The organism is Variovorax sp. OK212, assembly GCF_900112425.1.
Classification (GTDB): Bacteria; Pseudomonadota; Gammaproteobacteria; order Burkholderiales; family Burkholderiaceae_C; genus Variovorax.
Map to the genome: position 1 here is coordinate 169,120 of NZ_FOLP01000005.1, position 222,112 is coordinate 391,231.

215 protein-coding genes and 3 pseudogenes (2 of these 218 running past the window's edge) are annotated in these 222,112 nt (G+C 68.4%); 115 read left to right on the forward strand and 103 right to left on the reverse strand.

What is annotated here, in order from left to right; translation table 11 throughout:
• The 11 genes from BM004_RS17315 to BM004_RS17365 form a co-directional block, all read left to right on the forward strand.
• Window positions 1–457, forward strand: partial view of a hypothetical protein gene (locus tag BM004_RS17315; protein WP_093128886.1) — the 3' portion only. It extends 161 nt beyond the left edge of the window; the window shows 457 of its 618 coding nt (coding positions 162–618); its start codon lies beyond the left edge, outside the window; it ends in the stop codon at window positions 455–457.
• A gap of 2 nt (window positions 458–459) precedes the next feature.
• Window positions 460–873, forward strand: coding sequence for a DUF6950 family protein (locus BM004_RS17320; RefSeq protein WP_093215238.1), 414 nt, complete (start codon window positions 460–462; stop codon window positions 871–873).
• Between the two features lie 155 nt (window positions 874–1,028).
• The gene (locus BM004_RS17325; protein WP_143120468.1) at window positions 1,029–5,051 is read left to right on the forward strand and encodes a phage tail tip fiber protein; all 4,023 of its coding nucleotides are present in this window, start codon (window positions 1,029–1,031) and stop codon (window positions 5,049–5,051) included.
• A gap of 3 nt (window positions 5,052–5,054) precedes the next feature.
• Complete coding sequence (locus BM004_RS17330; protein ID WP_093215243.1) at window positions 5,055–5,666, forward strand: DUF4376 domain-containing protein; 612 nt, start codon at window positions 5,055–5,057, stop codon at window positions 5,664–5,666.
• A gap of 44 nt (window positions 5,667–5,710) precedes the next feature.
• Entirely contained in the window at window positions 5,711–6,148 is a 438-nt protein-coding gene (locus BM004_RS17335) for a phage tail fiber protein (RefSeq protein WP_143072444.1), read from the forward strand.
• A 13-nt stretch (window positions 6,149–6,161) separates the two neighbouring features.
• Window positions 6,162–7,175, forward strand: a complete 1,014-nt coding sequence (locus BM004_RS17340; protein ID WP_093215249.1) for a phage tail protein — start codon at window positions 6,162–6,164, stop codon at window positions 7,173–7,175.
• A gap of 2 nt (window positions 7,176–7,177) precedes the next feature.
• Window positions 7,178–7,825, forward strand: coding sequence for a hypothetical protein (locus tag BM004_RS17345; RefSeq protein ID WP_093215252.1), 648 nt, complete (start codon window positions 7,178–7,180; stop codon window positions 7,823–7,825).
• Between the two features lie 6 nt (window positions 7,826–7,831).
• A complete protein-coding gene (locus BM004_RS17350) occupies window positions 7,832–8,314 on the forward strand; it encodes a hypothetical protein (protein ID WP_093215254.1) in 483 nt (160 codons plus the stop codon).
• Window positions 8,315–8,503: 189 nt separating this feature from the next.
• Entirely contained in the window at window positions 8,504–8,812 is a 309-nt protein-coding gene (locus BM004_RS17355) for a DUF3649 domain-containing protein (RefSeq protein ID WP_093215257.1), read from the forward strand.
• Window positions 8,809–10,485 (forward strand): PepSY-associated TM helix domain-containing protein, encoded by a 1,677-nt coding sequence (locus tag BM004_RS17360; RefSeq protein WP_093215260.1) that lies wholly within the window; start codon window positions 8,809–8,811, stop codon window positions 10,483–10,485. The genes BM004_RS17355 and BM004_RS17360 overlap by 4 nt, the downstream gene beginning before the upstream one ends.
• Window positions 10,485–10,838 (forward strand): DUF3325 domain-containing protein, encoded by a 354-nt coding sequence (locus tag BM004_RS17365; protein ID WP_093128896.1) that lies wholly within the window; start codon window positions 10,485–10,487, stop codon window positions 10,836–10,838. Before BM004_RS17360 ends, BM004_RS17365 begins: the two co-directional genes overlap by 1 nt.
• 16 nt (window positions 10,839–10,854) lie before the next feature.
• Here BM004_RS17365 and BM004_RS17370 read toward each other — a convergent pair whose 3' ends face one another.
• Window positions 10,855–11,922, reverse strand: a complete 1,068-nt coding sequence (locus BM004_RS17370; RefSeq protein ID WP_093215262.1) for an aldo/keto reductase — start codon at window positions 11,920–11,922, stop codon at window positions 10,855–10,857.
• 129 nt (window positions 11,923–12,051) lie between these two features.
• On the opposite strand from BM004_RS17370, the gene BM004_RS17375 reads away from it, so the two are divergent.
• Window positions 12,052–13,026, forward strand: coding sequence for a LysR family transcriptional regulator (locus BM004_RS17375; protein ID WP_093215706.1), 975 nt, complete (start codon window positions 12,052–12,054; stop codon window positions 13,024–13,026).
• Here BM004_RS17375 and BM004_RS17380 read toward each other — a convergent pair.
• The 4 genes from BM004_RS17380 to speD are packed head-to-tail and all read right to left on the reverse strand — an operon-like array spanning window position 12,968 to window position 16,478.
• Window positions 12,968–14,359, reverse strand: coding sequence for an aminopeptidase P N-terminal domain-containing protein (locus tag BM004_RS17380; protein WP_093215265.1), 1,392 nt, complete (start codon window positions 14,357–14,359; stop codon window positions 12,968–12,970). The two genes, BM004_RS17375 and BM004_RS17380, sit on opposite strands and share 59 nt — an antisense overlap.
• A gap of 6 nt (window positions 14,360–14,365) precedes the next feature.
• Window positions 14,366–15,322, reverse strand: a complete 957-nt coding sequence (locus BM004_RS17385; RefSeq protein ID WP_093215267.1) for a hypothetical protein — start codon at window positions 15,320–15,322, stop codon at window positions 14,366–14,368.
• Window positions 15,319–16,047: a nucleotidyltransferase family protein gene (locus tag BM004_RS17390; RefSeq protein ID WP_093215269.1), complete on the reverse strand. Its 729-nt coding sequence runs from the start codon at window positions 16,045–16,047 to the stop codon at window positions 15,319–15,321. The genes BM004_RS17385 and BM004_RS17390 overlap by 4 nt, the downstream gene beginning before the upstream one ends.
• Window positions 16,048–16,097: 50 nt before the next feature.
• Window positions 16,098–16,478 carry an adenosylmethionine decarboxylase gene (gene speD, locus BM004_RS17395; RefSeq protein ID WP_093128901.1) on the reverse strand — a complete coding sequence of 127 codons (381 nt, stop codon included), beginning with the start codon at window positions 16,476–16,478 and terminating at the stop codon, window positions 16,098–16,100.
• Window positions 16,479–16,638: 160 nt separating this feature from the next.
• On the opposite strand from speD, the gene BM004_RS17400 reads away from it, so the two are divergent.
• Window positions 16,639–18,738 (forward strand): transketolase family protein, encoded by a 2,100-nt coding sequence (locus BM004_RS17400; protein WP_093215708.1) that lies wholly within the window; start codon window positions 16,639–16,641, stop codon window positions 18,736–18,738.
• 63 nt (window positions 18,739–18,801) lie between these two features.
• Window positions 18,802–19,803, forward strand: a complete 1,002-nt coding sequence (gap, locus tag BM004_RS17405) for a type I glyceraldehyde-3-phosphate dehydrogenase (protein ID WP_093128902.1) — start codon at window positions 18,802–18,804, stop codon at window positions 19,801–19,803.
• A 70-nt stretch (window positions 19,804–19,873) separates the two neighbouring features.
• On the opposite strand, the gene BM004_RS17410 is transcribed toward gap, so the two are convergent.
• The 4 genes from BM004_RS17410 to BM004_RS17425 form a co-directional block, all read right to left on the reverse strand.
• Window positions 19,874–20,464, reverse strand: coding sequence for a hypothetical protein (locus BM004_RS17410; RefSeq protein ID WP_093215271.1), 591 nt, complete (start codon window positions 20,462–20,464; stop codon window positions 19,874–19,876).
• Between the two features lie 32 nt (window positions 20,465–20,496).
• Window positions 20,497–21,099 (reverse strand): hypothetical protein, encoded by a 603-nt coding sequence (locus tag BM004_RS17415; protein ID WP_256219935.1) that lies wholly within the window; start codon window positions 21,097–21,099, stop codon window positions 20,497–20,499.
• A 24-nt stretch (window positions 21,100–21,123) separates the two neighbouring features.
• Window positions 21,124–21,669, reverse strand: coding sequence for a YajG family lipoprotein (locus BM004_RS17420; RefSeq protein WP_256219936.1), 546 nt, complete (start codon window positions 21,667–21,669; stop codon window positions 21,124–21,126).
• Between the two features lie 260 nt (window positions 21,670–21,929).
• Entirely contained in the window at window positions 21,930–22,238 is a 309-nt protein-coding gene (locus BM004_RS17425) for a putative quinol monooxygenase (RefSeq protein ID WP_093215274.1), read from the reverse strand.
• 113 nt (window positions 22,239–22,351) lie between these two features.
• On the opposite strand from BM004_RS17425, the gene BM004_RS17430 reads away from it, so the two are divergent.
• Window positions 22,352–23,677 (forward strand): Nramp family divalent metal transporter, encoded by a 1,326-nt coding sequence (locus BM004_RS17430; RefSeq protein ID WP_093215277.1) that lies wholly within the window; start codon window positions 22,352–22,354, stop codon window positions 23,675–23,677.
• Here BM004_RS17430 and BM004_RS17435 read toward each other — a convergent pair.
• Window positions 23,664–24,626: a LysR family transcriptional regulator gene (locus tag BM004_RS17435; protein WP_093215280.1), complete on the reverse strand. Its 963-nt coding sequence runs from the start codon at window positions 24,624–24,626 to the stop codon at window positions 23,664–23,666. The two genes, BM004_RS17430 and BM004_RS17435, sit on opposite strands and share 14 nt — an antisense overlap.
• A gap of 112 nt (window positions 24,627–24,738) precedes the next feature.
• Here BM004_RS17435 and BM004_RS17440 point away from each other — a divergent pair, with 112 nt between their 5' ends.
• From BM004_RS17440 to BM004_RS17450, 3 genes are all read left to right on the forward strand, one after another.
• On the forward strand, window positions 24,739–25,830 hold the full coding sequence (locus BM004_RS17440) for a tartrate dehydrogenase (RefSeq protein ID WP_093215282.1): 1,092 nt from the start codon (window positions 24,739–24,741) through the stop codon (window positions 25,828–25,830).
• Between the two features lie 100 nt (window positions 25,831–25,930).
• On the forward strand, window positions 25,931–26,938 hold the full coding sequence (locus BM004_RS17445; RefSeq protein WP_093215286.1) for a tripartite tricarboxylate transporter substrate binding protein: 1,008 nt from the start codon (window positions 25,931–25,933) through the stop codon (window positions 26,936–26,938).
• A 120-nt stretch (window positions 26,939–27,058) separates the two neighbouring features.
• Entirely contained in the window at window positions 27,059–27,349 is a 291-nt protein-coding gene (locus BM004_RS17450) for a YciI family protein (protein WP_093128911.1), read from the forward strand.
• On the opposite strand, the gene BM004_RS17455 is transcribed toward BM004_RS17450, so the two are convergent.
• From BM004_RS17455 to BM004_RS17465, 3 genes are all read right to left on the reverse strand, one after another.
• On the reverse strand, window positions 27,336–28,466 hold the full coding sequence (locus BM004_RS17455; protein ID WP_093215288.1) for a pirin family protein: 1,131 nt from the start codon (window positions 28,464–28,466) through the stop codon (window positions 27,336–27,338). The two genes, BM004_RS17450 and BM004_RS17455, sit on opposite strands and share 14 nt — an antisense overlap.
• 196 nt (window positions 28,467–28,662) lie before the next feature.
• Window positions 28,663–29,079, reverse strand: coding sequence for a VOC family protein (locus BM004_RS17460; RefSeq protein WP_093215290.1), 417 nt, complete (start codon window positions 29,077–29,079; stop codon window positions 28,663–28,665).
• A 104-nt stretch (window positions 29,080–29,183) separates the two neighbouring features.
• Window positions 29,184–30,593 carry an amidase family protein gene (locus BM004_RS17465; protein ID WP_093215293.1) on the reverse strand — a complete coding sequence of 470 codons (1,410 nt, stop codon included), beginning with the start codon at window positions 30,591–30,593 and terminating at the stop codon, window positions 29,184–29,186.
• Between the two features lie 84 nt (window positions 30,594–30,677).
• On the opposite strand from BM004_RS17465, the gene BM004_RS17470 reads away from it, so the two are divergent.
• Window positions 30,678–32,258 carry a CYTH and CHAD domain-containing protein gene (locus BM004_RS17470; protein ID WP_093215295.1) on the forward strand — a complete coding sequence of 527 codons (1,581 nt, stop codon included), beginning with the start codon at window positions 30,678–30,680 and terminating at the stop codon, window positions 32,256–32,258.
• A 54-nt stretch (window positions 32,259–32,312) separates the two neighbouring features.
• Here the strand turns inward: BM004_RS17470 and BM004_RS17475 are convergent, their stop codons facing one another.
• From BM004_RS17475 to BM004_RS17485, 3 genes are all read right to left on the reverse strand, one after another.
• Window positions 32,313–32,789 (reverse strand): FKBP-type peptidyl-prolyl cis-trans isomerase, encoded by a 477-nt coding sequence (locus BM004_RS17475; RefSeq protein ID WP_093128916.1) that lies wholly within the window; start codon window positions 32,787–32,789, stop codon window positions 32,313–32,315.
• 76 nt (window positions 32,790–32,865) lie between these two features.
• Entirely contained in the window at window positions 32,866–33,921 is a 1,056-nt protein-coding gene (locus BM004_RS17480) for a virulence RhuM family protein (RefSeq protein ID WP_093215297.1), read from the reverse strand.
• Window positions 33,922–34,017: 96 nt separating this feature from the next.
• A complete protein-coding gene (locus BM004_RS17485; protein WP_093215300.1) occupies window positions 34,018–34,932 on the reverse strand; it encodes a LysR family transcriptional regulator in 915 nt (304 codons plus the stop codon).
• A gap of 87 nt (window positions 34,933–35,019) precedes the next feature.
• Between BM004_RS17485 and BM004_RS17490 the strand changes: the two genes are divergently transcribed.
• The 15 genes from BM004_RS17490 to BM004_RS17560 all read left to right on the forward strand — a co-directional run bounded on the left by BM004_RS17490 (window position 35,020) and on the right by BM004_RS17560 (window position 48,709).
• Window positions 35,020–35,406: a DoxX family protein gene (locus tag BM004_RS17490; protein WP_093215303.1), complete on the forward strand. Its 387-nt coding sequence runs from the start codon at window positions 35,020–35,022 to the stop codon at window positions 35,404–35,406.
• A gap of 55 nt (window positions 35,407–35,461) precedes the next feature.
• Entirely contained in the window at window positions 35,462–36,049 is a 588-nt protein-coding gene (locus BM004_RS17495; protein WP_093128920.1) for an NADPH-dependent FMN reductase, read from the forward strand.
• Window positions 36,046–36,900 (forward strand): pirin family protein, encoded by an 855-nt coding sequence (locus tag BM004_RS17500; protein WP_093215713.1) that lies wholly within the window; start codon window positions 36,046–36,048, stop codon window positions 36,898–36,900. The genes BM004_RS17495 and BM004_RS17500 overlap by 4 nt, the downstream gene beginning before the upstream one ends.
• A gap of 179 nt (window positions 36,901–37,079) precedes the next feature.
• Window positions 37,080–38,285, forward strand: a complete 1,206-nt coding sequence (locus BM004_RS17505) for a M20 aminoacylase family protein (protein ID WP_093215306.1) — start codon at window positions 37,080–37,082, stop codon at window positions 38,283–38,285.
• A gap of 34 nt (window positions 38,286–38,319) precedes the next feature.
• Window positions 38,320–39,315 carry a tripartite tricarboxylate transporter substrate-binding protein gene (locus BM004_RS17510; protein ID WP_371269903.1) on the forward strand — a complete coding sequence of 332 codons (996 nt, stop codon included), beginning with the start codon at window positions 38,320–38,322 and terminating at the stop codon, window positions 39,313–39,315.
• Window positions 39,316–39,468: 153 nt separating this feature from the next.
• Complete coding sequence (locus BM004_RS17515; RefSeq protein ID WP_093128924.1) at window positions 39,469–39,975, forward strand: helix-turn-helix domain-containing protein; 507 nt, start codon at window positions 39,469–39,471, stop codon at window positions 39,973–39,975.
• 20 nt (window positions 39,976–39,995) lie between these two features.
• Window positions 39,996–41,303 (forward strand): type II toxin-antitoxin system HipA family toxin, encoded by a 1,308-nt coding sequence (locus BM004_RS17520; RefSeq protein ID WP_093215311.1) that lies wholly within the window; start codon window positions 39,996–39,998, stop codon window positions 41,301–41,303.
• 122 nt (window positions 41,304–41,425) lie between these two features.
• Window positions 41,426–42,175, forward strand: a complete 750-nt coding sequence (locus tag BM004_RS17525; RefSeq protein WP_093215314.1) for an outer membrane lipoprotein — start codon at window positions 41,426–41,428, stop codon at window positions 42,173–42,175.
• A 144-nt stretch (window positions 42,176–42,319) separates the two neighbouring features.
• The gene (locus tag BM004_RS17530) at window positions 42,320–43,234 is read left to right on the forward strand and encodes a dihydrodipicolinate synthase family protein (protein ID WP_093128927.1); all 915 of its coding nucleotides are present in this window, start codon (window positions 42,320–42,322) and stop codon (window positions 43,232–43,234) included.
• A gap of 51 nt (window positions 43,235–43,285) precedes the next feature.
• The gene (locus BM004_RS17535) at window positions 43,286–44,437 is read left to right on the forward strand and encodes a branched-chain amino acid ABC transporter substrate-binding protein (protein ID WP_093128928.1); all 1,152 of its coding nucleotides are present in this window, start codon (window positions 43,286–43,288) and stop codon (window positions 44,435–44,437) included.
• Window positions 44,438–44,450: 13 nt separating this feature from the next.
• Entirely contained in the window at window positions 44,451–45,386 is a 936-nt protein-coding gene (locus tag BM004_RS17540; RefSeq protein WP_093215316.1) for a 4-hydroxyproline epimerase, read from the forward strand.
• 11 nt (window positions 45,387–45,397) lie between these two features.
• On the forward strand, window positions 45,398–46,501 hold the full coding sequence (locus tag BM004_RS17545) for an NAD(P)/FAD-dependent oxidoreductase (protein WP_093215319.1): 1,104 nt from the start codon (window positions 45,398–45,400) through the stop codon (window positions 46,499–46,501).
• Entirely contained in the window at window positions 46,498–46,746 is a 249-nt protein-coding gene (locus BM004_RS17550) for a (2Fe-2S)-binding protein (RefSeq protein ID WP_093215322.1), read from the forward strand. Before BM004_RS17545 ends, BM004_RS17550 begins: the two co-directional genes overlap by 4 nt.
• A complete protein-coding gene (locus BM004_RS17555) occupies window positions 46,743–48,017 on the forward strand; it encodes an NAD(P)/FAD-dependent oxidoreductase (RefSeq protein ID WP_093215325.1) in 1,275 nt (424 codons plus the stop codon). Before BM004_RS17550 ends, BM004_RS17555 begins: the two co-directional genes overlap by 4 nt.
• A 23-nt stretch (window positions 48,018–48,040) precedes the next feature.
• On the forward strand, window positions 48,041–48,709 hold the full coding sequence (locus BM004_RS17560; RefSeq protein ID WP_093215716.1) for a GntR family transcriptional regulator: 669 nt from the start codon (window positions 48,041–48,043) through the stop codon (window positions 48,707–48,709).
• Between the two features lie 9 nt (window positions 48,710–48,718).
• Here BM004_RS17560 and BM004_RS17565 read toward each other — a convergent pair whose 3' ends face one another.
• A complete protein-coding gene (locus BM004_RS17565; RefSeq protein ID WP_093215327.1) occupies window positions 48,719–48,976 on the reverse strand; it encodes a tautomerase family protein in 258 nt (85 codons plus the stop codon).
• Between the two features lie 108 nt (window positions 48,977–49,084).
• On the opposite strand from BM004_RS17565, the gene BM004_RS17570 reads away from it, so the two are divergent.
• Window positions 49,085–50,023, forward strand: a complete 939-nt coding sequence (locus BM004_RS17570; protein ID WP_093215329.1) for a fatty acid desaturase family protein — start codon at window positions 49,085–49,087, stop codon at window positions 50,021–50,023.
• Here the strand turns inward: BM004_RS17570 and BM004_RS17575 are convergent.
• A complete protein-coding gene (locus BM004_RS17575; RefSeq protein ID WP_093215331.1) occupies window positions 50,011–50,961 on the reverse strand; it encodes an EamA family transporter in 951 nt (316 codons plus the stop codon). The two genes, BM004_RS17570 and BM004_RS17575, sit on opposite strands and share 13 nt — an antisense overlap.
• 81 nt (window positions 50,962–51,042) lie before the next feature.
• On the opposite strand from BM004_RS17575, the gene BM004_RS17580 reads away from it, so the two are divergent.
• Window positions 51,043–51,930 (forward strand): LysR family transcriptional regulator, encoded by an 888-nt coding sequence (locus BM004_RS17580; protein WP_093128936.1) that lies wholly within the window; start codon window positions 51,043–51,045, stop codon window positions 51,928–51,930.
• A gap of 272 nt (window positions 51,931–52,202) precedes the next feature.
• Here BM004_RS17580 and BM004_RS17585 read toward each other — a convergent pair.
• The 3 genes and pseudogenes from BM004_RS17585 to BM004_RS41450 form a co-directional block, all read right to left on the reverse strand.
• A pseudogene (locus BM004_RS17585) lies at window positions 52,203–52,301 on the reverse strand (MerR family DNA-binding transcriptional regulator); the annotation flags it as partial.
• Between the two features lie 19 nt (window positions 52,302–52,320).
• Complete coding sequence (locus BM004_RS17590) at window positions 52,321–52,653, reverse strand: hypothetical protein (RefSeq protein ID WP_093215334.1); 333 nt, start codon at window positions 52,651–52,653, stop codon at window positions 52,321–52,323.
• A 92-nt stretch (window positions 52,654–52,745) separates the two neighbouring features.
• Window positions 52,746–52,916, reverse strand: coding sequence for a hypothetical protein (locus tag BM004_RS41450; RefSeq protein WP_177206526.1), 171 nt, complete (start codon window positions 52,914–52,916; stop codon window positions 52,746–52,748).
• A 62-nt stretch (window positions 52,917–52,978) separates the two neighbouring features.
• Between BM004_RS41450 and BM004_RS17595 the strand changes: the two genes are divergently transcribed.
• Window positions 52,979–54,466 carry an MATE family efflux transporter gene (locus tag BM004_RS17595; protein ID WP_093128939.1) on the forward strand — a complete coding sequence of 496 codons (1,488 nt, stop codon included), beginning with the start codon at window positions 52,979–52,981 and terminating at the stop codon, window positions 54,464–54,466.
• Here BM004_RS17595 and dbpA read toward each other — a convergent pair.
• The 4 genes from dbpA to BM004_RS17615 form a co-directional block, all read right to left on the reverse strand.
• The gene (gene dbpA, locus BM004_RS17600) at window positions 54,432–55,871 is read right to left on the reverse strand and encodes an ATP-dependent RNA helicase DbpA (RefSeq protein WP_093215337.1); all 1,440 of its coding nucleotides are present in this window, start codon (window positions 55,869–55,871) and stop codon (window positions 54,432–54,434) included. The genes BM004_RS17595 and dbpA overlap by 35 nt on opposite strands.
• A gap of 85 nt (window positions 55,872–55,956) precedes the next feature.
• A complete protein-coding gene (gene infA / locus BM004_RS17605; protein WP_093128941.1) occupies window positions 55,957–56,223 on the reverse strand; it encodes a translation initiation factor IF-1 in 267 nt (88 codons plus the stop codon).
• 58 nt (window positions 56,224–56,281) lie between these two features.
• Complete coding sequence (locus BM004_RS17610) at window positions 56,282–56,551, reverse strand: hypothetical protein (RefSeq protein WP_093129146.1); 270 nt, start codon at window positions 56,549–56,551, stop codon at window positions 56,282–56,284.
• A gap of 363 nt (window positions 56,552–56,914) precedes the next feature.
• Entirely contained in the window at window positions 56,915–58,156 is a 1,242-nt protein-coding gene (locus tag BM004_RS17615; RefSeq protein WP_093215340.1) for an MFS transporter, read from the reverse strand.
• Window positions 58,157–58,238: 82 nt separating this feature from the next.
• Here BM004_RS17615 and BM004_RS17620 point away from each other — a divergent pair, with 82 nt between their 5' ends.
• Together BM004_RS17620 and BM004_RS17625 are read left to right on the forward strand one after the other, a co-directional pair.
• Entirely contained in the window at window positions 58,239–59,726 is a 1,488-nt protein-coding gene (locus BM004_RS17620) for a MocR-like pyridoxine biosynthesis transcription factor PdxR (protein WP_093215343.1), read from the forward strand.
• Window positions 59,727–59,806: 80 nt separating this feature from the next.
• Window positions 59,807–60,889: a catalase family protein gene (locus tag BM004_RS17625; protein ID WP_093215346.1), complete on the forward strand. Its 1,083-nt coding sequence runs from the start codon at window positions 59,807–59,809 to the stop codon at window positions 60,887–60,889.
• A 22-nt stretch (window positions 60,890–60,911) separates the two neighbouring features.
• On the opposite strand, the gene BM004_RS17630 is transcribed toward BM004_RS17625, so the two are convergent.
• Complete coding sequence (locus tag BM004_RS17630) at window positions 60,912–61,967, reverse strand: sugar phosphate isomerase/epimerase family protein (protein ID WP_093215349.1); 1,056 nt, start codon at window positions 61,965–61,967, stop codon at window positions 60,912–60,914.
• A 161-nt stretch (window positions 61,968–62,128) separates the two neighbouring features.
• Here BM004_RS17630 and BM004_RS17635 point away from each other — a divergent pair, with 161 nt between their 5' ends.
• A complete protein-coding gene (locus tag BM004_RS17635; RefSeq protein ID WP_093129148.1) occupies window positions 62,129–63,025 on the forward strand; it encodes a gamma-glutamyl-gamma-aminobutyrate hydrolase family protein in 897 nt (298 codons plus the stop codon).
• Window positions 63,026–63,067: 42 nt separating this feature from the next.
• Here BM004_RS17635 and BM004_RS17640 read toward each other — a convergent pair whose 3' ends face one another.
• Both BM004_RS17640 and BM004_RS17645 read right to left on the reverse strand, forming a co-directional pair.
• Window positions 63,068–64,708: an acyl-CoA dehydrogenase family protein gene (locus BM004_RS17640; protein WP_093215352.1), complete on the reverse strand. Its 1,641-nt coding sequence runs from the start codon at window positions 64,706–64,708 to the stop codon at window positions 63,068–63,070.
• 39 nt (window positions 64,709–64,747) lie between these two features.
• Complete coding sequence (locus BM004_RS17645) at window positions 64,748–65,581, reverse strand: thioesterase family protein (protein WP_177206527.1); 834 nt, start codon at window positions 65,579–65,581, stop codon at window positions 64,748–64,750.
• A gap of 71 nt (window positions 65,582–65,652) precedes the next feature.
• Between BM004_RS17645 and BM004_RS17650 the strand changes: the two genes are divergently transcribed.
• Complete coding sequence (locus BM004_RS17650) at window positions 65,653–66,300, forward strand: TetR/AcrR family transcriptional regulator (protein WP_093215358.1); 648 nt, start codon at window positions 65,653–65,655, stop codon at window positions 66,298–66,300.
• 21 nt (window positions 66,301–66,321) lie between these two features.
• On the opposite strand, the gene BM004_RS17655 is transcribed toward BM004_RS17650, so the two are convergent.
• Together BM004_RS17655 and BM004_RS17660 are read right to left on the reverse strand one after the other, a co-directional pair.
• Window positions 66,322–66,504: a hypothetical protein gene (locus BM004_RS17655; protein WP_093128949.1), complete on the reverse strand. Its 183-nt coding sequence runs from the start codon at window positions 66,502–66,504 to the stop codon at window positions 66,322–66,324.
• A gap of 37 nt (window positions 66,505–66,541) precedes the next feature.
• Entirely contained in the window at window positions 66,542–67,483 is a 942-nt protein-coding gene (locus tag BM004_RS17660; protein WP_093215361.1) for a LysR family transcriptional regulator, read from the reverse strand.
• Window positions 67,484–67,612: 129 nt separating this feature from the next.
• On the opposite strand from BM004_RS17660, the gene BM004_RS17665 reads away from it, so the two are divergent.
• The gene (locus BM004_RS17665) at window positions 67,613–68,473 is read left to right on the forward strand and encodes an oxidoreductase (protein ID WP_093215364.1); all 861 of its coding nucleotides are present in this window, start codon (window positions 67,613–67,615) and stop codon (window positions 68,471–68,473) included.
• 32 nt (window positions 68,474–68,505) lie between these two features.
• Here BM004_RS17665 and BM004_RS17670 read toward each other — a convergent pair whose 3' ends face one another.
• Both BM004_RS17670 and BM004_RS17675 read right to left on the reverse strand, forming a co-directional pair.
• Entirely contained in the window at window positions 68,506–69,378 is an 873-nt protein-coding gene (locus BM004_RS17670; RefSeq protein WP_093215367.1) for an N-formylglutamate amidohydrolase, read from the reverse strand.
• A 13-nt stretch (window positions 69,379–69,391) separates the two neighbouring features.
• Window positions 69,392–70,354: a tripartite tricarboxylate transporter substrate binding protein BugE gene (locus BM004_RS17675; protein WP_093128953.1), complete on the reverse strand. Its 963-nt coding sequence runs from the start codon at window positions 70,352–70,354 to the stop codon at window positions 69,392–69,394.
• A gap of 111 nt (window positions 70,355–70,465) precedes the next feature.
• On the opposite strand from BM004_RS17675, the gene BM004_RS17680 reads away from it, so the two are divergent.
• A complete protein-coding gene (locus BM004_RS17680) occupies window positions 70,466–71,389 on the forward strand; it encodes a LysR substrate-binding domain-containing protein (protein WP_093128954.1) in 924 nt (307 codons plus the stop codon).
• A 9-nt stretch (window positions 71,390–71,398) separates the two neighbouring features.
• On the opposite strand, the gene BM004_RS17685 is transcribed toward BM004_RS17680, so the two are convergent.
• On the reverse strand, window positions 71,399–72,376 hold the full coding sequence (locus BM004_RS17685; protein WP_093215370.1) for a tripartite tricarboxylate transporter substrate binding protein: 978 nt from the start codon (window positions 72,374–72,376) through the stop codon (window positions 71,399–71,401).
• A gap of 2 nt (window positions 72,377–72,378) precedes the next feature.
• On the reverse strand, window positions 72,379–75,333 hold the full coding sequence (locus BM004_RS17690) for a DNA topoisomerase III (protein WP_093215372.1): 2,955 nt from the start codon (window positions 75,331–75,333) through the stop codon (window positions 72,379–72,381).
• Between the two features lie 182 nt (window positions 75,334–75,515).
• Between BM004_RS17690 and BM004_RS17695 the strand changes: the two genes are divergently transcribed.
• The 3 genes from BM004_RS17695 to BM004_RS17705 are packed head-to-tail and all read left to right on the forward strand — an operon-like array spanning window position 75,516 to window position 77,228.
• Window positions 75,516–76,190 carry an SET domain-containing protein gene (locus BM004_RS17695; RefSeq protein ID WP_093215375.1) on the forward strand — a complete coding sequence of 225 codons (675 nt, stop codon included), beginning with the start codon at window positions 75,516–75,518 and terminating at the stop codon, window positions 76,188–76,190.
• Between the two features lie 2 nt (window positions 76,191–76,192).
• The gene (locus BM004_RS17700) at window positions 76,193–77,005 is read left to right on the forward strand and encodes a biotin--[acetyl-CoA-carboxylase] ligase (RefSeq protein WP_093215378.1); all 813 of its coding nucleotides are present in this window, start codon (window positions 76,193–76,195) and stop codon (window positions 77,003–77,005) included.
• 7 nt (window positions 77,006–77,012) lie between these two features.
• Window positions 77,013–77,228 (forward strand): sporulation protein, encoded by a 216-nt coding sequence (locus BM004_RS17705; protein WP_093215381.1) that lies wholly within the window; start codon window positions 77,013–77,015, stop codon window positions 77,226–77,228.
• Window positions 77,229–77,254: 26 nt separating this feature from the next.
• Here the strand turns inward: BM004_RS17705 and BM004_RS17710 are convergent, their stop codons facing one another.
• Entirely contained in the window at window positions 77,255–78,697 is a 1,443-nt protein-coding gene (locus tag BM004_RS17710; RefSeq protein WP_093128960.1) for a sensor histidine kinase, read from the reverse strand.
• Window positions 78,698–78,843: 146 nt separating this feature from the next.
• On the opposite strand from BM004_RS17710, the gene BM004_RS17715 reads away from it, so the two are divergent.
• Window positions 78,844–79,788 carry a hypothetical protein gene (locus BM004_RS17715; RefSeq protein ID WP_143072445.1) on the forward strand — a complete coding sequence of 315 codons (945 nt, stop codon included), beginning with the start codon at window positions 78,844–78,846 and terminating at the stop codon, window positions 79,786–79,788.
• Window positions 79,789–79,836: 48 nt separating this feature from the next.
• Here BM004_RS17715 and BM004_RS17720 read toward each other — a convergent pair whose 3' ends face one another.
• Window positions 79,837–80,511 (reverse strand): response regulator transcription factor, encoded by a 675-nt coding sequence (locus BM004_RS17720; protein WP_093128962.1) that lies wholly within the window; start codon window positions 80,509–80,511, stop codon window positions 79,837–79,839.
• Window positions 80,512–80,584: 73 nt separating this feature from the next.
• Window positions 80,585–81,070 (reverse strand): MarR family winged helix-turn-helix transcriptional regulator, encoded by a 486-nt coding sequence (locus BM004_RS17725; RefSeq protein ID WP_093215386.1) that lies wholly within the window; start codon window positions 81,068–81,070, stop codon window positions 80,585–80,587.
• 147 nt (window positions 81,071–81,217) lie between these two features.
• Between BM004_RS17725 and recA the strand changes: the two genes are divergently transcribed.
• Genes recA through BM004_RS17740 form a run of 3 tightly spaced genes read left to right on the forward strand, consistent with a single transcriptional unit; the run spans window position 81,218 to window position 83,264 of the window.
• A complete protein-coding gene (gene recA, locus BM004_RS17730; RefSeq protein ID WP_093215389.1) occupies window positions 81,218–82,351 on the forward strand; it encodes a recombinase RecA in 1,134 nt (377 codons plus the stop codon).
• A 42-nt stretch (window positions 82,352–82,393) separates the two neighbouring features.
• Entirely contained in the window at window positions 82,394–82,852 is a 459-nt protein-coding gene (gene recX, locus BM004_RS17735; protein ID WP_093215392.1) for a recombination regulator RecX, read from the forward strand.
• Window positions 82,836–83,264 (forward strand): polyketide cyclase, encoded by a 429-nt coding sequence (locus tag BM004_RS17740; RefSeq protein ID WP_093215395.1) that lies wholly within the window; start codon window positions 82,836–82,838, stop codon window positions 83,262–83,264. The genes recX and BM004_RS17740 overlap by 17 nt, the downstream gene beginning before the upstream one ends.
• Window positions 83,265–83,290: 26 nt before the next feature.
• Here BM004_RS17740 and BM004_RS17745 read toward each other — a convergent pair whose 3' ends face one another.
• The 8 genes from BM004_RS17745 to BM004_RS17780 all read right to left on the reverse strand — a co-directional run bounded on the left by BM004_RS17745 (window position 83,291) and on the right by BM004_RS17780 (window position 89,811).
• Complete coding sequence (locus tag BM004_RS17745; RefSeq protein WP_093128967.1) at window positions 83,291–84,403, reverse strand: mandelate racemase/muconate lactonizing enzyme family protein; 1,113 nt, start codon at window positions 84,401–84,403, stop codon at window positions 83,291–83,293.
• Window positions 84,404–84,540: 137 nt separating this feature from the next.
• A complete protein-coding gene (locus BM004_RS17750) occupies window positions 84,541–85,362 on the reverse strand; it encodes a transporter substrate-binding domain-containing protein (RefSeq protein ID WP_093215398.1) in 822 nt (273 codons plus the stop codon).
• A gap of 52 nt (window positions 85,363–85,414) precedes the next feature.
• A complete protein-coding gene (locus BM004_RS17755; RefSeq protein ID WP_093215400.1) occupies window positions 85,415–86,143 on the reverse strand; it encodes an amino acid ABC transporter ATP-binding protein in 729 nt (242 codons plus the stop codon).
• Window positions 86,127–86,774, reverse strand: a complete 648-nt coding sequence (locus BM004_RS17760; protein WP_218152705.1) for an amino acid ABC transporter permease — start codon at window positions 86,772–86,774, stop codon at window positions 86,127–86,129. The genes BM004_RS17755 and BM004_RS17760 overlap by 17 nt, the downstream gene beginning before the upstream one ends.
• 22 nt (window positions 86,775–86,796) lie before the next feature.
• Window positions 86,797–87,480, reverse strand: coding sequence for an amino acid ABC transporter permease (locus BM004_RS17765; protein WP_093215406.1), 684 nt, complete (start codon window positions 87,478–87,480; stop codon window positions 86,797–86,799).
• 85 nt (window positions 87,481–87,565) lie between these two features.
• Window positions 87,566–88,807: a UxaA family hydrolase gene (locus BM004_RS17770; protein ID WP_093215409.1), complete on the reverse strand. Its 1,242-nt coding sequence runs from the start codon at window positions 88,805–88,807 to the stop codon at window positions 87,566–87,568.
• A 13-nt stretch (window positions 88,808–88,820) separates the two neighbouring features.
• Window positions 88,821–89,147, reverse strand: a complete 327-nt coding sequence (locus tag BM004_RS17775) for a UxaA family hydrolase (protein WP_093215412.1) — start codon at window positions 89,145–89,147, stop codon at window positions 88,821–88,823.
• A 7-nt stretch (window positions 89,148–89,154) separates the two neighbouring features.
• Window positions 89,155–89,811 (reverse strand): RraA family protein, encoded by a 657-nt coding sequence (locus tag BM004_RS17780; RefSeq protein WP_093215414.1) that lies wholly within the window; start codon window positions 89,809–89,811, stop codon window positions 89,155–89,157.
• 241 nt (window positions 89,812–90,052) lie between these two features.
• Between BM004_RS17780 and BM004_RS17785 the strand changes: the two genes are divergently transcribed.
• Window positions 90,053–90,823 (forward strand): SDR family oxidoreductase, encoded by a 771-nt coding sequence (locus BM004_RS17785; RefSeq protein WP_093215417.1) that lies wholly within the window; start codon window positions 90,053–90,055, stop codon window positions 90,821–90,823.
• 10 nt (window positions 90,824–90,833) lie between these two features.
• Window positions 90,834–91,697, forward strand: coding sequence for an IclR family transcriptional regulator (locus BM004_RS17790; protein WP_093215420.1), 864 nt, complete (start codon window positions 90,834–90,836; stop codon window positions 91,695–91,697).
• Window positions 91,698–91,730: 33 nt separating this feature from the next.
• Here BM004_RS17790 and yiaA read toward each other — a convergent pair whose 3' ends face one another.
• Window positions 91,731–92,168, reverse strand: a complete 438-nt coding sequence (yiaA, locus tag BM004_RS17795; protein ID WP_093215422.1) for an inner membrane protein YiaA — start codon at window positions 92,166–92,168, stop codon at window positions 91,731–91,733.
• Window positions 92,169–92,360: 192 nt separating this feature from the next.
• Here yiaA and BM004_RS17800 point away from each other — a divergent pair, with 192 nt between their 5' ends.
• Window positions 92,361–93,095 (forward strand): hypothetical protein, encoded by a 735-nt coding sequence (locus BM004_RS17800; RefSeq protein WP_093128978.1) that lies wholly within the window; start codon window positions 92,361–92,363, stop codon window positions 93,093–93,095.
• 28 nt (window positions 93,096–93,123) lie between these two features.
• On the opposite strand, the gene argC is transcribed toward BM004_RS17800, so the two are convergent.
• Entirely contained in the window at window positions 93,124–94,047 is a 924-nt protein-coding gene (argC, locus tag BM004_RS17805) for an N-acetyl-gamma-glutamyl-phosphate reductase (protein WP_093215425.1), read from the reverse strand.
• A 217-nt stretch (window positions 94,048–94,264) separates the two neighbouring features.
• Here argC and sucC point away from each other — a divergent pair, with 217 nt between their 5' ends.
• The 8 genes from sucC (at window position 94,265) to BM004_RS17845 (ending at window position 102,613) form a co-directional block, all read left to right on the forward strand.
• A complete protein-coding gene (sucC, locus tag BM004_RS17810) occupies window positions 94,265–95,431 on the forward strand; it encodes an ADP-forming succinate--CoA ligase subunit beta (protein WP_093128980.1) in 1,167 nt (388 codons plus the stop codon).
• 10 nt (window positions 95,432–95,441) lie between these two features.
• Window positions 95,442–96,335 (forward strand): succinate--CoA ligase subunit alpha, encoded by an 894-nt coding sequence (sucD, locus tag BM004_RS17815; protein WP_093128981.1) that lies wholly within the window; start codon window positions 95,442–95,444, stop codon window positions 96,333–96,335.
• 120 nt (window positions 96,336–96,455) lie between these two features.
• Window positions 96,456–97,139 (forward strand): TerC family protein, encoded by a 684-nt coding sequence (locus BM004_RS17820; protein ID WP_093128982.1) that lies wholly within the window; start codon window positions 96,456–96,458, stop codon window positions 97,137–97,139.
• A 28-nt stretch (window positions 97,140–97,167) separates the two neighbouring features.
• The gene (locus BM004_RS17825) at window positions 97,168–97,977 is read left to right on the forward strand and encodes a Stp1/IreP family PP2C-type Ser/Thr phosphatase (RefSeq protein WP_093128983.1); all 810 of its coding nucleotides are present in this window, start codon (window positions 97,168–97,170) and stop codon (window positions 97,975–97,977) included.
• 66 nt (window positions 97,978–98,043) lie between these two features.
• On the forward strand, window positions 98,044–98,709 hold the full coding sequence (locus BM004_RS17830) for an FHA domain-containing protein (protein ID WP_093128984.1): 666 nt from the start codon (window positions 98,044–98,046) through the stop codon (window positions 98,707–98,709).
• Between the two features lie 48 nt (window positions 98,710–98,757).
• Window positions 98,758–101,010, forward strand: a complete 2,253-nt coding sequence (locus BM004_RS17835) for a CHASE2 domain-containing protein (RefSeq protein ID WP_093215428.1) — start codon at window positions 98,758–98,760, stop codon at window positions 101,008–101,010.
• Between the two features lie 29 nt (window positions 101,011–101,039).
• The gene (locus tag BM004_RS17840; RefSeq protein ID WP_093215431.1) at window positions 101,040–101,843 is read left to right on the forward strand and encodes a 3',5'-cyclic-nucleotide phosphodiesterase; all 804 of its coding nucleotides are present in this window, start codon (window positions 101,040–101,042) and stop codon (window positions 101,841–101,843) included.
• 206 nt (window positions 101,844–102,049) lie between these two features.
• Entirely contained in the window at window positions 102,050–102,613 is a 564-nt protein-coding gene (locus BM004_RS17845) for a pilin (RefSeq protein WP_093215434.1), read from the forward strand.
• A gap of 417 nt (window positions 102,614–103,030) precedes the next feature.
• Here BM004_RS17845 and BM004_RS17850 read toward each other — a convergent pair.
• The 8 genes and pseudogenes from BM004_RS17850 to BM004_RS17880 all read right to left on the reverse strand — a co-directional run.
• A pseudogene (locus tag BM004_RS17850) lies at window positions 103,031–103,274 on the reverse strand (transposase); the annotation flags it as partial.
• 26 nt (window positions 103,275–103,300) lie between these two features.
• Window positions 103,301–103,980 (reverse strand): annotated as a pseudogene (locus BM004_RS17855) (IS5 family transposase); the annotation flags it as partial.
• Window positions 103,981–104,051: 71 nt separating this feature from the next.
• Window positions 104,052–107,573, reverse strand: coding sequence for a pilus assembly protein (locus BM004_RS17860; protein ID WP_093215718.1), 3,522 nt, complete (start codon window positions 107,571–107,573; stop codon window positions 104,052–104,054).
• 30 nt (window positions 107,574–107,603) lie between these two features.
• A complete protein-coding gene (locus BM004_RS40680; protein WP_143072446.1) occupies window positions 107,604–108,275 on the reverse strand; it encodes a pilus assembly PilX family protein in 672 nt (223 codons plus the stop codon).
• Window positions 108,272–109,408: a PilW family protein gene (locus BM004_RS17865; RefSeq protein ID WP_093215437.1), complete on the reverse strand. Its 1,137-nt coding sequence runs from the start codon at window positions 109,406–109,408 to the stop codon at window positions 108,272–108,274. Before BM004_RS17865 ends, BM004_RS40680 begins: the two co-directional genes overlap by 4 nt.
• 4 nt (window positions 109,409–109,412) lie before the next feature.
• On the reverse strand, window positions 109,413–109,838 hold the full coding sequence (locus BM004_RS17870) for a PilV family protein (RefSeq protein ID WP_093215440.1): 426 nt from the start codon (window positions 109,836–109,838) through the stop codon (window positions 109,413–109,415).
• Window positions 109,839–109,897: 59 nt separating this feature from the next.
• The gene (locus BM004_RS17875; RefSeq protein WP_177206528.1) at window positions 109,898–110,470 is read right to left on the reverse strand and encodes a GspH/FimT family pseudopilin; all 573 of its coding nucleotides are present in this window, start codon (window positions 110,468–110,470) and stop codon (window positions 109,898–109,900) included.
• Between the two features lie 8 nt (window positions 110,471–110,478).
• The gene (locus BM004_RS17880) at window positions 110,479–110,934 is read right to left on the reverse strand and encodes a type IV pilin protein (RefSeq protein WP_371269807.1); all 456 of its coding nucleotides are present in this window, start codon (window positions 110,932–110,934) and stop codon (window positions 110,479–110,481) included.
• Between the two features lie 156 nt (window positions 110,935–111,090).
• Between BM004_RS17880 and BM004_RS17885 the strand changes: the two genes are divergently transcribed.
• Entirely contained in the window at window positions 111,091–112,794 is a 1,704-nt protein-coding gene (locus BM004_RS17885; protein ID WP_256219937.1) for a PglL family O-oligosaccharyltransferase, read from the forward strand.
• Between the two features lie 36 nt (window positions 112,795–112,830).
• Here BM004_RS17885 and moaC read toward each other — a convergent pair whose 3' ends face one another.
• Window positions 112,831–113,322, reverse strand: coding sequence for a cyclic pyranopterin monophosphate synthase MoaC (gene moaC / locus BM004_RS17890; protein ID WP_093215445.1), 492 nt, complete (start codon window positions 113,320–113,322; stop codon window positions 112,831–112,833).
• A gap of 55 nt (window positions 113,323–113,377) precedes the next feature.
• On the opposite strand from moaC, the gene BM004_RS17895 reads away from it, so the two are divergent.
• Complete coding sequence (locus tag BM004_RS17895) at window positions 113,378–114,940, forward strand: M48 family metalloprotease (protein WP_093215447.1); 1,563 nt, start codon at window positions 113,378–113,380, stop codon at window positions 114,938–114,940.
• A gap of 15 nt (window positions 114,941–114,955) precedes the next feature.
• Here BM004_RS17895 and BM004_RS17900 read toward each other — a convergent pair whose 3' ends face one another.
• The 3 genes from BM004_RS17900 to BM004_RS17910 all read right to left on the reverse strand — a co-directional run bounded on the left by BM004_RS17900 (window position 114,956) and on the right by BM004_RS17910 (window position 116,713).
• On the reverse strand, window positions 114,956–115,309 hold the full coding sequence (locus tag BM004_RS17900) for a phage holin family protein (RefSeq protein ID WP_093129005.1): 354 nt from the start codon (window positions 115,307–115,309) through the stop codon (window positions 114,956–114,958).
• 120 nt (window positions 115,310–115,429) lie between these two features.
• Window positions 115,430–115,894, reverse strand: a complete 465-nt coding sequence (locus BM004_RS17905) for a hypothetical protein (RefSeq protein WP_093129006.1) — start codon at window positions 115,892–115,894, stop codon at window positions 115,430–115,432.
• A gap of 72 nt (window positions 115,895–115,966) precedes the next feature.
• A complete protein-coding gene (locus tag BM004_RS17910; protein WP_093129007.1) occupies window positions 115,967–116,713 on the reverse strand; it encodes a TerC family protein in 747 nt (248 codons plus the stop codon).
• 489 nt (window positions 116,714–117,202) lie between these two features.
• Here BM004_RS17910 and BM004_RS17915 point away from each other — a divergent pair, with 489 nt between their 5' ends.
• Window positions 117,203–117,688 carry a DUF3717 domain-containing protein gene (locus BM004_RS17915; protein ID WP_093215450.1) on the forward strand — a complete coding sequence of 162 codons (486 nt, stop codon included), beginning with the start codon at window positions 117,203–117,205 and terminating at the stop codon, window positions 117,686–117,688.
• Window positions 117,689–117,690: 2 nt separating this feature from the next.
• On the forward strand, window positions 117,691–117,996 hold the full coding sequence (locus BM004_RS17920; protein WP_093129009.1) for a putative signal transducing protein: 306 nt from the start codon (window positions 117,691–117,693) through the stop codon (window positions 117,994–117,996).
• A gap of 10 nt (window positions 117,997–118,006) precedes the next feature.
• On the opposite strand, the gene BM004_RS17925 is transcribed toward BM004_RS17920, so the two are convergent.
• From BM004_RS17925 to purB, 4 genes are all read right to left on the reverse strand, one after another.
• The gene (locus BM004_RS17925; protein WP_093215453.1) at window positions 118,007–118,567 is read right to left on the reverse strand and encodes a YaeQ family protein; all 561 of its coding nucleotides are present in this window, start codon (window positions 118,565–118,567) and stop codon (window positions 118,007–118,009) included.
• A gap of 56 nt (window positions 118,568–118,623) precedes the next feature.
• A complete protein-coding gene (locus tag BM004_RS17930) occupies window positions 118,624–120,762 on the reverse strand; it encodes a TonB-dependent receptor family protein (protein ID WP_371269812.1) in 2,139 nt (712 codons plus the stop codon).
• A 60-nt stretch (window positions 120,763–120,822) separates the two neighbouring features.
• Complete coding sequence (locus BM004_RS17935) at window positions 120,823–121,971, reverse strand: PepSY-associated TM helix domain-containing protein (protein WP_093215729.1); 1,149 nt, start codon at window positions 121,969–121,971, stop codon at window positions 120,823–120,825.
• 130 nt (window positions 121,972–122,101) lie between these two features.
• Window positions 122,102–123,481: an adenylosuccinate lyase gene (purB, locus tag BM004_RS17940; protein WP_093215456.1), complete on the reverse strand. Its 1,380-nt coding sequence runs from the start codon at window positions 123,479–123,481 to the stop codon at window positions 122,102–122,104.
• A 132-nt stretch (window positions 123,482–123,613) separates the two neighbouring features.
• Between purB and BM004_RS17945 the strand changes: the two genes are divergently transcribed.
• Window positions 123,614–124,225: a glutathione S-transferase N-terminal domain-containing protein gene (locus BM004_RS17945; protein WP_093129013.1), complete on the forward strand. Its 612-nt coding sequence runs from the start codon at window positions 123,614–123,616 to the stop codon at window positions 124,223–124,225.
• Window positions 124,226–124,282: 57 nt separating this feature from the next.
• Here BM004_RS17945 and BM004_RS17950 read toward each other — a convergent pair whose 3' ends face one another.
• The 6 genes from BM004_RS17950 to BM004_RS17975 all read right to left on the reverse strand — a co-directional run bounded on the left by BM004_RS17950 (window position 124,283) and on the right by BM004_RS17975 (window position 130,717).
• Complete coding sequence (locus BM004_RS17950) at window positions 124,283–125,077, reverse strand: SDR family NAD(P)-dependent oxidoreductase (protein ID WP_093215459.1); 795 nt, start codon at window positions 125,075–125,077, stop codon at window positions 124,283–124,285.
• Window positions 125,074–126,420, reverse strand: a complete 1,347-nt coding sequence (locus BM004_RS17955) for an MFS transporter (protein WP_093215462.1) — start codon at window positions 126,418–126,420, stop codon at window positions 125,074–125,076. Before BM004_RS17955 ends, BM004_RS17950 begins: the two co-directional genes overlap by 4 nt.
• Window positions 126,421–126,445: 25 nt before the next feature.
• Window positions 126,446–127,660 carry an SAM-dependent methyltransferase gene (locus BM004_RS17960; protein ID WP_093129016.1) on the reverse strand — a complete coding sequence of 405 codons (1,215 nt, stop codon included), beginning with the start codon at window positions 127,658–127,660 and terminating at the stop codon, window positions 126,446–126,448.
• On the reverse strand, window positions 127,657–128,442 hold the full coding sequence (locus BM004_RS17965) for a DUF1365 domain-containing protein (RefSeq protein WP_256219938.1): 786 nt from the start codon (window positions 128,440–128,442) through the stop codon (window positions 127,657–127,659). The genes BM004_RS17960 and BM004_RS17965 overlap by 4 nt, the downstream gene beginning before the upstream one ends.
• Before the next feature lie 11 nt (window positions 128,443–128,453).
• A complete protein-coding gene (locus BM004_RS17970) occupies window positions 128,454–129,809 on the reverse strand; it encodes an NAD(P)/FAD-dependent oxidoreductase (protein WP_093215467.1) in 1,356 nt (451 codons plus the stop codon).
• Window positions 129,810–130,102: 293 nt separating this feature from the next.
• A complete protein-coding gene (locus tag BM004_RS17975) occupies window positions 130,103–130,717 on the reverse strand; it encodes a glutathione peroxidase (protein WP_093129019.1) in 615 nt (204 codons plus the stop codon).
• A 129-nt stretch (window positions 130,718–130,846) separates the two neighbouring features.
• Between BM004_RS17975 and BM004_RS17980 the strand changes: the two genes are divergently transcribed.
• From BM004_RS17980 to BM004_RS17990, 3 genes are all read left to right on the forward strand, one after another.
• Entirely contained in the window at window positions 130,847–131,704 is an 858-nt protein-coding gene (locus BM004_RS17980; protein ID WP_093129020.1) for a ferritin family protein, read from the forward strand.
• 102 nt (window positions 131,705–131,806) lie between these two features.
• Entirely contained in the window at window positions 131,807–132,697 is an 891-nt protein-coding gene (locus BM004_RS17985; protein WP_093129021.1) for an RNA polymerase sigma-70 factor, read from the forward strand.
• Between the two features lie 81 nt (window positions 132,698–132,778).
• Entirely contained in the window at window positions 132,779–133,240 is a 462-nt protein-coding gene (locus BM004_RS17990; RefSeq protein ID WP_093129022.1) for a carboxymuconolactone decarboxylase family protein, read from the forward strand.
• Window positions 133,241–133,265: 25 nt separating this feature from the next.
• Here the strand turns inward: BM004_RS17990 and BM004_RS17995 are convergent, their stop codons facing one another.
• Window positions 133,266–134,471, reverse strand: coding sequence for a septal ring lytic transglycosylase RlpA family protein (locus BM004_RS17995; protein ID WP_093215470.1), 1,206 nt, complete (start codon window positions 134,469–134,471; stop codon window positions 133,266–133,268).
• Window positions 134,464–137,268, reverse strand: coding sequence for a bifunctional [glutamate--ammonia ligase]-adenylyl-L-tyrosine phosphorylase/[glutamate--ammonia-ligase] adenylyltransferase (gene glnE, locus BM004_RS18000; protein ID WP_093215472.1), 2,805 nt, complete (start codon window positions 137,266–137,268; stop codon window positions 134,464–134,466). The genes BM004_RS17995 and glnE overlap by 8 nt, the downstream gene beginning before the upstream one ends.
• 25 nt (window positions 137,269–137,293) lie before the next feature.
• Here glnE and BM004_RS18005 point away from each other — a divergent pair, with 25 nt between their 5' ends.
• The 4 genes from BM004_RS18005 to BM004_RS18020 are packed head-to-tail and all read left to right on the forward strand — an operon-like array spanning window position 137,294 to window position 145,159.
• Complete coding sequence (locus BM004_RS18005) at window positions 137,294–141,619, forward strand: YhdP family protein (RefSeq protein ID WP_093215474.1); 4,326 nt, start codon at window positions 137,294–137,296, stop codon at window positions 141,617–141,619.
• Window positions 141,616–142,431, forward strand: coding sequence for a carbon-nitrogen hydrolase family protein (locus BM004_RS18010; RefSeq protein ID WP_093215477.1), 816 nt, complete (start codon window positions 141,616–141,618; stop codon window positions 142,429–142,431). The genes BM004_RS18005 and BM004_RS18010 overlap by 4 nt, the downstream gene beginning before the upstream one ends.
• Before the next feature lie 2 nt (window positions 142,432–142,433).
• Window positions 142,434–144,491 (forward strand): two-component system sensor histidine kinase NtrB, encoded by a 2,058-nt coding sequence (locus tag BM004_RS18015; protein WP_093129027.1) that lies wholly within the window; start codon window positions 142,434–142,436, stop codon window positions 144,489–144,491.
• A gap of 41 nt (window positions 144,492–144,532) precedes the next feature.
• Complete coding sequence (locus BM004_RS18020) at window positions 144,533–145,159, forward strand: response regulator transcription factor (protein WP_093129028.1); 627 nt, start codon at window positions 144,533–144,535, stop codon at window positions 145,157–145,159.
• 39 nt (window positions 145,160–145,198) lie between these two features.
• Here BM004_RS18020 and BM004_RS18025 read toward each other — a convergent pair whose 3' ends face one another.
• The 3 genes from BM004_RS18025 to BM004_RS41455 form a co-directional block, all read right to left on the reverse strand.
• A complete protein-coding gene (locus BM004_RS18025; RefSeq protein ID WP_093129029.1) occupies window positions 145,199–145,762 on the reverse strand; it encodes an OmpA family protein in 564 nt (187 codons plus the stop codon).
• A 106-nt stretch (window positions 145,763–145,868) separates the two neighbouring features.
• Window positions 145,869–146,528, reverse strand: coding sequence for a YiaD family glycine zipper/OmpA-like lipoprotein (locus tag BM004_RS18030; RefSeq protein WP_093129030.1), 660 nt, complete (start codon window positions 146,526–146,528; stop codon window positions 145,869–145,871).
• A gap of 197 nt (window positions 146,529–146,725) precedes the next feature.
• On the reverse strand, window positions 146,726–146,887 hold the full coding sequence (locus BM004_RS41455; RefSeq protein ID WP_177206529.1) for a hypothetical protein: 162 nt from the start codon (window positions 146,885–146,887) through the stop codon (window positions 146,726–146,728).
• Between BM004_RS41455 and BM004_RS18035 the strand changes: the two genes are divergently transcribed.
• Complete coding sequence (locus tag BM004_RS18035) at window positions 146,886–148,037, forward strand: murein transglycosylase A (protein ID WP_093215480.1); 1,152 nt, start codon at window positions 146,886–146,888, stop codon at window positions 148,035–148,037. The two genes, BM004_RS41455 and BM004_RS18035, sit on opposite strands and share 2 nt — an antisense overlap.
• Before the next feature lie 160 nt (window positions 148,038–148,197).
• Window positions 148,198–150,447, forward strand: coding sequence for a PhoX family protein (locus BM004_RS18040; RefSeq protein ID WP_093129032.1), 2,250 nt, complete (start codon window positions 148,198–148,200; stop codon window positions 150,445–150,447).
• A gap of 27 nt (window positions 150,448–150,474) precedes the next feature.
• Here the strand turns inward: BM004_RS18040 and BM004_RS18045 are convergent, their stop codons facing one another.
• Window positions 150,475–150,948 (reverse strand): Lrp/AsnC family transcriptional regulator, encoded by a 474-nt coding sequence (locus tag BM004_RS18045; RefSeq protein WP_093129033.1) that lies wholly within the window; start codon window positions 150,946–150,948, stop codon window positions 150,475–150,477.
• A 105-nt stretch (window positions 150,949–151,053) separates the two neighbouring features.
• Between BM004_RS18045 and mdeB the strand changes: the two genes are divergently transcribed.
• The 10 genes from mdeB (at window position 151,054) to BM004_RS18095 (ending at window position 162,035) form a co-directional block, all read left to right on the forward strand.
• Window positions 151,054–153,729, forward strand: coding sequence for an alpha-ketoglutarate dehydrogenase (mdeB, locus tag BM004_RS18050; protein ID WP_093215482.1), 2,676 nt, complete (start codon window positions 151,054–151,056; stop codon window positions 153,727–153,729).
• A 108-nt stretch (window positions 153,730–153,837) separates the two neighbouring features.
• The gene (locus BM004_RS18055) at window positions 153,838–154,239 is read left to right on the forward strand and encodes a hypothetical protein (protein ID WP_093215485.1); all 402 of its coding nucleotides are present in this window, start codon (window positions 153,838–153,840) and stop codon (window positions 154,237–154,239) included.
• Window positions 154,240–154,372: 133 nt separating this feature from the next.
• Window positions 154,373–155,149, forward strand: coding sequence for a FadR/GntR family transcriptional regulator (locus tag BM004_RS18060; RefSeq protein WP_093129152.1), 777 nt, complete (start codon window positions 154,373–154,375; stop codon window positions 155,147–155,149).
• Between the two features lie 131 nt (window positions 155,150–155,280).
• A complete protein-coding gene (gene ltnD / locus BM004_RS18065) occupies window positions 155,281–156,201 on the forward strand; it encodes an L-threonate dehydrogenase (RefSeq protein WP_093215488.1) in 921 nt (306 codons plus the stop codon).
• Window positions 156,202–156,232: 31 nt separating this feature from the next.
• Complete coding sequence (denD, locus tag BM004_RS18070; protein WP_093215490.1) at window positions 156,233–157,246, forward strand: D-erythronate dehydrogenase; 1,014 nt, start codon at window positions 156,233–156,235, stop codon at window positions 157,244–157,246.
• A 3-nt stretch (window positions 157,247–157,249) separates the two neighbouring features.
• A complete protein-coding gene (otnK, locus tag BM004_RS18075) occupies window positions 157,250–158,521 on the forward strand; it encodes a 3-oxo-tetronate kinase (RefSeq protein ID WP_093215493.1) in 1,272 nt (423 codons plus the stop codon).
• Window positions 158,522–158,844: 323 nt separating this feature from the next.
• Window positions 158,845–159,510: a class II aldolase/adducin family protein gene (locus BM004_RS18080; protein ID WP_093215495.1), complete on the forward strand. Its 666-nt coding sequence runs from the start codon at window positions 158,845–158,847 to the stop codon at window positions 159,508–159,510.
• 12 nt (window positions 159,511–159,522) lie between these two features.
• Window positions 159,523–160,353: a 2-oxo-tetronate isomerase gene (otnI, locus tag BM004_RS18085; protein ID WP_093215498.1), complete on the forward strand. Its 831-nt coding sequence runs from the start codon at window positions 159,523–159,525 to the stop codon at window positions 160,351–160,353.
• Window positions 160,350–161,546, forward strand: coding sequence for an amidohydrolase family protein (locus BM004_RS18090; protein WP_093215500.1), 1,197 nt, complete (start codon window positions 160,350–160,352; stop codon window positions 161,544–161,546). The genes otnI and BM004_RS18090 overlap by 4 nt, the downstream gene beginning before the upstream one ends.
• Before the next feature lie 15 nt (window positions 161,547–161,561).
• Window positions 161,562–162,035 carry a RidA family protein gene (locus tag BM004_RS18095; protein ID WP_093215503.1) on the forward strand — a complete coding sequence of 158 codons (474 nt, stop codon included), beginning with the start codon at window positions 161,562–161,564 and terminating at the stop codon, window positions 162,033–162,035.
• Here BM004_RS18095 and BM004_RS18100 read toward each other — a convergent pair.
• The 12 genes from BM004_RS18100 to BM004_RS18155 all read right to left on the reverse strand — a co-directional run bounded on the left by BM004_RS18100 (window position 162,028) and on the right by BM004_RS18155 (window position 175,853).
• Window positions 162,028–162,693 (reverse strand): TetR family transcriptional regulator C-terminal domain-containing protein, encoded by a 666-nt coding sequence (locus BM004_RS18100; protein ID WP_256219940.1) that lies wholly within the window; start codon window positions 162,691–162,693, stop codon window positions 162,028–162,030. The genes BM004_RS18095 and BM004_RS18100 overlap by 8 nt on opposite strands.
• Complete coding sequence (locus BM004_RS18105) at window positions 162,690–163,664, reverse strand: PDR/VanB family oxidoreductase (RefSeq protein ID WP_093215508.1); 975 nt, start codon at window positions 163,662–163,664, stop codon at window positions 162,690–162,692. The genes BM004_RS18100 and BM004_RS18105 overlap by 4 nt, the downstream gene beginning before the upstream one ends.
• 71 nt (window positions 163,665–163,735) lie before the next feature.
• Window positions 163,736–164,326, reverse strand: coding sequence for an NAD(P)H-dependent oxidoreductase (locus BM004_RS18110; protein WP_093129045.1), 591 nt, complete (start codon window positions 164,324–164,326; stop codon window positions 163,736–163,738).
• A gap of 146 nt (window positions 164,327–164,472) precedes the next feature.
• Window positions 164,473–165,510, reverse strand: coding sequence for an ABC transporter substrate-binding protein (locus tag BM004_RS18115; protein WP_093129046.1), 1,038 nt, complete (start codon window positions 165,508–165,510; stop codon window positions 164,473–164,475).
• A gap of 56 nt (window positions 165,511–165,566) precedes the next feature.
• Window positions 165,567–166,931, reverse strand: coding sequence for an FAD-binding oxidoreductase (locus BM004_RS18120; protein ID WP_093215511.1), 1,365 nt, complete (start codon window positions 166,929–166,931; stop codon window positions 165,567–165,569).
• A gap of 4 nt (window positions 166,932–166,935) precedes the next feature.
• Complete coding sequence (locus BM004_RS18125) at window positions 166,936–167,808, reverse strand: ABC transporter permease (protein WP_177206530.1); 873 nt, start codon at window positions 167,806–167,808, stop codon at window positions 166,936–166,938.
• Window positions 167,809–167,815: 7 nt separating this feature from the next.
• Window positions 167,816–168,628 (reverse strand): ABC transporter ATP-binding protein, encoded by an 813-nt coding sequence (locus tag BM004_RS18130; protein WP_093129048.1) that lies wholly within the window; start codon window positions 168,626–168,628, stop codon window positions 167,816–167,818.
• 58 nt (window positions 168,629–168,686) lie between these two features.
• On the reverse strand, window positions 168,687–169,508 hold the full coding sequence (locus BM004_RS18135; protein WP_093129049.1) for a creatininase family protein: 822 nt from the start codon (window positions 169,506–169,508) through the stop codon (window positions 168,687–168,689).
• Between the two features lie 165 nt (window positions 169,509–169,673).
• The gene (locus BM004_RS18140) at window positions 169,674–172,367 is read right to left on the reverse strand and encodes an autotransporter family protein (RefSeq protein ID WP_093215514.1); all 2,694 of its coding nucleotides are present in this window, start codon (window positions 172,365–172,367) and stop codon (window positions 169,674–169,676) included.
• A 197-nt stretch (window positions 172,368–172,564) separates the two neighbouring features.
• Complete coding sequence (locus BM004_RS18145) at window positions 172,565–174,190, reverse strand: MFS transporter (RefSeq protein WP_093215517.1); 1,626 nt, start codon at window positions 174,188–174,190, stop codon at window positions 172,565–172,567.
• Window positions 174,191–174,231: 41 nt separating this feature from the next.
• The gene (locus tag BM004_RS18150) at window positions 174,232–175,002 is read right to left on the reverse strand and encodes an amino acid ABC transporter permease (protein WP_093215519.1); all 771 of its coding nucleotides are present in this window, start codon (window positions 175,000–175,002) and stop codon (window positions 174,232–174,234) included.
• 83 nt (window positions 175,003–175,085) lie between these two features.
• Window positions 175,086–175,853 (reverse strand): basic amino acid ABC transporter substrate-binding protein, encoded by a 768-nt coding sequence (locus tag BM004_RS18155; RefSeq protein ID WP_093215521.1) that lies wholly within the window; start codon window positions 175,851–175,853, stop codon window positions 175,086–175,088.
• Window positions 175,854–176,143: 290 nt separating this feature from the next.
• On the opposite strand from BM004_RS18155, the gene BM004_RS18160 reads away from it, so the two are divergent.
• The 4 genes from BM004_RS18160 (at window position 176,144) to BM004_RS18175 (ending at window position 178,208) form a co-directional block, all read left to right on the forward strand.
• Window positions 176,144–176,791, forward strand: coding sequence for a hypothetical protein (locus BM004_RS18160; RefSeq protein WP_143072447.1), 648 nt, complete (start codon window positions 176,144–176,146; stop codon window positions 176,789–176,791).
• A 27-nt stretch (window positions 176,792–176,818) separates the two neighbouring features.
• Window positions 176,819–177,361, forward strand: a complete 543-nt coding sequence (locus BM004_RS18165; protein ID WP_093129055.1) for a GTP-binding protein — start codon at window positions 176,819–176,821, stop codon at window positions 177,359–177,361.
• Window positions 177,358–177,774, forward strand: a complete 417-nt coding sequence (locus tag BM004_RS18170; RefSeq protein WP_143072448.1) for a roadblock/LC7 domain-containing protein — start codon at window positions 177,358–177,360, stop codon at window positions 177,772–177,774. The genes BM004_RS18165 and BM004_RS18170 overlap by 4 nt, the downstream gene beginning before the upstream one ends.
• Before the next feature lie 74 nt (window positions 177,775–177,848).
• The gene (locus BM004_RS18175) at window positions 177,849–178,208 is read left to right on the forward strand and encodes a hypothetical protein (protein ID WP_093129056.1); all 360 of its coding nucleotides are present in this window, start codon (window positions 177,849–177,851) and stop codon (window positions 178,206–178,208) included.
• A gap of 97 nt (window positions 178,209–178,305) precedes the next feature.
• Here the strand turns inward: BM004_RS18175 and BM004_RS18180 are convergent, their stop codons facing one another.
• Complete coding sequence (locus tag BM004_RS18180) at window positions 178,306–178,782, reverse strand: Lrp/AsnC family transcriptional regulator (protein WP_093129057.1); 477 nt, start codon at window positions 178,780–178,782, stop codon at window positions 178,306–178,308.
• A gap of 179 nt (window positions 178,783–178,961) precedes the next feature.
• Here BM004_RS18180 and BM004_RS18185 point away from each other — a divergent pair, with 179 nt between their 5' ends.
• The 5 genes from BM004_RS18185 (at window position 178,962) to BM004_RS18205 (ending at window position 188,718) form a co-directional block, all read left to right on the forward strand.
• Window positions 178,962–182,573, forward strand: a complete 3,612-nt coding sequence (locus BM004_RS18185; RefSeq protein WP_093215524.1) for an indolepyruvate ferredoxin oxidoreductase family protein — start codon at window positions 178,962–178,964, stop codon at window positions 182,571–182,573.
• Between the two features lie 283 nt (window positions 182,574–182,856).
• Entirely contained in the window at window positions 182,857–183,192 is a 336-nt protein-coding gene (gene yajC / locus BM004_RS18190; protein WP_093129059.1) for a preprotein translocase subunit YajC, read from the forward strand.
• 78 nt (window positions 183,193–183,270) lie between these two features.
• Window positions 183,271–185,151, forward strand: a complete 1,881-nt coding sequence (gene secD, locus BM004_RS18195) for a protein translocase subunit SecD (protein ID WP_093129060.1) — start codon at window positions 183,271–183,273, stop codon at window positions 185,149–185,151.
• Window positions 185,152–185,169: 18 nt separating this feature from the next.
• Window positions 185,170–186,129: a protein translocase subunit SecF gene (gene secF / locus BM004_RS18200; RefSeq protein ID WP_093215526.1), complete on the forward strand. Its 960-nt coding sequence runs from the start codon at window positions 185,170–185,172 to the stop codon at window positions 186,127–186,129.
• Between the two features lie 165 nt (window positions 186,130–186,294).
• Entirely contained in the window at window positions 186,295–188,718 is a 2,424-nt protein-coding gene (locus tag BM004_RS18205) for a DUF1631 family protein (protein ID WP_093215528.1), read from the forward strand.
• Between the two features lie 43 nt (window positions 188,719–188,761).
• On the opposite strand, the gene BM004_RS18210 is transcribed toward BM004_RS18205, so the two are convergent.
• The 3 genes from BM004_RS18210 to BM004_RS18220 are packed head-to-tail and all read right to left on the reverse strand — an operon-like array spanning window position 188,762 to window position 191,745.
• Complete coding sequence (locus BM004_RS18210) at window positions 188,762–189,280, reverse strand: Smg family protein (RefSeq protein WP_093129063.1); 519 nt, start codon at window positions 189,278–189,280, stop codon at window positions 188,762–188,764.
• A 34-nt stretch (window positions 189,281–189,314) separates the two neighbouring features.
• Window positions 189,315–190,493, reverse strand: coding sequence for a DNA-processing protein DprA (gene dprA / locus BM004_RS18215; RefSeq protein ID WP_093215530.1), 1,179 nt, complete (start codon window positions 190,491–190,493; stop codon window positions 189,315–189,317).
• A gap of 34 nt (window positions 190,494–190,527) precedes the next feature.
• Window positions 190,528–191,745, reverse strand: coding sequence for a LysM peptidoglycan-binding domain-containing protein (locus BM004_RS18220; protein ID WP_093215532.1), 1,218 nt, complete (start codon window positions 191,743–191,745; stop codon window positions 190,528–190,530).
• Window positions 191,746–191,903: 158 nt separating this feature from the next.
• Here BM004_RS18220 and def point away from each other — a divergent pair, with 158 nt between their 5' ends.
• The 5 genes from def to BM004_RS18245 are packed head-to-tail and all read left to right on the forward strand — an operon-like array spanning window position 191,904 to window position 194,986.
• On the forward strand, window positions 191,904–192,422 hold the full coding sequence (def, locus tag BM004_RS18225) for a peptide deformylase (protein WP_093129066.1): 519 nt from the start codon (window positions 191,904–191,906) through the stop codon (window positions 192,420–192,422).
• Window positions 192,423–192,427: 5 nt separating this feature from the next.
• Window positions 192,428–192,937 (forward strand): hypothetical protein, encoded by a 510-nt coding sequence (locus BM004_RS18230; RefSeq protein WP_093215535.1) that lies wholly within the window; start codon window positions 192,428–192,430, stop codon window positions 192,935–192,937.
• Entirely contained in the window at window positions 192,934–193,902 is a 969-nt protein-coding gene (fmt, locus tag BM004_RS18235) for a methionyl-tRNA formyltransferase (RefSeq protein ID WP_093215538.1), read from the forward strand. The genes BM004_RS18230 and fmt overlap by 4 nt, the downstream gene beginning before the upstream one ends.
• Window positions 193,902–194,642 (forward strand): AzlC family ABC transporter permease, encoded by a 741-nt coding sequence (locus BM004_RS18240; protein WP_093129069.1) that lies wholly within the window; start codon window positions 193,902–193,904, stop codon window positions 194,640–194,642. The genes fmt and BM004_RS18240 overlap by 1 nt, the downstream gene beginning before the upstream one ends.
• Entirely contained in the window at window positions 194,639–194,986 is a 348-nt protein-coding gene (locus BM004_RS18245; RefSeq protein WP_093129070.1) for an AzlD domain-containing protein, read from the forward strand. The genes BM004_RS18240 and BM004_RS18245 overlap by 4 nt, the downstream gene beginning before the upstream one ends.
• A 54-nt stretch (window positions 194,987–195,040) precedes the next feature.
• Here BM004_RS18245 and BM004_RS18250 read toward each other — a convergent pair whose 3' ends face one another.
• Genes BM004_RS18250 through BM004_RS18275 form a run of 6 tightly spaced genes read right to left on the reverse strand, consistent with a single transcriptional unit; the run spans window position 195,041 to window position 200,595 of the window.
• Window positions 195,041–196,012 carry a Bug family tripartite tricarboxylate transporter substrate binding protein gene (locus BM004_RS18250; RefSeq protein ID WP_093215541.1) on the reverse strand — a complete coding sequence of 324 codons (972 nt, stop codon included), beginning with the start codon at window positions 196,010–196,012 and terminating at the stop codon, window positions 195,041–195,043.
• 40 nt (window positions 196,013–196,052) lie between these two features.
• Window positions 196,053–197,030: an MBL fold metallo-hydrolase gene (locus BM004_RS18255; RefSeq protein WP_093215543.1), complete on the reverse strand. Its 978-nt coding sequence runs from the start codon at window positions 197,028–197,030 to the stop codon at window positions 196,053–196,055.
• Window positions 197,027–197,233, reverse strand: coding sequence for a DUF2783 domain-containing protein (locus tag BM004_RS18260; protein WP_093215546.1), 207 nt, complete (start codon window positions 197,231–197,233; stop codon window positions 197,027–197,029). Before BM004_RS18260 ends, BM004_RS18255 begins: the two co-directional genes overlap by 4 nt.
• Window positions 197,230–198,903 (reverse strand): FAD-dependent oxidoreductase, encoded by a 1,674-nt coding sequence (locus BM004_RS18265; RefSeq protein ID WP_093215548.1) that lies wholly within the window; start codon window positions 198,901–198,903, stop codon window positions 197,230–197,232. The genes BM004_RS18260 and BM004_RS18265 overlap by 4 nt, the downstream gene beginning before the upstream one ends.
• Window positions 198,904–198,929: 26 nt before the next feature.
• Window positions 198,930–200,051, reverse strand: a complete 1,122-nt coding sequence (locus BM004_RS18270) for an alpha/beta hydrolase family protein (RefSeq protein WP_093215550.1) — start codon at window positions 200,049–200,051, stop codon at window positions 198,930–198,932.
• Window positions 200,044–200,595: a VOC family protein gene (locus tag BM004_RS18275; RefSeq protein ID WP_093215553.1), complete on the reverse strand. Its 552-nt coding sequence runs from the start codon at window positions 200,593–200,595 to the stop codon at window positions 200,044–200,046. The genes BM004_RS18270 and BM004_RS18275 overlap by 8 nt, the downstream gene beginning before the upstream one ends.
• Window positions 200,596–200,686: 91 nt before the next feature.
• On the opposite strand from BM004_RS18275, the gene BM004_RS18280 reads away from it, so the two are divergent.
• The 3 genes from BM004_RS18280 (at window position 200,687) to pyk (ending at window position 204,495) form a co-directional block, all read left to right on the forward strand.
• Window positions 200,687–201,592, forward strand: a complete 906-nt coding sequence (locus tag BM004_RS18280) for a LysR family transcriptional regulator (protein WP_093129077.1) — start codon at window positions 200,687–200,689, stop codon at window positions 201,590–201,592.
• Between the two features lie 159 nt (window positions 201,593–201,751).
• Entirely contained in the window at window positions 201,752–202,945 is a 1,194-nt protein-coding gene (locus tag BM004_RS18285; protein WP_093215555.1) for a phosphoglycerate kinase, read from the forward strand.
• A 101-nt stretch (window positions 202,946–203,046) separates the two neighbouring features.
• Window positions 203,047–204,495 carry a pyruvate kinase gene (gene pyk, locus BM004_RS18290; protein WP_093129079.1) on the forward strand — a complete coding sequence of 483 codons (1,449 nt, stop codon included), beginning with the start codon at window positions 203,047–203,049 and terminating at the stop codon, window positions 204,493–204,495.
• Window positions 204,496–204,517: 22 nt separating this feature from the next.
• On the opposite strand, the gene BM004_RS18295 is transcribed toward pyk, so the two are convergent.
• On the reverse strand, window positions 204,518–205,534 hold the full coding sequence (locus BM004_RS18295; protein ID WP_093129080.1) for a 1-aminocyclopropane-1-carboxylate deaminase: 1,017 nt from the start codon (window positions 205,532–205,534) through the stop codon (window positions 204,518–204,520).
• Window positions 205,535–205,669: 135 nt separating this feature from the next.
• Here BM004_RS18295 and BM004_RS18300 point away from each other — a divergent pair, with 135 nt between their 5' ends.
• The 4 genes from BM004_RS18300 to BM004_RS18315 all read left to right on the forward strand — a co-directional run bounded on the left by BM004_RS18300 (window position 205,670) and on the right by BM004_RS18315 (window position 209,254).
• Window positions 205,670–206,155: an Lrp/AsnC family transcriptional regulator gene (locus BM004_RS18300; RefSeq protein ID WP_093215558.1), complete on the forward strand. Its 486-nt coding sequence runs from the start codon at window positions 205,670–205,672 to the stop codon at window positions 206,153–206,155.
• A gap of 35 nt (window positions 206,156–206,190) precedes the next feature.
• On the forward strand, window positions 206,191–207,099 hold the full coding sequence (locus BM004_RS18305; RefSeq protein WP_093129082.1) for an alpha/beta hydrolase: 909 nt from the start codon (window positions 206,191–206,193) through the stop codon (window positions 207,097–207,099).
• An 80-nt stretch (window positions 207,100–207,179) separates the two neighbouring features.
• Entirely contained in the window at window positions 207,180–208,244 is a 1,065-nt protein-coding gene (fba, locus tag BM004_RS18310) for a class II fructose-bisphosphate aldolase (RefSeq protein WP_093129083.1), read from the forward strand.
• A 104-nt stretch (window positions 208,245–208,348) separates the two neighbouring features.
• Window positions 208,349–209,254, forward strand: a complete 906-nt coding sequence (locus BM004_RS18315; RefSeq protein WP_093129084.1) for a phosphoribosylaminoimidazolesuccinocarboxamide synthase — start codon at window positions 208,349–208,351, stop codon at window positions 209,252–209,254.
• Between the two features lie 69 nt (window positions 209,255–209,323).
• Here the strand turns inward: BM004_RS18315 and BM004_RS18320 are convergent, their stop codons facing one another.
• Both BM004_RS18320 and BM004_RS18325 read right to left on the reverse strand, forming a co-directional pair.
• Window positions 209,324–209,797 carry an META domain-containing protein gene (locus BM004_RS18320; protein WP_093129085.1) on the reverse strand — a complete coding sequence of 158 codons (474 nt, stop codon included), beginning with the start codon at window positions 209,795–209,797 and terminating at the stop codon, window positions 209,324–209,326.
• A 159-nt stretch (window positions 209,798–209,956) separates the two neighbouring features.
• Window positions 209,957–210,877 (reverse strand): tetratricopeptide repeat protein, encoded by a 921-nt coding sequence (locus BM004_RS18325; protein ID WP_093215560.1) that lies wholly within the window; start codon window positions 210,875–210,877, stop codon window positions 209,957–209,959.
• Window positions 210,878–210,913: 36 nt separating this feature from the next.
• Here BM004_RS18325 and purE point away from each other — a divergent pair, with 36 nt between their 5' ends.
• The 3 genes from purE to BM004_RS18340 are packed head-to-tail and all read left to right on the forward strand — an operon-like array spanning window position 210,914 to window position 213,707.
• A complete protein-coding gene (purE, locus tag BM004_RS18330) occupies window positions 210,914–211,486 on the forward strand; it encodes a 5-(carboxyamino)imidazole ribonucleotide mutase (protein WP_093215563.1) in 573 nt (190 codons plus the stop codon).
• Complete coding sequence (locus BM004_RS18335; RefSeq protein WP_093215565.1) at window positions 211,483–212,709, forward strand: 5-(carboxyamino)imidazole ribonucleotide synthase; 1,227 nt, start codon at window positions 211,483–211,485, stop codon at window positions 212,707–212,709. Before purE ends, BM004_RS18335 begins: the two co-directional genes overlap by 4 nt.
• Window positions 212,706–213,707, forward strand: coding sequence for an L-threonylcarbamoyladenylate synthase (locus tag BM004_RS18340; protein ID WP_093215568.1), 1,002 nt, complete (start codon window positions 212,706–212,708; stop codon window positions 213,705–213,707). The genes BM004_RS18335 and BM004_RS18340 overlap by 4 nt, the downstream gene beginning before the upstream one ends.
• Window positions 213,708–213,731: 24 nt before the next feature.
• On the opposite strand, the gene BM004_RS18345 is transcribed toward BM004_RS18340, so the two are convergent.
• From BM004_RS18345 to BM004_RS18355, 3 genes are all read right to left on the reverse strand, one after another.
• Window positions 213,732–215,303 (reverse strand): alpha/beta hydrolase family protein, encoded by a 1,572-nt coding sequence (locus tag BM004_RS18345; RefSeq protein WP_093215734.1) that lies wholly within the window; start codon window positions 215,301–215,303, stop codon window positions 213,732–213,734.
• A gap of 184 nt (window positions 215,304–215,487) precedes the next feature.
• On the reverse strand, window positions 215,488–216,909 hold the full coding sequence (gene dacB, locus BM004_RS18350; protein ID WP_093129090.1) for a D-alanyl-D-alanine carboxypeptidase/D-alanyl-D-alanine endopeptidase: 1,422 nt from the start codon (window positions 216,907–216,909) through the stop codon (window positions 215,488–215,490).
• A gap of 47 nt (window positions 216,910–216,956) precedes the next feature.
• Window positions 216,957–217,541 (reverse strand): NUDIX hydrolase, encoded by a 585-nt coding sequence (locus BM004_RS18355; RefSeq protein WP_093215736.1) that lies wholly within the window; start codon window positions 217,539–217,541, stop codon window positions 216,957–216,959.
• A 79-nt stretch (window positions 217,542–217,620) separates the two neighbouring features.
• On the opposite strand from BM004_RS18355, the gene BM004_RS18360 reads away from it, so the two are divergent.
• The 6 genes from BM004_RS18360 to pyrF all read left to right on the forward strand — a co-directional run.
• A complete protein-coding gene (locus BM004_RS18360; RefSeq protein WP_093215570.1) occupies window positions 217,621–218,409 on the forward strand; it encodes a DeoR/GlpR family DNA-binding transcription regulator in 789 nt (262 codons plus the stop codon).
• 104 nt (window positions 218,410–218,513) lie between these two features.
• Window positions 218,514–219,524, forward strand: coding sequence for a DMT family transporter (locus BM004_RS18365; protein WP_256219942.1), 1,011 nt, complete (start codon window positions 218,514–218,516; stop codon window positions 219,522–219,524).
• A complete protein-coding gene (gene tsaB, locus BM004_RS18370; protein ID WP_093215573.1) occupies window positions 219,517–220,218 on the forward strand; it encodes a tRNA (adenosine(37)-N6)-threonylcarbamoyltransferase complex dimerization subunit type 1 TsaB in 702 nt (233 codons plus the stop codon). The genes BM004_RS18365 and tsaB overlap by 8 nt, the downstream gene beginning before the upstream one ends.
• A gap of 10 nt (window positions 220,219–220,228) precedes the next feature.
• Window positions 220,229–220,771 (forward strand): ribosomal protein S18-alanine N-acetyltransferase, encoded by a 543-nt coding sequence (rimI, locus tag BM004_RS18375; RefSeq protein WP_093129094.1) that lies wholly within the window; start codon window positions 220,229–220,231, stop codon window positions 220,769–220,771.
• Window positions 220,768–221,592, forward strand: coding sequence for a uracil-DNA glycosylase family protein (locus BM004_RS18380; protein ID WP_093215575.1), 825 nt, complete (start codon window positions 220,768–220,770; stop codon window positions 221,590–221,592). The genes rimI and BM004_RS18380 overlap by 4 nt, the downstream gene beginning before the upstream one ends.
• 57 nt (window positions 221,593–221,649) lie before the next feature.
• Window positions 221,650–222,112 carry the 5' portion of an orotidine-5'-phosphate decarboxylase gene (gene pyrF / locus BM004_RS18385; protein WP_093215578.1) on the forward strand. The gene runs 362 nt beyond the window's last position, so only the first 463 of its 825 coding nucleotides appear in the window; its start codon is at window positions 221,650–221,652; the stop codon falls past the right edge of the window.

Sequence of the window (222,112 nt, forward strand, 5' to 3'; positions counted from 1 at the left end):
TCTCGGCTCCATCGGCGAGCTTCACGAAAGCGAAGACGGCGCCGCGGAGAAGCTGACGCTCACGCTGTCGCCCGTCGACATCGGCACGCGCGCGCTTGCACTGGGCGACCCGAGCGACTACCAGGACCGCGGCGTGCGCGTGTGGATCGCGCTGCTCGACGCCGCCACGCTGCAGGTCAGCGGCGAACCGGTGTTGCGCTTCGCGGGCGTGATGGACCAGATGAAGGTCGAGCGCGACGGCCCCACCGCGAAGATTTCGATGGAGTGCCGCACCGCCTCCTACGACGTGCGCTCCAACCCCGCGTCTCTTCGAACCAACGATGCCCAGCACCAGGTCAAGCACCCTGGCGAGCGCGGCTTCGAATACCTGAATTCCATGATCGGGTCGCCCACCGTGTGGGTCAACAAGTACCTGCAGATGGCACTGAACTACTGGGCCCGGGCACGAGGCAAATGACCATGCAGAACCTAGACGATTTCATCGCGGTGCGAAGAAATGCACCCTTCGAGTACTTCCGGCACGACTGCGCGCACATCGCGGCCGACTGGGTCATCGAGCGCACCGGCAAGGACCCGCTGGCGGACCTGCGTGCGGCCGATGCGCCCATCGGCAGAAGAAGCCTGCTGGCTGCCTTGCGCGCGGTGCGCGCCGCCGGCGGATTCATGCCGGCCGCCACCGCGCGGCTCGGCCCACCCTTGCCCGGTGCGATGGCGCAGCGCGGCGACGTGGTGCTGGCGCGCAGCGGCGGCAAGGTCGGGCGCGTGTCGGGCTACAGCTTCGGGATCTGCACGGGGTCGCACATCGCGGCACCAGCGGCCGACCGGCTTGTGTTCTTGCCACTTACTTCGGGGGTTGCCACATGGCGCGTTTGATTCGCTTCACTCTTGCTCTCGGGGCTCTCCTGGGAATGTGCACCGCGGCGATGGCGGACCCCGTTTCGATTCTGGGCGCGATCGGGACCGCAGTGGGGGCTACGACGTCGGTTGTTGCCGTGGGCGGCTTGGTCGTCTCGACGGCGATCTCCATCGTGGCGAGCGCTTACGGCAACATGCAAGCCAAGAAGCAGGCCAAGGCCGCCGCGGCCCGCAAGCTCGCCGAGGACGTCGCGAACATCAAGGAACGCACCACCACGATCATCGCGTCCGATGCACCGCACGCCGTCATCTACGGCGAGCCCGCACCGGTCGGTGGTGCCGTCGTGGCGGTGCTCACCGGTGGCGAGTACAACCACCTGAAGCACGTCGTCATGGTCCTGGCCGCGCACCCGTGCGAAGCCGTGACCGACATCCAGATCGAAGGTGTCTCGCTCGGCGCGCTCGATGCGAACGGGTATGCCTCGAATCCCGAATTCATCGTCACGGATTCGGAGTCGATCAACGGCGGCGTGCCCGGCGTCAACGTGCAGGTCCACCTGTCGCCCGGCGGAGTCGACACCGCCGATGCGTACATGCGCGACAACCTCGATCCGTGGCCGTCCAGCAAGGGCCTGTGGACCGAAGCCCACAAGCTGAGCGGCTACACGTACATCGTCGTCACGCTCAACCTGTTCGTCGAACGCTTCCAGGGCGGCCTGCCATCGATCACGGCGAGCGTCAAGGGCAAGAAGGTCTACGACCCGCGCAGCGCAGCGACGGTGTACAGCCGCAACCCCGCGCTGTGCCTGGCCGACTTCCTGCGTTCGGAAGAAGGCTACCTGGCCTCCAACGACCAGATCGACCAGAACGCGCTGATCGTTGCAGCCAACGCCTGCGAGACGCCTGTCTACGACCCCGGCACGGCCATGGCCGACCGGGTTAACTACGGCAGCAGCGCCGCACGCTACACCTGCGACGGCATGTTCCGTTCGGACCAGGACCGCGACAGCACGCGCCAGCAGCTCGAGGACACGATGGCGGGCTACAGCCTCGAATCGGGCGGTGTCTGGCGCATCCTGGCCGGCGCGTGGACCACGCCGGTGCTCGCGTTGACCGACGACGACCTGCTGGCGCCCATCACCGTGGTGCAGACCTGCAACCCCGGCACCGCGCGCTACAACGGCGCGAGGGGCACCTACGTCAACCTGACGCGCACCGGCGTCTCGGAAGACTTCAAGCAGTACCAGAACGCGGTCTTCCGCGGCAACGACCAGAAGGACAAGTTCCTCGATCTCGTGCTCCCGTTCACCACGGCGCATGCACGCACCCACCAGATCGCGCGTGTGCTCGTCGAGCAGAGCCGGGGCGGCTTCGTGCTGCAGATCCATCCGAAGATGCTGGCGTGGCACCTGCAGCCGGGCGACCGCATCGTGCTCACGAGCGTGCTGTACGGCTTTGCCAACAAGCCGTTCCGCGTGCAGGACTGGAGCTATTCGATGAGCTCGCCGCTGTCGTTCCAGGTCATCGAGGACGAGGAAGCCTTCTACGACACGGCCGACGAGGTGCTGCGCGACCCTTCTCCGAACACCAACCTGCCGAACCCGTTCCTGCTGCCACAGCCGCCGCTCGATCTGCAGGTACGCAGCGGCCAGGAGCAGATGGTGCAGCAGGGCGGCACGCTGGTGATCCGCGCGCGGGTGAGCTGGTCGGCGTCGGTGGACGACGCAGTGCTGCGCGGCGGGAACGTGCAGGTGCAGTGGCGCACGACCACGCCGGTCGGCGACTGGCAGTCCGTCACCTTGCCGGGCACGGCCACCGAGACCTTCCTGCTCGGCCTCGAGGTGCATGGCGAGTACCAGGTGCGCGTGCGGTTCATGACGGCCTATGCGTCGAGCTACTGGACGATGGTGACGCACACGCTGCAGGGCGCGAGCGTGAAGCCGGGCGACGTCGAGGGATTGAGCCTCGTCGTCGAATCGGCCGGCGTGGTGGCGCGCTGGTCGGCGCCCACCGGCATCGACCTGCTCGAATGGGGCGCGACGCGCATCTTCATCGGCGCCACGTTCGAGACGGCGGTGGAGCGATGGACCGGCAAGGCCCTGGCCGCCAACATCGGCTGGCTGCCGGCCGGGACGGTGAAGGTCTGGGCCCAGCATGGCAATACGCAAGGGGTCTGGGGTGTTCCGATCTCGGCCACCATCGACATTGCACAGCCTGCCCAGCCCATCGTGCGCGGCGAAGTCTGGGGCGCGCAGATCGAGCTGGCCTGGCAGGCCTGCGGCACCACGCAGCCGGTCTCGGCGTACATCGTCAAGGTGGGAGCGACGCTGGCGGAGGCGGTCGAGATCGGCCACACGGGCTCGCTGAATTTCGTGCGCACCGAGCCGGTGGCCGCCACGCGCATCTACTGGGTGACGGCGTTCGACATGGCCGGCAATGCCAGCGATGCGGGGTATGTACAGCTTGCTTCGCTGCCGTCGATCGACGATGCCATCAAGGAGCTGCAGGAAGGGCTCGACGAGCAGATCGCCGACCTGCTGAACGTCAACGCCGGTATCAGCGAGCGGCTGATCGACGAGTCCATCGAGCGTGGTACCGCCATCACGCATGTCGAGAAGGTGGTGAGCGACACGGCCGAGCAGCTGGCGCAGCGCATCGACACCGTCTCGGCACGCGCCGTCGGCTATGTGCGCGCCAACCTGGTCTTCAACGGCGGGTTTGAATTCGACCTCGACAGGTGGGACCTGCAGGGCAACGCCTGGGAAGTGGTGGAAGACGATTGGGGTACGTCCGTTCGGCTCCATGCGGCGGCGCCTGCGAATGGCCGGCTCGTCAGCGCCAGCTTTCCGGTCAAGCCCGGCACCTGGTATGCGGGTTCCGGCGACTCGATGTTCCAGAGCGAGGTAGGCCAGAGTGGGTTTGCGCTCGAGTTCTTCGATGCGACGGGCATATCGCTGGGCATCACCGACACCCGCGAGGAAGGTCGGCACGGGTTCATGAACGAGCAATTGCGTCGCAACGAGTTCGCGGTGGAGGCAACTGCGCCGGCTGCCGCGGTCACGGGCAAGGCCGTGTTCTTTTGGAGCGGCTATGCCGCAGGCGGCGGAATGGGCGTGCGCTTCGTGAAGGTCGAGCAGGGCCGCTTCCCGGTCACGCCTTACACGTCGGAAGCCAGCGACCGAGGTGCGGTGGCGGCCATCCGTGAAGAGGTGGTGGCGCGCGCAGCCGCTGACGTGGCGGAAGCGGCGGCCCGCACGACGCTGGTCGCGCGCGTCAACGGCGCGGAAGCCGCCATCGACCAGGAAGCGCAGGTGCGCGCCGACGAAACCGGGCGGCTGTCGGCCAAATGGGGATTGAAGGTTGTCGCCGGCAGCAAGGTCGCTGGCGTGCTGCTGAACAACGACGGGCAGGAGAGCAACTTCACGGTGCTTGTCGACCGGTTCGCCGTGGCACAGCAGGCCGCGGGCGGTGCCACGAAGTATCCCTTCGTGGTGGGCTCTGTGGGTGGGTCACCCACCGTCGGCATCGACGGCACGCTGGTCGTGGACGGCTCGATCCTCGCGCGCTCGATCAGCGTCGACCGGCTGTCGGCGATCACTTCACGGCTGGGCTACGTGAACGCGGGCCAGATCGACATCTCCGGCGACGGCGTGGGCGGCTGGGGTTACCTGCGCAGCGCCAACAAATGGTTCGGGGACGGCGGCTGGGGGTGGATCCTGGCGCGGCACACGGGTGGCGACACCTTCGTCGACATGACCTGCAATGGCATGGGCCTGCAGATGCAGAACGCCACAGGGCGCTTCCGGCTCTGGGGACCAGGCTTCGACCTGCGCAACGAGGGGCTGGTGATCAATCAGCTCGACGTGATCGATACGCTGAACCTTCGGGGTCAGGCTGTCACGGTGCCGTCGTTTGCATCGTCCGGCTCGAACACCGTCCAGGTCGTGCACTTCGTGCCGGGCGGCGTGCCGCTGGACACCTTCATCCTGGGTTCCGTGTTCGTGTTGCAGACGAGCTTCGTGACTCTCGCAGTCGACGGCATGCCGGTCTGGAGCGGTGCGGGGATTGCCGGCAGCACGGTGACGGGGGGCGTCCAGGTGCCAATGAACCCTGGCGCACACACGATTTCCTTCGCTTCTTTTTCCCCTGCCGGTACTGCCGGATCTTCCATCTACGCGCTGTCCACGCGCCGCTGAACCATGCCCAACTTCACTGTCTACAACGCCCGCACGGGCGAGATCCGCTGCACCGGCACACAGGCGACGATCGAGTGGTGCCATGCACAGGCCGGCCCGGGCGAGTCTGTCTACCTGGGCTCTGCACAGCCGGGTTCGTACATTCGCAACGGCGTTCCCGAACCGCTGCCGCCCAAGCCGGACGAGCACCATGTCTTCGATTGGGCGGCTCACGCCTGGCGCGACCCGCGCACGCCGGACGACCTGCGAACGCAACTCAAGGCCGACCTCGCAGAGCAACGCTGGAACGCCGAGACGAGCGGCCTCGCGCTGGCGAACGGCCTGCGCATCAAGACCGCCAGGGAAGATCGCGCTGCGCTCACCGAGCAACTCGCCAGCATGGCATCGAGTGGTCTCGAGCGTATCGACTTCAAGGCTGCAGATGGCTTCGTGACTCTCACGAGCGAACAAGTCCAAGCCGTATCGCGCGCTGTCGCGGACCACGTGCAGCGCTGTTTCTCCGCCGAGCGCGCGGCCTGCGCGTTCGTCGACGGACTCGGCGACGCAGAGATTCCGGCCCGTTGCAGCCTGGCCGACTTCATGGGCTTGCCGCCCACCGATCCATCGTTCGCATGACCGAACAACTCGACCAACCCATCAACCAACCCCAGGAGTCCTGAATGGCATATTCACCCGCATCCGCCAACGCTTTCATCAAATTGATTCTGCTCGGCACGCCGATCGCCGGCCTTGCCGACAACGCATCGCTGAACCCGTCGACGGATCTCTACATCAGTCTTCTCACGGCGGTCCCCGGCGCCGGCGCCAACCAGAGCACCAACGAGCTCGTGTACCCGGGCTACGTGCGCATGCCCGTGCCGCGCAGCCCTGCGGGCTGGTCGGTGATCGGGAGCGAGGCATTCCTGGTGAATGCGCTCGAGTTCCTGGAAGTGGCCGGCACGGCCGCGGGCACCGCCACGCACCTGGGCATCGGCACCGCGGCGGCGGGCAATGGCGTGCTGCTGCTGCACGGCGCACTGACGCCCGTCATCCCGATCCAGGCCGGCGTCGTGCCGCGTCTCAAGACGTCGACCAAGGTCGCGTTCCTCACGGTCTGAACGGCACAACGCGATGGCACACAAGACCACCGACCGCATCCTGGAGGCCAGCACCACCGTGGGGCTGGGCGCCTTCGCACTGGAGGGCGCCGTCGATGCATATCGACCGTTCTCCGCCGCTGGTATGGCAGATGAAGACACCTGCCACTACATGATCAACGCGGTCGACTCCGTCGGCCGCCCTACCGGCCTGTTCGAGCTTGGCCGGGCCACCATGACCGCCGGTGCGCTTGCACGCACGCTGGTGATCGCATCGAGCAACGACGGCGCGAAGGTCGACTTTCCGGTCGGGCCGAAGCAGATCGGGCTGACCATCCTGTCGGCGTCCACCGAACAGCTCAAGGCCGATTGGCAGGAAGCGCTCGGCCTCGACCAGACGGGCATGGTCTGCTACTTTGCGCAGTCGGCACCGCCCGCGGGTTACCTCAAGCGCAACGGCGCGGCGGTGTCGCGCACGACCTATGCGCGGCTCTTCGCGAAGATCGGCACCACCTACGGCGCAGGCGACGGTTCGGCCACCTTCAACCTGCCCGATGGGCGCGGCGTGTTCGACCGCGGCCTTGACGATGGGCGCGGGCTGGACCCGGGACGTGCGCTGGGCTCCTACCAGGACAGCGCGAACCTGGCGCACGCCCATGGCATCACCGATCCGGGGCACGTCCATGCGATCACCGACCCGGGTCATGCCCACGGGGTCGCTGACGGGGGGCACGCGCACGGCGCCTGGACGGACGCGCAGGGCTGGCACGGTCACAACTACTCCCGCGGACATTTGTCCGGCGTCGGCGCGGGCATTCCAGGCTCGCTCGGCAACATCACGGACGGCCATGAAACGCTGGGCACGGAAGGCGCGGGCAGCCACAGCCACAACGTGGGAGTGAGCGCGTCTGGAACGGGCATCGGCATCTACGCCGCGGCAACCGGCATCGTCATCAAGAACGTGGTCACGGGCATCACGCTGAGCAACAACGGCGGCACCGAGGCCCGACCGCGCAACAACGCCTACCTCGCATGCATCAAGTACTGACCATGAAGACCAAGACCGTTTATTCATTCGGCCCCGACCGGATCTACGTCGGCCCCATCGAGCTCGACGAGAGCGACCTTTCGCCGGCCGACGAGGCCGACGTCTGGCTCGTCCCCGGCAACTGCCTGGCGGCGGAGCCGCCGCACCCCATCGAAGGCAAGCGCTATTTCGCGGCGGCCAACGGCATGTGGATTGCCGAGGACATTCCTGTGCCTGAACCGCTTCCCGAGCCACCGGTGACGCCGGAACCGGAAGCGCCCGGCAGCGAGCCGCCTGCGGCGCCCGAGCCTCATGTGCCGACCCTCGAGGAACGTGCCGCGGCTTTGCGCAACGAAGTGCAGAAGCATCTCGACCGAACGGCGGTTGCCTACGGTTTCGACGACATCAGGACCGCGGTCACCTACGCCGATGAGCCTGCCGTCCCACGATTCCAGGCGCAGGGGCGTGCCTTTCGCGCATGGCGCTCGCTGGTGTGGGACTTCTGCTATTCGTTGCAGGAAAAGGTCGCGGCCGGTGAGAGCGACGAGCCGACACTGGAACAACTCCTGCAGATGTTGCCGGTGTGCGATTTCCTCGCGTTCGAGCCGGGTCCCGTGCCAGCACCCGAACAAGGTCAAGCGGTGCCGGCTCCTGAAGCCCCGGCGGAGTAGCACCCGATGTTCGGCGCATTGACCTTCGGGGCCTCGACTTTCGGCGCCAAGCCGTTTTCGGGTGCGCTCGTCATCGAGGTGGCAGGGCTGCTGGCGGCAGGAGCCGGTGTGGAGGGCTTGGGTGCCGGTAGGGCCTCGTCCGGTGGATTGATCGAGATGAGCGCGGACGCCCGGGCGGGCCTGGTCGCACTGCGAAGTGCCGCCGCAACGGCGACGCAAGGCGCGGTGCTCGAAGCGCAGAGCTCGATCGTGTCGAACGTCTCCGGCCTTGTGTCGCAGTCCGCGCCGCTGATGGGCATGGGGTCCGCGGTTGTGTCCTCGGAAGGCCGTGTCGAGGCATCGGCCGACTTCCTGGGATACCGCTTGCGGGCTTACGACCAGCTGTTCCCCGCCAACGTGGCAAACGGTGACGTGGTGCAGATCGGCGCGCGGCTGTACGAATGGCGTGCGAACGCCGGCCGCTGGCGTCCGGCAGGCCCGGCGCCCTGAGGTACCGGCAGGGCAAAACCGGGGCGGCGCCCACGCATCGCCCCGGTTTCTTGCGGAAATGGCGCGGGATGTGCCCGAACCTCGGCACGGGGAGGCTTTTCAAGATGCGTATCATTCTCATCTTCTGAAGTCTCTCCTCCCCTTCGCCATGAATTTCCGAACGACCCCGCGCGCCGTCCGGCGCGCGTCGTGACCGCCGGCGTTCGCTATCGCCTCGGCGTGGCGTCGCGCGCGGTGGCCGCCATTGCCGGCGGCTACGGGGTGGCGGCGCTGTCCGCCGCCTTGCTCGCGCTGTGCCTGCCCGCTCTCTTCGGCATGGCGCGCAGTGAAGCCGCGATGACCGGCACGCTGGCCTCCTTCCTCGTCTTCGCCATTGCCGTGATGTGGGTCTTCGCCGCGCGCACGGCGCTGCGCGCGTGGTCGGGCCTCGTCATTGCCGCGGTGCCGATGGGCCTGCTGCTCGCGTTGCTCATGCGATCCGCCGGAGGCGCCGCATGAAGGAAGGATTCCGTCAGTCGATGGCGTGGCTGCACACCTGGTCGGGCCTGCTGGTCGGCTGGGTGCTGTTCATGGTGTTCATGGCGGGCACGGCCTCGTACTTCAGGGACGAGATCACCGTCTGGATGAAGCCGGAGCTGCACGGCCTGTCGCGCACCGCGGTGCCGACAGCGCAGTCGGCCGAGGCGACCTACGCCTACCTGCAGCAGCACGCGGCCGATTCGCCGCGCTGGTTCATCACGCTGCCGACCGGGCGCGAGCCGTCGGCCAGCCTCTTCTGGAACAAGCCGCCGCCGCCCAAGGGCGCGCCGCCGGTCGACCGCCGCGACCGTTTCGGCCGCGCGATGCTCGACCCGGCCACCGGCCAGGCCTCCGCCGCGGCGCGCGAGACACGCGGCGGCGAGTTCTTCTACCGCCTGCACTTCGACCTGCACTACATGCCCGCGCTGTGGGCGCGCTGGATCGTGGGCTTCTGCGCGATGTTCATGCTGGTGGCCATCTTCAGCGGCATCGTCACGCACAAGCGCATCTTCAAGGACTTCTTCACCTTCCGCCCGAAGAAGGGCCAGCGCTCGTGGCTCGACGCGCACAACGTGACGGCGGTGCTGGCGCTGCCCTATCACGCGATGATCACGTACACCGGCCTGGTCACGCTGATGTTCATGTACATGCCGTGGGGCCCGCAGGCCGCGTACAAGGACAGCGGCGGCACGCAGGCCTTCTTCGCCGAGGCGTTTGCCGGCAGCGTGCGCGAACAGTTCAAGGCCGCGGGCCAGCCCGCGCCGATGGCCCCGATCGCGCCGATGCTCGCGCAGGCCTCCGCGCACTGGGACGGCGCGGCCGTCGGGCGCATCACGGTCAATTCGCCGAACGACGCCAATGCCGTGGTGATCCTGCGGCGCGCCGATGGCCCGCAGCTGTCGTACGAGCAGCCGACGATGCAGTTCAACGGCGTGACCGGCGCGATGATCGGCGCGTTCGGCGACACCGCCAGGCCCGCCGCCGAAACGCGCAGCGTGCTCTATGGCCTGCACATCGGCCGCTTCGGCGCTCCGCTGGTGCGCGCGCTGCTGTTCCTCTCGGGGCTCGCGGGCTGCCTGATGGTGGCGACCGGGCTGCTGCTGTGGGCCGTGAAGGAGCGCCAGAAGTTCGCCAAGACGCTCAAGCAGGGCGGGCGCGTGGGCTTCGGGCTGCGGCTGGTCGACGGGCTGAACCTCGGCGCGATCGCCGGGCTGCCGGTGGCCATGGCGTCGTTCTTCTGGGCCAATCGCCTGCTGCCGCTGGACGTGGCCAATCGCGGCGAGGCGGAGATCACCTGGTTCTTCACCGCCTGGGGCGCCACCGCCGTGCTGGGCCTGCTGCGGCCCACGCTGCGCATGTGGCAGGCGCAGCTGGCGCTGGGCGCGCTGCTGTTCGCGTTGCTGCCGGTGCTCAATGCCTTCACCGGCCCCGCGCCGCTGAGCGTGAGCCTGCGTTCGGGCCCGAGCGCGGTGGCGGGCTTCGACCTCGTCGCGCTGGCGCTCGGCCTGGGGCTCGCGGCCGCGGTGTGGATCGTGGAGCGCAAGCGCCGCACGTCGGCGGCCAGGCGGGCGGCGCAGGCTGCGCAAACCCTTCAGCCTTCGCAGGTGCCGCAGGTGCCGCAGGCGCTGGTCACTTCGGAACAGGGCTCGTGATGGATTCGCTGCTCCTCGCCCTCGTGTTCGCCGCCTCGCTCGCGGGCTTCTGCGCGCTGAGCCTGGCCATGGACCGCCACAGCGAAGACGTCTACGGCCGCGGCAGCACGCCGGGGCCGTGGCGGCGCTGGCTGCAGCTGGGCGGCACGGTGCTGCTGTGCCTCTCGCTCGGCGCGAGCCTGCAGGCCGCGGGCAGTTCGATCGGCTGGGTGCTGTGGCTCGGCGCGCTCACGGCCGCGGCATTGGCGACCGTCGCGTTGCTGGGCTGTGCGCCGCGGCGGTTCACGTGGATCGGCTCGGCCGCGGCGGCCATCGCCGTGGGCGGCGGGCTGGTCTGCCTGCTGATGGCCTGACCGCCCGCTTCGTCTTTCAAGCCGGGCGTCGCGCTGTGGTGCCGCCGAACACCACGCCCTGCGTCATCGGCAGTGCCATGAAGTCGTGCGGAAAGCCCTTCGCGATGGCGCTGACCGCGTCGAGCCGCTGCAGTGTCTCGGCGTCGAGCTGCACGTCGAGCGCGCCCAGGTTGTCCTCGAACTGCGCGAGCGTGCGCGCGCCGATGATCGGCATCACCACCGGCGCGGTGCGGTGCAGCAGCCACGCCAGCGCAATCTGCGCGGACGAGCGGCCCTGCTCCTTCGCCACCTGCGCCACCGTCTCGGCGATGGCCAGCGAACGCTCGCTCAGCGCGCCACTGCCCACGGCCACGTCCTTGCGCGTACCTGTCACGCCCGAGGCCGCGCCCTTGGTGTGGCCCAGGTCGGCACGCGTGTACTTGCCCGACAGCACGCCGCTGCCCAGCGGCGACCACGCCATCACGCCCAGGCCGAGCTCGTGCGCCATCGGCAGCAGCTCGCGCTCCACGGTGCGCTCGATCAGGCTGTGCTCGATCTGCAGCGCCACCAGCGGCGTCCAGCCGCGCAGGTCGGCCAGCGTCTGCATGCGCGCAACCTGCCAGGCCGGCGTGTCGGAGATGCCCGCGTAGAGCACCTTGCCCGCGCGCACGAGGTCGTCGAAGCCGCGCATCACTTCGTCGATGGGCGTGAGGTTGTCCCAGATGTGCAGGTACAGCAGGTCGATGTAGTCGGTGCCCAGGCGCTTCAGGCTGGCCTCGACCGAGCGGACCATGTTGCGGCGGTGGTTGCCGCCCGCGTTGGGGTTGCCGGGCTGCATGTTCAGCGTGTACTTGGTGGCCAGCACCACCGATTCGCGCCGGTCCGCCATGAACTGGCCGAGCAGCTTCTCCGAGCTGCCGTTGGTATAGAAGTTGGCGGTGTCGATGAAGTTGCCGCCGCGTTCCAGGTACAGGTCGAACATGCGGCGCGATTCGCCGGCGTCGGCGCCCCAGCCCCAGTCGCTGCCGAAGGTCATGGTGCCCAGCGACATCGGGCTGACGCGCAGGCCCGAGCGGCCGAGGGTGAGGTAGTTGTCGAGCTTCATGGTGAATGTCCTTTCAGGGGTGCGGCGGCGCGGTTGCGTCGCCATGGCCTTGAAGGTAGTGGCCGCATTGCTTTGGAAAAAGCCCGTTCGGGTTGATGCTTTGTGAAGCTGGTCTTCATAATGAAAGCCATGTCGCCCGAACTGCTCCCCGCCATTGCCGCCTTCGCCCGCGTGGCGCACCACGCCAGCTTCACCCGCGCGGCGGAAGAACTGGGCGTGTCGCCCTCGGCCCTTTCGCAGACGGTGCGCGCGCTGGAACGCAAGCTCGGCGTGCGGCTGCTCGACCGCACCACGCGCCGCGTGGGCGTGACCGAGCTGGGCCAGCAGTTCCTCGACGGGGCGCGGCCCGGCCTCGATGCACTGGCGCAGGCGGTCGCGGGCATCGACGAGGCGCGCGACAAGCCCGCCGGGCTGCTGCGCCTGAACGTCTCGCGCGTGGCGGCCGAGCTGCTGCTGTTTCCGTACCTGGGCGATTTCGCGGACGCCTGGCCCGACATCACGCTCGAGGTGGTGTGCGACAACCGCATGGTCGAGCTGGTCGCAGGCGGCTTCGACGCCGGCATCCGGCTCGGCGAGAGCCTGGCGCAGGACGTGGTGGGCGTGCCGGTGGGCGGGCCGTTGCGCATGGTCACCTTCGCGGCGCCGCGCTATCTGAAGGGCCGCACGCCGCCGCGCGTGCCGGAAGACCTGCGCGAGCACCGCTGCCTGAACTACCGCCTGACCACGGGCGGTCTCTATCGCTGGGAATACGCGCAGGACGGGCGCGTGCTCGACATCGCGCTGTCAGGCCCGCTGGTGAGCAACGACAGCGAGGTGCTGCTGGCCGCCGCGCGCGCGGGCGCGGGCATTACCTCGGCCTTCGAGGGCGCGGTGCGCGACGACTTCAGGAGCGGACGGCTGGTGCCGCTGCTGGAGCCCTGGTGGCCGACCTTTCCGGGCTTCTACCTGTACCACCCGAGCCGCGCGCAGATGCCGCGCAAGCTGCGGGTGTTCATCGACTTCCTGCAGGCGCGGCATGCGCCACCGCCGGTGTCGCAGCGCGCGGTCAAGCCCGCATCAGCGCCTCGATCTCGTCCGCGTCCACCGGCACGCCGCGCGAAATGAGTTCGCAGCCCGTGGCGGTGACGATCGCGTCGTCCTCGATGCGGATGCCGATGTGGTGGAACTGCTCGGGCACGCCGTCGCCGGGGCGCACGTAGATGCCGGGCTCCAGCGTGAGCACCATGCCCGGGTGCAGGATGCGGCTCGGGCGGTTCTTGATGAGCTCGTTGGACAGCGGGTCCTTGCGCTCGCTCACCTCGCCGACCTGCGTGGGCTCGACGTAGCTGCCGCAGTCGTGCACGTCCATGCCCAGCCAGTGGCCGGTGCGGTGCATGTAGAACTGGAAGTAGGCACGCGAGTCGATCACGTCGTCCAGGCCGCCGACCTTGTTGGCGTCGAGCAGGCCCAGGTCGAGCATGCCCTGCGCCAGCACCTTCACGGCCGCGTCGTGCGGGTCGTTGAAGCGGTTGCCGGCCTTGGTGGCCGCGGCCGAGGCGTACTGGCTCTGCAGCACCAGGTCGTACAGCGCGCGCTGCGGGCCGCTGAACTTGCCGTCGGCCGGAAAGGTGCGCGTGATGTCGCTGGCGTAGCCGTCGAGCTCGCAGCCCGCGTCGATCAGCACCAGCTCGCCGGGGCGCACCGGCGCGGCGTCGGCGCGATAGTGCAGCACGCAGGCATTGGCGCCGGCCGCGACGATGGAGCCGTAGGCCGGGTACTGCGAGCCGCCCAGGCGGAATTCGTGCAGCAGCTCGGCGTCCAGGTGGTATTCGCGCACGTCCTGGCCTTCGCGCAGCATGCGTGCCGACAGCTGCATCGCGCGGATGTGGGCGCGCGCGCTGATCTGCGCGGCGCGCCGCATGATGTCCTGCTCGTGCGCGTCCTTCACGAGGCGCATTTCGTCGAGCGGGCCGCACAGGTCGCGCTGCTCCTCGGGGCACAGCGCGCCATAGCGCACGCGCGCGCGCACCGACTGCAGCCAGCCGTCGATGCGCGTCTCCAGGCCCTTGTGAATGGCAAAGGGGAACCACACGGTCGAGCGGTTCTCCAGCAGCTTCGGCAGCTTGGCGTCGAGGTCGCTGACGGAGAAGGCCTCGTCCAGGCCCAGCTCGGCGGGGGCCGCGTCGGGGCCCAGGCGGTAGCCGTCCCAGATCTCGCGTTCGAGGTCTTTCGGTGCGCAGAACAGCGTGGCGCGGCCGTCGCCCGCCAGCACCAGCCAGGCGTTGGGCTCGGTGAAGCCGGTCAGGTAGTAGAAGTAGCTGTCGTGGCGAAACAGGAAGTCGCTGTCGCGGTTGCGCTGGCGCTCGGGCGCGGTCGGCACGATGGCAATGCCGTCCTTGCCGAGTTGCGAGGCGAGGCGCGCGCGGCGCTCGGCGTAGATCTGGGTGTCATTGAGCATGGGATTTCACTTTCGATACGGTGCAAGTCCGGGGTCCGCGGGTACCAGGTGCCGCCATGGGAACACATCCTGTGCAAAGTGGCTGACATACCCGCCGATCGTTGACTGGATGACCATGAATTGGAGCGACGGCCGCAGGCCCTGCAGCCGCTGCAGCTGCGCCAGGTCCAGGCAGGTGTTGCGCAACCTGAGCACGCGCAGCCGCGCGCCCAGCGGACCGTTCAACAACGCCTCGTAGTCCTCGAAGGCCGTGATGCCGCCCGGCGCCCGGTCGGCCGGCCACACCATCTGCTGCTCGGTGGATTCGGCAAAGTCCAGCAGCGTCAGGGCGGGCAGGTTCTCCGACAGGTTCTGTGCCGCGGCAAGGTTTCGAATGAACTGCTGCGTGTCGAAATGGGCGCCGACGCACAGGCAGCGCAGCTGCGGCAGCGGCACGGCGAAGAAGTCGGCGTTGGGCGGGTTCGGCACCGTCAGCTCGCTCAGGCGCGGGGTCTTGCGCACCCAGCGCGCGATGTCGCCGGCCTCTTCGAGGATCTGGCCGCTCGCGCACACCAGCGACTGGTTGTGGTCCTCCGGCTGCGTCGGCTTGATGAACAGCGAGCGCAGGCGGGGAAAACTCACCGCGCTGTCGAGCAGCGGCGCGAAAGTCCATTCGCGCGTGCCGTTGGCCCCGCTGTCGGGGCCGCTGAACGACAGCGAAGTGATGCAGTCGGCCACGTCCTGGCGGCTCAGGCAGGCGAGGGTTTCATCGAAGGCCTCGCCCCAGATGTCGCCGAAGTATTCGACATGCCAGCCCTGGCGCATGGGCGCGAGGCTCACGCGCGTGAAGTCGCTCTCGCAGAGCGGCACTGTCAGCGGGTCTTCGGGCTCGCCGTCGTTGCGCTCGGCGGCCGCTTGCAGGGCCAGGTCGTGCAGGCGCTGCGGCAGCAGGCGCAAGGCGTCGGGCAGCGGCGCGAGTGTCATGCAGGCGGTGCCGAAGGAGCGCCGGTGTTGAGTTGCTGCAGGCGCTGCGGCGTGCCCACGTCGGTCCAGGGGCCGGTGTAGAGCTCGGCGCTCACCTGCCGGTCGTTCATGGCGGCGCGCAGGATCGGCGCCAGTGCGGCCTTCACGCCCGCGGGGTTGCCGGCCGGGATGTCGCAGTACGGCGGCGCGAAGAGCGCGGCGCGGTAGAGGCCGATGGTGGAGAAGGTGAACTTCTCGGCGGCGGTGTTGAGCGCCAGGCCGTCGGCGGAAAGCCCGAAATCGCCGTTCGGGTTGTGCGCCGGGTTCGGCACCAGCCACAGGTGCGCGAGCTTGCCGCTGGCCACGAAGCGCTTGGCCGCGGCCTGCGTGAATTCGAAGCCGGGCGCGAACACGTCGCCCGCCGCCACCCAGAACACCTCGCCCAGCAAGGGCAGCGCGCGCACGATGCCACCGGCCGTCTCCAGCGCGCCACCGAAGTCGCGGCCCTCGTCGGAGTATGAAATTGATAGCGCCACACGCCCAGCCATCATCGGCGTCTGCCCGAAACAGCCGGAAATCTGCTCGCCCAGCCAGTCGGTGTTGACCACCAGTTCAGTGAAGCCGCCGGCCGCCAGTGCCTCCATCGGCCATTGCATCAGGGGCTTGCCGCGCACCTCGAGCAGGGGCTTGGGGCAGGTGTCCGTCAAGGGCCGCATACGCTCGCCGCGGCCGGCGGCGAGCACCATCGCGCGGACCGGGGGCACTGCGCTGGCTGCGCTCACTTCGATCGTTGCGCTCAAGCTGCGACCCGGCCGCGCTGCAGCGCGTTGCGTTCGCTGTGCAGCGGCTTGAACAGCGACACCAGGCATTCCATCAGCGCATGCGCCTTGGCCGAGTGGTCGCCGCCGAAGTTGCACACGTACACGTCCAGCGTCACGCCACGCTGCTCGGGCCAGGTGTGGATGCACAGGTGCGATTCGGCCAGCAGCACCGTGGCGGTGACGCCGCCCGGCCCCGCGGGCGTGGCGGGAAATCCGTGCACCAGCGTGCCCACCGCCTGCAGGCCGGCGGCGGCCACCGCCTTCAGGCAGACCGCGCCCAGCGCCTCGCGGTCGGTGAGCCATTGAAGGCCGCATTGGCAGTCGTGGAGGTCGGCGGTGAGGTGCAGCCCGTGCATGGGGCGCAACTCTAGCAGTCCGGGCGTCGAGCTCGGGCGCTGCACAAGAGAACATCGGCGGGGTGTTCGGCCCGTATCGGCAGTGGTTTGGGCTCGCCCGGTAAAATCGCGGGTTCCCCCCAATCCCACCCACCCCTTTTCCCCCGAAAGCCCCATGCCCATGGCAAACCAAGCCCTGATGGCCAACGCGATTCGCGCGCTGGCCATGGATGCCGTCCAACAAGCGAATTCCGGACATCCGGGTGCACCGATGGGCATGGCCGACATGGCCGTCGCGCTCTGGGGCGAACACCTGCGCTACAACCCCGCGAACCCGCACTGGTTCGACCGCGACCGCTTCGTGCTGTCCAACGGCCACGCCTCGATGATGCTGTACGCGGTGCTGCACCTCACCGGCTACGACCTGCCCATCGGCGAGCTGAAGAACTTCCGCCAGCTGCACAGCAAGACCGCTGGCCACCCCGAGATCGACGTCACCCCCGGCGTCGAGACCACCACCGGCCCGCTGGGCCAGGGCATCACCAATGCCGTTGGCTTCGCGCTGGCCGAGAAGCTGCTGGCCGCCGAGTTCAACCGCAAGGACCACGCCGTGGTCGACCATCACACCTACGCCTTCCTGGGCGACGGTTGCATGATGGAAGGCATCAGCCACGAAGCCTGCGCGCTGGCCGGCGCCTGGCACCTGAACAAGCTCATCGCCCTGTACGACGACAACGGCATCAGCATCGACGGCCAGGTCAAGCCCTGGTACATCGACAACGTGGCCGAACGCTTCCACGCCTATGGCTGGCACGTGATCGGCCCGATCGACGGCAACGACGCCGCCGCGGTGTCCGCGGCCATCGCCAAGGCAAAGCAGTCGACCGACAAGCCCACGCTGATCAACTGCAAGACCGTCATCGGCAAGGGCAGCCCGAACCGCGCCGGCACCGCCAAGGCCCACGGCGAAGCCCTGGGCGCCGAGGAAATCAAGCTCACGCGCGACGCCATCGACTGGCACTTCCCGCCCTTCGAGATCCCGGCCGAGGTGTATGCCGACTGGAACCACAAGGACGCCGGCGCCAAGACCGAAGCCGAGTGGAACGAGAAGTTCGCCGCCTACGCCGTCGCCTACCCCGAGCTGGCCGCCGACTTCACGCGCCGCATGAAGGGCGAGCTGCCCAAGAACTTCCACCAGGTCGCGTTCGACACCGTGGTCGCCGCCCACACCAAGGCCGAGACCGTGGCCAGCCGCAAGGCCAGCCAGCTCGCGCTGGAAGCCTTCACCGCCGCACTGCCCGAAATGCTCGGCGGCAGCGCCGACCTGACCGGTTCGAACCTCACCAACACCAAGAGCACCCCGGCGTTGCGTTTCGACGCCAAGGGTCACGTGGTCATGACCATGCCCGCGGTGGAAGCCAAGCAAGGCGCCGAAGACGAGGCAGCGCCCGCCGCACCCCTCGAGGCACCGCACGGCACCATCGGGCGCCACATCAACTACGGCGTGCGCGAGTTCGGCATGGCGGCCATCATGAACGGCGTGGCGCTGCATGGCGGCTACATCCCCTACGGCGGCACCTTCCTCACCTTCAGCGACTACAGCCGCAACGCCATCCGCATGGCCGCGCTGATGAAGCGCCGCGTGATCCACGTGTTCACGCACGACTCCATCGGCCTGGGCGAAGACGGCCCGACGCACCAGTCGATCGAGCACGCCGCCTCGCTGCGCCTGATTCCCAACCTGGACGTCTGGCGTCCGGGCGACACGGCCGAAACCGCCGTGGCCTGGGCCGTGGCGCTGCAGAACCAGTCGCGCCCGACCGCGCTGCTGCTGAGCCGCCAGAACATCGCCTACGCACCCAAGAGCGAACTCGGCGACATCAGCCGCGGCGCCTACGTGCTGTCCGAGCCGGAGGCCGTGGGCCTGAAGAGCAAGAAGACGGCCGCCGTCATCATCGCCACCGGTTCCGAAGTGCAGCTCGCACTGGCCGCGCAGAAGCTGCTGGCCGAGAAGAAGATCGCCGTGCGCGTGGTGTCGATGCCCTCGACCACCACCTTCGACCGCCAGGACCTGGCCTACAAGAAGGCCGTGCTGCCGAAGAAGCTGCCGCGCATCGCCGTGGAAATGGGCTGCACGGGCGGCTGGTGGAAGTACGGCTGCGCCGCCGTCGTGGGCATCGACACGTACGGCGAGTCGGCCCCCGCGCCGGAGCTGTTCAAGTACTTCGGGTTCACGGCGGAGAACGTGGCCGCCACGGTGGAAGCCGCACTGCGCGACTGATCGCGTCGCAGCGTTTCTTCTCGCCGGTTCACTACAAGTTTTTCAACCTTAGGAGCAAGTCAGATGGCTATCAAACTCGGTATCAACGGCTTCGGCCGCATCGGTCGCAACGTGCTGCGCGCAGCGGTGCAGAACTTCAAGAACGACATCGAAATCGTTGCCATCAACGACTTGCTCGAGCCCGACTACCTGGCCTACATGCTCCAGTACGACTCGGTGCACGGCCGTTTCAAGGGTGAAGTCACGGTCGAAGGCAACACGCTGGTCGTGAACGGCAAGAAGATCCGCCTGACGCAGGAGCGCGACCCGTCGCAGCTGAAGTGGGACGAAGTGGGCGCCGACGTGGTGCTCGAATCGACCGGCCTGTTCCTCACGAAGGAAACGGCGCAGAAGCACATCGACGCGGGCGCCAAGAAGGTCATCCTGTCGGCACCGTCGAAGGACGACACCCCCATGTTCGTCTACGGCGTGAACGACAAGAAGTACGCCGGCGAAGCCATCATCAGCAACGCCAGCTGCACCACCAACTGCCTGGCCCCGCTGGCCAAGGTGCTGAACGACAAGTGGGGCATCAAGCGCGGCCTGATGACCACCGTGCACGCCGCCACCGCCACGCAGAAGACCGTGGACGGCCCGAGCAACAAGGACTGGCGCGGCGGCCGCGGCATCCTGGAAAACATCATTCCCTCGAGCACCGGCGCCGCCAAGGCCGTGGGCGTGGTGATCCCCGAGCTCAACAAGAAGCTCACGGGCATGAGCTTCCGCGTGCCGACCTCCGACGTGTCGGTGGTCGACCTGACGGTCGAGCTGGTGAAGGAAGCCACGTACAAGGAAATCTGCGCCGAAATGAAGGCACAGAGCGAAGGCGCGCTGAAGGGCGTGCTGGGCTACACGGAAGACAAGGTGGTGGCCACCGACTTCCGCGGCGACCCGCGCACCTCGATCTTCGACGCCGAAGCCGGCATTGCACTGGACAGCACCTTCGTGAAGCTCGTGAGCTGGTACGACAACGAATGGGGCTACTCGAACAAGTGCCTGGAGATGGTGAAGGTCGTGTCGAAGTAAGACTTCGCGGCTTCAATGAACAACGCGCCCGAGGGCGCGTTTTTTCATGGTGCCGATGGAAGCTGCGGCACTAGCCTGGCGTTCGTTGCGTTTCGTACCATCCGAAAAAGCCGCGCAGGCCCTCTGCGTCGCAGGCGCCGGGGCCTGCCCATTTCAGGCGCTCCTTCAACTTCTCATCGTGACTGGCATTGGGCACGACCATGCAGGCCCCTTCCTGCAACCGGAACCCATTGCCGAGCAGCCATGCCACGGACAGCTTCAGCGATTCCAGGTGCGGCCCCCAGTACAGCTGGGCAAGGAGCCATGCTTCCGTGTTGTCGGCCATGCCGTACTCCAGCGCGGCATCGTCGAGGGCGCGTTTGAACTCTGCCCAATCCATCGGGGATGGCCCTTCGTGAAAGACCCCCGCACCCGGCGCATCAATGGGATGCGCGACCGATGCGTGCAGCGAGGCGACGAATGACGGCTCGAGAGAAACTGTGCCTTCCCTTGCCGATGCCACAACGCTGCGCCATCCGCACCGAATGGCGGCCTCGAGCGCATCCACCGATGTGGTGACTGGCCCCCAGTTGCAGAACGCCAGCTCCATGCGGGCCAGTTCCCGCGCAAGCTCCGGTGCGCGGCGTTCGGCGTCCTCCCAGAGCATCGTGGTCTTTTGCATCGACCCGGATTGTCCGCCGAGTACCTGAACGCTCAGCGCAACTTCTCATCCCTGCGGATCTCGCCGCTCAACTGCGACGTCAACCGCGTCGCGGCCCTTCGCGCTGCGAGCCCGAAGTCGCCCTTGAACTCGCCGAACTCCGCCGTGCCGTTGCCCGCCGCGCGCACGCGCGTGACCTCGGCGCCCGCGGCATCGGTCACCACGCACGACACCTCGGCTGTGAACGAAGTCGGCGGCCAGCTGATCCATGACGAGGAGCTCGACTCGGTCCTGATGCGCGGCGCGAACACCAGCGACACGCCCGCCGTCTCGTTCGCCTTCGCGTCGCCCGCGGTGCGCAGCACGACCACGTCGCGGTACACCGCGCGCAGCGCATCGCGGATCGACTTTTCGAGGTCGCGGTACGGGTAGTAGCTCACGCGGTCGCCGCTGCCGCCAGGCGTGACGACCTCCAGGTCGCGGTCGGCGTCGGTCATCACGTAGGCGACCTTCTTCGGCACGAGGTGCGCCTGCGAACGCGGCGGCGCGGTCTCGGTGATCATGGTGATCGGGTGCACGCAGCCTGCAAGCAGCAGCGTTGCAGCGGCGACGGCCGCACCACGCCGGACCGCGGTCATCGGAAGATTGAACTGCATCGAAGCGCCTCCTGGCCTGTCGGGTCAACGGCCGATGGCGGCCATGAACTGCGGATCGGCATACACCTTGCGCAGCAGCGCACGCACGAGGCGCGGGTATGCGGCCTGGCCGGCCGGCACGGCGACGATGTTGGCGTAGCTCGAATCGAAGGCGGTCTCGGCGCGGTAGGTCTTGCGCAGGCGCTGCGCGTTGTCGCGCGTGACGGTGACCTCGACGTCCATGCGGCCCGTGCCGTTGATCACGCCCAGGTCGATGTCGTTCACGAGGATGCGCGCCGCGATGCGCGTGGGCGCCTTGGGGTCGTAGACGGAAATTTCGCTGAGGTCGCGCATCAGCGCGTCCTGCAGGTACTGCGCGAAGCTGCCGCTGGGCGACAGCAACTTCGCACGGCGCAGCTGCACGGTGTTGACCGGTTCTTCGGGGTCGGTGGGCTGTGCCTTGGCGAGGGCCACCATGCCGGGGCGCGCGGCCTCGAGCCGGTCGAGCGCTTCGTAGTCGGCCGCGTAGGGCGGTGCCAGCAGCGGCGCGCAGCCAGCGGCCAGAACGGCGGCAGCCAGTGCGCCGGACACGGGCAGAGCGCGACAAAGCCAGCCCGAATGCAAGCGCAAGAGCGGGTGCAACCGCAAGCGCAAACGCAAATCTTGCGAACGAAAGATCGCCATGTCTTCAGTCCCCTCTCTCCACGAGGCCCCGGATTGCATGCATGGTGCATCGGTGGCGCGTGCTCCCGGCGCGAAGGTAGCACGCATCGCGCCGCGCGCGAAGCCGGGCTTGCGCGCGTGTTCGCTCGGCGCTGTATCTCAGCGCTTCAGCGCTTCAGCGCGCCGGCTCAGACCGGTTCGAGCACGTGGATCAGCTTGCTCTCGACGAATTCCTTGGTCTTCGCGCCGTGCGCCGCCATGTGCGGTGCCACGGCGTGTGCCTGCAGGTGCGCCAGCGTTTCCCACTTCTCGATCACGACGAAGGTCTCGGGGCCGAAGCTGGCCTTCGACGGGGGGATGCCTTGCGCATCGACCGTGGCGCCGTACTCGATGCAGCCGGCTTCGGCCAGCACGGCCGCGCGGTTCTCGGCGAAAGCCTCGAGCAGTCTGGCGCGTTGGCCGGGCTTGGCGGTGATGACGGCGACGACGTGAATCATTTGAAAGAGTCTCCAGTGGTTGATGGGTGCGACGCCAGAGCCTAAGAGATTCGGGCCCGCCGCGCCGGTCCGGTCGGCGACAACACCACGGACTTGTCCCTATCATCGCGCGCATGTTCTTCCCGCTGCCCCGCACGGCCACCGCGCCCTTCTGCCCGTCCGAGGTGAAGGGCAGCGTCGCCATCGCGCAAGACCTGCCCTTCTTCAAGAAGCTGATGCGCTACGCCGGCCCCGGCCTGCTGGTGTCGGTGGGCTACATGGACCCGGGCAACTGGGCGACCGACATCGAGGCCGGCTCGCGCTTCGGCTACGGGCTGCTGTTCGTGGTGCTGCTCGCCAGCCTCGCGGCGATGCTGCTGCAGACGCTGTGCGTGCGCCTGGGCCTGGTCACGCAGAAGGACCTGGCGCGCGCCTGCCGCCAGCACTACTCGCCGCTGGTGAACCGCCTGCTGTGGCTGGGCGCCGAGCTGGCCATCGTGGCCTGCGACCTGGCCGAGGTGCTGGGCAGCGCGCTGGCGTTGCACCTGCTGTTCGGCGTGTCGATTCCGGTGGGCATCGGCATCACGGCCTTCGACACCCTGCTGGTGCTGGGCCTGCAGGGCGCGGGCTTCCGCCGCGTCGAGGCGATCGTGCTCGGGCTGGTGCTCACCATCGCGGGCTGCTTCGTGGTCGAGCTCGCGATGGCGCCGCCCAACTGGTTCGGCGTGGCGATGGGCTTCGCGCCGAGCCTGGAGCGGCTGCACCAGCCGGGCGCGCTGTACCTGGCCATCGGCATCGTCGGCGCCACGGTGATGCCGCACAACCTGTACCTGCATTCGTCCATCGTGCAGACGCGCCTGGTGGCCGACACCGACGCGGCGCGCCGCGAGGCGGTGCGCTTCTGCACGCTCGACGCGTTGGTGTCGCTGTCGCTCGCGCTGCTGGTCAACGCGGCCATCATGGTGCTGGCGGCCAGCGCCTTCCACGCCACCGGCCACCGCGAAGTGGCCGAGATCGACGACGCCTACCGGCTGCTCGAACCCATCGTGGGCAGTGCCCTGGCGGCCACGCTGTTCGGCATCGCGCTGCTGGCCTCGGGGCAGAGTTCGACCTTCACCGGCACCATCGCGGGCCAGATCATCATGGAAGGCTTTCTCGACCTGAAGATCCCGTGCTGGCAGCGCCGCCTGATCACGCGCCTGCTGGCGCTGGGCCCGGCCTGGTTCGGCGTGTGGTGGTTCGGCGACGGCGGCGTGGGAAAGATGCTGGTGCTCAGCCAGGTGGTGCTGAGCTTTCAGCTGCCGTTTGCGATGTGGCCGTTGATCCGCTTCACGAGCCGGCGCGACATGATGGGAGCGTTCGCCAACGGGCCTGTCATCAAGTCGCTGGCGTGGCTGCTGTTCGGCGTGATCAGCGCGGCCAACGTGTGGCTGGTGGCGTCGGTGCTCAGCGGCGGCTGAGCGCCGATACGGGCTTGGGCTTGGGCTCGGCCTCGGCCTCGTCCTTGCCGAGCGCCTGCGCGATGAAGTCGACGAAGGCCCGCACGCGCGCCGACAGCTGGTGGCGCTGCGGGTACACCGCGTAGATGTCGGCGTCTGGCGTGCGGCAGTGGGCCAGCACCTGCACCAGCCGGCCGCTGCGCAGGTAGCGCGCAATGTCCCACTCGGCGCGCATCAGGATGCCGTGGCCGTCCAAGGCCCAGTTGACCGCGATCTCTCCGTCGTTGGTGCTCAGCGCGCCGCGCGTCTTCACGGCCTCGGTGCGCTGCGCCGCGCCGCGGCCCGTGCCCAGGCGCCACACGCCGTAGGCCTCGTCGCCCTGGCGGATGCCGATGCAGCGGTGGTGCGTGAGGTCGTTCGGCACCTTGGGCTGGCCGGCGCGCGCCAGATAGGCCGGCGAGGCGCACAGCAGGCGCCGGTTCGACGCGATGCGCCGCGCGATCACGCGCGCCTCGGGCGGCGCGCCGAAGCGGATGCAGACGTCGAAGGCGTCGTCGGTCAGCGGCGGCGGGTTCACCGACAGCTGCAGCTGCACTTCCACCTGCGGGTGCTTGCGCACGAATTTCGAGATCACCGGCGCCACGTGGCTGCGCCCGAAGCCCAGCGTGGCGTTCACGCGCAGCAGGCCCTGCGCCTCTGCCTTGGCGCCGCCCAGCAGCTGCGCCATGTCGTCGATCTCGCCGAGGATGCGCCGCGCGCTGGCCACGTAGAGCTCGCCCTCGGGCGTGAGGCTCATGCGCCGCGTGGTGCGGTTCACCAGCGTGACGCCCAGGCGAGTCTCCATCTGCGCGAGCCGCTTGCTCACGGCCGGCGTGCTGATGCCGAGTTCGCGCGCGGCGGCGCTCAGGCTGCCGCAGGCCGCGAGCGTGGAGAAGAAGCCGAGGTCGGCGGGCTGGACGGGGGAAACCATGGCCACCTCACTGTTGAATTGAAGTTAAGGATGGATTCACTTCCGGCATGAATCGTTCGTCGCATCGAATCCTACAGTGGCCCTTTCGCACAGCACATTCAAGAGGACATCGATGAGCAGCTACAGCATTGCCACCATTCCCGGCGACGGCATCGGCAAGGAAGTGATCCCGGCGGGGCGCCAGGTGATGGAAGCGCTGGCCGCGGCCTCCGGCGGTGCCCTGCAGTTTTCGTTCGAAGATTTCGGCTGGGGCGGCGACTGGTACCGCGCGCACGGCGAGATGATGCCGGCCGACGGCCTGGACGCCCTGCGCAAGAAGGACGCCATTCTTTTCGGCTCCGCGGGCGACCCGCACATTCCCGACCACATCACGCTGTGGGGCCTGCGCCTGAAGATCTGCCAGGGCTTCGACCAGTACGCCAACGTGCGGCCCACGCGCATCCTGCCGGGCATCGACGGCCCGCTCAAGCGCTGCGCGCCGGGCCAGCTCGACTGGGTGATCGTGCGCGAGAACTCCGAGGGCGAATACGCCGGCGTGGGCGGCCGCGTGCACCAGGGCCACCCGATCGAGGCCGCCACCGACGTGAGCATGATGACCCGCGCGGGCGTCGAACGCATCATGCGTTTCGCCTTCGCGCTGGCCCGTTCGCGGCCGCGCAAGCTGCTCACCGTGGTGACCAAGAGCAACGCGCAGCGCCACGCCATGGTGATGTGGGACGAGATCGCGCTGCAGATCTCCAAGGAGTTCCCCGACGTCACCTGGGACAAGGAACTGGTCGACGCCTGCACCGCGCGCATGGTCAACCGCCCGGCCACGCTCGACACTATCGTGGCCACCAACCTGCACGCCGACATCCTCAGCGACCTTGCCGCCGCGCTGGCGGGCAGCCTGGGCATTGCACCCACCGGCAACATCGACCCCGAGCGCCGCTACCCGTCGATGTTCGAGCCCATCCACGGCTCGGCCTTCGACATCATGGGCAAGGGGCTGGCCAACCCGGTCGGCACCTTCTGGTCGGTGGTGATGCTGCTGGAGCACCTGGGCGAGGCCGAGGCCGCGCGCCGCGTGATGCAGGCGGTGGAGCACGTCACGGCCAACCCGTCGCTGCACACGCGCGACCTGGGCGGCCACGCCACGACCGAGCAGGTCACGCGCGCGGTGTGCGCGCACATTGCCGGCGAGCCCTTGCGGCTCGCGGCCTGAGCGATTCGAGCGATACGAGCGATACGAGCGATACGAGCGATTTCCACGGTATCCGCGCGCCTCGATGCGCGCACCCAAACAACGAGCCGGAGACAAAACCATGAACGCTTCTTCCTTGAACGCGCGCCGCCGGCGCACCGTGCTGCGGGCCGCGGCCCTCGCACTGGGGCTCGGCGCGACAGCGTTGGCCTTCGCGCAGCAGCCCACCGGCTGGCCCGCGCGGCCCATCAACCTGGTCGTGCCCTTCCCCGCCGGCGGCACCACCGACGTGCTGGCGCGCGCGCTGGCCGACAAGCTCTCGCAGTCGCTCGGCCAGCCCGTGGTGGTCGAGAGCCGGCCCGGTGCCGGCGCCACGCTCGGTGCCGACTACGTGGCCAAGGCCAAGCCCGACGGCTACACGCTGCTGATGGGCGCGGTGCACCACACCATCGCCACCAGCGTCTACAAGAAGCTGCCGTACGACTTCCAGAAAGACCTGGCGCCCGTCACCGTGGTGGCCATGGTGCCCAACGTGCTGGTGATCAACGCGGCCAACACGCCCGCGAAGACCGTGGCCGAGCTGGTGGCGCTGGCCAAGATATCGCCCGAGAAGCTGGCCTACGGCTCCAACGGCAACGGCACGGCGCAGCACCTGATCGGCACGCAGTTCCAGGCCAGCACCGGCACCAGGCTGCTGCACGTGCCCTACAAGGGCAGCGGCCCGCTCACCACCGACCTGCTCGGCGGGCAGGTGGCGATGTCCTTCGACACCATCACGCCGGTGCTGCAGCACATCAAGAGCGGCAAGCTGCGCGCGCTGGCCGTGACCACGGCGCGCCGCTCGTCGGTGCTGCCCGACGTGCCCACGCTGGAAGAGGCGGGGCTCAAGGGCTTCGACATCGGCACCTGGTTCGGCGTGCTGGCGCCGGCGGCCACGCCGAAGGACATCGTCACGCGGCTGAACGCGGAGATGGTGAAGATCATCCACTCGCCCGATTTCGCGCAGCGCATGCAGGCCATCGGCGCCGAGCCGCTGGGCGGCACGCAGGAAGAGATGGCGCGGCAGATCCGCGAGGAGACCGCCAAGTTCGCGAAGCTGGTGAAGGAAGGCGGCGTGGCGATCGACTAGGGCCTGTTCACCCCTTGCCCGGACAGGCTCTCACCACCGGTTACCGGTGTGCACACCTTGGCGCTGCGCGCGCGGCGCCAAGCCCATAGGATGGTGGTTCCACGACTCTGCGTCACCACCATGTTCATCGTCACACTGACCTACATCCGGCCGCTCGACGAACTCGACGTGCTGATGGACGCGCACATCGCCTGGCTCAAGAAGCACTACGAAAGTGGTCTGTTCCTGGCCTCGGGCCGACAGGTGCCGCGCAAGGGCGGCGTGATCCTGGCGCGTTCGGGCGACCGCGACGGGTTGCAGGCGGTGCTGGCGCGCGACCCGTTCGTGCTGAACGGCGCCGCGCGCGCCGACATCCTGGAGTTCGTGCCCAGCATGACCGCGCCGGGCGCGGAGGCCCTCAAGAGCCTTTGACCGTACCCGCTGCAGCCACCGCAGCTGCAGTAGCCACAACAGCCGCCGGCTGCGCCGGCAGCTCTTCGCGCCCGCCCGGGTGCTTCGCGAAGCGCGCCGTCTGCATGCCGTGCACCGGCGCCGAGTCGGCGAAGGGCCAGCCGCCGAACTGCGTGCGGCGGTAGTCGGCCATGGTCTGGCTGATCTCGGCCTGCGTGTTCATCACGAAGGGGCCGTACTGCACCACCGGCTCGGCAATCGGGCGGCCCTGCAGCACCAGGAACTCGCTGGTGTCGTCGGGGCCGTTGGCCAGCTCCACGGGCATGTCCGCGCGCAGCTCGATGGCCACCGGGCCTTCCACGCGCTGGCCCGCCACATGCGCTGCCGCCCCCTTGAAGAAATACAGCATGCGCCGCGTGCCCTCGCCCGCCGCGGCGGGCAGCGTCCACTGCGCGCCGGGCGTCATCTTCAGCGTCCAGATGGCCACGTCGGCGTCGGCCTGCGCGGCCCACGAGTCGGGCGGCGGCGCCAGCGGCTGGATCGGTTCCTGGCCGCCCGCGGCGTCGCCGCCGATGCGCCCCGCGATCACCGCGACCTCGGTGCGTCCGCCCTTCGCGTCGTCGGAGCCGAAGCGCGGAATCGCGTCCGACCAGAACATGGTGAAGTGCGGCTCGGCCATCTTGCTTTTCGCGGGCAGGTTCAGCCAGATCTGGAACAGCTCCAGCGGGTTCGGCGCGCCGGCGTCCAGCAGCGGGAACATCTCCGAATGCACGATGCCCTTGCCGGCCGTGAGCCACTGCACGTCGCCGCCGCCGAAGCGCGCGGTGGCGCCCAGCGAGTCGGAGTGGTCCACCAGGCCCTTGCGCACGATGGTCACCGTCTCGAAGCCGCGGTGCGGGTGCGAGGGAAAGCCCGGCACCGTGTCGCCGTGGTACATGCTCCAGCCGTCCTTGCGGCTGAAGTCCTGGCCGATCTGGCGGCCGGCCAGCGACGCCTCGGGGCCCATGCGGCCGTTGCCCTGCGGGTAGGCGTCGTCGTGGTAGACGCAGAACAGGAACGGGTCGATCGTCTGCCACGGGAAACCGAGGGGCGCGATCTGCACGATGGGGCTGAGGCTCTTGTTGTTGTCTTCGGACATGTCGATATTCCTTTGCACGTGGGGCATGGCCGATGTTGCCTTGCCGGTGACTGGAATATCGGGGTGCCGCCGCCGTCCGGTAGATGCCTTGCCTGCAACAGTGAAGAGCGCGTATGGAACGATCGGCATCGTTCTTTCCTTCGTCTTTCGTCCTTGGTGCCTGCCGCGGGGTCGTCTCGGTTGCCCGGTGACGCGGTTACTGCTTGGGCATCTCGACGTTCGGGTCCATGAACACCAGCTCCCACAGGTGGCCGTCGATGTCCTGGAAGCCGTGGCCGTACATGAAGCCGTAGTCCTGCGGCTCGCGCGGAATGGTGCCGCCAGCGGCCTTGGCCCTGGCCACCAGCTCGTCGACCTCGGCGCGGCTCTCGCACGACAGGCACAGCAGCACCTCGGTGCTGGTGGCGGTGTCCGCCAGGCTCTTGGTGGTGAAGGTCTTGAAGAACGCCTCGACCAGCAGCATGACGTGGATGCTGTCCTTCTGCACCACCATGCAGGCAGCGTTGGCGTCGGTGAACTGCGGGTTGAAGGTGTAGCCCAGCGCGGCGAAGAACGCCTTGGTCTTGTCGAGGTTCTTGACGGGAAGGTTCACGAAGATCTGCTTGGTGGCCATGGTGTCGTCCTGTGTCGGTGAGGGGAATGATGGGTTTTTGCCGGCGTCTTGTGTACGCCGTCCACAAAAGATACCAAACAAACTGGACGCCGTCCACATGATTTTCAGCCGGGCTGATCGGGCAGTGGATCGGCCAGTGGACTGGTCAGCGGATCGGCCAGGAGCGCGGCCAGCGCGAGCGTGCTGCGGTCTTCGAAGTACGGCCCGACGATCTGCACGCCCAGCGGCAGCCCGCCGGCCGTGCGGCCCGCGGGTGCCACGGTGGCGGGCACCCCGCCGAGGCTGGCGAGGCTCGACCAGGCCGCCCCCTGCGCGCCGTAGGGTGTGGCGCGGCCGTCGATGGCGAGCGTGCGGCGCGACCAGTCCGGCTCGCTCACGTGCTCGAAAGCGGCGCAGCCGAAGACGGGGCACAGCACGGCGTCGAACTGCGTGAACAGCGTGCGCAATTGGGCGCGGATGCGGGTGCGCGCGGCCAGCAGGTCGAACCACGCGCGCAGCGACAGCGGCGACTGGCCGCCCGGTTCGGCGTGGGCGAGCACCGTCTGCACGATGCCACCGTAGGTGTCGCCGACCTCGGCCAGGTCGGGCAGCAGCGCAGACCGATGAGCCAGCACCGCACCCGCGTCGGCAAGCCGCCGCGCGGCCGATTCGACGGCCGCGCGCACGTCGGCACCCACGGCAGCCTGCGGATGCGACGTGACCACGAGCACGCGCCAGCCGCTGGCCGCCGCATGGCGCGGCGCGGGCAGCCGACCGTGGCCGTCGGCCGTGAACATCGCGTCGGGGCCTGCCAGCACGTCGAGCGCCAGCGCCAGGTCTTGCGCGCAGTGGCCGATCGGCCCGATCACCGACGGCAACCCCGCCGGCGGCTCCTCGGTGCCCGGGAACGCGAAGCCGCGCGTCGGCAGCAGGCCGTGGCTCGGCTTGTGCGCGTGCACGCCGCAGAAGGCCGCCGGAATGCGCAGCGAGCCCATCAGGTCCGAGCCCAGTTCGAGCGCGACCATGCCCGTTGCCACGGCAACCGCCGCGCCGCCCGACGAGCCGCCCGGCGTGCGGTGCGCGTCGAGCGGGTGCACCGTGCGCCCGTACACCGGGTTGTCGCATTGCCAGTCGGCCAGCGCGGCGGCCACGTTGGTCTTGCCGAGGATCACCGCGCCGGCCGCCTTCAGCCGCTGCACGGCCACCGCGTCCTGCGCCGGCACGGAGCCGCGAAACGGCGGCAGTCCCCAGCTGGTCGGCAGGCCGGCGACGTTGAAGGCCTCCTTCACCGTCATCGGCACGCCGAGCAGCGCGCGCCGCTCGCCGCGCGCCAGCGCCGCGTCGGCCTGCGCGGCCTGCCGGCGGGCGCGTTCGAAGTCGCGCACCACCGCCGCGTTGAGCCCGCCGTCGAGCGACTCGATGCGCGCGATGGCGGCCTCGCACAGCGCGGCCGCGCTGACCTGCGCTGAGGCCAGTGCCTCGGCGCAGCGCGCCGCGCCGGCGGACAGCAGTTCGGTCGGGTTCGTCGTTGCCATGGTCCGTGCCCTTTCTCGTCTCGCTCGATGGACCCGGTGCGCCCGGTGCTTCCGTGTTGCGGGGGCCGGAGAAGACGGGGCATCATGGCCGCCATGGAAATCGAGTTCAAGTTCTGCATTCCCGCCGGCCGCCTGAAGGCCGTCGAAACCGCCCTCAAACGCGGCGCCGTCGAACGCACCCGCCTGCAGGCCCGCTACTTCGACACCGCCGACCTGCGCCTGGCCGCCGACGGCATGGTGCTGCGGCTGCGCAAGGAAGGCCCGCGCTGGGTGCAGACCGTGAAGGCCACCGGCGACAACGCGCTGCACCGGCTCGAGCACAACGTCGACCTGGGCACGGCGGGCGCCGCACCGCAGATCGATCCGCTGCGCCACCAGGGCACGCCCGTGGGCGAGCGGCTGGCCAGGCTGCTGGGGCATGGCGACGAGGGCGGCGAGGGCGACGCAGCGCCTGCACCGCTGGTCGAGCGGCAATCCACCGACATCGTGCGGCTCACGCGCGACGTGCGCGTCACCGGGCCCGGCGGCGCGGTGGTCGAGATGGCGCTGGACGTCGGCAAGGTCGTCGCGTTCGCAGGCACGCCCGAGCAGCGCGAATCGCCGGTGTGCGAGCTGGAACTGGAGCTGAAAAGCGGCGATGTGCGTGGCCTGGTGTCGCTCGCGCGGCGCTGGTCGCAGCAGCACGGGCTGTGGTTCAGCACCGTGTCGAAGGCCGAGCGCGGCGCACGGCTGCTGGCGGCGAAGGAGACCGTGGATGCGGTGAAGGCCGAAGCGCCGCGCTTCGCCACGCCGCACCCCGACGGGCGTGCCGTCCAACAGGCCGTGGTCGCGTCGTGCCTCGCGCAGATGCTGCCGAACGCGAGCGAGATCGCGGCGGGAAGCAGCGACGAAGAGCAGGTCCATCAGCTGCGCATCGGCATCCGCCGCCTGCGCACGGCGCTGCGCGAATTGGCGGCGCTCGATGCGTCGTCGGTACACTTCCAGCCGGCCGAATGGGAGCCGCCGCTGGTCGAGGCTTTCCGCGCACTGGGCGCGCTGCGCGACCGCGAGCAGGTCGTGAAGCTTGCGCAGCCGCGGCTGAATGAAGCGGGCGCGCCGGCGTTCGACCCGCTGGCGGGCGACGACACGGCGGCCAACGCACCGTCACCCGGCGACGCGGTGCGCGCACCGGCGTTCCAGGGCGTGCTGGTGTCGCTGATCGCATTCACTGCGGTGGAACATGCTGAATCTGAGGAGGCCGCGGAGGCTGGCCCGGCAAGCGCCGACGACGCCCGCCGCCTGCTGCGCAAGCGCCTGCAGCATCTGCACAAGCAGGTGCTGCGCGACGGCCAGCGCTTCGAGTCGCTTGACACCGAGCACCAGCACCGCGTGCGCAAGCGGCTGAAGCGCCTGCGCTACCTCGCCGAGTTCGTGGCGCCGCTGTTCGATGCGCAGGACAAGGACGCGGCCGAGCGCTACCTGAAGGCGCTGCGCCCCGCGCAGGACGCGCTGGGCGATTTCAACGACGAGGCGGTGGCGATGGCGCTGTACCGCGAAGCCACCGGGCGCGATGCGCGCGCGTGGTTTGCGGTGGGGTGGTTCACCGCGCGGCATCCGGCGGGCGCGAAGGCGTGCCGGAAGGCACTGGAGAAGATCGAGGACGCGCCGAGGTTCTGGAAGAAGTAGTCAGACGGAGCAGGCGGCCGCCGAGCGCGTCGGCCTCAGCCTGCTGGCGCCTTGTCAGTGATGGTGCCCGTGCGCCCCATGCACATGCCGGTGCTCGATTTCCACCGGCAGCGCCGTGCGCACGTCCGTCACCTGCAGGCTGAAACGCAGCGCCTTGCCGGCCCATGGGTGGTTGCCGTCGAGCAGCACGACCGGGCCCTTGATCTTCATCACCGTGAAGACATGCTCGGTACCGTCGTCGAGCCGGCCTTGCAGCTGGCCGCCGATCTTCACGCCCGGCGGGAAGTCGGTCTTGGGGATGCTGCGAACCAGTGCCTCGTCGCGCTGGCCGAAGGCGTCTTCGGGCGAGAGGTCCACCACGGTCTGGTAGCCCTTCTCCTTGCCATCGAGCGCCTGCTCGATCTTGGGCAGCGTGTTCTCGTACCCGCCATGCAGGTAGGCCATCGGCTCGGGGCTCGCCTCGATGAGCTTGCCCTGGGCGTCGGAGACTTTGTACTTGATGGTGACGACGGTGTCTTTTTCGATTTTCATGAAGTGATGAGCTGACGGATGCGATTCGACGGATTTTCACGCATTCTGATGCGTGGCATCTCCGCGAGACCCGGTATCAGGAAGCGTCGCGCTCGCCCTTGTTTTGCGACAGCTGGCGTTCTGCCCGCTCCAGTTCCCTGAGGTCTTCGGCGTCGGCGTCCTGCGATTGCATCTCGCGTCGCCGGATGTCGAACTTCTCATACCTTCCGTGCACGATCTCGACCATCTCGTCGTGGCTCATGCGCCCGGTGCCCTTGAGCAACGGGCTTTCATTGAATTCGATGAAGGTGTCGACATAGGCCCGCCAGTCCGTCATGCGCAGGTCCTTGCGCCTCTCGGCGCGAAGCTCCGCAAAGTCCAGGAACAGCGTGACGATGCGGTTGAGATGGTCGATCTCGTCGGCGTTGAGGTAGTTCTTGGCAACGATCACATCGGCCTTGCGCACGCGCCCTGCTTTCCATGCGGTCAGCGCCATGTTGGGTGCGCCGGAGTCGGCGCGCTGCACGACGATCTCGGCGGCGGTGTGCTGCGTGACCGCATAGAACATCTTGTTTTGTACTTCGGCGAAGAACAGACCCACGGCCTCCGGGTCGTCCTTGTAGTCCACCGACAACGCAAAGACGTCGCGCACCTTTTGGTAGAAGCGTTTCTCCGATGCCCGTATGTCGCGGATGCGTTGCAGCATCTCGTCGAAATAGTCCCAGCTTCCCGGGTCCTTGAGCCGGGCGTCGTCCATGACGAAGCCCTTGACGAGGTACTCCTTCAGATGTGCCGTCGCCCATTGGCGGAACTGGGTGCCGCGAGGGGATTTCACGCGGTAGCCGACGGCCAGGATCATGTCCAGGCTATAGAGCTTCAGAGGCCGCCGCACCTCGCGTTTGCCTTCGATTCGAACCATTAAGTCTTCCTTAATAGTTGCCTCGGGCAACAGTTCGTCCTCGTCGAGCACGTTCCTGATGTGGATGTTGATGTTCGGAACCGAGGTCTGGAACAACGCCGCCAGTTCCATCTGCGTCAGCCATATGGTGCCGTCTTCCGTCCGCAGAAAAAACCGCGCGCTGCCGTCTTCCGTGGTGTACAGCACCAGCTCTCCCTGGCCCGAAGGTTCTGCTTCATCTGCCGCGTCACGCATGGGCAAGCTCTTTCAAGTAGATGGCCATCAGCTTTCCTGCTTTGTTGCTTTCCGGATGCGCCAGGTCGAGTGGGGGCGGCGCGCGAGGAAATGAGCTTACGGTGCAACGTCGGACAGGATTCCCATGCTGCCCAGCTTTTGCGTCACAAGCTGAATAAATGCCGTCACCGCCAGCGGCAGGTGCTCGCGGCTCGGGTAGACCACGCTCAGCCCCCGCCCGGTATCGCGGTACTGCGGCAGCACCCGCACCAGCAGCCCGTCCTGCTCGTCGCGCGTCGCCATCGACGGCGGCAGCTGCGTGATGCCCAGCCCGGCCAGTGCCGCCTTGCGCAGCGCCTGCGCGGTGTTGCCGGTGAAGCGCCCGGTGACCTGCACCTCTTCTTGCGCCCCGTCCGGCCCGGTCAGCCGCCATGTGGTGTGGCCGGTCGGATGCGGCGGGGTCACGCAGTCGTGGTTGGCCAGCTCCTGCAGGGTCGCGGGCTCGCCGTGCCGCGCGAGGTACGCGGGGCTCGCCAGCAGGCCGCCGCTGCGGGTGGCCAGCCGGCGGCCGATGTAGCCCGAATCGCGCAGCACGCCGCCGCGAAACGCCACGTCGATCTGCTCGGCGATCAGGTCGGCGGCCGCGTCGCTGAGCACGAAGTCGAGCTTCACCAGCGGGTGCGCCGCCAGGAAGTCCGACACCCACTCCATCGGGAAGAAATCGAAGAAGTCCGCCGGCGCGGCCACCCGCACCAACCCGCTGGGCTCCTGCCCTCCCGCTACCAGCGCCTGACCGGCCGCCACCAGCCCGTCGACCGCGCCCGCGCAGCGGTCATGAAAGTCCTGCCCTGCACCGGTCAGCGTGAGCTTGCGCGTGGAGCGCTGCATGAGCCGCGTGCCCAGTTGCGCCTCGAGCTGCTGGATGCGCCGGCTCACGGTGTTCGGCGGCAGCCCAAGCCGCCTGCCGGCCTCGGCGAAGCTGCCGTAGCGCACCACCTGCACAAACATGGCGATGTCGTTGAGGTCGATCATGGCGGGCTGATTCCTTTGAATTCTGGATGAGTGCAATCCGACTCTACCGTCTAGTCGATCAATGGGTGCGTGCCTAACCTTCAGGCCATGACTTCCTCACTCCCTTCTTCCCCCGCCCAGCGCCGCATCGTCTGGGGCGTGCGCATCGTGCTCGCCCTGGCTTTCGGCGCCGCCGGCGCGGCCAAGCTGGCCGGCCTGCCGCAGATGGTCCAGGTGTTCGACGCCATCGGCGCCGGCCAGTGGTTCCGCCATGTGACCGGCCTGGTCGAGGTCGGCGGCGCGGTGCTGCTGCTGGTGCCCGCCACCGGTTTCCTCGGCGGCCTGTTGCTGGCCGTGACCATGGCGTGCGCCGTGGCCACGCACCTGGTGCTGATCGGCGGCAACCCAGCGCCGGCGGTGGTGCTGGCACTGCTGTCGGCCTTTGTGGCCTGGCGCCTGTGGCCGGTGCCACGGGCGGCGGGCACGACCGCCTGATTTCCTTCATTCCCATTTTTCTGCTCTCTTCTTCCCTCACTCAGGAGCTTTCCCCATGACCCAGCAAGCACAACCCCGCATCGGCATCGTCATCGCCTCCACCCGCGAAGGCCGCTTCGGCGAAAAGCCCGCGCAGTGGATCCACGAGATCGCCAATCAGCGCACCGACCTCGCCTTCGAGCTGGTCGACCTGCGCGACCACCCGCTGCCTTTCTTCAACGAAGCCGGCGCGCCGGCCTGGGGTCCGGTGAAGAACGAAGCCGCCCAGCGCTGGCAGGCCAAGCTGGCCACCTTCGACGGCCTGGTCATCGTCACGCCCGAGTACAACCACGGCCCGAGCGCGGTGCTGAAGAACGCGATCGACTGGGCCTACAAGGAGTTCATCCGCAAGCCGATCGGCTTCGTGGGCTACGGCGGCGTGGGCGCGGCGCGCGCGGTGGAGCAGCTGCGGCTGGTGGCGGTCGAGATGCAGATGGCGCCGGTGCGCCACGCGGTGCACATCGGCATGGTGGAGTTCATGGGCATCTGGCAGCAGGGCAAGAGCTTCGGCGACTTCCCGCACCTCGCGCAGGCCGCCACCGCCATGCTCGACGACATGGCCTGGTGGACCCGGGCGCTGAAGACCGCGCGGGAGGCCGCATGACCACGGCTGTCGATACGCGGACCCGCCCCGTCGTCTACCGCACGCGCGGCTCGCGCCACGGCGGCATCACGCGGCTCATGAGCCCGGGCGACCTGGGCGAATTCCTGAAGCCCTTCGTGTTCCTGGACCTGTTCGGCTTCGACACCTCGGGCGGCCACAAGGGCTTCGGGCTGCATCCGCACTCGGGCATCGCCACGCTCACCTACCTGATGGAGGGCGACACGCTCTATGACGACACGACCGGCGAGCGCGGCACGCTGCACGGTGGCGGCGTCGAGTGGATGCGCGCGGGCAACGGCGTGTGGCACACGGGCGGGCCCGCGCCGGGCGTGACGCGCGTGAGCGGCTTCCAGCTGTGGGTGGCGCTGCCGGCCGCCGAAGAGAACGCGCCGGCGCACAGCATGTACCTCGCGCCCTCGCAGGTGCCGCAAGAGGGGCCGGTGCGCGTGCTGCTCGGGCGCCATGGCGCGGCGCAAAGCGCCATCGCGGCACCGTCGCCGATGAACTACCTGGCCGTCGAGCTGAAGGACGGCGAGCGCTGGCGCTACGTGCCGCCGGCCGGCCACACGGTGGGGTGGCTGGCGGTCAGCGCGGGCGCGGTCGGCGTGGGTGACGACAAGGGCGGCCCGATCGGCACCGGCGAACTCGCGGTGTTCGAGGAGACGGAAGACGCGATCGACTTCGTCGCCCATGGCGACACGCGCTTCGTGCTGGGCTCGGCCGCCAAGCACCCGCACGAGCTGGTGATGGGGCACTACTCGGTGCACACCAGCCCGGCCACGCTCGACCAGGGCGAAGCCGAGATCCGGCGCATCGGGACGAAGCTGCGGCAGGAAGGCCGGCTCGGGTAGGTCTCGCCAGCTCCAGGCGTATTCGGACAAGCCTCGCCAGCTCCGGGCGTACTCGGACAAGCCTCGCCAGCTCGAGGTGTGCTCGGGCAAGCCTCGCAATCCCGATGTGCACGCGGCGGGTGGCTGCGCCAGAATCGTTCGCTCCTCATTCGAACGACTTTTTCGCAGCCCGCCCCGCCATGAACATCGCCGATTCCTTCCTTGCCAATGCCGCGCGCTTCGTCGAGATCCGACGCGACATCCACGCCCACCCCGAGCTCGGTTTCGAGGAGCACCGCACCTCCGAGAAGGTGGCGAACCTGCTGACGGGCTGGGGCATCGAGGTGCACCGCGGCATTGCGGGCACCGGCCTGGTCGGCGTGCTTCGCAAGGGCACGGGCGCCCGCACCATCGGCCTGCGCGCCGACATGGACGCGCTGCCGCTGAACGAGGCCAACGAGTTCGCTCACAGGTCGACCAACCCCGGGCGCATGCACGCCTGCGGCCACGACGGCCACACCACCATGCTGCTGGCCGCCGCCTGGCACCTGTCGCAGCAAGGCGGCGACGACTTCGACGGCACGGTGCATTTCATCTTCCAGCCCGCCGAGGAGATGGGCAAGGCCGGCGCCAGGAAGATGATCGACGAAGGCCTGTTCGAGCGCTTCCCGTGCGACGCGGTCTTCGGCCTGCACAACTTCCCGGTGGGCGACGTGGGCCGCTTCGCGCTCAACGAAGGCGCGCTCATGGCCTCGAGCAACACCTACAGGATCACCGTGCGCGGGCGCGGCACGCATGCATCGATGCCGCACACGGGCATCGACCCGGTGGCCGCGGTGGTCACGCTGGCGCAGCAGCTGCAGACCATCGTGGCGCGCACCATTCCAAGCACCGAGCGCGCGCTGCTGGCGGTCACGCAGCTGCAGGGCTCCGACGCGCCCAACGTCATTCCCGACGTGGCCACGGTGGGCGGCACCATCCGCACCTTCTCGATCGACGCCATCGACAAGATCGAGGCCCGCCTGCGCGAGGTGGCCGCGGGCGTGGCGGCGGCGCACGGCTGCACGGCCGAGGTGTTCTTCAACCGTTCGTCGCCGCCGACCGTGAACCACCCGGCCGAGGCGCGCTTTGCCGCCGGCGTGATGCGCGAGGTGGTGGGCGACGACATGGTCACCGACGACTTCCCCGCCGTGATGGGCGCCGAAGACTTCGCGCACATGCTGATCGCGCGGCCCGGCTGCTACGCCTTCCTGGGCAATGGCGACGGCGACCACCGGCTCGACGGGCACGGGCCCGGCCCTTGCATCATCCACAACACCTCGTTCGATTTCAACGACGAGATCATCCCGATCGGTGCCAGCTACTTCGTGAAGCTGGTGCAACGCTGGCTGCCGTCGGGCACCTGAGATTCCCTCCCTGTCTCCCCTGTCGATGACGATGATGAAAGCGGCCACCCAGATGCCTACGACCCTGTTCACCCGACGTTCCCTGGCCGCCCTGGCCGCCGCCGCAGCGGCGCTGTGCGCCATCGCCCCGGTGCATGCGCAGCAGCGCGTGATCCACATCGTCGTGCCCTTCGGCACCGGCGCGGTGCAGGACACGGTGGCGCGCGCCTTCAACAACGAACTGGGCGCGGCGCTCAACGCCAGCGCCATCGTCGAGAACCGCGCGGGCGCGGGCGGCACCGTGGGCGCGGCGATGGTGGCGCGCGCGCCGGCCGACGGCAGCACGCTGGTGCTGGCGGCCGCGAGCCACAACATCGCGGGCTTCCTGTACAACAAGCTGAGCTACGACCCGCTGAAGGACTTCGTGGGCGTGGCCAACGTCGGCAACGCGGGCTACGTGCTGGCGGTGGCGGGCGGCATGGGCGTGTCGACCACGGCCGACTTCATCAAGGAGGTCAAGGCCAACCCCGGCAAGTACAACTACGCCTCGGCCGGCAACGGCAGCGCCACGCACCTGGCCATGGCCTCGTTCCTGGCCAAGGCCGGCCTGCAGATGACGCACATCCCCACCAAGTCGACCGGCGAGGCCGTCAACGAGGTGCTGGCGGGCCGCGTGCAGGCGGTGATCTCGTCGAGCATCGGCGTGATCGGCTTCCAGGACGACGCGCGCATGAAGCTGCTGGCCTCCACCGGGCAGTCGCGCAGTCCCTTCCTGCCCAAGCTGCCGACCGTGGCCGAGAGCGGCCTGCCGGGCTACGCCTTCGACTCGTGGATCGGCCTGCTCGCGCCGGCCGGCACGTCCAAGGCCGAGGTGGAACGCATCAACGTCGCGGCCAACAAGGTGCTGGCGGACCCGGTGATCCAGGAGCGCTTCAAGCGCCTGGGCGTGGAGCCGCGCAGCCAGAGCGCGGAGGAATTCCAGAAGCTGCTGCGCTCGGACTGGGATGCGATGGGGGTGGTGGTGAAGGCTTCGGGGGCGAAGATCGATTGAGGCCGGCTGCATCACTTGGCTGCATCATCCGGCTGCGTTTCAAAAGCCCTGGGCTTGTATTGCGCAAATACAAGCCCAGGCTTGTATATTGAAGATACAGGCTAGGGCCAATATATTGACAAAACAAGCCAGGGCCGATATCTTGATCTCAAGATGGACTATCCACTGCGCTTCGTCGATCAGTTGCGGCCGCACCTCAAGGCGCTGCGAAAAAAGCGCGGCCTGACGCAGGCCCAGGCCGGCGCGCTCGTCGGTGTCAGCCAGGCCCGGATTGCCGAGATCGAAGCCAATCCGGGCGCAGTGAACTTCGAACAACTGATGAGGCTGTTGTCGGCGCTGGGCGGCTCGTTTGCCGTGCGCGAAGACGCGCCTTCGACCCCCGTGCTCCACGTTGTCGACGAGCCCGCGCGGGCGTACGGCACGCTGCCGGACACCGACGTGAAACTCCCGCAAGGCCCAGGGCGCTGGGCCGTCCGGAGAATGAACGATCAATCCGTGTTGGTCAGCCTGGTGGTCCAGGATGCCGCTGGCGCTGTCCCTGCGCGAAGCGCGGGCCCGGGCGAGTTGCTGCGCGCGCTCCAGGCGCTGAACCCGGACAAGGACGTCAAGCCGACATCGCGGCGGAACTTCGTGGTCCGGACGAGGGAAGACGCCTGGTGACACAAGCACTGGATGCATGGATGAACGGCGAGTTCGTCGGCACCTGGTCGGTCGACCGCGATGCTCATTCGTTCCGGTACGACCCGCAATGGCTGGCGCTGCCGCGGCACCGCTCGCTGTCGTTGTCGATCCCGATCAATGCCGCGCGCGAGGTGCGGGGCGACGTGGTCAGGAACTACTTCGACAACCTGCTGCCCGACAACGACAGGATTCGCGCCCGGCTGGGCCGCCGCTTCAACGTCAAGGGCACCAAGGCGTTCGACCTGCTCCAGGCCATCGGCCGCGACTGCGTCGGCGCCGTGCAATTGCTGCCGCAGGGGATGGCCCCGCAGGGCTGGGACCGCGTGGACTGCGAGGCGCTGGACGAAGCGCAGATTGCCGAACTGCTGCGCGCCGTGCCCTCCGATGCACACACGCGCAGCATGCGCGGCGAGGACTTGTTTCGCATCTCCATCGCCGGCGCCCAGGAGAAGACGGCGCTGACCCAGTGGCAAGGCCGGTGGTGCCGCCCACGAGGCGCGACGCCCACCACGCACATCTTCAAGCTTCCGCTGGGCCTGATCGGCGGGTCGAGGCGCGTGGACGCCTCTGACTCCGTGCAGAACGAGTGGCTTTGCGCGCAGATCGTCGAAGCGCTCGGATTGCCCGTTGCGAGAACGACGACGGAGACCTTCGGCGACCAGCGGGTGTTGGTGGTCGAGCGGTTCGACCGGATGCGGATGGCCGGCGGCGAATGGATTGCACGCTTGCCGCAGGAAGATTTTTGCCAGGCGATGGGCTTGCCCGCAGACAGGAAGTACGAGCAGGACGGCGGCCCCGGCATGCTCAGGTGCCTGCAACTGCTGCAGGGCAGCCGGGAACGCAGCGACGGCACAACGTTTCTGCGCGCGCAACTCGCCTTCTTTCTGCTCGCGGCAACGGACGGTCACGCCAAGAATTTCTCGATCCGCCTGCAACCGGGCGACGCCTACGAGATGACGCCGCTCTACGACATCCTTTCGATGTGGCCCTACTTCGGCAACGGCGCCCAGCAGTTGCACAAGCGCGAGGCAAGACTGGCCATGGCGGTTCGCTCGAAAAATGCGCACTACGTGCTGCACACCATCCAAGCCCGTCATTGGCACGAGCTTGCGATCAAGAACGGCGGCATCGCCGCGTGGGACGCGATGCTGGAGATGGCGGAATCGGTGGACGAAGCGTTGGGCGAAGTCGAGGCGCTGCTGCCCGCGGATTTCCCGCCGCGAACCTGGGAGGCCGTCTCGCAGGGCATGCGAAGCGAGACGAAGCGATTTCTCTCGGGCGTCGCGGCGATCGGCAGGGCACCCTAGCGCCCGGCGGCCCATGCCCGGCGACCCATGTAGGACGCCGGTCAATTGACAACGCGCCGGCCGCGCTCATGCTTCCTGCTGGATTCCGGGGCATTCCGTCCCGGACAGCAAAGAGGTTTCCCATGGATCCGACGCCGCCGTTCAACCAACCCGCGGGCTCGCCCGTGAGCAAGTCGCCGAAGGCGTTGTGGGCCGCGATCGGCGTGCTTGCCGTGGCCGTGGTGGCGCTGGGTGGGGTGCTGCTGGGTGGGGTGCTGCTGCACCGGCAGGGGCCGGACACCGCCGCCAGTGCGCCGCCGCCGGTCGTTGCCGCCGCGTCACCCATGGCACCGGACGATTTCAAGCCTGAAGCGATGCCGGCTGCACCGGCCGTGCCGCCGACGGCCGCGGGCCCGGCGCCGCAAGCGATGGCGGCGGCACCCATGCCTGCACCTGCGCCCGTGCCGATGCAGGCCCAGGGCGCTCAACCCGCACCTTCGCCCGCCCCGATGGCCGCCCCGATGGCCGCCGCGCCACCCGCGCCGCCGCCCTGCGCGGTCTGCGGCCACGTCGAATCGGTTCGCCCCGTGCAGAAGCGCCTCCAGAGCACCTCGGGTGTGGGCGCCGTGGCCGGTGGGGTGGTGGGCGGCCTGGTCGGCAACCAGTTCGGCCATGGCAACGGCCGCGCCGCGACCACGGTGCTGGGCGCGGTCGGCGGCGGTTTCGCGGGCAACGAGATCGAAAAGCACGTGCGCACCGTCACGGTCTACGAGGTCGCGGTGCGCATGGACAACGGCTCGGTCCGCACGGTCGAGACCAAGTCCGCGCCGCCGGTCGGCAAGCAGGTCACCGTCAGGCGCGGCGTGCTGCGCCCGGCCGACGGCCGCAAGTAGCGGCCTTCTTCCGCTCCCGTATCCCGCGTATCACACAAGGCCCGAGCGCGGAAGCGCGCTTGCACTACGAATATCTTGACGATATATCCTTAATATATTTAAAGTGCGGCGCTTCCACACCGCACATCCACAAGGAGCGATCAAGTGAGCAATCCCCGCTGGCAAGGCATCTTCCCCGCCGTCACCACCAAGTTCCACGCCGACGAAAGCATCGATGCCGAGGGCACGGCGCGCCACATCGACTTCCAGATCCGCAACGGCATCCACGGCCTCGTCACCTGCGGCTCGCTCGGCGAAGCCAGCACGCTGTCGCTGGAAGAAAAGCTGCAGGTCGCGAAGATCGCGCTGGACGCCGCCGACGGCCGCATCCCGGTGCTGGCCAACGTGTCGGAAACCAGCACGCGGGAGGCGCTGCGCTACGTGGACGGCGCCAACAAGCTCGGCGTGGCCGGCTTCATGGTGATGCCCTCGGTGATCTACGTGGCCGACGCGCGCGAGGCCATGCTCAACGTGCGCACCATCGCCAACGCCGCGCAGAAACCCATCATGGTCTACAACAACCCGGTGGCCTACCGCGTCGACCTGAAGCCGCAGCACATGGTGGAGTTGGCCGACTGCGAATGGATCGCGGCCATCAAGGAAAGCACCGACGACATCCGCCGCATCACCGACCTGCGCAACACCGTGGGCGACCGCTACCAGCTGTTCCTGGGCGTGGACGACCTGGCCTACGAAGGCCTGGCGCTGGGCTGCGACGGGCTGCTGGCGGGCGTGGGCTGCGCGTTCCCGCGCGAAACGGTGGCGCTGTACGACCTGATGAAGGCCGGCCAGTTCGCCGAGGCGCTCAAGCTCTACCAGTGGATGACGCCGATGCTGCACCTGGACGTATCGACCAAGCTGGTGCAGAACCTCAAGCTGATCGACGTGCTGGTGGGCGTGGGCAGCGAGCACATGCGGCGTCCGCGCCTGCCGCTCGTCGGCGAGGAGCGCGCGTTCATCGAAGGCGTCGTGAAAAAGGCGCTGGCGACGCGGCCCGCGAAGTACCAGTCGGTCATGTAGTCGCAGCGCGCGCATTCGCCGCTTTTCATCGTCCCCAACCTAGGAAGAAGCATGAAGACAAGAGCAAGCATGGTTTCGGTTTCCAGCCTCGCCGGCATCGCTGGTCTCGTGGCCCTGGCCGTCGGTGGCCAGGCGTACGCGCAGGAGCAGGTGGTCAAGATCGGTCACAGCGGTCCGCTGTCGGGCCCCAATGCCTTCGCGGGCAAGGACAATGAAAACGGCGTGCGCCTGGCCGTGGAAGAACTCAACGCGAAGAAGCTCAGCGTGGGCGGCAAGACGCTCAAGTTCGAGCTGGTCTCCGAAGACGACCAGTGCGACGCCAAGACCGGCGTGAGCGTGGCGCAGAAGTTCGTGGACGACGGCGTCAAGTTCGTCATGGGCCCGTACTGCTCGGGCGTGGCCATTCCGGCTTCGCGCATCTACAGCGACGGCGGCACCATGGTCTCCACCGTGGGCACCAACCCGAAGGTGACGCAGGGCGGCTACAAGAACCTGTACCGCATCATCGCCAGCGACAACCAGATCGGCTCCAGCATGGCGGTGTACGCGGCCAAGGTGCTGAAGGTGAAGAAGGTCGGCGTCATCGACGACCGCACCGCCTTCGGCCAGGGGCTCGCCGAGGAGTTCACCAAGGAAGCCAAGAAGCAGGGCCTCACCGTGGTCGGCCAGGAGTTCACCACCGACAAGGCCGTGGACTTCACCGCCATCCTGACCAACATGAAGTCCAAGGCGCCCGAGGCCATCTTCTTCGGCGGCTACGCGCCGCAGGCCGCGCCCATGGCGCGCCAGATGAAGCAGCTGGCCGTGCCCGGCAAGCTGCTGGGCGGCGACACCGTGTGCAGCCCGGCCACCGGCAAGCTCGGCGGCGACGCGGTCAACGACCTGGTGTTCTGCGCGCAGGGCGGCTCCATGCTCGAGAAGGCGCAGACCGGCCCGGCCTTCAAGGAGAAGTTCAAGAAGCGCTTCAACGCCGACCCCGATGCCTACGCCGCCTCGTACTACGACCAGGTGCTGTTCATCGGCGAGTCGATGAAGAAGGCCAACTCCATCGATCCCGACAAGGTGGGCGCGGAGCTCTACAAGACCACCTACAAGGGCGTGGCCGCCACCTATGCGTACGACGACAAGGGCAACATGAAGCAGGCGCCCATCACCGTCTTCACGTTCAAGAACGAGGCCCCCGTGCCCATCGCCAGCTACTGACCGGACCCCGCCCATGCAACGCATCCAGGTCATCGACTCGCACACCGGCGGCGAACCCACGCGCCTCGTGATTGGCGGCTTCCCCGACCTGGGGAAGGGCTCCATGGCCGAGCGCCGCGCGCTGCTGGCCGAGCGGCACGACAAGTGGCGCGCGGCCGCCGTGCTGGAGCCACGCGGCAGCGACGTGGTGGTGGGCGCGCTGCTGTGCGAGCCGGTCTCGCCCGATGCCGCGGCGGGCGTCGTCTTCTTCAACAACGCCGGCTACCTCGGCATGTGCGGGCACGGCACCATCGGGCTGGTCGCGAGCCTGGCGCACATGGGGCGCATCGGCGTGGGCGAGCACCGCATCGAGACGCCCGTGGGCACCGTGACGACCACGCTGCACGCAGACGGCTCGGTGAGCGTGCGCAACGTGCCCGCCTACCGGCACCTGCACCAGGTGGCGGTCGACCTGTCCGGCCACGGTGTGGTGCGCGGCGACGTCGCCTGGGGCGGCAACTGGTTCTTCCTGGTGAGCGAGCATGGCCAGCGCGTGGCCAGCGACAACCTCGCGGCGCTGACCGGCTACACCGCCGCGTTGCGCAAGGCGCTGGCGGCGCAGGGCATCACGGGCGCGGAAGGCGCGGAGATCGACCACATCGAGCTCTTCGCCGACGACAGCGAGGGCGCGGACAGCCGCAACTTCGTGCTGTGCCCCGGCAACGCCTACGACCGCTCGCCCTGCGGCACCGGCACCAGCGCCAAGATCGCCTGCCTCGCGGCCGACGGCAAGCTCGCGCCCGGCGCCGTGTGGACGCAGGCCAGCGTGATCGGCAGCCGCTTCGAGGCCAGCTACGCGATGGACGGCGACCAGGTCATTCCCACGCTGCGTGGCCGCGCGCACATCAGCGCCGAGGCCACGCTGCTGATCGAAGAAGACGACCCCTTCGGCTGGGGCATCCGGCTCTGACGCCGCGCGGCATGGACGCGGATGTGATCGTCATCGGCGCCGGCATCGTCGGCGCGGCCTGCGCGCAGGCGCTCGCGCAAGCGGGTGCCCGCGTGCGGGTGCTCGACGCGCGCATCGGCGGCGCCACCGGCGCGGGCATGGGCCACCTCGTGGTGATGGACGACAACCCGGCCGAGCTCGAACTGAGCCGCCGTTCGGTCGCGCAATGGCGCGCGCTGGCGCCGCGCATGAGCGCCGACTGCGCGTACAGCGCGTGCGGCACGTTGTGGATTGCCGCGAACGACGAAGAAATGGCCGAGGCCGAGCGCAAGCAGCAGCGGCTGCGCGCGCATGGCATCGACAGCCGCCTGCTGAACGCCGGCGAACTCGCCGGCGCCGAGCCCGCGCTGCGCAAGGGCCTCGCGGGTGCGCTCGAAGTGCCGGGCGACGGCATCCTCTACGCGCCGAACGCGGCACGCTGGTTGCTCGCGCAGAACGGCGAATCGATCCGCGTCGAGCAGGCGATGGTCGAGGCCATCGAAGACGACGGCACGCTGCGCCTGGCCGACGGCAGCCGGCGCAGCGCGCCGCAGGTGGTGCTGGCCAACGGCATCCAGGCGACCGCACTGTGCCCCGAACTGCCGATCCGCCCGAAGAAGGGCCACCTGCTCATCACCGACCGCTACCCGGGCACGGTGCATCACCAGCTCGTCGAGCTGGGCTACGTGACCAGCGCGCACCAGAGCGACGGCGACTCGGTCGCCTTCAACGTGCAGCCGCGCCCCACCGGGCAACTGCTGGTGGGCTCGTCGCGCCAGTTCGACACGACCGACCCCGCGGTCGAGGCGCCAATGCTGGCGCGCATGCTCCAGCGCACGCTCGACTACCTGCCGGGGCTCGCGAACCTCAACGCGGTGCGTTCGTGGACCGGCCTGCGCGCCGCATCGCCCGACGGACTGCCGCTGCTGGGCAAGCACCCGTGGCGCGAGAAGCTGTGGCTGGCCGTCGGGCACGAAGGCCTGGGCGTGACCACCGCGCCGGGCAGCGCGCATCTGCTGGCGGCGCTGATGACCGGCGCGACACCCGATTTCGACGCGGCGCCCTATGCGCCGCGCAGCCTGAAAGAAATGGCATGAGCGCCCATACCCTGCTGCACATCGACGGCCACCTGGTGCGCGTGAAAGCGGGCAGCTCGGTCGCCGCAGCACTGTGCATGGCCGGCGGCATGGGTGTGGCGCGCACCTCGGTCACGGGCCAGCCGCGCGCGCCGTTCTGCGGCATGGGCGTGTGCCAGGAATGCCGCGTGCTGGTCGACGGCCGGCGCCGGCTCGCCTGCCAGACGGTGTGCGCCGAAGGCATGCGCGTGGAGACGACGGAATGAACGGCATGGCGATGAACCATTGCGACATATTGATCGTGGGCGCGGGCCCGGCCGGCATGGCCGCCGCGGTGGCGGCTGCGGCGAGTGGCGCATCGGTCGTCGTCATCGACGACAACCCCGCGCCCGGCGGTCAGATCTGGCGCGACGGCCCCGGCGCGGCGCTGCCAGCGGCGGCGCGCCAGTGGCTGGAGGCGCTCGGACGCCACGCCAACATCCGCGTGCGCAACGGCACGCGCACCGTGGCCGCGCCCTCCGCGAACGAACTGCTGCTCGAAGACGCCGAGGGCGCCACGCGCATGCGGTGGAACAAGCTCATCCTCTGCACCGGCGCGCGCGAGCTGCTGCTGCCCTTTTCCGGTTGGACGCTGCCCGGCGTGACGGGCGCGGGCGGGCTGCAGGCGCTCGTCAAGGCCGGCTTGCCGGTGGAGGGCGAGCGCATCGTCGTCGCGGGCAGCGGGCCTTTGCTGCTGGCCGCCGCGGCCACGGCGCGCGCCGCGGGCGCGAAGGTGCTGCGCGTCGCCGAGCAGGCCTCTTTCGCCGCGGTGGCGCGCTTCGGCGCCAGCCTCGTGCGCTGGCCCGGCAAGGCCGCGCAGGCGGTCACGCTGGCCGATGCGCAGTACCGCACCTCGGCACGCATCGTTGCCGCGCAGGGCGCCACGCAGGTCGAGTCGGTTCGGCTGCTGCAAGGCGGCCGCGAGGTCGAGATCGCCTGCGAGCGCATCGCCTGCGGCTTCGGCCTCACGCCCAACACGCAGCTTGGCCAGTTGCTCGGCTGCGCGCTCACGGCGCAAGCGCTGTCGGTCGATGCCCTGCAAGCCACGAGCGTCGCGGGCGTCTATGCGGCCGGCGAGTGCACGGGCTTCGGCGGCAGCGAACGCGCGCTGGCGCAGGGGACCATCGCGGGCCATGCGGCCGCCGGCAATGCGCGCGAAGCCAAGGCGCACGAAGGCGAGCGCGCCCGCTGGGACGCCTTCGCCGCGCAGCTGCACCGCAGCTTCGCGCTGGCGCCGGACATCAAGTCGATGCCGCAGCCCGACACGCTCGTGTGCCGCTGCGAAGACGTACCCCTGTCCGCGCTCGCGGCATGCACGGGCTGGACCGACGCCAAGCTGCACCGGCGCTGCGGCATGGGCGCCTGCCAGGGCCGCGTGTGCGGCGATGCGGCGCAGTTTCTCTTCGGCTGGGCGCCGCCGGTGCCGCGGCCGCCGCTGTCGCCGGTCCGCATCGGGACACTGGCGGCGCTCGCGGTCCCGGACGACGCCCGACAATGACGCCGCATCCGCAGAAGAACACCATGGCCGCCCCGACCTCCGACCCCCGACCCCTGCCCAAGCGCCGTGCCGCCGACGTGGCCTACGACGCCATCGAGGCGCTGCTGTCCACCCTGCAGATCCTGCCCGGCAGCCAGATCGTCGAGGCCGAACTGGCCGAGCGCACGGGCCTGGGCCGCACGCCGGTGCGCGAGGCGCTGATGCGCATGGTGTCCATCGGCCTCATCGTGCAGCAGCCGCGCCGCGGGCTGCTGGTGTCGGCCATCGACCTGGCGGACCATCTCGACGTGATCCAGACCCGGCGCGTGCTCGAGCGGCTGATTGCCGCCTGCTCGGCGCGCCGCGCCACCGCGCTGCAGCGCACCGGCATCGTCCGCTGCGCCGAGTTGATGGTCGAGGCCGCGGACCGCGGCGACCTCACCGACTACATGCGCGCCGACCATGCGCTCGACCTCGTCAACCACCAGGCGAGCCACAACGACTCGGCGGTGAAGGCCGTGATTCCGCCGATCGTGCAGTGCCGGCGCTTCTGGTACGCCTACCAGCACGAAGGCGAGATCGTCGAGGGGGCGAACGCGCACCTCGAGCTGGCGCAGGGCATCGCCACCGGCGACGAGGCCGCCGCCATCGCTGGCGCCGAGCGGCTGATGGACTACCTCGAAGTCTTCGCGCGCAAGATCATCGACAAGTAAGGGGGGGCATTAGCCGGGCGGTTCACCGCCCGTCCCGGCGCCTCCGTCGACGCTTTCCTCGCGCCGGCGCTGCCGCAGCACCGTCGCACTTTCCCCACCCTGGCCCCAGTTGTCGGGGTCGATCTCGTCGATCAACACGGTCACGTCTTCCGGTCGCTTGCCCAACACGTCTTGCATGAGCTTCGTGGCGCCGGCGATGAGCGCGGCTTTCTGTTCCTTCGAGGCGGGGGGCTCGCGGCGCGCGAGGCGGATGGTCACGAGGGGCATGGCGGGCGTCCTTCTCGGAGCGATCGGCCGAGGCTGCGCGATTCTGCCAAGCCCGTACCCGGGGAATTCCGCGTGTCCTGCGCGGCATGCCGGCGCATACTGAAACGCATGGCCGTCGCCCCCCGCGCCCAACCCGAAGACTTCTTCAGCACCGAAGAGTGGCGCTCGCTCACCACGCGCTCGTCGTGGAGGGGGCTGGGGCTGGTGCTGCATTGCTGGGGCACGATCGGCGCGGCGATGCTCGTGGGCATCGTGTGGCCGTGGACCGTGCCGCTCATGGTGCCGATCGTCGGCACGCGGCAGCTGGGCCTGTTCATCCTCATGCACGACGCGGCGCATGCCGGGCTGCACCGCAACCGCCAGGTGAACGACTGGGTCGGCTACTGGCTGTGCTCGTCGACGCTGCGCGACTACCGGCCGTACCACCTGCAGCACCACCGCTTCGTGCAGCAGACCGAAGACCCCGACCTGGTGCTGTCGGCGCCCTTCCCCATCACGCGCGCGTCGATGTGGCGCAAGGTCGTGCGCGACCTGAGCGGGCAGACCTTCTACAAGCAGCGCTTCGGCCACATCGCCGAGGGCATGCGCAACCGTGCGCCGGGCGAGTCGGCGCTGAAAGTGTTCGGCCGCGAGCTGGCGAAGGACAAGCGCTTCCTGGTCGCCAACGGCCTCGGCTTGCTGGCTTTCGCCGTTACGGGCCATGGGTGGGCCTGGCTGCTGATGTGGCTGCTGCCCATGGCCACCTGGCTGCCGCTGGTGAGCCGCGTGCGCAACATCGCCGAGCATGCGCTGGTCGCGCAGAACGAGGTCGACCCGATGCGGCAGGCGCGCACCACGCACGCCGGCTGGCTCGAACGCCTGCTGGTGGCGCCCTACTGGGTCAACTACCACTGCGAGCACCACATGTTCACCAACCTGCCCTGCTGGGCCCTGCCAAAGGCGCACCGCCTGCTGCGGCGCCAGGGCGCAACGGCGCGCATGGAAGTGCAGCCCGGCTACCTGAGCCTGCTCAGGCAAGCCACCTCGCCCTTGCCTCAGCCGGCCTGACGCGCCGCCGGCACGGCGCGCACCACCGGCTGCGCCCCGCGCTGCGCGCGCTGGCTGAGCCAGATGCTCGCAATGACGATGCCGATCCCCGCCACCTGCCACGCCGACAGCGCCTGCCCCAGCAGCGCCCAGCCCAGGATCACCGCCGTCACCGGGCTCAGGAAGGCCAGCGGCGCGATCGCCGAGGGCTCCAGCCGCGCCACGCCGCGGAACCACACGATGTAGGTCAGCGCGGCGCCCACCAGGCCGAGCCAGCCGAAGCCGATCCAGTTGTGCAGCGTGAGCGCGGGCAGCGGCGGCTCCAGCAGCAGCGCGAACGGCAACAGCAGCAGGCCGCCCGCGGTGAGCTGCCAGGCGGTGAAGGCCAGTGCCGACACCGGCGGCTGCCAGCGGCGGCTCAACACCGTGCCGAAGGCCATCGACACGGCGGCGGCCACGGCCGCGGCGATGCCGATGGCGTCGAGCGCCGCGTTCGGCGTGAGCACCAGCAGCGCCACCCCGCCGATGCCGACCACCGCCGCCACCACCGACAGCGCGCGCACCGGCGCGCCCAGGAAGGCGCTGGCCAGGAACACCACCATCAGCGGCTGCACCGAGGTGATGGTGGCCGCCACGCCGCCCGGCAGGCGGTAGGCCGCGAGGAACAGCATGGCCCACAGCACCGAGAAGTTCAACGCGCCCAGCACGAAGATGCGGCCCCACCACGCGCGCTCGGGCAGCTTGCGCACGATCAGCAGCAACAGCAGGCCGGCAGGCAATGCGCGCAGCAGCGCGACCGTCAGCGGGTGGTTGGCCGGCAGCAGCTCGGTGGTGACGATGTAGGTGCTGCCCCAGATGGCGGGTGCGGTCGCGGTGAGGAGAACGTCTGTGGTGCGGCTCGTGCGGCTGGCGGAGTTGGTGGGGTTGGTGGGGCTGGCAGGGCTTGTGCGGCGTGTCATGGGTCGAATCTAAGGAGTTGACCCATGGTTGTGAATGCTCGAATAATGAATTGATTCTTTACCGGCAGTCGTCAATCGCGCATGGACCATCTCACGGCCCTCAAGGTCTTCCGCACCACCGCCGCCGCGGGCAGCTTCGCCGGCGCCGCGCGGCAGATGGGGCTTTCGGCGGCGGCCGTCAGCAAGAACATCGCCGAGCTGGAGGCGCACCTGAAGGTGCGGCTCATCAACCGCACCACGCGCCAGATGAGCCTCACGGAGGCGGGCGCGGCCTATGTCGAGCGGCTGTCGCGCATCCTCGACGACCTGAGCGAGGCCGACGCCGCGCTCGCGCCCATGGGCAGCAGCCCCGGCGGCGTGCTGCGCGTGAGCGCGCCGATGACCTTCACGCTCACCGCGCTGTCGCCCGCCATTGCCGAGTTCATGCGCCGCTACCCGAACCTGCGGCTCGAGCTGAACCTGCAGGACAGCCGCAGCGACCTCATCGGCGAGGGCTACGACCTGGTCATCCGCGGCAGCGACCGGCTGGAAGATTCCAGCCTGGTCGCGCGCCGGCTCACGACCATGGCGCACGTGCTGTGCGGCGCGCCCGGCTACTTCGCCGACCGTGGCCGGCCCGCGCAGCCCGAAGACCTGAAGGCGCACGAGTGCGTGCAGTTCACGCTGTCGGACCACGCGAACAAGTGGACCTTCACGCGCGCCGGCCGCAGCGTGGCCGTGCCGATCGACGGGCGCTACAAGGTCAGCTCGAGCATCGCCGTGCGCGACGCGGTGCTGGCCGGTTTCGGGCTGAGCCTGATCCCGCGCATCTATGTCGAGGGCGAGCTGGCGTCCGGCCGGCTGCAGGCGGTGCTGGAAGATTGGGAGGCCGACAGGACGCCGGTGTACGCGGTCTATCCGTCGCGTCACCTGGCGGCGAAGACGCGGGTCTTCGTCGACTTCCTGGTGGAACGGCTGTCGGCGCGCTGACCGTTCAGCAGCGTGCCGATGCGCGTGCGGCGCACCAGCAACTGGTAGCTGGCGAGCGCCACGAACGCGGCGTTCTGGCGCGGCAGGTAGCGCAAGAAACCGCCGATCAGCGCGAAGCTCCACAGCCACGCGGCCGCGTTGCAGGCGAAGGCGATCCAGAACGCGGCGTGGGAAAGCTGATGCGGCGCCGAGCCATTGGCGCCACGCGATGCGCGCAACAGCACGAGGGTTGCGGCGAAGTACACCGGGCCGGCCACCGCATTACCCTTGCAGCGCGCCGAGGGCGCGAGCAGGCCGATGGCGTCGTAGTGGTGCAGCGTGCGCACCGTGAGGCCGGTGTGCCTGGCGAGTTCTCCGACCTTGAGCAGCACGGATCGCCTTGGCGGGAGGTCAGTCGGCTTCGGGCGCCGGGGCCGGCGTGGGCTCCGGGCTGTCCCAGCCCAGCAGCTCGGCCAGCCGCTGCACGATCCACGTGGCCTCGGCGGTCGATACGCCCGACTCGGGCGTGTCCAGCCCGGCGTGGATGCGCCGCAGGATCTCGCTTTCGACCGGCACCTCGGTGTGGTGCTGGATCTGCGCGTGGCCCACGAGGTGGTTGGCGAGGTCTTCGCAGATCTCGTAGCGCGCGCGCACCACGGCGATGGGCTCGCTCAGGCGCTGGCGCGCGTCGCTGTACACCGCGAAGAACGAGGGGGGAATGAAGATCTGGTTGTCGTCGGACATCGCTTGCTTATAGCTGCATGAACTGCCGCCCCAACGACAAAACGCGCCCGTGGGCGCGTTCGTCGTGGCTGCGGGGAGCCAGCGGGGCTGGATCAGCCGCCCTTCGTGGGGCGCTTGCCAGGGTTCTTCTTGCTGCGCGTTGCGGTGCCGCGTTCGAGGCTGACCTTCTGGCCGCCACCGGAGCGAGGCGCGGTGTAGCCGGGCATCGGCGTCGGCTTGGGGGTGGCAACGCGTTCGGCTTCGGTACGGAATGTCTTGGGCATGAAAAGCTCGGGTAAAAGTGATGAATGTTCGACCCGCAATTAGGCCACACCATGGATTTCACATGCCGGTAACGGAAGCAACCGGCAGTGTCGCGCGTGCGCGCTTCGTTTCGGGGTCGCTGCTGCGCCATGTCTGCGTGATGGCGGGCACCGGCGCCATCGGCCTGATCGCGGTGTTCGCGGTCGATCTGATCAACCTGTTCTACATCTCGCTGCTCGGCGAAAAGGAGACGGCCGCGGCGGTCGGCTTCGCGGGCGTGGTGGGGTTCTTCCACGCGTCGCTGTGCATCGGGCTGACCATCGGCATCGCGGCGGTGGTGTCGCGCACGGTGGGCGCGGGGCGCACCGAGGACGCGCGCCGCATCGGCACCTCCAGCCTGGTGCTGATGGCGGCGCTCTCGGTGGTCGTGGGCACGGGCACGGCCTTCTTCCTGCACCCGGCGCTGCACGCGCTCGGCGCGCAGGGCGAGACGGCGCGGCTCGCGCAGCGCTACCTGTCGGTGACGGTGCACACGCTGCCGCTGCTGGGCGTCGGCATGGCGACCTCGGCGCTGCTGCGCTCGGTGGGCGACGCGCGCCGCTCGATGACGGTGACGCTCGCGGCGGCCTTCGTGACCGCGGTGCTCGACCCGATATTGATCTTCGGCTTCGGGCTGGGGCTCGACGGCGCGGCCATCAGCGCGGTGGTCTCGCGCACGGTGCTGGCGGCCATCGGGCTGCACGGCGTGATGGTGAAGCACCGCATGCTCGGGCGCTTCGATGCATCGCGCCTGGCCGGAGACGCACGCGCGCTGGGCACGGTGGCCGGGCCGGCGGTGCTGACCAACCTGGCCACGCCGGTGGGCGCGGCCTTCGTCACGCATGCGGTGGCGCAGTTCGGCCCGTCGGCGGTGGCGGGCGCGGCCACCATCGACCGGCTCACGCCGGTGGCCTTCGGGCTGGTCTACGCGCTCAGCGGCGCGGTCGGGCCGATCCTGGCGCAGAACCTGGGCGCGGGGCAGTACAAGCGCGTGCAGGAGGGGCTGCGCGACAGCCTGCTGTTCATGGTGGCGTCGGTCGCGGTGGCGTGGCTGGTGCTGGCGCTGGGCCAGGGGGTGCTGATCCGCGCATTCTCGGCCGACGGGCTGGCGGCCGAGCTGATCTCGCTGTTCTGCAGCTGGCTGGCCGCGAGCTTCTTCTTCGCGGGCGGGCTGTTCGTGGCGAACGCGTCGTTCAACAACCTCGGGCATCCGCTGCTGTCGACCGGGTTCAACTGGGGGCGCGCCACGCTGGGCACGATCCCGTTCGCGTGGTGGGGCTCGCACTACGGCGCGGCCGGCGTGCTGATCGGCCAGGCGGTGGGCTCGTCGATCTTCGGCTTGCTGGCGGTGGTGGTGGCCTTCAGGCTGGCCGCGAAGCTGGCGCGGCAGCAGGCCCCGGATGCGGCGCCGGCCCCGGTGCTCGATGCACCCGTGGCGCCAACCTCGGCGCATGCCGAGGCCGCGGCGCTTGCCACGCCGCAGCCTGCAGCGGCAGTTACTCGGACTGCAGCGTCAGCATCCGCACCCTGACCGATTTGCCCTTCACGCGCCCGCTGGAGAGCTTGCGCGCTGCTTCCTCGGCAATGGCGCGGTCCACCGCCACGTAGGTCGAGAACTCGTTGACGTTGATCTTGCCGACCTGGTCCTTGGCATAGCCGCAGTCGCCGGTCAGCGCGCCCAGCACGTCGCCGGCGCGGATCTTTTCCTTGCGCCCGCCCACGATCTGCAGCGTGGCCATCGGCGGCTGCAGCGGCGCGCCCTTGCCCGGCGTGAGCTCGGCCAGGTCGTGCCATTCCGACTCGCGTCCCTGCAGCTGCTCGATCTTCCCGACGAAGCCCATCTCGTTCATGCTGGCCAGGTTCAACGCCAGCCCTTCCGAGCCGCCCTGCTGGCCCACGCGGCCGGTGCGGCCCACGCGGTGGATGTGGATCTCGGAGTCGGGCGTCACGTCGACGTTGATCACGGCTTCGAGGTGCGAGATGTCGAGGCCGCGCGCCGCCACGTCGGTGGCCACCAGCACCGAACAGCTGCGGTTGGCGAACTGCACCAGCACCTGGTCGCGCTGGCGCTGCTCCAGCTCGCCGAACAGCGCCAGCGCGCTGAAGCCCTGCGCCTGCAGCACCTCGACGAGGTCGCGGCACTGCTGCTTGGTGTTGCAGAAGGCCAGCGTGCTGACGGGGCGGAAATGGTCGAGCAGCAGGCTCACGGTGTGCAGCCGGTCGCTGTCCTTCACCTGGTACCAGCGCTGGCGGATCTTGCTGCCTTCGTGCTGCGCCTGCACCGTGATCTGCTCGGGGTTCTTCATGAACTGCTGCGCGAGCTTGGCGATGCCTTCGGGGTAGGTGGCCGAGAACAGCAGCGTCTGGCGTTCCTTGGGGCACTGGCGCGCCACCTTCACGATGTCTTCGAAGAAACCCATGTCGAGCATGCGGTCGGCCTCGTCGAGCACCAGCGTGTTGAGCGCCCCGAGGTCGAGGTTCTCGCGCTCGAGGTGGTCCATGATGCGCCCCGGCGTGCCCACGACGATGTGCGCGCCGTGCTCCAGGCTGGCGATCTGCCCGCGCAGCGCAACGCCGCCGCACAGCGTGACGACCTTGATGTTTTCTTCCGCGCGCGCCAGGCGGCGGATTTCGGTCGTGACCTGGTCGGCCAGTTCGCGCGTGGGGCACAGCACCATCGCCTGGATGGCGAAGCGGCGCGGGTTCAGGTTGGACAGCAGCGCCAGCGCGAAGGCGGCGGTCTTGCCGCTGCCGGTCTTGGCCTGGGCGATCAGGTCCTTGCCGAGCAGCGCCGGCGGCAGCGCGGCGGCCTGGATGGCCGTCATCTGCGTGTAGCCGAGCTGGGTGAGGTTGGCCAGCATCTGGGGCGAAAGCGCCAGCGTGGCGAAGCCGTTGTCGGCTGGGGTGCCGCCGGCTGTGGGAGTGGGTGTGGTCATTCGTTCAGCAGCCGTGGCCCACGAAAAACAAAAAGCCTTGCCAGCGCCCTTCGCGGGGCGCCGCAAGGCCTTCGTCAATCGCGGATCAGCGGCGGGGAGAGTTGTTGCCGCCGGTCGGCGGCGGGCCGCGACGTTCCAGGTGACGGAAGGTGATACGGCCCTTGGTCAGGTCGTAGGGCGAGAGTTCGAGCGACACCTTGTCACCCGCCAGGATGCGGATGTGGTGCTTGCGCATCTTGCCGCCGCTGTAGGCGATCAGCTGATGGCCGTTGTCGAGCGTGACGCGGTAGCGCGAGTCGGGCAGGACTTCGGTCACTGCGCCGTTCATTTCGATCAGTTCTTCCTTGGGCATGTGTGGTTACCTCTGAATCGTTCGATGTGTGTTGGAGATGGATTTGGGCGTGATTGTTTCAGCCCGCGCATGCAAGCGCGAGAGGGGCCGTCTTCGAGACCTGGGGGGCGCGTTCGCGCACCCAGCCGAGGCCCTGGTCGATGGCATAGCCCAAGGCGGCGGCATGGCTGGCAAAGCGCGGCGTGAAACGCATCACGCGGTCGTGCATGCCGCTGCCGTGGCCGGAGCGGATCGAGACGGAAGCGGCGAAGTTGCCGTCGTCCTGGTGTCGAATGAGCGGGGAAACAAGGTACTTGCCCACCGCGATACTGTGTTGAATGATGTCCATGAAGCCTTGGCACAGCGCGCAGATGCAAAGCGCGAAGTGCCTGAAAAACAATTGAAAACGGGCGTGGGCCGGCCGGAATGGCGCGGCGAACGCGCTATTCGCTTCAACAAGAACGAAGGCAGTGGTGGCAATCATGGGCGCCCGGTCTGGCGCTCCAACACACTGTGAAGCCGGCTTGGGAATGAGGGGCCTGAAGAATCCAAGGGACAGTACAGGTCAGCCGGCGGTATTGACGAAATTCTTCGTCGTGGTATCGAAACGAACCCGACATTATAGCTTGCGAGGCATGACAGCTGCTTGTCTTAATTACAACGATTCCATGAAAAAGGCCCCGAAGGGCCATTGATCAAGCGCTATTTGCTATCAAAAACATAGCTCCGTCGCGGCGCAACGGCCCGCGCGTGCCTTTCGTGCATGGTGTGCCGCACGCAGCAGCAGCACCAGCCCCGCGAATTGGGCGGCCGCGCCCACCCAGCCCACCGCGCCCACGCCGGCCAGTTCGATCGCCGCGCCGCCCAGCGCCGAGCCGGCCGCAATGCCGAGGTAGACCGCCGACGCGTGGAGCGACAGGGTCATCGGCGCGCGTTCCGGCGCCAGCCGGATCAGCCGCACCGCCTGCGCCGGCCCGAAGCCCCAGCCCGCGAAGCCCCACAGCGCCGACAGCGCCACGACCAGCGGCAGCGCCAGCCCGCGCGGCAGCATCTGCGCGGCGAACGAGAGCCCGCCCAGCACCACCACCAGCATCAGCGCGAAGCCCTGCGCCATGCGGTCGGCGCCGAAGCGGTCGGTGGCCCAGCCGCCGGCCGCCGTGCCCAGCGCCGCCGCCACGCCGATCGCGAAGAACACCGCGCTCACTCCTTCGGCGCCGAAGCCCAGCGTGCCCGACAGGAACAGCGCGATGTACGTGTAGAAGCTGAAGCCGCCCGTCGCCCAGAGCATGGTCACCAGCAGCGCCGGCAGCACGCCCGGTTCGCGCGCCACGGCGAAGGCGGGAGCGCGCTGCGTGGGGGCCGGCGCTGGTGCTGCATTGCGGGGCAGGCCGAGCGCGAGCCCGGCGGTCGCCAGCACCGCCACCGCGGCAATCAGCAGGTAGGCCGTGCGCCAGCCGCCCCAGCCCGCGATCCACGCGCCCAGCGGCACGCCGAGCGCAACCGCCACCGTGCCGCCGCCGCTCACGATGGCCAGCGCCCGGCCGCGCAGCGCGGGCGCCACCATGGCCGCCGCCATTGCGCTCGCGGTCGGCAAGAACACGCCCGCCACCAGCCCCAGCGCGACCCGCGCCAACGCCAGTTGCGTGAAGCCGTGCGCCATCGACGCCGCCAGCGTCAGCCCCGAAAACGCCGCGAGGCTCGCGACCAGCAGCGGCCGGCGGTCGAAGCGCGCGAACAGCGCGGCCATCAGCGGCGAGCCGATCGCGTAGCTCAGCGCGAACAGCAGCACCAGTTGCCCGGCGCGCGCGGCGCTCACCTGCAGGTCGGCCGCGAGCACGGGCAGCAGCCCCGCGACGATGAAGCTCTCGGTGCCGATGGCGAAGGCGCCCAGCGCGAGCCAGGCGAGGCTTGTGGGCAGCCTGTCGGGCCGGGGCGCAGCGGGATCGGTGGGCATGAAGGGCTCCTTGGAGGGTGTTCGATGCCTTCAGGATAGGTTTGCAAGTGGCTCTTCAAAAGAACCACAATCGGCGAAGTTCATGGAGCCACTTTTCGAACTCGCCCTCCGCCTGCCGGACGCCGGCTCGCGCGACCTGCTGCGCGAGCTGCACCGGCAATTGCGCAGCGCCATCCTCGACGGCCGGCTGCAGCCCGGCGCGCGCCTGCCCGCCACACGGGCCTTGGCGCAGCAGTTGGGCGTGTCGCGCAACACCATGCTCGCGGCCTACGACCTGCTGCTGAGCGAGGGCTACCTGCTGGCCCGCCCCGGCGCCGGCACCTACGTGGCCGACACGCTGCCGAATGCTCGCGGCGGTCGCGGCACTCGAAGTGGCCGCGCTCCGAAAGCCTCGACGCCGGCAAGGCGCGACCCCCGGCTGGTGCCGCTCGACGTGCCCGGCGCCGACCTCGCGCCCACGCTGCAGCCGCAGGCCGCGCGCGACGACTTCCGCGTCGGCCTGCCCGACGTGAGCCTGTTTCCCTTCGACATCTGGCGCCGCCTGTCCGACCGCGCACTGCGCCATGCCGCGCGACAGGCCGCTCGTTTCGCGGACTACGCCGACCCGCAGGGCCAGGCCGCATTGCGCGAGGCGATCGCGGGGCACGTGTCGTTCACGCGCGCGGTCGGCTGCACCGCCGCCGACGTCGTCGTCACCGCCGGCGCGCAGCAGGCTTTCGGTCTGCTGGCGCGCATCCTCGTGGTGCCGGGGCGCACCGTGGTCGCGGTCGAGCAGTTGTTCTATCCGTCGCTGCGCGAGGCCATGCTGGCGGCTGGCGCCCGGGTGGTGACCGTGCCGACCGACGACGAAGGCATGTGCGTGGACCGCATCCCGCCCGAGGCCCGCGTGGTCTGCGTGACGCCCTCGCACCAGTTCCCCACCGGCGTGGCGATGTCGCCGCCGCGCCGTGCCGCGCTGCTGGCCTTCGCGCGGGCGCGCAACGCGGTCGTCATCGAGGACGACTACGACAGCGAGTTCCGCTTTGCCGGCCGCCCGCTCGACGCGCTGCAGACGCTCGATCGGGCCGAGTCGGTCTTCTACGTCGGCACCTTTTCCAAGAGCCTGTTTCCCGCGCTGCGGTTGGGTTTCGTGGTGGCGCCGCCCTGGGCGCGCGCCGCGCTGGTGCGCGCGCGCGAGTTGGCCGACTGGCACGGCCCGGTGCTGGCGCAGGAGGCGCTGGCCGCGTTCATCGCCGAAGGGCACCTGGCGCGCCACATCCGCAAGATGCGCAAGCTGTACGGCGCGCGGCGCACCGCGTTGCTCGAGGCGCTGGCGCGGCACGGCGCGGGGCGGCTCGAAGCCGTTGCGTCCGACGCGGGGCTGCACCTGTCGGCCCGGCTGCTGGGTGCCACGCGGGCCGATGCGGTGGTCGAGCGCGCCGCCGCGGCCGGCATCGTGCTGCCGCCGCTGTCGCGTTTCGCGCTCGATGCCAACGCGCCGGGCGTGCCCAACGGGCTGGCGTTCGGGTACGGGCTGATCGGGGAGGCGCAGATCGACGGCGCGGTTGGCCGGCTGGTCCGGTTGCTCTGAGCCCGCGCAGGCGTTCGAGTGCACGCTTTGTCGTCACGCTCCTACAGCCGTGGCTGGGTGCCGGTGCGCTCAATCGCGCCATGAACACGACCACCCTTTCCGCCATGCCCGTGCGCTACGACCCTGCCGTCGAGACCTTCCGCGACGACGAGGCGCAGACACAGAAGGATCTCGTGGCCACGCTCGTGGACATGGCCAGCACCATGGCCGACCACACCGGCCATGCGATGCGCGCCGTGCACGCCAAGAGCCATGGCCTGCTGCGCGGCGAGTTGCGCGTGCTCGATGGCCTGCCCGAACCGCTGGCGCAGGGCCTGTTCGCGTCGGCGCGCCGCTATCCGGTGGTGATGCGGCTGTCGACGCCGCCCGCCGAGGTGCTCGACGACCGCGTCTCGCTGCCGCGCGGCATGGCGGTGAAGGTGCTTGGCGTCGAAGGTGCGCGCGTGGAGGGCTCCGAAGGCGGCACCACGCAGGACTTCCTGTTCGTCGACGGCCCGGTGTTCGCCGCGCCCGACGCCAAGGGCTTCCTGCGCAGCCTGAAATTGCTCGCCAGCACCACCGACAAGGCGCCCAATGCCAAGCGCGTGCTGTCCAGCGTGCTGCAGGGCCTCGAAAAAACCGTCGAAAGCTTCGGCACCCGCAGCGGCACGTTGATCGCGCTGGGCGGCCATCCCGAGACGCATCCGCTCGGCGCCACCTTCTTCACCCAGGTGCCGCTGCGCTACGGCGCGTACATCGCCAAGCTGCAGCTCGTGCCGGTGTCGCCCGCGCTGCTGGCGCTGGAGAACGCGCCGCTCGACCTGGCCGGCAAGCCCGACGGCACGCGCGAGGCGGTGGCCGATTTCATCCGCCAGTACCCGGCGGTGTGGGAGTTGCGCGCGCAGCTGTGCATCGACCTGGAACGCATGCCGGTGGAAGACGCCTCGGTCGAATGGCCGCAGGAACTGAGCCCGTTCGTCGCCGTTGCGCGCATCACCGCCGATCCGCAGGAGGGCTGGAGCGAAGCGCTGGCTCGGGAGGTCGACGACGGCATGGCCTTCAACCCGTGGCATGCACTGGCTGCGCATCGTCCGCTGGGCAACGTGATGCGCGCGCGCAAGGTGGCGTATGCGGCGTCGTCGGAATTCCGAAGCGAGCGCAACGGCTGTCCGATACACCGCTGACGCCCGAGCGGCTTGGCCCGGTTCAGCCGATCCCCAGCATCCGCTTGTTCGCCGCCACATCCACCGCGCCGGCCGCGAAGTCGTCGAACGCCCGGTCCGCCACGTGGAGGATGTGCTCGGCGATGAACTTCGCGCCTTCGCGCGCGCCGTCTTCCGGGTGCTTGATGCAGCACTCCCACTCCAGCACCGCCCAGCCCGGGAAGTCGTACTGCGCCATCTTCGAGAAGATGCCCTTGAAGTCGACCTGTCCGTCGCCCAGCGAGCGGAAGCGTCCGGCCCGGTTGATCCAGCTCTGGAAGCCGCCGTACACGCCCTGCTTGCCGCTCGGGTTGAACTCGGCGTCCTTCACGTGAAAGATCCTGATGCGCTCGTGGTAGTGGTCGATGTACGCCAGGTAGTCGAGCTGCTGCAGCAGGAAATGGCTCGGGTCGTACAGCAGGCAGGCGCGCGGGTGGTTGTTCACGCGCTCCAGGAACATTTCGTAGCTCACGCCGTCGTGCAGGTCTTCGCCGGGGTGGATCTCGTAGCCCACGTCCACGCCCGCGGCGTCGAAGGCATCGAGGATCGGGCGCCAGCGCCGCGCCAGTTCGTCGAAGGCTTCCTCGATGAGGCCCGGCGGGCGCGGCGGCCACGAATACAGGTACGGCCATGCCAGCGCGCCCGAGAAGGTCGCGTGCGCCGTGAGGCCCAGGTTGGCCGAGGCCTTCGCCGCGAAGTGCAGCTGCTCCACCGCCCACTGCTGGCGCCGCACCGGGTCGCCGCGCACCTCGGGCGCCGCGAAGCCGTCGAAGCCCGCGTCGTAGGCTGGGTGCACCGCCACCAGCTGGCCCTGCAGGTGGGTCGAGAGTTCGGTGATCTCCAGCCCGTGCTTCGCGAGCGTGCCCTTCACCTCGTCGCAGTAGGTCCGGCTCTGCGCGGCCTTCTTCAGGTCGAACAGTCGCGCGTCCCAGCTGGGGATCTGCACGCCCTTGTAGCCCAGCCCCGCGGCCCATCCGGCGATGCCGTCGAGCGTGTTGAACGGGGCGGTGTCTCCGGCGAACTGGGCCAGAAAAATGGCCGGGCCCTTGATCGTTTTCATCGGCTTGTCTTCCTTCTTGGTCCTGGTGGCGTTGAAAGCATACTTGGCGTGTCGTCCGACCCCGTGCGAGAGGCCAACGAGCCACAATGGACTTTCATTTCCGCTCCTTCGGCACACCTTTGCGCACACCGCGTCCGGTTCCCTCCGACGACGGTCCCGTGATGACACAACCTGTTTCCGCCCGGCTCAAGATCGGCCTGTCCGCCTGCTTCTCGCACGCCGACCCGGCCCGCTCGCTCTTCTCCAACAAGACGCTGCAGTACGTCGAGCAATCGATCGCGCACTGGCTCATGTCCGCCGGCGCCATGGTGGTGATGGTGCCCTGCCCCACCGGCGACACCGCGCGCGGCGACACCAAGCTGTCGCACTACGCCGAGTGGCTCGACGGCGTGGTGATGCACGGCGGCGCCGACGTCTGGCCCGGCAGCTACGGCGAGGTGCCGCTGAAGGACGCCTGGGTCGGCGACCGCATCCGCGACCTCTACGACCTGGCGCTGGTCGAGGCCTTCGAGCAGGCCGGCAAGCCCATCTTCGGCGTGTGCCGCGGGCTGCAGCTCATCAACGTGGCCTTCGGCGGCACGCTGTACCAGGACATCGAGGAGCAGCACGGCCACCCCGAGACGCTGAAGCACCGCGACCCGGTGACCTACGACCAGAACTTTCACCAGATCGAGATCGTGCAGGGCACGCGGCTGGCCAAGCTCTACCCCGAGGTTCGGAGCGCGCGCGTCAACAGCATCCACCACCAGGGCGTGAAGGACATCGCCCCCGGCTTCGACGTCGAGGCCTGGAGCCTGCCCGACCGTGTGCCCGAGGCCATTCGCCGCCGGTCCGACCGCGGGCGCAGCTACATCTCCGCGACCCAGTGGCACCCCGAGTTCCACAAGTACGGCAGCACCGAGACGGTGGACGACACGCCCATCCTGCACGACTTCCTGTGGGCCTGCGCCACCGCCAAGGTGGCGCCGCGCACCAGCACGGGCAGCATGCGCGACATGCCGGGGCGCATTCGCAACCGCGCGGCGCGGTTGCTGCGCCAGGCGCTGCTTCGGCGCTGAGCGCGGCGCGCTTTCAGCGCCCTTTCATCAACTCCTGTTCTTTCAACGCCAGGCCGCGCGCACCAGCGCGCCCGGATCGCTGGTGCCGGCGCTGATGCCCGTCACCGCGCCCCAGTCGGGATCGAATCGGCTCGACAGGAACGCGGCCGAGGCCTCGGCGCTCGCGTGCTCCAGCATCAGGCAGGCCTGCGCCGCCAGCACCAGCCGCTGCGTGAAGCGGCGTGCCTGGCGCTCCAGGTCCTGCGGCGGCAGCTGCACCATCCGGCGCACCGCCTGCAGCTCGGCCTGCAGGCGCGGCTCGCCGGTGGCGATGTCGCCCAATTGGTCGAGCACCAGGTGCACGTCGTCGGGGTTGCGCGAGACGGCGCGCAGCACGTCCAGGCACATCACGTTGCCCGAGCCTTCCCAGATCGAGTTGACCGGCGCCTCGCGGAACAGCCGGCCCATGGGCGCGTCTTCCACGTAGCCGTTGCCGCCGAACACCTCCATCGCCTCGCCGGTGAGCGCCACCGCGCGCTTGCAGTTCCAGAACTTGGCCGCGGGCGTGAGCAGGCGGCGCCAGGCCGTGTCGATGGGCGCGGCGGAGCCGAAGCGCGAGGCCAGGCCCATCGCCAGCAGCGTGGCGCCCTGCGACTCGAGCGCCATGTCGGCCAGCAGCTCGGTCATCACCGGCTGGTCGACCAGCGCCTTGCCGAAGGCATGGCGGTTGCGCGTGTAGTGCAGCGCCTGCGCGAAGGCCTGGCGCATGAAGCCGGCGCTGGCCAGCGCGCAGTCCAGCCGGGTGACGGTCGCCATCTCGATGATGGTCGGAATGCCGCGGCCCTCGTCGCCCACCAGCACGCCCCAGGCTTCCTTGAACTCCACCTCGCTGCTGGAATTGGAGCGGTTGCCCACCTTGTCCTTCAGCCGCTGGATGTGGATGGCGTTCTTGCTGCCGTCGGGCCGCCAGCGCGGCACGAAGAAGCACGAGGAGCCGTGCTCGTCGGTCTTGGCCAGCACCAGGTGGCCGTCGCACATCGGCGCCGAGAAGAACCACTTGTGGCCGGTGAGGAGGAATTCTTCGCCCCACGGGCCGCTGCCCGCGGGCACGGCGCGCGTGGTGTTGCTGCGCACGTCGCTGCCGCCCTGCTTCTCGGTCATGCCCATGCCGACGGTCACGGAGGTCTTGCGTTCCAGCGGAATGTCGCGCGCGTCGTGTTCGTTCGACGCCAGCTTGTCGCGCAGCACGGCGTACAGCGCGGCGTTGCGCCGCATCACCGGAATGCAGGCCTTGGTCATGGTGGTCGGGCAGGTCGAGCCCGACTCGATCTGGCTGTGCATGTACAGCGAGGCGCCGTAGCCCACCCAGGCCGAGGGCCGCTCGTCGAAGAACGGCAGGTTGGCGATGCCGTTGCGCCGCGCGATGGCCATCATCGTGTGCCACGCGGGATGGAACGCGACCTGGTCGATGCGCTCGCCGATGCGAGAGTGCGTGTGCAGCTCGGGCTCATGGCGGTTGGCGAGTTCGGCGGCGCGCAGCGTGGCCTCGGCGCCGTACTCCGCGCCCTGGCGCACCAGCTCGTCGTCGCGCCAGCCGGCACCGCCGTTGGCCACCGCGCTGCGCAGCGCGGGGTCGCTGGTGTAGACGTTGTAGTCCTTGAGTTCGGGGACCTGGTTGTCGGGGTGGATGCCGGTGGTGGTCATGGCCGCTGCCTCTCTTGTCTTCCTTGTCCGTGAAAAGGGTCAGGCGCCGGCGCGTTCGCGCAGCACCAGCGTCTGGGTGGCGATGCCGACGGGCCCGCGCTCGTCGTACAGGTGGGACACGGCAAGGCCCGCGCCGTCGCCGTGCGCCTCGGTGGCGGAGCGCAGGCCGATCCACTCGCCCTCGGGCGCGCGGAACAGGTTCAGGCTCATGTCGGCGTTGGTGAACAGGAAGCGCTCGGCCGGCAGCACCCAGCTCAGGCCGTTGCCGAAGTCGGCCGCCGCCGCGGCGCGCATGGCGGGCGAGTTGGCCGCGCCCCGCACCAGCGGCACCGCGAGCCGGAACCACGCGCTGCACGGGCCGGGCTGCGCCGAGTCGCCTTCGGCCACGCGCGATTCCACGGCGCTGCCGTAGAACGACACGCCGTCGGGCAGGCCCGGAATGCGCACGCGCTCGCTGCACTCGCCAGGCAGCGGCCGCAGCTGCTGTTGCGGCCAGCCCGGCAGGCCGGCCGGCAGCGCCAGCGGGTTTTTGGCCAGCAGCAGCGCATGCGCGCGCGCCACCACCACCTCGCCCGCCAGCAGGTCGATGCCCACGCGCACCGTGGCGCGCGAAGACTGCACCTGCGCGCGCGTCGTCAACCGCGCCACCGGCACCGGCTTCACCAGCTCGACCGTGAGCCGCGCCAGCTGCCAGCCCGGGCCGGGCGCCGCACGTTCGGCCACGTGCGCCAGCAGGCTGCAGGGCGCGCCGCCGTGCTGCGCGCGCGGGTCCCAGGGGCCGCGCGACAGCGCGCTTGGCAGCCATGCATCGGCGCCTTGGGCCGTGAAGACGGCGGGGTGGGAATCGTCCGGGCGGGTTTCGTCGGGGGCCATTGCAGAATCCATTCGATGGGACTCAAAATTCTAGGAACAACCCGCGCGCAGGGTGTTCGGGTTCGGCGCGCATGACGGCCGCGCGCGCATCGGCTGCCGCCCCGAGGAGAAAGCCGCGCCAGTCCCGTGCCCGCCACACCTCGCAGGCCCTGCAGGAGGCCTTTGTTCGGCTTTTGGTCGAGAAGGGCTACGCGGCCATCACCATCCGCGAGATTGCCGCCGTGGCCGGCACGGGGCTCGGCAGCTTCTACGAGTACTTCGAGAACAAGGAAGACCTGGCGCGCGTCTGCCTGCACCTGCGCTCCAAGGCGCTGCTGCTGGACATGCGCGCGGCCGTCGCCGCGCATGCGGGCCGGCCGCTGCGCGAGATCGTCGACGCGGTGATCGACGCGCAGCTCGAGGTGCACCGCGCGCAGCCGTTGGCCTGGGGCGCGCACTACCTGCTGGAGCGGCACCTCTCCAGCCCCGAGGCCTACCGCAAGATGTACGACCGCTTCGTGGGCGAGTGGGTCGGTGTGCTCGAGGCCGCGAACGAACTGGCGGCCGATGGCCAGAAGAAGGACGTGAAGGAAGTGGCCCGCGTGTGCCAGACCATCATCTACGGCCTGGTGGCGCACACGCACATCGGCACCGGCGGGCGGCCCGATCTACAGGCGCTGTCACGGCAGCTGCGGGGCGCGCTGCACGGCTACCTGGCCAGCACTGCCGGCGTGGCCTGAGCGGGCAACGCCGCTGGGCGCTCAGCGCGACGACTTGTTCGTCGTGCCGCTGACGCCGGCGTCGATGGTGCCGAACACCGTGACGCCGCTGCCACCGGTCGCACCCGATGCATTGGCGCCGCTGCCGGCCGAGCCGGTGCCCGCGCAGCCCGACACCAGCGCGCCCATTGCGATCACGAACACGGCGGCAATGAATGGCTTCACTGGAAACTCCAAGAGGTGGTTGAGGGATGCCGGCCCACTATAGGCCGCCGTCCCGTCCGCCCTGTAACAACACGCCCGACGCCGGCAGGGTTGTTGCGCGCAGGCAGTCGATGAGCGCGCGCAGCTTGGGCGGCACGCGCCGGCGGTCGGGGTAGTACAGCGTGAGGTCGGGCAGCGGCGTGGTCCAGTCGGCCAGCAGCTGCACCAGCCGGCCGTCGGCGATGTGGCGCTCGGTGTAGCTGCTGATCAGGTTGGCGATGCCGATGCCGTCCACCGCCGCGTCGAGCATCACGGCCACGTCGTTCATCACCAGGCGCCCGCTCACGGCCAGCGTCATCGCCTCGCTGTTCTTCTCGAACTCCCAGCGCTCCAGCTGGCCCGAGCTCTCGAAGCGAAAGCCGATGCAGTCGTGCGCCAGCAGTTCGCGCGGGTGCACGGGCGTGCCGCGCAGGGCCAGGTAGCGCGGCGCGGCGACGATGCTGTTGGCCAACGGTGCGCCCACTTTCACGGCCACCATGTCGCGCTCGACCATGCCGCCGAAGCGGATGCCGGCGTCGAAGCCCTGGCCCACGATGTCGACCAGCGCGCTGTCGATCGACACCTCGACATCGATCTGCGGGTACGCCCGCAGGAAGCCCGCGAGCGCTGGTTGCAGCACGAAGAGGTACGCCGCGCGCGGCACCGTGAGCCGCAGCAGGCCCGAGGGGCGCTCGGCGCTGTCGCTCAGTTCATCGGAGGCCGAAGCGAGCTCCTGTACCGCCGGGCGGATGCGTTCCAGAAAGCGAGCGCCGGCTTCGGTGAGGTTCACGCTGCGCGTGGTGCGGTTGAACAGCGGCACGCCCACGCGCTTTTCGAGCAGCCGCACCGCCTGGCTCACGGCCGAGGGCGAGACGCCCAGGCGCACCGCGGCGGCCGAGAAGCCGCGGGTTTCGGCCACGGCCACGAAGGTGACGAGGCCGTCGAGCTGGTCCTGGCGCATGGAGTGGCTTCCGTTTGATCTTGAAGAAAAGCTTCAAGGTGCTTCGTCGATTGGGTGGATTATCAAAGCGATGCGGCGCGCGCACAGTCAGGTCATCGCTTCTTCCATCCCCTTCCAAGGACATTCGCCGTGACTGCTTCTTCGACTTCCCCAAAGACCTGGTTCATCACCGGCGCCAGCAGCGGCTTCGGCCGCGCGCTGGCGCAGGAAGCGCTGGCCGCGGGCCACCGCGTGGTGGGCACGCTGCGCAACGAGGCCGCGCGCGCCGAGTTCGACGCGCTGCAGCCCGGCCGCTCGTTCGGGCGCCTGCTCGACGTGACGCACGAGGCCGAGGTGCCGCGCGTGGTGGCCGAGGTCGAGGCCGCGGTCGGCCCGATCGACGTGCTGGTCAACAACGCCGGCTACGGGCACGAAGGCACGGTCGAGGAATCGTCGCTCGACCAGCTGCGCCAGCAGTTCGAGGTGAACGTGTTCGGCGCGGTGGCCGTGGCAAGGGCGGTGCTGCCGTTCATGCGCGCGCGCCGGCGCGGCCACATCCTGAACATCACCTCGATGGGCGGCTTCGTGACCTTTCCGGGGCTGGGCTACTACCACGGCAGCAAGTTCGCGCTCGAGGGCATCAGCGAGACGCTGGGCAAGGAGGTGGCGAGCTTCGGCATCCACGTGACGGCGGTGGAGCCCGGCGGTTTTCGCACCGACTGGGCGGGCCGCTCGATGGTGCGCGCGCCGCAGACCATCGACGACTACGCGCCGGTGATGGGCCCGGTGCGCGAGCGGCGGCTGGCGCGCAGCGGCAAGCAGGACGGCGACCCGGTGAAGGCCGCGCGCGCCATGATCCGCATCACCGAAGCCGCCCACCCGCCCGCGCACCTGCTGCTGGGCCCGGACGCGGTGAAGGTGGTGCGCGAGAAGCTCGGCGCGCTGCAGGAGGAGATCAAGGCGTGGGAGGCGCTGTCGGTGTCGACCGACTTCACGCCCGCCACGGCCTGATCACGAGAGACCAGCGCGGGATCAGCGCAGGATCAGCGCGGGTCCGTGGCCAGCAGCATCTCGACCATCGAGCGCAGGTGGCCCTGCAGCCGCGCCGCGCCGGCCTCGTCGAGCGCCAGCGTGGCCTCGTCCATGTAGAGCTTGCGGTTGATCTCCACCTGGATGCTGTGCCGGTTGCCGGCCGGCTTGCCGTTGCGGCGCACCAGCTCCACGCCCTTGTAGGGGTGGTTGTAGTCCACGCTGTAGCCGAAGGCGCGCAGGTGCGCGCAGATCCTCTGCGACAGCGCCGGGTCGGCCGTGCTGCCGTCGCGGTCGCCGATCACGAAGTCGGCATGCGCCAGCCCCGGGAAGTCGGTGGCGTGGCTGGCCGCGATGGCGGGCATCGAGTGGCAGTTGATGTGGATGCTGTAGCCGTGGCGCGCATGCGCCTCGTCGATCGCCTGCGCCACCGCGGCGTGGTACGGCCGCCAGCAGCTGTCGATGCGCTGGCGCACTTCTTCCACGGGCAGCTGCCGCTCGTAGATCGGCAGGCCTTCGTCGGTGAGCTTCCAGATCAGGCCCTTGCCCAGGCGCACCTTCGACAGCACGCGCGGGTCGGTGGAGACCGGGTCGGTCCACTCGCCGTCGAGCATCGTGGTGTCGATCTCGGTGGTGTCGCGGTTGGCGTCCAGGTAGCTGCGCGGGAAATGCGCCTCCACCCAGGCCACGCCCAGCGCGGGCGCGAAGGCGTAGAGCTTCTCCACGTGGGTGTCTTCGGCGCGGCGCAGCGTGGCGAGTTCGCGCACCGTGCCGAAGTCCTCGGGGTAGACGGTGCCGCTGTGCGGGGAGTCCAGCACGAGCGGCGTTTGCCCGGCGACGCTGGTCACCTGGGCGCGGGTTTGGATCAGTTTCAGGACTGGATGCATAGGCAGGTGTCGGTCAGTCCAATCGGACGCGCGCGAATTCAGCCACCTTCTTCATCTTCTCGATCTCGCTGGCGATCTGCTTGGTGAACTGCGCCGGCGTGGTGCCCGAGGCGTAGAGGCCCTGCAGCGACAGGCGCTCGCGCACCGAGGCGTCCTTCAGCGCGGTGGCCACGGCCTGCTGCATGCGCAGCACCAGTTCGGCGGGCGTGCCGGCGGGCGCGATCATGCCGAACCACGACGGGTCGTTGTTGGCGGGGTAGCCCAGCTCGGCGTAGGTCGGCACGTCGGGCAGCACGTCGAGGCGGCCGCTCCAGGACACGGCCAGCGCCTTCAGCTTGCCGGCCTTCACGTGCGGCAGCGACGAGGCCACCTGGTCGAAGTACACCGGCACTTCGCCCGCGAGCACGTCGTTGATGGCCGGGCCCGCACCGCGGTAGGGGATGTGCACCATCGAGGTTCCGGTGCTGCTTTTGAACAGCTCGCCCCACATGTGGCCGATGGTGCCGTTGCCCGGCGTGGCGTACGACACCTTGCCCGGGTTGGCCTTGAGGTACTTCACCAGCTCGGCGAAGTTGGCGACCGGCAGCTTGGCCGGGTTGATGACGATCACGCCCGGTGCCTTGACGATCTCGGTCACGGCGGTGAAGCCCTTGATCGGGTCGTACGGCAGCTTCTGGTACACGGCCGGGTTCACGCCGTGCGTGGACAGCGTGGCAATGCCGAAGGTCAGGCCGTCCGGCGTGGCGCGGGCCAGCTCGGCCATGCCGATGGAGCCGCCAGCGCCGGCGCGGTTGTCGATCACCACGGGCTGCTGCAGGATCTTGGCCAGGGGCTCGCCGAGCACGCGCGCCGTGATGTCGGTGGCGCCGCCGGGTGGGAAGGGAACGACCAGGCGAATGGGCTTGCCTTGGGCAAAGGATATTCCTGGAAGGATAGAAGCAGCGGCCAGCGTGGAGATGAAATGACGACGTTGCATGGGGTGTATTCCAATGTGCATTGAGAGTGAAGAAGCGATTTGCCACTTCACTGAAGCAAAGGATAGACCAGCTAACATTCCGATCTGGAATGTTTTAATGGGCATCCTTCCATGTCGCTGCGCCGTCTCAACCCTCCCCTGAACCTGCTGCGTGCCTTCTCGACCGTGGTGCGCTTCGGCGGCGTCTCGCGCGCGGCCGAGGCGCTGCACCTCACGCAGGGCGCGGTCAGCAAGCAGGTGCAGGAGCTCGAGCGCTGGATCGGCGCGCCGCTGTTCGAGCGCAGCCGCAAGCGCCTGGCGCTCACGCCGGCCGGCGAGCGCTACGAGAAGGCGGTGCGCGCCACGCTCGCGCAGCTGGAGGCGGCCACGCTGGAGCTCATCACCAGCGGCGACGGCGGCGGCGCGCTGCACCTGTCGACCTTGCCGACCTTCGGCGCCAAGTGGCTGATTCCGCGGCTGCCCGAGTTCCAGCGGCTGCATCCGCAGATCACGCTGCATTTCGTGCCCTTCGTGCACGGCTACGACTTCGAGCGGCCCGAGCTCGACTGCGCCATTCTGTTCGGCGACGGCCACTGGCCCGGCGCCCGCTCGCACTACCTCGCGGGGCAGGAGGTGGCGCTGATCGCGCCGCGCGCGGGCCAGGCCGAGGTGGTCATCCGTACGCCGCAGGACGTGGCGCGCTGCACGCTGCTGCGCCACGTGACGGTGCCGCAGTCGTGGGTTCAATGGCGCGAGGCGCACGGCGTGCGCGGGCTCGACCCGCTGGCGGGCCCGCAGTTCGACCAGTTCCAGACCATGATCCGCGCGGTGATGGTGGGGATGGGCGTGGCGCTGGTGCCGCGCTGCCTGGTGCAGGACGAGATCGCCTCGGGGCTGGTGGACGAGCCGCTGCCCGGCGGCGGCTACCGCGGCAACGAGGGCTACTGGTTCTGCTACCCCGAAGGGCGCGGCCAGCTGGCCACGCTCGACCATTTCCGCAGCTGGCTGCTCGCGGAGGTCGACCGCGGCGCGCAGGCGCTGGCGCCGCCGGCCTGAGCTGCCGGCTTACTCGGGCTTGGCGCCCGAGGCCTTCACCGCCGCGCCCCAGACGCCGATCTCGCTCGCCACGAAGCGGTCGAACTCCGCCGGCGTGGTGGGCGAGGGCTCGGCGCCGCGCTCGCGGATGAAGCGCGCCATCTGCTCGCTCTTCAGGATGTCGGTCACCTCGTGGTTCAGGCGCTCGACGATGTCGCCCGGCGTGCCGCGCGGCGCCATCAGGCCGAGCCAGCCCACGGCCTCGAAGTTCTTCGTGCCGGCCACGCCGCTCTCGCGCACCGTGGGCACGTCGGGCAGCTGCGAGGAGCGCGTGGCCGAGGTCACGGCCAGCGCCACGGCCTGGCCCGACTTGATGTGCGGCAGCGCGGCCGTCACCGAGTCGATCATCAGCGGCACCTGGTTGCCCAGGAAGTCCGATTGCGCCGGCCCGCTGCCGCGGTACGGGATGTGCGTGACGAACACGTGCGCCGCCGCCTTGTACATCTCGCCCGACAGGTGCTGCGTGCCGCCGATGCCGGCGCTCGCGTAGCTCAGCCGGCCGGGCTCGGCCTTGGCGCGCGCGGTGAGTTCGGTCAGCGTGCGGATGCCGCTCTCGGGCGTGGCCAGGAACACCAGCGGCACCTTCGCGATCAGCGAGATGCCCGTGAGGTCCTTGCGCGGGTCGAAGCCCGGCTTGGCGTACAGCGTCTGGTTCACCGCCATCGCGCTGCCGGCCACCACCAGCGTGTAGCCGTCGGGCTGCGCGCGCACCACGAACTCGGTGCCGATGTTGCTGCCGGCACCGGCCTTGTTGTCGATGATCACCGGCTGGCCCAGCCGCTTGCCGAGCTGTTCGGCCACGGCGCGCGCGAAGATGTCGGTGGCCTGCCCCGGGGGGAAGGGCACGACCAGCTTCACCGGCTTGTCGGGCCACGCCGCCGCCTGCGCCAGGCCGACGGCGGCCAGGAGGGCGACGGCAACGCCCGCGTGAAAGTGCCTGCGCCGCATGGTCAGAGCGCCGAGAGGTGCTTGCCCACGATGCCCGCCAGTTCGAACATCGTCACCTGGTCCTTGCCGAACACGGGCTTGAGCTTGGCGTCGGCATTGATGGCGCGCTTGTTGGTCGCGTCCTGCAGGCCGTTGGCCTTGATGTAGTCCCACAGCTTCTTGATGACCTCGGTGCGCGCCACCGGTTCGGCGCCGATCACCGCGGCCAGCGAGTCGCTGGGCTTCAGGCCCGCGCCCGGCTTGCGCGGCGCGGCGGCCTTCTTCGCGGCCGGTGCCTTCTTGGCGGCGGGCGTCTTCTTCGCCGCGACCTTCTTGGCGGCCGCGGTCTTGGCCGCCGGCTTGCCGAAGGTCTTGCGCGGCGGGAATTTGCTGCCGCCTTCGCGCGGCGCGAACTCGAAGGTCACCTTGCCCTCTTCGGCGTTCCAGGTCAGGAAGGCCTTGAAGGCGCGGCGCGTGCGCATGCTCACGAACTTGTCGAGCAGGTCGGTCTTGCCGGTGGCCAGCAGCTTCTCCATCTGCGCGCGCTCCACCGGCTGCTGCAGGATGATCTTGCCGGTCTTGAAGGTGCAGCTCGGCGTGGGCTGGGCATTGGTCGGCACCGACTTCTCGCACACGTAGTTGCTGCCGTGCTCGAACACCGGCGCGCCGCACACCGGGCACGGGCCCACGGTGTCCTGCTCGCTGAAGTCGACGATCTCGCCCGTGTCGGCGTTCTTGTCGTCGCCGAAGTCGAACTCCAGCTTCCAGTTCTTCGCCTCTTCGTCGTACTTGATGACGATCTCGGAAGTGAAGGGCCAGCCGGCCTTGGAACGGAAGCCGTCGATCGGGCCGATGTGCTTGTCGCGCAGCAGCGCCTCGGCCTCGGCCACTTCGAAGGTGCGCCCGGCCGGCGACTTGCCGAACGAGAAGCCGCAGGCGTCCTCGCCCGTGCCGCTCTTGCCGGTGCAGGCGTAGCGGCGGTAGTTCTCGCGCACGATGCCGCCGCAGTTGGGGCACGGCGTCTGCAGGGTCGAGTAGTCGCCCGGCACGGTGTCGCGGTCGTACTCCTTGGCCTTCTTGACGATGTGCTCCGTCATGGCGGCAATCTCGCGCATGAAGGCGTCGCGGCTCAGCGCGCCCTTTTCCATCTGCGCGAGCTTGTATTCCCACTCGCCGGTGAGCTCGGCCTTGGACAGTTCCTCCACGCCCAGGCCGCGCAGCAGCGTCATCAGCTGGAAGGCCTTGGCCGTGGGAATCAGCTCGCGGCCTTCGCGCAGCATGTATTTCTCGGCGATCAGCCCTTCGATGGTGGCCGCGCGCGTGGCTGGCGTGCCCAGGCCCTTCTCCTGCATGGCTTCGCGCAGCTCGTCGTCGTCGATGGTCTTGCCCGCGCCTTCCATGGCGCCGAGCAGCGTGGCTTCGGAGTAGCGTGCCGGCGGGCGCGTCTTCAGGCCCTTGATGTCGGCCGACTCGGTCTTCACGACTTCGCCCGGCTTCACCGGCACGAGGCGCTTGCCGTCCTTGTCGTCTTCCTTCTCGTCGTCCTGCGCTTCCTTGCCGTAGATGGCGAGCCAGCCCGGCTTCACCAGCACCTTGCCGTCGGTGCGGAAGGGGTACTTCTTGCCGCCCTGCTCCACCGTGCTGATGCGCGTGGTCACCTGGTGCTCGGCGCTCGGGAAGAACACCGACATGAAGCGGCGCACCACGAAGTCATAGAGCTTCTGCTCGGCTTCGCTCAGGCCGCTGGGGGCCTGCAGCGTCGGGATGATCGCAAAGTGATCCGACACCTTGGCGTTGTCGAAGATGCGCTTGTTGGGCTTCACGTAGTTGCCGTCGACCGCCTGCTTGGCGAACGGCGCCAGGTGCTTCATGCCGCTCTCGGCGAGCATGACCATGGTGTCCTTCACCACCGGCAGATAGTCTTCCGGCAGCGCGCGCGAATCGGTACGCGGGTAGGTCAGCGCCTTGTGGCGTTCGTACAGGCTCTGCGCCAGCGCCAGCGTGGTCTTGGCGCTGAAGCCGAAGCGGCCGTTGGCCTCGCGCTGCAGCGAGGTCAGGTCGAACAGCGCGGGCGAGGCCTGCGTGGTGGGCTTGCTTTCTTCCGTGACCGTGGCGGGCTTGCCGCGCGAGGCATTGGCGATGGCCACGGCCTCCTGTTCGTTCCAGACGCGGTCTGCCCGTTGTTCGGGGTCGGGCTCGCCGTTGGCCTGCAGCGGCGCGTTGGCTTTCTTCCAGTCGGGGTTGAACCACTTGCCCGGGTACTCGCCGGCCTCGGCCGCGAAGCTGCCGTGCACTTCCCAGTAGTTGCGCGAGACGAACTTGCGGATCTGCTCCTCGCGCTCCACCACCACCGACAGCGTGGGCGTCTGCACGCGGCCCACGGTCGTGAGGAAGAAGCCGCCGTCGCGCGAATTGAAAGCCGTCATGGCGCGCGTGCCGTTGATGCCCACCAGCCAGTCGGCCTCCGAGCGCGAGCGCGCGGCGTCGGCCAGGCCCTGCATCTGCTTTTCGGTGCGCAGCGCGTCGAAGCCGTCGCGGATGGCCTGCGGCGTCATCGACTGCAGCCACAGGCGCTTGACCGGCTTGTTCAGCCCGGTCTTGCCGCCGGCGTACTGCTCGATCAGCCGGAAGATCAGCTCGCCCTCGCGGCCCGCGTCGCAGGCGTTGATGAGTTGCGTCACGTCCTTGCGCTTGGCCTGCTTGACCACGGCGTTCAGGCGCGTCTTCGTCTTGTCGACCGGCTTCAGGTCGAAGTGCGGCGGAATCACGGGGAGGTTGGCGAAGCTCCACTTGCCCCGCTTGACGTCGAACTCCTCGGGCGCCTGGATCTCGACCAGGTGACCGACAGCGCTGGTCACGACGTAGCTGTCGTTCTCGAAATGCTCGTCGTGTTTGTCGAATTTGCCGGCCACCGGCGTGAGGGCACGCACGATGTCCTGTGCCACCGACGGCTTTTCTGCGATTACCAAGGTCTTCATCAACAATTCCTAAAAAGTTCTCAGGCCGCCGCCGAGCCGCCTCATGGCGGCTTGCGGCCCCCTCGGGGGGCAGCGACGACACGCAGTGCGGGGGCGTGGGGGCCACATACAATCTGCGGCTTCCCGCGTGTGCGCACGCGCACACGCGCATGTGTGCATATTCAACCTAACAGACTTCGGCGATGCCTTCCAAATCCCCACTTTCCGCAGGCCGCCGCATCCAGATGCGGCGCTCCGATGTCCACGGCAACGGCGTGTTCGCCGTGCAGGACCTGGCCGAAGGCGAAACGCTGATCGAATACAAGGGCGAGGTCATCAACTGGAAGGAAGCGCTGCGCCGCCATCCGCACGACCCGGCCCAGCCCAACCACACCTTCTACTTCCATATCGATGACGGACGTGTGATCGACGGCAACGTCAAGGGCAACGACGCGCGCTGGATCAATCACTCGTGCGAGCCGAATTGCGAAGCGGACGAAGTCGATGGGCGCGTTTATATCAAGGCATTGCGCAACATCGCTGCAGGCGAAGAGCTCAATTACGACTACGGCCTGATCATCGACGAGCCGTACACGCCGAAACTCCTGTCTGAATTTCCTTGCTGGTGCGGTTCGGAAGAGTGCCGCGGCACGCTGCTGACGCCCAAGGACGACGAGGACGAGAAGAAGAAAAAGAAGAAGGCCAGGAAGGCCGAGAAGAAAAAGGCCGAGAAGAAGGAAGCCGTGAAGGCCGAAAAGAAGGCCGAGAAAAAAGCCGAAGAAAAGGTCGAAAAGAAAGCCGAAAAGAAGGCCGACAGGAAATCGGAAAAGAAGGCGGAGAAGAAATCCGCCAAGAAGGACAAGTCCGCCAAGGACTGACCATGACAAGCACCACGGCCGCCTGGTTCGAAGACCGGATCGCCGCGTCGGTCGCGCCGCTGCTGCCCGGCTTCGCGGTCGAGGCGGTGGCCGAGATCGACTCCACCAACACCGAGCTCATGCGCCGCGCGCGCGCCGGCCGTGCCGAGCCCGTGCTGCTCGTGGCCGAGCGCCAGACCGCCGGCCGCGGCCGGCTCGGGCGCCCCTGGCAGAGCGCGCCGCAGCAGGAAGCGTCGGCCTCGCTCGTGTTCTCGCTGGGCATGCCGCTGGCACCCGCCGACTGGTCGGGCCTGTCGCTGGCCGTGGGCGTGGCCGTGGCCGAGAGCCTCGACCCCACGGGCGAACACAAGGTCGGCCTGAAGTGGCCCAACGACGTGTGGGTGAACGACCGCAAGCTGGCCGGCATCCTGATCGAGACCGCCATGCCCTCCACCGGCCGCGCCGATGCGGCGCGCTACCTGGTCATCGGCATCGGCCTGAACATCGGCGCGCGCGAAGGCGATGGCATGCGCACGCCACCGGCCTGGCTGCGCCAGTGGCGCCCCGAGGCCCGCGCGCCCGAGGTGCTGGCCGAGCTGGCCGCGCCGCTGGTGCGCAGCGTGCTCGCGTTCGAAGCCCGCGGCTTCGGCCCGTTTGCCGAACGCTTCGCCACGCGCGACGTGCTGCGCGGGCGCGAAGTGGCGCTCAGCGACGGCACCGCCGGCCTGTGCGAAGGCGTGGCCTGGGGCGGCGAGCTGCAGGTGCGCACCGACGCCGGGCTGCAGCTGATCTCCAGCGACGAAGTGAGCGTGCGCCCTCGCGGCATGGCTTTCTGAACCTCCCATGAAACTGCGCCTACTGCTCATCGTCATGTTGCTGGCCAACGCCGGCTACTTCCTGTGGGCGCGTGGCGACCTCGCGGGTTTCGGCCTGGCGCCCGCCAGCATCAACGAGCGCGAGCCGCAGCGCCTGTCGCGCCAGATCCACCCCGAGTGGTTGCAGCTGCGCAAGGAAGCGAAGACCGCAGCGCCGGCACCGGCCTTGGCCCCGGCGCCTTGACCTTGACCTTGACCTGAACGCGCGGATCAGGCGGGCGTCTCGCCCTCGAAGCGCACCGTGAACAGCGCGCCCGGCGGATGCTTGCCGGGGTGCGCGTCCTCCAGCTTCACCCGCGCGCGGTGCTGGTTGGCGATCTCCCGCACGATCGGCAAGCCCAGCCCCGAGCCGTCGGCCTCGTTGCCGAGCACGCGGTAGAACGGCTCGAACACCAGCTCGCGGTCGGCCTCGGCGATGCCCGGGCCGTTGTCCTCGACCTGCAGCAGCAGCACGTGGCCGAAGGGGTCGGCCAGCACGCGCACGGTGATCAGGCCGGGGCGCTCCGGCGTCGAGGGCGTGTAGTTGATCGCGTTGTCGACCAGGTTGCGCACCAGCTCCTTCAGCAGCGTCTGGTTGCCGTCGAACATCACGCCCGGCGCGCCCGCTTCGGCGCCGTCGTAGCCCAGGTCGATGCGCTTTTCTATGGCGCGCGGCACGGCCTCGCGCACCACCTCGATGGTGAGACGCGCCAGGTCGCAGGGCTGGTGGTGCGCGTTGGCGCTGTTGCCTTCGGCGCGCGCCAGCGACAGCAACTGGTTCACCGTGTGCGTGGCGCGCTTGCTGGCGCGGCCGATCTGCTTGAGCGACTGCTTCAGCTCGTCGGCATTGGCGCCCTCGCGCTGCGCCAGGTCGGCCTGCATGCGCAGGCCCGCCAGCGGCGTCTTCAGCTGGTGCGCCGCGTCGGCCAGGAAGCGCTTCTGCGTGCCGATGGAGTCGTTGAGCTTGTCGAGCAGCTCGTTCACCGACGACACCAGCGGCACCACCTCGAGCGGCACCGACGACTCGTCGAGCGGGCTCAGGTCGCCCGGGCGCCGCTCGCGGATGCGCGCCTCCACCACCGACAGCGGCTTGATGCCGCGCACCAGCGCCAGCCAGATCAAGAGCACCGCCAGCGGCAGGATCGCGAACTGCGGCAGCAGCACGCCCTTGATGATCTCGGCCGCCAGCACCGACTGCTTCTCGCGCGTCTCGGCCAGCTGCAGCAGCGTGGGCGGCACGTCGTCCACGCCGCTGGCGAGCCACAGCGAGGCCACGCGCACCGGCAGGCCGTGCACGTCGCTGTTGTGCAGGAACACCTGGTTGGGCGGCAGCGGCTCGTCGAGGTTGGGCTGCGGAATGTCGCGCTCGCCGCTCAGCAGCGTGCCGTGGCCGTCGAGCAGCTGGTAATACACGTGGCCGGCATCGTCGGCCCGCAATATTTCGCGCGCCGACTGCGACAGCACGAACTGCGTGTGCCCTTCCTTCACCGTCACCAGCTCGGCCAGCGCTTTCACGTTGTGCTCGAGCGCGCGGTCGAAGGGCGCGTTGGCGATGCCCTGCGCCACCAGGTACGTGACGCCGATGCTCACCGGCACCAGCAGCAGCAGCGGCGTGAGCATCCAGTCGAGGATTTCGCCGAACAGGGAGCGCTGGGCGCGCTGGAAGAGCTTCAAGAATCGGTTCCTGGGAGCCGAGAGAAATCGTCGGCGGGCGTGATTTAGTGGGAGGCGCCGCCGTGCCCGGCGGGCGTCTGCGCGGCTGCCCGGTTGTAGTCTCTGCGTGCAGTTTCTGCAAATAAAAAAACCTCAGGGAGAGAGTCATGAAGACCCATTCATTGGGCGGCTGTGCGCAGCCGTTGTGGATCGTCGCGTCCGTGTGCGCCGCAGGGCTCGCGGGCTGTGGAGGAGGCGGTGGCGGCGCAGGGGGCGGCATGCCGATGCTGCCGGTGCTGGCCGCGAACGCCCCTGCCCCCGCGCCTTCACCCGCGCCCGCGCCGGTGCCCGCACCGAACCGCGATCCGGTCGCCGGCAGCGAGCCGCTGCCGTTGCTGAGCGCGCCGCAGCCCGGCTCCACCGCCGCGGTGGGCAACGACAGCGAGGGCATCTACGGCGCGTTGCTCAACCTCACCTTCGTCGGCGCCGACGGGTCGATCGCCACCAAGTTCAACGTCGGCACGCTGTGGGGCTCGCTCAAGGTCACGGGCCCCGACTGGTCCTTCAACCCCGACACGCAGTACGACTTCACCGATGCCTCGCCCGTCACGGGCTCGGGCACCTTCGAGGCGAAGAAATCGATGAAGGGCAGCTACGCCTACGGCTCGCGTGAAAGCACGGCCTTCGGGCCACTGGGCTACGCCGCGGAAAACGCCCTGGCGGTCTCGCAGGACAGCGTGGCCGGCAAGTGGGCCAATGCGGACAGGAGCTTCGGCATCGGCGTATCGATCGAGGTCGATGCGAAGGGCGCGTTCACGGGCACCACGTCGGGCGTGCGGGTGGGCAGCTGCACCCTCTCCGGCACCATCGCGCTGGCGCAAGCCGGCACGGCCAAGAACATGTACGGCTTGAAGATGACCGCGGTCAATGCAGCCACCGACGCGAAGGATGCCTGCCAGCTGCGCACCGGCCTCCCCTATGCGGGCCCGGCCGCCATCGGGCTGGTGCCTGCGGGCACCTACGACAGCAACGGCTTCTTCCGCAGCATCATGTTCCTGGTGAAGTCCGGCGACGGGGCGATGCTGTCGGCGGGCCTGCGCAAGCAGCCCTGACCGCGCGGCACAACGCAACCGAGGCAACCGAGGCCGGCGAGCCCGGCCTCAGTTCTGGATCTTCTCCAGGCAGTAGCCCAGCCCGCGCACCGTCGCGATGCGCACCGGCCCCTTCTCTATCTTCTTGCGCAGCCGGTGGATGTACACCTCGATGGCGTTGAGGCTCACCTCCTCGCCCCATTCGCAGAGCCGGTCGACCAGCTGGTCCTTGCTGACCAGCCGGCCGGCGCGCTGCAGCAGCACCTCGAGCAGGCCGAGCTCTCGCGCCGACAGCTCGATCATCTTGCCGTCGATGGTCGCCACGCGGCCGGCCTGGTCGTAGACCAGCGGGCCGTGGCGGATCGCGTTGCTGGTGGTGCCCATGCCGCGCCGCGTGAGGGCGCGCACGCGCGCCTCGAGCTCCTGCAGGCTGAAGGGCTTGGCCATGTAGTCGTCGGCGCCGTGGTCCAGGCCCTTCACGCGTTCTTCCACGCTGTCGGCCGCGGTGAGCACCAGCACCGGCAGCTGCGAGCCGCGCGCGCGCAGGCGCTTCAGGATCTCGATGCCGTGCAGGCTGGGCAGCCCGAGGTCGAGGATCAGCAGGTCGAACTCGTCATGGGTCATGAGCGCGGTGTCGGCCTGCGAGCCATTGGCCACGTGGTCGACCGCCGCGCCCGAGGTGCGCAGGCTGCGCAGCAGGGCATCGGCCAGCACCTGGTCGTCTTCGGCAATCAGAATCCGCATATGCGCCACCTCCGGCCTGTTTCAGGTGTCGGGCGCCACGCCGGCGCCGTTCACATTTGTCTCTGCGGCGAGTCTAGCCCGCCGTATAGGCTTCGAGTCCGATGGTTACCACGGTGGCAATGTCGTTTCCCACGCTGCTGCGGAACTCGCGTTCGGCCTGCGTCACCGCGCCGCGAAAGGCGTCCAGCCAGGCCAGCCCGTCGGCCGTGAAGAGCACGCGCCGCGCGCGCGCGTCGAGCGGATCGGGGCCGCGCGTCACCAGCCCCCAGGCCTCGCACTGGTCGACCAGCGCGCCCATCGCCTGCTTGGTCATGCCGGCGCGCTCGGCCAGCTCGGTCAGGCGCGAACCTTCGCGCGCGAGATGCCGCGTGATGTGGATGTGCGCGGCGCTGATCTGCGCGCGCGCCGCGAGGTTCGACAAGGCCAGCGGCACGTCGACGTCGTGCGCCATGAGTTCGAGCACGCGCTCGTCGAAACGGCGCATCGCATGGCCCAGCAGGCGGCCCAGGTGGGTCTGGCGCCAGGCGTCGGGATCGGTCGGAAAGGCGGTGTCGGCCATGGCTCTAAATGGTAAAGCAAACTGACCAAAAAATGAGCTTTTACCAAAGCATCAGCCCCTACACTACTGTTCAAGCATCCAGCCTGTAGTTAAAAGCAGATGGACCCGCACTTCACACAAACCGTTGATTTTCAAGGAGATTTCCACATGGACGCAGTCGTCAAGGGCGCAAGCATCTCGGTCGCCAACAGTGAAAAGGCCAAGGCCCTCCAGGCCGCGCTGGCCCAGATCGAAAAGCAGTTCGGCAAGGGCACGATCATGCGGCTCGGCGAAGGCGAGGCGCTCGAAGACATCCAGGTGGTCTCCACCGGCTCGCTGGGCCTGGATATCGCCCTGGGCGTCGGCGGCCTGCCGCGCGGTCGCGTCGTGGAAATCTACGGCCCTGAATCGTCGGGCAAGACCACGCTCACGCTGCAGGTCATCGCCTCCATGCAGAAGCAGGCCGGCACCTGCGCCTTCGTCGACGCCGAGCACGCGCTCGACGTGCAATACGCCCAGAAGCTCGGCGTGAACCTGTCGGACCTGCTGATCAGCCAGCCCGACACCGGCGAACAGGCCCTGGAAATCGTCGACTCGCTGGTGCGCTCCGGTGCCGTCGACCTGATCGTGGTCGACTCGGTCGCCGCGCTCACGCCCAAGGCCGAAATCGAAGGCGAAATGGGCGACTCGCTGCCCGGCCTGCAGGCCCGCCTGATGAGCCAGGCGCTGCGCAAGCTCACGGCCACCATCAAGAAGACCAACTGCATGGTCATCTTCATCAACCAGATCCGCATGAAGATCGGCGTGATGTTCGGCTCGCCCGAAACCACCACCGGCGGCAATGCGCTGAAGTTCTACGCCTCGGTGCGCCTGGACATCCGCCGCATCGGCACCATCAAGAAGGGCGACGAGGCCATCGGCAACGAAACCAAGGTGAAGGTGGTGAAGAACAAGGTGTCGCCCCCGTTCAAGACGGCGGAGTTCGACATCCTGTTCGGCGAGGGCATCAGCCGCGAAGGCGAGATCATCGACATGGGCGTGACCGCCAAGATCGTCGACAAGTCGGGCGCCTGGTACGCCTACAACGGCGAGAAGATCGGCCAGGGCCGCGACAACGCCCGCGAGTTCCTGCGCGAGAACCCGGAGCTGTCGCGCGAGATCGAGAACAAGGTGCGCGAGTCGCTGGGCATTCCGCTGCTGGCCGCCGATGCCGGCGCCACGCCCGAGAAGCCGCAGAAGGCCGCCAAGGCGGACAAGGCGGACAAGGCGGACAAGGCCGAGAAGGCAGACAAGGGCGAGTAAGCCCAGGCGCGGCTCTTCGGGGCGGCGCGAGCGTCCCCCCGAATGGCATTCAACGCCCCTTCCCTCAAAGGCCGCGCCCTGCGCCTGCTGAGCCAGCGCGAGCATTCGCGAACGGAGCTGGAGCGCAAGCTGGCCAGGCACGAGGAAGAGCCCGGCACGCTGGCCCAGGCGCTCGACGAGCTAGCCGCCAAGGACTTCATCAGCGAGCCGCGCGTGGTGGCCTCGGTGATCAACCAGCGCGCGGCCCGTTCGGGCGCGTTGCGGGTGAAGCAGGAACTGCAGGCCAAGGGCATCGCGCCCGAGGCCATCGCCGAGGCGGTGGCCGGTTTGCAGGAGACCGAAGTCGAGCGCGCCACGGCCCTGTGGCGCCGCCGCTTCGACGCCCCGCCCGCCGACGCGAAGGAGCGGGCCCGGCAGATGCGATTCCTGATGGCGCGCGGTTTCTCGGGCGCTGTCGTTTCCAAGGTGCTCAGGAGCGATTTCGATGAAACCGACGAATGACAACCCTTCCGCGCAGTCCCGTGTCGTCACGCAGCGCGTGAACTGCGACTGGCGCCGCGCCTACGCGCTGGCGGCCGACCCGGCGCGGCTGCCCGACTGGGCCAGCGGCCTCGCGAAGAGCGCGCTGGTGCCGCACGGCGACCACTGGAGCGTGCGCACGCCCGAAAGCGGCGACGCCCGCATGCGCTTCGCGCCGCCCAACGAGCTCGGCGTGCTCGACCACTGGGTCGCGCCCGAAGGCGTGCCCGAGGTCTACCTGCCGTTCCGCGTGATCGGCGTGGCGCCCGGCACTTGCGAATTCCAGTTCACGCTGCTGCGCCAGCCGCACATGGACGATGCGGCCTTCGCGCGCGACGCCGAATGGATCGCGCGCGATCTCAAGGCGCTGCAACGCCTGCTCGAAGCGGGCTGAGCCGCCCTCCTCTTCAGCCTTCGCCCTCAGCCTTCGCGCACCACGATCGGCGCGAACTTGCGCCGCGCCTTCAGCTGGTCGGCGTCCCACTCGATGCCCAGCCCCGGAGTCTCCGGCGCCACCGCATGGCCGCCCTCGATGCGCAGCCGGCTGGTCGTGAGGTCGTCGAGCTGCGGGATGTATTCCACCCAGCGCGCATTCGGCACCGCCGCGCACAGGCTCACGTGCAGCTCCATCAGGAAGTGCGGGCACATCGCGATGTTGTGCGCCTCCGCGAGGTGCGCGATCTTCAGCCACGGCGTGATGCCGCCCACGCGCGCCACGTCGGCCTGCACGATCGAGCAGGCGCCCTGCTGGATGTATTCCGCGAACTGCGAGGGGTGGTACATCGACTCGCCCACCGCGATCGGCACGCTGGTGCTGGCCAGCAACTGCGCATGCCCGCGCACGTGCTCGGCCGGCATCGGCTCCTCGAACCATGCAAGGTCGAGCGGCGCGTACTGGCGCGCGCGGCGAATGGCCTCGGCCACGGTGAAGCTCTGGTTGGCGTCGACCATCAGCTCGAAGTCGGCGCCCACGGCCTCGCGCACCGCCGACAGGCGCGCGATGTCCTGCGCCACGTGCGGCTTGCCGACCTTGATCTTCGCGCCCAGGAAGCCGTCGGCCTTCGCGGCCAGCGTCTGCTCCACCAGCTGCGCGGGCTCGATGTGCAGCCAGCCGCCCTCGGTCGTGTAGACCGGCACGCGCGGCTGCGCACCGCCGGCCAGGCGCCACAGCGGCAGGCCCGCCGCGCGCGCGTTGCGGTCCCACAGCGCGGTGTCGACGGCCGCCAGCGCCAGGCTGGTGATGGCGCCCACGGCGGTGGCGTGCGTGTGGAAGAACAGGTCGCGCCAGATGGCCTCGTACTGCTGCGGGTCGCGCCCGATCAGGCGCGGCACCAGGTGGTCGTGCAGCAGCGCCACGATGGACGAGCCGCCCGTGCCGATGGTGTACGTGTAGCCCGTGCCCGCCGAGCCGTCGTCGCAGCGCACGGTGACCATCACGGTCTCCTGCGTCACGAAGGACTGGATGGCGTCGGTGCGCTTGACCTTGGGCGCGATGTCGATCTGCGCGATCTCGACCTGGTCGATCTTTGCCATGAATACCTTTTTGCTGAGAGAGCCGACGAGGCGGCCGTCGCCGGGCCGCCCCAAGGCGAGCCGCGCCTCCTCCTCGGGAGGTGGCGAATTACACGGACACGGAGCGAAGCGAAGTGAAAAGCCGGGAGGCCGGCATGTCAGGCTCCGTTACGCATCACGTCGGCCGGGAGGTCGGCGCCGTGGAACTTCTTGTAGATGGTGTTGAGCTCGCCGCTCTTGAGCTGCGCCTTCACGAAGTCGTCGAGCCTGGCCTTCAGGCGCGGCTCGTTCTTGCGCATGCCGATGGCGAGCATGTTGACCTTCATGGTGAACTTCGGCTCCATCTGCTTGGCGGGGTTCTTCTCGTTGATGGTCTTCAGGAGCGGCGGCGCCGTTGCGAAGATGTCGGCCTGCCCGCTCACCACGGCGGTGATGGAGGTGGCGTCGTCGTCGAAGCGAATCACCTGCGCGCCGGCCGGCAGCACCTTGGTCAGCTCCTGGTCGTTGGTGGTGCCGCGCGTGGCAATCACCTTCTTGCCGGCCAGGTCGGCCGGGCCGGTGATGGTCATGCTCTTGGGCGCGCCCACCACCGCCAGGATGGCGGCGTAGGGCACCGAGAAGTCGACGACCTTCTCGCGCTCGGGCGTCACCGACATGCTGGAGATGACGATGTCGGCCTTGTCGGTCTGCAGGAACGGAATGCGGTTGGCGCCGGTGGTCGGCACGATCTCGAGCTCCAGGCCCAGGCTCTTCGCGAGCAGGCGCGCGGTCTCCACGTCGGAGCCGGTGGCGTTGAGCTTCTCGTCCTTCAGGCCGTAGGGCGGCACGGCCAGGTCGATGGCCACGCGGATCTTCTTGGCGGCGGTGATGGTGTCGAGCTGGTCGGCCTGCGCCGAGGCGCTGGCGAAGGCCAGCGGCAGGGCCAGCATCAAGGCCGAGAGCAATGCGCCGCGGCGCTTGAGCGAGAGGGAACGGGTCATCGAATGTCTCCTGGAGTTGTGGGGAAGGAAAGAAGAAAGACCGCGGCCCGACTCAGAGCCCGGTGCCGACAAAGTTGCGCAGCTCGGGCGTCTGCGGGTTGCTCAGGATGCTGGCGTCGCCCTGCTCCCACACCAGCCCCTGGTGCATGTAGATGACCTTGTCGGCCACGCCGCGCGCGAACGCCATCTCGTGCGTCACGAGGATCATGGTCATGCCCTCGGCCGCGAGCTTCTCCATCACCTTGAGCACTTCGCCGGTGAGCTGCGGGTCGAGCGCGGAAGTCACTTCGTCGAACAGCATGAGCCGCGGCTTCATCGCGAGCGAACGCGCGATGGCCACGCGCTGCTGCTGGCCGCCGGAGAGCTGCTCGGGGTAGGCGTCGGCCTTCTCGGCCAGGCCCACGCGCTCGAGCACTTCCATGGCGACGGCGCCGGCTTCGGACGCGCTCATCTTCTTCACCGACTGCGGCGCCAGCGTGATGTTCTGCTTCACCGTGAGGTGCGGGAACAGGTTGTAGCTCTGGAACACGATGCCCACATCCTTGCGCAGGTCGCGCAGGTTCAGCGCCGTGTCGTGCACCGCGTGGCCGCAGCACTGGATGGTGCCGCTGTCGATGGTCTCCAGCCGGTCGATGCAGCGCAGCGCCGTGCTCTTGCCCGAGCCGCTCTGGCCGATGATGGCCACCACCTGCCCGCGCGCGACCGAGAACGACACGCCCTTCAGCACATGCAGCTTGCCGAAGTGCTTGTGGACGCCGTTGAGTTCAACCACGGGCTGCATTGAGCTTCCTTTCAAGGGCGCGACTCCATCGCGACAGCGGATAACAGAGAACGAAATACAGCACCACCGCGCACCCGAAATACAGGAAGGGCTGGAACGTCGAGTTGTTCAGCACCTTGGCGTTGTACGAAAGCTCGGCGTAGCCGACCACCAGCGAGGCGATCGACGTGTTCTTGATGATCTGCACCAGGAAGCCCACGGTGGGCGGCGTCGCGATGCGCAGCGCCTGCGGCAGGATCACGCGGCGCATGCGCTCCCAGCGCGTGAGCGCCAGGCATTCGGCGGCCTCCCACTGGCTGCGCGGCACGGCCTGGATGCAGCCGCGCCAGATCTCGCCGAGGAAGGCGCTCGCGTAGATGGTGATGGCCAGCGCCGCCGCGGCCAGCGCGGGCACCGAGCCGATGCCCACGATGTTCGGCCCGAAGAAGCACACGCCCATCAGCACCAGCAGCGGCGTGCCCTGGATGGCCTGGATGTAGCCCGCGGCGGCCACGCGCACCGCCTTGATGGGCGACACGCGCGCCAGCGCCACCGCCAGGCCGATGAGCCCGCCGCCCACGAACGCGAGCGCCGAGAGCTGCACCGTGCCCCACGCGCCCATCACGAGAAAGCCGAGGTGTTCGACCGGCATGAACGTCATGTCCAGACCCTCTTCACAACGGCGTGCCGAGCTTGCGCCGGCGCGGGAAGATCAGCATGCCCAGCAGCCAGAACCCCAGGCGCATGGCGTACGACAGCGCCAGGTACACCACCCACAGCACGATGAAGATCTCGAAGTTGCGGAAGGTGTCCGACTGGATGCGGTTGGCCACGCCGAAGAGCTCTTCCGCGCCGATCGACGACATGATGCTGGAGGCCAGCATCAGCAGCACGAACTGGCTCGCGAGCGCCGGGTACACGCGCTCCACGGCGGGCCGCAGGATCACATGCCAGAACACCTGCACCTTCGACAGGCCGAGGCACTGCGCCGCCTCGAGCTGGCCCTTGTGGATCGACTCGATGCCCGCGCGGATGATCTCGCAGCTGTACGCGCCGATGTTCACCACCAGCGCGAGCACCGCGCCCACCATGATCGGCATCGTCACGCCCGCGCTCGAGAGGCCGAAGATCAGGAAGTAGCTCTGGATCAGCAGCGGCGTGTTGCGAATGGCCTCCACATAGCCGCCCGTGAGGTTGCGCAGCCAGCCATGGCGGCTGTTGCGGCCCAGTGCGCAGACGGTGCCGAGCGCAAAGCCCAGCACGGTCGCGATGAAGGACAGCTGCACCGTGGTCCATGCGCCTTCGAGCAGCAGCGGCCACTGTGCGAGCACGGGCGCGAAATCGAACTGGTAGTTCAAGGAATGGGGCTCCGGGAGTCCAGGAAGGAGAGGGCGATAAAGGCGGCAAGGACGGGAAGCGCGCCGATGGCGCCGCCTGCACCGGTCAAGCGGCGCGCGCGATGCTGGCGAGCGGCAGGCACGAAGGGCCGAGCGGTTCGAAGGCCTTGTAGGTCAGGATGAATTCGCGGTGCCCCAGCGCCTCCGACTTGGTGGCCGCGCCAGCGGCCACGCCGCGCACCGCGTCGAAGATCTCCTGGCCCACCTCCTGCAGCGTGCCGCGCCCTTCGAGGATGCGGCCGGCATCGACGTCCATGTCCTCGCCGAGCTGGCGGTAGGTGTCGGGATTGGCGCAGACCTTGATGACCGGCGAGACGGCCGAGCCCACCACAGAGCCGCGCCCCGTGGTGAACAGGATGAGGTGCGCGCCGCAGGCGATGAGCTCCACGATTTCCGCGTTGTCGCTGATGTTCGGAAAGCCGAAGCGCGGCTCGCCGTCGGGCACCACGTCCAGCAGGTACAGGCCGCCCCGCGGCGGCACGTCGCCCGGCTTCACGATGCCGTTGATGGGCGAGGCGCCGCTCTTGGCGTACGCGCCCAGCGACTTCTCCTCGATGGTCGAGAGGCCGCCGTCCGCATTGCCCGGCGCGAAGCTGCCGTGGCCCATGGTGCTGTAGTAGCGCGCGGCCTTGTTCACGCATTCGACGATGGCCTCGCCCAGTTCGGGCGTGGCGGCGCGGCGCTGCATGTGGAACTCGCAGCCGATGAGCTCGCCGGTTTCCTCGAAGATGCAGCGCGCGTCCTGCTCGATCAGCAGGTCGAAGGCGCGGCCCACGGCGGGGTTGGCCGTGATGCCGCTGGTGCCGTCGGAGCCGCCGCAGATGGTGCCCACCACCAGCTCGCTCAGCTCCATCGGCACGCGCTGCTGCTGCGCGAGTTCGGCCAGTGCCCACTGCACCCATTGCGTGCCCTCGCGGATGGTGCTGCGCGTGCCGCCTTTCTGCTGGATGGTGAGCGTGTGCACCGGCCGGCCCGAGGCGGCCACGGCCTCCTCGAGCTTGCGCTTGTTCATGCTCTCGCAGCCCAGCGAAATGAGCAGCGCCGCGCCCACGTTGGGGTGCGTGGCAATCGCTTCCATCATGCGTTCGGCATACGCGTTGGGGTAGCAGCCGGGAAAGCCGACGAGGTGCACTTCGCTCTCGCCGTCCTGCTGGCGGAAGTTCAGCGTGATCTCGCGCGCCACGTGGTGCGCGCACTCGACCAGGTAGGCCACGACCACGACGTTGCGGATGCCCTTGCGGCCGTCGGCGCGCGGGAAGCCATGGATCTGGAGGTTGGGAGCGTTCATGGGGAAGGGCGCCTCAGCCGTGGCCGACGAAGGTCTTGCCCTCGTCCAGCGTGTAGGTCGGGGTGTAGTCGCTGTCGAGGTTGTGCGTGTGGATGTGCGCGCCGGCCTCGACCGGTGTGCGCAGGCTGCCGATGACGGCGTCGTACTTCAGCACCTTGGCGCCGGCCGCGATGGCATGGCGCGCGAGCTTGTGGCCCAGGCCGATGTCCTTCGCGAGCGCGACGGGGCCGCCTTCGAGCCGCACCACGGTGCCGGCGGCCAGGTGGGTGCAGGCGATCAGGCAGTTGTCGGCGGGCGAGAGCAGCACCAGCCGGGCGTCGATGGTTTGAGCGGTCGGCATCCGGCGCTCAGAACTTGCGGTACTTCAGGTAGGCCTCTTGCGGGTCGGTGCCCGCGAGGATGGCGCTGCGCACGAGGTTCTCGCGGCCCATCATGTGTTCGGCCTCGGTGATGACGGCGTCGGCTTGCGCCAGCGGCAGGCAGATCACGCCGTCGGTGTCGGCCAGCAGCAGGTCGCCGGGGTTCACGGTGACCTCGCCGATGCGCACCGGCACGTCCATCGCGTCGGGCAGCCAGTAGCCCACGATGTCGCGCGGCGTGAAGTAGCGGTGCCACACCTGGAAGCCCTGCCGCAGGATGAATTCGGCGTCGCGCACGCCGCCGTCGGCGATCACGCCCAGCACGCCCTTGCGGCCCAGCGTCTCGGCCGACAGCTCGCCCATGTGCGACACGGTGGAGTCGTTGGGCTGGATCACGGCGATGTGGCCGGGCTTGGCGCGCGACAGGAATCCTGTCCACGCCATCAGCGTCTCGTGCGGATCGGCCGTGGGGTCGACGCGCCCGTTCACGGTGAAGGCCGGGCCGCACAGCTTCTGGCCGGCGATCAGCGGGCGCAGCGTGGGCGGCAGCGTGAAGTCGCGCATGCCCGCGGCACGCATCACGTCGTGAAGGATGCCGGAGTAGCAGGCTTGCAGGCGGGCGAGCAGTGCGGGATCGTGGGGCATGGTGAATCTCGTTTTCTTAGGTAAAACTAGTTTTCACCATTGAGATTAACGGGAGGGCTTTGAATGGAAGCTGGGGTTTGCGCGAATTCGAGGGTAATCACTCATCCCCATGCGGGCATCCACGGGTTTTTGAGGAGCAGCTAGCGTCTGGCGGTCGCGTATATTTAATTTCATCAGTGAAATTAATATTTCACATGTGCGAATCAACACCCGGCAAACACCCCTGAAGGACACCGCTCCAATGACATCCCGCGTTCAAGGAAAGAACACCCTCGTCACCGCCGCCGGCAAGGGCATCGGCCGGGCCAGCGCACTGGCGCTGGCGCGCGAAGGCGCCAACGTGTGGGCCACCGACGTGGACGAGGCGGCGCTGGCCGAACTGGCGGCGCTGGCCCGCGAAGAAGGCCTTTCGGGCCTGAAGACGGCCACGCTCAACGTGCGCGACAGCGCCGCGCTGCAGGCCTTCGCGCTGACCGCAGGGCGGCTCGACGTGCTCTTCAACTGCGCCGGCTTCGTGCACAGCGGCAACATCCTGGCCTGCGAGGAAGCCGACTGGGACTTCAGCATGGACCTCAACGTGAAGTCGATGTACCGCACCATCCGCGCCTTCCTGCCCGCGATGCTCGAGCGCGGCGGCTCGATCATCAACATGGCCTCGGCCGCGTCGAGCGTGAAGGGCGTGCCCAACCGCTTCGTCTACGGCGCGTCGAAGGCGGCCGTCATCGGGCTGACCAAGGCGGTGGCGGCCGACTTCATCCAGCAGGGCGTGCGCTGCAATGCCATCTGCCCCGGCACGGTGGAATCGCCCTCGCTGCGCGACCGCATCGCGGCGCAGGCCGAGCAGGCCGGCGCCGACGAGGCCACCGTGCGCGCCGCGTTCGTGGCGCGCCAGCCGCTCGGGCGCGTCGGCAAGCCCGAGGAGATCGCGGCGCTGGTGGTGTACCTGGCGTCCGACGAATCGGCCTTCACCACCGGCGCGATCCATATGATCGACGGTGGATGGTCGAACTGAGCAGGGAACAATGAAGCAAGCACCAGCGCCGGAAGAACAACAAGGCCAGGGCCAGAGCACGGGCCCGGAGGCCGAAGCCGCGCCGGAAGGCGAGGGCGCGCTGCGCTATGCCGCACCGGCGCTGGAGAAGGGGCTGGACATCCTGGAGGCGCTGGCCGACAGCCCCACGGGCTACACGCTCAACGAGCTGGCGCAGAAGGTGGGGCGCAAGGTCAGCGAGATCTTCCGCATGGCCGTGACCCTGCAGCGGCGCGGCTACGTGCAGGTCGACGAGAACGACCGCTACACGCTCACGCTGCGCATGTTCGAGCTGGCGCACCGCCAGCAGCCGCTGAAAAGCCTGGTGAGCGCCGCGCTGCCGCTGCTGCGCGAGCTGGCCAACCGGGCGCGCCAGTCGTGCCACCTGACCATGTACCAGGGCGGGCGCGTGGTCGTCATCGCGCAGGTCGAGAGCCCGGAGCGCTGGTCGTTCGGGCTCAAGGTGGGCGTTGTGATGGGGCTCACGGACACCTCGTCGGGCCACGTGCTGCTGGCGTTTCGCGACGAGATCGACCGCGCGCGCATGCTGCGCGCCCACAGCAACGTGGAAGGCGAGCTCGACATGGACCCGGGCGAGCTGTTCGCCATTCTTCAGGAGGTGCGTGCGCGCGGCTACTCGGCCATGCCGAGCCAGCAGACCCGCGGCATCACCAACATCGCGTTCCCGGTGATGGGCGCGGCCGACCACGTGATTGCGTCGATCAACGTGCCGTACATCGAGCGCATCGACCAGAAGTCGGCGCCCGACGTGGTGCAGGTGCGCGGCATCGTCGGCAACATCGCCGCGCGGCTGTCGGCGCTGATGGGGGCGAGCGGGTACAACGACAACGAGTAGGGCGCCCGCCTTTCCACCGATTTGCTGCCGATGTCAGTCGGCTTCGGGGATGTCGCCGACAGGCGCTGTGCAGCTCTTCTGGGCCGAGACGTCGCGAACGTTCTTCTGTACCGCCACGGCACCGAAGAGGCTCAGCAGGAACGCCATGGCGTAGAAACCTTTTTCGCTGTTCGCGAGCGTCGCGTTGAACAGGCCGACGGCCAGCAGCCCGATGGCCAGCAGCAGCGAGACCCAGCACAGGTTGAAGTAGATGCCCGTCACGGGCGTGCCCTCGAGCCGGTCGCGCACGCTCTTTTGCAATGACACGGCGGCGAAGAGGCCGTACATCAGCAGGGTGAAGTAGTAGCCTTTTTCGTTGAGCAGCATCGTGGCGTTCCACAGCCCGATCAGGTAAACGACGGCGCCTGCGAGCAGTGCGGCCCATGACGCCGCGACAAATGCGCCCGTGGGCTTTTGAAACCTGTGGTCCATTGAAATTCCTCCCTTTGTGTTTGTGGACCGCGATTTTGGTGGGCCGGGCCGATGGCATGATTCAACGCGTTCGGTGCCATGCGGCACTTCTTCGCATTCGCCGAATTTTTCAGCGCCAGTCCGCGACGACCCGAAGGGAATTCGAAGGAGTGGCGCGGAATTCACCTAATAAATCAGTTGGAGGAGCCCCGCATGTCTACAGATCCCACCGGCCAACCGTCCCTCGTTCGCACCGGCGCCAAGGCTGGACTGGCGTTTGCCGGTTCGGTCATCAAGGGCGGCCTGCTCGGCGTGATCCTGGGCGGCGGCGTTTTCTTCTTCTACCTGAGCCAGCTGAACGGGCCGGGCAATGTCGCCGCGCGCGCCGGAGGGGCCGGCGCCATCGTGGCGCTGATCACCACGCCCGCTGTGCTGGTGGCCGTGTTGCTGCTGCTGTTCGTCGTGGTCTACGTGATGCTCGGCGTGGCGCAGGGGCGTGCACGTGCCATGCAGCATCTGGTGGCGGCCCGCGGCGAGGCGGTGTCGCAGCGCCTGGGCGGGGCGATTGCCGGGCGCATCGAGGCCATGCCGCGCGCGCACGGCACGCTGCACCGCGCGGCCGACTGGCTGTCGGTCGACGCGCTGACGAAGCAGGTGGCGCCGGTGCTGGGCGAGGGCAGGGCGGTGCGCTCGGTGGTGGGCTTCGTGCTGAACCGCCTGCCGCTGAGCGAGATGATGGCCGAATGGCAGGAAAGCCGTGCCGCGCACGGCGAGCCGCTCGTCGCACCCGGCGAAGGCCCGGTGCAGGATGCGGCACTGCGCGCGCTGCTCACGCGCCGCATCAACGAAACGCTGCAGGAAATGGCCGAGCCCTCGCGCACGCCGCTGTACATCGCGCTGGGCGCGCACGCGGCGCTGCTGGGCGTCGGGCTCTGGCTGGTGAACTGAAAACCTGAAGAAGCTGAAGGGGTGGCGCTCAGAGCGCCAGCATCAGCTTCAGGTTCTGCACCGCGGCGCCGCTGGCGCCCTTGCCCAGGTTGTCCAGGCGGGCGATCACCACGGCGTGGTGGTGGTCCTCGTTGGGGAACACGCGGATCTCGAGGTTGTTGGTGTCGTTGAGCGCCTGGGGCTCGAGCTTGCCGTCGTCGGTCGGCGGCAGCACCTTCACGAACTGCTCGGGCGTGTTGCTGCGCGCATAGTGCGCGGCCAGAGCGTCCTGCAGGTCGCCGGCCTTCGGCTTGCCGGGCAGCAGGTCGAGGTGCAGCGGCAACTGCACCAGCATGCCCTGCTTGAAATTGCCCACCGCCGGAATGAAGACCGGGCGGCGGGTGAGGCCGGTGTAGGCCATGATTTCAGGGATGTGCTTGTGCTTCAGGCCCAGCGCGTAGGTCTCGTACAGGGGCGCCTCGCCCTTTTCGTAGGCCTCGATCATGGTCCGGCCGCCGCCCGAGTAGCCGCTCACGGAAGGCAGCGAGAGGGGAAAGTCGGCCGGCAGGATGCCCGCGTCGACCAGCGGGCGCACCATGGCGATGGCGCCGGTGGCGTAGCAGCCGGGGTTGCCCACGCGGTCGGCCTGGGCCACGGCCTGCCAGTGGCCTTCCACCAGTTCGGGGAAACCGAACACCCAGCCCGGGGCGATGCGGTGCGCCGTGGAGGCGTCGATGATCTTGGGCTTTTTGCCCGGCAGCTGGTCGATGAGCGCCACCGATTCGCGCGCCGCGTCGTCGTGCAGGCACAGCACCACCAGGTCGACGCCGGCCATCAGGTCGCGTTTGGCGTTGACGTCCTTTCGCAGCTCGGGCGCGATGCTCACGAGTTCGATCTGCGGCATCGTCTGGAGCCGCTCGCGAATCTGCAGGCCGGTGGTACCGGCTTCGCCGTCGATGAAAACCTTGGCCATGGTGGGATGCTCGCTGTGAATCCGGGGGGGGTGTCTAGAAGAAAGTACGTATTGACCGCAACCCCACGTACAGTATTGGTGCGGCGCACCATGATACAGTCCGCGGTTGTTCGCCGCCCCCAGCCGTCAGGCTGCCGTCGCCCGCGAGCAACAGAGCAGAAACACTCTCAGCCCAGATCTCCCGTTCTCAACCTCCTCCTTCCGAGAGACATCCCTCATGAAGATTCACGAGTACCAAGGCAAGGAAATTCTTGCCAAGTTCGGCGTGCCGGTGCCGCGCGGCATTCCGGCCTACACGGTCCAGGAGGCGGTCGAAGCCGCCCAGAAACTTGGAGGCCCGGTCTGGGTCGTCAAGGCCCAGATCCACGCGGGTGGCCGCGGCAAGGGCGGTGGCGTCAAGGTCGCCAAGACCATCGAAGACGTCAAGCGGATCGCCGGCGAAATCCTCGGCATGCAGCTCAAGACGCACCAGACCGGCCCCGAAGGCCAGAAGGTCCGCCGCCTGTACATCGAAGACGGCGCCGACATCAACAAGGAATACTACATTTCGGCCGTGACCGACCGCGCCACCCAGAAGGTGGCGTTCATCGCTTCGAGCGAAGGCGGCATGGACATCGAGGAAGTGGCCCACTCCTCGCCCGAGAAGATCATCACGGTGTTCGCGGACCCCGAAAAGGGCCTGACCGACGAACAGGCCAAGCAGATCGCCGACGGCATCGGCATGCCGGCCGATTCGACCGCGCAGACGGTCGACATCCTGAAGAAGCTCTACACCTGCTACATGGAGACGGACGCCTCGCTGGTCGAGATCAACCCGCTCAACCGTGACAGCAAGGGCAACGTCATGGCGCTGGACGCCAAGTTCAACTTCGACAGCAACGCGCTGTTCCGCCACCCCGAAATCGTGGCCCTGCGCGACCTCGACGAAGAAGACGCGGCCGAAGTGGAAGCCTCGAAGTTCGACCTGGCCTACATCTCGCTGGACGGCAACATCGGCTGCCTGGTGAACGGTGCCGGCCTGGCCATGGCCACCATGGACACCATCAAGCTGTTCGGCGGCGAGCCGGCCAACTTCCTGGACGTGGGCGGCGGCGCCACCCCCGAGAAGGTCACCGAAGCCTTCAAGATCATGCTGAAGAACAAGAACGTGGAAGCCATCCTCGTGAACATCTTCGGCGGCATCATGAAGTGCGACACCATCGCCACCGGCGTGATCGCAGCCTGCAAGGCCGTGAACCTGCAAGTGCCGCTGGTCGTGCGCATGAAGGGCACCAACGAAGTCGAAGGCAAGAAGCTGCTGGCCGATTCGGGCCTGCCGATCATCAGCGCCGACACCATGGCGGACGCGGCCCAGAAGGTCGTGGCAGCAGTCAAGAAGGCCTAAGGAAAAAGTCATGTCGATCTACATCAACAAAGACACCAAAGTCATCACCCAAGGCATCACCGGCAAGACCGGCCAGTTCCACACGGAAAAGTGCCAGGAATACGCGAACGGCAAGAACGCCTTCGTGGCGGGCGTGAACCCGAAGAAGGCCGGCGAGTCGATCTTCAACATCCCGATCTTCGGTTCGGTGAAGGAAGCCGCTTCGCAAACCGGCGCCACCGTGTCGGTGATCTACGTGCCGCCGGCAGGCGCCGCAGCCGCGATCTGGGAAGCCGTCGAAGCCGACTTGGATCTGGCGATCTGCATCACCGAAGGCATCCCGGTTCGCGACATGCTCGAAGTGCGCAACAAGATGAAGGCCAAGGAAGCGGCCGGCGGCAAGAAGACCCTGCTGCTGGGCCCGAACTGCCCCGGCCTGATCACGCCCGACGAAATCAAGATCGGCATCATGCCCGGCCACATCCACCGCAAGGGCCGCATCGGCGTGGTCTCGCGCTCGGGCACGCTGACGTACGAAGCCGTGGCTCAACTGACGGAAATCGGCCTGGGCCAATCGTCGGCAGTCGGCATCGGCGGCGACCCGATCAACGGTCTGAAGCACATCGACGTGATGAAGGCCTTCAACGACGATCCGGACACCGACGCGGTCATCATGATCGGCGAAATCGGCGGCCCCGACGAGGCTGACGCAGCCCGCTGGTGCAAGGAACACATGAAGAAGCCGGTCGTCGGCTTCATCGCCGGTGTCACCGCCCCTCCCGGCAAGCGCATGGGCCACGCCGGCGCGCTGATCTCGGGCGGTGCCGACACGGCCGACGCCAAGCTCGCCATCATGGAAGAGTGCGGCTTCACCGTGACGCGCAACTTCTCGGAACTGGCCAAGCTGCTCAAGGGCAAGCTGTAAGAATCGGCTTCACGACACCGGCCGCAGAGCCGGGTCATGAGAGGACCACGCAGAAATAAAAAAGCGCCCGCACTGGATTGCGGGCGCTTTTTTCAAATAAAACACAGTGGGATCAGAGACATGGAACTCCTTCAAAGCACAGATTTCTGGATAGGTCTGCTCAAGATCGTCTGGATCAACATCATCCTGTCGGGCGACAACGCCGTCGTGATCGCCATGGCGGCGCGATCGCTGCCGCCCGCGCAACAGAAAAAAGCCGTCATGTTCGGCTCGGGCGCGGCCGTGGTGCTGCGCATCGTGCTCACGGTGGTGGCGGCCAAGCTGCTGGCGCTGCCGTTCCTGCAGGTCATCGGCGGCCTGCTGCTGCTGTGGATCGGCACGCAACTGCTCAGCGGCGACGACGAAGGCGAAGGCGAATCGAAGGAATACGGCAGCATGATGGTCGCCGTGCGCACGATCCTGCTGGCCGACCTGGTCATGAGCCTGGACAACGTGATTGCCGTCGCGGCCGCCGCGCAGGGCAGCATGGTCCTGCTGATCCTGGGCCTGGCGATCAGTATTCCCTTGGTCATTTTCGGCAGCACCCTCATGATCAAGCTCATGGAACGCTTCCCGATCATCGTCATGCTGGGCGCCGCACTGATCGGCTGGGTCGGCGGCGAGACCATCGTGAGCGACGTGGCACTGCGCGACACCCTCGCGGCCAACCCCTGGTTGCACTACGCGGCAGCTGCCGCCGGTGCTTTGTTCGTGGTGGCCGTCGGCCGCATGCTGCAACGGCGCGCGCACGCCGCTGCGCACTGAGTCACACAGAAGTCGGCGCTAGCAAACCATGGCGAGTGTCGGCGTTTCCCTGTTCTCCACCCGTCCACCGCTGAGCTGGGAATTCGCCGCCCTGACCGATGTCGGGCGATTGCGTTCGCACAACGAAGACGCCGTCCACGTCGATTCCGCGCTGGGGCTGGCCCTGCTGGCCGACGGCATGGGCGGCTACAAGGGCGGCGAGGTGGCGAGCGCCATGGCCGTCTCGCTGCTGCACGCCAGCTTCGGCCGGTGGTTCGCCCAGGCCGGCATGCAGGCGCCGTCCCGCGTGGTCCGGCGCGCGCTGCAGGCCGCCACCGACGAGGCCAACGGCTCCATCCTGCACGCCAGCACGACCAACCCCGAGCTCCAGGGCATGGGAACCACGCTGGTGCTGGCGGCGTTCCGGCCGCAGCGCGTGGTGGTCGGCCACATCGGCGATTCGCGTTGCTACCGCCTGCGCAACAACAAGCTGGAACTGCTCACGCGCGACCATTCGCTGCGCCAGCAACAGCTCGACGCGGGCGCCATCACCGCCGAGGAAGCGCTGAATTCGCCCACCCGCAACCTCGTGACCCGCGCGGTCGGCGTGGAAGCCCAGGTGTCGCTCGAAATGCACGAGCACAGCGCAAGGCCGGACGATCTGTATATGCTTTGCTCCGACGGTCTGAGCGAGATGATCACGGATGAGCAGCTTTTCACGCTTCTGATGCACGATGTCGGGCTGCAGAAAAAAGCTTCACTTTTGGTTGCAATTGCAAACGACAATGGCGGCCGTGACAATATTTCGGTTGTTCTGGCAAGGGCCAGCGTTGAGGAAACTTCCCGCGCGGCCAAGTAGCAAGCCCGGACGGCACCCCGCCGTCCTGGTCGATTCCGTTCAAGCTTTGCACTCGGAGAGTCGGCAATGCCGAAGATGATCATCTCGGTCGATGGCGTTGTCATCGGGCAAGTGGCGCTCGCCAAGGAACGCACGACCCTCGGCCGGCGTGCCTACAACGACATCGTGATCGACAACCTGGCGGTCAGCGGTGAGCATGCCGTGCTGCACATGAGTGGCGGCGAAGTCGAAATTGAAGACCTCAACAGCACCAACGGCACCTACGTCAATGCGCTGGCCATCCAGAAGCAAGCGCTCAAGGACAACGATGTCATCGAGGTTGGTGGCTGCCGCATCCATTTCCGCGCGCGCAGCAACCTGGCCGTCGGCCCCGGTTCGGCGCGCTCGGCAACGCCCGAGTTCCCTGGTGGCGGGGGCGGCGCCGGCATGCCGATGTCTTCGGCGCCCACGGAGTCGGGCGCGTTGGTCGAGCTCGGCATCCCCGTGCTGCGGGTGCTTTCCGGCGTCAACGAAGGCCAGGACGTCGCCTTGCAGAAGGTCGTCACCACCATCGGCAAGTCCGGGGACGCGGTGGCGGTCGTCACGCGCCGGCGCCAGGGTTACGTGGCCGCGGGCGTCGAGGGCAATGTCACGCTCAACGGCCTGCAGCTCGGCACCGAGGCAGTGGCGTTGCAGGAGCGCGACGTGCTCGAGCTCAGCGGTGCCACCCGCATGCAGTTCGTTCGCATCTGAGTCTTTTTCCTTGGCTTGCCGCGGCCAAGCCCGCCTGGACGGGATGCCGTGAGCGAGCTGCGGCGGCACTGGCCGCGCATTGCCGTCACCTTGCTGCCCGTGCTGCTGGCGCTGGCGCATGCCACCGGCCTCTGGCAACTGAGCGCGATCGAACGCCTTGACCGGCTGATCTACGACATCAGGCTGCGCGCCACCATGCCGCGCACGCCCGATCCGCGCGTGGTGATCGTCGACGTCGACGACGACAGCCTGTCGCGCCAGGGCCAATGGCCCTGGGCGCGCGACAAGATCGCACGTCTCACCACCGAGCTGCTGACTCGCCAGCAGGCGGCCGTGATCGGCTTCGACGTGATGTTCCTCGAGCCCGACCGCAGCTCGGGCCTCGACCGGCTGCGCCAGATCGCGAGCGGGCCGCTGAAGGACATGCCCGGCCTGGCATCGGAAGTCGAGCGGCTGGCCCCGACGCTGGACCACGACGCCACTTTCGCCGAAGCCCTGAAGGGCCAGCGCGTGGTGCTGGGCTATTACTTCACCCGGTCGGAGACGCCCAGCGCCAAGGGCCGATTGCCCGTGGCGCCGCTGGTGGCCGGCGACGCCTTCCCGGCCGGCGGCGTCTATGCCACAGCCTGGAACGGTTTCGGCGCCAGCCTGCCCGCGCTGGCGCAAGCCGCGCCGGCCGCGGGTTTCCTCAACACGCTGGTCGGCGCCAGCGGCGACGGCGTGATTCGCGGCGTGCCGCTGCTGGCCCGCTACGAAGGCGCTCAGGCGCAGCCCGGGTACTACGAATCGCTGGGCCTCGCGGTCTACAGACTGGCGAACGGGGAGCCCGCCGTGCGGCCCGCCTTCGCGCCCGGCAGCGCACCGGCCCGGCTCGAGTCGCTGCGGCTCGGCCGGCTGCGCATTCCGGTCGACCAGACCGCCAGCATGCAGGTGCCGTTTCGCGGACCCGGCGGCGCGGACGGCGGGTCGTTCCGCTACGTGCCGGCGGCCGACGTGCTCGAAGGCCGGCTTGCAGCGGGCGAACTGAAAGACAAGATCGTGCTCGTGGGCGCCACCGCGCCGGGGCTGCAGGACCTGCGCGCCACGCCCGTCGAAGCGGCGTTTCCCGGCGTGGAGGTGCACGCCAACATCGTCTCGGCCCTGCTCGACCACCGCCTGCTCAGCGTGCCCGACTACGCGCCCGGCTACGAAGTCTTGCTGATCCTGGCGGCGGGACTGGTGCTCGCGTTCGGGCTGTCGATGCTGTCGGCGCCGCGCGCGCTGCTGCTGGCCGCGGGCACGATCGCCGCGCTCACAGGCGTCAACGTCTGCCTCTACCTAGGCCATGGGCTCGTCCTGCCGCTGGCGTCGGCGCTCGCGATGACCGCGCTGGCCTTCGCGCTCAACATGAGCTGGGGTTACTTCGTCGAGTCGCATGCGCGGCGCGGGCTGGTGCGGCTCTTCGGCACCTACGTGCCGCCCCAGTTGGTCGACGAGATGATGGTGCACCCCGACCGTTACAGCATGCGCGCCGAGAGCAAGCCCATGACCGTGGTGTTCTGCGACATGCGCGACTTCACGCGCCTGTCGGAGCAGATGGCGCCGGCGGAGCTGCAGGCCTTCCTCAACACCGTGTTCAGCCGGCTCACCGACGTCATCAGCGCCCACCGGGGCACCATCGACAAGTACATGGGCGATTGCGTCATGGCCTTCTGGGGCGCGCCCATCGACACGCCGGACCACGCAACCCTTGCCGTGCGGGCGGCTTTGGGCATGGCCGATGCCGTGCGCGACATCAACGAGGCCCACCGCGCCAGCGGCCGGCCCGAGATCAGCGTGGGCATCGGCATCAACAGCGGCGTGATGAGCGTGGGCGACATGGGCTCGACCGCGCGCCGCAGCTATACCGTGGTCGGCGATGCGGTCAATCTCGCATCCCGGCTGGAGGGCTTGAGCGGACACTACGGGGTGGAAATCGTGGCCAGCGGCGCGACACGCGAGCTGGCGCCGGACTACGTCTGGCAGGAGCTGGACAGCGTGCTGGTCAAGGGCAAGGCCCAGGCCGTGGCCGTCTTCACCCCCTTGGCCGCGCGCATGCCCGAGGCGGTCGAACAGGCACAGCAGATGCTCGCCCGATGGGCCGAAGTGCTTGCCGCGTACCGGCGCCAGGACTGGGCCGTGGGCCGCAACCTGCTCGCCCCGCTGCTCGTTGCCGATGCCAAAAAAGTCCTTTACCAGCTCTACGCCCAGCGTTTAGCCTCGATGGCGTTGCGGCCGCAAGACCCGAATTGGGACGGCGCGACCCGGTTCGAAACCAAATGACGACAGACACACACAAGGGGTCTCTCACAATGCAGGTTCGTGTGCTGGGTTGCTCGGGCGCCATCGCCAAGGACTGCCGCACCACGTCTTTCCTGGTCGACACCGACCTGCTCGTGGACGCAGGCACGGGTGTAGGAGACCTCACGCTCGACGAAATGGCAGGCATCGACGACGTCGTGCTGACGCACTGCCACCTCGACCACATCGCCGCGCTGCCCCTGATGCTCGACGCCGTCGGCAGCCGTCGCACCCGCCCCCTGCGCGTGCATGCGCTGCGCGCCACCATCGAGGCGCTGAGGGCGCATGTGTTCAACAACGTCATCTGGCCGGATTTCGAGAGCATTCCGAGCGCGGATGCGCCGTTCGTCAGTTTTCACGACATCGTGGTGGGCCAGGTGCTGGATCTGGGGAGCCGCGAGCCCAAGCGCATCGAGGTCCTGCCGGCGGTGCATACCGTGCCGGCCTGCGGCTTCGCCGTGCGGCGCGCCGAAGGGGGCGCTCACTGGGTCTTCAGTGGAGACACCGAGCGCAATGCGCCGTTCTGGGACCGGGTGAACGCGCTGGACGTGGCGATGCTGGTGATCGAGACGGCGTTCAGCAGCAGGGAGCAGGCGCTGGCCGAGCGCAGCTTGCATCTGTCGCCGGCGGTGCTGGCCGACGAACTGGCGCGCATCGATCCGGGCAAGCAGTTCCCGATCTACATCACCCACACGAAGCCTGCGGAGACCGAGGAAATCATGAGCCAGATAGACGCGCTGGTGGATCACCAGGTCGCGGGGCTGGCGCACAGGGACATCCGGTGGTTGAGGGCGGATGGGGTGTTGACGTTTTGAGTTGGTTGGAAAGAGGAGGTGACAAACTTGTCACCTTTTGTCTCGTGCGAGAGCAAGAAGTGTCACTCGCTGTAACTGAAGTGTGAACAAAATCACTAGTCTTGAGATGTAAGCGATTGAAAACAGGCTGGCACGGATGCTGCGGAAGGTACTCCGCTCCGGGCAGGTTCCCGGGCGTAACAACCAACCAACCTGGAGTTAGTTAAATGAACCGTCGTACCATCGCTCGCCGCGCACAGGCCGGCTTTACCCTTATCGAATTGATGATCGTCGTGGCGATCATCGGTATCTTGGCTGCTGTGGCTCTGCCGGCATATCAGGACTACACGGTCCGCGCAAGGATCACTGAAGGTCTGAATCTGGCCGAATCGGCGAAGCAAGCCGTTGCTACTGATGGCGTCACCTCCGCCGATGATCTCAAGGTTGCGGTGAAGACCTGGAACGAACAAAACGGCGGCGCGGCCGGCACGGGCGTGAACAGCAAGTACGTTAGCTCTGTGTCGATGGCCGCCACCGGCGAGATCACGGTTAACTTCATCGCAACTGCAGTTGGCCTGAAGACTGGCGAAAATACGCTGATTCTGGCTCCCTACATTCGCAAGCCAGATGGCTCTTCGGTGACTCTCGCTGCCGCTCAAGACGACGGCACGACCGGTGTTGTTGACTGGGGTTGCTCGTCGGTGACTGCTGAAACGGCAAAGAACGCCAAGATGGAAGGCATCACTGCTGGCAAGCTGCTCGCCAAGTACGCGCCGTCGGCCTGCCGTTAATCTCTTCCAAGACATCTAAATGAAGCCGCCTTCGGGCGGCTTTTTCGTTCTGTTGCCCGTTAGTTCGAAATCTTCATTCAATCGAATTGAAGGATATTGACTCCAGTGTTGCTGTGCGTTGCTCTTCTTGTCCCGTTAGGGAGCGTCTCATACGAGTGCCCCTGGATTGCAAGAACTCGTGTGCGTGACGATTCAGGAGGTAGGGCTGCAGTCCTATATCCAGCTTGCTGTGCAGGTGGCATGCCTGCTCGCCCTGATGGTTTTCACTGGCAGTGTTCCCATCTAATCAACGAGCTTGGTGCTCTTGTTCCCTATCGGAGTTTCCCGTCCCGGTCCGACCTGCCTGTTCCATCACACGCGTGGTCGCTTGCTCTCCTTCAACGCGGGCGTCTATCAATCCTTGTCCGCGTGCCAGCATCAGATCGTTCGCGCCAGCTTGTTGGCTATGGCGGCGACAGCCACGCTAAACGATCGGCGCTGCAACAGTGCTGTCAGCCAAGGCCAGGTCGGTCCATCCTTTGACCTGATAACGACAGCTCGGGCGCCGAGCATGAGGAGCGTTCGCAGGTAGGCATCACCACGCTTGCTTGCTGATTCCCAACTGCCTTGTCCGCCCGCCGGTGCCAGTCTGGCGAGGGACAAGTCCGACCCATGCCGCAAACGCCGAGCGTGCAGGCTACGCTTCACTCGGCTCTGCGCGCCTCGATAGCCCGAGTCCGCCCACACCTTGTCTTCCTTGCGGTGCAGCAGATCGCCCACCTGTTCCCCATCCGCCTCGTTGGCTGCAGTGGTCGTCACCGTGTGCACCAGGCCCGAGTCCGCATCCACCCCAATGTGCGCCTTCGTCCCGAAGTGCCACTGGTTGCCCTTCTTCGTCCGGTGTATCTCCGGATCCCGCTCGCCGCTCTCGTTCTTGGCGAACTGGGTTCAGCGATGATCGTGGCGTCCACAATGGAGCCTCTCTTCAGCAGCAGCCCCTTTCTGGGCAGGCGGGCGTTGACCTGCTTGAAGATGTCCTCGGCCAGATCGCTGCGCTCCAGCAGATGGCGGAAGTTCAGGATCGTCGTCTCGTCGGGGATCGATTACATTCCCTGGCCCGCGAACGCGCGCAACGAGGTGATCTCGTAAACGGTTTCTTCCATCGCGGGATCGGTCAGCGCGAACCAGCTCTGCATCAAGTGCACACGCAGCATCGCTTCGAGCGGATAGGGCCGGCGCCCGCGGCCCGCCACCGGGTAGTGTGCCTCGATGACTTTGAGCAGTACCTTTCAAGGCACGATCAGTTCCATCGCGGCGAGGAAGACTTATCGGAATGTCTTCTTCCTCTTGCCCGCGTGCTCGGCATCCGAAACACTGATCTGGCTCATCGTTGGCGCTCCTTCAGCTGCGTGATCAACAACGCTCAGATCGGCTATCGGTGGACTTGATCAGATGTTCCTTAGTTTGCAATGACTTCACGCCACATGATTCGAGTTGGGCTGGTTGCTGAAGGTACTGCCACGTCATAAACCTTCGTCTTGCCATCGGACGTTCGCAAGAGTGTTTTGATGGCCCCGTTTGGCAACCCTTCGGGCTGCACCCGACTTGCCAACACATTTCCCACAAATCGGCTGCTCAAATTCGGTATCGATCCACCCGTGCTGTAGTTCAGGAAATAGAGATTTGAGCTTCCCCCAGGAGAGCATTGGTCACTGGAAGGGATGTTCGTCGTAAACGCAAGCACACCCTGGAAAAGCACCGGACTTGTGTAGGAGCGTTCCCCAGCAGAACTCGTCGCAAAGTCCAGTACCCATCCTTTTTTTGTCGCCAGATCGACGGGGTTGCTTGTCACGTTTATGTTCGAGCCTGCAGCAGTGGCTGTCTGTCGCACGAGTTTCGTCCGAAGTTGCGTGATTGTCGGATTCGTCGATTTGTCATCCAGCAGCCCGTAGAAGGATTGCGCTTGCGTTGCGCTGGAATTGGCACCGCTGGTGCCGGGAATGTCGGATGCGCCAAGGTACTGACCGGTCCCGACATAGACCATGCGCTTGTTGCTCACCACCCCTAGCTCAGGTGCGCTGGTAATAGGTTGTGCCACGCCATTGGCATCCGCTAGCGTTGCCAAGAGCTTTACATTCCAGTTGGCCGTAGAGCTATCCGACAAATCGAAACGCCACACATTGCCGAGCAAGTCACCGCCGTATACGTAGTCTGCTGTGTCATCGATGCCCGGATTTGCAAGGAATGCGCTTACCTTTGCAAGACCGCTCGGGTTTGCGCTTGTACCAACAGCAGTGGTCAGGTCTTTGATCAGAGCACCCGTGGCCGTATTCAGCACATACAGATGACCGCTTCCATCTCCGCCAGTGGTTGAGCCGTTGTTGTAGCCAGAGGTCACCAGCGTGACCCAGCCTGCTGCTTTTGTCTTTACGTTGATCGGGGTGCCATATGTGTAGCCGATGCTCTGCTTGACGGCCGCAGCGGTGCTCGCATTTGGAAATTCCCACATCACTTTGGTCGCCACATCGGTGTTCGAATTGACAGTCGGGTCCGTCACGTTCAGCGCGTAATAGCCTCTTCCTCCCTTGGCCAGTCCTCCTACCAGTACGGTGGCCCAGCTTGCAGCCGGTGGGGTTGGCTGATTGGCGAGCGTATTACTCAGATCCACATCGGTGGCGCTTGGTGTACCGTCGACATAGAAGCGATGTTGAAACAGGGATTGCTGTGTCAACCCGACAAGCGCACTTGTCGAGGTATTGGTGGCTGAAAGATTCACGTCAAACAGGCTGCCGGGCACATACGCCCAAAGCTCTGCACCAGTCGTCGCATCGAAGGCATGCAGCATGCCGTCATTAGCGCCCTGATAGACCATTTTTGTACGATTCGCGGCAGCCCCTCCTTTGAAGGTGACGTAGCCAGCATCGGTATAACCAGCGCGAGGCGCTGATACGTACGTCGGCTCGGCGTTCACGACGTCCCCCAAGACATGCACGCGAGTGCGATAGGGCTGGGCACTGTTGCTGCCATTGCCTTCCCCGCTGCGGTCTCCACGCAGATACGCAATTACAGCAGCGTTATCACTGGGGCCTGGAGGCGTGCTGGGTGAATTCAGGCGCGTCAGCTTGGTTGTGAGGCCGGCCACTGTGAAAGGGACGCCTGCACTGCCGTCGAAGCTGCCGATATATCGCGTGCCGAATGCCTTGCTGTCCAACAGCGACTGAGCAGACCACAACGGAGTGCTCCCAAGCAGACCGTTGGTCAGGTCGATGGAGAAAGCTTGCAGGTCGCCATACCAGGCACCCGAATTAAAGCTCGATGCATAGGCGGTGTTATCGCCCGACTTCACATTCGGATTACTGACGGCCACCGAGGCAGCTGCCCCAGTGCGATTGACAATGTCGTTGAGGATGGACGCCAATGCCGTTTGAAGCTTGGCAGGGTCCTTTGTATTGAAATACTGGCCGTGCCCATTCAATGCCGCATGCCATAGGTCGTCAATTGCCGTGGCGCTGTCCGCTTGCGGTTTCGGCCATGAGGCAGAGCGTGTCGGAGCTGAAGAAAGAGTGCCACTTGCACCGAGTCCGATGGTATAGGTCACCATGTGTTGCCATGTGGCAGGGTCCATCGAATTGGCGGCTACCTTGCCAGCAGACGAGCCCGTGAGATCGGTAATCCAGTACTTCATCGCCACGTCGGCGAGCGTGTTCGACGCGCTGTTTCCATCGTAGAACGGAGCGGGGAAATTCTGCCCTGCTATCAGAGGAACCCCGGCGATAGGGTCATTCACAGGTAGCTTCGTATCGTTGTCGACATAAACATTGGCTGGCAAGGTCGGGACAGTTGCATCCTGATTTCCAGCCGTGGTGATGCCCCCGCCGTTCCAGTATCCATCTGTGGAAAGGATCGTGTAATTTGGCGTGCAGGCTAGAGGAACGGTTGTCGAGCGAGTCGTGGTTTGGCCGCCAGGCATGGTGCCGTTCTGAAAATACCTTCCTGCACGATCGAGTGCAGCAACCAATGGCGTTCCACCACTTGGATTAATGGAATAGACCTTGGAGTACCAGCTGCTTTTTTGCGCAGAATTGAAATCTGAAAGCGCAACGAAATTCGTTGCGTTCGTATTTTCGTTGGAATTGTTGTCGTTAATTGTCGAAAATCCAACTCTGGACTTCGCGTCCAGCGCCGAAAAAGCAAGGCCGAGCGAACTTTTTGCCGCAAGAATCCTGGTTCGATAGTAAGCAAACCAGTTTGCAAAATTCTGAATTTCCTGCGCATACGTACAAGTTGTTCCCGTTCCGCAGTCGGTGCGCGTGGCGGCCTTGGTATAAGTTGCTGTAGAACTCGTGATTTCCGTGCGCGTGTAATATGTATCTGAACTTTGCCCCGATGAGCCATCTTCCGTGCTGGAGCCGCCTTTCCACTTGTAGTAAAACGCGTATTTTGCAAATTGATTCGTCGCTTGCCGCGATGAGGAATCTGCACAATTTGAATTCGTCGAAAAATCACTCGCGCTATATAGCGGCAATGTGGGTGCGGCGGTGCTCGCCCAGCATTGTTGTGTCAGATCGATGGTGGAATTGCTTCCGCCTGTTGTCGCGTAGGGATCTATTTTTGCGGAGGTAATTGAGCTCGAACCCATCGACGACGTAGACGTCGTGGCCGCTGCGTCGTATTTGACGCCGGGGAGATATGTGATGGCAGGGTTGTAGTAAAGCTGGTTATAGGTCGGGGAATAGTATGCCCTGCGCGTCTTGCCTGCGTTGTATTCGGCAGTAGCATCCGATCCGGTAATTGTTCCCCACACCATACTTCCGGAATTGTCGAGTGTGAATAGAATGTTTGGCTTTACTCCACTTTGCACCAACAAGGGAACGTCGGTCAAGTCCGTAGTGGCGGCAAATGCTGAAAACGGCTGGGCAAGCAGCGATAGCACCATCAAGGAAATGATGCCAGGGGATATTTTTTTGAATGCGGAATTCATTGCGATGCTCTTGTATAGACGTTTGGTGAATCAACCGAAGGGCAATTCAATGGTCGTTTGAACAACGCTGACCGTATTGCGAGGCCCTTGAACCCGGACCGTTACCCTGTAGTGAATGGTCGGGCGCGTAGGTGACGGGGGTGTCAATCCGCCAAAGACGTTGGTGGTTTGTGCATGGCTGTTGGTGTCTGTGCCCACCGATCCACCTCCGGCGGAAAAAGGCTGACCAGCTACGCATTTACTGGTCAACAACGTCAAAGGGTCGGTGGTCGTTGGTGCGGTGGTACAGAGCCTGTCAATCACGTACTGAACCCTGTACGCTGATTGGTCGCCACAATCCGTGGCTGTCGCACCGCCAGCGTTGTCGTAGCATGGCACGGTCGCCCAGTCGATCGTGGTTGGAACACCGTTGGCATCCACTGGTTGCATGGTGCGGAAGTACTTGCCCGTCACATCGGCGTCCGCCGTCGCAAGGGCTGGCAGCGCACTGAACGCGCGTTCTGCGCCGGTGTCGGCCGCACTTGTGGTTGCTTCTTTGAATGCGACGTTGCCCGAGATGACCCCTGCGGTGTCGGTAGAACGCAGCAGTGCGACCGAGGCCAGTGAAAGCACAAGGAGCGCGATCAGAGCGATGAATACGATCACTCCACGCTGCGACTTGGCGCGCGAGCCTGTGGAGTTGGCAAGAACGGTGTTTTTCATGTCAGGTTGGCCCAAAGGACATTGCGAAGGGGCACCACGGTCTGGAAGGTTCGATAGCGATAGCAGCGCCAATCAGGGTCGTTGCTCAAGTCAACGGCCGGGCCGCCAGGCCAACTCACTGGCGCGGCCGTCGTGATGTCGCAAACGGTCGCGCCAGCAGCCAACCGTTCTTTCAACGGGCTGCGCACGACGACGGCGAGGCGGATGGCCTTGATGCGTTTGATGTCTGCCACAGAGGGGGCTGCCCAGCCTGCGGTGGCACTGACCCAACTGTTGACTACTTGGCTACCTGCGTCGCTGATGCCGTATTGCGCCTTGAGGCTGACCACGTTGTTTGCCAGTTGAGCTTGTTCTATTGAACTGAAGTAGTCCTTCGACATCAAGGAGCCGGATATGACGGAATAGGTGCGTTGAGTCAACGTGCCCAGATCGAAGATGCGCGGATTCGTGCTGTAGGTGCTGGGCCAACCATTTGTCGTCATGTACCCGGCGGGGGGGTTGTAGACGGGCTGCGTTGCAGTGCCCGTCGCCGGGTCGTGTGACAAGATGACACTGTCTGGACTTGCCGCATTCACCGCCGTACCTGTGACGCGTGTCAGTACGCAATTGCCAATATCGTCTGTCAGCCACACGAAGCCGCCAGTAGATGACAGCGCCACTTTGGTGGTGGGCTGCAGATTGGAGGCGGCCGTCCCCGTCGGGTTAGCCACGACGTTTTGCAGCAACGCGTTGCGCACGTTGGCGCGCACAGACGAGCCCCACAACACCGTGATTCTGTCGGATGCGCCAGCTGTGCTACCTCCGTCGATGATCCGCACCGGCGCATTCGGGAAGTTTGGTACCGAACTGCTGGTCGTTCCGTCGCTGATGTAGGTGAAATACGTGGCGCAGGACATGACGTCCGCCGTTGGCATGCCCCAACCTGCGGCGCGAATGTCGCGTTCAATGGTCGAAAGACTGAAGATGCCGTTTTGCTGCGTGTCTGCGCCTGAGGTTGTTGTTCGCTTGACGCCCTCATAGGTCGAAATCACTTGGTAAATGATGACCATGACGACCAGCCCAACGGCCATTCCCACCATGATTTCTATGAGTCCGAATCCGCGCTGACGCCGAAAATGCTGGAGTGATGACATGTTTTTAGCCCTGGATCTGCGTCGCCAGTGTGAAGTTGTGGGGCGAGTTGTCTTGTGGGCTCTGCCAGCAAATCGTGACCGTGACCGTGTTGTTCAGACCCACGACGATTTGTTGCTGGAGGTTGGTTGCGCCGGGCAGAGATCCGAGATTGCTGGCATCGCTCAATCCGCTGATCCAACTGGTAACAATAGGATTGGCGGCGGTGTTGGTACCGTTGGCACACACAGTTGTGTTGCCGGCATTCAACGCATAAGTGGGTACGTTAAAGCGATCTACCCACATCTGCCCTACGATCTGATTTGCGAACAGGCTTGCTTTGGCGCGATAGTCGGCATCGCGCACCATGCGGATGGCGTTTGCCTGAACCCCTACGATACCGAGGATCGCAAAGGAGAAGATCGCAATGGCTACCAATGCTTCGATCAGCATGACGCCACGTTGCGGTCTTTGCGGCCTCGTGCGTACAGTTCTGGTAGATAGCGCTCGCTTCATGAACAGCCTTGAGGGTTGGTTGCCAACGACAACGCGGGATCGCAAAGCCTGACGTCGCCGCCAGGCGCAAGAAGAATCGCCAGTGCCCTTGCCCCAGCGGCTCCCGTGACATCGATACGGCGCACAGCGCTCGCCCCGTTCAATCGGCCCATCCCTGTGAACATGATGTCTGCAGGCATTCCTGCACCAGCCGCAGCTGCGGTGCCTGTGGAGTTGGCTACGCCGATGCGAGCATTTGAAGAACCGGAATTCTCTCGACGGGTCTGAATTGCTTGATTGAAATTGGTGGGTGTCGCCGACAATGCCGACGAAATAGACCAATCCGTGCCACCCGTGGTGGACACACTGTTGGAGGTGTTGGGAAAGTGAAATTGAATGTTTGAATTTCGGCGGATGGCTTCCGCGCGAGCAAGCTGGAGCCCATTTACAACGGATTCAGCCACCGTACGAATCTGCGCATTTCTGATGAAGTCCGTGTAGCTCGGATACGCAAAGGTAAATAGCAACGCAAACAGCGCAACTGCAACCATTAATTCCACCAGCGTGAAGCCTTTGAAGTGCTTGCGCATGACCGGACTCATGGCTTGCGAAGAACCCAGGAGGACTGAGTGCCAGTAAATTTCCAGGCGCAGCTGGCGCAAGTGGTTTGCTGCGTGTTCTGTTGGTCGACGGTGTAAGTAAGACCCGCTACCAAGCCGCCATTCACTGGACTCGCGGTGGCTGTGTAGGCTTGCCCAGTGGTCGTACAGGAATACTGAAAATACTTGCCAACTGGATTTGCAACCCCGCACGGACTGCCAGAGCCGTAGTTGCGGTGGTCTTGGTAGTACTGTTCAAGCTGCGCCCGAAAATCGGAGAGGGTTCGTGGAGCTTCTTGAACTTGGCCGCGGCGCAAGTAATCCGAATAGCTCGGGTACGCAATCGAAGCCAGGATGGCTACGACAGCTACCGTGACCATGAGTTCGATCAGGGTGAAGCCTCGCGAAGCTCTTGGAGCTCGACCGATTCGGGTTGGCATGGGCTGCTGTTTCATCGAAAGACACCTTTCGGCCTCACTGGCCTTGACGCTCAATCTGAGCGACAGTTACAAACGTGGTTTAAGAATGTCTCCAATTGTGTTTTGGCGCAAACCCGCCTGTCTGCCCGAAGTGACCACTCATCGGGCTGGAGTGATCGGCACAATGCTCGAATGACGCCCCGTGCCATGTCTCTTGAGGCGCCTGCTTCCGCCTCAACGGCCACGAACGTGGCGCGTGCAAGTCTCGTCACCTTGCCTTTTCTCTGTCCGCTGGTGAGTGGCCCATCCGTGAATGTCTGGCAGTTGCTTTGCTCATGGGCTTGCGTTGCGCTCCTGCTGTTGTTGAGTGACGCCGGCGGCAACACACTCGGCCGCTGCGTGCTTTTCTGGCTCATGCTCTGCGCTGGTTGCATCGCGGTGTTCCATGGTGACTTTTCGGGATACTGGGTTCCTGCCTGCATCGCGTTGGCGACGGGCGTATTGGCGGCGCTAGTGGGTGCTCGCATGGCGAGCACGGCCGTCCTTGCTGGGGGGATCCTGGCCGCAGGCCTCCTCAGCGCCATCCTCGGCCTGCTCCAGTACTACGGCCTCGCCGAGCCCCTTGTTCCCTGGACCACTTCCCCTGCCCTTGGTCAGGCCTACGGCAACCTTCGTCAGCGCAACCAGTTCGCCACGCTTATCAGCATGGCTCTGATGGCGGCACTTGGGCTATACGCCACGCACGCATCGGCGCGCGCAAGGCGTGGATTGTTGGCATCGGCGGTGCTGCTCCTGATTGCCGCCGCTGCGTCTACATCCCGTACGGGGTTGTTGCAACTGCTGTCCATCGTCGGCGTGGCAAGCTTCATTGCCAGGCGCGAGCGCCGCGGCTGGCGCGTCGAGGCCGATTCACAGATGCAGATACGCTTGCCCCCGCCGCTTCTCCTGTTGTCGACTATTCCGCTCTACTTCGTCATCGCTTGGGCATTACCGCAATGGGCTGGTGGCGGCAGCGGCGGTGTCGAAAGCATGCTCGAGCGCCTGCACACCGGCGCCCCCGACGACCACAGCCGCCTGACCTTGTGGCACAACGTGCTTGAGCTGATCGTTCAGCGCCCTTGGACCGGTTGGGGCTGGGGCGAACTCAGCTTCGCGCACTACAGCACCCACTACACTGGCGTCCGGTTCGTCGAGATCCTGGACAACGCACACAACCTTCCTTTGCACCTGGCCGTGGAGCTGGGCATTCCCGCTGCCGTGCTGATTTGCGGCGGCTTTTTCTGGATGGTGATCCTCGCGAAACCCTGGCGTGAGCGTGATCCCATGCGTCTGATGGCGTGGGGCATGCTGGGTGCGATCGTGCTGCACAGCCTGCTCGAGTACCCGCTCTGGCATGGGCCGTTCCAACTCGTCTTCGGCCTCTGTATGGGCATCCTGTGGCCGGCGGCGGGGCGCGGCTCCGCAACTTGGCCAAAGCCGTCGACACTTGCAGCCGCTGCGTTGTTGTTGGCCGTCAGCTTCGCCAGTTGGGACTACATCCGCGTCAGCCAGATCTACCTCCCGCCCGACGAGCGCCTTCCGGCCTACGAGGAAGACACGCTCGCCAAGATGCGAGGTACGTGGCTGTTCGCGCGCCAGGCGGAGTTTGCGGAACTGACGCTGACCACCGTCACGCCCGCCAACGCGGCCGAGGTGCATGCACTCGCGCAGCGCGTGATTCATTTCTCGCCGGAGCCGCGCGTCATCGTCAAGCTGATCGAAAGCGCCGAGCTGCTCGGGCTGGAGGACGAAGCCAGGTTTCAGGCGGAGCGTTTCAGCGACGCTTTTCCGAAGGAATTCGCGCATTGGCTGAAAGACGCGCAGCCGAGCGGCGCCGCCACAGCATCGCCGCAATGACCGTGTGCGGCCGCGGCGTGCGCAGCCGGGGGCCGTTCAGTCGGGGCGTCCCACAGCCCAGCTTCCCGACTTCCCCCCATGCTTCTCCACCACATGCACATCCGTGATCCGCATCCCCCGGTCCACTGCCTTGCACATGTCATAGATCGTCAGCAGCGCCACCTGCACCGCGGTCAGCGCTTCCATCTCCACCCCCGTCGGCCCGACGGTCTCGACCGTTGCCGTGCAAGCCACCTGCGGCGTACCACCGGCATCGGCCAAGGCAAATGCAACAGCCACCCGCGTCAGCGCCAGCGGATGGCACAGCGGAATCAGGTCGCTCGTCTTCTTCGCCGCCTGGATCCCCGCGATGCGCGCGATGCCGAGCACATCGCCTTTCTTCGCCGTCCCCGATTCGATCAGCGCCAGCGTGGCCGCCTGCATCTCGATGCGTCCCGTGGCGACAGCCACGCGGTGGGTGGCGGGCTTGCCGGCGACGTCGACCATGTGGGCCTGGCCCTGGGCGTCGAAATGGGTGAGTGTGCTCATGGGTGAACGATCGGGTGTGAAGAGGCATCATACGAGCCCGAGCCACTGACGAGGAATGCCGCGCTTGACTCCACAACGCCCCCGAAAAAGCCAGCTGACGCCCACCCTTCGTTCGCTGTACGCTACTTTTTTGATAGCTTCGCAGCTCCTGTTGCCAACGCCCGCGCTGGCGCAGATGCAGGTGCTCCCCGGCATGGGCGACGGCGGCGAGATGACGGCCAGTGCGGAACGCCATCTCGGTGACCAGATCGCCCGCGAGCTGTACCGCGACACGGACTACATCGACGACCCGGTGATCGCCGCCTATGTGCAGGAGATCTGGCAGCGCCTGCTGGCGGCGGCGCGCACCCGCGGCGAACTCACGCCCGAGCTCGACGAACGCTTCGCCTGGACGATCCTGCTGGGCCGCGACCGCAACATCAACGCCTTCGCGCTGCCTGGCGGCTACCTGGGGCTGAACCTCGGCCTGGTGGCCGCGGTGGGCAGCCGCGACGAGCTGGCGACGGTGCTCGGGCACGAGCTGTCGCACGTCACGCAGCGCCACATCGCGCGCATCATGGACAAGCAGGGCAAGCAGATGCCGCTGATGATCGCGGGCCTGATCCTCGGGATGATCGCCGCTGGCAAGAGCCGCAGCGGCGACGCCGGCCAGGCGGTGATCATGGGCAGCCAGGCGCTCTTCGCGCAGAACCAGCTGAACTTCTCGCGCGACATGGAGCGCGAGGCCGACCGCATCGGCTTCGGCGTGATGACGCAGGCCGGCTTCGCCCCGCAGGGCGCGGCCGCGATGTTCGAGAAGCTGCAGTACGCCTCGCGCCTGAACGACAACGGCTCCTTCCCCTACCTGCGCAGCCACCCGCTGACCACCGAGCGCATCTCCGACATGCAGGGCCGCTTCCAGTTCCGCATGGACACCACGCCGCCGCTGCCGCTGGCGATGGACCACGCCATGATCGCCTCGCGCGCCCGCGTGCTGACGCGGCCCGGCGTCGACGTGCTGCGGGTGTGGGTCGATGCGGCCTCCAGCGGCGAGTTCGCCAAGAGCACGCCCGCCCAGCAGGCCGGCACGCTCTACGCGGCGGCGCTGTCGGCCAGGGAGATGCGCGACTACAAGACGGCGCGCGCGATGGTCGAGCGCCTGCTTGCGCGCACGGCGGAGAACCCGGCCGCGGCGAAGCAGGCGCGCTGGCTCGGCGCGGAGATCGAACTCGCCGCGGGCGCCGCGCCCAAGGCGGCCGCGCTGCTCGACGCCAAGTCGAAAGAGCGCCCCGAGATGCTGCTGTCCGCCGAAGCCGCCACGGCCATGCGCCAACCGGCGCCGATGATCCCGGTGCTGCGCGATTGGGTGGCCGCGAATCCGCGCGACGCGACGGTGTGGCACGCGCTGGGCAACCTGTACGGCGCCGAGAACGACACGCTGCGCGCGGTGCGTGCCGATGCCGAGGCGAACGTCGCGATCCTCGACTACCCCGCCGCGCGCGACCGCTTCAAGGCCGCGCAGGAAATCATCCGGCAGTCGAAGGTGGTCGATCACTACGAGGCGTCGATCGTCGACACCCGCGCGCGCGCCGTGGAAGTGCTGGTGAAGGAGCAGGCGGCGGAGCCGCCGCTGAAGTAGCCGCCGGGCGCGCGCTCAGCGCTTGGACAGCAGTCCGCCCAGCGCGGACTCGATCACCAGTCCCAGCAGCGAGTACAGCAGCGAGCCGAGCAGCGCGGCCATGAAGCCGTTGACGTGGAAGCCGCCGAGCAGGCCCGACGCGGCCCAGAACAGCAGTGCGTTGATCACGAACAGGAACAGCCCGAGCGTGACGATGGTGACGGGCAGCGTCAGCACCACCAGCACCGGCCGCACGATCATGTTGAGCAGGCCGATGACCGCGGCCGCGATCAGCGCGGAGCCGAAGCTGTTGACCTGGACGCCGCTGTAGAGATAGGCCACCGCCAGCAGCGCGACGGCGCTGAGCAGCCATTTGAGGATGATGCGCATGCGGCTCAGGATACCGCAGGGCTCCCAAAACAACGAGCCCCGGCGTGTTGCCACGCCGGGGCTCGTCGAGACGGGGTTTCCTGTCTCAGGCGGGTCGCTGCGCTCACGCGCAGCACAACATCACTCCGCCAGCTCGTTCGCCATGACCAGCAGCGCGCCCATGCCCATCACGGCACCGGGAAAGGCCCAGCCCGACTGGTGGGCGGGCTTCTGGTCGGGCGTGACGGGTTCGAGGTCGACACCGATCTTCGGGCGGCGCGCATCGACCACGTGCGCTGCGGCGTGCTCGCGCTTGAGCTGCGCCGTGAGTTCGGCGAGCGGGCCCTTGGCCAGCACCGGGGTGACCTCGCCGCCGTTGCGTTCCAGCAGCGGCAGCATCTGCGCCTGCACCTTGCTGAACCACTTGGCGCGCCAGTTCTCGCGCGCGCTGTGGCTCACCCACTTGCTGATGCGATGCGTCATGCGAGGCGCACAGCACACGAGCACCCAATGGCGCGCCACCACGCTGTTCGCGTCGGGCGCAAGTTCGGCGAACTGCTCGCTGGCGTACACGGCGTCGTCGACGTAAAGAATGATCTTTTCCATGGTGTGCTCCTTCGGATAGTTAGAGTGACAGAGACTGCGCGGGACAGGAAGTTTCCGGGGTGCGACGCCGGCTCAGCCGGTCGTCACCGCCGTTTCGGGCTTGTTGCGGGCGTTGCGTGCGGCCACCCACTTGCCCAGGGCCAGCACCAGCAGTGCACCGGCGATACCGGCGCCGTACTTGATCACGTCGGTCTGCGGCACCTTCGGCACCCAGGTCCAGGCAGCGGCGTTGGCCAGTGCCGGGTCAGACACGGCCATCGTGCCGGCGATCCAGCCGAGCAGCATGCCGCCCAGCGTGATGATCATCGGGAACTTGTCCATCAGCTTGATCACCAGCTGGCTACCCCACACGATGATCGGGATGCTCACGAGCAGGCCGAAGATCACGAGCGGCATCTGGTGGCCTTCGCCTGCGCCTTGCGCAGCGCCGGCAATGGCGATGACGTTGTCCACGCTCATCACGAGGTCGGCAATGATCACGGTCTTGACGGCGCCCCACAGCTTGTCGCTGCCGGTGATGTTGCCGTGCGCGTCGTCATGCTCGGGGGCCAGCAGCTTCACGCCGATCCACACCAGCAGGATGGCGCCGACCAGCTTCAGGAACGGAATGGCCAGCAGCGTGAGCGCGAAGAAGATCAGGATGACGCGCAGGATGATGGCGCCGGCGGTGCCCCAAAGAATGCCCTTGGTGCGTTGTGCGGGCGGCAGCTTGCGGCAGGCCAGTGCGATGACGACGGCGTTGTCGCCACCGAGCAGGATGTCGATCATGATGATCTGACCGACAGCGACCCAGAACTCCGGGGTCATGAACAGTTCCATAGATTCCTCTTTGTCTTCGCGCCCCTGCCTCGCCCATTCAGGGGTGACGACGGAAGGCGCATACCGATGCGTTTCGATTCATCCCATGCGGGAGGGTCGAAAGCGAGGAATGAAGGCCGGGATGACACCGGGGACTCGCGAACGCTTCGACCAAACCTGCACAGGTTCAAATCGAAGGTCTCGCTCGACAGCGCCCGCGCAGGTGCGCATGCGTTGTCCGACAGGCCGGAAGTGTTTTGCTTCGTATTGACGACCTGACGATTCGCGCTGCCGTGGACAGCGGTCGGGAGCTACTCCCCTTCGTGGGCGGAATTAGAGCATCGAAGCCCGCGCAGGCGCAATCTAAAGTTTTCAGGGTCTTGAAGAGAACGCTCTGGAAACGCTGATGAACAGTGCGTGTGGCGCTCTTGTTTTAATAGCAATCTTGTCCCTTCGGCGCTTCGGGACATTGCCGGACTATGATCGCCGTCCGCTGTTTTTTCACGTTCCATGGCCGCCATACACATCACCGACATCGAGGCCGCCATCAACCACTGGCGCGAGAAGACGCCTTCGCCCGACGGCGTCACGCTCGGCCCCGAATTGCGCGCGCTGGCCGAGGTCTACGCGCTCATGGTCTTCCACCACGAGGACGAGGTCGACGAGGTCGGCTTTCCCCCCAAGGCGTGGGCCGCCTGGATGGCCTGGTACGAGAGCACGCCCGACACGCCGTGCATCGCGATCTGCTCCACCAGCCAGGGCGACGACGAATGCAAGGGCTGCGGCCGCAGCTTCGACGAGGTGCAGTTGTGGCCCGCCATGACGCCGGTCGAAAAGCGCGTCACGTGGCGCCGCATCACGATGGAAGACACGGCCTGGCGCTTCAACCGCTATGCCGAACGGGCCCGCGAGGCCCGCGAAGAAGATGCGCCCGTGCCAGCTGCCGAGCCGGAGCCCGAGTTCGACCCCGACGACGAAAAGAACGGGGCACCCTGACCATGCGCCGCCTTGCGCAAGCGCCCAACCTCGCCATCGCGACCGTGTGGGCGCACGCGCTTCGCGAGGAGGGCGTGGCCGCCACGGTGCAGCGCGAGTTCCTCGGCGCGGTCATGGGCCAGTTGCCGCCCGACCAGTGCCTGCCCGAGATCTGGATCGACGACGAGAGCCAGTACGAGTTGGCCAAGCAGTTGCTGCACGAGTTGCAGCACCGCCCGCAGCGCAACTGGCTGTGCGTGTGCGGCGAGCAGGTCGAAGGCGGCTTCGAGCAGTGCTGGCAGTGCGGCGAAATGATGCCGGCCGCCTGACGGCCCGGGCTTACTTCCAGCGCAGCAGCTCGACGTCGATGCTGTTCGTGCCGTCGCCCAGCGTCAACGTGTTTTCCTGGATCGTCGCCTGCAGCTGCATGCTGCGCTGCGCGAGCGCGGCCAGCGCCTGCGAGGCGCTGGTCGGCACGCGGTAGACCTTGAGGTTCTGCGGCCGCGTGAGCTTGTTCTCGATGCCGCGCCACCAGATCTCGGCCGCGTGGTTGAAGCAGTAGACGATCACCTCGTCCGCCTTGCCGCAGGCCTTGATGATGGGCTTGTCTTCGGGTTGGCCGACTTCGATCCAGATCTTCACTTCGCCCGTGAAGTCGCGCAGCCAGACGTCGGGCTCGTCCACGTTGGACAGGCCCGCGCCGAAGGCCAGCGTGCCGTCGCCCTGGCAGACGTCCTGCAGCTGGTGTGCATTGAGCGCGAGCGCCACGAGCCGGATCATCATCCGTTCGTCGGTCTCGCTGGGGTGGCGCGCCAGGGTCAGCGCATGGTCGGCGTAGTAGCCGTGGTCGATGTCGGCCACCGCGAGGGTGGCCTTGAAGATGGTGGATTTGAGGGCCATGGGTGCGCGAGTTTAGGCCCGATGCCCACTCGCGCCCATTCGCGAGCCCTCTGGGGTCAGAACGCCACCGACGCCTGCAGGTACACCGTGCGCGGCTGGCCCACGTACTTGCCGCCGTTGTTGTCCACCGAGCGGTTGAAGTAGCGGCGGTCGAACAGGTTCTTCACGCCCACGGCCACCTTCAGGTTGCTCATGTTCTTGCCGAAGTCGTACGCCGCGCGCAGGTTCATCGTCGCGTAGCCCGGCACGTTGCCCAGGCGACCGGTCGAGTCTTCGATCGTCACGTACGTCGCGCCGTCGTCCGGCGAACCCGGCGAGCGCTGCTTCGACTGCGCGTACACGTCGGCATTGAAGGTCCACGGGCCGCGCTCGTAGCGCGCGCCCAGCGTGGCCACCTGGCGCGAGTAGAACGGCAGGTCGCGCCCGGCGAAGGCGCCGGCCTTCGAGGTGGCCTGCGTGTACGTGTAGGTTCCGGAGACCGACAGGCCCTTGAGCGACGGACTCAGGTCGGCCAGGTCGTAGCGCAGCGCCGACTCCAGCCCGCGGTGGCGCGTGGCGCCCAGGTCGGTCCACTGGCCCACGTCGCCGGTGATGGAGCGCGCCAGCTGCAGCTCCTTGTCGAAGTTGATGTTGAACAGCGTCAGCTCGCCGCTCCAGGCCTCGCCCTTGTAGTGCGTGCCGATCTCGTAGGTCTTCGCCTTCTCGGGGTGCAGGCTGGTGGTGGACTGCGCGAGCTGGGCGTACTGCTGCGGGCCGAACGACACGCCGGCATTCGCGAACAGCGACCAGCGCTCGCTCATGCGGTAGAGCACCGACAGCGTCGGCAGCACCTCGTTGGAGTCGATCTTCGGGTAGATCGCATTGGTGATGCGGTTGTTCGCCACGGTGAACACGTCGTTGTGCGAGCGGAAGGATTCGTAGCGCACGCCGGGCGTGACCGTCCAGTTGCCGAAGTCGATCCGGTCGTCGATGTAGACGGCGTGCGCCACCGTGCCGCCCTTGCTGGTCTGGTACGGGGCCTGGGTGCGGGTGTAGGCGTTCTCGGCAGGCGACGGCGTGTAGTAGCCGGTGCGCGCCGCCACCTCGGAGGCTTCTTCCCGGAGGTAGCGCAGGCCCACGCTGACTTCCTGCACCACGCTGCCCGAATCGAACAGGCGCGAGTAGCGGGGCTCCACGGCAAAGGTCTTGTAGTTGCGCGGCGCGGTGGTCAGGCGGCGCTTGCCGGCGCTGGTGCCGGTGCCTTCCTGCTCGAGGTAGCTGCTGCGGTACGAGTCCGTGTAGTAGCTCAGCATCTCGAACTTGTTCACGCCGTCGTTGTGCGTGTACTTGAGCGAGCCGTCGGTGCGGCGGCCCGTGAACTCGTCGAAGGGGCGGTCCGACTGGAACGGTTTGGCCGCGAACTGCGCCGTCGTCAGGCCGCCGGGCATGGTGCCCTTGCCTTCGAAGTGATGCAGCGTGATCGCGACGTCGTCGGTCTTCGAGATGCGGTAGGCGCCCTTGAGCATCAGGTCGTCGATGCTGGTGTGGTCGTTGCTCTGCCGGAAGCCGTCGCCGTGCGTGCCCGAGTACAGCAGCGCGAGGCCCAGCCCGTTCTCGCTGGTGCCGCCGATGAACAGGTTGGGCGTGGTCTTGAGGCCGCCGCCATGGCTGGCGCTTTCGACGCCCACGCTGGCTTCGGCCGCAAATTGCCTGGGGATCGCGCGCGACACGAAGTTGATGATGCCGCCCACGTTCTGGGGGCCGTAGCGCACCGAGCCCGCGCCGCGTACCACGTCGACCGCCTCGAGGTTGCCCAGCGACAGCGGCGCCAGCGACAGCTGCGGCTGGCCGTAGGGCGCGTACGCCAGCGGCACGCCGTCCAGCAGGATGGTCGAGCGCGGCGACAGGCGTGAGGTCAGGCCCCGCACGCCCACGTTCAGCGAGATGTCGCTGCCGCCGGTGCCGTTGCTCTCTTGCACCTGCACGCCGGGCACCTGGCGCAGCACGTCGCGCACGCTGGACGTGCCGCTTTCCTGGATCTGCTTGCGCTCGATGATGGTCCGCGCGCCGGCGTGCTCGAGCACCTTGGTTTCGCTGGGGCTGCCGAGCCAGTCGCCGGTGACGGTGATGGCCTCGAGCGATTTCGATGGGTCGGCCGCGGGCTGCGCCTCGGCGGCGAAGCCCTGCAGGCTCAGGGGAAGCAGCGCCAGGGCCAAGGCCGTGCGCCGGTGTCGGTGTCGGTGTCGGTGTTTGTGCGAGATCAAGGAAACCCTCTTTTATGTTGTCGAGCGAATGTGTCGTCGTGTCTGCGCGCGCCGCCGCTCGGCGCGCCGGCGCCACCAGAGCCACACGCCGCTCAGGCCCAGCCCGCCCAGCGCCAGCCCCAGCACCACGGTGAGCGCCTGGTGCAGCAGGCCGCCCAGCACGCCGGTGTGCAGCGGATAGATCACCGCCACCGCGCCGGTGCCGGTGTCGAGGTCCTGCCACTTGCGCGCGGCGAGCACCTCGCCGGTCACCGGGTTGAGCCACACCGAGCCGATGCCGTTCGGGTGCGGGTCGTCGGCGAGCCGGAAGCGCACGCGCATCGGCCGGCCGGCCTTGCCGGGCACCTGGATGTAGCCGATGGGCTGGCCCGGGTAGGCTTGCTGCGCGCGGGCCACGAGGTCGTCCAGCGGCAGGCGCGGGCCGGTGGCGGCGCCCTTGGCGATCGCCGGCGGCTTCACCGGCTGCTGCCCGGCCACGCCGGAGATGAAATTGCCCAGCGGCCGCCACGCCATGTAGGCGCCCGTGGCCACCGGCACCGCAATCAGCAGCCCGAGCACCGCGCCGCCCGTGCGGTGCAGGTCGAACAGCCCGCGCTGCAGCCCGCGGTCGAGCACGATGCGCAGCGACGGCGGCCAGCGCGCCGGCCACCACAGCACCACGCCCGTGACCAGCAGGAGCAGGTAGGCCAGCGCCACGAAGGCCAGGATGCCCTTGCCCGTGCCGTCCAGCAGCAGGCTGCTGTGCAGCTCGAAGAGCAGGTTGTAGGCGTCCTCGTGCGTGCCGCGCCGGCCCTGCTCCGCGCCGGTGGCGGGGTCGAGGTACAGCGTGCCCTCCCACTTGCCGCGCACCAGCACCCAGAGCGTGTCGGTGGGCTGGCGCGGCGGGCGCAGCGTGAAATTGGCGTCGGGGCCGAACTCTGCGGCCAGCCGCTGGCGCAGCGGCTCCAGCAGCGGTGCCGGCCGTGTGGCCGCGGCGCCCTTACCCGCGCAGCCGTTACCCGCGGAACGGGCGACGAAGAGGTCTTCGTGCGTGTAGCGGTCGAGCGGCAACGCCACCACCAGCACCGCGCCAAGCAGTGCCGTGAGGGCGAGGACCGGGCCGAGCGTGAGGCCGGTCCAGCGGTGAATCCTGAGCCAGAAGCGTCTCGAAGGCGCGCGCATGACCAACTAAGGGACGGCGAGTCCCTGGGGCGTGTTGCTGGCTGGCGCCCGCGCGGGCGTTGGCTGGAAAGGTGTGCGGCCGACGTGAAACAGCCGCCCTCAGGCGGCTGGTGTATCGGTACACGAAGCCTTAAATTCTACTGGCGAGTTCCGCGGCCTTGCCCACGTAGCTGGCCGGCGTCATGGCCAGGAGGCGGGCTTTTTCCTCGTCCGGGATCTCCAGCGAGCGGATCAGCCCGTGCAGCGCCTCGGCCGTCACGGTCTTGCCGCGCGTCACTTCCTTGAGCTGTTCGTAGGCGCCCTGCACGCCGAAACGGCGCATCACGGTCTGGATCGGCTCGGCCAGCACTTCCCACGAGGCGTCGAGGTCTTCGGCCAGCGCTTCCTCGTTGAGTTCCAGCTTGCCCAGGCCGGTGGCCAGGCTCGCATAGGCCAGCGCGGCGTAGCCGAAGGCCACGCCGATGTTGCGCAGCACCGTGCTGTCGGTCAGGTCGCGCTGCCAGCGGCTGATGGGCAGCTTCTCGCTCAGGTGGCGCAGCACCGCGTTGGCCAGGCCCAGGTTGCCTTCGGCGTTCTCGAAGTCGATCGGGTTGACCTTGTGCGGCATCGTCGAGGAGCCGATCTCGCCCTTCTTCAGGCGCTGCTTGAAGTAGCCCAGGCTCACGTAGCCCCAGATGTCGCGCGAGAAGTCGACCAGGATCGTGTTGGCGCGGGCCACCGCGTCGAACAGCTCGGCCATGTAGTCGTGCGGCTCGATCTGGATGCTGTACGGCTGGAAGCTCAGGCCCAGGCCCAGCGGCGCGGGCGTCTCGATCACCTTCTTGCTGAAGGCTTCCCAGTCGAAGTCGGGCCAGGCGGCCAGGTGGGCGTTGTAGTTGCCGACCGCGCCGTTCATCTTGCCCAGCAGCTGCACCGAGGCGATCTGCGCGCGGGCCTTCGACAGGCGCACCGCCACGTTGGCGATTTCCTTGCCCACCGTGGTCGGGCTGGCGGTCTGGCCGTGCGTGCGCGAGAGCATCGACACGTTGGCGAACTGGTGCGCCATTTCGCGCAGCTTGGCGATCAGGCCGTCGATGGCCGGCAGCATCACCTTTTCGCGCGCGGCCTGGATCTGCAGGGCGTGGCTGGTGTTGTTGATGTCTTCGCTGGTGCAGGCGAAGTGCACGAACTCGGCGGCGGCCAGCAGCTCGGGCCGGGCTTCGAACTTGGACTTGATCCAGTACTCGACGGCCTTCACGTCGTGGTTGGTGGTCTTCTCGATCTCCTTGATGGCCAGTGCGTCGGCCTCGGAGAAGTGGGACACGAGGCCCATCAGGTACTTGCGGGCGCCGCCCGTGAGGGGCTTGAATTCGGCGAAGCCGCAGTCGGACAGCGCAATGAACCACGCCACCTCGACTTGCACGCGCCGGTGCATATAGCCCTGCTCGCTCATCAGCGGGCGAAGCGCCGCGAGTTTGGCCGCATAGCGGCCGTCAAGGGGGGAGAGGGCGGAAACGGTGGAAAAGCTCATGCCTCAATTTTAGGCGGCCGGCGGTCCGTGGGGCGGTACCGACACATTGGGTACTGTTTTGGGGCTCCGGTTTTCCCGTTCACCTAAAATGACTATTAACAAACGTAGCCATTGCTTAGGGAGAGAGCCTTCATGAAACTGATCGGATCCGCCGCCAGCCCGTATGTGCGCAAGGTGCGCGTGGTGCTGGCCGAAAAGCGGCTCGATTACCAGTTCGTGATCGAAGACGTCTGGTCTGCCGACACCACGATCTCCAGCTCGAACCCGCTCGGAAAAGTGCCTTGCCTGATCATGGAAGGCGGCGAGGCGATGTTCGACTCGCGCGTGATCGTCGAGTACCTCGACACCCTGTCGCCCGTCGGCAAGCTGATTCCGCAACAGGGCCGCGAGCGCGCCGAGGTCAAGACCTGGGAAGCGCTGGCCGACGGCGTCATGGACGCCGGCGTGCTCTGGCGCCTGGAAGCCACCTGGACCGGCCGCAACGACGGCGAGCGCAGCGCCGCCTGGATCGAGCGCCAGCGCGCCAAGGTGGAAGACGGCGTTGCCGCCATGGCCAAGGGCCTGGCCGACAAGCCCTTCTGCAGCGGCATCCACCTGAGCCTGTCGGACATCGCGGTGGGTTGCACGCTCGGCTGGCTGAACCTGCGCTTCCCCGAAATCGACTGGCGCGGCGACCACAGCAACCTGGCGAAGCTGTACGACAAGCTGATGCTTCGGCCCAGCTTCATCGATACGAAGCCGTGAAACCGTGAAGCCATGAAAAAAGCGCCGCAAGGCGCTTTTTTCATTTCAGGGCTCGGCTCAAAGCCCCGTGAACCGCGCCACCGCCGGAAAGTACAGCCGGTAGGGCAGCAGCCGCATCAGCTTCATCCAGAAGGTGAAGCGGCGCGGAAAGTGGATCTCGAAGTCGCCCCGGCGCCAGCCTTCGAGCATCGCCTCGGCCGCCTTGTCTGGCGTGATCAGCGCCGGCATCCTGAAATCGTTCTTCGCCGTGAGCGCCGTGTCGACGAAGCCCGGCTGCACCAGGCTCACGCCGATGCCGCGCGCGTGCAGGTCGACGTACAGCACCTCCGCCAGGTTGGTCAGCGCTGCCTTGGTCGGCCCGTAGGCCAGGCTCTTGGGCAGCCCGCGGAAGCCGGCCACGCTGCCCGTGATGGCAATGTGCCCCGCGCCGCGCGCCACGAAACCGGGCAGCACCATCGCCAGCACGTTGAGCGCGCCGACGTAGTTGACCTGCTGGTGCGCCAGCATCGTCTCGAGCGCGAAGGCGTCCGCGCGCAGCGCGTCGTAGGTGGCGGCGTTGTGCAGCACGAAGTCGACGGTGCCCGTGGCCGCGAGCAACCGTGCGTGCGCGGCGGCCACCGCGGCGGCGTCGCGCACGTCCAGCGGCAGCACGATCACGCGCGGCGGCTGGCCGGCCTCGTTGTGCGGCGCCGCCAGTTCCTCGAGCGCCTCGCCGTTGCGCGCCGACACCGCCACCCGCGCGCCGCGTGCCAGCAGCGCCAGCGCCGTGGCGCGGCCGATGCCCGAGGAAGCGCCGACGATCCACGCCGTCTTGCCGTGCCAGTCGGTCAGCGGCGGATTGAGTGGTTTCAAGGAGAGACTTTCGGAATCGGCAACGGCGCGGCAGCAGCCGACGCAGCGGCAGCCGCGGGCCGGATCACCAGCGCCCACAGCGCCAGCCCCGCCGCCACCTTGAGCACGCAGGGCAGCAGGCAGTAGGCCAGCGAGAGCGCCTGCAGCGCGGTGCCGTCGCGCGCGCCGGGCGCGTAGCCCGCCAGCCCGAGCAGCGGCAGCGCCAGGCCTGCGGCCAGCGCGAGGTTGAGCTTGGTCGCGAAGTTCCACCAGCCGAAGTAGGCGCCGGCGTGCGGCTGGTCGCCGGCCTCGGCGATGAGACCGGCCAGCAGCGCGCCCGGCAGCACCAGGTCGGAGCCGATGGCAAAACCGGAGAGCGCGCAAACGATGAGAAACGGCACCGCGTCGCCCGCGCCCATGGCGCCGGCCCAGGCGAACACCGCCACCGACATGCACATGCCGCCCAGCCAGCACCGCGCCAGCCCGAAGCGCCGCACGAGCCGCAGCCAGGCCGGAATCGACGCCGCCGCCATCACGAAGTAGAGCCCGAGGAAGGCCGGCTCCAGCGAGGCCGGCGCCTGGAGCCGGTCTTGCACGAAGAACAGCACCAGCGTGGCCGGCACCGCGCTCGCGATGCCGTTGAGCACGAACACCGCCAGCAGCCGGCGGAACGCGGGGCGGCGCAGCGGCAGGCGCAGGTCGACCGGCGCGTGGAGGGCCTTGTCGTCGCGCGCCGGGCGCGGCGCGCGCGTCCACAGCAGCCAGCCGACGGCCAGCAGCACGCCGAACACCGCGACCATCGCGGGCAGCCCCGCCACCGTCGGAATGACCGAGGCCAGCACCACGCCCACCAGCCCCATGCCTTCGCGCCAGCCGACGATGCGCCCGCGCTGCAGCGCGTCGCCGCCGAGCATGGCGCCCCACGACTGGTGCGCGATGCTCAGCATGCTGTAGCCCGCGTAGGTCAGCGCCAGCAGCACGGCTGCCGCCGCCAGCAGCGCGCCGTGGTGCACAGGGTCGACCAGCAGCTGCGGAAAGAACAGCAAGGCGAACCCGAGCAGCAGCAAGCCTGCCGCCACGGCACCGGCGCCCAACACCGCCCGCGGCGAGCGCGCATGCAGCCGGTCGCTGAGCCGCCCGAGCAGCGGGTCGGTCAGCGCATCGAGCAGCCGCGCGCCGAGCAGCACCGCGCCCAGCGTGGCCAGCGGCACGCCGAAGGCGCGCGCGTAGTGGTTGGGCAGCAGCACGTACAGCGGCAGCGCGACGAACGCGAGCGGCAGCCCGAGCAGCCCGTAGCGCAGGCCGTCGAGGGTTCCGAAGGAAGGCGCGGGCGGGGCGGAGGACGCGGAGGGGGAAGACGGCACGGAAGGCACGGAAGACCGCGCGTTTCTAGCGCTTGCGCAGCGTGTACTGCACCACGTCGATGTTGGCCTGCGAGAACGCCGCCTCGCAGTAGGCCAGGTAGAACTCCCAGATGCGCATGAAGCGCTCGTCGAAGCCCTGCTGCAGGATGTGGCCGCGCTGCGCCAGGAAGCTCTCGCGCCAGCGGCGCAGCGTCTCCGCGTAGTCGGTGCCGAAGGCGAACTCGTCCACCACCTCCAGCCCCGCGGCCTCGGCCTCGCGGCGGAACTCGCGCGGGCACGGCAGGCAGCCGCCCGGGAAGATGTACTGCTGGATGAAGTCGGTCGAGTCGATGTAGCGGTCGAACAGCTGGTCGTCGATCACGATGCTCTGCACGCAGGCGCGCCCGCCCGGCTTGAGCAGCCGGCTCACGCTCTGGAAGTAGGTCGGCCAGTATTCGCGGCCCACTGCTTCCACCATCTCGATGGAGCAGATGGCGTCGAAGGGCGCGTCGGCGATGTCGCGGTAGTCCTGCAGGCGCAGGTCGGTGCCCATGCCGGCGGTGCGTTGCCGGGCGAAGGCGAGCTGCTCGGTCGACAGCGTCACGCCGGTCACCGAGGCGCCGAAGTCGGTGGCGGCCATCTCGGCCAGCGCGCCCCAGCCGCAGCCGATCTCCAGCACGCGGTCGCCGGGCTGCACGCCCGCCAGCTCGAGCGCGCGGCGCACCTTGGCACGCTGCGCCTCGGGCATCGGCCTGGACAGGTCGCCCTCGAACCAGGCCGACGAATAGTTCATCGTCTCGTCGAGCCAGAGCTTGTAGAAGGCATTGCCCAGGTCGTAGTGCGCGTGGATGTTGCGCGAGCTGCCGGCCTTGCTGTTGCGGTTCATCACGTGCCGCACGCGGTACAGCAGGCGGCCGAACCAGCTGCCGTACACCACGTCCTCGATGGCGCGGCGGTTGGCGATGAACACCTTCAGCAGCTCGGTGAGGTTGGGCGTGGTCCAGTCGCCGGCGATGTAGCTCTCGGCGAAGCCGATGTCGCCCGACTTGAGCGCGGCCTTGCAGGCGTTCCAGTTGCGCAGCGTGAGCGAGGCCGTCGGGCCGCTGCCCGGCGTGGCGCCGAAGTGGCGCACCGAGTCGTCGGGCAGGCGCACGGTGAGCGACCCGTAGGCCAGCCGCTGCAGCAGGCCGAGCACGGTGCGCGCGGCGCCGGGTGCGTCCTGCGGGAGCGAAAAGCGGGAGGCCGTGGTCGTAGAGGTCATGGATTCGCCTGCTGCTGGTTGTCGCGTGAAACGAAATGGGTGGGCGGCGCCGGCTTGGCGACGAAGGGCACGCGCTTGAGCCAGAGCCTGGCGGCCTGCCAGTGGATGCGCGCGATCAGCCCGAAGGTCATGGCGGGGTAGCGCCACAGGGCGCGCCGCACGCTGGCCGCGCTCATCGGCACGAGTTCGCCGCTCACGCTGGTCTGCAGCAGCGGGCCCTCGGCGTCGTCGTGGTCGATGCGCACCGCGGTGCGCGTGAGGTCGGCGTCGACGAAGAAGCGGAAGCGATAGCCGCCGGCGACTTCGCAGAACGGCGAGACGTGAAAGGCCTTGGTCGCCTTGAACTCGGCGCCGTACACGGGGCGATCGAGCAGGTAGCAGTGGCGTTCGCCGAAGGTGTTGTTCACCTCGACCACGATGGCGCGCAGCACGCCTTCGGGTGTGTGGCAGTACCAGAAGCTCACCGGCTTGAAGGTGTAGCCGAACACGCGCGGATAGCAGTGCAGCCAGGCCTCGCCGGTGGCGTCGTGGATCCGGTGGGCCGCCAGCAGCTCGTCGAGCCAGGCCAGCGCGCCGCCTCGTTCGCTCGCGCGGCCGTCGCCGTGGTCGACGTCGTGGAAGGACAGCGCGGCGCGGCGGTTGAGCGCCACCGCGTCGCTGCCGCGAGCCCGCAGCGCGCGCATCGGCAGCATCAGGAAGTAGGTCGGGTAGACGAAGGCGTTGCGCGCCGGGCGCAAGCGCGTGTGGCGCACCTCGCCAAAGCCCATCAGCGGGGTCGGCATCGGCGCCGGGGTCATACCAGCGCGCTCCCCATGGCGCCGAGCGGTGCGTCCTGGCCCGCCAGGCGCGCGCGCAGGCCCTTGGCCGCGGCCAGCCCGGCCTTCAGGCCGTCCTCGTGGAAGCCGTAGCCCATCCACGCGCCCGCGAACCAGGTGTTGTTGCGGCCTTGCAGCAGCGGCACCTCGCCTTGCGCGCGGATGGCGGCAAGGTCGAGCACCGGGTGGTCGTAGTCGTATTCGGCCATGACCTGACTACGCTGGATCTCGCGCACCGGATTCAACGACACGACGACCGGTTGCGCCCACGGCAGCGGCTGCAGCTTGTTGAGCAGGTAGTGCAGGCAGACGCGGCCGGCCTCGCGCTCGCCGGCGGGCGCGCGCTCGTAGTTCCATGCGGCCCAGGCCGATGGGCGCTGCGGCAGCACGGCGGCGTCGGTGTGGAGCACGGCATGGTTCGCCTGGTAGCGGATCGCGCCCAGCACGGCGGCCTCGGCCGGGCTGGCGTCGCCGAGCATGGCGAGCGACTGGTCGGAATGGGTGGCCAGCACCACGTGGTCGAAATGCTCGGTGCCGCCGTCGGTGGTCACGTGCACGTCGACGCCCGAGCGGCCGATGCGGCGCACGGGGGTGTTCAGGCGCAGGTTGGCGTGTCCGGCGGCCAGGCCGGCGACGATCTTCTCGACGTAGTTCCGCGAGCCGCCGCTCACCGTGCGCCATTGCGGCCGGTTGGCGATCTGGATCAGGCCGTGGTTGTGGCAGAAGCGGATCATGGTGGCGACCGGGAACGCCAGCATCTGCGTGGTCGAGCAGCTCCAGATGCAGCCCATCATGGGCAGGAAGTACCAGTCGCGAAAGGCCGTGCCGAAGCGGTGGGCGTCGAGGAACTCGCCCAGCGGCTGGGCCAGTTCGCCTTCGGTGCCGGCCTGGGCGATGCGCGTGGTCAGGCGGTTGAAGCGGATCAGGTCGCCGAGCATGCCGACGAAGCGGCCGTCGAACAGGTTGCGCCGCTGCGCGAACACGGTGCCCAGGTTGTTGCCGCTCCACTCGAGCGCGCCGCCGTCGTCGCGCGTGGCCTGCACCGAGAACGACATCTCGGACAGCGCCGTCTCGACGCCGAGCTCGGCGAAAAGGCGGATCAGGTTCGGGTAGGTGCGGTCGTTGTAGACCAGGAAGCCGGTGTCCACGCCGTGCGCCACGCGGGTGGGATCGGCGGCGGAGCGCGGGAGTTCGATCGTTGCCGTGTGGGCGTGACCACCGAAGTAGTCGCCGGCTTCGAAGAGGGTGACGGCGGCCACGTCGCGCAGCGCGTGCGCGGCGGCCAGCCCGGAGATGCCGGCGCCGATGACGGCGATGCGGGCGGAGTGCGTCACTGCACGCCCCCCGGCCGGCTGGAAGACAAAAATGCTGCGAGGCGCCCCGACGCGAAGGAGGGAGGGAGGGAGGAGGAGAAGAATCGCCTCGGGATTTCGACCGGACGGCAGGCGCCCGGAAGACCTCGCAACATGAAAACCGGTGGGCACTCACTGCCCACGCAAGTTAGGAGCGCGGCGCCCGCGGCACGGTTCCCGCCGGAGTAGTAAACGTTTGTTTCTCTGGGTTCACGATGGCTTGGACGCATCGGTAAATAATATTACCGATCCGTCTTTTTGTGAACTGCCCAGTCTTAATTTGGTCCGAGCTGCTTCTCGATGACGTTCACGAAGCCGTTTTCATCGGGCGCCGTCATGCTCGACCACGCCTGCACGACCTTGCCGTCGCGCCCGATCAGGTACTTGTAGAAGTTCCACTTGGGCGTGGTGCCCGAGGCCTGGGCGAGTTGCTTGAACAGCGGGTTCGCGTCGGAGCCGCGCACCGAGGTCTTGGCGAACATCGGGAATTTCACGCCGAAGGTGCTTTCGCAGAAGTCGGCAATTTCCTTGTTCGAGCCCGATTCCTGGGCGAAATCGTTCGACGGGAAGCCCAGCACCACGAGCCCGCGCGAGCGGTATTTCAGGTCCAGCGACTCCAGCCCCTTGTATTGCGGCGTGAAACCGCAGAAGCTGGCCGTATTGACCACCAGCACCACCTTGCCGGAGTACTGGCACAAAGACTGGGGTTTTTCATCCTGCAGCCGCGGGAAGGTGTGCTGGAGGATCACGGGGCACCCGGAAGCCTCTGCCGCAGCGGGCGCCGCGGGGGTGCTCTGGGCACTGGCCGGAAGGGCGGAAAACAGGCTCGCCACGAGGGAAACCGCCGGGGCACAGCGCCACAAGGTCGACAGTCGGGAGAGGGTTCGCATGGCGGACTCCAGGGTTCGAAAAGGGGGTGTGCATCCGTGTCGCCACGGCGCACGTATTCGCATCATCGCGCGTCTGTCATGGTCGCGCCAAACGGGCCGACTAAAATCGGCGGCCAAAGAAAGACATTGATGCTCTATCCGGAACTCTTCAGACAACTCGAATCCGTCCGCTGGGACATGGACAAGGACATTCCCTGGCAGTCGTTCGACGCTTCCTTGCTGTCGGAAGAGCAGGCGCAGACCATCAAGATGAATGCCATCACCGAGTGGGCGGCGTTGCCGGCCACCGAGATGTTCCTGCGCGACAACCGCCACGATAGCGATTTTTCCGCTTTCATGTCGATCTGGTTCTTCGAGGAGCAGAAGCACTCGCTGGTGCTCATGGAGTACCTGAAGCGCTTCAGCCCCAAGCACGCGCCCACCGAGGCCGAGCTGCACGAGGTGCGCTTCGACTTCGACCCGGCCCCGCCGCTGGAAACCCTCATGTTGCATTTCTGCGGCGAGATCCGCCTCAACCACTGGTACCGCCGCGCCGCCCAGTGGCACACCGAGCCGGTCATCAAGCACATCTACACCACGCTGAGCCAGGACGAAGCCCGCCACGGCGGCGCCTACCTGCGCTACATGAAGCGTGCGATGGAAAAGTTCGGCGACGAGGCGCGTGCCGCGTTCACCAAGGTCGGCGTCCTGATGGCCAGCGCCCGCCGCACGGCCCAGGCCCTGCACCCGACCAACCTGCACGTGAACAAGTCGCTGTTCCCCAACGACACCATCCAGAGCCGCATGCCCGACCCCGACTGGCTCGAGCACTGGCTCGACAAGCAGATCAAGTTCGACGCCGTCTGGGAAACCAAGGTGGGCGAGCGCATCCTGCACAACCTGAGCCTGCTGATGAACCGCAGCTTCAAGACCGTGCAGGAGCTCAACCGCTACCGCAAGGAAGTCGCGGCCACGCTCGGCCCCAAGGCTGAATACCAGGGCGCCTGAGTCCGTACGCGGAAACGCCAAAAAGAAGAATCGCCCCGCAACCCGGGGCGATTTTTTTTGGGGCTCGCGTCACAAACCTAAGATGCCAGCCGTCTACCCCCAATGGACGACGCCACCCTCACCTTCAATCGCCATCGCCCGCGCCTGCAGGGCATCGCCTACCGGATGCTCGGCTCCATGGCCGAGGCGGAAGAGGTCGTGCAGGACGCCTGGCTGCGCTGGCACGAGGCCGCCAAAGACACCTTCGACAGCGCCGAAGCCTGGCTCGTGACCGTGGTCACCCGGCTGTCGATCGACCGGCTGCGCGCCGCCAAGGTCCAGCGCGAGCACTACATCGGCGCCTGGATGCCCGAGCCCACGCTGACCGGCATGCCCGACTCCCCGGCCACGCCCGAACAGTTGCTCGAGCGCGCCGACAACATCTCCGTCGCCTTCCTGGCCGTGCTCGAGCGCCTCGCGCCCGAGGCGCGTGCCGCCTTCCTGCTGCGCGAGGTGTTCGACGCCGACTACGACGAAGTGGCCCGCACCCTCGGCAAGACCGAGGCGGCCTGCCGCCAGCTGGTGCACCGCGCCAAGGCCCAGGTGCAGGAAGGGCGCCCGCGCTTCAGCGTGCCGCGCGAGACCCACCAGCGCCTGCTGCGCGCCTTTGCCGACGCCGCGGCGCGCGGCAGCCTGCAGGAGCTGAAGGCGCTGATGAGCGAAGACGCCGAACTCATCGGCGACGGCGGCGGCAAGGTGCAGACCTTCGACAAGGTCCTGTGCGGCAGCCAGCGCCTGGCGCAGCTTTATTTCTCGCTGTGGCGCCGCATGGGGCCGGCGGTGCACATGGACATCGTCGAGATCAACGGAGAGCCCGGCATGCTGCGCTTCATCGACGGCGAACTCGAATCGGCCCAGACCTTCGAGATCGAGAACGACCGCATCGTGCGCATCCGCGTGCAGCGCAACCCCGACAAGCTCGCGCGCATCGCGCAGCTTCTTTCCTCGAAATAGATCGCGCGCGCGTCACAGGGCGGCCCTGTCGCCCGTCTTCATTGGGTAAGCAGATTTCATCGCAACCCACTGGAGCAATTCATGAACACCACCGCACGCCTGAACTGGTTCAAGCTCGTCCCGAAGTCCTTCGAGGCGCTGCTGTCGCTGAACACCACCCTCGAGCCGAGCACGCTCGGCAAGGTGCTCGTCGACTACGTCTTCGCCCGCGTCTCGCAGATCAACGGCTGCGCCTACTGCCTCGACATGCACGTGCGCGACCTGCGCGCGCAGGGCGAGGAGTGGCAGCGCATCAACAGCCTGCCCACGTGGCGCGAAGTGAGCTTCTTCAACGCGCGCGAACGCGCCGCGCTGGCCTGGGCCGAGTCGCTCACGCGGCTGGCCGACAGCCATGACGAACGCGAAGCGGAATTCGCCGCGCTGAAGGCCAACTTCAGCGACGTGGAAATCGCCGAGCTGTCGGTGGCCGTTGCGCAGATCAACGCCTGGAACCGCCTGAACGTCGGCATGCGCCTGCCGGTGCCGGTCAAGCCGCTGGCCTGAAGCCTGCGCTGCGCCGAACCTCGGCCTACTTGCGCTCCACCACCATCGGCGAGATGTGCAGGTTGTCGCGCAGCTGCGCGAGCGCTTCGCCGGCTGCATTGCGCGACGGGAAGGGCCCGGCCTGCAGCCGGTGCGTGCCGGCCTCGCTGAACACGCGCAACTGCGGTGCCAGCGACGGCAGGCCGCGCGCGGCCTGGTTCAGCAGGGTCTGCGCGCCGTCCGCTTCGCGGAACGCGCCGAGTTGCACCCAGAAACCCTGCAAGGCGGTGGACGGTGCGGGCGCGCCGGGCGGCAGTGGCGGTGGCGACGATGGCGCGGCTTCCAGCGGCGCCAGCTCGTTCACCACGATGGCCGGGCGCGACGGCGGAGTGGACGGCGGCCACTGTGCCGATTCCGCGCCGCCGTTGGGCGGCGTGGTCGTGGTCGTGCTCATCGGCGTCTGCGGCACGACCGGCATCGTCGAGGCTGGCGGCGGTATGTCGTTGTAGGTGGCCGCAACCGGTACCGCCCATTGGGCCGGTACCTGCACCTGCTGCTGTGAACTCGCCACGCGCGTGGGCGGCATGCGAACGGGAACGGCCAGCGGCGCTGCAGCTGCTGCGCTTGGCGCAGCGGCGTACACCGTGTCCGACTCGCGCCGCCAGGCGCCTGTGCGGATGTCCTCGTTCGTGATCCGCTCGATCTCCACCGGCGCCACGCCGCGCAGCAGGTCGAGCTTCAGCGCGGCCGTGTAGCTCAGGTCGATGACGCGGCCGTCGACGAAGGGGCCGCGGTCGTTCACGCGCACGATCACTTCGCGCCCGTTGGCCGGGTTGCGCACGCGCACGTAGCTCGGCAGCGGCAGCGTCTTGTGCGCGGCCGTCATGGCGTACATGTCGTACGGCTCGCCGCTCGAGGTCGAGGCCGCGTGGAACTTGGTGCCGTACCACGAGGCCATGCCCGATTCGCGGAACGGCCGGTCGTCGGTGAGCGGCGCGTAGCCGCGGCCCAGCACCGCGTACGGCTTGCTGGTGCCGCCGCTGGTGCGGATGGGTTCGATGCGGGGCTCGGCGTCGGGCACGCTGGCAAGGTTCGGCGGAATGTTCGCGCCGGGGCCGTCGCGGCCGCTGGCCACGCCACCGCCGCTGCTGCCGCCGCGCGGGCCGCTCGCGCAACCGGCGAGAAAGACGGCGACGGCCACCGCGCAGGCGGCCAGCGCGGTGGTCATGGGGGAGCGGATGCCGTCAGCCAAATACTGCCTTCCATAGCGCCAGCATGGCGTCGCGCTCGGCGGCCAGTGCGGGCGGGGTGACTTGCGTCGGTTCTTCGTTCAGGCGCGCGCGATGCTGCACGCGGCGCAGTTCCCGGTAGGCGCGTGCGGCGCTGCGGCCCACGCCCTCGGGCAGCAGGCCGGCCAGTTCGGCGCGCAGCAGCAGCGCGATGTTGCCCACGTTGGGAATCAGCTCGGGGTGATCGCCCGACGACGACAGCACCAGGAACTGCACCGCGAACTCGGCATCGACCATGCCGCCGGGGCTGTGCTTCACGTCGAAGCGGTCGGCCTTCACCGGCCGCGCGCCGCGCAGCTTGTTGCGCATCGCGATGATCTCGGCCTTCAGCGCCTCGCGGTCGCGCGGCGCCACCAGCACGGCTTCGCGCACCTGGTCGAAGCGCGCGCCCAGTTCGGCGCCGTGGTCCTCGCTGCCCAGCACGAAGCGCGCGCGCGTCATGGCCTGGTGCTCCCAGGTCCAGGCGGTGTTGCTGCCGCGCCCGAGCTGGTATTTCTCGTAGGCCTCGAAGCTGGTGGTCAGCAGGCCCGAGTTGCCGTTGGGCCGAAGCGCCGTGTCGATCTCGAACAGGTCGCCTTCGCGCGTCTTCACCGTGAGCCAGTTGATCAGCTTGCGCACGTAGGCCGCGTACACCTCGCCGGCGCGCTCGTCGTCGTCGTCGTAGACGAACACGATGTCCAGGTCGCTGCCGTAGCCCAGTTCCTTGCCGCCCAGCTTGCCGTAGCCGATGATCGCGAACTGCGCCACCTCGCGGTGCCGGTTGCGCACATGCGGCCAGCACCAGCGCGCGGTCACGCGCAGCGTGGTGTCGGCCAGCGCGCTCAGGTCGTCGGCCACCTGTTCCACGGTGATGCGGCCGTCCACGTCGCGCGCCAGCGTGCGGAACACCTCGGCGTGGTGCGCGTGGCGCAGCAGGTTCAGCAGGCGCTCCTCGTCGGCTTCGCCGGTGCGGGTGAGCGAGGCGTGGCGCGCCTCGAGCTCGCGCTCGAACTCGGCGGCCACGAAGCGGCCCGACAGCATCTCGTCGCTCGCCAGCTCGTCGATCACGCCCGGGTGCTGCATCAGGTAGCGCGCGGGCCACTTGGCCGAGCCCAGCAGGCGCAGCAGGCGCTCCTGCACGGCGGGGCGTTCGACCAGCAGCGCCAGGTAGCTTTCGCGGCGCATCAGCGGCTCGATCCAGTCGGCCCAGCGCAGCGCGGCATCGACGTGGCGCGGCGTCTGTCCCTCGCCGTCGCCGTCGGGTTCCTTCAGCCAGACGCCGGTGCGCTGCACCAGCTGGCGAAGCCGCACGCGGGTTTCCTCGCGCAGGGCCAGCACGCGCGGCTGTTCGCACCAGTCGCGGATGCGCTCGGCGAACGCGCTGGGCAGGTCGTCGAGCAGGTCGGCCAGGTCGGCGGGCGCGGCGGCCTTCTTGCCGCTGCACTTGCCGTTGCAGGGCTTCTCGCCGCCGAGCAGCTTGTCGAACTCCTGCGCGACGAACTCGCGGTGCGTGTCGAGCTGCGCCAGGAACGGGCAGCAGTCGGCATAGCCCATGGTCTGGGCGATCCAGCGCAGGTCGTCGTCGGCCACCGGCAGCACGTGGGTCTGCTGGTCGTCCAGGTACTGGATGCGGTGCTCCACGCGGCGCAGGAACTCGTAGGCCGAGGCCAGCGCATCGGCGGTTTCCTGCGGCATGAGGTTGGCGCGCGCCAGGCGCTGCAGCGCGTCCAGCGTGGGCCGCGTGCGCAGTTCGGGGAACTGGCCGCCGCGCACCACCTGCAGCAGCTGCACGGTGAACTCGATCTCGCGGATGCCGCCGCGCGACAGCTTCACGTCGTTGGCGCGCTCGGGGCGGCCCGCGCTGCGGCGCGCCGACTGCTCGCGGATCTGCCGGTGCAGCACGCGCAGCGAATCGAACACGCTGTAGTCGAGGTAGCGGCGGAACACGAAGGGCAGCACCGCGCCGCGCAGGCCCTGGGCCTGGCCGGCGAGCACGATGTCGCGCGGCGCGACCACCCGGCTCTTCATCCAGGCGAAGCGCTCCCATTCGCGGCCCTGCACCTGGAAGTATTCCTCCAGCGCGTCCAGCGAGACCACGCTGGGCCCCGAGTTGCCGTTGGGCCGCAGCGCCAGGTCGACGCGGAACACGAAGCCGTGCTCGGTGGTGTCGCCCACCAGCGCGTAGATGCGCTTCACGGCGCGCGCAAAGTATTCCTGGTTCGACAGCTTGCCCCGGCCGACGGCGTCGCCCCGGGTGTCGCCGTCGACGTCGTAGAGATAGATCAGGTCGATGTCGCTCGACACGTTGAGCTCGCGCGCGCCGAGCTTGCCCATGCCGACGATCCACAGCTGCGAGCGCTGGCCCTCGGGGCCGAGCGGCGCGCCGTGCACCGCGTCGAGTTCGTGGCAGGCGTCCTGGCACGCGATGTCGAGCGCGAACTCGGCGAGTTCGGTGACGGCCGTGGTCACCACGGCCAGCGGCGCCTGCGCGTCGCAATCAAGAGTTACAAGCCGCTCCATCACGAGCTGCCGCACAATCCGAAGCGCATCGCCCACGCTGTCCCCACGTTGGCGCAATGCCTCGTAAGCCACAGTCATCGAATCGCGCCGCGGCGCGCCAGGGGGAAGCAATGAAAGCTCGGCCGCATACCTGCGACGCAGGCGCTGCACGAAGCGTGAGTAGGAAGACGACGCGACCTGCGCGGCTGGCGTTGGAGTGGCTGGCAACTGGTTCACACTGATGCTGGTTTCCGTGGAACCCCTCTGAATGCTGGCGGTCATAATTCCCGACACAGCGCGATCCTCAATGAACGACACGGTGTCTTCCCCTTCACGTCTGCTCAAATTCACCGCTGTGACAGCGCGCTGGCTGTTGGGTCTGTTGATCGCTGCATGGCTTCTGCTGGCGCTGTCAGTCGTTGTCCTACACGCGTGGATTGTGCCGCGAATCGGTGATTTTCGCGGCGCTCTGGAGGCACAGGCTAGCAAGGCCATCGGCGTGCCGGTTCGCATCGGCTCGATCACCGCCCGCTCCGAAGGGCTTTTTCCGGCCTTCGAATTGCGCGACGTCACGCTGCAGGATGCCGGCAACCGCGAGGCGCTTCGCCTCGTGCGCGTGGTGGCCAGCGTGTCGCCGCGCTCGCTCTGGCGACTCAATCTCGAGCAGCTCTACATCGAAGGTCCGCAGCTCGATGTGCGCCGCGACACTCAGGGAAAACTCCATGTGGCTGGTTTGCACATGGCGACCGACACGACCGGAGAAACCCGCGGCGCCGACTGGTTTTTCGCGCAGCGCGAACTGGTCATCGAAGGCGGCACCGTGCGCTGGACCGACGAGCAGCGCCAGGCCGAACCGCTGCTGCTGACCGACGTGCGCTTCGTCGCGCGCAACGGCGGCCGGCGCCACGGCCTGCGCCTGGACGCCACCCCGCCGGCCGGGTGGGGCGAGCGCTTCACCTTGCGCGGGCAGTTCCGCCAGCCGCTGCTGTCGATGCGCACCGGCCACTGGCAGACCTGGGACGGCCAGCTCTATGCCGACCTGCCCTACATCGACGTGACACGGCTCGGCCAGTACGTGTCGCTGGACGCGCGCATCCGCGAAGGCAACGGCGCGCTGCGCGTGTGGGCCGACGTGGACGACGGGCAGGTCGTGGGCGGCGCGGCCGACCTCGGGCTGGACAAGGTCGACGTCTCGCTCGGCAAGGACCTGCCGCCGCTGGTGCTGCGCGCCGTCACCGGCCGCCTGGCCGGGCAGCTGACCGCGGACACGCTCGAGTTCTCGACCACCGCGCTGCAGTTCGACACCAGCGACGGTATGCGCTGGCCCGGCGGCAACCTGTGGCTGCAGCACTCCCCCAACAAGGGCCGCACGCCCGAGCACGGCGCGCTGCGCGCCGACCGCCTCGACCTGGCCGCGCTGGCGCTCATCGCCGACCGGCTGCCGCTCGGGGCCGCCACGCACCGCATGCTCGACGCCTACGCGCCGCGCGGGCTGGTCGAGCACATCGACCTCAACTGGCAGGGCTCGCTCGGCGCGCCCGAGCGCTACCAGGCCAAGGGCCGCGTGAGCGGGTTGCGCGTGGCCTCGCAGCCCGGCGCGACGGACGCGCCAGCCACGACCACCACCACCGCCACGCCCACCACCACCGCTGCGACCGCCACGGCCAACGCAGGCAATTCGGCAAACGCGGCGAACTCGGCTAACGCCGCCAATGCCACCCCGCCCAAGGTCCACCCCGGCACGCCCGGCCTGAGCGGCGCCACCATCGACTTCGACGCCACCCACACCGGTGGCACCGCCGCGCTGGCCATCGCGCAGGGCACGCTCGAATTCCCCGGCGTGTTCGAGGAGCCGGTGATCCCCATCGACCGGCTCACGGCTCAGCTCCAATGGAAGCTCGACAAGGGCAACGCCCAGCTGCAGCTGTCCAGGTTGAGCTTCGCCAACGCCGACGCCGAAGGCGACGCCCAAGCCAGCTGGCGCACCAGCGACCCGGCCACCTCGAGCAGCAAGGCGCGCTTTCCGGGCGTGCTCGACCTGCAGGGCAAGCTGACTCGCGCCGACGGCACGCGCGTGTTCCGCTACCTGCCGCTGGACATTCCGCAGCACACGCGCGACTACGTGCGCAACGCCGTCACCAAGGGCACTGCCAGCAGCGTCGACTTCCGCGTGCGCGGCGACCTGCACGACATGCCCTTCATGGACCCGAAGCTGGGCGACTTCCGCATCGTGGCCAAGGTGGCCGATGTCGACTACGCCTACGCGCCGCCTCGCGTGCCGGCCACCACCGGGACCACCGCTGCCAGCTCGAGCGCATCGGCCACTGCCGCGCGCAACGGCATGCCCCCGCCCGTGTGGCCGCCGCTCACCGCGCTGTCGGGCGAGCTCGTGTTCGAGCGTGCCGGCATGCTGGTGCGCAACGCGCGCGGGCGGCTGGTGGGCGCGTCCGGCGTCGAGGTGACCAAGGCCGAGGCGCAGATCGCCGACATGTCGCACCACGCCTCGCTGCTGCGCGTCGACGCCCAGGCCAGGGGCCCGCTGGCCGAGGTGCTGCGCGCGGGCGCGCCGCTGGCCGGCGAAACCGGCGAGATCATGATGCGCGCGCGCGCCACCGGTTCGGCCGACTACAAGCTGCACCTCGAGCTGCCGCTCGCGGCCATGGACAACGCCAAGGTGCAGGCCAGCGTGGTGCTGGCCGACAACGAGCTGCAGATCGTGCCCGAGGCGCCGACCTTCACGCAGACCAAGGGCACGCTCAACTTCACCGAGACCGGCTTCGCGCTGGCCAACGTGCAGGCCAGGCTGCTGGGCGGCGACATCCGCCTGGAGGGCCGCGGCCGCTTCACCGGCCCCAACCGCGAGGTGGCGCTGAAGGCGCAGGGCACGGCCACCGCCGACGGCCTGCGCAACGCGCGCGAGGTCGACTGGCTCGCCCGCCTCGCGAAGAAGGCCACCGGCAGCACGCCGTATGCCGCCACCTTCTCGATGCGCGACGGCACGCCCGAGTTCTCGCTGACCAGCAGCCTGCAGGGCCTGGCGCTGCAGCTGCCGCCGCCGCTCGTGAAGAGCGCCGAGGAGCAGATGCCGCTGCGCATCGAGAAGAAGGTGCTGGCGCGCGAAACCCGGGAAGCCAGGCAGGGCGGCACCGTGCCCGTGGGCACCGCCACGCAGGACCAGCTCTCGCTCGACCTCGGCCGCATCGGCAACGTGCAGTACGTGCGCGACCTGGCCGGCAACGAGGTGCGGGTGGCGCGCGGCAGCATCGGCGTGGGCCTCGCGGCCGGCGAGACGGCCAGCCTGCCCGACAAGGGCGTGTTCGCGAACATCAACGTCGCCAAGCTCGACATGGGCGCCTGGCAGGGGCTGCTCGGCGATACAGCCACGGCCGCGGCCGGCGGCGCCGCGTCCGCGGAAGCCACCGAGCGCGCCGACGACCCCGCGCTGGCCTACCTGCCCACGCGCATCGCCGTGCGCGCGCAGCAGCTCGCCATTGCGGGCCGCACGCTGCACAACGTGGTGCTGGGCGGCACGCGCGACGGCGCCCTGTGGCGCGCCAACATCGATGCCACCGAGCTCAGCGGCTACGCCGAATACCGCCACGCGCAGGCCGGCCGGCTGTACGCGCGGCTCGCGCGGCTGAAGATCGCGCCGAGCGAGGCCACGCAGGTCGAGACCCTGCTCGACGAGCAGCCCGACACGCTGCCCGCGCTCGACATCGTGGTGGACGACTTCGAGCTGCTGGGCAAGCGCCTGGGCCGCGCCGAGATCGACGCCGTCAACCGCGGCGGCGCGGGCCGCGAATGGGCGCTCAACAAGCTCGCCTTCACCACGCCGGAGGCCAGCTTCGCGGCCAAGGGCACCTGGGCGGGCATGCCCGGCGCGGGCGGCGGTCCAGCAGGCCAGCGCCGCACCGGCATGACCTTCAAGCTCGACATCGCCGACGCCGGCGAGCTGCTCACGCGCTTCGGCATGCCGGGCGTGCTGCGCCGCGGCAAGGGCCGCCTGGAGGGCGACGTCAACTGGCGCGGCTCGCCGTTCTCGCTCGACTATCCGAGCCTGGGCGGCCAGCTGCAGGTCGACGTGGAGCAGGGCCAGTTCCTGAAGGCCGACCCCGGCCTGGCCAAGCTGCTCGGCGTGCTGAGCCTGCAGGCGCTGCCACGCCGGCTCACGCTCGACTTCCGCGACGTGTTCAGCCAGGGCTTCGCCTTCGACTTCGTGCGCGGCGACGCCAAGATCAGCAACGGCATCGCCAGCACCAACAACCTGCAGATGAAGGGCGTGAACGCCGCCGCGCTGATGGACGGCTCGGCCGACATCGTGCGCGAGACCACCGACCTGCGCGTGGTGGTGGTGCCCGAGATCACCGCCGGCACGGCCGCGCTGGTGGCCACGGCCATCAACCCCGCCATCGGCCTGGGCACCTTCCTGGCCCAATGGGTGCTGAGCAAGCCGCTGTCGGCGGCCGCCACGCAGGAGTTCCACATCGAAGGCAGCTGGGCCGACCCCAAGATAGCGAAGGTGCCGCGGTCGCTGCAGCTGCTGCCGCCGGGGCTGCCGGCGCTGCCAGGGCTGCCTGGGCTGCGCGGCCCCGCCACCGCGGACGAAGGCAGGAAATCGGAGACCACCCAATGAAAGTCGCAGCCATCCAGATGGTGTCCGCCATCGCCCGCGAAGTGAATCTCGCGCGCGCCCACGACCTGCTCGCGCAGGCCGCCGCGGCCGGCGCCGAGCTCGCGGTGCTGCCCGAGTACTTCTGCATGATGGGCGCGCGCGACACCGACAAGCTGGGCCTGCGCGAGACCGCCGGCGCGGGCACCGTGCAGGGCTTCCTGGCCGACGCGGCGCGCGAGTTCGGCCTGTGGATCGTGGGCGGCACGCTGCCCATCGAGAGCACCGACGCCGAGCACGTGTTCAACAGCTCGCTGGCCTTCTCGCCCGAAGGGAAGTGCGTGGCGCGCTACGACAAGATCCATCTCTTCTTCTTCGACAACGGCACCGAGCGCTACGACGAGCGCCGCGTCATCGCGCCGGGCAGCGAGCCCGTGGTGTTCGAGCTGCCTTCGCGCGACGGCCACAGCTGGCGCGTGGGCATGAGCGTGTGCTACGACCTGCGCTTTCCCGAGCTGTACCGCGCGCTCGCCAAACAGGGCGCCGACCTGCTGCTGGTGCCCAGCGCCTTCACGCGCACCACCGGCGCGGCGCACTGGGAGGTGCTGCTGCGCGCCCGCGCCATCGAGAACCTGGCCTGGGTGGTCGCACCCGCGCAGGGCGGCACGCACGAGAACGGCCGCCAGACCTGGGGCCAGTCGCTGGTGGTGGACCCCTGGGGCACGGTGGTGGCGCAACAGGCCAGCGAAGAGGGCGTGGTGCTGTTCGACATCGACGCCGCGCAGGTCGCACGCACGCGCACGCAGCTGCCCGTGCTGTCGCACTGCGTTCTCTAGCAATGTCCTCCGATGCGCTGCTGACCGTCGCACCGCAGCGGTGGGCGCTGCTGGCGCTCGCGCGGCTGCGCTCGCTGTGGCAGCGCTGGTTCCTGTGGCTGCTGCTGGCGGTGCTGGTGTCGGCGCTGCTGGTCACGGTGGTGTGGCTCGCGGGCCGCCACGAGGTCGAGCAGGTGCAGGCCGCGCTCGACCGCGACACGGCCGATGCCGTCTCCGACCTGCGCAGCGGCTTCCAGCGCAATGCGCAGAGCCTGCGCGCCACGCAGGCGCCCGGCGCCGATCCCGCGCAGTGGCCCGACCTGGCCGCCGCGCTGCTGCGCGAGCACCGCGAATGGCTGCGGCTCGAATGGCGCGACGCCGCGCTGCGCCCGCGGCAGGCCGTGAACACGCCCTACCGCATGCGCATCCTCGACGAGACGACCCGCGGCGCCGAGCAGTCCGACGTCGCGCTGGCCTGCGCCGCCGCGCGCAAGCTCGGTGCGCCGGCCTATTCGCCGAGCCACTACGTGCCGATTGCCGGTGGCGGCGGCGTCGAGGTGATGGAGCTGTGCGTGCCGATCGACGCGGGCGGCTACCTCGTGGGCAGCTACTCGCTGCGCGACGCGCTCATCGAGCTGGTCGGCCCCACGCTCACGCGCGGCCAGGAAGTGGCCTTCACCGAGGCCGACGGCACGCGGCTGGTGGCGCTGGGCACCTCGCGGCGCACCGGCACGCGGGTGTTCACCGCGCAGCAGCTCATCGACCTGCCCGGCACCGCGCTGATGCTGCGCGTCGACGGCTGGCGCGCCGCGCCCGACCTGTTCCCGAACATGCTCACCGCGCTGGTCACGGCGATCTCGATCGCGCTGGTGTCGGTGCTGGTGCTGCTGGCGCGCGACACGCGCCGCCGCCTGCGCGCCGAGCGCGACCTGGCCGACGCGCTGGCATTCCGCAAGGCGATGGAAGACTCCGTCATCACCGGCCTGCGCGCGCGCGACCTGCAGGGCCGCATCACCTACGTGAACCCGGCCTTCTGCGAGATGGTGGGCTTCAGCCCCGAGGAGCTCATGGCCGACAGCGCCGACGCGCCCGAGGCACCCTATTGGCCCACCGAGTTGGCGCATGAGTACCAGCAGCGCCAGGCCAGGCGGCTCGCGGGCGGCATGCCGCCGCGCGAAGGCTTCGAGTCGGTCTTCATGCGCAAGGACGGCACGCGCTTTCCGGTGCTGATCTTCGAGGCGCCGCTGATCAACGCGCACCGGGTGCAGACCGGCTGGATGAGCGCGTTCATCGACGTGAGCGAGCAGCGCCGCATCGAGGAGCTCTCGCGCGCCAGCCAGGAGCGCCTGCAGGCCAGCGCGCGCCTGGCCACGGTGGGCGAGATGGCCTCGCTGCTGAGCCACGAGCTCACGCAGCCGCTGGCCGCCATTGCCAGCTACGCCAGCGGCTCGCTCAACCTGCTCGGGCCGAACGCCAAGGGCGACCAGGGCGAGGTGGCGATGGCGGTCAAGCGCATCGCCGAGCAGGCCGACCGCGCGGGCCAGGTGATTCGCAGCGTGCACGACTTCGTGCGTCGGCGCGACCGCACGCGCGAGGCCGTGGCGCCGCAGGCGCTGATCGACGCGGTGCTGCCGCTGGTGCGGCTTCAGGCGCGCAAGCTCGGCGTGATCATCGAGGTGGTGCTCGAAGACCGCCTGCCCGCGGCCATGTGCGACCGCACGCTGGTCGAGCAGGTGCTGCTGAACCTGGCGCGCAATGCCATGCAGGCCATGGACAGCCCCGACAACGTGGGCAGCCGCGTGCTGCGCCTGCGCGTGGCGCGTGCCGTGGCGGTGGGCGGCACGGGGCAGGAAGACGGCCGGCGCTGGATCGCGTTCTCGGTCGCCGACCTGGGCAGCGGCATCAGCGAGGCTGTGGCGCAGCGACTGTTCACGCCCTTCTTCACCACGCGCGCCGACGGCATGGGGCTCGGCCTGAGCCTGTGCCGCACGGTGGTGGAACAGCACGGCGGCGCGCTGGTGTTCGAGCCGAACAAGCCGCGCGGCACCATCTTCCGATTCACGCTGCCGGCCGCGGGCTGACGGCGCTTTCAGACAACCCAACTTCCGCTGGACCTCATGGCATGCAACCGCTGATCGATGGCTTGATCTTTATCGTGGACGACGACGCCAGCGTGCGCGAGGCGCTGGCCTGGCTGCTGCGCTCGCGGCGCCTGGCCAGCGAGCACTTCGGCAGCGCCGAGGCGTTCGAGCAGTTCCTCGACCAGGGCCCGTTGCCCGAGCAGCCGCTGTGCCTGCTGCTGGACGTGCGCATGCCCGGCACCAGCGGGTTGGTGCTGTTCGACCGGCTGGTGGAGCGCGGCCTGCTGCCGGCGATGCCGGTGATCTTCCTGACCGGCCATGCCGACGTGCCGACGGCCGTCGACGCGGTGAAGCGCGGCGCCTTCGATTTCTGCGAGAAGCCGTTCTCGGACAACGCGCTGGTCGACCGCATCGAGCATGCGCTGAATGCGTCGCTGCAGGCGCTGGAAGTGCAGCGCCTGCGCCGCGGGCTGGCCGAGCGCATCGCCGAGCTGACCGACCGCGAGCGCGACGTGATGCGGCTCGTGGTCGAGGGGCTGCCGAACAAGCTGATTGCCGACCAGCTCGCGATCAGCGTGCGCACGGTGGAGGTCCACCGCGCGCGCGTGTTCGACAAGATGGAAGTGAAGTCGGCCGTCGAACTGGCGAACCGGCTCAGGGACCTTTAAAGGCCCAGGCCCTCCAACGCTTCAGGCCCTTCAAGCGCTTCAGGCCTTTTCGGCGACGAAGATTTCCACGCGGCGGTTCTGCGCGCGGCCGGCTGCCGTTGCGTTGTCCGCCAGCGGTTCGCGCGAGCCGCGGCCGTCGGTGGTGATGGCCGTGGTCGACACGCCGCGCGCCACCAGGTGGTTGCGCACGCTGTCCGCGCGGCTCACCGAGAGGCGCTCGTTGCCTTCTTCGCTGCCCGTGGCGTCGGTGTGGCCGACCACGCGCACGCTGGCGGCGGTGGCGCTCTTCAGGCCTTCGGCGACCTTGTCGAGCACCTGCGCCAGGTTGCGCTTGACGTTGGAGCGGCCGGTGTCGAACGACAGTTCGTTCGGGATCACCACGTGCAGCTGGTTGTCGGCGGTCTGCTCGATGACCACGCCCGTGCCCTTGGTCGAGGCTTCGAGGTCGGTCTTCAGCGCGGCCAGGCGGGCCGTCCAGCTGTTGGCTGGCGCTGCCGGTGCGGCGGCCGGCGCGGCGGCTGCCGGCGGCGTCGACTGCGAAGCGCAGCCCGCGATGAACATCAGTGCGGCCGCGGCGGCGCTGGCAACTACAAACTTCCTCATGAATTTCCCTCTCTATGGACCAATGGAATGGCGGCGGGAACCGGCCTTTCGGCGCGGCCGGTTTCCCTGTGGGTGACGTGGTGCTGCGGTGCTGCGGCGAGGCCGATCAGCCTCGCGGCCCGCGTTCACCCACGTAGATCTCGACACGGCGGTTCTGCGCCCGGCCCGCGTCGCTGTTGTTGTCGGCAATCGGCTCGCGCGAACCGCGGCCTTCGATGCGGAAGGCCGCCGCGTTCACGCCGCGCGCCACGAGGTAGTCGCGCGTGCTGGTGGCGCGTTCGACCGACAGCGGGTTGTTGATGGCGTCCGAGCCGGTGTTGTCGGTGTGGCCGATGATGCGCACCTCGGCGTTCGGGTTGTTGCGCAGGCCGTTGGCGAACTGGTCGAGCACGGGCGCGAAGTTCGACTTGATGTTGGCGCGGCCCACGTCGAAGGACACGTCGCTCGGAATCTGCAGCTTCAGTTCGTTGTTCTGGGTTTGCGTGACGGCGATGCCGGTGCCTTGCGTGGCGGCTTCCATCTGGCGCTTCTGGTTTTCCATGCGCTGCGACCACAGGTAGCCGCCGAGCGCGCCGGCTGCCGCGCCGACCACCGCGCCCGTGCCGATGGCACCGCGGTTGCCGCCCGTGGCCGAGCCGATGGCCGCGCCGCCGAGCGCACCGATGCCGGCACCGATGCCGGTGTTGCGCTGGGTGTCGGTCATGCCGCCGGCGCAGCCGGACAGGACGATGGCGGTGGCACAGGTGGCAAGTACGAACTTTTTCATGGCGATCCCTTTCAAGGTTGATTCAAGCGGGACACAGCTTAGCGCCGGGGGGGCATGCGATGGTACGGCCTGAAAGCCCTATGGAAAATAAGAAAAGCTTCGCAATCGCCCATGAATGCTGCGATGATTGCTACTAAAGTAATAGCATTGAGGTGCTTCTCCGACAGAGCGGCGCGGCGTCGGGCTACACAAGCAATTCACGGTTTCGGCGGTGGGTTCCTGTCGGTGGCATCGCGGCCGCCGTCGGCGTCGTCCTCGTCGTGCAATTCACCCTTGTTTCGGCCGGAAAACATGGTCCACCAGATGATCAAGATGAACACGAGTCCCGCGGCGAGGGCTTCAAGCAGAATCAAACCCATGAGAAATGGACTCCAGTGGCTGGTCGGGCTTGTGATCGTAGCAACGCTCGCGGCCTGTTCCACCGGCCCGCGCGCACCCGATGCGCCCACCCGCCCCCCCGCCGTCACCCCGCCGCGCGACCTCGGTCCGCTCACCGGCTCGCTCGCGCACCCCAAGAGCCGCTGGGTGCCGGTCGGCTGGTCGGAGTTGCCCGGCTTCGGCGAAGACCCGTTGCACGAGGCGTGGATCGCGCTGCTGGCCAACTGCTCGCGCCCCAACGCCGCTTTTGCGCCGCTGTGCCGCGACGTGCGCCAGCTCACCATCGCCACCCCCGAAGAGCAGCGCCAGTGGATGACCGACCGGCTGCAGCCCTACCGCATCGAGGCGCTCAACGGCCAGACCGAAGGCAAGCTCACCAGCTACTACGAGCCCGTGTACGAGGCCTCGCGCGTGCCCACCGCCACCTTCAACGTGCCGATCTACCAGGCGCCCGACGGCCTCGCGCCGCGCCGCCCCTGGTACACGCGCCAGGAAATCGAGACCCTGCCCGAGGCGCAGGCCGCGCTGCGCGGGCGCGAGATCGCGTGGATGGCCGACCCCATCGACGCGCTGATGCTGCACATCCAGGGCTCGGGGCGCCTGCGCATCACCGAGGCCAATGGCTACCAGCACACCGTGCGCATGGCGTTCGCGGCCACCAACGAGCAGCCGTACCGCAGCGTGCAGCAGTGGCTCATGAGCCAGGGCGTGAGCAAGGTCGGCAAGTGGCCCGACGACACCAAGGCCTGGGCCGCGCAGAACCCGCAGCGCGTGCCGCAACTGCTGTGGAGCAACCCGCGCTACGTGTTCTTCCGTGAAGAGACCATGAGCGAGGTCGATGCAGCCTTCGGCCCGCGCGGCGCGCAGGGCGTGCCGCTGACGGCGGGGCGTTCCATTGCGGTCGACCGCGAGAGCATTCCCTACGGCACGCCGGTGTGGCTTGCGTCCAACGGACCGGCGGCGCAATTGCAGAAACTGGTGGTGGCGCAGGACACCGGCAGCGCCATCCTCGGCGCCGTGCGCGCCGACTATTTCGCGGGCACCGGCGCCGATGCCGGACGGCTGGCGGCGAGCATGAACCAGCCGCTGCGCCTGTGGGCGCTGTGGCCGCGGCAATTGCCGGCGCCTTGACCGTGGGCTGACCGTGCGTTGATCACGTATTGAGCGCGCAGGCTTGTCAGGTAGATCGATTCAACCTGACGAGAACCTGAGTGATTCACAGAAGCGTCATACGAAGTGCCTAACTTCGCGGGCTGGTTTCCTTTCCATCCCACGAAGAAAGACATTGCGCATGACCGCAAACACCCGCTCCGACGATCCCTCGGTCGATCTCGACGACATCGGCACCAACCCCACGTCGAACCCCTCGTTCACCGACCTGATCGCCTCGCGCCTGAGCCGCCGTCACCTGTTCGGCCTCGGCGTCGGCACTGCCGGCACGGCGCTGCTGCAGGCCTGCGGCGGCGGTGGCGGAGGCGGCGTCGCCTTCCCCGTGCTGCCGCCCGCACCCGCACCCGCACCTCCCGCGCCGCCGCCCCCCCCGCCGTCGCCGGCCCCGATCAAGCTCAACTTCAACGCCGTCGGCAAGACCCTGGCCGATGCCGTCGCCGTGCCCGCCGGCTACACCGCGAGCGTGCTGTACCGCCTGGGCGACCCGATCGCCACGGGCGTGTCGGCGTATGCGAACAACGGCACCGACGCCGGCAACACCTTCGACCGCCGCGCCGGCGACCACCACGACGGCATGACCTACTTCGGCATGAACGCGTCGAACAAGTGGGAAACCGCCGCGGCCGCGCGCGGCCTGCTCGTGATGAACCACGAAGCCATCACGCCCGTGTTCCTGCACCCCACCGGCCAGACCAGCACCGGCTCCGGCAACGCCGCCGTGCGCACCGTCGCCGACGAAGTGCTGCGCGAGTTCTACCTGCACGGCGTGAGCGTGATCGAGGTCAACAAGGCCGGCTCCGCCTGGAGCTACAAGCAGGACTCGACCTTCAACCGCCGCGTCCACACGCTCACCGAGATGACCTTCTCGGGCCCCGTCGCCAGGACCGACGTCCTCAAGACCAAGTTCTCGACCGACGGCAGCAAGACCCGCGGCACCGTCAACAACTGCGCCAACGGCACCACGCCGTGGGGCACGTACCTGACCTGCGAGGAGAACTGGGCCGGCTACTTCCGCCGCATCGCCGCGAACGACAACGTCAACCGCACGCCCAAGGAAATCACCGCCTTCGGCCGCTACGGCGTTGCCGGCACCGGCCGCGAGCTGTGGGCCACCGTCACGCCCGACACGCCCGACAACCTCTACGGCCGCTGGAACACCGAAGTGCTGGGCGCCACCTCGGCAGACGACTTCCGCAACGGCGCCAACACCTACGGCTGGGTGGTCGAGATCGATCCGTTCACGCCCGGCAGCACGCCCAAGAAGCGCACCGCCCTGGGCCGCTTCGGCCATGAAGGCGCCTGCCTCGGCCCGGTCGTGGCCGGCAAGCCGCTGGTCTGGTACATGGGCGACGACTCGCAGAACGAGTACATCTACAAGTTCGTCTCGACCAAGGCCTGGGACGCGGCCGACGTGGGCGGCGGCATCGCGGCCGGCGACAAGTACATGGACGACGGCAAGCTCTACGTCGCCAAGTTCAAGGCCGACGGCACGGGCGACTGGCTCGAGCTGAAGCTCGGCATCAACGGCATCACGGCCGCCTACCCGACCTATGCCTTCGCCGACGCGGCCGACGTGCTGGTGAACGTGCGCCTGGCGGCCGACGCGGCCGGCGCCACCAGGATGGACCGTCCGGAATGGACCGCCGTGAATCCGAAGAACGGCGAGGTGTACGTCACCCTCACCAACAACACGGCGCGTCCGGTGGGCGGCACCGACGCGGCCAACCCGCGCTCGTACAACGACCCCAAGGGCGTGGCCCAGACCGCGCAGAAGGGCAACCCGAACGGCCACATCGTGCGTTTCGCCGACACCGGCGGCGACCCGGCGGCCGTCACCTTCAAGTGGGACGTGTACCTGTTCGGCGCGCGCTCGACCGCTTCGGCCGACGTGAACCTGTCGGTGCTCGGTGCCGACAACGACTTCTCCAGCCCTGACGGCATGTGGTTCAGCCAGGCTGCGCCCGGCCTGCTGTGGATCGAGACCGACGACGGCAAGTACACCGACGTGACCAACTGCATGCTGCTCGCGGCACTGCCGGGCACGGTCGGCGACGGCGCGGCCAAGACCATCACCAACGTCGACGGCGGCACCACCGGCACGCAGGCGACCTTCGTCGGCAAGGCCCCGGGCACCGACGGCCTGCGCCGCTTCCTGGTCGGCCCGGTGGACTGCGAGATCACCGGCATTGCCGAATCGGGCGACGGCCGCGCGCTGTTCGTGAACATCCAGCACCCTGGCGAGAACACCGTCAAGAGCGACATCGGCGATCCGACCAAGTACCTGAGCCACTGGCCGCAGGGCGGCAACGCACGTCCGCGCTCGGCCACCGTGGTGATCACGAAGGACGACGGCGGCCTGATCGGCCTGTAAGCCTCGCGCTTCGGCGCAGCTGAAGATTCAGGACGGCGCTGTCGGCAACGGCAGCGCCGTCTTGTATCTGACCTGCTTGAGCGCAAAGCTCGAGCGGATCTTCTCGATCCCTGGAATCGGCGTGAGCTGTTCCATGATGAATTTTTCAAGTGCCGCCATGTCGGCCACCGCGATGCGAATCAGGTAGTCGCGGTCGCCCGTCATCAGGTAGCACTCCATCACCTCGTCGTGCTCGGCGATGCGCTGCTCGAAGTCGGCGAGCGACTGCTTGCTTTGCGTGCGCAGGCTGATCGAGATGAACACGTTCAGCCCCAGCCCCAGCGCCTTGGGGTTGGCGAGCGCCACGTAGCGGTCGATCACGCCCCGGGTTTCCAGCAGCTTCACGCGCGCCAGGCAAGGCGAGGGCGACAGGTGCACGCGGCGCGCGAGCTCCACGTTCGACAGGGCCCCGTCGCGTTGCAGCTCATCCAGAATGCGCAGGTCGATGGCGTCGAGTTGCATGAAATGCTGTCTCCAATTTAGTTTGAAAAATTTTATGCTGCGACGCGCGCATGGACTTGCATGCGCCGGTAGCTAATTCTTCGGGGTGCGGCCTAAAGTGCCGATATGAACGCCCCGATCTCGCCCGACCAGATGCGCGCCCTGCTGCTCGACACGCCGCTTGCTTCGCCGTCTCACGACCCCGATCCCGCGGAAACCGCCGAATGGCGCGACGCCTTCCTGGCGCTGGCGCAAACGCAGGGGCCGCAGCGCGCCCGGCAGATGCTGGTCGAGCTGGCCCGCCTCGCGCGCCAGCAGCGCATCGGCTGGCAGCCCGAGCTGGCCACGCCGTACGTCAACACCATCGCCGCGGCCGACCAGCCGCCGTTCCCGGGCGACCTGGCCGTCGAGGAAAAGCTCGCCTCGCTGATGCGCTGGAATGCGCTCGCCATGGTGGCCAAGGCCAACCAGGCCTACGGCGAGCTCGGCGGCCACATCGCCAGCTATGCCAGCGCGGCCGACCTGTTCGAGACCGGCTTCAACCATTTCTTTCACGCGCGCAGCGAGCAGCATCGCGGCGACCTCGTGTTCTTCCAGCCGCACAGCGCGCCCGGCGTCTATGCCCGCGCGTACCTCGAAGGCCGCCTGAGCGAAGAAGACCTGAAGCACTACCGCCAGGAACTCACGGCCCCGGCCTTCGTCAATGGCGACGGCAGCGGCGCGCGCGGCCTCAGCAGCTACCCGCACCCGTACCTGATGCCGGACTTCTGGCAGTTCCCCACCGGCTCGATGGGCATCGGCCCGATCAGCTCGATCTACCACGCGCGCTTCATGCGCTACCTCACGCACCGCAACCTGCTGAACTGCGAAGGGCGCAAGGTGTGGGGCGTGTTCGGCGACGGCGAGATGGACGAGCCCGAGTCCATGAGCGCATTGACGCTCGCCGCGCGCGAGAAGCTCGACAACCTCGTGTGGGTGGTCAACTGCAACCTGCAGCGCCTGGACGGCCCGGTGCGCGGCAACGGCCGCATCATCGACGAGCTCGAGAAGCTCTTCGCCGGCGCGGGCTGGAACGTCGTCAAGCTGGTGTGGGGCAGCGACTGGGACGGCCTGTTCGCGCAGGACGTGAGCGGTGCCCTGGCGCGCGTGTTCGCCGAAACCGTCGACGGCCAGATGCAGACCTTCGCCGCGAAGGACGGCCGCTTCAACCGCGACAACTTCTTCGGCCAGAACCCCGAGCTCGCGCGCCTGGCCGAAGGCATGACCGACGAGCAGATCGACCGCCTGAAGCGCGGCGGCCACGACCTCGTGAAGATCCACGCGGCCTACGCCGCCGCGGCCAAGCACAAGGGCCAGCCCACGGTGATCCTTGCCCACACCAAGAAGGGCTACGGCATGGGCAGCGCGGCGCAGGGCAAGATGACCACGCACTCGCACAAGAAGATGGGCGACGTGGACCTCATCGAATTCCGCGACCGCTTCAACCTGCCGCTGACCGACGCGCAGGCCACCGCGATGGACTTCTACCGCCCCGCCGAAGACAGCGCCGAGATGCGCTACCTGCGCCAGCACCGCGAAGCGCTCGGCGGTGCCATGCCGCGGCGCGAGACCGCCTGCGACGTGGTGGCCAAGCCCGAGCTCGCGAGCTACGCGCAGTTCGCGACCGCCGCGGCCGGCAAGGAGATGAGCACCACCATGGCCTTCGTGCGCATGCTGGGCAACCTGCTGAAAGACAAGGCCCTGGGCCCGCGCATCGTGCCCATCGTGGCCGACGAGGCGCGCACCTTCGGCATGGCCAACCTGTTCAAGCAGGTGGGCATCTATTCGAGCGTGGGCCAGCGCTATGCGCCGGAGGACATCGGCTCGGTGCTGAGCTACCGCGAAGCCACCGACGGGCAGATCCTCGAAGAGGGCATCAGCGAAGCCGGCGCCATCGCGAGCTGGACGGCCGCCGCCACCAGCTACAGCGTGCACGGCCTGGCGATGCTGCCGTTCTACATCTACTACTCGATGTTCGGCTTCCAGCGCGTGGGCGACGCCATCTGGGCCGCGGCCGACCAGCGCGCGCGCGGCTTCCTGCTGGGCGCCACGTCGGGGCGCACCACGCTCGGCGGCGAAGGCCTGCAGCACCAGGACGGCAGCAGCCACCTGGTGGCTGCGACCATCCCCAACTGCAAGGCCTACGACCCGGCCTATGCGGGCGAGATGGCGGTGATCGTCGACGCGGGCATCCGCGAGATGATGGTCGAGCAGAAGGACGTGTTCTATTACGTCACGCTCATGAATGAGAACTACGCGCAGCCCGACGTGCCCGAGGGTGCGGAAGGCGACATCCTGCGCGGGTGCTACCGCTTCGGCGTGTATGCGCCCGCAGCGGGAAAAGCCACGAAGAAGGTCACCCTGATGGGCTCGGGCGCGATCCTCACCGAGGTGGTCAAGGCCGCGCAGCTGCTGGCCGACGAAGGCATCGAGGCCGAGGTGTTCAGCGTCACGAGCTGGAGCGAACTGGCGCGCGACGGCGCGGCATGCGAGCAGCGGGCGTTGGCAGGCGCCAATTCGGAAGCGGCTGGCACCGCGTTCATCGCGCAGCAGCTCGGCAAGGGCACGGCCCCGATCGTTGCCGCCACCGACTACGTGCGCGCCGTGCCGGAAAGCGTGCGCGCCTTCCTGCCCGAAGGCCGCCGCTACCTCACGCTGGGCACCGACGGCTTCGGTCGCAGCGACACGCGCGCGGCGCTGCGCGGGTTCTTCGGGGTGGATGCGCAGAGCATTGCGCGGGCGGCGCGGCACGCGTTGGGCTGAAGGTCTGCGCGTGTGCCGGCTGCATGGCAGACCGGCCTCGGCATGGCCTGTAGAGACGCGAACGCGCGAGAATCCTGCCTCGTTTCATAACCAGGGAGGGCACACGCAATGGATCAGCAAGAACTCATGCGCAATGGGGTCGACGGAAAGGCCGACACCTTTGTCATCGCGATGGTCATGCACCTCAAGGACCCGGACGATCTCATGCAGGAGAGTCGGGTGTTCAAGTCCGTCGTGCTCGATTGGTTTCAGGCGAGAGGTGCGACGGCTGAAGGTGTCGAGTTGATCGCCGTGTCCGACCCGAAGTACCACGGCGCGATCAAGCAACTGTTCGACACCCTTCATGCCGGCGAGGTGAGCCTTGTGCCGGTGTTCGAAAAGGTTTACTTTCGCTTGGCGCTGCATGACGCATCGGGCGCGATGATCGAAGAAGCCGACCATCCACCTGCAATGAAAGCCGAGGCGAAGGCCGGTGTGCTTTCGCGCTTCTTCAAGAAGTTCTCTGGCTGATCGGGAGCTTTGGAGCTTTGGCGCTTCGTGGGGGTCAGGGGTCTCGGCACACCCGCGCTCGGCCTGCCCGAGTGACGCCGCGCTGGTTGGCGCAGCTCAGTTAGAGTCGCAACCCCCGATCCTGTCCGCACCCATGACCGCCCGCTTCCAATCCATCGCCCCCGGTGCCCGCCTGGCCGACCAGGTGGCCGATGCACTGGCCACCGAGCTGCGCAGCGGGCGCTTGTCCGAAGGCGACCGGCTGCCGACCGAGACCGCACTGGCCGAGCAGTTCGGCGTGAGCCGCACCGTGGTGCGCGAGGCGGTGTCGCGGCTGAAGTCGCTGGGCCTGCTCGATTCGCGCCAGGGCAGCGGCGTGTACGTGCGCGCGGCTGGCGTCGAGCCGTTGCGCTTCGAGATGCCGCACGTGGCCTCGCGCGAGGCGGTGATCCAGATGGTCGAGCTGCGCCGCGCGCTCGAGGCCGAGGTGGCCGCGCTGGCCGCCGAGCGCCGCAGCAAGACCGACCTGCGCCGCATCCGCGAAGCCATCAAGGCGCTCAAGGTGGCCGTGGCGGCCGGCGGCAACGGGGCCGACGAAGACGTGCGCTTTCACACCGCCATCGCGGAGGCCGCACGCAACCCCTTCCTTCTCGGCACCCTTCAGTACCTGCGGCAGTTCCTGCACGGCGCCACGCGCGTGACGCGCGCCAACGAGGCGCGCCGCGCCGACTTCGCGGCGCAGGTGGCGCAGGAACACGCGCTGATCGTCGAGGCCATCGATGCGGGCGACGCGGTGCGCGCGCGCGAGGCCGCCAAGGCGCACATGGACAACGCGATCCGCCGCATCGAGCAGGCCGATCCGGCCTTCTGGCAGCAAGAGGGCGCGCGGCTCGCAAGGCCGTTGGTCGAAGACTGGCCGGCGAGCCGCTGAGCGGCTCATCGCCCTGGTGTGCGGGTTAGATCGGATCGGCGCAACGGACCTGAATTTGTATGATGACCTGACAAATTGAAGCGCGAGGCCCCAAGGCCTGCGCTGCACCTCTCACACCGGAAAGCCTCTGCATGACCACCACCCATCCCCCTGTTGTCGGCCTTGTCGGCCTCGGCGCCATGGGCGCCGGCATGGCGCAATCGCTGCGCCGCGCGGGCCACGCGCCGCATGTGTTCGACGTGCGCCGCGACGTGGCCGAGGCCTTCGCGCGCGACGGCGGCACCGCCTGCGACACGCTGGCCGCACTCGGCGCGCAATGCGACATCGTGGTCAGCGTCGTCGTCAACGCGGCGCAGACCGAGTCGGTGCTGTTCGGCGACGGCACCGTGCCCGGTTGCGCGGCGTCGATGAAGCCCGGCAGCCTGTTCGTCATGTGTTCCACCGTCGACCCCAACTGGTCGGTGGCACTCGAAGCACGGCTGGCCAAGCTCGGCCTGCTGTACCTCGACGCGCCCATCTCCGGCGGCGCCGCCAAGGCCGCCAGCGGCCAGATGACGATGATGACCGCGGGCACCCCCGCCGCCTACGAGAAGGCCGGCGCGCTGCTCGACGCCATGGCCGCCAAGGTCTACCGCCTGGGCGACAGCGCGGGCGCGGGCAGCAAGGTGAAGGTCATCAACCAGCTGCTGGCCGGCGTGCACATTGCCGCGGCGGCCGAGGCCATGGCACTGGGCCTGCGCGAAGGCGTGGACCCGGCGGCGCTGTACGAGGTGATCACGCACAGCGCGGGCAACAGCTGGATGTTCGAGAACCGCATGGCGCACGTGCTCGCGGGCGACTACACGCCGCTGTCGGCGGTCGACATCTTCGTGAAGGACCTGGGGCTGGTGCTCGACGTGGCGCGCGCCACCAAGTTTCCGCTGCCGCTGTCGTCCACCGCGCACCAGATGTTCATGCAGGCCTCGACCGCGGGCTACGCGCGCGAGGACGACAGCGCGGTCATCAAGATCTTCCCGGGCATCGAGGTGCCCGGCCCCCAAAAAAAGGCCTGAAAACAAGCCCGAACCCGAAGGACACACGCTCATGAACATCCTCATCACCGGCGGCTGCGGCTTCCTCGGCGCCCGCCTCGCCCGCACCTTGCTCGCGGGCGGCAACCTCTCGTTGGCCGGCGGCGCAGCGCAGCCCGTCTCGCGCATCACCCTGGCCGACCGCGTGCCGCCGCCCGCCGACCTGGCCGGCGACGCGCGCGTGCAGTTCGTGCAGGGCGACCTCTGCGAGCAGGCCGGCAACGGCGCGCTGCCGCTGGCGGACACCCACGCGGTGTTCCACCTGGCCGCGGCCGTGAGCGGCGAGTGCGAAGCCGACTTCGACCTGGGCATGCGCAGCAACCTCGACACCACGCGGACCCTGCTCGAAGCCTGCCGCCGCGCCGGCCGCGCACCGGTGTTCGTGTTCTCCAGCTCGGTGGCGGTGTTCGGCGATTCGCCCGAGCAGCGCCTGCCCGCGGTGATCGAAGACACGACGTTGCCCACCCCGCAGAACAGCTACGGCATCCAGAAGTTCATCGGCGAACAGCTGGTGGCCGACTTCACGCGCAAGGGTTTCGTGCAGGGCCGCAACGTGCGGCTCATGACGGTGTCGGTGCGACCGGGCAAGCCCAACGGCGCGGCCTCCAGTTTCCTGAGCGGCATGCTGCGCGAGCCGCTGGCCGGCGAGCGCGCGCGCTGCCCGGTGTCGCCCGACACGCCCGTCGCGCTGGCATCGCCCGGGAACACCGTGCAGGGCATCGTGCGCGCGGCCACGGCCAGCGCCGCCGAGTGGGGTGCGCGCACGGCCATCAACCTGCCCGCGCTGACCACCACCGTGCGCGAGATGGCGCAGTCGCTCGAGCGCATCGCCGGCAAGGACGCAACGGGCCTGATCGACTGGGCGCTCGATGCCGCCGTCGCGAAGATCGTCACCAGCTGGCCCAGCCGCGTCCACGCGGCGCGCGCCGAGGCGCTGGGCCTGAAGGCCGACGCGAGCTTCGACGCGATCCTGCGCGACTACGTGCGCGAGAACGCGCAGGCGGTCAAGCTGCCGGTGAAGGACTGAGCCATGGCCCAGCTCGTGCTCGGCTGCATCGCCGACGATTTCACCGGCGCCACCGACCTCGCCAACAACCTGGTGCGCGCCGGCATGCGCGTGGTGCAGGCCATCGGCGTGCCCGATGGGCCGCTGGACGCCGATGTCGATGCCGTGGTGGTCGCGCTCAAGTCGCGCACCATCGCGCCGGCCGAGGCCATCGCGCAGTCGCTGGCCGCGCTGCGCTGGCTGCGGGCGCAGGGTGCGCAGCAGATCTACTTCAAGTACTGCTCGACCTTCGACAGCACACCGCAAGGCAACATCGGCCCGGTCACCGAGGCGCTGATGGATGCGCTGCAATGCGACTTCACCGTCGCCACGCCCGCCTTCCCCGACAACAAGCGCACCGTGTTCAAGGGCTACCTGTTCGCGGGCGACGTGCTGCTCAACGAGAGCGGCATGCAGAACCACCCGCTCACGCCCATGACCGACCCGAACCTGGTGCGCGTGCTGCAGGCGCAGTGCCGGCGCAAGGTGGGGCTCATCGACTACACGGTGGTGGCGCGCGGCGCGGCCGCCATCGGTGAGCGCATCGCGCAGCTGAAAGGCGAGGGCGTGGCCATCGCCGTCGTCGACGCGGTGTCGAACGACGACCTGTTGCGCATGGGGCCGGCACTCGCGAAGATGCCGTTGCTCACGGCGGGCTCGGGCGTGGCCATCGGCCTGCCGGCCAACTTCGGGCTGGCGCCGTCGTCGCAGGCCAGTGCGTTGCCGAAAGCCGGCGGCAGGACGGCGGTGGTCTCGGGCAGCTGCTCGCTCGCCACCAACCGCCAGGTGCTCGACTTCATCCAGCGCGGCGGCGCGGCCATGGCCATCGATCCGCTGCGCATCGCGGCGGGTGTGGATGTCGCGGCCGAGGTGCTGGCCTGGGCCGCACCGCTGATCGGCAAGGGGCCGGTGCTCGTCTATTCCACCGCCGAAGCCGGCGCCGTGAAGTCGGTGCAGGGCCGCCTGGGCGTGGAGGAGGCCGGCGCGATGGTCGAGCGCACCATCGCCGCGATTGCACGCGGCCTGGTCGAGCGCGGCGTGCATCAACTGGTGGTGGCCGGCGGCGAGACCGCGGGTGCGTGCGTGCAGGCGCTGGGCATCGCGCAGATGCAGATCGGGCCGCAGATCGATCCGGGCGTGCCGTGGTGCCATGCGCGCTCGGACGCGGCGCCCGAGTCGGGCTTGCACATTGCCCTGAAGTCCGGCAACTTCGGCAGCGATGACTTTTTTACGAAGGCCTTTGCGGTGCTCGGATGAAATTTGCGGTCGTTGTGCGTGAGGTGCGGTTTTCAGGGCGCGCTCACGCCGACGGGGTACCTTGCTCCGCGAATGTCCCCCGGCCTGCGGCCTCCTCCTTTATTTCGCTGCGCAAGGCACCCCATCGACGTGAGCGTTGTCAGCAGCGGTTGTTGATCGAGCGGAGCAACCGCGGCGCCTCTTGTCCTCAGAGGGTCGGGTGCTCCCTGCAGCGAAACAAAAAGAAGGCCGCAGGCCGGGGGACATTCGCGGAGGGGAGTGCCCGGCGGCCTGTGCACGCGCCCTGAACAACAACTGCCGAAACAAACCCGCAGACTCTTGATATGAACGAAACCCAAGCACGAGAAGAAATCTGCCGCACAGGCCGCAGCCTGTTCGAACGCGGCTACGTTCACGCCACGGCCGGCAACATCAGCGTGCGATTGGACGACGGCTTTCTCATCACGCCGACCGACGCCTGCCTGGGCTTCCTGGACCCCGCGCGCCTGGCCAGGCTGGATGCGAAAGGCCAGCAGACCAGCGGCGACCGCGCCAGCAAAACGATCGCGCTGCACACCCGCATCTACACCGCCGCGCGCAAGTTCGACCCCGACACAGCCTGCGTGATCCACACGCACAGCACCCACTGCGTGGCGCTCACGCTGAACAACCCGGGTGACGAGTTGCTCGCTGCGCTCACCCCGTACTTCGTGATGAAGGTCGGCCACGTGCCGGTCATTCCGTACCACCGCCCCGGCGCACCCGAAGCCGCCGAACAGGTGGCCCAGGCCATCGAACGCTTCGGCGCCGCCGGCACGCCGGTGCGCGCCGTGATGCTCACGCGGCTGGGCCCCAACGTCTGGCACGACACACCGGCCGCCGCCATGGCCGTGCTCGAGGAACTCGAGGAAACCGCCCGGCTCCAGATGCTTGCGGGCCCTGCAAAGCCTGCACCGCTGAACGCCGACCACATCGATGAACTGCGCCGCACCTTCGGTGCGCGCTGGTAGTACAAACACGCCATGCCCCAATTCGCCGCCAACCTCTCGATGCTCTACCCGGAGCTCGCCTTTCTCGACCGCTTCGACGCCGCCGCGAAAGACGGCTTCAAGGCCGTGGAGTACCTCTTTCCGTACGACTTCGCGAAGGAAGAACTCCTCGCGCGGCTCCAGCACAACGGGCTGCAGCAGGTGCTGTTCAACGGCCCGCCCGGCGACTGGGCCGGCGGCGATGGCGGCCTGGCCTGCCTGCCCGGGCGCGACGCCGAGTTCCGCGAAGGCATTGCCAAGGCCATCGACTACGCCGTGGCACTGGCCTGCCCGCGCATCCACGTCATGGCCGGCCTCGTGCCCGAAGGGCTGGAACGCGACGCGCTGCAACCCGTGTACCTCGACAACCTGCGCTGGGCCGCGGCCGAAGCCGCCAAGGCCGGCCGCGATGTGCTCATCGAGCCCATCAACACGCGCGACATTCCCGGCTTCTTCCTCAACCGGCAGGACCACGCGCACGAGATCGTCGAGGCCGTCGGCGCGCCCAACCTCAAGGTGCAGATGGACCTGTACCACTGCCAGATCGTCGAGGGCGACGTGGCGATGAAGATCCGCAAGTACCTGCCCACGGGCCGTGTCGGCCACATCCAGATCGCGGGCGTGCCCGACCGGCACGAGCCCGACACCGGCGAGCAGAACTATCCCTACCTGTTCGACGTGCTCGACGAGGTGTCGGCGCAATGCGGCTGGCAGGGCTGGGTCGGCTGCGAATACCGGCCGCGCCGTGGCGCCGTGCCGGGCGGCACGTCGGAGGGGCTCGGCTGGCTGCGCGAACAGCGGCAACGCAGCGGCAGCGCCGCATGAAGCTTGAAGCGCTGCGCATTCCGGCGCCATTGCGCGGCTTCGCGGCAGGCGAAGCGCAGCTGTTCGACATCGCGCTGGCGGGCGACAGGGTCGAGTCGGTCGTGCCGAGCGCCCAGCAGGCGCAGGCAAGCGGCACCTTGCTGAGCGCGCTGGTCGACGCGCACGCGCACATCGACAAGAACTACACCGTGCAGGACGTCGGCGCCGCGCAGGGCAACCTGTTCGCCGCCATCGAGCGCATGAACAGGCACCGCGAGAGCTGGACCGGCGAGTCGCTGCGCCTTCGCATGGAGCGCGCATTGAACGACGCATGGCGGTCGGGCACGCGCGCGCTGCGCACGCACCTCGACTGGGTGCAGGCCGAGCCGCCGGCCGCGCTGGCCGTGTTCGAGGCATTGCGCGAGGAATGGCGCGGCCGTGTCGAGTTGCAGTTCGTCTCGCTCACGCCGCTCGACCTGTTCGCCGACATGGCCGCGGGCGAGCGCATCGCGCGCGAGGTGAAACGCGCGGGCGGCACGCTGGGTGCGTTCGTGTACCGCAACGAGGGCATCGTCCACAAGCTCGGGCGCGTGTTCGACCTCGCGCAGCAGCACGGGCTGGGCCTCGACTTCCACGTCGACGAAGGGCTCGACGTGGAGGCCAGCGGCCTGCGCAGCATCGCGCAGCTGGTGCGGGCGCGCGACTTCGCGCAGGGCGTGGTCTGCGGCCACTGCTGCTCGCTCTCGGTGCAGGACGACGCGGTGGCCAATGAAACGCTCGCGCTGTGCGCGGGCGCGGGGCTGCACCTCGTCGCGCTGCCCACCACCAACCTCTACCTGCAGGGCGCCTGGGACCGCACGCCGGTGCAGCGCGGCATCACGCGCATCCGCGAGGCGGCGGCACGGGGCTTGCGTGCGAGCCTGGCAACCGACAACGTGCAGGACGCCTTCTATCCCTACGGCAGCTACGACCTGCTGGAGACCTTCGGCCTCGGCGTGCAGATGGCACACCTGGCGCCGGCCTCCGACTGGCTCGACACCGTCACCGTGAACCCCGCGAAGGCGCTGGGGCTCGCGTGGGACGGGCGCATTGCGCCGGGCTGCCCGGCGGACCTGCTGGTGCTGTCGGCCACCGACGAACACGAACTCATCGGCCCGCGCGGACGGCAACGCACCGTCATCCGCGCGGGCCGCGTGCTCGACACCTTGAACTGAATCTGGAGAACACCCATGAGCATGGGCAAGCCAATGGCCAACTATGCCGCCGCCAAGCGCGTCGGCGATTTCGTCTTCATGAGCGGCGTGGTCGCCGTCGACCCGGCCACGCGCCGCGCGGTGGCCGGCTACGACGCCATTCCCGAAGAGGCACGCACCGCGCTGCAGGGCGTGGGCTATGCCACGGGCCAGATGTCGGTCGATGTGTTCGAGGCGCCCATCGTGGCGCAGAGCTGGTTCGTGCTGGAGCGCATCCGCCAGATCGCGGCCGAGCACGGCGGCACCATGGAAGACGTGGTGAAGCTGGTGCAGTACTTCCGCCACCTGCCGCACTACGCGTTCTACAACCGCGTGCGCGGCCTGTTCTATCCGGGCGAGCCGCCGGTGAGCACGGTGGTCGAGGTGTCGCGCTTCCTGCCCGGCGACGAGGTGCTGGTGGAAGTGGAAGCCACCATGTACCTGCCCAGGCGCGCGTCTTCTTCTATTTGACGCCCGCGCCCTTCAGCAGGAATTCGGTCACCTGCTCGATCAGGTAGCGCCGGTCCCGGTCGTCGCCCAGCGTGGCCGCGCCGCGGTAGTAGGCGGCCTGCGTGGCGTGGTCGGCGTAGAACTGCGTCACGGCCCAGATGTGGAACAGCACCAGCATCGGGTCGGCGCTGTCCATCAGGCCCTGGTTCATCCAGTTCTGGATCACGGCGGCGGCCTGGTCGGTGCGCTGCTTGCTCGTGTCCATCATGTTGTTGATGACGGGCGCGCCGCGCATCATCTCGGCCGTGAAGATGCGCGAGCGCAGCGGGTGCTCGAACGAGAACATCATCTTGCGATGGATCAGGTCGCCCAGCACCTTGCGCGGGCCGAAGGCCTCGTCGCTGAAGCCGAACACCACGATCCAGTCGGTCAGGATGTCCTGCAGCACCTGGCGGTACAACGCCTCCTTGCTGTCGATGTAGTAGTGCAGCTGCGCCTTCGACAGCCCCGCCTTGTCGGCGATGGCCTGCGTCGACGCGCCGGCCAGCCCTTCGGTGGCGAACACCTCGATGGCGGCCTGGTTGATGAGGCCGAGCACCTGCGTGTACTTGCGCGAGCGCCCACGCGTGGCGGGCGCCTCGGCGTCGCCCTCTTCGGCCATCGGGGGGGCTGCGCTCACAGCTGCAGCACCAGTTCCAGGCCCTTGGCGCGCGAGCAGCACAGCGCCACCTTGTGGCGGCGCTCGCTGCCGGTGAGGCAGAAGTCGCGGTGCTCGGCGCCTTCGCCGTCGCCCTCGACCACGCAGGTGCCGCACAGGCCCTGCTGGCACGACACGGGAATGTCGATGCCGACCTCATGCAGCGCATCGACCGCCGTCTGGTCCGCGGCCACCGGCACCGTGATGCCGCGCTGCGCGAGCTTCAGCGTGAAGGGCAGGCCGGTGGTGGTGTTGGCGTCGGTCGGCGCGGCGAAGTATTCGGCGTGCAATGCGTCCTCGGGCCAGTGCGTGCTGGCATCGCGCACCGCCTGCATGAAGCCGCCGGGGCCGCACACGTAGAGGTGCGTGCCGGGCGCACGCTCGGCCAGCAGCGCGCGCAAGTCGATGCGCTGCGACGCATCGCCTAGACCTCCCTGGTCGAGGTGCAAGCGCAGGTGCGGCGCCAGCGCGGGGTCGCGCAGCGCATCGGCAAAGGCCAGGTGCTCCTCGCTGCGCGCGAACACGCACAGCGTGAACGCGGCGCCGCGCGCGGCCAGCGCCTGCGCCATGGCCAGCAGCGGCGTCATGCCGATGCCGCCGGCCAGCAGCAGGTGGTGCGTGGCCTCCTCGCGCAGCGGGAAGGTGTTGCGCGGCGCGCTGATGGGCAGCAGGTCGCCCTCGCGCACGCGCTCGTGCATCGAGGCCGAGCCGCCTCGGCTGCCGGCCTCGCGCTTCACGCCGATCACATAGGTGCCCGCGTTCGACGCGGCGGGGGCGCGCGCCAGCGAGTACTGGCGCGAGAAGCCGCCGGGCATGTGCACGTCGATGTGCGCGCCGGCCTCGTACGCGGGCAGCGGCCGGCCCCACGGGTGGGCCAGCTCGAAGGCGAGGATTTCCGGCGTCTGGCGCGAGATGCGTTCGACGCGGACGGTGAGCGTGCGTTCGAGGCTCATGGTGGCTCCCTGTACTCGTTGTGACTCGTTATGACTCGGGTGTCTGTGACCGGCGATGTCGATCGTGCGGTCTAGATGCTGCCCAGCTTGCGCGACACGCGTTCGATGAAGTGCGTGCGGTCGCTCGCCGTCACGGCGTTCATGTCGTGCAGCTGCAGCCACGTCACCTTGCAGCGCCACGCGAACAGCGCGCGCAGCGCCCGCGTGAAGAGCCGCCGGCCCGGATCGCCGATGACCATCACGAACCAGCGCGGCGAGCCGCCGGTGGTCACCACCGTGAGCCGCTGGATGTGCCGCAGCCCCGACCTGGCGAGCTGGCCCTTGCGCTCGGCGGGCAGGAAGGCCACGCCCGGCAGCCACACCCGTTCGAGCCAGCCCTTGAGCATCGACGGCGGCCCGTGGAACCAGGTGGGAAACACGAACACCAGGTGCTCGGCCCACAGCAGCGCGTCGACGTGGGGTTTCACGCGTTCGCGGATCAGGTCGGGGTTGTCGAGGTAGGCCAGGCGCTCTTCGCGTGTCAGCGTCGGGTCGAAGCCCTCGGCATACAGGTCGATGGCCTTGACGGCGTGGCGCGGTTCGAGTGCCTCGAGCGCGGTGCGGTACAGCGCGTGGTTGAAGCTGTCAGGGTTCGGATGGCAATGGACGACGAGCGTTTTCATGAGGGCCGGTTCGCCTGTCGGCGAGACGGGGTCAGAGCCCAGGGGATAAAAGGCCGCGCGTGCCTTATGGCAACCCAGGCGCCGGCATCTGACCCCGGCGCAAGCCCCGCGCGACCCACGGGAAAAACAAAGAGAGCGAAGGCGGCTTACTTGCCCGTGAGCTTCTTGCGCACGTCCACGCCCACGCCCTTGTTGACGAACTGCGTGGTCACCACCTTCGACAGGTCGACCTCACCCGCCTTGTACAGGCCGGCCTTGACCATCTTGTCGTAGAAGTCCTTCACGCGGGCCTCGTCCATGGCGCCGATGCCCTTGGTGAGCGACTCGCCGCTGTCCACGATGCCCATCTTCTTCATCAGCTCGATGGAGCCCTGCAGCGACGCGACGGGCGAGTCGGGGTTGGTCTTGGCGATGAGCTCGTTGGCGGCCTTGTTGTCGCCGTAGAGGTAGTTGTTCCAGCCGATGATAGAGGCCTCGACGAACTTGCGCACCGTCTCGGGCTTGGTCTTGATCAGGTCGGCGCGCGTCTCGATGGTGGTCGAGTAGGTCGAGAAACCGTTGTCGGCCAGCAGCTGCACCACCGGGTCGAAGCCGGCCTGCGCCTTGATCGACAGCGGCTCCGAGATGGCATAGCCCTGCTGGATGGACTTCTTGTCGGCCAGGAACGGGCCCACGTTGAAGGTGTAGGGCTTGAGCTGCGAGTCCTTGAAGCCGTGCTCGGACTTCATCCACTGCCAGAAGCTGAACTGGCCGTCCTTGCCGATGAAGGCCACGGGCGCCTTGGTCATGTCCTTGAAGGTGTCGAAGCCCTGGCCGGGGTGCGCGAACATGGCCTGCGGGTCCTTCTGGAAGAAGGCCGCCACCACCACCGTGGGCACGCCGTTCTTCACGTTGTCGAAGGACTGCAGCAGGTTGCCGGTCATCAGGAAGTCGACCTTGCCGGCCGGCAGCATGGGCCGGTTGTTGACCATCGGGCCGCCCTGCTGGATCTCGACGTCGAGGCCGTACTTCTTGTAGGTGCCGTCCACCAGCGCCTGGTAGAAGCCGCCGTGCCCGGCCTGCGCTTTCCAGTTGGTGGCGAACACCACTTTTTCCTGCGCCTGCGCGGCGAAGGCGGCGCCGGCGAGGGCCAGGCCAAGGGCAACGGCGCCGAGCGGGCGGATGTGCAAAGCGGGGATGCGCATGGGGACGGACTCCTGTGGAGGTTTTTGGAAAGTACGGGACGCGAAGACTAATCTTTTCAGCGCTCGACGGCCATCTCTGCAGACCAGCCGCGCGTCTTGCCGGGGTTCATGAGGCCCATCGGGTCGCTGCGCTTCTTGAAGTCGATCTGCTGGGTGTCGATGGTCTTCATGCCGCCGTCCTCGATGGTGACCACGTGCGGATTGAAGATCGTGCAGCCGCCCTGCGACTCGATCTCGCGGATCAGCTCGTACTGGTGCGCCTCGCCCTTCCAGCGCACGAGCAGGATGCCGAAGGTGCCGCACTCGCCGCCGGCGCGCGCGAAGTCCTGGTGCTGCAGCACGTCGTCGCCGAAGATCCGCAGGTGCCGCTCGACCACCGCCGGGTCGAAGGGCTGGGCGTAGGCCACCTGCAGGTAGGTCCAGCCGCGGTCGGCCTTCAGCGCCTGCAGCGTCGTGTGGTTGAACGCGCACTCGTAGGCCGGCGGCAGGCCCTCGGCGAGCAGCTCGGCCTCGGTGCCCGCCACGGAGATGGTGCCGCCCTGCGCCGCGGCCAGCGCGCGGAAGCCGGCCATCGACTCGGGCGAGACCATGGCGAACACCGCATGCCGGTCGGCCGGAAAACGGTCGCGCATGGCCGTGTAGTAGGGCGAGAAGCGCGCCTCCACCGTGGACAGCAAGAAGATGTCGAGCGTGGGCGCCTGCGCGGCAATGCCGAAGTCGAGCGCGCCGCGGTAGCTGTCGAACAGCACCGTGCAGTGCACCCACTCGACCGCCGGGCTCAGGGCGACCTCGACGTCGAGGATCACGCCGTTGGTGCCGTAGGCGTGGTGCACCTGCTGGATCTCGTCGCCGACGAGCTCGATGACGCGCGGTTCGCGCTCCACCGTCATCACGCGCGCGCGCAGCAGGTTGCCGGGGTCGCGCAGGATGCCGTGGCGGAACGAGCCGATGCCGCCGAAGCCGCCCGCGATGAAGCCGCCGATGCTGGCCACATGCCAGGTCGAGGGCCACATGCGCAGCGCCTGGCCGGTCTCGCGGGCCGCGAGGTCGATGTCGTGCATGCGCGCGCCCGCCTCCACGCGCATGCGGCCGGGCTGGATGTCCAGCACGCGGCACATCTGCGTCACGTCGAGCACGATGCCGCCTTCCAGCGGCACGCACTGGCCGTAGTTGCCGGTGCCGCCGGCGCGCACGGTGAGCGGCAGCTTCCATTGGGCGGCGACGGCCGCGGCCTGGCGCACGTCGTCCTCGGTGCTGACCTTCACGACGAGGTCGGCCACGCAGCCCGCAAGCTGCGCGGTGAGGATGGGGCTGTACCAGTAGAAGTCCTTGGACAGCTGCTTGCGCTGCGCGGGCGCGGTGATCACGTTGAGGCCGCGCAGGTCGGCGCGCACGGCGTCCCAGTCCACAGGGGGCGCCATGGTTCTAGCGTTCACGGCGCATCTCGCTTTCGTGCCAGTGGCCGAGCACCAGGCGCGACAGGGCGGCGAACACGATGAAGATCACGATGCCCAGCAGGGACACCAGCAGCAGCGCCGCGAACATCATCGGGATCTCGGTGCGAAAGCTCGACTCGAGGATGCGCGAGGCCAGCCCCGTTTCCTTGCCGGCCGTGCCGGCCGTGAACTCGGCCACCACCGCGCCGATGAGGCTCAGGCCGCCCGCGATCTTCAGGCCCGCCATGAAGTACGGCAGCGCGCTGGGCGCCAGCAGGTAGCGGAAGGTCTGCCAGGGCGAGGCCTTGTAGAGCTGGAACAGGTCGCGCAGGTTGCTGTCCGCGCTCTTCAGGCCGATGACGGTGTTCGACAGGATCGGAAAGAACGCCACGATCCACGCGCACAGCAGCAGCGCCGCCGTGGTGCTCGACACGTAGATCAGGATGAGCGGCGCGATCGCGATGATCGGCGTGACCTGCAGGATCACCGCGATCGGGAACAGGCCGATCTCCACCCACTTGAACAGCGCGAACGCAATGGCCAGCGCCACGCCGCCGACGATGGCGGCGGTGAGCGCGAGCAGCGTGAGCTTCACCGTGAACCACAGGGCGCTCGACAGCGAGTCCCAGTTGTCGAACAGCGTGCGCAGGATCAGCGAGGGCGCGGGCAGGATGTAGTGCGGGATGTTGTTGGCCCGCACCATCCACTCCCACAGCAGCAGCAGCGCGAGCACGATGCCCGCGGGCACGGCGATGCGCAGCATCGACTCGCGGCGGCGCAGCCGGTCTTCGTGCGCGCGCAGCATGTCGGCGCTCGGGGTGGCCTCGGTGTCCGTGGTGGTGTTCGGGGGCGCTGCGGGCATGGTGGTTTCAATGGTCGATGTCGATGCCATGGAGCGCTCCGTGCAGGGATTGGGACACTGCCGTGCAATGCGCGTTGTAGCGGCTCGAGGTGCGGAACTCTTCGCCGCGCGGATAGGGCTCGTCGATGCGGATCTCGTCGATCACGCGGCCCGGGCGCGCGGCCATCACCACGATGCGGTTCGACAGGTACACCGATTCGTACACGCTGTGCGTGACGAACACGACCGAGAAGCGGTGCTCGCGCCAGATCGCCAGCAGGTCGTTGTTGAGCTTGATGCGCGTCATCTCGTCGAGCGCGGCGAAGGGCTCGTCCATCAGCAGCAGGCGCGGGTGCGTGACCAGCGCGCGCGCGATCGACACGCGCATCTTCATGCCGCCCGAGAGTTCGCGCGGGTACACGTCGGCGAACCGCGAGAGGCCCACCATCTCGAGCGCCTGCTGCACCACGGGCGCGGCCGCGTCGCGCGAGTTGCCCGCGAGCTTGAGCGGCAGCCACACGTTGTCGAACACCTTGGCCCAGGGCATGAGCGTGGGTTCCTGGAACACGAAGCCCAGCTCGCGGTCGCTGCGCGTCTGGCCGGTGTTGGCGCCCGACCAGTGCATCTCGCCCGAGCTCAGGCGCGTGAGCCCCGCGATGAGGCGCAGCGCGGTGCTCTTGCCGCAGCCCGAGGGGCCGAGGAAGCTGATGAAGTCGTGCTCGCCGATGTCCAGCGACATGCCCTGCAGCGCGAGCGTGCCGTTGGCGAAGCGCTTGCTGACGTTGCGCAGGGTGACCAGCGGCGGCGTGGCTGGCGAGGCGGGTGGCGTGGTGCTTTCCATGGCGTGGTCCTGGTGCGGATCGTGGTGCGGATCGTGGTGCAGGTGCGGGGCCTGAACCCTAGCGCCAGGCGGGCACGTTGGCCAGCCGCGACAGCGGAAAGCGGTCGACCTCCTGCAGCAGCTCGACGAAGCGACGGCCCACGTGGTCGAGCACCGCGGCGCCCTTCTCGGCGGTGGCGCGCGTGGCGTCGCCGGCGGCGCCCGCGGGGTTGATGTCGTGCATCTGCCAGCCGAGCTTGCCGCTGGGCGTGATCGAGAGGAACTTGTTCTCGGCGGCCAGCTGCTCCGTCATGGAGCTGAAGTTCTGGAACCGGTCGCGGCGCACGTGGTCGGGCGTGAGGTGCAGCATGACCGAGCTTTCGAGGTCGCCCGCGTGAATGCCGTGCCTGCCTTCGTGCGCGGTGAAGAGGCCCTCGGGCAGCCCCAGCGTGTACCAGTTGGCGGCCACGACCATCATGTCGTGCTCCTCGCGCAGGTCGCGCGCCACGATGTCCATCACGCTCATCTGCCCGCCGTGGCTGTTGTAGAGCACCAGCTTGCGCACGCCGGCCTTGGCGACGCAGGCGCCGATGTCCTTCCACAGCGAGATCAGCGTGGCGGCCGACACCGTGAGCGTGCCCGGGTAGCGCGAGTGTTCGTTGCTCTTGCCGTAGGGCACGGTGGGCAGGAACAGCACCGGCAGGTCGTCGGGCAGGTACGGCAGCGTGGCGCGCACCATGCCGTCGATGGTGGCCGTGTCGGTCGACATCGGCAGGTGGGGGCCGTGCTGTTCGGTCGCGCCCACCGGCAGCACGGCGATGAGCCGTTCGCGGTCCAGGCGGGAGAACTCTTCGCTGGTCAGGTCGGACCAGAAACGGCTGCGCGGGCGGAGCGGGTTCATCGTGACACACCTCTTTGACGTCGGGTTGGACAGTTTAAATTATCCACGTGGTCAAAAAAAGTGACTCGGCAATTACCCGAACGCGTTCGACTGGTGAGTTAGCCAATGCTCAAATCAGAGCAAATGGTCAATTTCGTATGTCGAAAACGAGGCTGCGAGAGGCCGTCACCAGCGCAACCGCACCCCCAGTTGCCCCTGCACCCCGGTCTGCTCGGTGTTGCCGACGGCGCTGGTGTAGGCCAGCCCGCCGTACACCGACACGGTCCGGTTGACCTGGCCCACGACGCCGGCCCCCACCTCCAGCGCGCTCGCGTTGCGCCGGTTGGCGATCCGGTCGGCCGGGCCGAAGAAGATCGCGTTGCTGCCGCTGAAGGTGTGCCACAGGTTGGCCTTGAGGTACGGGCGCCAGACGCCACCGCCGGCGCTGAAGCGCCCCTCCAGCCGCGCGCCCAGCCGGCCGGTGACGGCGTTGTCGCGCTGGAATCGCACCGCGGAAATGCCGTCGTCGAAATCGTCGAGCGAACTGCGCTGCCACACCAGCTGCACCTGCGGCTGCAGCGTGACGTTCTCGGACAGCGCCAGCGGATAGCCCGCCTCCAGCGAGGCCGTGACCGCCGTGCCGCGCGGGTTGCCGCCGCGGCCCAGCGTGGAGCGGGCGTCGGCCCGGTAGCGGGTCGCCATGAGCACCGCGTCGCTGTACCAGCCGCTCGAAGCGATGCGGGTCCAGTAGGCGCCCAGGCTGTAGCCCTCCACGGTGAGCCGGCCGGTGGCCGTGTTGGTGCCCCCGCTGGCCACGCCGCTGGTGTCGCCGCTGGCGCGGGTGTAGCCGCCGAGCACGCCGATCCGGTGGCGTCCGCCCGCGCCGTCGGTGGCCGCAAGGAAGTCGTGGCCCAGCTGCAGGCCGCTGATCTGGCCGTCGAACTGCGGATCGGTGTCGCCGCGCAGGCGTTGCCGGGTGCTTTCGCCGAACACGCGGCCCCAGGAGGCCGGCGTGCCCTGGCCGCCCGGATCGCCGGCGAGCAGTTGCGCGTCGCCCTGCCGGTCGTTGAAGCTGCCGAGCTGCGCCAGCCCCAGGCGGCGCACCACCAGCGGCATGCTGCCGTAGAGCGCCACTTCGGGCCGGTACAGCTTCACGGGCTGCACCGGCATGGCGGCCTCGCCGCTGCCGGGCGACAGGGTCTCCATGAGCGCCACCGCCTCGGCCAGCGAGCCGACCACCGTGGCGCCGACCGCATAGCCGCTGTTGCGCAGGTACCAGCTGTCGGCATTGCCGCCGGCCGCACCGCCGCGGTACAGCCGGTAGCCGTAGGCGCCGGCCTCCACGGCCTGGGTCAGCGAGAACGCGCCGGGCGCGGTGGTGGCGCCGTTCACGGCCTGCACCACCAGGATGCCGTCGGCCAGCGTCGGCGCGCCCAGCCCGCCGCGGTTGACCACGCGCACGGCGGTGCTGCCCGAGGCGGTGCCGCCGTCGATCACGAGCCGGTCGGACGGCGAGTTGTCGCCGCCGAGCACGGTGTTGACCTGCAGCGCCGCCGCGCCGGTGCCCAGGTAGTTGCCGCGCACCGTGAAGGCGCCGACGTTCACGCCGTCGTTGGGCCCGGGCAGCAACGTTCCCTGGTGGGTCACGTTGCCCGCGAAGGTGCCGGTGCCGGCCACCGTGGTGCCGGGCAGCACCGAGATGACGGGGCTGGTGAGCGTTGCCGGAAGGTCGAAGCGCCCGGACTCGATGCGCACCCCGTCCGAGAAGCTCGCATCGGTGAGCCACGACCATGCGGTGCCGCGCATGGTCAGGTTCTGGAAGTTGCGAAAGGCGTTGTCCACCGTGCCGCTGCCTTCGAGGAAGGCATCGGCGCGCGCGGCCCCGCCGTCGGCGCCGCCCCGGATGACCGAGCCGGTCTGCAGTATCAGCGTGCCGACGCCGAGCGCGCCCATGTAGATCGCGTCGGTGTTGCCGGCGCCGCCGTGGCCCTCGATGGTGCCGGCGTTGACCAGCACGTCGTTGCCGTTCTGGCCGCGGTAGCCGTAGCCGTTGGCGCTGGAGAGCGTGCCCGTGGCCCGGTTCTCCACGCGCGAGGAGAAGGTGGCGCCCAGCGTGTTCGCATGCACCGCGTCGGCGCCGCCCGAGGGCGAGTTGGCGCCCGTCGTGGCGATGGTGCCCGTGTTCACGAGCAGGTTGGCCACGAGGTTGCCGCCCTGCAGGTAGACGCCCTTGGCCGAGGTGCCGTTGACCGCGATGGTGCCGTTGTTGAAGACCGTGTTGCCCGGCCCCAGCGTGGAGATGCCGTGGGAGCTGCCGCCGGACGTGACGATGCTGCCGTTGTTGGTGAGGAGCGTGCGCGTGCTGCTGTTCGACGTCACCAGCATGCCGACGGTGCCGCCGCTCGTGGTGCGGATGGCGCCGTTGTTCGTCATGGTGTTGTCGTTGCCCGTGGCGACCATCGCCGCGCGCGCCGAGCCGGACCCGCCCGACACCGTGATCTGGCCGTTGTTGGTGATGGTGCTGGCGTCGCGCACCAGCAGGGCTTGCGTGGCGTTGGTGGCGAGCGTGGCGCCGGCATTCACGGTGATGGCGACGCCGGTGCTGCCCGGCGCGGCGATCACGCTGGCCGAGCCGGTGGTGGTGCCGTCGCAGACCACGGCGGTGTTCGAGCCCGGCGTGGCGGTGGGGCCGCAGGCGGCATGCGCGCCGTTGCCGGCCAGTGTGGTGAGGGCGGCGAGCGCGGCCGCCAGGCCGTGGACGAGAGAAGAGAGGGGAACCGGGGGAAAGCGAAGGCGAGGGCGCCGGGAGGGTCTGGAGGAAGTTGAAGAACGAGGGAACGGAAGACGGCGTGCCGATCGATGCGATCGCTCGATGCTCATGCTTGCTCCTTTGTTGTCAGGCGGCGGCCCCGAGGCTGGGCGCTGTCCTGGCCGTTCGCCAAGGCATTTAGCACGGTTGACAGGCAACAAACAATCGGACGACCCGCCTTCGTGTTGCGGTGGCGAGACGCGCGATCAAGCGATCGAGCGACCGACCGCGCGACGGAGCCGGCCGCAGGCGGCCGGCCGGCGCGGGCCTACCGCCGCACCACGTAGCGCGTGACCACCGGCGCCATCTCGCCCAGGTGGAACGCCAGCCGGCGTTCGCGCAGCGCCATGTCGCTGGCGGTGGCGCGGTTGAAGCGGCGCAGGTGGTCGGTCCACGACTCGTCGACGATCTGCTCCACGTAGCGCTCCGGCTGCGCGATGTCGTGCAGCAGCTCCCAGCCGATGGCGCCCTGGCTCAGGCGCGCGCGGCGGGTCTGCTGCATCACGAGGTGGAAGGCGGCGGCGCGCGCCGGGTCGATGAGGAACTCCACCGTGATGACCACGCGGCCGTCTTCCTGCGGCGCCTCGGCGGGCGGGTCCGCGGCCCAGCCGGCCTGCGCGGGGCTGGTGTCGTCCTCGCCGATCACGTCGGTCACCCAGCGCAGCGCCACGAGCATCAGCAGCGTGCCGCTCACCGCGGCCACGCACAGGCTCGCGAGCAGCGAGGCGACCGTGGCCACCTGGCCCCAGAGCGCCGCGCCGATCGCGCTGGCGCCCATGATGGCCATCTGGTAGGTCGACATGCCGCGCGCGCGCACCCAGTCGGGCAGCGCGAGCTGGGCCGACACCGAAAGCGAATTGGCCACCGTGATCCACGCCATGCCGCCGAAGAACATGGCCGGCACCGCGACCCATGCGTTGGGCGCGAAGGCCATGACGGCGGTGGCGCCCGACTGCAGCAGCGTGCCGCGCAGCACCAGCTGGTCGCGCCCCATCGCCTGGCGCAACCGCGGCAGGAACAGCACCGCGATGATCGCGCCCGCGCCCATGGCCGCCAGCAGCAGCGTGAAGGTGCCCGCGCCGCCGCCTTGCAGGTTGCGCGCGAGCAGCGGCAGCAGCGCCAGCAGCGCCGTGGAGTGGAAGAAGAAGATCGATACGCGCGCCAGCACCGCGCGCATGCGCTGCGACTGCCGCACGAACTGCACGCCCACGCGCATCGCGCCGATGAGCTTCTCGCGGCCCAGCGGGTTGGGCGTGTGCTCGCGCCGCCAGCGCAGCACCACGAAGCCCGAGGCCACCGACAGCACCGCGTTCAGCGCGAACACCCACACGCTGCCCGCGCTCGCGATCAGCACGCCCGCGGTGAGCGGGCCGACGATGCGCGAGGCGTTCATCGCGATGCCGTTCAGGCCCAGCGCGGCCGGCAGCTGCGGGCGCGGCACCAGCTCGGGCACGATGGCCGCGAACACCGGCCAGCGCAGCGCCAGCCCGATGCCGTTGGCGAAGGTGAGCGCCAGCAGCAGCGGCGCGGTCATGAGGTCGAGCGCCAGCGCGGCGCACAGCACGATGGCGGTGCCGGCCAGCCAGAACTGCGTGGCCACCAGCCAGCGCCGGCGGTCCAGGATGTCGGCCAGCGCGCCGCTGGGCAGGCCCAGCAGGAACACCGGCAGCGTGGAGGCCGACTGCACCAGCGCCACCCAGATGGGCGAGGTGGTCAGCGAGGTCATCATCCACGCGGCGGCCACGTCGTTCATCCACATGCAGATGTTGGCGACCAGCCAGGTGCTCCACAGCATGCGGAACACGGGGAGCTTCAGGGGCTCGAGGGCCGCGAGCTTCGATGGCTGCGGCCGCGCGGGCGGTATCGGTGTCTCTTCGGGGGATATGGGTGGCATGTGGCGCTATTGTGGCGCGGGCTTTTTTTGCCTCGGCCCGCTCAGCCCCGGTCGCTGCGTGCCAGGTGGATCTCCAGGCGGCGCAGCAGCGTGGTCAGCACCAGCGTCATGACCCAGTAGACGACCGAGATCGCCAGGTACGGCTCCCAGTAGCGCGCATAGGCGCCGGCCACGGTGCGCGCGGCGTAGGCCAGCTCGGCCAGGCCGATGGCGGACACAAGCGAGGTGTCCTTGAGCAGCGCGATGGCGTTGTTGCCCAGCGGCGGCAGCATGCGCCGAAACGCCTGCGGCAGCACCACGTAGCGCATCACCTGCGCGGGCGTGAAGCCGATCGAGCGGCCCGCGTCGAACTGCCCGCGCGAGATCGACTGGATGCCGGCGCGGAACACCTCCGAGATGTAGGCCGCCGAGTTGAGCGTGAGCGCGACCACGCCCGAGATCAGCGCGCCGTGCTCCTGCTTGAGCGTGCGCGCCAGTTCGCCGTCGATCAGGATGCCCGAGGTCGGGTGGATGAACACCGGCATCACCGCGAAGTGGATCAGGAGGATCTGCACGAACAGCGGCGTGCCGCGAAAGAAGCTCACGTACACCGTGGCCGGCCAGCGCAGGAAGAAGCGCGCGACCCAGGTCCAGGGCGCGTGGCGCGGCTGCGCGAGGCGCGCGAGCGCCAGGCACAGGCCCCAGCTCGAACCCAGCAGCACGCAGACCACCGTCATGCGCAAGGTCATCCAGGCGCCTTGCCAGAACAGGTCCTTGTATTCGACGAGGATGTCCCAGCGGAACCACCCAAACAGCAGCACCGGTTGTTCCATGCTTACCTCCTCAAACTTTCTCTATCAACGGAAAACGAAACGGCCGCTGAAGCGCGGCCGTGTTCAGGGAAATGCCGTGCGGCTCAGCGCACGTTCGGGTCCTTGTTGAACCACTTCTTGTAGATGGTCACGTAGCTGCCGTCCGCGCGGATGGCGGCCAGGCCGGCCGTGAGCTTTTCCAGCAGGGCCTTGTCGCCCTTCTTCACGACGATGCCGAAGCCCTCTTCGGGGAACGACTTGTCGTCCAGCGTCTTCAGCTCGGGGTTCTGCGCCACGCGGTAGGCAATGACGCCGTTGTCGCCCATGGCGGCGTCGACGCCGCCGCCGGCCAGCTCGGAAATGATGAGCGGCGTGCTCTCGAAGCGGCGGATGTCGGGGCTGGTCTTGCCGAACTCGCGCGAGGCGATGTCGTCGGCGGTGGAGGCGCTGACCACGGCGATCTTCTTGCCGGCCAGGTCCTTCAGCGAGGCGATCTTGCTGTTCTTCGGCAGCGCGATCAGCTGGCGCGCCGCGAAGTAGGGCGGCGTGAAGTCGTAGCTCTGCTTGCGCTTGTCGTTGATGGTGACGCCCGAGATCACGAGGTCGACGTCGCCGTTGTTCAGCGCGCCGAAGATGCCGGTGAAGGGCGTGTTGACGATCTTGATCTTCAGGCCCTGCTGCTTGGCGATGGCGTTGATGATGTCGATGTCGAACCCGACGATCTGCTTGTCCTTGTTCTCGAAGGCGAACGGCGCGTAGGTGGCGCTCGAGGCCACGGTGAGTTCCCGGTTCTGGGCCTGGGCGGCGCCGAGCGTGAAGAAGGCGGTGCTGGCGAGAAGACCGAGCGAAAGGGCGCGCCGGATGCGGTTCATGGGGTCTCCCGGGGAGTGGTTTGTGTCTTGGGGGCCGGGAATTCTATGCCTGCAGGCGCGGTGCCCGGCACGGCGCAATGCCGGCCGTCGGCGTTGCCGCACGGCGTCATACCGGCCTTTTTTTGTGCATTTGTTCTCGAAGCCCCTAGGGAATCCACCCCTTCCCATTTTTGTTTGGAAGTATTTAGTTAACAAAGATAACAATAACTAACTGTTTGCAACAAACCGGCTAGGCGCGCATGTCATTGGTTCTGGGGGTCATGGGGATCCCGAAAGTGGAGGTCGAGCTCTTGCGGATCATCGTCCGGCTGAGTTCCAACCTGCGCACCCCCTGGACCGTGAGCGAATCGGGCACCTGCGACGTGCTGCTGACGGACAGCGCCACCGCCACCGAGTCCTGGCACGCGCCCGCGGCGCCGCTGGTCGTGGTGCCCATGGTGCAGCGCGGCGAGGCCGGCGCCACCGCCCCGGCCGCCGGCCGCAGCCTGGCGCGGCCGATCTTCGCGGAAGAGCTGGTCGACCTGCTCAACGAGATCACCGCCAGCGTGCGCACCGGCAAGACGGTGGCCGCGGCCGCCGTGCGTTCGGCGCGCAACCACGCCTCCCGCGCCTCGCTGATCCGCTGGCCCGCGCAGGTCACGCTGCAGAAGAACCCCGTCTACCTGCGGCTGGCCGCGGCGCTCTCCAAGAGCGCGCAGTCCGCCGAGAGCCTGAGCGCGCTGGGCCGCGTCGACGTCGACGAATGCTCGACCTTCCTCGGCCTGCTCGAGCAGGAAGGCGTGCTGGCCTGGTCGGCCGAGGCCCGCGCGGGCCACACGAACGACGCCGGCCTCGCCACGGCCACCGCCGCCGCGAGGGCCCTGGCCCTGGCCGGCGAACCCGCCCGGCATCGCGCCGGGCTGCTCTCGCGCATCCGCCGCCGCCTCGGGCTGGCCTGAACGAACGACCATCCAGGGGATATCGACTTGAGGGAATACAAACTCGTCTTCACGGGCCCGATGGGCGTGGGCAAGACCACCGCCATTGCCGCCATCAGCGAGGCGCCGCCCATCTCCACCGACGTGGTGAACGCCGACACCTCGGTGGCCAAGGCCACCACCACCGTGGGGCTGGACTTCGGCCAGCTCACGCTGGACAACGGCGACCGGCTGCGCATCTACGGCACGCCGGGGCAGAGCCGCTTCGACTTCATGTGGCAGATCCTGATCCGCGACGCGCTGGGCCTGGCCATCCTGCTCGACAACTCGCGTCCCAAGCCGCTCGAAGACCTGGACACCTACCTCGACGGCTTTGCCGCTGCGCTCAAGGAAATGCCTTGCGCCATCGGCGTGAGCCGCCATGACACCCATCCCTCGCCGTCGCTGGACGACTACGCGCGCGCGCTCCAGGCCCGCGGCCTGGTGCTGCCGATCGTGGCGGTCGACCTGCGCAGCAAGGACGACGTGACCTCACTGATAGAGACCCTCCTGATGCAGATAGAAGCCATCGACGCGGGAGCACCGCTGTGAACATCAGCCTTGCCCTGAAGCTGAAGGCGGCCTCCGAGGCGCAGCACATCCTGGACGAGATCGCCGGCGTCACCGCCGTGGTCATCGCCACGCCCGACGGCTTCGAGATCGCCAGCGCCAGCCTGCGCAGCTTCGACCCGTCGCGCATCGCCGCCATGGCCAGCTCCATTTCCGCCATGGGCGCGGTGGTGTCGCAGGAGGCGCGGCTGGGCCGCTGCAAGTGCATCACCGTGGGCACCGACGACGGCTTCGCGCTGTTCAGCACCGCGCGCAACGAGGAGGCGGAGCTGGTGGTGAACGTGCTGGCCAACGCCAACGCCGTGCTCGCGCAGGCCATGTACCGCACCGCCACCTGCGTGAAGGTGCTCGAGGCGCACAAGTCGGGCTGGCTGCCCCCCCGGATCAGCGAGTGAGGGCGCGTCTTCATGCGGCGCTCTCGCTCTTTTCATACGCATGACCGTTAGCAACCCAACCAGGAACACCAGATATGGCGACCATTCAGCAAAGCATTGACAACCTCCTGACCGCAGACGGCGCCATGTGCGCCGCGGTGGTCGACTCCGCCAGCGGCATGATGCTGGGCGCGGGCGGCACCGGCGTGGACCTGGAAGTGGCCGCCGCCGGCAACACCGAGGTGGTGCGTGCCAAGCTCAAGACGATGCGCTCGCTCGGCCTGAACGACGTGATCGAGGACATCCTGATCACCCTGGGCAAGCAATACCACCTGCTGCGCCCGCTGGCGCAGAAGGAAGGCGTGTTCATCTATTACGTGCTCGACAAGGCCAAGTCGAACCTGGCGCTGGCACGCCGCAAGCTGCAGGAAGTCGAGAAGGACATCACCTTCTGATCAAAGGAAGGCAGAGCAATGAAAAGCCGGCTTCGAGAGGAGCCGGCTTTTTCGTTGATGGCGCCTGCGCGGCTGCTTGGCCGATTGGCTTGACCGGCTATTTCGCGAGGTGCCCCAGCGGCAGCGCGCTGCTGGCCTTCACCTCGCCCAGCGAGAAGCTGGTGTGCAGGTCCTTCACGTTCGGCAGGTTCATGAGGTGCTGGCGCGCGAAGGCCGAGAAGCTGTCCAGGTCCTGCGCCACCACCTGCAGCTCGAAGGTGCCGGTGCCGCTGATGTAGTGGCAGGCCACCACGTCGGGCAGCTTGCGGATCGCGTCCTCCAGTTTGCGCGTGGCCTCGTGGGTGACGCGCTCGGTGTCCACGCGCACGAAAGCGAGCACGCCCAGCCCGATCTTGTGGCGGTCGATCTCGGCGTGGTAGCCCTTGATGAAGCCGGCTTCTTCCAGTGCGCGCACCCGGCGCCAGCAGGGCGCGGCCGACAGGCCCACGCGCTGCGCAAGCTCGGCGTTGGTGAGGCGTCCGTCGGCCTGCAGTTCTTGCAGGATTGCAAGGTCGAACTTGTCAATGCTTTCCATGGACGCCGATATTAAGCAAGATTCTTTCTGGAAGCGCGTTTTCCAGGGCAAAGAACGCAAACACCTGTCGCGGACCCCGGCATACACTTTGCGGGATCATGGGCTCGCGCCCTACCCGGGCACAGACCCACAGCCATCAGCCAGGCCCACAAGGCCCTGCCACACGGAGACAGAGACATATGAATGCACCGCTGCCAGCGCACATTCGCAAGGCCCTAGAAACGGTCACGCTCGACGACAAATACTCCCTCGACTACGGTCGGGCCTTCATGAGCGGCGTCCAGGCCCTCGTGAAGCTGCCGATGCTGCAGCGCCTGCGCGACCAGCAGGCCGGCAAGAACACGGCCGGCTTCATCAGCGGCTACCGCGGCTCCCCGCTCGGCGGCTACGACCAGGCGCTGTGGAAGGCCAGCAAGTTCCTCAAGGAACAGAACATCGTCTTCCAGCCCGGCGTGAACGAAGAGCTCGCGGCCACCGCGCTGTGGGGCACCCAGCAGCTGGGCTTTTCCCCGCAGGGCACCAACAAGTTCGACGGCGTCTTCGGCATCTGGTACGGCAAGGGCCCGGGCGTGGACCGCTGCTCCGACGTCTTCAAGCACGCCAACATGGCCGGCACCACCGCCTGGGGCGGCGTGATCGCGGTGGCCGGCGACGACCACATCTCCAAGAGCAGCACGGCCGCCCACCAGAGCGACCACATCTTCAAGGCCTGCGGCACGCCGGTGTTCTTCCCGGCCAACGTGCAGGAAATCCTCGACCTGGGCATTCACGCCTTCGCCATGAGCCGCTTCTCGGGCGTGTGGTCGGGCATGAAGACGATCCAGGAAATCGTCGAGTCGAGCGCTACGGCCATGATCGACCCCGACCGCGTCGAGATCGTCATTCCCACCGACTTCGAGATGCCGCCCGGCGGCCTGCACATCCGCTGGCCCGACCATGCGCTGGAGCAGGAAGCCCGGCTCATGCACTACAAGTGGTACGCCGCGCTGGCCTACATCCGCGCCAACCGCCTGAACCACAACGTGATCGAAGGCCCGAACGACCGCTTCGGCATCATGGCCAGCGGCAAGGCCTTCAACGACACGCGCCAGGCGCTGATCGACCTGGGCCTGGACGACGCGGCCTGCCGCCAACTGGGCATCCGCCTGCACAAGGTGGGCGTGGTGTGGCCGCTGGAGGCGCAGCTCACGCGCGAGTTCGCTACCGGCCTGCAGGAGATCCTGGTGGTCGAGGAGAAGCGCCAGGTCATCGAGTACCAGCTGAAGGAAGAGCTCTACAACTGGCGCTCCGACGTGCGGCCCAACGTGGTCGGCAAGTTCGACGAAGGCCTGGGCGCGAGCGACGACGGCTACTCCGGCGGCGAATGGTCGATGCCCAACCCGACCGCCCACACGCTGCTGCGCGCCAACGCCGACCTGAATCCCGCGCTCATCGCCAAGGCCATTGCCGCGCGCCTGAAGAAGACCGGCCTGCTGGCCGCGGCCGGCGCCGACATGTCAGCGCGCATCGACGCGCAACTGGCCATCCTCGAAGCCAAGGAGCGTTCGATGGTGGTGCAGCAGGCCTCCACCAGCGTGGCCGACGCCACGCGCCAGCCGTGGTTCTGCTCGGGCTGCCCGCACAACACCAGCACCGTGGTGCCCGAAGGCTCGCGCGCGATGGGCGGCATCGGCTGCCACTTCATGGCGACCTGGATGGACCGCTCCACCATCGGCTTCACGCAGATGGGCGGAGAGGGCGTGCCGTGGGTGGGCCAGCAGCCCTTCACCACCGACCAGCACATCTTCGCGAACCTGGGCGACGGCACGTATTTCCACAGCGGCCTGCTCGCCATTCGCCAGAGCATCGCGGCGGGCGTGAACATCACCTACAAGATCCTCTACAACGACGCGGTCGCCATGACCGGCGGCCAGCAGGTGGGCGAACGCCCCGAAGGCCACTCGGTGCTGCAGATTGCCGAGAGCCTGCATGCCGAAGGCGCCGTGAAGGTCGTGATCGTGACTGACGAGCCCGAGAAGTACGAGGGCGTGAACATTCCGGGCGACCACGTGGCGGTGAAGCACCGCGACCTGCTCGACGACATCCAGCGCGAGTTCCGCAAGATCCCCGGCACCACGGCCATCATCTACGACCAGACCTGCGCGACCGAGAAGCGCCGCCGCCGCAAGCGGGGCACGGCCGTCGACCCGGCCAAGCGCGTGGTCATCAACGAGCTGGTCTGCGAAGGCTGCGGCGACTGCAGCGTGCAGAGCAACTGCCTGAGCGTGGAGCCGCTGGAGACCGAATTCGGCCGCAAGCGCACCATCAACCAGAGCAGCTGCAACAAGGACATGAGCTGCCTGAAGGGCTTCTGCCCGAGCTTCGTGACCGTCGAGGGCGGCCAGCTCAAGAAGAAGAGCAAGAACAAGGGCGCCACGCCAGCCGAGTTCGGCCTGCTGAACGAGCCGGCGATTCCCTCGCTGGCGGGCGGCAAGGTCTGGGGCGTGGTGGTGGCGGGCGTGGGCGGCACCGGCGTGATCACCATCGGCCAGCTGCTGGGCATGGCCGCGCACATCGAGGCCAAGGGCATCGTCACGCAGGACGCGGCGGGCCTGGCGCAAAAGGGCGGCGCCACCTGGAGCCACGTGCTCATCGGCGACACGCAGGACGACATCCGCACCACCCGCGTGGGCACCGCGGCGGCCGACCTGATCCTGGCCTGCGACCCGCTGGTGACGGTGAACGCCGAGACCATGGCGCGCATGCGCGAAGGGCGCACGCACGTGGCGCTGAACAGCCACAGCGCGCCGACCGCCGCCTTCGTGCGCAACGCCAACTGGCAGAACCCCGAGGACGCCTGCGCCGCCGAGATCGCGCGCGCCGTGGGCATCGACGGCCTGGGCACGTTCGACGCCGATGCCGCCGCCACCACGCTGATGGGCGACACCATCTACGTGAACCCGATGATCCTGGGCTACGCCTGGCAGAAGGGCTGGCTCCCGCTGGCGCACGAGTCGCTGATGCGCGCCATCGAGCTGAACGCCGTGGCCGTCGAGAACAACAAGACCGCCTTCGAATGGGGCCGCCAGGCCGCCGTGCGGCCGGACGAGCTGCAAAAGCGCGTGCGCCCGGGCCAGGTCGTGGAGTTCAAGAAGCGCGAGACGGTGGAAAACCTCGTGGCGCGCCGCGCGGAGTTCCTCACCGGCTACCAGAACGCCGCCTACGCCGAGGAATACAAGCAGTTCGTCGGCAAGGTGCGCCAGGCCGAATCGGCCGCCGGCAAGGGCACCGCGCTGACCGAGACCGTGGCCCGCTACCTGTTCAAGCTGATGGCGTACAAGGACGAGTACGAAGTCGCCCGCCTGCACACCGACCGCAGCTTCCTCGACCGCGTCGAAGGCATGTTCGAGGGCGACTACAAGCTCAACTACCACCTGGCCCCGCCGATCATTGCCAAGAAGAACGCCAAGGGCCAGCTGCAGAAGCAGAAGTTCGGCCCCTGGATGCTCACGGGCTTCAGGTTCCTGGCCAGGCTGAAGGGCCTGCGCGGCACGGCGCTCGACGTCTTCGGCCGCACCGAGGAGCGCAAGACCGAACGCGCGCTGATCGGCGAGTACCGCGCCAGCATCGAGGAAGTGATCGGCGCGCTGCGTGCCGACAACCACGCGCTGGCGCTGGAGATCGCGGCCCTGCCCGAGCAGATTCGCGGATACGGCCACGTGAAGGAGCGCAACCTGGCCGCCGCCCGCACCCGCTGGAGCGAGCTGCTGGCCAAGTGGCGCAACCCGCAGGCACAGCGCGCGGCGGCCTGATCTTCCAGGCTTGCGAAGGCAACACGGGCGTCCACTGGACGCCCGTTGCTATTGAAAACGTAGCAAACTTCCAGCGGATTGAATACCCGGAAAGCCCTCCCCACCGCGCCGGATAAGCGCGTGGAGCGGTCATGCGCGCCGAATACAATGCCCGGTGCTGTGCGCGGCCAGGCCCCGCCGCGCTTTGACTCGCAGTCCGCATCCCACGCGGGCTCGAAGCCCAAGGAATTGCGGGCGCCGCCGGCGCTCCCCTCGTTTTCTCTTCCCTCTGCTGGAGACTCTCTTGTTCATTTCCTCTGCTTTCGCCCAGACCGCACCTGCTGCAGCCGGCGGCGGTGACATGTTGTCCTCGCTCGGCAGCATGCTGCCCCTGGTGCTGATGTTCGTGGTGCTGTATTTCGTCATGATCCGGCCCCAGATGAAGCGCCAGAAGGAATCCCGCGCCATGATCGAAGCCCTGGCCAAGGGTGACGAAGTCGCCACCGCCGGCGGCGTGCTCGGCAAGATCACGTCCATCAGCGACCAGTACCTGGGCCTCGAAATCGCCAATGGCGTCGAGATCAAGGTCCAGCGCAGTGCCGTGGTGCAGGTCCTGCCCAAGGGCGCCGTCAAGCAATAAAAGCGTGAGCTGACCCTTGCGCTTTGCGGCGCAGGGCCCCAATTCACGCCGTGTTCCGTTTCAGAAAAGCGCTTTCTCATGAACCGTTACCCGGTCTGGAAGTACACGATCATCGTGATCGTGTTGCTCGTGGGGCTCATCTACGCCCTGCCCAATTTCTTCGGTGAGGCGCCTGCGGTGCAGGTGTCGGCGTCCAAGACGACCGCCAAGGTCGACGCCGCCACCCAGACCCGGGTCGAGGAGGCGCTCAAGGCCGCCAACCTGGCGCCCGACCTGATCACGCTCGACGGTGGCTCGCTGCGCGCGCGCTTCCTCAACGCGCAGGACCAGCTCGCGGGCCGCGACGTGATCCAGCGCGCGCTGGTGCCCGACAGCAACGACCCGTCGTACACGGTGGCGCTGAACCTGCTGTCGCGCTCGCCCAAGTGGCTGACCGCGCTGCACGCCTTCCCCATGTACCTGGGCCTCGACCTGCGCGGCGGCGTCGACTTCCTGCTGCAGGTGGACATGAAGGGCGCAATCGACAAGAAGGCCGAGTCCTTCGCGAGCGACCTGCGCACCACCTTCCGCGACAAGAACATCCGCGGCACCCAAGTGAGCCGCAACGGCCAGACGGTCGAGGTGAGCTTCCGCGACGCGGCCGCCCTTGAGGCGGCCAAGCGCCTCATCCAGGACCAGTTCACCGACCTGAGCACCACCGACAGCCAGGACGGCAGCACGTGGCGCCTGGTGGCCAGCATCAAGCCCGAAGCCGCGCGCCGCCTGCAGGACGCCGCGCTCAAGCAGAACATCACCACGCTGCACAACCGGATCAACGAACTCGGCGTGGCCGAACCCGTGATCCAGCAGCAGGGCCTGGACCGCATCGTCGTGCAATTGCCCGGCGTGCAGGACACGGCCAAGGCCAAGGAAATCCTGGGCCGCACCGCCACGCTCGAAATGCGCATGGTCGACGAGAGCGCCGAAGGCCGCTCGGCCGAACTCAGCGGCGGACCGGTGCCTTTCGGCTCCGAGAAATTCCTCGACCGCCAGGGCCGTCCGGTGATCGTGAAGAAGCAGGTGCTCGTCACCGGCGAGAACCTCACCGACGCGCAACCCGGCTTCGACCAGCAAAGCAACCAGCCCAAGGTCGACCTGACCATGGACGCCAAGGGCGGTCGCATCATGCGCGACGTCAGCCGCGAGAACTACAAGAAGCGCATGGCCATGCTGATCTTCGAGAAGGGCAAGGGCGAAGTGCTCACGGCTCCCTCGATCAACGGCGAGCTGGGCAACCGCTTCCAGGTGTCGGGCTCGATGACCGTGGTCGAGGCCAACGACCTCGCGCTGCTGCTGCGCGCCGGCTCGCTGGCCGCGCCGATGGAAATCATCCAGGAACGCACCATCGGTCCGAGCCTGGGTGCCGACAACATCGAGAAGGGCTTCAAGAGCGTGATGTACGGCTTCCTGGCCATCATGGTCTTCATGTGCTTCTACTACGCGCTGTTCGGCCTGTTCTCGTCGATCGCACTGGCCGTGAACCTGATGCTGCTGATCTCGATTCTCTCGATGCTGCAGGCCACCCTCACGCTGCCCGGCATCGCGGCCATGGCGCTGGCCATCGGCGTGGCCATCGACTCCAACGTGCTGATCAACGAGCGCGTGCGCGAAGAGCTGCGCAACGGGGCGTCGCCGCAGGCGGCCATCCACGCGGGCTATGAGCGCGCCTGGGGCACCATCCTGGACTCCAACGTGACCACGCTCATTGCGGGCATCGCGCTGCTGGCCTTCGGCTCGGGCCCGGTGCGCGGCTTCGCGGTGGTGCACTGCATCGGCATCGTCACCTCGATGTTCTCGGCCGTGTTCTTCTCGCGCGGCCTCGTGAACTTCTGGTACGGCCAGAAGAAGAAGCTCAAGACGGTGTCGATCGGCACGGTCTGGCGGCCGACGACCGACGGCTCGACCGCGGTCACCAAGTAAAGGTCGAGGACAAGCGTCATGGAATTCTTCCGCATCCACAAGACGATCCCGTTCATGCGCCACGCGCTGGTGCTGAACATCGTCTCCTTCGCCACCTTCGCGCTGGCGGTGTTCTTCCTGTTCCACCGCGGGCTGCACCTGTCGGTCGAGTTCACGGGCGGCACCGTGATGGAGGTCGCGTACAAGCAGTCGGCCGACATCGGCAAGGTGCGCGACGCCATCGGCAAGCTCGGCTACCCGGACGTCCAGGTGCAGAGCTACGGCTCGTCCGAGAACATCCAGATCCGCCTGCCGGCCCAGAAGGGCATGAGCTCCGACCAGCAGAGCGCGCAGGTCATGCAGGCGCTGAAGTCGGTCGACGAGTCGGCCACGCAGCGCGGCATCGAGGTCGTCGGCCCGCAGGTCGGCGAGGAGCTCACCACCAACGGCATGAAGGCCCTGGCCATGGTGGTCGTGGGCATCATGATCTACCTGGCGTTCCGCTTCGAATGGAAGTTCGCGCTGGCCACCGTGCTGGCCAACCTGCACGACGTGGTGATCATCCTGGGCTTCTTCGCCTTCTTCCAGTGGGAGTTCTCGCTGGCGGTGCTGGCGGCGGTGCTCGCGGTGCTGGGGTATTCGGTGAACGAGTCGGTCGTGATCTTCGACCGGATCCGCGAGAACTTCCGCCGCTACCGGAAGATGACGACCACCGAGATCATCGACAACGCGATCACCTCGACCATCAGCCGGACCATCATCACCCACGGCTCCACGCAGCTCGTGGTGCTGTCGATGTTCTTCTTCGGCGGTCCCACGCTGCACTACTTCGCGCTGGCGCTGACCATCGGCATCTGCTTCGGCATCTACTCCTCGTGCTTCGTGGCCGCGGCCATCGCCATGTGGCTGGGCATCAAGCGCGAAGACCTGGTCAAGGGCGGCCCGACGAAGCGCGACGGCGAATCCGAGGACGATCCCAACGCCGGCGCCGTGGTCTGACGGAAACTTGGATACTTCAAGGTTAAACAGAGCGGCAGCGGTGGGTGCCGCGCCGCGGTTCGCATGCAACGTCGGGCACACTCCACACTTGTGCGGTTGCGCATCACGATGCAAGCTCGCAGTTGTTGCTGACGAATCGAATATCCAGGTCCTCCCGACTTTTCAATGAGCATTGCGCGGTCCGCCTCTTCCCTGCAGCTCGCACGCGAGACGCGTGAGCGTTTCGTTGCGGCCACCGAGGGTGCGATCGCGCCCCTGGCCCGCTCGATCCGGGACCGGCTGACGGCCCTGTCCTCCGAGGCCGGCAACGCCCGCGCCATGCAGGAGCACCGCGACGACTTCGTCGCCTTCCACGGCCAAGCCACCCAGTGGGTCACGCTCTCGCAGGCCGGCTGGCGCAAGGCGCTGGGCACCACCGTCAGCGGTGCCGTGGGTTCGTCGTCCGCGCTGCGGCTCGAACTCATCGGCGACGAGGTGGTGGAAAGCAACATCCTGTCGTCGCGCCTGGCGCAGATGATCCACGACAAGGGCAGCTTCGAACTCAGCGACCTGCGCCTGCGCATCCAGCACCTCGAAGGCACGACCGAGCTCGACGCCAAGGACGTGCTCAAGCCCGAGACGCTCGCCAAGCTGCTGGTCGAACAGTGGCTGGCCGCCGGCCTGAGCCGCGGGCTCTGGACCCGCATCCAGGACACCGTGCAGCAGGGCCTGGTCGAGGTGGTGGTCAAGGCCTACCAGAGCGCCAACGCCTTCCTGATCGCCAACGGCGTGATGGAGGAAATCGACCTCAAGAGCTTCGTGCGGCGCACGGGCAATGCCAGCGGTAACGGCGGCGGCGGCGGCGGCGGATCGACCGCTTCTTCCAGCGTGCCGATGGACAGCGGCATGTCCTCCGGCCCGCGCAGCGTCCAGCGTCCCGGTTTCGGCTTCGACGCGCAGCAGGCGGCTTCCGTGCCGGGCGGCGCGAGCGCGGCAACCACCACCGGCGGGTCGCCGCTCATGATCGCGCGGCAGCGCGCGCAGACCGCGCTGCTGAACCTCAAGCGCTTCGTCACCGCGCGCATCGGCGGCGACGCCGGCGCACAGGCCCCGGCCACCAGCGCCGACGGGCGCGCCACGGGCGGCGGTGCGGGCACCGGCGGCGGCCATGCGGGCCAGGGTCAGGGCACGGGCGCCACGGCGCCGCGCGTCTTTTCACGCACCTTCGCCGGCGCCATCGCCGACGCCGAGGTCGCCTACCGCATGGCGGCCACGCAGTACATGGACGGCAATGGCGAACAGGCCACGCTGATCCAGCAGACCGCGGTCGATCTGCGCCGTCGCACCGCCGAGCTCAAGAAGCGCGCGCCCACCACGGCCGACAAGGCCACGGTCGAGATCGTGGCGCTGATGTTCCAGGCCATCCTGGCCGAGGAGCGCATTCCTTTCTCGGCGCGTGTGTGGTTCGCGCGGCTGCAGATGCCCGTGCTGCGCGTGGCCATCGCCGAGCCCGAGTTCTTCGGCACGCTGCAGCATCCCGCGCGCATGCTGATCGACCGCATGGGTTCGTGCGTGATGGGCTTCGACGCCGCGGCCATCACCGGCAGCGCGCTCGAAGGCGAGATCCGCCGCGTGGTGCAGGTCATCGAGCAGTATCCGGAAACCGGACAGCGCGTGTTCAAGCTGGTGTTCGACGAATTCGTCGCCTTCCTCAACCGCTACCTGACGCAGAGCGACTCCACGCAGCGCGTGATGAGCGTGGCGCAGCAGGTCGAGCAGAAGGAGACGATGGCGATCCAGTACACCATCGAGTTGCGCAAGATGCTCAACGACATGCCGGTGCGTGACGAGATCCGCGAGTTCCTGTTCAAGGTCTGGGCCGAGGTGTTGGCCATTGCCGCGCTGCGCTACGGCGCGCAGGGCGAGCAGACCGTCATGCTCAAGCGCGTGGCCTCCGAGCTGGTGTGGGCCGCGAGCGCCAAGCCCAACCGCACCGACCGCGCCCGCGTGATCCAGGACCTGCCGCAACTGCTGCAGCGCCTGCGCCAGGGCATGGCGCTGCTGGGCATCGTCGACGAGCCTCAGGAAGCGCACATCAAGACCATCGGCGCCACGCTGTCCGACGCCTTCCTGTCGAAGACCGAGGCGATCCCGCAGGCCAAGATCGAGGCCATGGCCGAGCGGCTGACGCACCTGGAAGATTTCGTGACCGACGTGAGCGGCTCCGCCGACCTGCCGCTGGACGCGCACAGCATCGAGCTGCTGCTCGGCGTGGACGCCGCGTCGATCGAGGTCATTCCCGACGCCGCCGGCGCCAAGGTGCCCGAGGACATGCTGGCCTGGGCGCACGAGCTGCAGGTGGGCAACTGGTTCATGCTGGACCACAACGACCGCGTGAGCCAGGTGCAGTTCGTCTGGCGCAGCGACCGCAAGCAGCTGCATCTGTTCGCCACGGCGGACGGGCGCAGTTTCCTGATCCAGGCGGGGCGGTTGGCGGCTTACCTGCAGGCGGGCTTGCTGGTGCCGGCCGAGGAAGAAACGCTCACGGTGCGTGCCACGCGCGAGGCGCTGGCGAAGCTGGACGCGAACCCGGAGCGGCTGCTGAACTAGCCAGCGGGGTTGGTCGGCGCTGGCCGATGAAGGCCAGTGCCGATCAGTGTGCGACGCGGCCTTCGCGCGATTCGCAGAGTTCGTCGAGCACCAATGCATCGGGCTCGATGCCGGTGCTCCAGTGCACCATCAACACGATGATCTTCAGCTCGTCGAGCGCGACCGGGTCGCCCGGCGCCGCCATTGCACGCTCGATGACGATCTCGCGCAGGCCGCAAGGCAGCACGCTCGAGGATTCAAGGAAGCGGATGAAGCCCAGGCATTCGGCGCCCAGATGCTCCTGCTCGGCCTGCGAGTAGACGCGCATCGCGTTGCTCGACTGCGGCAGGGCTTCGTCGGGTGCGCCGCGCAGCCTGACCGTGGCGCTGGCCTCGTCGTTGGCGCTGCGTTCGATCTGCATGCCTTGCGTTGCAAGGCTCAGGCCGTCGAGCCAGTGAAGGGCTTCGCGGATCTCGTCTGCCTCGAAGCCGTGTGCGCTGAGCTTGCGGCCCAGCTGTTCGGGTTCGGGGCAGGCATCGCCGCGCCAATAGTTTTCGTAGACAAAAACAAGCACTTCGAACATGGGCCCAATATAGCCGACGTTCGTGCAACACGGGCTAGGTGGATGCCATTCGCTGGAAAAGGCCGCCGGGCAGCCGCGCGACATGACCGTCGAGTTCGAGCTCGAGCATCTTCGCCTGCAGCGCGGCCGCGCTCCAGCCGGTGCGCGCGCTCAGCGCGTCGAGGCTCACGGGGTCGTGGCCGAGGGACACGAGCAGCGGGTCTTCCGAGGTGCCGGCGGAGCTGTCATGCCCATTGCCGCCGCCATTGCCATTCCCGTCGCTGGAATGTGACGCTGGCGCCGCGGCAGCCTGTCGGGCCTGCATGGGCGGCAGTTCCTCGAGGATGTCGTTCACCGACTCCACGAGCTTTGCGCCCTGGCGGATCAGCGCGTGGCAGCCGCGCGACTGCGGCGAGTGGATCGAGCCCGGAATGGCGAACACTTCCTTGCCCTGCTCGGACGTGAGGCGCGCCGTGATCAGCGAGCCCGACTGAAGGGCCGCCTCCACCACCAGCGTGCCGCGCGCGAGCCCGGCGATCAGCCGGTTGCGCTTGGGAAAGTTCTGCGTGAGCGGCGGTGTGCCCAGGGGCAGCTCGCTCACGATCAGCCCCTGCTGCGTGATGCGGTGCGCCAGGTCGCGGTGCCGTGCGGGGTAGACGCGGTCGAGCCCGGTGCCGACCACCGCCACCGTGGCCAGCCGCGGCACGTCGCCGGCCGCGTCGAGCGCGCCCTGGTGCGCCGCGCCGTCGACGCCCAGCGCCAGGCCCGACACCACGGGCAGGCCCGCGTCGCCCAGCGCGCGGGCAAAGCTGCGCGCATTGGTGGCGCCTTGGGGCGTCGGGTTGCGGCTGCCCACCACGGCGATGCTGTGGCCGAGCTGCGTCAGGTCGAAGTCGGCGTTGCCCAGCACGTAGAGCATCAGCGGCGGGTCGACCATTTCGAGCAGCGACGCGGGGTAGCCGGCATCGCCGAGCGTCACCACGCGGCGCGAGGCGCCGTTGTCGCCGGCGTGCAGCCACTGCCAGGTCAGGTCGATCTGGGCCTGCAGGTTGGCCGGTGGTTGCTGGAGTGCCGATGCCTGCGCGAGCGAGACGACCTCGCGCAGCGCCGCATCGGGCTGCGCGAAGATGCGCTCGGGCAGCCCGAAGGCCGCGAGCAAGCGGCGCGCGGCACCGTCACCGATGCCGGGCGTCAGTGAAAGCCGCAGCCAGCCTGCGAGTTCTGCGCGTTCCAAACGATTGAGCGGGAAGGGACGCCGGAGTCGCGGGTCAGGGATTGACGAGGAAGTCGCCGGCGCGCGGAGTGTCGTTGATTTCCAGCACGAGCGCGTAGGACACCTTCTCGAAAGTGCGGAACACCATCAGCAGGCCGATGCGTTCGTTGGGCAGCTTGATGGTTTCCTTGCGGGCGCCGGTGCGGTCGAGGATGGTCTCGCCGTTCTTCAGGATGGCCAGCACGTGGCCGTTGTCGATGCCGTCGCGCGTGCCCTTGTTGATGGCCACGACCTGGTTCTGCGCCGCGAACTGCACCGCGTTGCCGTACACCGAGACGATGCGGCCGTCGACCTGCGTCGACGGGGCGCGAGGCACGTAGCTCAGCAGCTGGCGCGGCGGCTCGGGCAGCAGGCGGTCGCCGGCGCGCATTTCCTCGCGCGACGCGATGATGTCGATGCTCGCGGGCACCACGGTGATCACGTCCTTGTCTTCCACCGTCTCGATGGTGGTCGACTCGCCGCGCTGCAGGCGGGCCTTGCCCAGGTACTGCGCCTCGTAGCCGAGGATTTCGCCCGTGCCCGGGTCCTTCAGCGGCGTGGCGTTGCGGAAGATGCGGAAGTTCTGCACCGGGCCGGCGGCTTCGACCAGCGGCGCCTCGGCGCTGCCGCGGGCATAGGCCCGGTCGCCGCGCGACAGCAGCACGCGGCTGTCGTTGCCCGCGACGATGCGCGGTGCGGCGTCCAGCGTGCCGGCGTCCACCACGATGGGTTCGCTCAGGAAGGGCTCGATGATGCTCGGGTTCAGCGTGGGCAGTGCCATGCCGGCCAGCGAGTCGAAGCGGGTGCGTGGTGACAGCTTGATGGTTCCGCCGTCGCCGCTGAAGCCGCCGCGGCGGGTGGTCAGGCGTGCGCGGCCGCCGCTCTTGTCCAGGTAGAGCACCTGGCCCGGATAGATCCGGTGCGGGTTGGCGATTTCGTTGATGTTCATGCCCCACAGCTCCGGCCAGCGCCAGGGGCGCAGCAGGTACAGGCGGGAGATGGCCCAGAGCGTGTCGCCGGGCTTGATGGTGTATTCGTCGGGTGCGTTGGGGGCCAGTTCGCTCAGCGGCACGCCGGCCTGGGCGGTTTGCTGGGCGGTGGCGCGTTGCTGCGGCGTGACGGGGTAGTTCTGGGCCCAGGCCGTCGTCGCGCCGCAACTGCCGATGACCGCCAGGGCGGTCAGCGTTGCAAGAAGGGACGGGCGCTGGCGTTCGGTGAGTCTGAGCTTTTTCATGTCTGGATGGTGAGCGCCCGCAGTAGCGTGGCGCATACGAATCTCACAATTTGCTACGAATTCTGCGCTGAACCCCTTGGGAGGGCAACGTTTTCGGGTCCACGGGGCGCGTCGCGTCGCGGAATTGGCGAAAATAGCCACAACTTTCCCCCGCTTTCATGGCCAAACGAATCATTCTGAGTTACCCGGACAAACGACTGCACACGGTGGCCAAGCCGGTGCAGGGCGTCGACGCACGCATCAAGACCCTGGTCGCCGACATGCTTGAGACGATGTACGACGCCAACGGCATCGGCCTGGCCGCGACGCAGATCGACGTGCACGAGCGCCTCGTCGTCATCGACATCTCCGAGGAACGCAACGAACCGATCGTGCTGATCAACCCCGAGATCACCTGGGCCAGCGACGAGAAGGTGCTGAACGAAGAAGGCTGCCTCTCGGTCCCCGGCATCTACGACGGCGTGATGCGCTCCACCTCGGTGAAGGTGCAGGCGCTCGACGAGAACGGCGAGTCGCGCACCCTCGAGGCCGACGGCCTGCTGGCCGTGTGCATCCAGCACGAGCTCGACCACCTGCTGGGCAAGGTGTTCGTCGAATACCTCTCGCCGCTGAAGCGCAACCGCATCAAGAGCAAGCTGCTCAAGCAGCAGCGCGAAGATCTGCGCGAACGCGCCTGAACGCCATGACCTCACGCCGTTTCGCCTCCTTCGCTGCGGTGGCGCTTGTCGCCGCTGCCGGCCTCGGCCTCGCGGGCTGTGCCAACGAGCCCACCCGCACCCAGCCGGGTGCCACGGCCGCCGACACCCTGCAGCGCCTGGGCGCGCCGACGGGCCGCTATCCGCTCACGGGCGGCGGTGAGCGGCTGCAGTACTCGCGCATGCCGGCCGGCTTCGAGGTGACCGACATCGACGTCGACGCCGCCGGCAAGGTGGTCTCGGTGACGCAGGTGCTCAGCGAGGCGCGCTTCGGTGCCGACATCAAGGTCAACCAGTGGCGCCAGAACGACGTGATGGCGTTCTACGGCCGCCCCTATGAAATCTCCCGCGTCAGTTCCTTCGACGGTGCCGTCTGGACCTGGCGCTACAAGGCCGTGAACGAGCGCCGCATGCTCTATATCTACATCGACCCGACCGGCGTGGTCCGGCGCTATCACACGGGGGACGATCTCGAGCTCGATCGGGTCCGGGATTGAGCCGCCTCCGAGTCGTTTTCGCGGGCACGCCCGAGTTCGCGCGCGTCGCCCTGGAGGCCATCGCCGCCGCCGGCCATGACATCGTGCTGGTGATGAGCCAGCCCGACCGCCCCGCCGGCCGCGGCATGAAGCTGCAGGCCTCGCCCGTCAAGCAATGCGCCGTGGCCAACGACTGGCCCGTGGCCCAGCCGCGCAGCCTGCGCCTGGACGGCAAGTACCCCGACGAGGCGTGCGCCGCGCGCGACACGCTGCTGGCCGCCCGGCCCGACGTGATGGTGGTCGCCGCCTACGGGCTGATCCTGCCGCAATGGGTGCTCGACCTGCCGGTGTACGGCTGCCTGAACATCCACGCGAGCCTGCTGCCGCGCTGGCGCGGCGCCGCGCCGATCCACCGCGCCATCGAGGCCGGCGACGCGCAGACCGGCATCACCATCATGCAGATGGACGCCGGCCTGGACACCGGCGACATGCTGCTGCGCGAGTCGCTCGACATCGGCGACGACAGCACCGCCCGCCTGCACGACCGCCTGGCCGACATGGGCGGCCGGATGATCGTCGAGGCGCTCGCGCGCATCGGCACGCTCACCCGCACGCCGCAGCCCGCCGAGGGCGTCACCTACGCCAGCAAGGTCGAGAAGCAGGAAGCGCTGATCGACTGGGCGCAGCCGGGCGACGCCATCGTGCGGCGCGTGCGCGCCTTCGATCCGTTCCCGGGCGCCAACAGCCCGCTCGACGGCGAGACCATCAAGCTGTGGAGCGCCCATGTGGACCGCGCCGCCACCGCGTCGGCCGGCGCATTGGACGTACCGGGCACCATCCTGGCCGTCAGCGACACCGGCGTTACCGTGGCGGCCGCCGATGCGGCCGTGACCGTCACCGAACTGCAGCGCCCGGGCGGCAAGCGCCTGGCCGTGGCCGATTTCCTGCACGGCTTCGACCTGAAGCCCGGGCAGGCCTTCGGCTGATGTTCCTCTCGCAAAGCATCCGCAGCCGCCCTGAATTCCGCATCGGCGTGCGAGACATGTCGCCGGTGGCGATGGGCATCGGCGCCTGGGGCCTCATGACCGGCGTGGCCATGGTCAAGTCGAACATGAGCGTGATCGAGGCGCTGGCCATGACGCTGCTCGTGTACGCGGGCAGCTCGCAGCTCGCGGCCATTCCGCTGCTGTTCGCGGGCGCGCCGGCCTGGGTCATCCTGGCGACGGGCTTCTGCGTGAACCTGCGCTTCGTGGTGTTCAGCCTGCACCTGCGCCCCTACCTCATGCACATGCCGCGCTGGCGCCGCATGACGCACGGCTACCTCACGGCCGACATGAGCTACGCGCTCTTCACCAAGAAGTACCCCCAGCCGCCGCTGACCATCGCCGAGCAGGAATCGCAGGAGGCCTACCTCACCGGCAACTACTTCGTGACCTGGTGCGCCTGGATGGGCATGAGCCTGCTGGGCGTGGCGCTGGCCAACTTCATTCCGCAGGACTGGGGCCTGGGCTTCGCGGGTGTGCTGAGCCTGGTGGCCATCGTCTGCTCGATGGCCACCACGCGACTGCGCGTGCTGGCCGCGCTCATTGCCGGCGCCACGGCCGTGGCGGCCTACGCGCTGCCGCTGAAGCTCAACATCGTGGTGGCCATCGGTGTGGCGGTGCTGCTGTGCTTCTGGCTCGAGAAGCAGTTCGGCCTCGACCCCGACGCCGAGGACGACAAGTGAGCGGCGCCCCCGCAACCACCGACTGGTGGACCCTGGGCGTGATCGTCGGGCTGGCGCTCGTCACCGTGCTCACGCGCTGCTTCTTCTTCATCCTCGACCGGCCGTGGGGCCTGCCCGAGTGGGCGCACCGCGCGCTGCACTACGCGCCGGCCGCCGCGCTCGCGGGCGTGATCGCGCCCGAGATCGTCATGACGCAGGGCCACCTGATCACCACGTTGCACGACGCCCGCCTGTATGCCGCGGTGGTCGGCGCGGCGTACTTCTATTGGCGCCGCGGCGTGCTCGGCACGATGATCGCCGGCATGGCCGTCTACCTGCCCCTGCACCTCGGGCTGGGCTGGTAGCCTGCCGCCCGGTGAGGCCGGGCGGTGAGTTTGGCGGTGGGAGGCGGCGCGGGATCAGTCCAGCTTCACGCCGGCCGTCTTGATGATCTGCCCCCAGCGCTCGCTCTCCGCGCGCGAGAGCTTGTAGAAGTCCTGCGGCGTTCCGGGCAGCGCCTCGAAGCCGAAGTCCGCGAACAGCTTCACCACCTTCGGTGCCTTCATCGCCTTGTGCAGCTCGCTGTTGAGCCGCGCCACCGCCTCGGCCGGCATGCCGGCCGGGCCGATCAGGCCGTGGAAAGCATAGGCATTGACGTCGCTGAAGCCGGACTCCACGAAGGTCGGCACGTCGGGCAAGGCGCCCGCGCGCTGCGGCAGCGCAATGGCCAGCACCCGCACCTTGCCCGACTTGATGATCGGCAGGCCGGAGGCCAGGTCCAGCATCATCACCGGCACCTGCCCGCCCATCACGTCGGTCATGGCCGGCGCGGCGCCCTTGTACGGCACGTGCGTGATCGTGAGGCCGGCCTTCTGCTTGAAGAGCTCCATCGCCATGTGGTGCGGCGAGCCGTTGCCGGGCGAGGCGTAGCTCACCTTGTCGGGGTTGGCCTTCACGTAGCGCACGAACTCGGCCACGGTCTTGGCGGGAAAGTCGGGGTGCACCACCAGTGCCACCGGAAAGCGCCCGATGGTGCCGATGTAGGTGAAGTCGCTCGCGGGCTTGTACGGCAGCTTGACGAACATGTGCTCGTTGAACAGCAGCGCCGCGTTCTCGGCCTGCATGACCGTGTAGCCGTCGGGCTTGGCCTGCATCATCACGGACACGCCGATGTTGGTGGAGGCGCCCGGCCGGTTGTCGATGATGAGCGGCTGCCCGAGCGGCGGCTGCATCGCCTCGGCCAGCGCGCGCGCCAGGTTGTCGGTGCCGCCGCCGGCGGAGTAGGGCACGATCCACTTGATCGGCTGGGTGGGGTAAGCCGCGGGCTGCGCCGAGGCGAAAGAGGTGGCCAGCGCCAGGGCCGCGGCCACCAGGGGAAGGAATCGTTTCATCGTCTTTTGTCTCCGTTGCCTGTCTTGAAATCGGTTCAGCTCATTCGCCGCGCAAGACCTGCCAGAGCTCGCGGTCGCGCTCGGCGGTCCACACCACGGGGTGTTCAATGCCGCGCAGCTCGTCATAGGCGCGCGACACGTCGAAGGGCAGCACGTGCTGGAACACGGGCCAGTTGCCGAAGCGCGGCGTCATCGCCGCTTCGGCGCGCGCGAAGCAGCCCTTGAGCTTGTCGCCCGCGGCAATGCCGGCCTTCACGCTGTCCAGCAGCGTCGAGAGAAATGCCTTGGTGAGCCCGATGGCCTCGGCGCACGCGGCCTCGTTCTGCAGCACCGCACCGCGCCCGGGCACCAGCACGCGCGGGTTCAGCGCGCGCACCGCGTCGAGCGTGCCGGCCCAGTCGCCGATGTAGGCATCGCCCGCGTACACGCCGCAGTGGTTCTCGACCACGTCGCCCGAGAACAGCACGCCGCAGTCGGGCAGCCAGGCCACGGTGTCGCCGCTCGAGTGACCGCGGCCCAGCGCCATCAGGCGCAGTTCGCGGCCCGTACCGGGGCGCGGGCCAAGCCACAGGCTCATCTCGCCCTGGAAGCTCATCGTCGGAAAGGTGAGGCCCGGAATCTCTTCCACGCCCTCGAACAGGCGCGGGAAGCGGCCCACCTCCGAATCGAGGTCGGCCTGGCCGCGCGTGCGGATCCAGTCGAGCGTGCCGTTGCTCGCAATGACCTGCTCCACCTCGTCGAAGGCGCTCGCACCCATCACGCGCACCGCGTGGTAGTGCGTGAGCACGATGGTCTTGATCGGCTTGTCGGTCACCGTGCGAATGGCCGCGAGAAAGTCGCGCGCCATGCGCGGCGTGGGGCGCGTGTCGATCAGCACCACCTGTTCGTCGCCGACGACGAAGCCGCAGTTGGGGTCGAAGTCGCTGATGTAGCCGTGGACACCGGGCGCAAGCTCGCGCAGCCGGGGCTTCTGCTCGCGGGTGTCGGAGGCAGAAGCAAAGGAGACGTTCGTGGTCATGGGGTGATGGTTGTCGTGAGGTCTTCTTCCGCCGCCGCCCGGATGCAGGCAAGCAGCACGTCCTGGTCGGCGCACTGGTTGGCCAGCAGCAGCACGAGGCGGGCGTTGAGGTCGGCGCTCCGGGCTTCGGTGCGGCCCTCGTGCGCGGCAAGCAGGGCTTCGTAGAAGCCGTCGGGGTCGGGGATGCGGGGCTCGGTATTCATGGCGTGGGGTCGAGGTCCAGGGCGAGCGCGGTGCGCAGCGCAGAGGCGATGGATTGCGGCGTGGCGTTCGCCAGAACCGCGGCGCGGTAGGCGTCGGGGCGCACCAGCGCGAAGCCGCCCGTGCCGCCGATGCAGAGCTGGGCGGCCAGCCTGTCGTCGGCCTGCAGGGTGGGCAGGCCGCTGTCGCCGTTGTCGCCGTTGTAGTCGCCGATGGCCAGCAGGCGCAACGGCAGCGAGGCCGTGGCTTTGCGCGCCGCATCGGCCTGCGCGCGTGTCGGCATGCACCACAGCCCGATGCATTGCGTGCCGTCGGCCAGCAGCTGCATCAGCGTGGTCTCGCGGCCATCGGCCCAGCGCAGCGGCAGGTTCTGCACCGTGTGCCCGCCGTCGGGCAACTGGGGTGCAACGGGGTAGTCGTTCGCGACCGACATGCGCCCCGTGTTCACCAGCGTGCGCGCAAACGGATGGCGCGCCGCCAGCGCCACCACGGCGCGGCGCAGCGTGTGCTCGGCCGGCGAGCGCGGCGCGAGGAAGCGTGCCGAGCGGCTCGTCACCTGCAGGTTCTGCCGTGCGGCGGGCTGGCGTTCCGCGTCGTAGCTGTCGAGCAGCGCGTCGCCGGCCTGGCCCTGCGCCACCAGCGCGAGCTTCCAGCCGAGGTTGGCCGCGTCCTGGATGCCGCTGTTGCCGCCGCGCGCGCCGAACGGGCTCACCACGTGCGCCGCGTCGCCGATGAAGAACACGCGCCCGTGGCGGAAGCTGTCGAGCAGGTGGTCGCGGTAGCCGTAGGGGCCGATCCACACGAACTCGAACTCCACGTCGGGCCCGAGCTGTTCGCGCAGCCGCGCGCCCGCCACTTCGGGCTTGCTGATGGTGGCCGTGTCGCAGTCCTCGGGCATCTGGTAGTCGATGCGCCACACGCCGTCGGCCATCAGGTGCTGCCACACGCCGCGGCCTTCGTTGAAGGGCGCGTCGACCCAGGTCCAGCGCTCGGTGGGCAGCGGCTTCTTGAAACGCACGTCGCTGATGCACCAGCGGTCGGTGCTGCGCGAGGAATGCGTGTCGATGCCCAGTTGCGTGCGGATCGGGCTGTTGGCGCCCGTGGCGTCGATCAGCCGGTCGGCCTCGAGGGTGTAGCTGCCGGCGGGCGTCTCGATCTCCAGCCGCACGCCGTCGGCCAGTTGTTCGACATGGGTCACGCGGCTCTTCCAGCGCACGTCGGTCAGGCCGAGCGCGAGGATGCGCTCGACCAGGAACCACTCGATGTAGAACTGCTGCAGGTTGATGAACGGCGGCTGCCTGGAGACGCTGTTGGCCTGCAGGTTGAAGTTGTAGACCTCCTGCTCGCCCGAGAAGGTGCGCCCGAACGACCAGGTGATGCCCTTGGCCGCGATGCGCTCGTAGATGCCCAGGCGCTCGAAGATCTCCAGGCTCTTCTGCGCGTAGCAGATGCCGCGCGACGAGGCGCCGCGCACGCCCACGGTGTCGTCTTCGTCGAGCAGCACGGCCTGCACGCCGCGCTGCGCGAGGTCGCAAGCCAGCGTGAGGCCCGAGGGCCCGGCGCCGACGATCACGATCGGGTGGCGCACGGGTGTCGTGCTGCCCAGTTCGGGCGGCGGCGTGAACGGCCAGCTCGGCAGTTCGTAGGCCGGTGCGAATGCAAAGTTTTCCATGGCTCTGTAAGGGGCTGAAGGAAGGCTTACAGCGCGTGCGCGAATTCGGCGATGGCGTCCGCCGCCTTCGGCACCAGCCCGGGCTGTCCCGCGAGGTAGTGGTTGCCGCCCACGATGTCGACATTGCGGATGCGCGCGCCGCCCGCCGCCATCCACGCGTCCCGCGTGCTCGGAAAGGTCGACTGGTCGCCCGTGTAGGTCAGCAGCAGCTTGGGCACCGTGGTGCGCGCGAGGTTGGTCGGCCCGTCGGCCTGCGAGCGCGAGGACCACTGCGAGAGGAAGGCGGTCAGCGAGGTGGTGCGCCCCATCGCGTTGGCCGAGTAGTTCACCTGGCGCGCGTCGCCCCACACGCTGCCGGGCAGCCGGTCGTTCGCGTCCAGCGACAGGTCCACGCAGCGCGGGTCGGCGTGCGTGCGGTAGATGACGAAGGCCTGGTCGCGCGGCGCGCCCGGGGTGCGGCGCAGCAGCGCGAGCCGGTCGACCGCCCAGCGCTCGATGCGGTCGAGCCGCGCCTTCTGCGCGGCGCTGAAGCGCGCGAGAAATTCGCTGTCGTAGGGCACGCGGTGGCGCGCGTCGTACATGTCGAGTTCGGGGTCGGCCGAGAGCGGGTCGTGCTCGTCGGTGACCGAGGGGTCGATCCAGTCGCGCATGAGCCGCGTGCGGCCCAGGTGCGCGGCGCACAGCGCGATGCCGTCCACCGGCGGCAGGTCGCCCGGGTGCAGGTGGGTCGGGTCGCCGTCGGGCAGGTGCGTGGCGGTGAGCTTCTCGGCCTGCGCCTGGTAGAAGGCCGCGAGCGCCGCGCCGCCGGAGTTGCCGACGAGAAACACCTTCTCGTAGCCCGCCGCGCGCAGGTGCTGCACGCCGGCGCCCAGGTCCTGGATGGCGCGTTCCATCAGCAGCACGGTGTCGTTGCCCACGAAGCGCGAGTTCAGCCCCATGCAGCAGATGCCGCGCTCGGCCAGCGGGCCGATCAGGTAGTGGCCCATGAAGTTGCTGGTCGGGTGCATCACGATGGCCGCGACCTTCTTCGGGCCCTGCGGTGCGCGCAAGGCGCCGTAGATGCGCGGGCGCAGCATCTGCAGGCCCGACTGGCTCTCCAGGGCCGCGCCGGGCTTCACGTCGATGACGGCGAGTTGCAGCTCAGACATTCGGCGCGCCTTCCGATGCTGCGGCTGCGGCACGAAGCCCCGCCTTGCGCACGGTCCACGCGTCGAGGTCGGCGCGCGCACGCAAGGCATGCGCGTCCATCTCGGCCTGCGGCACGGTCGGCGTGGTCAGCTCCACGCGGATGCCGTTGGGGTCGAAGAAGTAGATCGACTCGATGATGTGGTGGTCGGTCACGCCCAGCACCTCGACGCCCGCGGCTTCGAGCCGCGCCTTGGCGACCAGCAGGTCGGCCACCGCGTCCACGCGCAACGCGATGTGGTTCACCCAGGCCGGCGTGTTGGGCGAGGGCAGCGCGGCCACGTCGTCGCCCAGGTCGAAGAAGGCGATGTACGAGCCGTCGCGCATCTGGAAAAAGATGTGCACGTAGGGGCAGTACTCGCCGGTGCTCGGCACGTGGTCGCTCTTGATGACGTGGGCCAGCGGCAGGCCCAGCAGGTCTTCGTAGAAGCGGCGGGTTTCCTCGCTGTCGCGGCAGCGCCAGGCGAAGTGGTGCAGCCCGCGAATGGGCGGTGGCGGTGTTGGCATGGCTCGTGTCTCCGGTAAGCCGCGATTGGGCGATGCCGCGTCTTATGATGCAATCGAAATTAATTCATCGATTGATGAAATAAACATATATATGAATCTCACCCTGCGCCAGTTGCGCGCCTTCGCCGCCGTGGCCGAAAGCGGCAGCTTCACCGCCGCGGCGCAGCAGCTGCACCTCACGCAGTCGGCGCTCAGCGTGCTGGTGCGCGAACTCGAACGCGAAATGGGCGTGCAGCTGCTCGACCGGAACACGCGCAGCGTGCAGCTGTCCGAAGCGGGGCGCGAGTTCCTGCCGTCGGTGCACCGGCTGCTGGGCGACCTCACCAGCGCGGTGGCCGGCGTCACGGATTTGCGTGACAAGAAGAAAGGCTTGTTGCGGCTTGCGGCGCCGCAGCTCATGGCCTGCACGCTGATGCCGCGCGTGATCGCGGTCTACCGCGCGCAGTACCCCGACGTCGACGTGCGCCTGGCCGACACGCTGCCCGAGCACCTGCTGGCGGGCGTGATGGCCGGCGACGTGGAGCTGGCCGTGGGGCAGGACGTGGCCGTGGACGGCGCCATCGAGCGCCGCACGCTGTTCCGTGACCGGCACTGGCTGATCTGCCCGCCGGACCACGCCTTTGCCAAGCGCCGCAAGGTGCGCTGGCACGAACTGGCGCCCTACACCTTCATCGCGCCCACGCGGGACTTCCGCCAGCGCGTGCTGCCCGAGCTGGGAGCGCAGGAGCGCGAGTACATGCTGCGCGCGGGCACGCAGGAGGTGTCGTACATGACCACGGCGCTGGGCATGGTGGCCTCGGGGCTCGGGCTCACGGTGTGCCCGACCTATTCCGCGCCGCTGGTGCGCGCCCACGGCCTGCAGATGGTGCGGCTCGAATCGCCCGATTTCCACCGCGAGGTGTGCGTCTACAGCGCGGCGCGGCGCACCCTGTCGCCGGCGGCGGCGAGCTTCGTGGAGATCCTGGAGGGCTTCGCCAGGGCGCAGCCGAAGGGGTAGCGCAAGGAGTGGGCGACGGGACCGGGAAAGGGCTGGGGAAGGGCCGGGGAAGGGCCGGGGAAGGCCGAAAAGCATCAGAACACGGCAAGAGGCGCGCAGTGCCGCGGCGGGGCGAAACCTACAATGCAGGCCGACCCGTCTTCCACCTCCTCCAGATCCATGAACGTCATTCGATTCACCGACCTCTGCGCACAGGGCAAAGCCGCCGGCCAGCGCGTTTTCATCCGTGCCGACCTCAACGTGCCGCAGGACGACGCAGGCAACATCACCGAAGACACGCGCATCCGCGCTTCCGTGCCCTGCATCCAGCTCGCGCTGGACGCCGGCGCGGCCGTGATGGTCACCTCGCACCTGGGCCGCCCGACCGAGGGCGAATTCAAGCCCGAGGACTCGCTGGCGCCCGCGGCCAGGCGCCTGGGCGAACTGCTCGGCCGTGAAGTTCCGCTGATCGCCAACTGGGTCGACGGCGTCGACGTGAAGCCCGGCCAGGTCGTGCTGCTCGAGAACTGCCGCGTCAACAAGGGCGAGAAGAAGAACGACGAAGGCCTGGCGCGCAAGCTCGCCGCGCTGACCGACATCTACGTGAACGACGCCTTCGGCACCGCCCACCGCGCCGAAGCCACCACCTACGGCATTGCCCAGTTCGCCAAGATTGCCGCGGCCGGCCCGCTGCTGGCGGCCGAGATGGACGCCATCACCAAGGCGCTGGCGCAACCCAAGCGTCCGCTGGTGGCCATCGTGGCGGGCTCCAAGGTGAGCACCAAGCTCACCATCCTGAAGAGCCTGTCGGCCAATGTGGACCAGCTGATCGTCGGTGGCGGCATTGCCAACACCTTCATGCTGGCGGCGGGCCTGAAGATCGGCAAGTCGCTGGCCGAGCCCGACCTGGTCGACAACGCCAAGGCGGTGATCGACGCCATGCGCGCGCGCGGCGCCGACGTGCCGATTCCGGTGGACGTGGTCACGGCCAAGACCTTCGCGGCCGACGCCGCTGCCACCGTCAAGGACGCGAACGACGTGGCCGACGACGACCTGATCCTGGACATCGGCCCGAAGACGGCCGCGATCCTGGCCGCGCAGCTGCGCGAAGCCGGCACCATCGTCTGGAACGGCCCGGTGGGCGTGTTCGAGTTCGACGCCTTCGCAGGCGGCACCAAGGCCATTGCGCAGGCCATCGCCGAGAGCAGCGCGTTCTCGATCGCCGGCGGCGGCGACACGCTGGCGGCCATCGCCAAGTACGGCATCGAAAAGCAGGTCGGCTACATCTCGACCGGCGGCGGCGCCTTCCTCGAGGTGCTGGAGGGCAAGACCCTGCCGGCCTTCGAAATCCTGGCCAAGCGCGCGGCCGCCTGATCGCCGGCGCGGCGGGCGGCGAGACGAAAGCCCGTCACGGGTGACTTCCGTCGGACACACAAAGTGTATACAGTAGCGAATACAAAACGGAGACTACCCTCATGAGCACGGACCGCATCCCCCGCCACGCCACCAAGATCGTTGCCACGCTCGGTCCGGCGTCCAGCACCCCCGAACTGCTGTTGCAGATGATCCAGGCCAAGGTCAGCGTGGTGCGGCTGAATTTCAGCCACGGCACGGCGCAGGACCACATCGACCGCGCCACCATGGTGCGCGAAGCCGCCCGCAAGGCGGGCCGCGAAGTGGCCATCATGGCCGACCTGCAGGGCCCCAAGATCCGCGTGGGCAAGTTCGCGCAGGGCAAGGTCTGGCTGGAGCCGGGCGCTAAGTTCGTGCTCGACGCCTCGCGCACCGAGCCCGGCGACATCGACTGCGTCGGCCTCGACTACAAGGACCTGCCGCGCGACGTGAAGCCCGGCGACAAGCTGCTGCTGAACGACGGCCTCATCGTGCTGACGGTCGACGCCGTCAAGGGCGACCAGGTGCTCACCACCGTCAAGCTCGGCGGCGAACTGTCGAACAACAAGGGCATCAACAAGCAGGGCGGCGGCCTCACCGCCCCCGCGTTGACCGCCAAGGACATGGAAGACATCAAGACCGCGATGAGCTTCCAGGCCGACTACGTGGCCGTGAGCTTCCCCAAGAACGCCACCGACATGGAAATGGCGCGCCAGCTGTGCAACGTGGCCGCGGCCGAATACGGCCACAAGCCCGGCATGATCGCCAAGATCGAGCGCGCCGAAGCCATTCCGCGCCTGGAAGAAATCCTGCGCGCCAGCGACGGCATCATGGTCGCGCGCGGCGACCTGGCCGTGGAAGTGGGCAACGCCGCGGTGCCCGCGCTGCAGAAGAAGATGATCCGCATGGCGCGCGACATGGACAAGGTGGTCATCACCGCGACCCAGATGATGGAGTCGATGATCACCAACCCCGTGCCCACCCGCGCCGAGGTGAGCGACGTGGCCAACGCCGTGCTCGACGGCACCGACGCCGTGATGCTCTCGGCCGAGACCGCCTCGGGGCGCTATCCGCTGGAAACCGTGCAGGAGATGAGCCGCATCTGCGAAGCCGCCGAGGCCGCGGAAGACAAGACGCTGGACGCCGACTTCAGCGGCAAGACCTACAGCCGCATCGACCAGTCGATTGCCATGGGCGCGCTCTTCACGGCGCACCACCTGGGCGCCAAGGCCATCGTGGCGCTGACCGAGTCGGGCTCCACCATGCTGTGGATGAGCCGCCACCGCGCGCACATTCCCATGTACGCGCTGACCTCGCGCCTGACCACGCAGCGCAAGCTGGCGCTGTACCGCAACGTGCGCCCGCTCCTGATGGACTCGCAGACCGACCGCGACACCGCGCTCGAACAGGCCGAGGCCCACCTGAAGAAGCGCGGCATCGTGCAGACCGGCGACGTCTACGCCATCACCTGCGGCGAGCCCATGGGTGCCCCCGGCGGCACCAACATGCTGAAGATCTGCCGCGCGAGCTGAACCCGCCCGGCCGGGCGCCCGCTCAGCCGTTGCGGAACAGGAAGCTGTAGGCGTTCAGCGCGGGCACCCCGCCCAGGTGCGCGTACAGCACCTTCGAGCCGGCCGGGAATTCCCCGAGCCGCACCTTCTCGATCATCCCGTGCATCGACTTGCCCTCGTACACGGGGTCGGTCAGCATGCCCTCGAAGCGCGCGCACAGGCGAATGGCTTCCAGCGTGCCGTCGTTCGGCAGCCCGTATTCGGGGCCGCCGAAGCGGCGGTCGAGCACCACGTCCTTCTCGGTGATGTCGCGGCCCAGCTCGACCAGCTCGGCCGTGTTCTTCGCGATGCGCAGGATCTGGTCGAAGGTCTGCTGCGGCTTGGCCGAGGCGTCGATGCCGATCACGCGGTCGGCCCGGCCGTCGGCCGCGAAGCCCACCACCATGCCGGCCTGCGTGCTGCCGGTGACCGAGCAGACCACCACGTAGTCGAACCGGATGCCCAGCTCGGCTTCCTGCTGGCGCACCTCTTCTGCGAAGGCCACGAAGCCGAGCCCGCCGCGCGGGTGCTCGGAGCAGCCCGCCGGAATGGGGAACGGCTTGCCGCCGGCCTTGCGCACGTCGGCCATGGCTTCTTCCCAGCTCTTGCGAATGCCGATGTCGAAACCCGCTGCGTCCAGCCGCACGTCGGCGCCCAGGATGCGCGACATCTCGATGTTGCCGACCCGGTCGTACAGCGCGTCGGAGTAGTTGACCCAGTTCTCCTGCACCAGCACGCATTTCAGCCCGAGGTGCGCGGCCACCGCGGCCACCTGGCGCGTCTGGTTGGACTGGATGCCGCCGATGGACACCAGCGTGTCGTAGCCGCCCTCGAGCGCCTCGGGAATCAGGTACTCGAGCTTGCGCGTCTTGTTGCCGCCGAAGGCCAGGCCGCTGTTGCAGTCCTCGCGCTTGGCGTAGAGCTCGACCTTGCCGCCGAGGTGCGCGCTCAGCCGCTTCAGCGGGTGGATCGGCGAGGGGCCGAAGGTCAGGGCGTGGCGGGGAAACTTCTTCAGGTTCATGGTGCGGCTCCAGGAGGTTGAAGCCTTGAATCGTAGGAAGAAGGGCTCGCAACGTGCTTGCGAAGTTCTCTGGCTTGCCGGAACAAAAGAAGGCACGATGGGCAGAGTTGAAACTTTCAAGCCGGTAAACAAGGCATGGGCACAACAAAATTGCGTTCTCCCCCGGAGCTCGATCGCACCGACCGCGCCATCCTTCGCGCCCTGCAGCGCGACGCCTCGCTCTCCAACGTGGCGCTGGCCGCCAAGGTGAACCTGAGCGCCGCCGCCTGCCTGCGCCGGGTGGAGCGGCTCAAGGAGGCCGGGCTCATCAAGGGCATCGTCGCGCTGCTCGACCCCGACGCGCTCGACCTGGGCATGCTCGTGATGATCGGCGTGGTGCTCGACCGCTCCACGCCCGACTCGTTCGCCGACTTCGAGAAGGCCGCGCAGAAGGTCTCGGGCTGCCTCGAATGCCACGTGGTCACGGGCGAGTTCGACTACTTCATGCTGGTGCGCACGCGCGACAACGACAGCTTCAACCGCCTGCATGCCGAGCAGCTGCTCTACCTGCCGGGCGTGCGGCAGATCCGCACCTTCGTCGTTCTCAAGCAGGTGCTGTCGACCACGCAGCTTCCCATCTGACGAAACCGGCGGCCGGCGGCGTGCGTACTGTGACGATGACCTTTCGTTCCCTTCGCTTCTCTTTTGCGGCCCTCTCCGTCTCCACCGCCGCCGCGCTGTCGGCCTGCTCCCCCGTCAAGGTGCTCAACGGGCTGGTGCCCACCGACACCTACCAGTTCCAGGGCGGCCTGGCCTACGGCAAGGCGCCGCGCCAGGTGCTCGACGTGTACCAGCCGCTGCCGTCCACGGCGCCGGCCCGGGGCGCGCGCCCGCTGGTGGTGTTCTTCTTCGGCGGCACCTGGACCACCGGCGACCGCGCCAGCTACCGCTTCGTGGGCGAGGCGCTGGCCGCGCGCGGCGCGGTGGTGGTGGTGCCCGACTACGGCCTGTCGCCCGCCTTCACCTACCCGGCGTTCGTGCGCGACAGCGCGCTGGCCGTCAAATGGGCGCTGGACAACGCCGAGCGGCTCGGCGCCGACCCGAAGCAGGTCTACGTGATGGGCCACAGCTCGGGCGGCTACAACGCCGCGATGGTGGCGCTGGACGCCCGCTGGCTCGGCGAGGTCGGCGCCAGCCCGAAGCAGCTCGCGGGCTGGATCGGCCTGGCCGGCCCCTACGACTTCCTGCCCATCGGCGACCCGCAGGCGCAGGCCGCCTTCAACTGGCCGGACACGCCGCGCGACTCGCAGCCGCTGGCGCACGTCACGCCCGCGTCGCCGCGCGCGCTGCTCATGGCGGCCTCGAAGGACAAGCTGGTCTACCCCGACCGCAACACCCTGCAGATGGCCGCCGCGCTGCGCGCCGCCGGCGTGCCGGTGGAGGTGAAGCTGTTCGACAACCTGAGCCACGTGACGCTGATCGGCGCCTTCGGCAAGCCCATCCAGTGGCTGGGCGGACCGGTGCTGCCGCCGGTCATGGACTTCCTCGGGTTGACGTCAGTGCAGTCCGACAAGGGCCCTCGGTAGAATTGCGGTAGTTTTCTCTCGTCTTTCCGCCTTCGTCTTTCCGCCTTCTTCTTTCCCTAATTCCCGCGAGGTATTTCCCCATGGCACTCGTCTCGATGCGCGAACTGCTCGACCATGCCGCAGCCAATGGCTACGGCATCCCGGCCTTCAACGTCAACAACCTCGAACAGGTCCAGGCCGTCATGGAGGCCGCCAAGGAAACCGGCGCGCCCGTCATCCTGCAAGCCAGCGCCGGTGCCCGCAAGTACGCCGGTGAAGCCTTCATCAAGCACCTGATCCAGGCCGCCATCGAGCAGTACCCGAACATCCCGCTGGTCATGCACCAGGACCACGGCCAGAACCCCGACGTCTGCAAGGGCGCCATCGACCTGGGCTTCAGCTCGGTCATGATGGACGGCTCGCTCGAGGCCGACGGCAAGACCATTGCCAGCTACGACTACAACGTGGACGTCACCAAGAAGGTGTCGGACATGGCCCACCGCCTGGGCGTCACCGTCGAAGGCGAGCTCGGCTGCCTGGGTTCGCTGGAAACCATGAAGGGCGACAAGGAAGACGGTCACGGCACCGACGACACCATGACGCGCGAGCAGCTGCTGACCGACCCCGAGCAGGCCGCCGACTTCGTCAAGCGCACCCAGATCGACGCGCTGGCCATCGCCATCGGCACCAGCCACGGCGCCTACAAGTTCACGCGCGAGCCCACCGGCGACATCCTGGCGATCGACCGCATCAAGGAAATCCACCGCCGCATTCCCAACACCCACCTGGTGATGCACGGCTCTTCGAGCGTGCCGCAGGAGCTGCTGGCCATCATTCGCCAGTACGGCGGCGACATGAAGGAAACCTACGGCGTGCCCGTGAAGGAAATCCAGGAAGCCATCAAGCACGGCGTGCGCAAGATCAACATCGACACCGACATCCGCCTGGCCATGACCGGCGCGGTGCGCAAGTTCCTGGCCGAGCACCCCGAGAAGTTCGACGCCCGCGAGTGGCTCAAGCCGGCGCGCGAAGCCGCCAAGCTGATCTGCAAGCAGCGCTACATCGAGTTCGGCTGCGAAGGCCAGGGCGCCAAGATCAAGGGCGACACGCTGCAGGTGGTCGCCGCCAGGTACGCCGCCGGCGAACTCGCACAGGCCGTGGTCTAAAACTTCCGGGCGATTCGAAGGCCACCGTTCGCGGTGGCTTTTTTCTGCGCGCACAATCCGCTTTCACCGTTCCCACGTTTCTCACCGCATTTGTTGTTGCTCCCATGACCACCGTCCACACCTCCTCCATCCAGAGCCTGCCCCTGCTTGCGCGCGGCAAGGTGCGCGACAACTACGCCGTCGGCGAAGACCGCATCCTGATGGTCGCGAGCGACCGGCTCAGCGCCTTCGACGTGATCATGGGCGAGCCCATTCCGGGCAAGGGCGAGATCCTCACGAAGATGGCCCTGTGGTGGTTCGAGCGGCTCGGCCAGCTCTGCCCCAACCACCTGACCGGCGAGGCGCCCGAGAGCGTGGTGACCGAGGCCGAAGTGCCGCAGGTCACCGGCCGTTCGATGCTGGTCAAGCGCCTGAAGCCCATTCCCGTCGAAGCCGTGGTGCGCGGCTACCTGGCCGGCAGCGGCTGGAAGGAATACCAGGAAAGCCGGTCGGTGTGCGGCGTGCCGCTGCCCGAAGGCCTCACCAACGCCAGCAAGCTTCCGCGCCCGATCTTCACGCCCGCCGCCAAGGCCGCCGCCGGCGAGCACGACGAGAACATCAGCTACGAGCGCGTGGTGGAAATCGTCGGCCCCAAGCTGGCCCAGCAGATCCGCGAGACCAGCATCGCCATCTACGAAACCGCCGCGCAGATCGCGCTGGCCAAGGGCATGATCATTGCCGACACCAAGTTCGAGTTCGGCCTGGACGAGGCCGGCACGCTGGTGCTGATGGACGAGGTGCTCACGCCCGACAGCTCGCGCTACTGGCCGGTGGAGGGCTACCAGGACGCGCTGGCCGCCGGTGCCAACCCGCCGAGCTACGACAAGCAGTTCGTGCGCGACTGGCTCGAGGCCACCAAGATCAACGGCAAGCCCTGGGACAAGACGCCCCCGGCGCCGCGCCTGCCGGCCGAAGTGATCGAGAAGACGGCCGCCAAGTACCGCGAGGCGCTGGAGCGGCTCACGGGCTGAACGGCTGGGGGCCTGCAGGGCACTGCAACGCCACAAGGAGAAGACCGGCCGAGGCCGGTCTTTTTCATTTCAGCGCCCGCCGCTGTTCAGCAGCGCCACCGTGCGCCCGCTCGCGTCCAGCAGCGCCAGCCGGCCCGGGCCGGCCAGGCGGTAGCTCGCGGTGCTCTGCAACGCGGAGACGAACTGCGCCTCGGAGCCGCCGCGCGCCGGGTCGAGGCAGGCCATGCGGGTCGCGGCCATCTGGCCGATCCTCAGCGTGCTGCCGCTGCGCGTGAAGGTGCCCGAGATGCGGTTGCAGCCGCCCGAGCCGCTCACGCGGCCACTGCTGCGGTCGAACTGCACCTGCGCCTCGCCGCCCGGCGCAATGGGCTCGTCGCCCAGCTGCACCAGGCGCCAGGCCGGGCCTTCGATCGGTTCGTCGAGGCTGATGCCGCTGCCGCAACCGGCCAGCGCGGCAAGGGCGGTGACCATGGCGGCGAGAACGGGGAGCGCGGTCCGGCGGGCGGGGCTGGCAGGGCGCGCAAGGCGGGCTGAGGAACGCATGGCCGGTCTTTCCTTTTGCAATCTGCAACAAGTTGAATCGGGCGTGATCGTATGCGACGCCGCGCGGCTCGCCAATGCCATGCCGTACGCCGAACGGCCATGAAAAAAGCGACCCGGAGGTCGCTTGGGCATGCAGGGCGGGCGGGCCGGGCCGTGGGCTCAGCTCAGCACCACGCTGCTCAGGCGGCGGCGGTACGTGGCCACGACCGGATCGTCCGGCGGGATCTGGCCGTCGGCCACCTTGATCTTCGGCGGCTCGATCACGTCGAGGATAGCGATGTAGGTCTTGCGGGCGAGCTCTTCGCTCCAGGCCTTGTCGCGCATCAGGATGTCGAGCAGCTCGTCCATGGCGTCGGTCCAGCGCTGCGCGGCCATCAGCAGGCGGGCGCGGGCGAAGCGGGCGTCGAAGTCGCGCTTGTTGGCGGCAATCTTGGCGTCGAAATCGGCCAACGCGGGCGCCGCACCTGCGTGAGGCGCTGCAAAATCGATAGCATCCATCCAGCGCTGCAGTGCGTCGAAGCGGCGCACCAGCGTGGTCTTGGCGATCACCGGCGCAAAGGCGACCTTGGCGTCGTCGACGCGGCCTTCCTGCAGCAGCAGCTTGATGTAGTCGAAGCGGGCGTCGTCGTTGGCCGGGTCGGTGGCCACGGCGTGCTGCAGCTTCTCGAGCGCGCCCAGGGTGTCGCCCTCGGCCAGCGCTTCCTGCGCCGCGGCTTCCTCGGAGGCCGCCTCGGCCTCATCGGCGCCGGGCACGTGCTTGTCGAGGAACTCGCGGATCTTCTCGGCCGGAATGGCGCCGACGAAGCCGTCGACCGGCTGGCCGTCCTTGAACATCACGCAGAACGGGATGCTGCGCACGCCGAACATCTCGGAGAGCTGCGACGAGATCTGCGGCACCTTGTCGGCGTCGAGCTTGGCCAGCGTGAAGCGCCCGGCGTACTCGACCTCGAGCTTTTCGAGCACCGGGCCGAGCTGCTTGCAGGGGCCGCACCATTCGGCCCAGATGTCCAGCAGCACCGGCGTGCCGACAGAGCCTTCGATCAGTTCGGCCTGGAAATTTTCGAGAGTGATGTCGATCATCGGAACCAACTGAGGGTGAAACGTAAAATTGAAACCATGAACGAAACCATTCAGGTCGGTGTAGTGATGGGCTCGAGCTCCGATTGGGAGACGATGCGCAACGCGGTCGAGATTCTCCAGCAATTCGGAATCAGCCACGAAGCAAAGGTGGTCTCGGCCCACCGGATGCCCGATGCGCTCTTTGCGTATGCCGAAAGCGCCGCCGGGCGCGGGCTCGCCGCGATCATCGCGGGCGCGGGGGGCGCGGCCCACCTGCCGGGCATGCTGGCGTCCAAGACCACGGTGCCGGTGCTCGGCGTGCCGGTGGCCAGCCGGCACCTGCAGGGCGTCGATTCGCTCTACAGCATCGTGCAGATGCCCAAGGGCGTGCCGGTGGCCACCTTCGCCATCGGCAACGCGGGCGCGGCCAACGCGGCGCTGTTCGCGGTGTCCATGCTGGCGGTGAACGACCCGGCGCTGCGCGCCAGGCTCGACGCCTTCCGCACGGCGCAGACCGCCGCCGCCGAGGCCATGACGCTGCCGCCGGCCCCGGCCGGCGACGCTGCCGCCCCTGTTTCGCCCGTGCCCCCCGTCTCTCCTTTCTCGCCGCAAGGCGGAGGTGCCCTGTGAGCAAGAACGCTGACCTGCCCATCCTTCCGGGCGCCACGCTCGGCGTGCTCGGCGGCGGCCAGCTGGGGCGCATGTTCGTCCACGCGGCCCAGCGCATGGGCTATTTCACGGCGGTGCTCGACCCCGACGCCGACAGCCCCGCCGGCCGCGTGAGCCACCACCACATCCACACCGACTACAGCGACATCGACGGCCTGGCCCGCCTGGCCGGCCTGGCCGACGCGGTCACGACCGAGTTCGAGAACGTGCCCGCGCCCTCGCTGGAGCACCTGGCGGTCGCCCGCCCGGTGTCGCCCGCCGCGCCGGCCATCGCCATCGCGCAGGACCGCATCGCCGAGAAGGCCCACTTCACGCGCTGCGGCGTGCCCTGCGCGCCCTACGCGGCCATCGAGACCGCGGCGCAGCTCGCCGCCGTCGACGACCACCTGCTGCCCGGCATCCTGAAGACGGCCCGCCTGGGCTACGACGGCAAGGGCCAGCAGCGCGTGAAGACGCGCGCCGAGCTGGTCGAAGCCTGGCAGGCCACGGGCTGCGTACCCTGCGTGCTCGAGAAGATGCTGCCGCTCGAGTTCGAGTGCTCGGTGATCGTGGCGCGCGGCCGCGACGGGCAGATCGTGCATTTCCCGCCGCAGCGCAACCTGCACCGCGACGGCATCCTGGCCGTGACCGAGGTGCATGCGCAGAACATGCCCAAGACGGTGGCGCAGGGCGCCATCAATTCGGCCAGGAGCATCGCCAACGGCCTGGGCTACGTGGGCGTGCTGTGCGTGGAGTTCTTCGCGCTGGCCGACGGCTCGCTGGTGGTCAACGAGATGGCGCCGCGCCCGCACAACAGCGGCCACTACACGATGGAAGCCTGCGACGTGTCGCAGTTCGAGCTGCAGGTGCGCACGCTCGCCGGCCTGCCGCTGGCCGCGCCGCGCCAGCACAGCCCCGCGATCATGCTCAACCTGCTGGGCGACCTGTGGTTCCCCGAGGCGGATGGCGCAGGCGATGGCAGCAAGGCCGACAAGCCTGCCACGCCCGTGACGCCGCGCTGGAGCGAGGTGCTCGCACTGCCCGGCGCCCACCTGCACCTGTACGGAAAGATGGACCCGCGGCGCGCCCGCAAGATGGGCCACCTGACCTTCACCGGCCCCACGCTCGAAGCCGTGCGCGCCACCGCCTCGCGGGCCGCGCTGCTGCTGGGCCTGCCGGCGGTGACCGGCGCCGGCATCGCATGATCCTGGACGGCCGGTCGCCCGAGGGCATTGCCGAGGCCGCGCGCGTGCTGCGCGCGGGCGGGCTGGTCGCCTTCGCGACCGAAACCGTCTACGGACTGGGCGCCGACGCGACCAGCGACACGGCCGTGGCCGGCATCTTCGAGGCCAAGGGCCGGCCGGCGGACCATCCGCTGATCGTCCACGTGGCGGCCGGCACCAAGGGCACCGAGGCGCTCTCGCGCTTCGCGCAGCCGCTGCCGCCGTTCGCGCAGAAGCTGGTGCAGGCCTTCTGGCCCGGCCCGCTCACCCTGATCGTCACGCGCCAGCCCGGCGTGGGCGCGGCCGCGGCCGGCGGGCAGGACACCATCGGCCTGCGCTGCCCCTCGCACCCGGTGGCGCAGGCGTTGCTGGAGGCCTGCGCCGAACAGGGCGTGCCGGGCGTCGCGGGGCCCAGCGCCAACCGCTTCGGCCGCGTCAGCCCGACCACGGCGCAGCATGTGTTCGAAGAGTTCGGCGAGGCCGTCCCGGTGCTCGACGGCGGTGCCTGCGAGGTGGGCATCGAGTCGACCATCGTCGACTGCAGCCGCGGCGCGCCGGTGCTGCTGCGCCCGGGCGCCATCACGCGCGCGCAGATCGAAGCCGCCTGCGGCGAAAAGCTCAGCGGCCGCGAGATGCTCGAGACGCCCGACCCGCGCGCCTCGGGCACGCTGGAGGCGCACTACGCGCCCAACGCCAAGGTGCGCCTGATGGACGCCAAGGCGATCCAGACCGGGCTCGACGTGCTCGGCGCCAACGCCGCGCACATTGCCGTGTGGACCCGCACCGCGGTCCGCACGCGCTCGCAGCGCCTGGTGCTGCGGCGCATGCCCGACGACGCGGCGGCCGGCGCGCAGCAGCTCTTCGCGGTGCTGCGCGAGTTCGACGCGCAGGGCGTCAAGCTGATCTGGGTCGAGACGCCGCCCGACGCGCCCGAATGGGAAGGCGTGAAAGACCGCCTGCAGCGCGCCTCGGCGGCCTGATTCCGCGCGCTGCGTGGGGCCTGGTCAGCCCCCCGCCGCCAACACGCCCTGGAAGAACCCGCGCGCCGACGCCAGGCAGAACGGCGGCGCCAGCGTGCCGTGGTACGCCAGCGTGACCGCCTGCGCCTTGTCCGCCGCGCTGCCCGAGGTGCCCTGCGCCAGCAGGTCCTTGGCCTGCGCGAAGCCCGCGCGGGCGTTCGAGTAGGCGTCGATGGCGGCCGAATCCTCCAGGTCGACCACCGTCAGCGCGCTGGCCGGCACGCCCTTGGCCCTGAAGTAGCCGGAGGTGGCGCGGGTGCTGATGAAGTTCACGGTCGGGTCGTTCGCGCCGCCGCACATCAGCATCGGCCGGGTCGGCACCCAGTTGCGCAGGTCGTTCGCCACGGCCGCCTTCCGGAAGCCCGTGGACGGCGCGCAGTTCAGCGGCGCGGCCGTGCTCAGCGAGGCCGCCGTGGGCGGCAGCGCGTTGCCGGGGCAGGGGTTCGACTGGATGTCGGTGGCCGCCTGCGTCAAAAAGCTCTGGCGGATCAGGTTGTTGGCGCCGTAGAAGATCGCCAGCTGGCTGTTGACCGGCCCCGGCGTGGCGTTCGGCGGGAACAGCGCCAGCTGCGGCAGCTTGCCGGAGCTGAACAGCGTGTCGGGCGTCAGGCTCGGCAGCAGCGTGTCGATGCCGTTCGCGTACTGCGACTCGTAGATGTCGGTGGTCGCGTTGTAGACGTTGCCGAACTGCTGCTGCCAGCTGGTCGACAGCAGCGGCACGAACAGCGTGGCGCCCAGCGCCGGCCAGCCCTGGTAGGTGTAGTCGGTCAGCAGGCTGATGGCCGAGGGCGCCGACAGGGGCGCCGAGGCCGTCACCGCCTTGCCCGTGGCCTGCATCTCGCGGTGCGCCGCCATGGCCACGTAGCCGCCCTGCGAATAGCCGGTGATGAACAGCGAGCCGGCGTCGTTCGCGCCGATGTTCGAGAAGGTCTTGCGCGCGGCGGTGAGCGCGTCGACCATGTCCTTGCCCTGCTGGTCGCCGTCCAGGTACGGGTGGTAGGGCAGCGTCGACTTGTCGTAGCCCGCGTAGTTGGGCGCCACCACGATGTAGCCCTGCGCCGCGAACATGGCCGCGACCAGCAGGCCCTCGCCGGCGGCCGCCTGCGTGGCGTCGGTCCATTTCGCGAGGTTGTAGTTGCGCGCCGCCGTGGTGCCGTGGGCGTACAGCACCACCGGGCGCTGGCCGCCGCAGGCCACGTCGCTGCCCGTGGGCACCATGATCGCGGCGGTGGCGTTGGTGGCCTCGTTCTTCGCGCCGATGGTGCGGTATTCGAGCGAGCGCAGGGTGACGCCGCACTTGGGCGTGCCCGCGATCTGCAGCAGCGTCTTGCCCTGCGCGCTGCCCTGCAGGCTGGCGTTGAACTGGTCGGCCGTGAGACTGGCGGTCTGCTCCGGCGGGTTGGTGACCACCGAGCCGCGCCCCGTGTCGGCCACCGGCGGCGGAAAGCCCACCCCGATGCCGCCCCCGCCCCCGCCGCCCCCTCCGCCGCAGGCCGCGAGCAGCACCGTGGTGCCCGCGAGGGCCGCGAGTGCTGCGTGTGAAGCGGGCCTGTTCAGCCGTGTTCGCCGGGTTCGCTGAGTGGAGGAATCTGGTGTTTTTTGCACGGGGTGTCTCCTGCGTCGGGTTGGAATCTGGAATCGAACGAGCGTCCGATTCTGTTCAGCCGGGCAGTCCCACGCAATCGGTGTTCGCCTACAGAACGCTTGCCGTGCGAGCCATGAGGTGGCGCGCGGACGCCGCTCAGTTGTCCTGCGAGGCCCAGTCGACCAGCGCGTCGAACGCCGCGCGCGCCGCGCCCGCGTTCTCGCCGTTGGCAATGGCCACCAGCACGTAGCGCCGGCCGCTGGCGCCGTCCACGAAGCCGGCCACGCCCGAGGCGTCGCGCAACGTGCCCGTCTTCAGGTGGGCCGAGCCGCCCGAGCGCAGCGTGCGCCGCTTGAGCGTGCCGTCCACGCCCATGGCGGGCAGCGAAGACATCAGCTCGGGCATGACCGGCGAGCGCCAGGCCACCTGCAGCATCTTGCCCAGCGCCGCGGCGCTGATGCGCTCGTCGCGCGACAGGCCCGAGCCGTTCTCGAACACCGGCTGCGCCTCGCCCGTGCCGATGCGGTCTTTCCACCACTGGCCCAGCGCGGTGCGCGAGGCCTCGAAGGTGCCGCGGTTCTTCTGCGTGAGCCCGATCGTGAGGAACAGCTGCTGCGCCATCACGTTGTTGCTGTACTTGTTGATGTCGCGGATCACCTCGGCCAGCGGCGGCGACTCGAACTCGAACGCCGGCTTCAGCCCCGCCGGCACGCGGCCTTCGCGCATCTGGCCGCCCACGCGCCCGCCCATCTCGGCCCACATGCCGCCGATGGCGCGCATGGCGTAGGTGCGCGGGTCGCCGTAGGCCACGGCCCAGCTCTTCTCGCCGCAGGCGGTGGGGAAGCCGCCGTTGAAGCGGATGCGGTTCACGTCGGTGAAGTCGGCGCGCAGGCCGGTGCGCCAGTCGCCGCACTCGCCGGGCACCATCGGCACGGTGGCCGGCATGGCCACGCTGGCCAGCGGGGGCTCGTAGCTCACCCGCGCGATCTGGCCGGCGCGGTCGGGCGCGAAGGTCATGTTGACCGACTTGAAGTTCACCAGCAGCGCGTCGGGCGAGGCGTTGTAGGGGCGCAGCGGCTCGCCGTCGAAGGCGCCCGGGTCGCCCTCGACCGTGGTCTCGAAGGCGCTGCGGTCGATCACGATGTCGCCGCTCACCGTGGTGATGCCCAGGCCCTGCACGTGGCGCAGCAGCAGCCACACGCGCTCCAGCACCAGCTTGGGGTCGCCCTGGCCCTTGATGTACAGGTTGCCGTTGAGCACGCCGTTGGCCACCGTGCCCTCGACGTACACCGGCGTGGTCCAGTTGTAGGCGGCGCCCAGCATGTCGAGCGCGGCGTAGGTGGTGACCAGCTTCATGATCGACGCCGGGTTCACCGGCACCTGCGTGCGCCACGCCAGGCGCGGCTGGCGCGTGCCGTCGGCTTCGGCCACCAGCATGGTGACCGACTCGCGCGGCACCTTGGCGCGGGCGAGGGCGGCGTCGACCTGGGTGGGGAGGGCTTGCTGGGCGAAAGCGCCGGCCGAGGCCAGCGTGAAGAGAGTCAGTGCGCAGGCGGCGCGGCGGAAGGCAAAAGGCATCCGCCCATTATCCCGACGCGAATTCCCGACGCGAATGACGAGAGGCATTACGGCGCGAACACGTGCAGCTTCGCGTGGTACAGCAGCATCACCGTCTTGGCGTCGGCGATGCGCCCGTCGGCCACCATGGCCAGCGCCTCGCCGATGCCGAGCTCCAGCACCTCGATGTCCTCGCCTTCCTCGGCCAGCCCGCCGCCCGCGCCGATGCGCATCGAGGGCTCGTAGGGCGCCACGAAGAAGTGCAGCTTCTCGGTGACGGAGCCCGGGCTCATGAAGCACTCGAAGATCTTCAGCACGCCGCCGAGCCGGTAGCCCAGCTCTTCCTCGACCTCGGCGCGAATGCGTTCCTCGGGCGCCGCGTCGTCCAGCAGGCCGGCGGCCGCTTCGATCAGCAGCTCGTCGTGCCCGTTGACGAAGGCCGGGTAGCGGAACTGCCGCGTCAGCAGCACGCTGCGCTGCGCGAGGTTGTACGGCAGCAGCGCGGCGCCGTTGCCGCGGTCGTAGGTCTCGCGGTGCATGCGCTGCCACTGGCCGTCGTTGCGCCGCCAGTCGAAGGCGGTGGTGCGCAGCGTGTACCAGTGGTCGGAAAGCAGGGTGACTTCGTGCACCCGGACGCGGTCTTGCAAGGTCATGGCGGCGAGCATATGTGCGTGTTCGTGCAATAACAAGAAAATTCGTGCAATCAAGCGCGCAGGCCGATACCATCGCCCGATGCTCACCCGCCAGCGCAAGCAACACATCCTCTCGGTGCTCCAGCGCGACGGCAACGTCGTGGCGAAGGCGCTCAGCGACGAACTCGGCCTGTCGGAAGACACCATCCGGCGCGACCTGCGCGAGCTGGCGGCCGAGGGCCTGCTGCAGCGCGTGCACGGCGGCGCGCTGCCGATCGCCGCGGCCGAGGCCGACTTCGCGGGCCGCCAGCAGCTGGCGCCGGGCGAGAAGGTGGCCATCGGCCGTGCCGCGGCGCGCATGGTGAAGCCGGGGCAGGTGGTGTTCATCGACGGCGGCACCACCGCCGTGCAGCTCGCGCGCCACCTGCCGCGCGCGCTGCGGGCCACGGTGGTCACGCACAGCCCGTCGGTGGCCACCGAGCTGGCGGCGCACGCCGGCGTCGAGGTGGTGCTGATCGGCGGGCGGCTCTTCAGGCATTCGATGGTGGCGGTCGGCGCGGCGGCCATGGCGGCCATTGCGCGCATCCATGCCGACACCTACTTCATGGGCGTCACCGGCGTGCACGCCGAGGCGGGGCTGACCACGGGCGACCTGGAAGAGGCCGAGATCAAGCGCGCGCTGATGGCCGCGGCGGCCGAGACGGTGGTGCTGGCGTCGTCCGAAAAGCTGGGCGCGGCCTCGGCCTGGGTGGTCAACCCGGTGGGCGCGGCCGCGAGCCTGCTGGTGTCGCCGGACGCGCCGGCCAAGGCGCTGGCGCCGCTGCGCAAGGCGGGGCTGGCCATCCTGCGGGCCGAACCGGAAGGGCCGGCGGGGAGCCCGGCCGGCTGATTCGCCCGCCGCCGGCGCGGCCGGTGGGCGGCCTCGATAATGCCGGGATGCCCGCCGCGTCCCCGACGATTTCCCCACCGCCTTCGCCTTTGCTGTCTCCGCGCATGCTCGGCATCGGCGCGGCCGTCGTCACCGTGCTGGTGTGGACCGCCTTCATCGTCATCGCGCGCGCCTCGGCCGGCCGCTCGCTCACCCCGTTCGACCTGGCCTGCGCGCGCATCTGCGGCGCCAGCCTGGTGCTGGTGCCGTGGGGCGCGTGGCTGGTCATGAAGGGCCGGCGCGCAGCGCGGCAAGGGCAGGCGGGCGCCGCGGTGTCCTCGTTCTTCGGCCTGTCGCCGCTGTCGCTGCGCGTCACCGCGGCGGCGGGCATCTTCGGCGGCGTGGCCTATGCCATGGCGGCCTACAGCGGTTTCTTCTTCGCGCCGGCCGGCCATGCCTCGGTGCTGATGCCCGGCAGCCTGCCGCTGTGGACCACGCTGCTGGCCGCGCTGGTGCTGCGCGAGCGCATCACGCCGATGCGCGCGCTCGGCCTGGCGATGATCGTCGCGGGCGACCTGGTGGTCGGCGGGCGCAGCCTGCTGCATGCCTTCGAGGGCGGCGAGGTCTGGAAGGGCGACCTGCTCTTCATGGCCGCCGCCTTCTGCTGGGCCTGCTACAGCGTGGTGGCGCGCCGCCACGGCCTGGACGCCGTGCGCGCGACCATCGCCATCACCGTGTTCGCGCTGATGACCTACGTGCCGGTGTACGCGCTGCTCGTGGCCGGCGGCCAGGTGGCGAGCCACCTGGGCACCGCGCCGTGGCGCGAGGTGGCGTTCCAGATGGCCTTCCAGGGCGGCGGCTCGGTGGTGATCTCGGGCATCACCTTCACCCGGATGGTCCAGCACTTCGGCCCGGTGCGCACCACCATGATCACGGCGCTGGTGCCCGGCCTGTCGGCCTTCGGCGCGGTGATCTGGCTGGGCGAGCCGCTCTACTGGAACCTGGTCGCCGGGCTGCTGCTGGTCACGGCCGGCATCCTGTTCGGCGTGCAGAAAAGCGCACCGGCGCGTGCGCTTCCCCTTGTTCCCCTTGCTTCTTCTTCCGCCCCCGTCATGGGGCGCCCCACCAATGTCTAAGCTGCTGGCCTTCGATACGAGCACCGAACACCTGTCGGTGGCGGTGCGCCACGGCGAGCAGGTGCTCGCCCACCACGGCGCGGGCGGCGCCCAGGCCTCGGCCACGCTGCTGCCGCTGATCCAGCAACTGCTGCGCGACGCGGGGCTCGCGCTGTCCGAGCTCGACGCCATCGTCTTCGGCCGCGGGCCGGGCTCGTTCACCGGCCTGCGCACCGCCTGCTCCGTGGCGCAGGGCCTGGCCTTCGGCGCCAACGTGCCGCTGCTGCCGGTCGATACGCTGCTGGCCGTTGCCGAGGAGGCGCGCCATGTGTCCGGCGCGCAACAGCTGGTGGCCGTGCTGGACGCCCGCATGGACCAGGTCTACGCCGCGCGCTACGACTTCGCTGCCCACGGCCCGCTGGGCGGCGACGACGAGCCCCTGCTGCTGTCGCCCGAAGCACTCGAAGTGCCCGCCGGCTGGGCGCTGGCGGGCAATGCCTTCGCCGCCTACGGCCCTCGCCTGGCCGCCACCGGCGCGCGCCACGAGGTGCTGCCGGGCGCCGAGGCCATGCTGCGGCTGGCCCCGGCGCTGCTTGCCGCCGGTCGGACCGTGCCCGCGGCGCAGGCCTGGCCGCTCTATGTTCGCGATAAAGTGGCGCAAACCACGGAAGAACGCGCCGCCATCAAGGCGGCGGCCGCCGCTTCCGCCACCTGATTCCAGCCGCATGAGCGCCGTCCTCCAGCCCGTCGAAGCCCGCCTCGAACCGCTCACCGTCGAGCGGATCGATGCGGTCTGCGCGGTCGAGCTGACGGCCTACAGCCACCCCTGGACGCGCGCCAACTTCACCGACTCCATGGCCGTGGGCTACCACTGCCAGTGCCTGCTGGCACCCGGCCCGGCGCCGGGCGTCGTGTCGCCGGTCACCGAACTGGGCGAGACGCTGATCGGCTATTTCGTCGCCATGAAGGGCGTCGACGAGGTGCACCTGCTGAACATCACCGTGGCGCCGGCGTTCCAGCGCCAGGGCTGGGCGCCGCTCATGCTCGAGGCGCTGGGCGGCTGGTCGCGCGCCGAGGGCGCGCAGTGGCTCTGGCTCGAAGTGCGCCAGAGCAACCAGCGTGCGCTGGACATCTATTTGCGCCAGGGCTTTCGCAGCGTCGGCGTGCGCAAGGGCTACTACCCGGCGCACGACAACAAGCGCGAGGACGCCGTGGTCATGAGCCTGCGATTGAATGAAACAGGCACCGCCTGGGGAGCCTTGCGATGAGCGCGGTGCAGACATTGAAACTCGACGCACGCCAGCGCGCGATGCTCGACGAGATGGGTGTGAAGGTCTGGTGGCCGGTGCCCGAGGTTGCGGAAGTCGCGGAAGTCGCGGAGCTGGCGCCTGTCGCTGCTGTCGCTGCCGCTCCTGAAACAGTAGCGCCATACACAGAACCGGCGCCCGTGAGCGAGCGATTCGAGGCCGAGCGTCCGGTCGCCGCGCCGGCCCCCGTGGCCCGGCCGGTGGCGGCCCCCACGCCGGCCCCGGCGCCGCGGCCCGCGGCCGCGCCGCTGTCCCAAGGCGCCGCCGTGCTGGTCGACGACCCGTGCCGCCTGTACGCCGGTGCCGCCGAAGATGGCGCCGTGCAGGGCGGCTGGCTGGTCATCGCCGACATGCCGCCCGAGCCCGACGGCCGCCACGGCGAGCCCTTCGAGGGCGACGCCGGCCGCCTGCTCGACAACATGCTGCGCGCCCTGAAGCTGCACGACGGCAAGACGCCCGTGCACCTGCTGCGCACCCACCGCGGCGTGGCCGCCGGGCAGCCCGGCAGCCCGCGCCCGATGAGCGAGGCCTTCGACCACCACGCTGCGGCGCTCGCCCCGCGCGTCGTGCTGGCCATGGGCCCGCTGGCCGCGCAAAGCCTGATGCAAAGCGGCGACCCGCTGGGCAAGCTGCGCGGCCGCGTCGTGCCGTTGGCCGCGGCCGGCGGGGCGCCCGTGGTGGCCACGTACCACCCGGCGTACCTGCTGCGCAACCCGGCCGACAAGGCACGCGCCTGGGCCGACCTGTGTCTGGCCGCCGAGCAGCACACGCCCACGCCCTGACCGCCTGAAACAGGGCTGGAACAGGGGCTGCAAGCGGGCCGCCTAAAATCCCGCCCCATGACTTTCCTCGACAAGCTGGCCGCCGCGCAGCAAAAAAACGGTTCGTTGCTCTGCGTGGGGCTCGATCCAGAGCCAGCCAAATTCCCGGGGCAGCTCAAGGGCGACGCCAGCCGCATCTATGACTTCTGCGCGCGCATCGTCGACGCGACGGCCGACCTGGTCATCGCCTTCAAGCCGCAGATCGCCTACTTCGCCGCCCACCGCGCCGAAGCCCAGCTCGAGCAGCTCATGGAGCACATGCGCCGCAACGCGCCCCACGTGCCCGTGATCCTGGACGCCAAGCGCGGCGACATCGGCTCCACCGCCGAGCAGTACGCGCTGGAAGCCTTCGAGCGCTACGGCGCCGACGCCGTCACGCTGTCGCCCTTCATGGGCTTCGACTCGGTGGCGCCGTACCTCAAGCACGAGGGCAAGGGCGCCTTCCTGCTGTGCCGCACCAGCAACCCCGGCGGCTCCGACC

Bases quoted from the DNA above. Each gene is read 5' to 3' on its own strand.
- BM004_RS17320 (WP_093215238.1), top strand. From the start codon at position 460: ATGCAGAACCTAGACGATTTCATCGCGGTGCGAAGAAATGCACCCTTC.
- BM004_RS17330 (WP_093215243.1), top strand. From the start codon at position 5,055: ATGCCCAACTTCACTGTCTACAACGCCCGCACGGGCGAGATCCGCTGC.
- BM004_RS17335 (WP_143072444.1), top strand. From the start codon at position 5,711: ATGGCATATTCACCCGCATCCGCCAACGCTTTCATCAAATTGATTCTG.
- BM004_RS17340 (WP_093215249.1), top strand. From the start codon at position 6,162: ATGGCACACAAGACCACCGACCGCATCCTGGAGGCCAGCACCACCGTG.
- BM004_RS17345 (WP_093215252.1), top strand. From the start codon at position 7,178: ATGAAGACCAAGACCGTTTATTCATTCGGCCCCGACCGGATCTACGTC.
- BM004_RS17350 (WP_093215254.1), top strand. From the start codon at position 7,832: ATGTTCGGCGCATTGACCTTCGGGGCCTCGACTTTCGGCGCCAAGCCG.
- BM004_RS17360 (WP_093215260.1), top strand. From the start codon at position 8,809: ATGAAGGAAGGATTCCGTCAGTCGATGGCGTGGCTGCACACCTGGTCG.
- BM004_RS17365 (WP_093128896.1), top strand. From the start codon at position 10,485: ATGGATTCGCTGCTCCTCGCCCTCGTGTTCGCCGCCTCGCTCGCGGGC.
- BM004_RS17370 (WP_093215262.1), bottom strand. From the start codon at position 11,922: ATGAAGCTCGACAACTACCTCACCCTCGGCCGCTCGGGCCTGCGCGTC.
- BM004_RS17375 (WP_093215706.1), top strand. From the start codon at position 12,052: ATGTCGCCCGAACTGCTCCCCGCCATTGCCGCCTTCGCCCGCGTGGCG.
- BM004_RS17380 (WP_093215265.1), bottom strand. From the start codon at position 14,359: ATGCTCAATGACACCCAGATCTACGCCGAGCGCCGCGCGCGCCTCGCC.
- BM004_RS17385 (WP_093215267.1), bottom strand. From the start codon at position 15,322: ATGACACTCGCGCCGCTGCCCGACGCCTTGCGCCTGCTGCCGCAGCGC.
- BM004_RS17390 (WP_093215269.1), bottom strand. From the start codon at position 16,047: ATGGTGCTCGCCGCCGGCCGCGGCGAGCGTATGCGGCCCTTGACGGAC.
- speD (WP_093128901.1), bottom strand. From the start codon at position 16,478: ATGCACGGGCTGCACCTCACCGCCGACCTCCACGACTGCCAATGCGGC.
- BM004_RS17400 (WP_093215708.1), top strand. From the start codon at position 16,639: ATGGCAAACCAAGCCCTGATGGCCAACGCGATTCGCGCGCTGGCCATG.
- gap (WP_093128902.1), top strand. From the start codon at position 18,802: ATGGCTATCAAACTCGGTATCAACGGCTTCGGCCGCATCGGTCGCAAC.
- BM004_RS17410 (WP_093215271.1), bottom strand. From the start codon at position 20,464: ATGCAAAAGACCACGATGCTCTGGGAGGACGCCGAACGCCGCGCACCG.
- BM004_RS17415 (WP_256219935.1), bottom strand. From the start codon at position 21,099: ATGCAGTTCAATCTTCCGATGACCGCGGTCCGGCGTGGTGCGGCCGTC.
- BM004_RS17425 (WP_093215274.1), bottom strand. From the start codon at position 22,238: ATGATTCACGTCGTCGCCGTCATCACCGCCAAGCCCGGCCAACGCGCC.
- BM004_RS17430 (WP_093215277.1), top strand. From the start codon at position 22,352: ATGTTCTTCCCGCTGCCCCGCACGGCCACCGCGCCCTTCTGCCCGTCC.
- BM004_RS17435 (WP_093215280.1), bottom strand. From the start codon at position 24,626: ATGGTTTCCCCCGTCCAGCCCGCCGACCTCGGCTTCTTCTCCACGCTC.
- BM004_RS17440 (WP_093215282.1), top strand. From the start codon at position 24,739: ATGAGCAGCTACAGCATTGCCACCATTCCCGGCGACGGCATCGGCAAG.
- BM004_RS17445 (WP_093215286.1), top strand. From the start codon at position 25,931: ATGAACGCTTCTTCCTTGAACGCGCGCCGCCGGCGCACCGTGCTGCGG.
- BM004_RS17450 (WP_093128911.1), top strand. From the start codon at position 27,059: ATGTTCATCGTCACACTGACCTACATCCGGCCGCTCGACGAACTCGAC.
- BM004_RS17455 (WP_093215288.1), bottom strand. From the start codon at position 28,466: ATGTCCGAAGACAACAACAAGAGCCTCAGCCCCATCGTGCAGATCGCG.
- BM004_RS17460 (WP_093215290.1), bottom strand. From the start codon at position 29,079: ATGGCCACCAAGCAGATCTTCGTGAACCTTCCCGTCAAGAACCTCGAC.
- BM004_RS17465 (WP_093215293.1), bottom strand. From the start codon at position 30,593: ATGGCAACGACGAACCCGACCGAACTGCTGTCCGCCGGCGCGGCGCGC.
- BM004_RS17470 (WP_093215295.1), top strand. From the start codon at position 30,678: ATGGCCGCCATGGAAATCGAGTTCAAGTTCTGCATTCCCGCCGGCCGC.
- BM004_RS17475 (WP_093128916.1), bottom strand. From the start codon at position 32,789: ATGAAAATCGAAAAAGACACCGTCGTCACCATCAAGTACAAAGTCTCC.
- BM004_RS17480 (WP_093215297.1), bottom strand. From the start codon at position 33,921: ATGCGTGACGCGGCAGATGAAGCAGAACCTTCGGGCCAGGGAGAGCTG.
- BM004_RS17485 (WP_093215300.1), bottom strand. From the start codon at position 34,932: ATGATCGACCTCAACGACATCGCCATGTTTGTGCAGGTGGTGCGCTAC.
- BM004_RS17490 (WP_093215303.1), top strand. From the start codon at position 35,020: ATGACTTCCTCACTCCCTTCTTCCCCCGCCCAGCGCCGCATCGTCTGG.
- BM004_RS17495 (WP_093128920.1), top strand. From the start codon at position 35,462: ATGACCCAGCAAGCACAACCCCGCATCGGCATCGTCATCGCCTCCACC.
- BM004_RS17500 (WP_093215713.1), top strand. From the start codon at position 36,046: ATGACCACGGCTGTCGATACGCGGACCCGCCCCGTCGTCTACCGCACG.
- BM004_RS17505 (WP_093215306.1), top strand. From the start codon at position 37,080: ATGAACATCGCCGATTCCTTCCTTGCCAATGCCGCGCGCTTCGTCGAG.
- BM004_RS17510 (WP_371269903.1), top strand. From the start codon at position 38,320: ATGAAAGCGGCCACCCAGATGCCTACGACCCTGTTCACCCGACGTTCC.
- BM004_RS17515 (WP_093128924.1), top strand. From the start codon at position 39,469: ATGGACTATCCACTGCGCTTCGTCGATCAGTTGCGGCCGCACCTCAAG.
- BM004_RS17520 (WP_093215311.1), top strand. From the start codon at position 39,996: ATGAACGGCGAGTTCGTCGGCACCTGGTCGGTCGACCGCGATGCTCAT.
- BM004_RS17525 (WP_093215314.1), top strand. From the start codon at position 41,426: ATGGATCCGACGCCGCCGTTCAACCAACCCGCGGGCTCGCCCGTGAGC.
- BM004_RS17535 (WP_093128928.1), top strand. From the start codon at position 43,286: ATGAAGACAAGAGCAAGCATGGTTTCGGTTTCCAGCCTCGCCGGCATC.
- BM004_RS17540 (WP_093215316.1), top strand. From the start codon at position 44,451: ATGCAACGCATCCAGGTCATCGACTCGCACACCGGCGGCGAACCCACG.
- BM004_RS17545 (WP_093215319.1), top strand. From the start codon at position 45,398: ATGGACGCGGATGTGATCGTCATCGGCGCCGGCATCGTCGGCGCGGCC.
- BM004_RS17550 (WP_093215322.1), top strand. From the start codon at position 46,498: ATGAGCGCCCATACCCTGCTGCACATCGACGGCCACCTGGTGCGCGTG.
- BM004_RS17555 (WP_093215325.1), top strand. From the start codon at position 46,743: ATGAACGGCATGGCGATGAACCATTGCGACATATTGATCGTGGGCGCG.
- BM004_RS17560 (WP_093215716.1), top strand. From the start codon at position 48,041: ATGGCCGCCCCGACCTCCGACCCCCGACCCCTGCCCAAGCGCCGTGCC.
- BM004_RS17565 (WP_093215327.1), bottom strand. From the start codon at position 48,976: ATGCCCCTCGTGACCATCCGCCTCGCGCGCCGCGAGCCCCCCGCCTCG.
- BM004_RS17570 (WP_093215329.1), top strand. From the start codon at position 49,085: ATGGCCGTCGCCCCCCGCGCCCAACCCGAAGACTTCTTCAGCACCGAA.
- BM004_RS17575 (WP_093215331.1), bottom strand. From the start codon at position 50,961: ATGACACGCCGCACAAGCCCTGCCAGCCCCACCAACCCCACCAACTCC.
- BM004_RS17580 (WP_093128936.1), top strand. From the start codon at position 51,043: ATGGACCATCTCACGGCCCTCAAGGTCTTCCGCACCACCGCCGCCGCG.
- BM004_RS17590 (WP_093215334.1), bottom strand. From the start codon at position 52,653: ATGTCCGACGACAACCAGATCTTCATTCCCCCCTCGTTCTTCGCGGTG.
- BM004_RS41450 (WP_177206526.1), bottom strand. From the start codon at position 52,916: ATGCCCAAGACATTCCGTACCGAAGCCGAACGCGTTGCCACCCCCAAG.
- BM004_RS17595 (WP_093128939.1), top strand. From the start codon at position 52,979: ATGCCGGTAACGGAAGCAACCGGCAGTGTCGCGCGTGCGCGCTTCGTT.
- dbpA (WP_093215337.1), bottom strand. From the start codon at position 55,871: ATGACCACACCCACTCCCACAGCCGGCGGCACCCCAGCCGACAACGGC.
- infA (WP_093128941.1), bottom strand. From the start codon at position 56,223: ATGCCCAAGGAAGAACTGATCGAAATGAACGGCGCAGTGACCGAAGTC.
- BM004_RS17610 (WP_093129146.1), bottom strand. From the start codon at position 56,551: ATGGACATCATTCAACACAGTATCGCGGTGGGCAAGTACCTTGTTTCC.
- BM004_RS17615 (WP_093215340.1), bottom strand. From the start codon at position 58,156: ATGCCCACCGATCCCGCTGCGCCCCGGCCCGACAGGCTGCCCACAAGC.
- BM004_RS17620 (WP_093215343.1), top strand. From the start codon at position 58,239: ATGGAGCCACTTTTCGAACTCGCCCTCCGCCTGCCGGACGCCGGCTCG.
- BM004_RS17625 (WP_093215346.1), top strand. From the start codon at position 59,807: ATGAACACGACCACCCTTTCCGCCATGCCCGTGCGCTACGACCCTGCC.
- BM004_RS17630 (WP_093215349.1), bottom strand. From the start codon at position 61,967: ATGAAAACGATCAAGGGCCCGGCCATTTTTCTGGCCCAGTTCGCCGGA.
- BM004_RS17635 (WP_093129148.1), top strand. From the start codon at position 62,129: ATGACACAACCTGTTTCCGCCCGGCTCAAGATCGGCCTGTCCGCCTGC.
- BM004_RS17640 (WP_093215352.1), bottom strand. From the start codon at position 64,708: ATGACCACCACCGGCATCCACCCCGACAACCAGGTCCCCGAACTCAAG.
- BM004_RS17645 (WP_177206527.1), bottom strand. From the start codon at position 65,581: ATGGCCCCCGACGAAACCCGCCCGGACGATTCCCACCCCGCCGTCTTC.
- BM004_RS17650 (WP_093215358.1), top strand. From the start codon at position 65,653: ATGACGGCCGCGCGCGCATCGGCTGCCGCCCCGAGGAGAAAGCCGCGC.
- BM004_RS17660 (WP_093215361.1), bottom strand. From the start codon at position 67,483: ATGCGCCAGGACCAGCTCGACGGCCTCGTCACCTTCGTGGCCGTGGCC.
- BM004_RS17670 (WP_093215367.1), bottom strand. From the start codon at position 69,378: ATGCATCCAGTCCTGAAACTGATCCAAACCCGCGCCCAGGTGACCAGC.
- BM004_RS17675 (WP_093128953.1), bottom strand. From the start codon at position 70,354: ATGCAACGTCGTCATTTCATCTCCACGCTGGCCGCTGCTTCTATCCTT.
- BM004_RS17680 (WP_093128954.1), top strand. From the start codon at position 70,466: ATGTCGCTGCGCCGTCTCAACCCTCCCCTGAACCTGCTGCGTGCCTTC.
- BM004_RS17685 (WP_093215370.1), bottom strand. From the start codon at position 72,376: ATGCGGCGCAGGCACTTTCACGCGGGCGTTGCCGTCGCCCTCCTGGCC.
- BM004_RS17690 (WP_093215372.1), bottom strand. From the start codon at position 75,333: ATGAAGACCTTGGTAATCGCAGAAAAGCCGTCGGTGGCACAGGACATC.
- BM004_RS17695 (WP_093215375.1), top strand. From the start codon at position 75,516: ATGCCTTCCAAATCCCCACTTTCCGCAGGCCGCCGCATCCAGATGCGG.
- BM004_RS17700 (WP_093215378.1), top strand. From the start codon at position 76,193: ATGACAAGCACCACGGCCGCCTGGTTCGAAGACCGGATCGCCGCGTCG.
- BM004_RS17705 (WP_093215381.1), top strand. From the start codon at position 77,013: ATGAAACTGCGCCTACTGCTCATCGTCATGTTGCTGGCCAACGCCGGC.
- BM004_RS17715 (WP_143072445.1), top strand. From the start codon at position 78,844: ATGAAGACCCATTCATTGGGCGGCTGTGCGCAGCCGTTGTGGATCGTC.
- BM004_RS17720 (WP_093128962.1), bottom strand. From the start codon at position 80,511: ATGCGGATTCTGATTGCCGAAGACGACCAGGTGCTGGCCGATGCCCTG.
- BM004_RS17725 (WP_093215386.1), bottom strand. From the start codon at position 81,070: ATGGCCGACACCGCCTTTCCGACCGATCCCGACGCCTGGCGCCAGACC.
- recA (WP_093215389.1), top strand. From the start codon at position 81,218: ATGGACGCAGTCGTCAAGGGCGCAAGCATCTCGGTCGCCAACAGTGAA.
- recX (WP_093215392.1), top strand. From the start codon at position 82,394: ATGGCATTCAACGCCCCTTCCCTCAAAGGCCGCGCCCTGCGCCTGCTG.
- BM004_RS17740 (WP_093215395.1), top strand. From the start codon at position 82,836: ATGAAACCGACGAATGACAACCCTTCCGCGCAGTCCCGTGTCGTCACG.
- BM004_RS17745 (WP_093128967.1), bottom strand. From the start codon at position 84,403: ATGGCAAAGATCGACCAGGTCGAGATCGCGCAGATCGACATCGCGCCC.
- BM004_RS17750 (WP_093215398.1), bottom strand. From the start codon at position 85,362: ATGACCCGTTCCCTCTCGCTCAAGCGCCGCGGCGCATTGCTCTCGGCC.
- BM004_RS17755 (WP_093215400.1), bottom strand. From the start codon at position 86,143: ATGCAGCCCGTGGTTGAACTCAACGGCGTCCACAAGCACTTCGGCAAG.
- BM004_RS17760 (WP_218152705.1), bottom strand. From the start codon at position 86,774: ATGCCGGTCGAACACCTCGGCTTTCTCGTGATGGGCGCGTGGGGCACG.
- BM004_RS17770 (WP_093215409.1), bottom strand. From the start codon at position 88,807: ATGAACGCTCCCAACCTCCAGATCCATGGCTTCCCGCGCGCCGACGGC.
- BM004_RS17775 (WP_093215412.1), bottom strand. From the start codon at position 89,147: ATGCCGACCGCTCAAACCATCGACGCCCGGCTGGTGCTGCTCTCGCCC.
- BM004_RS17780 (WP_093215414.1), bottom strand. From the start codon at position 89,811: ATGCCCCACGATCCCGCACTGCTCGCCCGCCTGCAAGCCTGCTACTCC.
- BM004_RS17785 (WP_093215417.1), top strand. From the start codon at position 90,053: ATGACATCCCGCGTTCAAGGAAAGAACACCCTCGTCACCGCCGCCGGC.
- BM004_RS17790 (WP_093215420.1), top strand. From the start codon at position 90,834: ATGAAGCAAGCACCAGCGCCGGAAGAACAACAAGGCCAGGGCCAGAGC.
- yiaA (WP_093215422.1), bottom strand. From the start codon at position 92,168: ATGGACCACAGGTTTCAAAAGCCCACGGGCGCATTTGTCGCGGCGTCA.
- BM004_RS17800 (WP_093128978.1), top strand. From the start codon at position 92,361: ATGTCTACAGATCCCACCGGCCAACCGTCCCTCGTTCGCACCGGCGCC.
- argC (WP_093215425.1), bottom strand. From the start codon at position 94,047: ATGGCCAAGGTTTTCATCGACGGCGAAGCCGGTACCACCGGCCTGCAG.
- sucC (WP_093128980.1), top strand. From the start codon at position 94,265: ATGAAGATTCACGAGTACCAAGGCAAGGAAATTCTTGCCAAGTTCGGC.
- sucD (WP_093128981.1), top strand. From the start codon at position 95,442: ATGTCGATCTACATCAACAAAGACACCAAAGTCATCACCCAAGGCATC.
- BM004_RS17820 (WP_093128982.1), top strand. From the start codon at position 96,456: ATGGAACTCCTTCAAAGCACAGATTTCTGGATAGGTCTGCTCAAGATC.
- BM004_RS17825 (WP_093128983.1), top strand. From the start codon at position 97,168: ATGGCGAGTGTCGGCGTTTCCCTGTTCTCCACCCGTCCACCGCTGAGC.
- BM004_RS17830 (WP_093128984.1), top strand. From the start codon at position 98,044: ATGCCGAAGATGATCATCTCGGTCGATGGCGTTGTCATCGGGCAAGTG.
- BM004_RS17840 (WP_093215431.1), top strand. From the start codon at position 101,040: ATGCAGGTTCGTGTGCTGGGTTGCTCGGGCGCCATCGCCAAGGACTGC.
- BM004_RS17845 (WP_093215434.1), top strand. From the start codon at position 102,050: ATGAACCGTCGTACCATCGCTCGCCGCGCACAGGCCGGCTTTACCCTT.
- BM004_RS17860 (WP_093215718.1), bottom strand. From the start codon at position 107,573: ATGAATTCCGCATTCAAAAAAATATCCCCTGGCATCATTTCCTTGATG.
- BM004_RS40680 (WP_143072446.1), bottom strand. From the start codon at position 108,275: ATGAAAAACACCGTTCTTGCCAACTCCACAGGCTCGCGCGCCAAGTCG.
- BM004_RS17865 (WP_093215437.1), bottom strand. From the start codon at position 109,408: ATGTCATCACTCCAGCATTTTCGGCGTCAGCGCGGATTCGGACTCATA.
- BM004_RS17870 (WP_093215440.1), bottom strand. From the start codon at position 109,838: ATGCTGATCGAAGCATTGGTAGCCATTGCGATCTTCTCCTTTGCGATC.
- BM004_RS17875 (WP_177206528.1), bottom strand. From the start codon at position 110,470: ATGCGCAAGCACTTCAAAGGCTTCACGCTGGTGGAATTAATGGTTGCA.
- BM004_RS17880 (WP_371269807.1), bottom strand. From the start codon at position 110,934: ATGAAACAGCAGCCCATGCCAACCCGAATCGGTCGAGCTCCAAGAGCT.
- BM004_RS17885 (WP_256219937.1), top strand. From the start codon at position 111,091: ATGACGCCCCGTGCCATGTCTCTTGAGGCGCCTGCTTCCGCCTCAACG.
- moaC (WP_093215445.1), bottom strand. From the start codon at position 113,322: ATGAGCACACTCACCCATTTCGACGCCCAGGGCCAGGCCCACATGGTC.
- BM004_RS17895 (WP_093215447.1), top strand. From the start codon at position 113,378: ATGCCGCGCTTGACTCCACAACGCCCCCGAAAAAGCCAGCTGACGCCC.
- BM004_RS17900 (WP_093129005.1), bottom strand. From the start codon at position 115,309: ATGCGCATCATCCTCAAATGGCTGCTCAGCGCCGTCGCGCTGCTGGCG.
- BM004_RS17905 (WP_093129006.1), bottom strand. From the start codon at position 115,894: ATGGAAAAGATCATTCTTTACGTCGACGACGCCGTGTACGCCAGCGAG.
- BM004_RS17910 (WP_093129007.1), bottom strand. From the start codon at position 116,713: ATGGAACTGTTCATGACCCCGGAGTTCTGGGTCGCTGTCGGTCAGATC.
- BM004_RS17915 (WP_093215450.1), top strand. From the start codon at position 117,203: ATGGCCGCCATACACATCACCGACATCGAGGCCGCCATCAACCACTGG.
- BM004_RS17920 (WP_093129009.1), top strand. From the start codon at position 117,691: ATGCGCCGCCTTGCGCAAGCGCCCAACCTCGCCATCGCGACCGTGTGG.
- BM004_RS17925 (WP_093215453.1), bottom strand. From the start codon at position 118,567: ATGGCCCTCAAATCCACCATCTTCAAGGCCACCCTCGCGGTGGCCGAC.
- BM004_RS17935 (WP_093215729.1), bottom strand. From the start codon at position 121,971: ATGCGCGCGCCTTCGAGACGCTTCTGGCTCAGGATTCACCGCTGGACC.
- purB (WP_093215456.1), bottom strand. From the start codon at position 123,481: ATGAGCTTTTCCACCGTTTCCGCCCTCTCCCCCCTTGACGGCCGCTAT.
- BM004_RS17945 (WP_093129013.1), top strand. From the start codon at position 123,614: ATGAAACTGATCGGATCCGCCGCCAGCCCGTATGTGCGCAAGGTGCGC.
- BM004_RS17960 (WP_093129016.1), bottom strand. From the start codon at position 127,660: ATGACCTCTACGACCACGGCCTCCCGCTTTTCGCTCCCGCAGGACGCA.
- BM004_RS17965 (WP_256219938.1), bottom strand. From the start codon at position 128,442: ATGCCGACCCCGCTGATGGGCTTTGGCGAGGTGCGCCACACGCGCTTG.
- BM004_RS17975 (WP_093129019.1), bottom strand. From the start codon at position 130,717: ATGCGAACCCTCTCCCGACTGTCGACCTTGTGGCGCTGTGCCCCGGCG.
- BM004_RS17980 (WP_093129020.1), top strand. From the start codon at position 130,847: ATGCTCTATCCGGAACTCTTCAGACAACTCGAATCCGTCCGCTGGGAC.
- BM004_RS17985 (WP_093129021.1), top strand. From the start codon at position 131,807: ATGGACGACGCCACCCTCACCTTCAATCGCCATCGCCCGCGCCTGCAG.
- BM004_RS17990 (WP_093129022.1), top strand. From the start codon at position 132,779: ATGAACACCACCGCACGCCTGAACTGGTTCAAGCTCGTCCCGAAGTCC.
- glnE (WP_093215472.1), bottom strand. From the start codon at position 137,268: ATGACCGCCAGCATTCAGAGGGGTTCCACGGAAACCAGCATCAGTGTG.
- BM004_RS18005 (WP_093215474.1), top strand. From the start codon at position 137,294: ATGAACGACACGGTGTCTTCCCCTTCACGTCTGCTCAAATTCACCGCT.
- BM004_RS18010 (WP_093215477.1), top strand. From the start codon at position 141,616: ATGAAAGTCGCAGCCATCCAGATGGTGTCCGCCATCGCCCGCGAAGTG.
- BM004_RS18015 (WP_093129027.1), top strand. From the start codon at position 142,434: ATGTCCTCCGATGCGCTGCTGACCGTCGCACCGCAGCGGTGGGCGCTG.
- BM004_RS18020 (WP_093129028.1), top strand. From the start codon at position 144,533: ATGCAACCGCTGATCGATGGCTTGATCTTTATCGTGGACGACGACGCC.
- BM004_RS18025 (WP_093129029.1), bottom strand. From the start codon at position 145,762: ATGAGGAAGTTTGTAGTTGCCAGCGCCGCCGCGGCCGCACTGATGTTC.
- BM004_RS18030 (WP_093129030.1), bottom strand. From the start codon at position 146,528: ATGAAAAAGTTCGTACTTGCCACCTGTGCCACCGCCATCGTCCTGTCC.
- BM004_RS18035 (WP_093215480.1), top strand. From the start codon at position 146,886: ATGAGAAATGGACTCCAGTGGCTGGTCGGGCTTGTGATCGTAGCAACG.
- BM004_RS41455 (WP_177206529.1), bottom strand. From the start codon at position 146,887: ATGGGTTTGATTCTGCTTGAAGCCCTCGCCGCGGGACTCGTGTTCATC.
- BM004_RS18040 (WP_093129032.1), top strand. From the start codon at position 148,198: ATGACCGCAAACACCCGCTCCGACGATCCCTCGGTCGATCTCGACGAC.
- BM004_RS18045 (WP_093129033.1), bottom strand. From the start codon at position 150,948: ATGCAACTCGACGCCATCGACCTGCGCATTCTGGATGAGCTGCAACGC.
- mdeB (WP_093215482.1), top strand. From the start codon at position 151,054: ATGAACGCCCCGATCTCGCCCGACCAGATGCGCGCCCTGCTGCTCGAC.
- BM004_RS18055 (WP_093215485.1), top strand. From the start codon at position 153,838: ATGGATCAGCAAGAACTCATGCGCAATGGGGTCGACGGAAAGGCCGAC.
- BM004_RS18060 (WP_093129152.1), top strand. From the start codon at position 154,373: ATGACCGCCCGCTTCCAATCCATCGCCCCCGGTGCCCGCCTGGCCGAC.
- ltnD (WP_093215488.1), top strand. From the start codon at position 155,281: ATGACCACCACCCATCCCCCTGTTGTCGGCCTTGTCGGCCTCGGCGCC.
- denD (WP_093215490.1), top strand. From the start codon at position 156,233: ATGAACATCCTCATCACCGGCGGCTGCGGCTTCCTCGGCGCCCGCCTC.
- otnK (WP_093215493.1), top strand. From the start codon at position 157,250: ATGGCCCAGCTCGTGCTCGGCTGCATCGCCGACGATTTCACCGGCGCC.
- BM004_RS18080 (WP_093215495.1), top strand. From the start codon at position 158,845: ATGAACGAAACCCAAGCACGAGAAGAAATCTGCCGCACAGGCCGCAGC.
- otnI (WP_093215498.1), top strand. From the start codon at position 159,523: ATGCCCCAATTCGCCGCCAACCTCTCGATGCTCTACCCGGAGCTCGCC.
- BM004_RS18090 (WP_093215500.1), top strand. From the start codon at position 160,350: ATGAAGCTTGAAGCGCTGCGCATTCCGGCGCCATTGCGCGGCTTCGCG.
- BM004_RS18095 (WP_093215503.1), top strand. From the start codon at position 161,562: ATGAGCATGGGCAAGCCAATGGCCAACTATGCCGCCGCCAAGCGCGTC.
- BM004_RS18105 (WP_093215508.1), bottom strand. From the start codon at position 163,664: ATGAGCCTCGAACGCACGCTCACCGTCCGCGTCGAACGCATCTCGCGC.
- BM004_RS18110 (WP_093129045.1), bottom strand. From the start codon at position 164,326: ATGAAAACGCTCGTCGTCCATTGCCATCCGAACCCTGACAGCTTCAAC.
- BM004_RS18115 (WP_093129046.1), bottom strand. From the start codon at position 165,510: ATGCGCATCCCCGCTTTGCACATCCGCCCGCTCGGCGCCGTTGCCCTT.
- BM004_RS18120 (WP_093215511.1), bottom strand. From the start codon at position 166,931: ATGGCGCCCCCTGTGGACTGGGACGCCGTGCGCGCCGACCTGCGCGGC.
- BM004_RS18125 (WP_177206530.1), bottom strand. From the start codon at position 167,808: ATGCCCGCAGCGCCCCCGAACACCACCACGGACACCGAGGCCACCCCG.
- BM004_RS18130 (WP_093129048.1), bottom strand. From the start codon at position 168,628: ATGGAAAGCACCACGCCACCCGCCTCGCCAGCCACGCCGCCGCTGGTC.
- BM004_RS18135 (WP_093129049.1), bottom strand. From the start codon at position 169,508: ATGAACCCGCTCCGCCCGCGCAGCCGTTTCTGGTCCGACCTGACCAGC.
- BM004_RS18140 (WP_093215514.1), bottom strand. From the start codon at position 172,367: ATGAGCATCGAGCGATCGCATCGATCGGCACGCCGTCTTCCGTTCCCT.
- BM004_RS18145 (WP_093215517.1), bottom strand. From the start codon at position 174,190: ATGCCACCCATATCCCCCGAAGAGACACCGATACCGCCCGCGCGGCCG.
- BM004_RS18150 (WP_093215519.1), bottom strand. From the start codon at position 175,002: ATGGAACAACCGGTGCTGCTGTTTGGGTGGTTCCGCTGGGACATCCTC.
- BM004_RS18155 (WP_093215521.1), bottom strand. From the start codon at position 175,853: ATGAACCGCATCCGGCGCGCCCTTTCGCTCGGTCTTCTCGCCAGCACC.
- BM004_RS18175 (WP_093129056.1), top strand. From the start codon at position 177,849: ATGGCGACCATTCAGCAAAGCATTGACAACCTCCTGACCGCAGACGGC.
- BM004_RS18180 (WP_093129057.1), bottom strand. From the start codon at position 178,782: ATGGAAAGCATTGACAAGTTCGACCTTGCAATCCTGCAAGAACTGCAG.
- BM004_RS18185 (WP_093215524.1), top strand. From the start codon at position 178,962: ATGAATGCACCGCTGCCAGCGCACATTCGCAAGGCCCTAGAAACGGTC.
- secD (WP_093129060.1), top strand. From the start codon at position 183,271: ATGAACCGTTACCCGGTCTGGAAGTACACGATCATCGTGATCGTGTTG.
- secF (WP_093215526.1), top strand. From the start codon at position 185,170: ATGGAATTCTTCCGCATCCACAAGACGATCCCGTTCATGCGCCACGCG.
- BM004_RS18205 (WP_093215528.1), top strand. From the start codon at position 186,295: ATGAGCATTGCGCGGTCCGCCTCTTCCCTGCAGCTCGCACGCGAGACG.
- BM004_RS18210 (WP_093129063.1), bottom strand. From the start codon at position 189,280: ATGTTCGAAGTGCTTGTTTTTGTCTACGAAAACTATTGGCGCGGCGAT.
- BM004_RS18220 (WP_093215532.1), bottom strand. From the start codon at position 191,745: ATGAAAAAGCTCAGACTCACCGAACGCCAGCGCCCGTCCCTTCTTGCA.
- def (WP_093129066.1), top strand. From the start codon at position 191,904: ATGGCCAAACGAATCATTCTGAGTTACCCGGACAAACGACTGCACACG.
- BM004_RS18230 (WP_093215535.1), top strand. From the start codon at position 192,428: ATGACCTCACGCCGTTTCGCCTCCTTCGCTGCGGTGGCGCTTGTCGCC.
- BM004_RS18240 (WP_093129069.1), top strand. From the start codon at position 193,902: ATGTTCCTCTCGCAAAGCATCCGCAGCCGCCCTGAATTCCGCATCGGC.
- BM004_RS18250 (WP_093215541.1), bottom strand. From the start codon at position 196,012: ATGAAACGATTCCTTCCCCTGGTGGCCGCGGCCCTGGCGCTGGCCACC.
- BM004_RS18255 (WP_093215543.1), bottom strand. From the start codon at position 197,030: ATGACCACGAACGTCTCCTTTGCTTCTGCCTCCGACACCCGCGAGCAG.
- BM004_RS18260 (WP_093215546.1), bottom strand. From the start codon at position 197,233: ATGAATACCGAGCCCCGCATCCCCGACCCCGACGGCTTCTACGAAGCC.
- BM004_RS18265 (WP_093215548.1), bottom strand. From the start codon at position 198,903: ATGGAAAACTTTGCATTCGCACCGGCCTACGAACTGCCGAGCTGGCCG.
- BM004_RS18270 (WP_093215550.1), bottom strand. From the start codon at position 200,051: ATGTCTGAGCTGCAACTCGCCGTCATCGACGTGAAGCCCGGCGCGGCC.
- BM004_RS18275 (WP_093215553.1), bottom strand. From the start codon at position 200,595: ATGCCAACACCGCCACCGCCCATTCGCGGGCTGCACCACTTCGCCTGG.
- BM004_RS18280 (WP_093129077.1), top strand. From the start codon at position 200,687: ATGAATCTCACCCTGCGCCAGTTGCGCGCCTTCGCCGCCGTGGCCGAA.
- BM004_RS18285 (WP_093215555.1), top strand. From the start codon at position 201,752: ATGAACGTCATTCGATTCACCGACCTCTGCGCACAGGGCAAAGCCGCC.
- pyk (WP_093129079.1), top strand. From the start codon at position 203,047: ATGAGCACGGACCGCATCCCCCGCCACGCCACCAAGATCGTTGCCACG.
- BM004_RS18295 (WP_093129080.1), bottom strand. From the start codon at position 205,534: ATGAACCTGAAGAAGTTTCCCCGCCACGCCCTGACCTTCGGCCCCTCG.
- BM004_RS18300 (WP_093215558.1), top strand. From the start codon at position 205,670: ATGGGCACAACAAAATTGCGTTCTCCCCCGGAGCTCGATCGCACCGAC.
- BM004_RS18305 (WP_093129082.1), top strand. From the start codon at position 206,191: ATGACCTTTCGTTCCCTTCGCTTCTCTTTTGCGGCCCTCTCCGTCTCC.
- fba (WP_093129083.1), top strand. From the start codon at position 207,180: ATGGCACTCGTCTCGATGCGCGAACTGCTCGACCATGCCGCAGCCAAT.
- BM004_RS18315 (WP_093129084.1), top strand. From the start codon at position 208,349: ATGACCACCGTCCACACCTCCTCCATCCAGAGCCTGCCCCTGCTTGCG.
- BM004_RS18320 (WP_093129085.1), bottom strand. From the start codon at position 209,797: ATGCGTTCCTCAGCCCGCCTTGCGCGCCCTGCCAGCCCCGCCCGCCGG.
- BM004_RS18325 (WP_093215560.1), bottom strand. From the start codon at position 210,877: ATGATCGACATCACTCTCGAAAATTTCCAGGCCGAACTGATCGAAGGC.
- purE (WP_093215563.1), top strand. From the start codon at position 210,914: ATGAACGAAACCATTCAGGTCGGTGTAGTGATGGGCTCGAGCTCCGAT.
- BM004_RS18340 (WP_093215568.1), top strand. From the start codon at position 212,706: ATGATCCTGGACGGCCGGTCGCCCGAGGGCATTGCCGAGGCCGCGCGC.
- dacB (WP_093129090.1), bottom strand. From the start codon at position 216,909: ATGCCTTTTGCCTTCCGCCGCGCCGCCTGCGCACTGACTCTCTTCACG.
- BM004_RS18355 (WP_093215736.1), bottom strand. From the start codon at position 217,541: ATGACCTTGCAAGACCGCGTCCGGGTGCACGAAGTCACCCTGCTTTCC.
- BM004_RS18360 (WP_093215570.1), top strand. From the start codon at position 217,621: ATGCTCACCCGCCAGCGCAAGCAACACATCCTCTCGGTGCTCCAGCGC.
- BM004_RS18365 (WP_256219942.1), top strand. From the start codon at position 218,514: ATGCTCGGCATCGGCGCGGCCGTCGTCACCGTGCTGGTGTGGACCGCC.
- tsaB (WP_093215573.1), top strand. From the start codon at position 219,517: ATGTCTAAGCTGCTGGCCTTCGATACGAGCACCGAACACCTGTCGGTG.
- rimI (WP_093129094.1), top strand. From the start codon at position 220,229: ATGAGCGCCGTCCTCCAGCCCGTCGAAGCCCGCCTCGAACCGCTCACC.
- BM004_RS18380 (WP_093215575.1), top strand. From the start codon at position 220,768: ATGAGCGCGGTGCAGACATTGAAACTCGACGCACGCCAGCGCGCGATG.